The organism is Pseudomonas sp. KH_050, from assembly GCF_057838875.1.
Genome location: NZ_CM174478.1, coordinates 1,699,420 through 1,930,105 on the forward strand (window position 1 = coordinate 1,699,420; position 230,686 = coordinate 1,930,105).

At 58.9% G+C, this 230,686-nt stretch carries 198 protein-coding genes, 14 tRNA genes and 3 pseudogenes (2 of these 215 running past the window's edge); 141 read left to right on the forward strand and 74 right to left on the reverse strand.

What is annotated here, in order from left to right:
- The 5 genes from AC3IUA_RS07855 to AC3IUA_RS07875 all read left to right on the forward strand — a co-directional run.
- Nucleotides 1–2,280 carry the 3' portion of a type VI secretion system Vgr family protein gene (locus AC3IUA_RS07855; protein WP_489359880.1) on the forward strand. It extends 96 nt beyond the left edge of the window, so 2,280 of the gene's 2,376 nt are visible here — the last part of the coding sequence; the start codon falls outside the window, past its left edge; its stop codon occupies nt 2,278–2,280.
- Between the two features lie 58 nt (nt 2,281–2,338).
- Nucleotides 2,339–4,957: a hypothetical protein gene (locus AC3IUA_RS07860; RefSeq protein ID WP_489359881.1), complete on the forward strand. Its 2,619-nt coding sequence runs from the start codon at nt 2,339–2,341 to the stop codon at nt 4,955–4,957.
- 41 nt (nt 4,958–4,998) lie between these two features.
- The gene (locus AC3IUA_RS07865) at nt 4,999–5,472 is read left to right on the forward strand and encodes a hypothetical protein (RefSeq protein ID WP_489359882.1); all 474 of its coding nucleotides are present in this window, start codon (nt 4,999–5,001) and stop codon (nt 5,470–5,472) included.
- Nucleotides 5,473–5,594: 122 nt separating this feature from the next.
- Nucleotides 5,595–5,858 carry a PAAR domain-containing protein gene (locus tag AC3IUA_RS07870; RefSeq protein ID WP_489359883.1) on the forward strand — a complete coding sequence of 88 codons (264 nt, stop codon included), beginning with the start codon at nt 5,595–5,597 and terminating at the stop codon, nt 5,856–5,858.
- A complete protein-coding gene (locus tag AC3IUA_RS07875) occupies nt 5,858–7,090 on the forward strand; it encodes a hypothetical protein (RefSeq protein WP_489359884.1) in 1,233 nt (410 codons plus the stop codon). Before AC3IUA_RS07870 ends, AC3IUA_RS07875 begins: the two co-directional genes overlap by 1 nt.
- Before the next feature lie 77 nt (nt 7,091–7,167).
- Here AC3IUA_RS07875 and AC3IUA_RS07880 read toward each other — a convergent pair whose 3' ends face one another.
- Together AC3IUA_RS07880 and AC3IUA_RS07885 are read right to left on the reverse strand one after the other, a co-directional pair.
- A complete protein-coding gene (locus tag AC3IUA_RS07880) occupies nt 7,168–7,707 on the reverse strand; it encodes a PaaI family thioesterase (RefSeq protein WP_489359885.1) in 540 nt (179 codons plus the stop codon).
- A gap of 116 nt (nt 7,708–7,823) precedes the next feature.
- Nucleotides 7,824–8,732, reverse strand: a complete 909-nt coding sequence (locus tag AC3IUA_RS07885) for a LysR family transcriptional regulator (protein WP_489362270.1) — start codon at nt 8,730–8,732, stop codon at nt 7,824–7,826.
- A 107-nt stretch (nt 8,733–8,839) separates the two neighbouring features.
- Here AC3IUA_RS07885 and AC3IUA_RS07890 point away from each other — a divergent pair, with 107 nt between their 5' ends.
- The 5 genes from AC3IUA_RS07890 to AC3IUA_RS07910 all read left to right on the forward strand — a co-directional run bounded on the left by AC3IUA_RS07890 (nt 8,840) and on the right by AC3IUA_RS07910 (nt 13,395).
- Nucleotides 8,840–9,706, forward strand: coding sequence for a pirin family protein (locus AC3IUA_RS07890; RefSeq protein WP_489359886.1), 867 nt, complete (start codon nt 8,840–8,842; stop codon nt 9,704–9,706).
- An 82-nt stretch (nt 9,707–9,788) separates the two neighbouring features.
- Entirely contained in the window at nt 9,789–10,472 is a 684-nt protein-coding gene (locus AC3IUA_RS07895; RefSeq protein ID WP_489359887.1) for an isochorismatase family protein, read from the forward strand.
- 56 nt (nt 10,473–10,528) lie between these two features.
- Nucleotides 10,529–11,155, forward strand: coding sequence for an isochorismate family cysteine hydrolase YcaC (gene ycaC / locus AC3IUA_RS07900; RefSeq protein WP_489359888.1), 627 nt, complete (start codon nt 10,529–10,531; stop codon nt 11,153–11,155).
- Nucleotides 11,156–11,386: 231 nt separating this feature from the next.
- Nucleotides 11,387–12,829 (forward strand): mechanosensitive ion channel domain-containing protein, encoded by a 1,443-nt coding sequence (locus AC3IUA_RS07905; protein ID WP_489359889.1) that lies wholly within the window; start codon nt 11,387–11,389, stop codon nt 12,827–12,829.
- A gap of 125 nt (nt 12,830–12,954) precedes the next feature.
- Complete coding sequence (locus AC3IUA_RS07910) at nt 12,955–13,395, forward strand: carboxymuconolactone decarboxylase family protein (RefSeq protein WP_150805379.1); 441 nt, start codon at nt 12,955–12,957, stop codon at nt 13,393–13,395.
- 168 nt (nt 13,396–13,563) lie between these two features.
- Here the strand turns inward: AC3IUA_RS07910 and AC3IUA_RS07915 are convergent, their stop codons facing one another.
- Nucleotides 13,564–14,328 carry an AraC family transcriptional regulator gene (locus AC3IUA_RS07915; RefSeq protein ID WP_489359890.1) on the reverse strand — a complete coding sequence of 255 codons (765 nt, stop codon included), beginning with the start codon at nt 14,326–14,328 and terminating at the stop codon, nt 13,564–13,566.
- A gap of 100 nt (nt 14,329–14,428) precedes the next feature.
- Here AC3IUA_RS07915 and AC3IUA_RS07920 point away from each other — a divergent pair, with 100 nt between their 5' ends.
- A complete protein-coding gene (locus AC3IUA_RS07920; protein WP_489359891.1) occupies nt 14,429–15,589 on the forward strand; it encodes an MFS transporter in 1,161 nt (386 codons plus the stop codon).
- Here the strand turns inward: AC3IUA_RS07920 and AC3IUA_RS07925 are convergent.
- Both AC3IUA_RS07925 and AC3IUA_RS07930 read right to left on the reverse strand, forming a co-directional pair.
- On the reverse strand, nt 15,561–16,544 hold the full coding sequence (locus tag AC3IUA_RS07925; RefSeq protein ID WP_489359892.1) for a zinc-dependent alcohol dehydrogenase family protein: 984 nt from the start codon (nt 16,542–16,544) through the stop codon (nt 15,561–15,563). The genes AC3IUA_RS07920 and AC3IUA_RS07925 overlap by 29 nt on opposite strands.
- Nucleotides 16,545–16,671: 127 nt before the next feature.
- On the reverse strand, nt 16,672–17,214 hold the full coding sequence (locus AC3IUA_RS07930; protein WP_489359893.1) for an Hsp20/alpha crystallin family protein: 543 nt from the start codon (nt 17,212–17,214) through the stop codon (nt 16,672–16,674).
- A gap of 295 nt (nt 17,215–17,509) precedes the next feature.
- Here AC3IUA_RS07930 and AC3IUA_RS07935 point away from each other — a divergent pair, with 295 nt between their 5' ends.
- From AC3IUA_RS07935 to AC3IUA_RS07945, 3 genes are all read left to right on the forward strand, one after another.
- Nucleotides 17,510–18,010, forward strand: a complete 501-nt coding sequence (locus tag AC3IUA_RS07935; RefSeq protein ID WP_489359894.1) for a sigma-70 family RNA polymerase sigma factor — start codon at nt 17,510–17,512, stop codon at nt 18,008–18,010.
- A 40-nt stretch (nt 18,011–18,050) separates the two neighbouring features.
- The gene (locus tag AC3IUA_RS07940) at nt 18,051–19,034 is read left to right on the forward strand and encodes a FecR family protein (protein ID WP_489359895.1); all 984 of its coding nucleotides are present in this window, start codon (nt 18,051–18,053) and stop codon (nt 19,032–19,034) included.
- A gap of 97 nt (nt 19,035–19,131) precedes the next feature.
- On the forward strand, nt 19,132–21,588 hold the full coding sequence (locus AC3IUA_RS07945; protein WP_489362272.1) for a TonB-dependent siderophore receptor: 2,457 nt from the start codon (nt 19,132–19,134) through the stop codon (nt 21,586–21,588).
- 156 nt (nt 21,589–21,744) lie between these two features.
- Here AC3IUA_RS07945 and AC3IUA_RS07950 read toward each other — a convergent pair whose 3' ends face one another.
- Nucleotides 21,745–22,896 (reverse strand): MFS transporter, encoded by a 1,152-nt coding sequence (locus tag AC3IUA_RS07950; RefSeq protein WP_489359896.1) that lies wholly within the window; start codon nt 22,894–22,896, stop codon nt 21,745–21,747.
- 189 nt (nt 22,897–23,085) lie between these two features.
- Between AC3IUA_RS07950 and AC3IUA_RS07955 the strand changes: the two genes are divergently transcribed.
- Together AC3IUA_RS07955 and AC3IUA_RS07960 are read left to right on the forward strand one after the other, a co-directional pair.
- Nucleotides 23,086–23,514: a RidA family protein gene (locus AC3IUA_RS07955; RefSeq protein WP_489359897.1), complete on the forward strand. Its 429-nt coding sequence runs from the start codon at nt 23,086–23,088 to the stop codon at nt 23,512–23,514.
- Nucleotides 23,511–24,503: a diaminopimelate epimerase gene (locus tag AC3IUA_RS07960; RefSeq protein WP_489359898.1), complete on the forward strand. Its 993-nt coding sequence runs from the start codon at nt 23,511–23,513 to the stop codon at nt 24,501–24,503. The genes AC3IUA_RS07955 and AC3IUA_RS07960 overlap by 4 nt, the downstream gene beginning before the upstream one ends.
- Nucleotides 24,504–24,581: 78 nt before the next feature.
- Here the strand turns inward: AC3IUA_RS07960 and codA are convergent, their stop codons facing one another.
- The 6 genes from codA to AC3IUA_RS07990 form a co-directional block, all read right to left on the reverse strand.
- Nucleotides 24,582–25,832 (reverse strand): cytosine deaminase, encoded by a 1,251-nt coding sequence (gene codA, locus AC3IUA_RS07965; RefSeq protein ID WP_489359899.1) that lies wholly within the window; start codon nt 25,830–25,832, stop codon nt 24,582–24,584.
- A gap of 14 nt (nt 25,833–25,846) precedes the next feature.
- Nucleotides 25,847–27,064 (reverse strand): PucR family transcriptional regulator, encoded by a 1,218-nt coding sequence (locus tag AC3IUA_RS07970; RefSeq protein ID WP_489359900.1) that lies wholly within the window; start codon nt 27,062–27,064, stop codon nt 25,847–25,849.
- Entirely contained in the window at nt 27,061–28,332 is a 1,272-nt protein-coding gene (gene codB, locus AC3IUA_RS07975) for a cytosine permease (protein ID WP_489359901.1), read from the reverse strand. Before codB ends, AC3IUA_RS07970 begins: the two co-directional genes overlap by 4 nt.
- A gap of 303 nt (nt 28,333–28,635) precedes the next feature.
- Nucleotides 28,636–28,983 carry a GNAT family N-acetyltransferase gene (locus AC3IUA_RS07980; RefSeq protein ID WP_489362538.1) on the reverse strand — a complete coding sequence of 116 codons (348 nt, stop codon included), beginning with the start codon at nt 28,981–28,983 and terminating at the stop codon, nt 28,636–28,638.
- Nucleotides 28,943–29,299 carry a 6-carboxytetrahydropterin synthase QueD gene (queD, locus tag AC3IUA_RS07985; RefSeq protein ID WP_150645341.1) on the reverse strand — a complete coding sequence of 119 codons (357 nt, stop codon included), beginning with the start codon at nt 29,297–29,299 and terminating at the stop codon, nt 28,943–28,945. The genes AC3IUA_RS07980 and queD (AC3IUA_RS07985) overlap by 41 nt, the downstream gene beginning before the upstream one ends.
- Nucleotides 29,300–29,394: 95 nt before the next feature.
- Complete coding sequence (locus AC3IUA_RS07990) at nt 29,395–30,474, reverse strand: patatin-like phospholipase family protein (protein ID WP_489359902.1); 1,080 nt, start codon at nt 30,472–30,474, stop codon at nt 29,395–29,397.
- A gap of 132 nt (nt 30,475–30,606) precedes the next feature.
- Between AC3IUA_RS07990 and AC3IUA_RS07995 the strand changes: the two genes are divergently transcribed.
- Genes AC3IUA_RS07995 through AC3IUA_RS08010 form a run of 4 tightly spaced genes read left to right on the forward strand, consistent with a single transcriptional unit; the run spans nt 30,607 to nt 33,216 of the window.
- Nucleotides 30,607–30,915, forward strand: a complete 309-nt coding sequence (locus AC3IUA_RS07995) for a PepSY domain-containing protein (protein ID WP_489359903.1) — start codon at nt 30,607–30,609, stop codon at nt 30,913–30,915.
- Nucleotides 30,915–31,238, forward strand: a complete 324-nt coding sequence (locus tag AC3IUA_RS08000) for a PepSY domain-containing protein (RefSeq protein ID WP_489359904.1) — start codon at nt 30,915–30,917, stop codon at nt 31,236–31,238. The genes AC3IUA_RS07995 and AC3IUA_RS08000 overlap by 1 nt, the downstream gene beginning before the upstream one ends.
- On the forward strand, nt 31,238–31,906 hold the full coding sequence (locus tag AC3IUA_RS08005) for a response regulator transcription factor (RefSeq protein WP_489359905.1): 669 nt from the start codon (nt 31,238–31,240) through the stop codon (nt 31,904–31,906). The genes AC3IUA_RS08000 and AC3IUA_RS08005 overlap by 1 nt, the downstream gene beginning before the upstream one ends.
- Nucleotides 31,903–33,216, forward strand: a complete 1,314-nt coding sequence (locus AC3IUA_RS08010; protein WP_489359906.1) for a sensor histidine kinase — start codon at nt 31,903–31,905, stop codon at nt 33,214–33,216. Before AC3IUA_RS08005 ends, AC3IUA_RS08010 begins: the two co-directional genes overlap by 4 nt.
- Before the next feature lie 214 nt (nt 33,217–33,430).
- Here the strand turns inward: AC3IUA_RS08010 and AC3IUA_RS08015 are convergent, their stop codons facing one another.
- On the reverse strand, nt 33,431–35,578 hold the full coding sequence (locus AC3IUA_RS08015) for a methyl-accepting chemotaxis protein (protein ID WP_489359907.1): 2,148 nt from the start codon (nt 35,576–35,578) through the stop codon (nt 33,431–33,433).
- A 275-nt stretch (nt 35,579–35,853) separates the two neighbouring features.
- Between AC3IUA_RS08015 and AC3IUA_RS08020 the strand changes: the two genes are divergently transcribed.
- The 3 genes and pseudogenes from AC3IUA_RS08020 (at nt 35,854) to AC3IUA_RS08030 (ending at nt 39,068) form a co-directional block, all read left to right on the forward strand.
- Nucleotides 35,854–37,170 (forward strand): Na+/H+ antiporter family protein, encoded by a 1,317-nt coding sequence (locus tag AC3IUA_RS08020; RefSeq protein WP_489362273.1) that lies wholly within the window; start codon nt 35,854–35,856, stop codon nt 37,168–37,170.
- Between the two features lie 215 nt (nt 37,171–37,385).
- Nucleotides 37,386–38,210, forward strand: a pseudogene (locus tag AC3IUA_RS08025) (cache domain-containing protein); the annotation flags it as partial.
- 102 nt (nt 38,211–38,312) lie between these two features.
- The gene (locus AC3IUA_RS08030; RefSeq protein ID WP_489362275.1) at nt 38,313–39,068 is read left to right on the forward strand and encodes a methyl-accepting chemotaxis protein; all 756 of its coding nucleotides are present in this window, start codon (nt 38,313–38,315) and stop codon (nt 39,066–39,068) included.
- Nucleotides 39,069–39,262: 194 nt separating this feature from the next.
- On the opposite strand, the gene trhP is transcribed toward AC3IUA_RS08030, so the two are convergent.
- Nucleotides 39,263–40,594, reverse strand: coding sequence for a prephenate-dependent tRNA uridine(34) hydroxylase TrhP (gene trhP, locus AC3IUA_RS08035; protein ID WP_489359908.1), 1,332 nt, complete (start codon nt 40,592–40,594; stop codon nt 39,263–39,265).
- A gap of 160 nt (nt 40,595–40,754) precedes the next feature.
- Here trhP and AC3IUA_RS08040 point away from each other — a divergent pair, with 160 nt between their 5' ends.
- On the forward strand, nt 40,755–41,816 hold the full coding sequence (locus tag AC3IUA_RS08040) for an AI-2E family transporter (protein WP_489359909.1): 1,062 nt from the start codon (nt 40,755–40,757) through the stop codon (nt 41,814–41,816).
- Here the strand turns inward: AC3IUA_RS08040 and AC3IUA_RS08045 are convergent.
- Together AC3IUA_RS08045 and AC3IUA_RS08050 are read right to left on the reverse strand one after the other, a co-directional pair.
- On the reverse strand, nt 41,813–41,995 hold the full coding sequence (locus AC3IUA_RS08045) for a hypothetical protein (protein WP_489359910.1): 183 nt from the start codon (nt 41,993–41,995) through the stop codon (nt 41,813–41,815). The genes AC3IUA_RS08040 and AC3IUA_RS08045 overlap by 4 nt on opposite strands.
- Nucleotides 41,996–42,209: 214 nt before the next feature.
- Nucleotides 42,210–42,584, reverse strand: a complete 375-nt coding sequence (locus AC3IUA_RS08050) for a hypothetical protein (RefSeq protein ID WP_489359911.1) — start codon at nt 42,582–42,584, stop codon at nt 42,210–42,212.
- A 256-nt stretch (nt 42,585–42,840) separates the two neighbouring features.
- On the opposite strand from AC3IUA_RS08050, the gene AC3IUA_RS08055 reads away from it, so the two are divergent.
- Nucleotides 42,841–43,659: a shikimate 5-dehydrogenase gene (locus AC3IUA_RS08055; protein WP_489359912.1), complete on the forward strand. Its 819-nt coding sequence runs from the start codon at nt 42,841–42,843 to the stop codon at nt 43,657–43,659.
- A gap of 110 nt (nt 43,660–43,769) precedes the next feature.
- Here AC3IUA_RS08055 and AC3IUA_RS08060 read toward each other — a convergent pair whose 3' ends face one another.
- Nucleotides 43,770–44,417 carry a YceH family protein gene (locus tag AC3IUA_RS08060; protein WP_489359913.1) on the reverse strand — a complete coding sequence of 216 codons (648 nt, stop codon included), beginning with the start codon at nt 44,415–44,417 and terminating at the stop codon, nt 43,770–43,772.
- A gap of 128 nt (nt 44,418–44,545) precedes the next feature.
- Between AC3IUA_RS08060 and AC3IUA_RS08065 the strand changes: the two genes are divergently transcribed.
- Nucleotides 44,546–45,055 carry a DUF1993 domain-containing protein gene (locus AC3IUA_RS08065; RefSeq protein ID WP_489359914.1) on the forward strand — a complete coding sequence of 170 codons (510 nt, stop codon included), beginning with the start codon at nt 44,546–44,548 and terminating at the stop codon, nt 45,053–45,055.
- 143 nt (nt 45,056–45,198) lie between these two features.
- Here the strand turns inward: AC3IUA_RS08065 and sstT are convergent, their stop codons facing one another.
- Nucleotides 45,199–46,440, reverse strand: a complete 1,242-nt coding sequence (gene sstT / locus AC3IUA_RS08070; RefSeq protein ID WP_489359915.1) for a serine/threonine transporter SstT — start codon at nt 46,438–46,440, stop codon at nt 45,199–45,201.
- Between the two features lie 270 nt (nt 46,441–46,710).
- Here sstT and AC3IUA_RS08075 point away from each other — a divergent pair, with 270 nt between their 5' ends.
- Nucleotides 46,711–47,865: an MFS transporter gene (locus tag AC3IUA_RS08075; RefSeq protein ID WP_489359916.1), complete on the forward strand. Its 1,155-nt coding sequence runs from the start codon at nt 46,711–46,713 to the stop codon at nt 47,863–47,865.
- A 4-nt stretch (nt 47,866–47,869) separates the two neighbouring features.
- Here the strand turns inward: AC3IUA_RS08075 and nhaR are convergent, their stop codons facing one another.
- Nucleotides 47,870–48,775 (reverse strand): transcriptional activator NhaR, encoded by a 906-nt coding sequence (nhaR, locus tag AC3IUA_RS08080; RefSeq protein ID WP_489359917.1) that lies wholly within the window; start codon nt 48,773–48,775, stop codon nt 47,870–47,872.
- A 136-nt stretch (nt 48,776–48,911) separates the two neighbouring features.
- On the opposite strand from nhaR, the gene AC3IUA_RS08085 reads away from it, so the two are divergent.
- On the forward strand, nt 48,912–49,163 hold the full coding sequence (locus tag AC3IUA_RS08085) for a hypothetical protein (RefSeq protein ID WP_489359918.1): 252 nt from the start codon (nt 48,912–48,914) through the stop codon (nt 49,161–49,163).
- 29 nt (nt 49,164–49,192) lie between these two features.
- Nucleotides 49,193–49,942, forward strand: a complete 750-nt coding sequence (locus AC3IUA_RS08090) for a TerC family protein (RefSeq protein WP_489359919.1) — start codon at nt 49,193–49,195, stop codon at nt 49,940–49,942.
- 78 nt (nt 49,943–50,020) lie between these two features.
- Here the strand turns inward: AC3IUA_RS08090 and AC3IUA_RS08095 are convergent, their stop codons facing one another.
- Nucleotides 50,021–50,188: a hypothetical protein gene (locus AC3IUA_RS08095; RefSeq protein ID WP_489359920.1), complete on the reverse strand. Its 168-nt coding sequence runs from the start codon at nt 50,186–50,188 to the stop codon at nt 50,021–50,023.
- Nucleotides 50,189–50,410: 222 nt separating this feature from the next.
- Between AC3IUA_RS08095 and AC3IUA_RS08100 the strand changes: the two genes are divergently transcribed.
- Entirely contained in the window at nt 50,411–51,076 is a 666-nt protein-coding gene (locus tag AC3IUA_RS08100; RefSeq protein WP_489359921.1) for a PA2778 family cysteine peptidase, read from the forward strand.
- An 83-nt stretch (nt 51,077–51,159) separates the two neighbouring features.
- Here the strand turns inward: AC3IUA_RS08100 and pbpG are convergent, their stop codons facing one another.
- A complete protein-coding gene (gene pbpG, locus AC3IUA_RS08105) occupies nt 51,160–52,098 on the reverse strand; it encodes a D-alanyl-D-alanine endopeptidase (protein ID WP_489359922.1) in 939 nt (312 codons plus the stop codon).
- 260 nt (nt 52,099–52,358) lie between these two features.
- Entirely contained in the window at nt 52,359–53,213 is an 855-nt protein-coding gene (gene folD, locus AC3IUA_RS08110) for a bifunctional methylenetetrahydrofolate dehydrogenase/methenyltetrahydrofolate cyclohydrolase FolD (RefSeq protein WP_489359923.1), read from the reverse strand.
- 280 nt (nt 53,214–53,493) lie between these two features.
- Here folD and AC3IUA_RS08115 point away from each other — a divergent pair.
- The 11 genes from AC3IUA_RS08115 to AC3IUA_RS08165 all read left to right on the forward strand — a co-directional run bounded on the left by AC3IUA_RS08115 (nt 53,494) and on the right by AC3IUA_RS08165 (nt 63,898).
- A tRNA-Arg gene (locus AC3IUA_RS08115) sits at nt 53,494–53,570 on the forward strand.
- A 40-nt stretch (nt 53,571–53,610) separates the two neighbouring features.
- Nucleotides 53,611–53,686, forward strand: a tRNA-His gene (locus AC3IUA_RS08120).
- A gap of 56 nt (nt 53,687–53,742) precedes the next feature.
- A tRNA-Leu gene (locus tag AC3IUA_RS08125) sits at nt 53,743–53,827 on the forward strand.
- A 413-nt stretch (nt 53,828–54,240) separates the two neighbouring features.
- On the forward strand, nt 54,241–55,551 hold the full coding sequence (tig, locus tag AC3IUA_RS08130; RefSeq protein ID WP_489359924.1) for a trigger factor: 1,311 nt from the start codon (nt 54,241–54,243) through the stop codon (nt 55,549–55,551).
- Between the two features lie 90 nt (nt 55,552–55,641).
- A complete protein-coding gene (clpP, locus tag AC3IUA_RS08135) occupies nt 55,642–56,283 on the forward strand; it encodes an ATP-dependent Clp endopeptidase proteolytic subunit ClpP (protein WP_489359925.1) in 642 nt (213 codons plus the stop codon).
- Between the two features lie 106 nt (nt 56,284–56,389).
- Nucleotides 56,390–57,673: an ATP-dependent Clp protease ATP-binding subunit ClpX gene (gene clpX / locus AC3IUA_RS08140; protein WP_150643573.1), complete on the forward strand. Its 1,284-nt coding sequence runs from the start codon at nt 56,390–56,392 to the stop codon at nt 57,671–57,673.
- A 182-nt stretch (nt 57,674–57,855) separates the two neighbouring features.
- On the forward strand, nt 57,856–60,252 hold the full coding sequence (gene lon, locus AC3IUA_RS08145; RefSeq protein ID WP_489359926.1) for an endopeptidase La: 2,397 nt from the start codon (nt 57,856–57,858) through the stop codon (nt 60,250–60,252).
- Nucleotides 60,253–60,400: 148 nt separating this feature from the next.
- Complete coding sequence (locus AC3IUA_RS08150; protein ID WP_002552737.1) at nt 60,401–60,673, forward strand: HU family DNA-binding protein; 273 nt, start codon at nt 60,401–60,403, stop codon at nt 60,671–60,673.
- A 53-nt stretch (nt 60,674–60,726) separates the two neighbouring features.
- Nucleotides 60,727–60,803, forward strand: a tRNA-Asp gene (locus AC3IUA_RS08155).
- A gap of 101 nt (nt 60,804–60,904) precedes the next feature.
- The gene (locus AC3IUA_RS08160; protein WP_489359927.1) at nt 60,905–62,776 is read left to right on the forward strand and encodes a SurA N-terminal domain-containing protein; all 1,872 of its coding nucleotides are present in this window, start codon (nt 60,905–60,907) and stop codon (nt 62,774–62,776) included.
- Between the two features lie 255 nt (nt 62,777–63,031).
- Nucleotides 63,032–63,898 carry a DUF2242 domain-containing protein gene (locus AC3IUA_RS08165; protein ID WP_489359928.1) on the forward strand — a complete coding sequence of 289 codons (867 nt, stop codon included), beginning with the start codon at nt 63,032–63,034 and terminating at the stop codon, nt 63,896–63,898.
- Between the two features lie 400 nt (nt 63,899–64,298).
- Here the strand turns inward: AC3IUA_RS08165 and AC3IUA_RS08170 are convergent, their stop codons facing one another.
- Nucleotides 64,299–65,336: an AraC family transcriptional regulator gene (locus tag AC3IUA_RS08170; protein WP_489359929.1), complete on the reverse strand. Its 1,038-nt coding sequence runs from the start codon at nt 65,334–65,336 to the stop codon at nt 64,299–64,301.
- 3 nt (nt 65,337–65,339) lie between these two features.
- On the reverse strand, nt 65,340–66,470 hold the full coding sequence (locus tag AC3IUA_RS08175; RefSeq protein ID WP_489359930.1) for a carbon-nitrogen hydrolase family protein: 1,131 nt from the start codon (nt 66,468–66,470) through the stop codon (nt 65,340–65,342).
- 206 nt (nt 66,471–66,676) lie between these two features.
- On the opposite strand from AC3IUA_RS08175, the gene AC3IUA_RS08180 reads away from it, so the two are divergent.
- Both AC3IUA_RS08180 and AC3IUA_RS08185 read left to right on the forward strand, forming a co-directional pair.
- A complete protein-coding gene (locus tag AC3IUA_RS08180) occupies nt 66,677–68,716 on the forward strand; it encodes an oxidoreductase (protein WP_489359931.1) in 2,040 nt (679 codons plus the stop codon).
- Nucleotides 68,717–68,796: 80 nt separating this feature from the next.
- Nucleotides 68,797–69,729 carry a 1-aminocyclopropane-1-carboxylate deaminase/D-cysteine desulfhydrase gene (locus AC3IUA_RS08185; protein ID WP_489359932.1) on the forward strand — a complete coding sequence of 311 codons (933 nt, stop codon included), beginning with the start codon at nt 68,797–68,799 and terminating at the stop codon, nt 69,727–69,729.
- On the opposite strand, the gene AC3IUA_RS08190 is transcribed toward AC3IUA_RS08185, so the two are convergent.
- The 3 genes from AC3IUA_RS08190 to AC3IUA_RS08200 all read right to left on the reverse strand — a co-directional run bounded on the left by AC3IUA_RS08190 (nt 69,726) and on the right by AC3IUA_RS08200 (nt 72,508).
- Entirely contained in the window at nt 69,726–70,274 is a 549-nt protein-coding gene (locus AC3IUA_RS08190) for a cytochrome b (RefSeq protein WP_489359933.1), read from the reverse strand. The two genes, AC3IUA_RS08185 and AC3IUA_RS08190, sit on opposite strands and share 4 nt — an antisense overlap.
- Before the next feature lie 195 nt (nt 70,275–70,469).
- Nucleotides 70,470–71,297, reverse strand: coding sequence for a phosphonoacetaldehyde hydrolase (phnX, locus tag AC3IUA_RS08195; RefSeq protein WP_489359934.1), 828 nt, complete (start codon nt 71,295–71,297; stop codon nt 70,470–70,472).
- 101 nt (nt 71,298–71,398) lie between these two features.
- Nucleotides 71,399–72,508 (reverse strand): 2-aminoethylphosphonate--pyruvate transaminase, encoded by a 1,110-nt coding sequence (locus AC3IUA_RS08200; protein ID WP_489359935.1) that lies wholly within the window; start codon nt 72,506–72,508, stop codon nt 71,399–71,401.
- Between the two features lie 111 nt (nt 72,509–72,619).
- Between AC3IUA_RS08200 and AC3IUA_RS08205 the strand changes: the two genes are divergently transcribed.
- A complete protein-coding gene (locus tag AC3IUA_RS08205; RefSeq protein WP_489359936.1) occupies nt 72,620–73,480 on the forward strand; it encodes a LysR substrate-binding domain-containing protein in 861 nt (286 codons plus the stop codon).
- Nucleotides 73,481–73,639: 159 nt separating this feature from the next.
- Here the strand turns inward: AC3IUA_RS08205 and AC3IUA_RS08210 are convergent, their stop codons facing one another.
- The gene (locus AC3IUA_RS08210; RefSeq protein ID WP_489359937.1) at nt 73,640–74,512 is read right to left on the reverse strand and encodes a LysR family transcriptional regulator; all 873 of its coding nucleotides are present in this window, start codon (nt 74,510–74,512) and stop codon (nt 73,640–73,642) included.
- A gap of 286 nt (nt 74,513–74,798) precedes the next feature.
- Between AC3IUA_RS08210 and AC3IUA_RS08215 the strand changes: the two genes are divergently transcribed.
- Nucleotides 74,799–76,124: an MFS transporter gene (locus AC3IUA_RS08215; RefSeq protein ID WP_489359938.1), complete on the forward strand. Its 1,326-nt coding sequence runs from the start codon at nt 74,799–74,801 to the stop codon at nt 76,122–76,124.
- 84 nt (nt 76,125–76,208) lie between these two features.
- Nucleotides 76,209–77,600, forward strand: a complete 1,392-nt coding sequence (locus AC3IUA_RS08220; RefSeq protein ID WP_489359939.1) for an FAD-dependent oxidoreductase — start codon at nt 76,209–76,211, stop codon at nt 77,598–77,600.
- Between the two features lie 8 nt (nt 77,601–77,608).
- On the opposite strand, the gene AC3IUA_RS08225 is transcribed toward AC3IUA_RS08220, so the two are convergent.
- Nucleotides 77,609–79,699, reverse strand: coding sequence for a type VI secretion system Vgr family protein (locus tag AC3IUA_RS08225; RefSeq protein ID WP_489359940.1), 2,091 nt, complete (start codon nt 79,697–79,699; stop codon nt 77,609–77,611).
- A 216-nt stretch (nt 79,700–79,915) separates the two neighbouring features.
- Between AC3IUA_RS08225 and AC3IUA_RS08230 the strand changes: the two genes are divergently transcribed.
- Nucleotides 79,916–80,623 (forward strand): YebC/PmpR family DNA-binding transcriptional regulator, encoded by a 708-nt coding sequence (locus AC3IUA_RS08230; RefSeq protein ID WP_150806781.1) that lies wholly within the window; start codon nt 79,916–79,918, stop codon nt 80,621–80,623.
- A 133-nt stretch (nt 80,624–80,756) separates the two neighbouring features.
- On the opposite strand, the gene AC3IUA_RS08235 is transcribed toward AC3IUA_RS08230, so the two are convergent.
- From AC3IUA_RS08235 to AC3IUA_RS08245, 3 genes are all read right to left on the reverse strand, one after another.
- On the reverse strand, nt 80,757–82,100 hold the full coding sequence (locus AC3IUA_RS08235; protein WP_489359941.1) for a leucine-rich repeat-containing protein kinase family protein: 1,344 nt from the start codon (nt 82,098–82,100) through the stop codon (nt 80,757–80,759).
- A 64-nt stretch (nt 82,101–82,164) separates the two neighbouring features.
- Nucleotides 82,165–83,301, reverse strand: a complete 1,137-nt coding sequence (gene zapE / locus AC3IUA_RS08240) for a cell division protein ZapE (protein WP_489359942.1) — start codon at nt 83,299–83,301, stop codon at nt 82,165–82,167.
- Nucleotides 83,302–83,543: 242 nt separating this feature from the next.
- Nucleotides 83,544–83,619: transfer RNA gene (locus AC3IUA_RS08245), tRNA-Asn, on the reverse strand.
- A 270-nt stretch (nt 83,620–83,889) separates the two neighbouring features.
- On the opposite strand from AC3IUA_RS08245, the gene AC3IUA_RS08250 reads away from it, so the two are divergent.
- On the forward strand, nt 83,890–84,123 hold the full coding sequence (locus AC3IUA_RS08250) for a hypothetical protein (RefSeq protein ID WP_489359943.1): 234 nt from the start codon (nt 83,890–83,892) through the stop codon (nt 84,121–84,123).
- A gap of 5 nt (nt 84,124–84,128) precedes the next feature.
- On the opposite strand, the gene AC3IUA_RS08255 is transcribed toward AC3IUA_RS08250, so the two are convergent.
- A complete protein-coding gene (locus tag AC3IUA_RS08255) occupies nt 84,129–84,326 on the reverse strand; it encodes a hypothetical protein (RefSeq protein ID WP_489359944.1) in 198 nt (65 codons plus the stop codon).
- A gap of 157 nt (nt 84,327–84,483) precedes the next feature.
- Nucleotides 84,484–85,680, reverse strand: coding sequence for an amino acid aminotransferase (locus AC3IUA_RS08260; protein ID WP_489359945.1), 1,197 nt, complete (start codon nt 85,678–85,680; stop codon nt 84,484–84,486).
- Between the two features lie 334 nt (nt 85,681–86,014).
- Here AC3IUA_RS08260 and uvrB point away from each other — a divergent pair, with 334 nt between their 5' ends.
- The 11 genes from uvrB (at nt 86,015) to AC3IUA_RS08315 (ending at nt 94,289) form a co-directional block, all read left to right on the forward strand.
- A complete protein-coding gene (gene uvrB, locus AC3IUA_RS08265; protein ID WP_489359946.1) occupies nt 86,015–88,030 on the forward strand; it encodes an excinuclease ABC subunit UvrB in 2,016 nt (671 codons plus the stop codon).
- 269 nt (nt 88,031–88,299) lie between these two features.
- Nucleotides 88,300–89,781 carry a glutamate--tRNA ligase gene (gene gltX / locus AC3IUA_RS08270; RefSeq protein ID WP_489359947.1) on the forward strand — a complete coding sequence of 494 codons (1,482 nt, stop codon included), beginning with the start codon at nt 88,300–88,302 and terminating at the stop codon, nt 89,779–89,781.
- Nucleotides 89,782–89,986: 205 nt separating this feature from the next.
- Nucleotides 89,987–90,062: transfer RNA gene (locus tag AC3IUA_RS08275), tRNA-Ala, on the forward strand.
- A 79-nt stretch (nt 90,063–90,141) separates the two neighbouring features.
- Nucleotides 90,142–90,217 (forward strand) — tRNA-Glu (locus tag AC3IUA_RS08280).
- Between the two features lie 53 nt (nt 90,218–90,270).
- Nucleotides 90,271–90,346: transfer RNA gene (locus AC3IUA_RS08285), tRNA-Ala, on the forward strand.
- A 78-nt stretch (nt 90,347–90,424) separates the two neighbouring features.
- A tRNA-Glu gene (locus tag AC3IUA_RS08290) sits at nt 90,425–90,500 on the forward strand.
- A 194-nt stretch (nt 90,501–90,694) separates the two neighbouring features.
- A complete protein-coding gene (locus AC3IUA_RS08295) occupies nt 90,695–91,234 on the forward strand; it encodes a TetR/AcrR family transcriptional regulator (RefSeq protein WP_489359948.1) in 540 nt (179 codons plus the stop codon).
- A 29-nt stretch (nt 91,235–91,263) separates the two neighbouring features.
- Entirely contained in the window at nt 91,264–92,097 is an 834-nt protein-coding gene (locus tag AC3IUA_RS08300) for an alpha/beta fold hydrolase (RefSeq protein ID WP_489359949.1), read from the forward strand.
- A 50-nt stretch (nt 92,098–92,147) separates the two neighbouring features.
- Complete coding sequence (locus AC3IUA_RS08305; protein WP_489359950.1) at nt 92,148–92,585, forward strand: acyl-CoA thioesterase; 438 nt, start codon at nt 92,148–92,150, stop codon at nt 92,583–92,585.
- Between the two features lie 186 nt (nt 92,586–92,771).
- The gene (locus AC3IUA_RS08310) at nt 92,772–93,731 is read left to right on the forward strand and encodes a tRNA dihydrouridine synthase (RefSeq protein ID WP_489359951.1); all 960 of its coding nucleotides are present in this window, start codon (nt 92,772–92,774) and stop codon (nt 93,729–93,731) included.
- Between the two features lie 111 nt (nt 93,732–93,842).
- Nucleotides 93,843–94,289 carry an Hsp20 family protein gene (locus AC3IUA_RS08315; protein ID WP_489359952.1) on the forward strand — a complete coding sequence of 149 codons (447 nt, stop codon included), beginning with the start codon at nt 93,843–93,845 and terminating at the stop codon, nt 94,287–94,289.
- Nucleotides 94,290–94,429: 140 nt separating this feature from the next.
- Here the strand turns inward: AC3IUA_RS08315 and AC3IUA_RS08320 are convergent, their stop codons facing one another.
- From AC3IUA_RS08320 to AC3IUA_RS08340, 5 genes are all read right to left on the reverse strand, one after another.
- On the reverse strand, nt 94,430–95,044 hold the full coding sequence (locus AC3IUA_RS08320) for a hypothetical protein (RefSeq protein ID WP_489359953.1): 615 nt from the start codon (nt 95,042–95,044) through the stop codon (nt 94,430–94,432).
- Nucleotides 95,041–96,432, reverse strand: a complete 1,392-nt coding sequence (locus AC3IUA_RS08325) for a PAAR domain-containing protein (RefSeq protein ID WP_489359954.1) — start codon at nt 96,430–96,432, stop codon at nt 95,041–95,043. Before AC3IUA_RS08325 ends, AC3IUA_RS08320 begins: the two co-directional genes overlap by 4 nt.
- The gene (locus AC3IUA_RS08330; RefSeq protein WP_489359955.1) at nt 96,401–96,514 is read right to left on the reverse strand and encodes a PAAR domain-containing protein; all 114 of its coding nucleotides are present in this window, start codon (nt 96,512–96,514) and stop codon (nt 96,401–96,403) included. The genes AC3IUA_RS08325 and AC3IUA_RS08330 overlap by 32 nt, the downstream gene beginning before the upstream one ends.
- A 147-nt stretch (nt 96,515–96,661) precedes the next feature.
- Nucleotides 96,662–99,940, reverse strand: coding sequence for a PAS domain S-box protein (locus AC3IUA_RS08335; protein ID WP_489359956.1), 3,279 nt, complete (start codon nt 99,938–99,940; stop codon nt 96,662–96,664).
- Between the two features lie 79 nt (nt 99,941–100,019).
- Nucleotides 100,020–100,910, reverse strand: coding sequence for a LysR family transcriptional regulator (locus AC3IUA_RS08340; protein ID WP_489359957.1), 891 nt, complete (start codon nt 100,908–100,910; stop codon nt 100,020–100,022).
- Nucleotides 100,911–101,058: 148 nt separating this feature from the next.
- Here AC3IUA_RS08340 and leuC point away from each other — a divergent pair, with 148 nt between their 5' ends.
- The 19 genes from leuC to AC3IUA_RS08435 all read left to right on the forward strand — a co-directional run bounded on the left by leuC (nt 101,059) and on the right by AC3IUA_RS08435 (nt 120,512).
- Complete coding sequence (leuC, locus tag AC3IUA_RS08345; RefSeq protein WP_489359958.1) at nt 101,059–102,489, forward strand: 3-isopropylmalate dehydratase large subunit; 1,431 nt, start codon at nt 101,059–101,061, stop codon at nt 102,487–102,489.
- 2 nt (nt 102,490–102,491) lie between these two features.
- Nucleotides 102,492–103,136, forward strand: a complete 645-nt coding sequence (gene leuD / locus AC3IUA_RS08350; RefSeq protein ID WP_108217789.1) for a 3-isopropylmalate dehydratase small subunit — start codon at nt 102,492–102,494, stop codon at nt 103,134–103,136.
- 122 nt (nt 103,137–103,258) lie between these two features.
- Nucleotides 103,259–104,023, forward strand: a complete 765-nt coding sequence (locus AC3IUA_RS08355) for a class I SAM-dependent methyltransferase (RefSeq protein ID WP_489359959.1) — start codon at nt 103,259–103,261, stop codon at nt 104,021–104,023.
- A 74-nt stretch (nt 104,024–104,097) separates the two neighbouring features.
- Nucleotides 104,098–105,180, forward strand: a complete 1,083-nt coding sequence (gene leuB, locus AC3IUA_RS08360) for a 3-isopropylmalate dehydrogenase (protein WP_489359960.1) — start codon at nt 104,098–104,100, stop codon at nt 105,178–105,180.
- Between the two features lie 68 nt (nt 105,181–105,248).
- Entirely contained in the window at nt 105,249–106,361 is a 1,113-nt protein-coding gene (asd, locus tag AC3IUA_RS08365) for an aspartate-semialdehyde dehydrogenase (protein WP_489359961.1), read from the forward strand.
- A 227-nt stretch (nt 106,362–106,588) separates the two neighbouring features.
- Complete coding sequence (locus AC3IUA_RS08370) at nt 106,589–107,599, forward strand: aspartate-semialdehyde dehydrogenase (protein ID WP_489359962.1); 1,011 nt, start codon at nt 106,589–106,591, stop codon at nt 107,597–107,599.
- Between the two features lie 189 nt (nt 107,600–107,788).
- The gene (locus tag AC3IUA_RS08375; RefSeq protein ID WP_489359963.1) at nt 107,789–110,665 is read left to right on the forward strand and encodes a motility hub landmark protein FimV; all 2,877 of its coding nucleotides are present in this window, start codon (nt 107,789–107,791) and stop codon (nt 110,663–110,665) included.
- 394 nt (nt 110,666–111,059) lie between these two features.
- Nucleotides 111,060–111,914 (forward strand): tRNA pseudouridine(38-40) synthase TruA, encoded by an 855-nt coding sequence (truA, locus tag AC3IUA_RS08380; protein WP_489359964.1) that lies wholly within the window; start codon nt 111,060–111,062, stop codon nt 111,912–111,914.
- Nucleotides 111,915–111,977: 63 nt separating this feature from the next.
- The gene (locus AC3IUA_RS08385) at nt 111,978–112,601 is read left to right on the forward strand and encodes a phosphoribosylanthranilate isomerase (RefSeq protein ID WP_489359965.1); all 624 of its coding nucleotides are present in this window, start codon (nt 111,978–111,980) and stop codon (nt 112,599–112,601) included.
- 293 nt (nt 112,602–112,894) lie between these two features.
- Nucleotides 112,895–113,815 carry an acetyl-CoA carboxylase, carboxyltransferase subunit beta gene (accD, locus tag AC3IUA_RS08390; protein WP_489359966.1) on the forward strand — a complete coding sequence of 307 codons (921 nt, stop codon included), beginning with the start codon at nt 112,895–112,897 and terminating at the stop codon, nt 113,813–113,815.
- A complete protein-coding gene (gene folC, locus AC3IUA_RS08395; RefSeq protein ID WP_489359967.1) occupies nt 113,812–115,119 on the forward strand; it encodes a bifunctional tetrahydrofolate synthase/dihydrofolate synthase in 1,308 nt (435 codons plus the stop codon). The genes accD and folC overlap by 4 nt, the downstream gene beginning before the upstream one ends.
- Nucleotides 115,103–115,750, forward strand: coding sequence for an SPOR domain-containing protein (locus AC3IUA_RS08400; protein WP_489359968.1), 648 nt, complete (start codon nt 115,103–115,105; stop codon nt 115,748–115,750). Before folC ends, AC3IUA_RS08400 begins: the two co-directional genes overlap by 17 nt.
- Nucleotides 115,751–115,849: 99 nt before the next feature.
- Nucleotides 115,850–116,410 carry a CvpA family protein gene (locus tag AC3IUA_RS08405; protein WP_489359969.1) on the forward strand — a complete coding sequence of 187 codons (561 nt, stop codon included), beginning with the start codon at nt 115,850–115,852 and terminating at the stop codon, nt 116,408–116,410.
- A gap of 41 nt (nt 116,411–116,451) precedes the next feature.
- Nucleotides 116,452–117,957, forward strand: coding sequence for an amidophosphoribosyltransferase (gene purF, locus AC3IUA_RS08410; RefSeq protein WP_489359970.1), 1,506 nt, complete (start codon nt 116,452–116,454; stop codon nt 117,955–117,957).
- Between the two features lie 30 nt (nt 117,958–117,987).
- Nucleotides 117,988–119,199, forward strand: a complete 1,212-nt coding sequence (locus tag AC3IUA_RS08415; RefSeq protein ID WP_489359971.1) for an O-succinylhomoserine sulfhydrylase — start codon at nt 117,988–117,990, stop codon at nt 119,197–119,199.
- 17 nt (nt 119,200–119,216) lie between these two features.
- Entirely contained in the window at nt 119,217–119,969 is a 753-nt protein-coding gene (locus tag AC3IUA_RS08420) for an SDR family oxidoreductase (protein ID WP_489362277.1), read from the forward strand.
- Nucleotides 119,970–120,125: 156 nt separating this feature from the next.
- Nucleotides 120,126–120,201, forward strand: a tRNA-Val gene (locus tag AC3IUA_RS08425).
- Between the two features lie 56 nt (nt 120,202–120,257).
- A tRNA-Asp gene (locus AC3IUA_RS08430) sits at nt 120,258–120,334 on the forward strand.
- A 101-nt stretch (nt 120,335–120,435) separates the two neighbouring features.
- Nucleotides 120,436–120,512: transfer RNA gene (locus tag AC3IUA_RS08435), tRNA-Asp, on the forward strand.
- Between the two features lie 303 nt (nt 120,513–120,815).
- Here the strand turns inward: AC3IUA_RS08435 and AC3IUA_RS08440 are convergent.
- Nucleotides 120,816–122,099: an NAD(P)/FAD-dependent oxidoreductase gene (locus AC3IUA_RS08440; RefSeq protein ID WP_489359972.1), complete on the reverse strand. Its 1,284-nt coding sequence runs from the start codon at nt 122,097–122,099 to the stop codon at nt 120,816–120,818.
- Between the two features lie 184 nt (nt 122,100–122,283).
- Between AC3IUA_RS08440 and AC3IUA_RS08445 the strand changes: the two genes are divergently transcribed.
- The 4 genes from AC3IUA_RS08445 to AC3IUA_RS08460 all read left to right on the forward strand — a co-directional run bounded on the left by AC3IUA_RS08445 (nt 122,284) and on the right by AC3IUA_RS08460 (nt 125,118).
- Nucleotides 122,284–122,360, forward strand: a tRNA-Val gene (locus AC3IUA_RS08445).
- Between the two features lie 583 nt (nt 122,361–122,943).
- Nucleotides 122,944–123,600: a trypsin-like peptidase domain-containing protein gene (locus AC3IUA_RS08450; RefSeq protein WP_489359973.1), complete on the forward strand. Its 657-nt coding sequence runs from the start codon at nt 122,944–122,946 to the stop codon at nt 123,598–123,600.
- 215 nt (nt 123,601–123,815) lie between these two features.
- A complete protein-coding gene (locus tag AC3IUA_RS08455; RefSeq protein ID WP_489359975.1) occupies nt 123,816–124,046 on the forward strand; it encodes a hypothetical protein in 231 nt (76 codons plus the stop codon).
- 616 nt (nt 124,047–124,662) lie between these two features.
- Nucleotides 124,663–125,118 carry a DUF2214 family protein gene (locus AC3IUA_RS08460; RefSeq protein WP_489359977.1) on the forward strand — a complete coding sequence of 152 codons (456 nt, stop codon included), beginning with the start codon at nt 124,663–124,665 and terminating at the stop codon, nt 125,116–125,118.
- A 391-nt stretch (nt 125,119–125,509) separates the two neighbouring features.
- Here the strand turns inward: AC3IUA_RS08460 and csrA are convergent, their stop codons facing one another.
- On the reverse strand, nt 125,510–125,704 hold the full coding sequence (gene csrA / locus AC3IUA_RS08465) for a carbon storage regulator CsrA (protein WP_007920550.1): 195 nt from the start codon (nt 125,702–125,704) through the stop codon (nt 125,510–125,512).
- A gap of 249 nt (nt 125,705–125,953) precedes the next feature.
- On the opposite strand from csrA, the gene AC3IUA_RS08470 reads away from it, so the two are divergent.
- On the forward strand, nt 125,954–126,325 hold the full coding sequence (locus tag AC3IUA_RS08470) for an SPOR domain-containing protein (RefSeq protein WP_489359979.1): 372 nt from the start codon (nt 125,954–125,956) through the stop codon (nt 126,323–126,325).
- Nucleotides 126,326–126,419: 94 nt separating this feature from the next.
- Here the strand turns inward: AC3IUA_RS08470 and AC3IUA_RS08475 are convergent, their stop codons facing one another.
- The 3 genes from AC3IUA_RS08475 to AC3IUA_RS08485 form a co-directional block, all read right to left on the reverse strand.
- Complete coding sequence (locus AC3IUA_RS08475; RefSeq protein ID WP_489359981.1) at nt 126,420–127,109, reverse strand: endonuclease; 690 nt, start codon at nt 127,107–127,109, stop codon at nt 126,420–126,422.
- Between the two features lie 4 nt (nt 127,110–127,113).
- Nucleotides 127,114–127,395, reverse strand: coding sequence for a DUF1654 domain-containing protein (locus AC3IUA_RS08480; RefSeq protein WP_489359983.1), 282 nt, complete (start codon nt 127,393–127,395; stop codon nt 127,114–127,116).
- Between the two features lie 460 nt (nt 127,396–127,855).
- Nucleotides 127,856–128,944, reverse strand: a complete 1,089-nt coding sequence (locus AC3IUA_RS08485) for an asparaginase (RefSeq protein WP_489359985.1) — start codon at nt 128,942–128,944, stop codon at nt 127,856–127,858.
- Between the two features lie 496 nt (nt 128,945–129,440).
- On the opposite strand from AC3IUA_RS08485, the gene AC3IUA_RS08490 reads away from it, so the two are divergent.
- From AC3IUA_RS08490 to AC3IUA_RS08520, 7 genes are read left to right on the forward strand one after another with little or no spacing between them, the layout of a single operon-like run.
- Nucleotides 129,441–130,397, forward strand: a complete 957-nt coding sequence (locus AC3IUA_RS08490) for a sugar ABC transporter substrate-binding protein (protein WP_489359991.1) — start codon at nt 129,441–129,443, stop codon at nt 130,395–130,397.
- Between the two features lie 57 nt (nt 130,398–130,454).
- On the forward strand, nt 130,455–132,008 hold the full coding sequence (locus tag AC3IUA_RS08495; protein WP_489359993.1) for a sugar ABC transporter ATP-binding protein: 1,554 nt from the start codon (nt 130,455–130,457) through the stop codon (nt 132,006–132,008).
- Nucleotides 132,005–132,982, forward strand: coding sequence for an ABC transporter permease (locus AC3IUA_RS08500; RefSeq protein WP_489359995.1), 978 nt, complete (start codon nt 132,005–132,007; stop codon nt 132,980–132,982). Before AC3IUA_RS08495 ends, AC3IUA_RS08500 begins: the two co-directional genes overlap by 4 nt.
- Nucleotides 132,983–132,985: 3 nt before the next feature.
- The gene (locus AC3IUA_RS08505) at nt 132,986–134,005 is read left to right on the forward strand and encodes a LacI family DNA-binding transcriptional regulator (RefSeq protein ID WP_489359997.1); all 1,020 of its coding nucleotides are present in this window, start codon (nt 132,986–132,988) and stop codon (nt 134,003–134,005) included.
- A gap of 23 nt (nt 134,006–134,028) precedes the next feature.
- Nucleotides 134,029–134,946 carry a ribokinase gene (rbsK, locus tag AC3IUA_RS08510; RefSeq protein WP_489359999.1) on the forward strand — a complete coding sequence of 306 codons (918 nt, stop codon included), beginning with the start codon at nt 134,029–134,031 and terminating at the stop codon, nt 134,944–134,946.
- Nucleotides 134,943–135,347, forward strand: coding sequence for a D-ribose pyranase (rbsD, locus tag AC3IUA_RS08515; protein WP_489360001.1), 405 nt, complete (start codon nt 134,943–134,945; stop codon nt 135,345–135,347). Before rbsK ends, rbsD begins: the two co-directional genes overlap by 4 nt.
- Before the next feature lie 45 nt (nt 135,348–135,392).
- A complete protein-coding gene (locus AC3IUA_RS08520; RefSeq protein ID WP_489360003.1) occupies nt 135,393–136,421 on the forward strand; it encodes a nucleoside hydrolase in 1,029 nt (342 codons plus the stop codon).
- Nucleotides 136,422–136,454: 33 nt separating this feature from the next.
- On the opposite strand, the gene AC3IUA_RS08525 is transcribed toward AC3IUA_RS08520, so the two are convergent.
- Entirely contained in the window at nt 136,455–136,667 is a 213-nt protein-coding gene (locus AC3IUA_RS08525) for a hypothetical protein (protein ID WP_489360005.1), read from the reverse strand.
- A 166-nt stretch (nt 136,668–136,833) separates the two neighbouring features.
- Here AC3IUA_RS08525 and AC3IUA_RS08530 point away from each other — a divergent pair, with 166 nt between their 5' ends.
- Nucleotides 136,834–137,139 carry a hypothetical protein gene (locus AC3IUA_RS08530; RefSeq protein ID WP_489360006.1) on the forward strand — a complete coding sequence of 102 codons (306 nt, stop codon included), beginning with the start codon at nt 136,834–136,836 and terminating at the stop codon, nt 137,137–137,139.
- Nucleotides 137,140–137,308: 169 nt separating this feature from the next.
- Entirely contained in the window at nt 137,309–137,620 is a 312-nt protein-coding gene (locus tag AC3IUA_RS08535) for an I78 family peptidase inhibitor (protein WP_489360008.1), read from the forward strand.
- A 72-nt stretch (nt 137,621–137,692) separates the two neighbouring features.
- Here the strand turns inward: AC3IUA_RS08535 and AC3IUA_RS08540 are convergent, their stop codons facing one another.
- Nucleotides 137,693–137,905, reverse strand: a complete 213-nt coding sequence (locus AC3IUA_RS08540) for a cold-shock protein (RefSeq protein WP_003179963.1) — start codon at nt 137,903–137,905, stop codon at nt 137,693–137,695.
- 292 nt (nt 137,906–138,197) lie between these two features.
- Nucleotides 138,198–138,497 (reverse strand): hypothetical protein, encoded by a 300-nt coding sequence (locus AC3IUA_RS08545; protein ID WP_489360010.1) that lies wholly within the window; start codon nt 138,495–138,497, stop codon nt 138,198–138,200.
- Nucleotides 138,498–138,885: 388 nt separating this feature from the next.
- On the opposite strand from AC3IUA_RS08545, the gene thrS reads away from it, so the two are divergent.
- The 17 genes from thrS to dpdD all read left to right on the forward strand — a co-directional run bounded on the left by thrS (nt 138,886) and on the right by dpdD (nt 164,610).
- Nucleotides 138,886–140,808 carry a threonine--tRNA ligase gene (gene thrS / locus AC3IUA_RS08550; protein ID WP_489360011.1) on the forward strand — a complete coding sequence of 641 codons (1,923 nt, stop codon included), beginning with the start codon at nt 138,886–138,888 and terminating at the stop codon, nt 140,806–140,808.
- Nucleotides 140,808–141,359 (forward strand): translation initiation factor IF-3, encoded by a 552-nt coding sequence (gene infC, locus AC3IUA_RS08555; RefSeq protein WP_170947229.1) that lies wholly within the window; start codon nt 140,808–140,810, stop codon nt 141,357–141,359. Before thrS ends, infC begins: the two co-directional genes overlap by 1 nt.
- Nucleotides 141,360–141,419: 60 nt before the next feature.
- Entirely contained in the window at nt 141,420–141,614 is a 195-nt protein-coding gene (gene rpmI / locus AC3IUA_RS08560; RefSeq protein ID WP_003442181.1) for a 50S ribosomal protein L35, read from the forward strand.
- A 29-nt stretch (nt 141,615–141,643) separates the two neighbouring features.
- A complete protein-coding gene (gene rplT, locus AC3IUA_RS08565) occupies nt 141,644–142,000 on the forward strand; it encodes a 50S ribosomal protein L20 (RefSeq protein ID WP_007905879.1) in 357 nt (118 codons plus the stop codon).
- Between the two features lie 109 nt (nt 142,001–142,109).
- Nucleotides 142,110–143,126: a phenylalanine--tRNA ligase subunit alpha gene (gene pheS / locus AC3IUA_RS08570; RefSeq protein WP_007905876.1), complete on the forward strand. Its 1,017-nt coding sequence runs from the start codon at nt 142,110–142,112 to the stop codon at nt 143,124–143,126.
- 26 nt (nt 143,127–143,152) lie between these two features.
- The gene (gene pheT / locus AC3IUA_RS08575; RefSeq protein WP_489360014.1) at nt 143,153–145,531 is read left to right on the forward strand and encodes a phenylalanine--tRNA ligase subunit beta; all 2,379 of its coding nucleotides are present in this window, start codon (nt 143,153–143,155) and stop codon (nt 145,529–145,531) included.
- 3 nt (nt 145,532–145,534) lie between these two features.
- Nucleotides 145,535–145,837 (forward strand): integration host factor subunit alpha, encoded by a 303-nt coding sequence (gene ihfA / locus AC3IUA_RS08580; protein WP_002553164.1) that lies wholly within the window; start codon nt 145,535–145,537, stop codon nt 145,835–145,837.
- Entirely contained in the window at nt 145,818–146,174 is a 357-nt protein-coding gene (locus AC3IUA_RS08585; protein WP_003179985.1) for a MerR family transcriptional regulator, read from the forward strand. Before ihfA ends, AC3IUA_RS08585 begins: the two co-directional genes overlap by 20 nt.
- Nucleotides 146,175–146,262: 88 nt before the next feature.
- Nucleotides 146,263–146,339 (forward strand) — tRNA-Pro (locus tag AC3IUA_RS08590).
- Nucleotides 146,340–147,040: 701 nt separating this feature from the next.
- Nucleotides 147,041–150,199, forward strand: coding sequence for a protein DpdE (dpdE, locus tag AC3IUA_RS08595; protein WP_489360016.1), 3,159 nt, complete (start codon nt 147,041–147,043; stop codon nt 150,197–150,199).
- Nucleotides 150,192–152,687, forward strand: coding sequence for a protein DpdF (gene dpdF, locus AC3IUA_RS08600; RefSeq protein WP_489360018.1), 2,496 nt, complete (start codon nt 150,192–150,194; stop codon nt 152,685–152,687). The genes dpdE and dpdF overlap by 8 nt, the downstream gene beginning before the upstream one ends.
- Nucleotides 152,684–153,598, forward strand: coding sequence for a protein DpdG (gene dpdG / locus AC3IUA_RS08605; RefSeq protein ID WP_489360020.1), 915 nt, complete (start codon nt 152,684–152,686; stop codon nt 153,596–153,598). The genes dpdF and dpdG overlap by 4 nt, the downstream gene beginning before the upstream one ends.
- The gene (gene dpdH / locus AC3IUA_RS08610; RefSeq protein ID WP_489360022.1) at nt 153,595–156,660 is read left to right on the forward strand and encodes a protein DpdH; all 3,066 of its coding nucleotides are present in this window, start codon (nt 153,595–153,597) and stop codon (nt 156,658–156,660) included. The genes dpdG and dpdH overlap by 4 nt, the downstream gene beginning before the upstream one ends.
- Complete coding sequence (locus AC3IUA_RS08615; RefSeq protein WP_489360024.1) at nt 156,647–157,363, forward strand: hypothetical protein; 717 nt, start codon at nt 156,647–156,649, stop codon at nt 157,361–157,363. Before dpdH ends, AC3IUA_RS08615 begins: the two co-directional genes overlap by 14 nt.
- Before the next feature lie 10 nt (nt 157,364–157,373).
- Nucleotides 157,374–161,936, forward strand: coding sequence for a protein DpdJ (dpdJ, locus tag AC3IUA_RS08620; RefSeq protein WP_489360026.1), 4,563 nt, complete (start codon nt 157,374–157,376; stop codon nt 161,934–161,936).
- Nucleotides 161,936–162,463, forward strand: a complete 528-nt coding sequence (dpdK, locus tag AC3IUA_RS08625) for a phospholipase D-like domain-containing protein DpdK (RefSeq protein ID WP_489360028.1) — start codon at nt 161,936–161,938, stop codon at nt 162,461–162,463. The genes dpdJ and dpdK overlap by 1 nt, the downstream gene beginning before the upstream one ends.
- Nucleotides 162,460–164,610 (forward strand): protein DpdD, encoded by a 2,151-nt coding sequence (dpdD, locus tag AC3IUA_RS08630; protein WP_489360030.1) that lies wholly within the window; start codon nt 162,460–162,462, stop codon nt 164,608–164,610. The genes dpdK and dpdD overlap by 4 nt, the downstream gene beginning before the upstream one ends.
- Before the next feature lie 146 nt (nt 164,611–164,756).
- Here dpdD and queE read toward each other — a convergent pair whose 3' ends face one another.
- The 6 genes from queE to AC3IUA_RS08660 all read right to left on the reverse strand — a co-directional run bounded on the left by queE (nt 164,757) and on the right by AC3IUA_RS08660 (nt 170,585).
- A complete protein-coding gene (gene queE / locus AC3IUA_RS08635) occupies nt 164,757–165,392 on the reverse strand; it encodes a 7-carboxy-7-deazaguanine synthase (RefSeq protein ID WP_489360032.1) in 636 nt (211 codons plus the stop codon).
- Nucleotides 165,393–165,455: 63 nt separating this feature from the next.
- Nucleotides 165,456–166,157: a 7-cyano-7-deazaguanine synthase QueC gene (gene queC / locus AC3IUA_RS08640; RefSeq protein WP_489360033.1), complete on the reverse strand. Its 702-nt coding sequence runs from the start codon at nt 166,155–166,157 to the stop codon at nt 165,456–165,458.
- Between the two features lie 27 nt (nt 166,158–166,184).
- The gene (gene dbpB, locus AC3IUA_RS08645) at nt 166,185–167,240 is read right to left on the reverse strand and encodes a DGQHR domain-containing protein DpdB (RefSeq protein ID WP_489360035.1); all 1,056 of its coding nucleotides are present in this window, start codon (nt 167,238–167,240) and stop codon (nt 166,185–166,187) included.
- On the reverse strand, nt 167,237–168,535 hold the full coding sequence (dpdA, locus tag AC3IUA_RS08650; RefSeq protein ID WP_102623977.1) for a tRNA-guanine transglycosylase DpdA: 1,299 nt from the start codon (nt 168,533–168,535) through the stop codon (nt 167,237–167,239). The genes dbpB (AC3IUA_RS08645) and dpdA overlap by 4 nt, the downstream gene beginning before the upstream one ends.
- Nucleotides 168,532–169,653: a DGQHR domain-containing protein DpdB gene (gene dbpB, locus AC3IUA_RS08655; protein ID WP_489360037.1), complete on the reverse strand. Its 1,122-nt coding sequence runs from the start codon at nt 169,651–169,653 to the stop codon at nt 168,532–168,534. Before dbpB (AC3IUA_RS08655) ends, dpdA begins: the two co-directional genes overlap by 4 nt.
- Nucleotides 169,650–170,585, reverse strand: a complete 936-nt coding sequence (locus tag AC3IUA_RS08660) for a hypothetical protein (RefSeq protein ID WP_029290756.1) — start codon at nt 170,583–170,585, stop codon at nt 169,650–169,652. The genes dbpB (AC3IUA_RS08655) and AC3IUA_RS08660 overlap by 4 nt, the downstream gene beginning before the upstream one ends.
- A gap of 181 nt (nt 170,586–170,766) precedes the next feature.
- On the opposite strand from AC3IUA_RS08660, the gene dbpB (AC3IUA_RS08665) reads away from it, so the two are divergent.
- From dbpB (AC3IUA_RS08665) to AC3IUA_RS08680, 4 genes are all read left to right on the forward strand, one after another.
- Nucleotides 170,767–171,822 carry a DGQHR domain-containing protein DpdB gene (gene dbpB, locus AC3IUA_RS08665; RefSeq protein ID WP_489360039.1) on the forward strand — a complete coding sequence of 352 codons (1,056 nt, stop codon included), beginning with the start codon at nt 170,767–170,769 and terminating at the stop codon, nt 171,820–171,822.
- A gap of 33 nt (nt 171,823–171,855) precedes the next feature.
- Complete coding sequence (locus AC3IUA_RS08670; RefSeq protein WP_489360040.1) at nt 171,856–172,293, forward strand: hypothetical protein; 438 nt, start codon at nt 171,856–171,858, stop codon at nt 172,291–172,293.
- A gap of 44 nt (nt 172,294–172,337) precedes the next feature.
- Nucleotides 172,338–172,700 carry a 6-carboxytetrahydropterin synthase QueD gene (queD, locus tag AC3IUA_RS08675; RefSeq protein WP_081235185.1) on the forward strand — a complete coding sequence of 121 codons (363 nt, stop codon included), beginning with the start codon at nt 172,338–172,340 and terminating at the stop codon, nt 172,698–172,700.
- Between the two features lie 130 nt (nt 172,701–172,830).
- A complete protein-coding gene (locus AC3IUA_RS08680; protein ID WP_489360042.1) occupies nt 172,831–173,298 on the forward strand; it encodes a hypothetical protein in 468 nt (155 codons plus the stop codon).
- A 109-nt stretch (nt 173,299–173,407) separates the two neighbouring features.
- Here the strand turns inward: AC3IUA_RS08680 and AC3IUA_RS08685 are convergent, their stop codons facing one another.
- From AC3IUA_RS08685 to norR, 5 genes and pseudogenes are all read right to left on the reverse strand, one after another.
- Nucleotides 173,408–174,166, reverse strand: a complete 759-nt coding sequence (locus AC3IUA_RS08685) for a hypothetical protein (protein ID WP_489360044.1) — start codon at nt 174,164–174,166, stop codon at nt 173,408–173,410.
- Nucleotides 174,167–174,323: 157 nt separating this feature from the next.
- A pseudogene (locus tag AC3IUA_RS08690) lies at nt 174,324–174,560 on the reverse strand (conjugal transfer nickase/helicase domain-containing protein); the annotation flags it as partial.
- 632 nt (nt 174,561–175,192) lie between these two features.
- Entirely contained in the window at nt 175,193–175,711 is a 519-nt protein-coding gene (locus tag AC3IUA_RS08695) for a hypothetical protein (protein ID WP_489360046.1), read from the reverse strand.
- The gene (locus AC3IUA_RS08700) at nt 175,669–175,977 is read right to left on the reverse strand and encodes a type II toxin-antitoxin system TacA family antitoxin (protein ID WP_489360048.1); all 309 of its coding nucleotides are present in this window, start codon (nt 175,975–175,977) and stop codon (nt 175,669–175,671) included. The genes AC3IUA_RS08695 and AC3IUA_RS08700 overlap by 43 nt, the downstream gene beginning before the upstream one ends.
- 355 nt (nt 175,978–176,332) lie before the next feature.
- Entirely contained in the window at nt 176,333–177,856 is a 1,524-nt protein-coding gene (norR, locus tag AC3IUA_RS08705) for a nitric oxide reductase transcriptional regulator NorR (protein WP_489360050.1), read from the reverse strand.
- Between the two features lie 160 nt (nt 177,857–178,016).
- Between norR and norV the strand changes: the two genes are divergently transcribed.
- Together norV and norW are read left to right on the forward strand one after the other, a co-directional pair.
- On the forward strand, nt 178,017–179,459 hold the full coding sequence (gene norV / locus AC3IUA_RS08710) for an anaerobic nitric oxide reductase flavorubredoxin (RefSeq protein WP_489360052.1): 1,443 nt from the start codon (nt 178,017–178,019) through the stop codon (nt 179,457–179,459).
- Nucleotides 179,456–180,589: an NADH:flavorubredoxin reductase NorW gene (norW, locus tag AC3IUA_RS08715; RefSeq protein ID WP_489360053.1), complete on the forward strand. Its 1,134-nt coding sequence runs from the start codon at nt 179,456–179,458 to the stop codon at nt 180,587–180,589. The genes norV and norW overlap by 4 nt, the downstream gene beginning before the upstream one ends.
- A 138-nt stretch (nt 180,590–180,727) precedes the next feature.
- Here the strand turns inward: norW and AC3IUA_RS08720 are convergent, their stop codons facing one another.
- From AC3IUA_RS08720 to cysD, 10 genes are all read right to left on the reverse strand, one after another.
- Nucleotides 180,728–181,171: a hypothetical protein gene (locus tag AC3IUA_RS08720; RefSeq protein ID WP_489360054.1), complete on the reverse strand. Its 444-nt coding sequence runs from the start codon at nt 181,169–181,171 to the stop codon at nt 180,728–180,730.
- Nucleotides 181,172–181,529: 358 nt separating this feature from the next.
- Nucleotides 181,530–181,985, reverse strand: coding sequence for a nuclear transport factor 2 family protein (locus tag AC3IUA_RS08725; protein ID WP_489360056.1), 456 nt, complete (start codon nt 181,983–181,985; stop codon nt 181,530–181,532).
- Between the two features lie 87 nt (nt 181,986–182,072).
- Complete coding sequence (locus AC3IUA_RS08730; RefSeq protein WP_489360057.1) at nt 182,073–182,864, reverse strand: SDR family oxidoreductase; 792 nt, start codon at nt 182,862–182,864, stop codon at nt 182,073–182,075.
- 40 nt (nt 182,865–182,904) lie between these two features.
- The gene (locus AC3IUA_RS08735) at nt 182,905–183,372 is read right to left on the reverse strand and encodes an SRPBCC domain-containing protein (RefSeq protein WP_489360059.1); all 468 of its coding nucleotides are present in this window, start codon (nt 183,370–183,372) and stop codon (nt 182,905–182,907) included.
- A 20-nt stretch (nt 183,373–183,392) separates the two neighbouring features.
- Complete coding sequence (locus AC3IUA_RS08740) at nt 183,393–183,848, reverse strand: nuclear transport factor 2 family protein (RefSeq protein WP_489360060.1); 456 nt, start codon at nt 183,846–183,848, stop codon at nt 183,393–183,395.
- Between the two features lie 21 nt (nt 183,849–183,869).
- The gene (locus AC3IUA_RS08745; protein WP_489360062.1) at nt 183,870–184,586 is read right to left on the reverse strand and encodes an EthD domain-containing protein; all 717 of its coding nucleotides are present in this window, start codon (nt 184,584–184,586) and stop codon (nt 183,870–183,872) included.
- An 18-nt stretch (nt 184,587–184,604) separates the two neighbouring features.
- Nucleotides 184,605–185,792, reverse strand: coding sequence for a sulfotransferase family protein (locus AC3IUA_RS08750; protein WP_489360063.1), 1,188 nt, complete (start codon nt 185,790–185,792; stop codon nt 184,605–184,607).
- On the reverse strand, nt 185,789–186,901 hold the full coding sequence (locus AC3IUA_RS08755) for a DUF1214 domain-containing protein (protein ID WP_489360065.1): 1,113 nt from the start codon (nt 186,899–186,901) through the stop codon (nt 185,789–185,791). The genes AC3IUA_RS08750 and AC3IUA_RS08755 overlap by 4 nt, the downstream gene beginning before the upstream one ends.
- Nucleotides 186,902–187,021: 120 nt before the next feature.
- Complete coding sequence (gene cysN, locus AC3IUA_RS08760; protein WP_489360066.1) at nt 187,022–188,935, reverse strand: sulfate adenylyltransferase subunit CysN; 1,914 nt, start codon at nt 188,933–188,935, stop codon at nt 187,022–187,024.
- The gene (gene cysD, locus AC3IUA_RS08765) at nt 188,935–190,539 is read right to left on the reverse strand and encodes a sulfate adenylyltransferase subunit CysD (protein ID WP_489362279.1); all 1,605 of its coding nucleotides are present in this window, start codon (nt 190,537–190,539) and stop codon (nt 188,935–188,937) included. Before cysD ends, cysN begins: the two co-directional genes overlap by 1 nt.
- Nucleotides 190,540–190,976: 437 nt before the next feature.
- On the opposite strand from cysD, the gene cysQ reads away from it, so the two are divergent.
- A complete protein-coding gene (gene cysQ / locus AC3IUA_RS08770; protein WP_489360068.1) occupies nt 190,977–191,741 on the forward strand; it encodes a 3'(2'),5'-bisphosphate nucleotidase CysQ in 765 nt (254 codons plus the stop codon).
- Nucleotides 191,742–192,030: 289 nt separating this feature from the next.
- On the opposite strand, the gene AC3IUA_RS08775 is transcribed toward cysQ, so the two are convergent.
- The gene (locus AC3IUA_RS08775) at nt 192,031–193,368 is read right to left on the reverse strand and encodes a spinster family MFS transporter (RefSeq protein WP_489360069.1); all 1,338 of its coding nucleotides are present in this window, start codon (nt 193,366–193,368) and stop codon (nt 192,031–192,033) included.
- Nucleotides 193,365–194,348 carry a flavin reductase gene (locus tag AC3IUA_RS08780; protein ID WP_489360071.1) on the reverse strand — a complete coding sequence of 328 codons (984 nt, stop codon included), beginning with the start codon at nt 194,346–194,348 and terminating at the stop codon, nt 193,365–193,367. The genes AC3IUA_RS08775 and AC3IUA_RS08780 overlap by 4 nt, the downstream gene beginning before the upstream one ends.
- Nucleotides 194,349–194,546: 198 nt before the next feature.
- On the opposite strand from AC3IUA_RS08780, the gene AC3IUA_RS08785 reads away from it, so the two are divergent.
- From AC3IUA_RS08785 to AC3IUA_RS08810, 6 genes are all read left to right on the forward strand, one after another.
- Entirely contained in the window at nt 194,547–195,983 is a 1,437-nt protein-coding gene (locus AC3IUA_RS08785; protein ID WP_489360073.1) for a coniferyl aldehyde dehydrogenase, read from the forward strand.
- 55 nt (nt 195,984–196,038) lie between these two features.
- Nucleotides 196,039–197,691 (forward strand): methyl-accepting chemotaxis protein, encoded by a 1,653-nt coding sequence (locus tag AC3IUA_RS08790; RefSeq protein ID WP_489360074.1) that lies wholly within the window; start codon nt 196,039–196,041, stop codon nt 197,689–197,691.
- A gap of 97 nt (nt 197,692–197,788) precedes the next feature.
- Complete coding sequence (locus AC3IUA_RS08795) at nt 197,789–199,384, forward strand: amidase (RefSeq protein WP_489360076.1); 1,596 nt, start codon at nt 197,789–197,791, stop codon at nt 199,382–199,384.
- Between the two features lie 197 nt (nt 199,385–199,581).
- Complete coding sequence (locus AC3IUA_RS08800) at nt 199,582–201,291, forward strand: FAD-dependent oxidoreductase (RefSeq protein ID WP_489360078.1); 1,710 nt, start codon at nt 199,582–199,584, stop codon at nt 201,289–201,291.
- A gap of 8 nt (nt 201,292–201,299) precedes the next feature.
- Nucleotides 201,300–202,997: an FAD-binding protein gene (locus AC3IUA_RS08805; protein ID WP_489360079.1), complete on the forward strand. Its 1,698-nt coding sequence runs from the start codon at nt 201,300–201,302 to the stop codon at nt 202,995–202,997.
- Nucleotides 202,994–203,776: an SDR family oxidoreductase gene (locus tag AC3IUA_RS08810; protein WP_489360081.1), complete on the forward strand. Its 783-nt coding sequence runs from the start codon at nt 202,994–202,996 to the stop codon at nt 203,774–203,776. Before AC3IUA_RS08805 ends, AC3IUA_RS08810 begins: the two co-directional genes overlap by 4 nt.
- Nucleotides 203,777–203,873: 97 nt before the next feature.
- On the opposite strand, the gene AC3IUA_RS08815 is transcribed toward AC3IUA_RS08810, so the two are convergent.
- A complete protein-coding gene (locus AC3IUA_RS08815; RefSeq protein ID WP_489360082.1) occupies nt 203,874–204,659 on the reverse strand; it encodes an enoyl-CoA hydratase in 786 nt (261 codons plus the stop codon).
- A gap of 142 nt (nt 204,660–204,801) precedes the next feature.
- Here AC3IUA_RS08815 and AC3IUA_RS08820 point away from each other — a divergent pair, with 142 nt between their 5' ends.
- The 11 genes and pseudogenes from AC3IUA_RS08820 to AC3IUA_RS08870 form a co-directional block, all read left to right on the forward strand.
- Nucleotides 204,802–205,587, forward strand: coding sequence for an SDR family oxidoreductase (locus AC3IUA_RS08820; RefSeq protein ID WP_489360084.1), 786 nt, complete (start codon nt 204,802–204,804; stop codon nt 205,585–205,587).
- A 56-nt stretch (nt 205,588–205,643) separates the two neighbouring features.
- The gene (locus AC3IUA_RS08825) at nt 205,644–206,612 is read left to right on the forward strand and encodes a bifunctional MaoC family dehydratase N-terminal/OB-fold nucleic acid binding domain-containing protein (RefSeq protein WP_489360086.1); all 969 of its coding nucleotides are present in this window, start codon (nt 205,644–205,646) and stop codon (nt 206,610–206,612) included.
- Nucleotides 206,613–206,624: 12 nt separating this feature from the next.
- Entirely contained in the window at nt 206,625–207,758 is a 1,134-nt protein-coding gene (locus AC3IUA_RS08830; RefSeq protein WP_489360088.1) for an acyl-CoA dehydrogenase family protein, read from the forward strand.
- Nucleotides 207,730–208,149, forward strand: a complete 420-nt coding sequence (locus AC3IUA_RS08835) for a MaoC family dehydratase (protein ID WP_489360090.1) — start codon at nt 207,730–207,732, stop codon at nt 208,147–208,149. The genes AC3IUA_RS08830 and AC3IUA_RS08835 overlap by 29 nt, the downstream gene beginning before the upstream one ends.
- Nucleotides 208,150–208,166: 17 nt before the next feature.
- On the forward strand, nt 208,167–209,345 hold the full coding sequence (locus tag AC3IUA_RS08840; RefSeq protein WP_489360092.1) for a lipid-transfer protein: 1,179 nt from the start codon (nt 208,167–208,169) through the stop codon (nt 209,343–209,345).
- 10 nt (nt 209,346–209,355) lie between these two features.
- Complete coding sequence (locus AC3IUA_RS08845; RefSeq protein ID WP_489360094.1) at nt 209,356–210,525, forward strand: acyl-CoA dehydrogenase family protein; 1,170 nt, start codon at nt 209,356–209,358, stop codon at nt 210,523–210,525.
- A gap of 65 nt (nt 210,526–210,590) precedes the next feature.
- Nucleotides 210,591–211,811: an acyl-CoA dehydrogenase family protein gene (locus AC3IUA_RS08850; RefSeq protein WP_489360095.1), complete on the forward strand. Its 1,221-nt coding sequence runs from the start codon at nt 210,591–210,593 to the stop codon at nt 211,809–211,811.
- Nucleotides 211,808–212,950, forward strand: coding sequence for an acyl-CoA dehydrogenase family protein (locus AC3IUA_RS08855; RefSeq protein ID WP_489360096.1), 1,143 nt, complete (start codon nt 211,808–211,810; stop codon nt 212,948–212,950). Before AC3IUA_RS08850 ends, AC3IUA_RS08855 begins: the two co-directional genes overlap by 4 nt.
- A gap of 110 nt (nt 212,951–213,060) precedes the next feature.
- Nucleotides 213,061–214,740 carry a class I adenylate-forming enzyme family protein gene (locus tag AC3IUA_RS08860; RefSeq protein ID WP_489360098.1) on the forward strand — a complete coding sequence of 560 codons (1,680 nt, stop codon included), beginning with the start codon at nt 213,061–213,063 and terminating at the stop codon, nt 214,738–214,740.
- Between the two features lie 92 nt (nt 214,741–214,832).
- Nucleotides 214,833–216,215, forward strand: a complete 1,383-nt coding sequence (locus tag AC3IUA_RS08865; RefSeq protein WP_489360099.1) for a DUF1329 domain-containing protein — start codon at nt 214,833–214,835, stop codon at nt 216,213–216,215.
- A 149-nt stretch (nt 216,216–216,364) separates the two neighbouring features.
- Nucleotides 216,365–216,488, forward strand: a pseudogene (locus tag AC3IUA_RS08870) (ISL3 family transposase); the annotation flags it as partial.
- A 178-nt stretch (nt 216,489–216,666) separates the two neighbouring features.
- On the opposite strand, the gene AC3IUA_RS08875 reads toward AC3IUA_RS08870, so the two are convergent.
- Nucleotides 216,667–218,022, reverse strand: a complete 1,356-nt coding sequence (locus AC3IUA_RS08875) for a spinster family MFS transporter (protein WP_489360100.1) — start codon at nt 218,020–218,022, stop codon at nt 216,667–216,669.
- 271 nt (nt 218,023–218,293) lie between these two features.
- Here AC3IUA_RS08875 and AC3IUA_RS08880 point away from each other — a divergent pair, with 271 nt between their 5' ends.
- From AC3IUA_RS08880 to AC3IUA_RS08890, 3 genes are all read left to right on the forward strand, one after another.
- Nucleotides 218,294–220,150 (forward strand): long-chain-acyl-CoA synthetase, encoded by a 1,857-nt coding sequence (locus AC3IUA_RS08880; protein WP_489360102.1) that lies wholly within the window; start codon nt 218,294–218,296, stop codon nt 220,148–220,150.
- Nucleotides 220,151–220,358: 208 nt separating this feature from the next.
- Nucleotides 220,359–221,195, forward strand: coding sequence for an SDR family NAD(P)-dependent oxidoreductase (locus AC3IUA_RS08885; RefSeq protein ID WP_489360104.1), 837 nt, complete (start codon nt 220,359–220,361; stop codon nt 221,193–221,195).
- A gap of 102 nt (nt 221,196–221,297) precedes the next feature.
- The gene (locus AC3IUA_RS08890) at nt 221,298–222,203 is read left to right on the forward strand and encodes an NAD-dependent epimerase/dehydratase family protein (protein WP_489360105.1); all 906 of its coding nucleotides are present in this window, start codon (nt 221,298–221,300) and stop codon (nt 222,201–222,203) included.
- A 105-nt stretch (nt 222,204–222,308) separates the two neighbouring features.
- Here AC3IUA_RS08890 and AC3IUA_RS08895 read toward each other — a convergent pair whose 3' ends face one another.
- Entirely contained in the window at nt 222,309–222,743 is a 435-nt protein-coding gene (locus tag AC3IUA_RS08895) for a nuclear transport factor 2 family protein (protein ID WP_489360107.1), read from the reverse strand.
- Nucleotides 222,744–222,811: 68 nt separating this feature from the next.
- Complete coding sequence (locus AC3IUA_RS08900; RefSeq protein ID WP_489360108.1) at nt 222,812–224,140, reverse strand: spinster family MFS transporter; 1,329 nt, start codon at nt 224,138–224,140, stop codon at nt 222,812–222,814.
- 255 nt (nt 224,141–224,395) lie between these two features.
- Between AC3IUA_RS08900 and AC3IUA_RS08905 the strand changes: the two genes are divergently transcribed.
- The 5 genes from AC3IUA_RS08905 to AC3IUA_RS08925 form a co-directional block, all read left to right on the forward strand.
- Complete coding sequence (locus AC3IUA_RS08905; RefSeq protein ID WP_489360110.1) at nt 224,396–225,481, forward strand: alkene reductase; 1,086 nt, start codon at nt 224,396–224,398, stop codon at nt 225,479–225,481.
- Nucleotides 225,478–227,331 carry a long-chain-acyl-CoA synthetase gene (locus AC3IUA_RS08910; protein WP_489360112.1) on the forward strand — a complete coding sequence of 618 codons (1,854 nt, stop codon included), beginning with the start codon at nt 225,478–225,480 and terminating at the stop codon, nt 227,329–227,331. Before AC3IUA_RS08905 ends, AC3IUA_RS08910 begins: the two co-directional genes overlap by 4 nt.
- Nucleotides 227,324–228,409: an MBL fold metallo-hydrolase gene (locus tag AC3IUA_RS08915; protein WP_489360113.1), complete on the forward strand. Its 1,086-nt coding sequence runs from the start codon at nt 227,324–227,326 to the stop codon at nt 228,407–228,409. The genes AC3IUA_RS08910 and AC3IUA_RS08915 overlap by 8 nt, the downstream gene beginning before the upstream one ends.
- A 67-nt stretch (nt 228,410–228,476) precedes the next feature.
- On the forward strand, nt 228,477–230,147 hold the full coding sequence (locus AC3IUA_RS08920) for a DUF1302 domain-containing protein (protein ID WP_489360115.1): 1,671 nt from the start codon (nt 228,477–228,479) through the stop codon (nt 230,145–230,147).
- 93 nt (nt 230,148–230,240) lie between these two features.
- Nucleotides 230,241–230,686, forward strand: the 5' end (the start) of a protein-coding gene (locus AC3IUA_RS08925; protein ID WP_489360116.1) for a thiolase family protein. It continues 766 nt past the right edge of the window; only the first 446 of its 1,212 coding nucleotides appear in the window; its start codon is at nt 230,241–230,243; its stop codon lies beyond the right edge, outside the window.

A 230,686-nucleotide genomic window follows, 5' to 3' on the forward strand; every position in this document is an offset into this window, starting at 1 on the left:
GAAGAGCGCCTGAGCCAGCCGTTCAGCTACCGCGTGGAGTTCACCTGCACTCAGCACGACCTGGCCGCCGACCAGCTGCTCAACCAGGACGCCAGTTTCAGCCTGCAGGCCGCGCCGCAAAAACTGCCGTTCCTCGGCCTCAGCGCGCCCCCGGTCAAGCCGCTGCGCACACTGCACGGGGTGGTCAGCGGCTTCAAGCGCCTGTCCGGCTCCAATGACGAAGCCCGCTACGAAGTCACCTTGCAGCCGCGCCTGGCGCTGCTCGGCCGCGGCCAACAGTTCCGCCTCTACCAGCACCAGTCGGTGCCGGAGATCGTCGACCACATCCTGCGCAGCCGCCATGACTTCCGCGGGCAGGATTTCTTCTTCGACCTGCACCGCGAATACCCCAAGCGCGAACAGGTCATGCAGTACGGCGAAAGCGACCTGGCCTTCATCGACCGGCTGCTGGCCGAGGTCGGCATCTGGTACCGCTTCACCAGCGACGAGCGCCTGCGCATCGACGTCGTCGAGTTCCACGACGACCAGCGCGCCTACCAGTTCGACGTCCAGCTGCCGTACCGCCCGCCATCGGGGCTGAACAGCAGCGGACAGGACGGCGTATGGCAGCTGCAGACCCAGCACCAGGTGGTGGAACAGCACGTCAACATCCGCGCCTACCATTACACCGACGCCACCGCCTGGCTCGACGGCGACATCGACCAGAGCCGGCGCGCGAAAACCACCTACGGCGAGGCCTATCACTACGCCGAACCCTACCGCGTGCTCGGCGATCCCCTGGCCCTCGACGAAGACCTGCAAAGCGAAAGCGGCTACTTCTACGCGCGCCTGCACCATGAGCGCTACCTCAATGCCCAGACCCGACTCAGCGGGACCAGCAGCAACGCCACCCTGGCCCCCGGCCAGGTGCTGAAGATCTCCGGCGGCGCGCCACAGGCCTTCGCCCCAGGGGCGGTGATCACCCGGCTGAGCACCCGTGCCGCCCGCGATGCCAGCTTCGAAGCCCGTTTCGAGGCGCTGCCCTACGCGGAAAACGTCTGCTTCCGCCCGCCACTGCCGGCCAAACCGCAAATCGCCGGCACCGTGCCGGCCCGCGTCACCAGCTCGCGGAAAAACGATCCCTACGGGCATATCGACCTGCACGGCCGCTACAAAGTGAACTTCCTGTTCGACCGCGACCAGTGGCCGATCGGCCGCGAAAGCGCCTGGCTGCGCCTGGCCCGGCCCTACGCCGGCGACACCCACGGCCTGCACCTGCCGCTGATCGCCGGCACCGAAGTGGCAGTGGCCTTCGAACAAGGTGATCCGGACCGCCCCTACATCGCCCACGCCCTGCACGACAACCGCCACCCGGATCATGTCACCCTGCAAAACTACAAGCGCAACGTGCTGCGCACCCCGGCCAACAACAAACTGCGGATGGAGGATAACCGCGGGCAGGAACACATCAAGCTCAGTACCGAGTATGGCGGCAAGAGCCAGTTGAACCTGGGGCATGTGGTGGATGCCGAGAAAAAGAAACGTGGCGAAGGCTTTGAACTGCGAACCGATGGCTGGGGGGCGATTCGTGCAGGGAAAGGTCTGTTCATCAGTGCCGATGAACAAACCAAAGCCCATGGCCAGGTGCTCGACATGAGCGCTGCGATGGGCCGGTTGCAACAGGCTGGCGAGCAACTGCAAAACCTCTCGATCGATGCCCAGGCCAGCCAGGCCGAACCGGCGGATGTGCAGGCGCAACTGAACCTGCTCAAACAAGACCTGGAGCAACTCAAATCATCGGTACTGCTGCTCAGCGCGCCGCAAGGCATCGCCCTGAGCAGCGGCAAGCACCTGCAGTTGGCAGCGCAACACAACCTGATGCTCAACGCCGGTGCCGAGGCCGACCTCAGCGTGGTCAAGCGCCTGTTCATCGGCGTGGGGCAGGGGCTGAGCCTGTTCGTGCGCAAGCTGGGCATCAAGCTGATCGCCAATCAGGGGCCGGTGAGGGTCCAGGCGCAGAACGACAAACTGGAACTGCTGGCCCGCCATGGCCTGGAGATCACCAGTAGCGAAGACGAAATCCGCATCACCGCCAAGAAAAAAATCACCCTCAACGCCGGCGGCAGCTACATCACTCTGGATCCGCATAGCATCGAATCGGGCACGGCAGGCGACTACATCATCAAGTCGGCGCATTTCGAGGCCTTGGGCCCGGCCAAACACGTAGCGGAGCTACCCGCGCTGCCGCAGTTGACCGAGTACGCAAGCAAGCACCTGCGCCTGACGACCTTCTCCGGCTAACCCCATGATAGCCGCTGCGCTGCTGCGCCGTCGCTGCAGAACAAGGAATGGATACTCCATGCTCGGCTATATTTTTGAAATCATCGATGGCGTGAAGTACGAGCTTAAGCGCAAACGCGAGGGGCCACGATCGTCCTATTCGCCGCCGCCAGCACCACCAATGGCCCCCCAGCACACGCCCTCTACGACGGCGGAGCTCCCAAGCCCGCTGCAACCGATAAAAAGCTGGAGTCACCCCTTCGGCGACCGCTCCGATCCACTGCTGCAGTTGACCCAACTCGCCAAGGCCGGAGCCGGTTACTACCCCTTGGGCCGTAGTGGCATGTGGCACGGTGGCGTGCACTTCGATGCCGGCACCGAGGGCATCCTGGATCAGTCCCTGGTGCGTTGCCTGGCCGATGGTGAGGTGGTGGCCTATCGCATCCCCGAGCACACCCCTACCAACACTTTCTTTCCAGAGCCAGAGGTGACCGTCGAGGCGCCGTTTGCCAGCGGCTTCGTACTGGTTCGCCATCGCCTGGAAGCGCCGAAAATCGAAGGCAGCAGCGAGACTCCGCCGAGCCTGACCTTCTACAGCCTGTACCTGCACCTGCAGGATTGGGCGGTTTACCAGGGTGACTCAACACTGGCCCGCCCGGCCTTCTGGCCCGAGGCGGCGACCCGTCGGGTGAAGGCGACGGTGAACGACGTCCGCCCCGGCGATTCAGAGCTACGCGGCTTGAACGTGCGCAACCTGGCGTGGCAGGGCAAGGTGCTCGACCTCCTGCCACGGGGGGCGGAGGTCACCGTCAGCGGCGACGGTGATTACCGCAAGCTGGAGAACACCCTCGGACCGGCCAAGCTGACCAACGCCGAGGGTTCGCTACGCGGCTATGTTTCCATCACCCAGCTGAAACAGATTGCCGGGGACGAATATCACGTGGCGACACGCTGGGGCTCGCTCAATGTCTACGCCGAACCGAGCTTTCACAGCGAGGTGCTCACGGAACTGCCGGATGGCACGGAATTAACGGTCAGCGGTGAAGGCGAGTACCGCAAGCTGGAACGCATCAACCAGTACGTGCATTTCCAATCGCTGCAAGGCGCACTGGAACCGCTGGCGCAGGATCGGGTGGTGGTGCTCGACCGGCCTGTAGCGATCAAGGCCGGGGAGTTGATCGGCCACCTCGGCCTGTATCAGGACTGCCATGCGCAGCGATCGGAAAAGAAACTGCACCTGGAAGTGTTCAGCCCCGACACCCTGAGAACCTTCATCGCGGCCAGTCGCGCCTGGGCCGATCGTCTCCCGGCCCAAGACAGGACCTGGCTGAAACTCGCCAAGGGCACGGCCGTGGTGGCGCATCAGGACACCTACAGCATCACGCGGTGGCCCATCCTGAGTGCGGCCAACCCCCTGAGCGACGCCGACCTGCTGGTCCCCAAGAGCCTGCTCGACGGCCTCGCGGCCGAGAGAAAAATCGCGGTACCGGCAACGCCTGATCGCAGGGCCTACAACTGGTACCGCCTCGATGGCCTGCTCCACGACGCCGACAACACCCTGCTCGATGGCTGGGTGCGCGAAGAAGTGGGCGTCACCCCCTGGGTCAGTCCCTGGTCATGGGAAGGCTACGACGTGATCTTCGACTACGACTCCCCTCGGGAAGTCCTGGCCTCGTTCCTGCGTGCCGTTGACCACTTCAGCGAACAGCAACTCGAGCGCTACGGCCCCATGGCCGATGAAGGGGACAAGGGGCCGATCAAGAGCCGGCTGTACGACATCATCGACCGCAACCGCGACGGCAAGATGACCGCTGAAGAACTGCAAGCGGCCCTCCGCCTGCCGGCCCATGCCCAGTCGATCTCGCAGTTGATCATCCATTATGAAAGCGAGTGGTATTACAAACCGCAGAAGTGGGACGTGCTGGACGAACTGCTCGGCCATAGCGGTTCGACGCCCATCCTGAACTGGGTGGCGGAGAAGAGAAGAATCAAACAGCTGAGTTGGTGGGATGAAGTGGCGGAGAAAGTCGGATTGCCGGCGCATGGGAAGGTGTATCACTTTCATCCGATTGGGTTGGTGGGGAATCTGTCTGTCTTTCGACCGCTGAACGATCTGATCGTACAACGAGGTCAAATTACTTTCGACGCAGAGGGTAATGATATTCCAAACAGTGCTTATTTCAGCCGGCGTTTGCATTGGCCGGGAGGAGCCTCTGGCGTGACATTAGGGCGCGGTTATGATATGCGTCACAGGACGCAGAACGCAGTGTATGCGGATCTAATTACGGCAGGTGTAGATGTTGTTTCTGCCGAGAACTTCTCTCGTGGAGCTGGACTGTCTAGTCAAGTTGCTCGCGATTTCACGAACACAAACAGAGATGTGTTTGGAGCAATTTCACAGCAAGCACAGCGTATCCTGTTCGAAGAAGTGGTGTATCCACGATACGAAGCTGCGGCCCAACAGCAGTACAGTTCAGTCGCAACGCCAGATGCGACAGCATGGGAACAGTTAGATGGCCGTGTGAGAGACATAGCGGTTGACCTGACATATCAGCAAGGAAGTATTTGGAAAAGGCAGATGCCATATCTCTCCGCAAATAATCGAAACTCACTAGCGCGATACATTCAAGAAACTCCAGAGCTGGCGCAATATGAGCAAGGCCGAAATAGAGCCCGGTACCTGAGAGTTGGAGATTAAAATTGAATACTATAGCATGCCTTGTTGTATTGACGTTGCTAATGTCCTCGTTTGCTGTAGGACAGGGGGGTAAGGTAAAAAATAGTTTAAGTTTGGAGGAGGTTGAGGCTGAAAACAAATCATCTTTTGCTTGGCCTGGTTACTACTTGAAAAAAAGCGAGCTATGTACGTCTCCAAGTAATGGAGAACGCTGTTCCGAGCAGTTTCGTGACTGCCTCAAGATAGAGTCAGGACGTCAAGGCTATCTAGTAGAACTACAAAGTACACAAGCGGATCAGCATATTTGCTCTTTCTCGTTCCAGATGGAAGCTGTAGACGGGATGCTTGTTTATAAAACACAGTTTGGACCTGTGTTTTTACAACGAAAAGGTGAGTCGCTGGAAATTTCTTCGAAAGGAATTGATCCTACAGCCCTTGGGTTAGGAGTGTGTGGGGCATACGCTGATATTGATGGTCTGAAGTTTCCACTGGTCAGCAAGTCGAATGTTGTATTGGAGTGTCGAGTGCATGATTAAATATTAAGTGTTCGTTCTTCTTGATATGTGTTGCGTGACGCTTTTTTTCGCCATGGCCAAGTATTGAGCGTAGGAGATATGGGCGAATAGCGGGTCGATTCATTTTGAAATAGGGATAAGACATGCTGGGCATCATCCGTATTGGCGACAAAACCACTGGCGGTGGAACAGTTCTCTCCGTTTCCGTTGCAATGATTTTCGGCGGCATTGGCGTGGCTCGCCGAGGTGACCCGATGAGCTGTCCGATTTCCGGTCATGGCCTGACAGAGATCTCCGAAGGACACCCAACGTTTCGTGACAGTGGTGTACCCATCGCCTTTCACATGCACCGATGTGCCTGCGGTCGTGCCTCGATTTCGTCCTTGCCAGAAGTGGTTACGAGCTGATGCCGGTCAGATTGGATAGGCTACCGGTGCCGGCCCCAAGCCCGGCACTTCCACGCTTTTGGGTCTGGTTGCTGCTGTGTCTGTTATGCCTGGCGCTGGGCCTTGGGGGGACGCTGTGGCTGGGTGATGAAGCGCTTGCTCAGCAGCCGGTTCGATTCTGGGCCACCGCCTTGGGGCTGCCGTTTCTGGTCTGGTGTTTGCTGGGTTGTCTTCGGGCGATGGCCTATCTTTGGGGGGTGGCCATGGCTGAGGGATGGGATCAAGCGCGCGAAGAGGACCTGATCCGAAAAAAGCGCCAGGGACGACGATCGCAACAGGTACTGGCTGTCAGTCTGCACACCGCGATGCGTGAGCCGGATGCCCGGAATGGGCAGGCGCAGGTGTCGGCCCTGCTCAGTGGTGAATCGGCCTTGAGGACTCAACCTTCCTGGCAGGAAAGCTCAATACGCCACAGCCGTTTGTCGCGAGCGGATGCCGATTCGCCCGAGAAGTTGTTGCTGCGGGTGCTATCGAAGGTACTGGCGGAGTTGGCGACTGCATTGGTGGCACTCCCGGCGGACAGGCCATTGGCTCTGTTGCTGCAGGCCAATAGTGCAGTACCCAAAGATGTTATGCACGACCTCTGGCAACAGGCCTGGAGCGCATCGGGCATCAGACAGAGGACCACGCTGTTGGAGGGCAACGGGCTGGCAGTGGTGGATCATTGGCTGGATCAGCGTATTCACGATCAGGCGTTGTTGCTGGTGGTGGCCCTGCAGGTAGCGCCATCACCGCCCGAGGAAACCGCGGAATCAGTGGTTGGGCTGTTGTTTGGCAATCGGCTGACGCAAAACACGCTTGAACCCCTGGCCTACCTGTACCGCCCCGAACAGGAGCGTGAGACAACGGCCGAGGATTTGCGTTATGCCGTACGCCAGGCCCTGGATTGGGCGTCGCTGGACGCCGAAGCCGTCCGGCATGCCTGGCTGTCGGGTGTCTGCTCGGTACGAGAGGCGGCAATCACTACGGTTTTGAGCGAGATACCGATGCCGGTGAAAACGGGTCAGGGGCTGCAAAACATTGGGGCGTCACTGGGGCTGCCGGGTGTTTCGGCGCCGTGGCTGGCGATCGCCGCTGCGGCGGAGGAAATTCGCCGCAGTGGACAGCCGCACTTCGTCTTCAGCGGGGATGGCGCCCCCGATGAAAAATTGTGGTGCACGGAACTAACGCCTGCGTCATCCGCTTCGGCATAGGGAAATCCGGATGAAAAATCGACGGTTTTGTAGGGTAGGGGAGCTGCCACAGGCTGCGATCTTTTTTGATCCTGCCTTTACCCCCGAGCCTCAAGAATCATGCATGTCGTCGACCCGGTCGCATACAACCGGCCATCCACGTCATAAATCCGCCCCTCGGCCAAGGCCGTCGAACGCCCCAGATGGACGATCTTGCCCTCGGCGCGCACCGGTCCGCTACTGCCGGTGAGGGCGCGGACATAGCTGATGCGCAGGTCCAGGGTGGTATAGCCCTGACCCTTTTTCAGTTGCGTGTGGATTGCGCAGCCCATGCAGGAATCCAGCAAGGTCGCCGCATAACCACCATGCACGCTACCCAGCGGGTTGTAGTGTCGAGAGTCGGGCGTGCCTTGGAAGATGAACATCCCCGCGGACCATTCAATGGGGATGAAGTCCAGCAACGTGCCAATGGGCGGCGAGGGCAGTTCGCCGTTCCCGATACCTTCGAAAAACTCCGCTGGCGACAACGCACTGACTTCGGCCATGGACAGACTGCCGGGCCCGGCTAGACGGCTGCGCATCGCTTGTTCCTGAACGATCCATTGGGCCAGGGTTGCTTCGCGGGTGGGGCTTTGCATGGAGAATTCCTCGGCGGTTCAGTGAATAGCATGAGAGAAATATTATGATTGAAATATAATCTTGGCCAGTGATGAATACGCCACAAATCGGACAATTCGGCCTCTTTGCCAGCGACTCAGGCAATGTCGCTATGGCTGAATTCCTCCCCCAGGAAGTCGATCAAGGTCCGCACCGAAGGCAACAAACCACGTCGGGAGGGGAAGATCGCATGAATAATCCCGGGTTTTGGCGTCCAGCCGGGCAGCAACTGCACCAGTCTGCCGGCGGCCAGGTCCTCGCGTACCACCACGCCGGGCAGGTGGGCGATGCCGATACCGGCCAGCACCGCGTGACGCAGGGCGATCAGGTCATCGGTGACCATTCGCGGGTGATGGCGGATCACCGCGCTGGCACCCTCCGGGCCGAACAGTTCCCAGTGGTATTCGCGCTGCGCCGCCCCCCAGTGCAGGCTTGGCAGGCCGCTGAGGTCGGCGGGAGAGGCGGGTGACGACAGGCGCGTCAGGAAGTCCGGGCTGCCCACCAGGCATTGGGTGCTGTTGCCCAGCACTTTCATCACCAGGTCGCTGCTTTCCAGTGGTGGGAAACGCACGCGCAGGGCGATATCGAAGCCTTCGTGAATCAGGTCGACCCGGCGGTTGGTACTCTCGATAAACAGCTCCACCCGTGGGTATTTGAGCATGTAGCGGGTCAGCATCGGCCCGACCCAGGAATTGAGCAGCGCCGTCGGGCAACTGATGCGCACCAGGCCCTGGGGCTCGGAGCGGTTGCGCTCGATGACTTCCGCCGCGCTTTCGGCTTCGACCCGCATGGCCAGGCAACGCTGGTAGTACTCCTGACCTATCTCGGTCAGTGAACAATGCCGGCTGGTGCGATGAATCAGCCGCACGCCGAGGCGCTCTTCGAGCTGCGAAATACGCCGGCTGAGTTTCGACTTGGGCATGTCCAGCGCACGCCCTGCGGCGGCGAAACCACCGTGTTCCACCACTTGAGTGAAGTAGTAGAGGGTGTTCAGGTCTTCCACTATCGTTCTCCAAATAGAACGCTAAGAGTGTTTTTTGCAGTCTACCGCAGCAAAGGTATCGGATTTAAGGTGTGTCCATGGTTTCACTCAGCCACTTTCGGAGGCCCACCATGAAGAACATCATCGGTATCTACACCAGCCCAAGAGCCCATTGGGTGGGCGACGGTTTCCCGGTTCGCACGCTGTTTTCCTACGACAGCCTGGGCAAACACATCAGCCCGTTCCTGCTGCTCGATCACGCCGGCCCTGCCGAGTTCACCCCAACGACGCAACGACGTGGCGTTGGTCAGCACCCGCACCGTGGTTTTGAAACCGTGACTATCGTTTACAAAGGCGAACTGGAACACCGCGACTCCACCGGCAGCGGTGGCAAGATCGGCCCCGGTGACGTGCAGTGGATGACCGCTGCTTCCGGGATCCTGCATGAGGAGTTCCACTCTGAAGCGTTCGCCCGCAGCGGTGGCACCCTGGAAATGGTCCAGCTCTGGGTCAACCTGCCGGCCCGGGACAAGATGGCCGATGCCGGTTACCAGACCATCCTCGATGGCGATATTCCGAACCTGCCGCTCAAAGACCAGGCCGGCAGCCTGAGGCTGATCGCCGGTGAATTCGACGGCCATACCGGACCGGCGCGAACGTTCACCCCGATCGATGTATGGGACATTCGCTTGAACGCCGGCAAGGCGCTGACCCTGGACCTGCACGAAGGTCGCAACACGGCGCTGGTGGTGCTGCGCGGCACGGTTCAAGTCAACGGTCTGGAAACGGTGCGCGAAGGGCAGTTGGCGTTGTTCGAACGCAACGGCGATCAGCTCAGCCTGGAAGCTAATAACGATGCAGTGGTGCTGCTGCTCAGCGGCGAGCCGATCGATGAACCCATCGTCGGCCATGGCCCATTCGTGATGAACACCGAGCAGGAAATCCATCAGGCGTTCGCCGACTTCCAGTCCGGCCGGTTCGGTCAGATGCAGCACTGAAACCCGACCCCGTTCTACACCGGATGCGTAGGCCGATTACAGGCCAGGGATGGCTGTTGCCCAACATAAAGAGGAAACGCTCATGAGCACTACCAATGCGGCCAACTTCAATGGCCTGAAACCGACCATCGACCCCAACGACAGCGCCCTGCTGTTGATCGACCACCAAAGCGGTCTGTTCCAGATCGTCAAGGATATCGATGTGCCGCAACTGCGCGCCAACGCCATTGCCCTGGCTAAAGCCGCGACCTTGCTGAAGATGCCGGTGATCACCACCGCCTCGGTGCCTCAAGGACCGAACGGGCCGTTGATTCCGGAAATTCATCAGGAGGCGCCGCACGCTCGATACGTGGCCCGCAAAGGTGAAATCAACGCCTGGGACAACCCTGAGTTTCACGCCGCGGTAAAAGCCACCGGCAAGAAAACCCTGGTCATTGCGGGCACCCTGACCAGTGTCTGCCTGGCCTTCCCGTCGATTGCCGCGGTGCATGAAGGCTACAAGGTCTTCGCCGTGGTCGACGCCTCCGGCAACCATTCGAAACTTGCCACTGATCTGACAATCGCTCGATTGGCCCAGGCCGGAGTGGTGCCGATCGACATCATGGCTACGCTATCTGAGCTGCAAGGGTCGTGGAATCGTCCTGACGCCGAGCAGTGGGCCGCTGTCTACGCCCAGGCCATGCCCCATTATCAATTGCTGATCGAGAGCTACCTCAAGGCTCAGCAAGTGGCGAACGAACACGAAGTGCTGGACTCCCAGCGCTAACCGAGTACCCCACGCCGAATTTCACTCGGCATCGATAAGAAGCGAGGACTACTACAATGGCTACCTCTTACAAACGTCTGGATAAAGATAACGCCGCGGTGCTGCTGGTCGATCATCAGGCCGGCCTGCTGTCTCTGGTGCGTGACATCGAGCCGGACCGGTTCAAGAACAACGTGCTGGCCCTGGCCGATCTGGCCAAGTACTTCAAGCTGCCGACGATCCTCACCACCAGTTTCGAAACCGGCCCCAATGGTCCGCTGGTGCCGGAGTTGAAAGCACTGTTCCCGGATGCGCCGTACATTGCCCGCCCGGGGCAGATCAATGCATGGGACAACGAAGACTTCGTCAAGGCGATCAAGGCCACCGGCAAGAAACAACTGATCATCGCCGGCGTAGTGACCGAGGTCTGCGTGGCATTCCCGGCGCTGTCGGCGCTGGCTGAAGGCTTTGAAGTGTTCGTGGTCACCGATGCGTCCGGCACTTTCAACGAGCTTACCCGACAATCGGCCTGGGATCGCATGTCGGCATCCGGCGCGCAGTTGATGACATGGTTCGGCCTGGCCTGCGAGCTGCACCGCGACTGGCGCAACGATGTGGAAGGGTTGGCTACCTTGTTCTCCAACCACATCCCCGACTACCGCAACCTGATGACCAGTTACAACACACTCAGCAACAGCAAATAAACCTGCCTTGGGTAGGCGCTGGTGCAGTCTGTGATCTTTTCGCTATTACCTGAAATCGGTGGGAGATCAAAAGATCGCAGCCTGCGGCAGCTCCTGCAAGGTGCGTGTGCACCCGGGCGATTCGACAGCAGGCAGGGGCTTCTTCAGAAGCCCCTGCCTGGCTTTTAAAGCTATAACTCCACATGGGTAATTTGTGCGATCTGCGGACCATTCGCTTGCTGGAGTTGTTTGATGCTGTCTCTTCTCACCGATCACCCGCTGCTTTGCGCTCTAGCCTTGATCCTGATCGACCTCCTGTTGTGGCGGCTGATCTCGGCCAGTGGCAGCAACTGGAGACTGGTGGTGCGGCTGGTGATTTTCTCGCTGTTCAGCGTGCTGCTGTTCAACGAAGGCATGAACCCGATGCAACCGCCGCCCTGGCCGGAGAATGTGCCGTTGCACCTGGCCGCCACTGGCTTGCAGATTGCTTGGTGGCTGTTCTGCGCGCGGACCCTGACGGTGTTGGGCGGCGCCTTGATGATGCAGCGGGTCGGGCACACCGGGCGGCTGTTGCAGGATTTGCTCGGTGCGGTGATTTTCCTGATCGCGATCATCGCCGCACTGGCCTACGTGCTGGATTTGCCGGTCAAGGGCGTGCTGGCGACTTCCGGGGCGGTGGCGATCATTGTCGGTCTGGCGTTGCAAAGTACCCTTAGCGATGTGTTTTCCGGCATCGTCCTGAACACCACCAAGCCCTATCAACTGGATGACTGGATCTCCATCGACGGCACCGAAGGTCGGGTGACCGATATCGACTGGCGGGCGACTCGCCTGCAAACCGCCCAAGGCAGCATGGCGGTGATCCCCAACTCCCTGGCGGCCAAGGCCAAGATCATTAACTTCAGCCGGCCCAGCGACATGCACGGACTGTCCGTCAGCCTGCAGATCAGCCCGCATGCCCGCCCGCAAACGGTGATCGAAGCGCTTGAACGTGCGATGCAGGGCTGCCGGCAGTTGCTTGGCAAACCCGCACCGAACGTGACGCTGAAAAGCTCCGGCAGCGGCGGGGCGGAATACGAAATCAGTGGATTTGTCTCGTCCATGGGCCAGAAGCGCGAAGTGCGCAACCAGCTGTTCGATCTGGCGTATCGGCACTTGAAGGCTTCGGGCGTGAGTCTGCTGTCGGCGGTAGAGAGCGCAACACCGGCCAACTTTTCCCGGCCGCGGGCGTTGCTGGAAAGCTCGAATATCTTCTCGACCCTGCGTCAGGAAGAGAAAGACACCTTCAGCCAGAACATGACCCTGCAAACCTTTCGTGCCGGTGAGATGATCCTGCCCAGCGGCGAAGTCAGCGATCATCTGTTCATTATCGAGTCCGGAGTGGTATCGGTGGCGCTCAGTCGTGGCGGCAGTCAATTCGAAGCCGGGCGCATGGGCCCCGGAGAAGTGATCGGCGAGGCCGGGATCCTCGAAGACGGGGCGGTGCCCGCGGACTTCTCGGCCAAGACCTTTTGCACCTTGTATCGCATCGAAAAGGAATACCTCAAACCTTGCCTGGATGCCCGCCGCGACATCGGCGATGCGATGAAAACCCTGCTGGATTACCGCCTGCATACCGCGCAAACCCTGACCCGGGAAGTGCCCAAAGCGGTGGAGAAGAAGGGCTTTTTGCAGTGGTTGCGGAGCAGAACTTAAGGGGTTGTCCGGTGCGATGGATATTTCCCGCCGATTGGCATCCTTAACTTCCCAATAATTGGCTATTTGTGCAAACCACAAGCGAGGCTAACGTAGCTGCACCCCCTCTTGTTATGGAGCACATCATGCAACCTCGTATCGATTTCTACGCCGCCTCGCCGGATGCCCTCAAAGCCATGATCGCGCTGGAAACCGCGGTGACGAAACTGCCGCTGGAAAAAACGCTGATCGAACTGGTCAAGCTGCGCGCTTCGCAAATCAACGGCTGCGCCTTCTGCGTCGACATGCACACCGCTGACGCCCGCAAGGGCGGTGAAACCGAACGCCGTCTTTATGCGGTGTCGGTCTGGCGTGAAACACCATTCTTCACTCCACGTGAACGTGCGGCCCTGGCCTGGACCGAATCCCTGACGCTGCTCAGCGAAACTCACGCACCGGATGAAGATTACGCGCAGTTGAGCGCCGAGTTCGATGCCAAGGAAATGGTCGACCTGACGGTGGCAATCACCACCATCAACGCCTGGAATCGCCTGGCGGTGGGCTTTCGCAAAATGCCGCAAGCCTGAAATCCCACATCGACAGGGCGAACAACCCAAGCCCGGTCATCATGATCCAGCGCAGGTCGATGCGGTTGGCCAGAAACGCATACAGCGGAATCGCCAGGATCTGGACCACCCCGGTGTTGCTCGCAAGTAAATTTCCCTGCCAGTCGTCGGGTGCACGTCAGCGAGACGCTACTTGAACCAGGCCTTGGGCGTGGTACCGGTCATGCCCTTGAAGAAGGCAATGAACACGCTGTCGCTGGCAAAACCCAGTTCGAAGGCGCTGTAGGCGATGCTGCGGCCGGTAGCGAGCAGCTCAATGGCGCGCATCAAGCGCCATTGTTGTCGCCATTGCTGGTAGTTCATACCGGTTTCCCGTTGAAAGATCCGTCCGATGGTTCTGCTGCTGGCGCCGACCCGTGTCACCAGCACCTGCAACTCCGGTGGCAGCTGTTCGGGTGCGGCGAGCAGTGCTGCCAGGCGTTTGTCCCATGGCAACGGCAGCAGCATCGGCTGCTGCGTGGCCTCACGAATTTCACTCAGGCACAGCGCCAATAGATGAGCGTATTTCCCTTGATTCCAGTCGGTATCGAAGTCGGCCATGGCCATCGGTTCCAGCACCGCCCGTAGCAGTGGGCTGACTTCCAGTACGCTGACCTGTTGCGGCAGTTCGCTGGACAGTTCAGGGCTCAGGTAAATCGATCGGTAGTCCACGCTTTGATGCATCACCGCACGATGAACGACCCCTGCTGGAATCCACGCCACCCTTGAAGGTGGTAACAGGCAGAGTTGGTTCGCCAGAGTGATGCGCGTACAGCCTTGTCGGGTGAACAATAATTGCCCGCGAGCATGCCGATGCAGGCCGGAGTCATGATCGCCAAGGATCGCGGCAATACCGATCACCGGGGCAGGGTAGTTATCCGGGTCAAACTGCGCGTGGGCGTCGAGCCATGCCATGGATTGTCCGATTTCAGATATTAATTGGCTTGATCTGGATAATACGTCAGTCATCGCTCTTTAAAATCGCCAGCAATCTTTTCCTCTGAGTAGTGCCGTGATGAATTCCAACAAACTGCTGGTGTTGGCAGTTGCTTTGCTGATGTTTCCGCAAATAGCCCAAACCCTTTATAGCCCCGCACTTTCTGATATCGCTCGGGCGTTCGCCGTCAGCCCGCCAATGGCTGCGCAAACCCTGTCGGTATATTTTCTCGCGTTCGCCCTGGGTGTCGTGGTGTGGGGGCGGGTCTGCGATGGTATCGGTCGGCGCCCGTCGATGTTGGCCGGGCTGCTCCTGTATGCCGTGGCGTCTGTTATCGGGTTGAGTGTCAACACCTTCAGCGGGCTGTTGGCTGCCCAGGCGTTAGCCGCCTTTGGCGCGGCGGTCGCATCGGTAGTGACACAGACCCTGTTGCGTGACCGCTTCAAGGGCGCAGAACTGGCGCAGGTCTTTTCCGTGATGGGCATTGCCTTGGCCGCCAGCCCGGCGATCGGACTGTTTGCAGGAGCGAGTCTGGTCGATGCCTTGGGTTATCGAGGCGTGCTGGCTTGCTTGCTGATGCTTGCACTGACGCTGCTGGGCTGGTGCGGTGTGGCGCTGCCGGAAACCCGCGCACCAACGCAGGCCAATTCTTCACTCTTTGGCACTCTGAGGTTGATGCTCCGGGACCCGACGCTCTGGCGCTCAGCCCTGTTGATCGCGCTGTTCAACGTTGCCCTGTTCAGCTATTACAGTCTTGGACCGTTTGTCTTCCAACGCCTGGGTCTTGGAGCGGAGCTGTTCGGTTACAGCGGGGTGATTCTCGCATTGGGCTCCGGCCTTGGCGCCTGGTTGAACAAGCGTCTGCTCAAGCGTGGATTCAGCAGCGAGCAGTTGGTGACGCTGGCGGCAGCCGTGGCGCTGATCGGTGGCATTGCGGTGCTGGCGTTACAAGACAGCGCCTGGTTCGTCATGCCGATGCTGCTGGTGGTGCTGGCGTTCGGTATGGCGATCCCGAATATCCTCGGCTCGGCGCTGGCGAACTATAGCGATCGACTCGGCACCGCCGGGGCATTGTTGGGTTTGATGTACTACCTGATGATCGGCGCCGGCCTGATGCTGGCCGGTTGGAGCCAGGCGCTGGGTTGGACGTTGGTGGCCTGTGGAGTCCTGGCGTTGGTGCTGGCATTTTTCGGCAGGAGTCGCCGACCGATCATGGCGTCAGCACGATCGCCCCTTTGACCTGTCCTTGTCGCAGGCAGGACAGGGCGGCGTTGGCGTCGATCAGGGAAAAGCGGGTGACGTCGGAATGAACCGGGGTATGACTGATTTCGGCGAAGAACGCCTTGCCGTCCTCGCGGGTCAGATTGGCCACCGAACGCAGTATCCGTTCGCCCCATAGCAGTTGATAAGGGAAAGCGGGGATATCGCTCATATGGATGCCGGCGCAAATCACACAGCCGCCCTTGATCGTGGCTGCCAGCGCCAGTGGGATCAAGGCCCCGACAGGGGCGAAGATCAGTGCGGCGTCCAGCGGCTGCGGTGGCAGCTCTTCTGAAGACCCGGCCCAGACCGCGCCGAGTTTTCTCGCGTAATCCTGGCCTTTTGTATCGCCAGGGCGGGTAAAGGCATAGACCTGCTGGCCGCGGGCCAACGCGAGCTGTATGAGCAAATGGGCGGCGGCGCCAAAACCATAAAGGCCTAACTGTTGCGCTGCTCCCGCCAGCCGCAAGGCGCGATAACCGATCAGCCCGGCACACAGCAAAGGGGCGGCTTCGACGGGCGCCAGGGTGGCTGGAATCGTCAGGCAAAAACGCGCATCGGCGAGGACGTAGTCGGCATAGCCTCCATCGATCTGGCAGCCGGTAAAGAGTGCCTGATTACACAGGTTCTCCCGTCCGGCCAGGCAAAACGCGCAGTGTCCGCAGGCCCAGCCCAGCCAGGGAACACCGACTCGTCTGCCGATCCAGTAAGGTGCCACCTGCGACCCGACGGCCATCACCTGACCGACAATTTCATGACCGGGAACTCTGGGCAATACCGCTTGCGGCAGTTCGCCATCGAGCAGGTGCAAGTCAGTCCGGCAGACACCACACGCCAGCATCTTGATCAGCAACTGATGAGCGCCGGGTACGGGCACGGGACGTTCCTGCAATTGCAGGGGTTGGCCAGGGGCTTGTAACACCATGGCACGCATGGGCCTTCTCCAGAGCACGTGACAAGGATAACTTTAGATCAGCGGCAGCTGACGAGACAGGAGGGTTGTTGCGGTCAATCAAAAACCCCTTGCCGGTCTCCCGGCAAGGGGCACGGCCACACATGGTTCAGTCGGCCTTGATTTGCACGATCTTTTCCGCCTTCATGGCCTCGGGTTTTTTCGGCAGCGACACCGTCAGCACGCCTTTGCTGAAATGCGCTTCAATCCTGTCGGCATCGACTCCCTTGGGCAGGTTGAAGACCCTTTCGAATGAGCCATAACGGCGTTCGGAGAGGTGATAGCCTTTGCGGTTCTCTTCCCGGTCTTCTTTCTTCTCGCCTCTGATCGTCATGGAATCGCCAGATAGCTTGATTTCGATGTTGTTTTCATCCATTCCGGGAAGTTCGGCGCTGATTTCATAGCTTTTCTCTTTCTCGGCGATATCCACCGCGGGTATACCGTGACCGATCAATTCCCTGCGCCAGAATGGTTCGAGATCGAAAGCGCTGCGGCTGAAAGGAGAAAGCGCCGAGCCTCGACCGAAATCTTCGAACAGATGGTCGACCTGCTGCCGCAGTTTCTCGAATGGCCGCCATGGGTCCAGAGCGGTGGGTTGCCGACTGGTTTTCTCTTCAGAGCTGATAGGCATTTTTTTCACTGAGCTGGACATTTTTTTTCTCCTCTTGGGTCACTTCAACGTGGACTGCAAATGTCCGGGTTGCCTGTCCACATCGAGAGGGGATAATCCGGGATAACGCTCTGCAGCGGTCTTCCCGGCACAGGCGGGACTGGCCTGTGAACGTCTTCTGTACTTATTAAGCATAGGCCCGACTGAGGTCAGGATCATTCCAGGGCGGGGGGAGTGTGAGGAAAACGCGACGAGCGGAGCGACTTGCGGCTTGAATGAATTGCCGGGCTTAATAGGAAGCATTACTATTCACGCCCCGCCTCCATAGCGCACCGCGATGACCCCCAAGCTGCCCCGCAGACCAGGCTTTTTCGAGCACTACGAAGAGTTGATCGGCACCTGGACGCGTCGGCTGAGAAATCGTCAGCAGGCCGAGGATCTGGCCCATGACACTTTCGTGCGGGTGCTCGAGTCCGATTCGGCGATGGTCGAGCAGCCACGGGCGTACCTGCATCAAACCGCGCGTAATATCGCGGTGGATGCTTATCGGCGTGAAGATCGCCGCGGTGCCATGGAACTGGAAGCGATTCATCAGAGTTCGCCGCCCAGCGGCGATCCGGAGCATTTCATGCACGCGATCCAGCTGGCTGACTCCATCGAACGGGCGCTCACCGAGCTCCCCGTCAACTGCCGCAAGGTGTTTATCTGGCAGAAGATCGAAGGCCTGACCCAGGCGGAAATCGCCGAACGCCTTGGGCTGTCTAAAAACATGGTGGAAAAGTATATGATCCGCACCCTGCGGCATCTACGCGACCGCCTCGATGGACTGAGCCAATGATCTGCCGTGACTTTTCTCCCACCGCCAAACAGGACATTCCATGATGGAGACTGGTGATTGTGCGTGCGGTTCGATGACGGTTCGCGATGAAGCGGCACTGTGGTTTGTGCGCCTGCAGGATCAGCCGGTGAGCGCCGAAGATCATCTGCGCTTCGGGGCCTGGCTGGAGGAGCACCCTCAGCATCGGGATGAATTTCTGTTGCTGAAAAAGCTCTGGACGGCAACAGACCTGCTGCCCAGGGCGCGTTTGCAGGCATTGTGTGAAACGCCACCGGTGCGAGCCAAACGCCGCCCGATCATGCGTTATGCGGTGGCGGCCAGTGTGCTTGCAGTGGCTCTCGGCCTGGGCTTGTTCAACGGTTTGAACCAGCCGGCGGCCTACACCGCCGAGTTCTCCACGGCCCTCGGCGAGCGTCGCCAGGTGGCGTTGCCGGACGGTTCGATGATCGATTTGAACAGCCGCAGCCGGGTTCAAGTGCGCTATGAAAAGGACCGACGCGGCATCGAACTCAGCGAGGGCGAAGCGATGTTCAGTGTCGAGCACGACAGCCGTCGGCCCTTTGTCGTCGCCGCCGGGTCCGGCAAGGTCACGGTGACCGGGACGCGCTTTGACGTGCGCCGCGATGAGGCTGAAACCCGCGTGGTGGTTGAATCAGGGACGGTCAAGGTGCAAGGCAGCGACGCCAGCGACGGGGCGTTCGTCAGTCTGACCGCCGGCCTTGGCACCCGCGTCGATGCACAGGGCCAGGTGGCCGCGGCTTATGCGGTCAACCCTCAGGAACTCACGGCCTGGCGCAGCGGCAAGCTGGTGTTCAACAACGCCAGCCTGGCTGAAGTGGCCCATGAAGTATCGCGTTACCGGGACAAACCCCTGCGCGTCACCAGTCCCGCCGTGGGTAATTTACGCCTGACCAGCGTGTTCAAATCCGCCGACACCGACGCGCTGCTCAAGGCCTTGCCGAGCATTCTGCCGGTGGCGGTGCGAACCCTTGACGATGGCAGTCAGGAAATAATCGCACGATAGATTCAGGTTTTTTTCGAGTTCTTCGTCTTCTTGTCCAACTGCAACTGGTTTGCATTAACAGGCGCACACATTTGTGATCAACAGGACAAAGCTCGACGTGAAGAACCTCGACGTTAAAAACAACAATCCCGCCACGCGCTCTTTTCGTTGGCTGCCACTGGCCCTGGCCCTGGCGGTCAGTGCAGGCATGCCGTTGGCTTATGCCGAGCAGGCGCCCGGCAACATTCACATCCCGGCTCAACCCCTGGGTGAGGCCCTGAGCCAACTGGGTCAGCAAACGTCGCTGCAAGTGTTCTTCAACCCGGAACTGGTGACCGGCAAGCAGGCGCCGGCCGTGGATGGCAACCTGTCGCCGGAGCAAGCACTGCGTCAATTGCTTGAAGGCAGTGGCCTGGATTATCAGATCGATGCCGGCTCGGTGACCTTGAGCCCGTCTCCCTCATCCGCTTCCACTGCGCCAAACGGCCCGCTGGAGTTGGGCGTGACTGATATCAAGGTGGTCGGTGACTGGCTCGGCGACGCTGATGCCGCCGTGGTGCAAAACCACCCGGGCGCGCGGACAGTGATCCGCCGCGAAGCGATGGTCGAGCAGGGCGCGATGAACGTCGGCGATGTGCTGCGCCGGGTTCCAGGCGTGCAAGTACAGGAAGCTAACGGCACCGGCGGCAGTGACATTTCGCTGAACGTCGGCGTGCGCGGGCTGACTTCGCGCCTGTCGCCACGCTCCACGGTGTTGATCGACGGCGTGCCGGCGGCCGTTGCTCCTTACGGCCAACCGCAGCTGTCCATGGCGCCGATTTCTTCCGGCAACCTTGACAGCATTGACGTGGTCCGGGGTGCCGGTTCCGTGCGTTATGGGCCGCAGAACGTCGGCGGAGTGATCAACTTCGTGACCCGGGCGATCCCCGAGAAGTTCTCCGGTGAAGTCGGCAGCACCCTGGAAACCTCTCAACGCGGCGGCTGGAAGCATATCGACACGGCGTTCCTCGGCGGCACCGCGGATAACGGCATGGGCGTGGCCTTGCTCTACTCGGGGGTGAATGGCGACGGCTATCGCAAAAGCAATAACGACAACGACATCGATGACGTGATCCTCAAGACTCACTGGGCGCCGACCGATCAGGACGATTTCTCGCTGAATTTCCACTACTACGACGCCAGTGCCGACATGCCCGGCGGCCTGACCCAACAGCAATTCGATGCCGATCCATTCCAGTCCGACCGCGACTGGGACAACTTCAGCGGCCGACGCAAGGACGTGTCCTTCAAATACCTGCGCCAGGTCGACGACCGCACCCAGTTCGAAGTGCTGACTTATTACTCCGATAGCTTCCGGGGCAGCAACATCGCCGCCCGCGACCAGAAAACCATCAGTGCCTATCCGCGCACCTATTACACCTACGGTATCGAGCCGCGGGTGTCCCATGTGTTCGACGTCGGGCCGACCACTCAGGAAGCCAGCGTCGGTTATCGCTACTTGAAAGAAGGCATGCACGAAGAGGCCAGCCGCCTGGCGTTGGTGAACAATCAGCCGGTAGCCACCCCGACCTCGGACGGGCATGTCTATCAGGACCGTACCGGTGGCACTGAAGCCAATGCGTTTTACATCGATGACAAGATCGATGTCGGTAACTGGACCATTACCCCGGGCATCCGTTTCGAAAGCATTAAAACCGAGTGGCACGATCGACCGGTGCTGGGCCTCAATGGCCGGCCGGTCCAGGAGAAACGCCGCGAGATCGAAAGCAACGAACCGCTGCCGGCCTTGAGCGTGATGTACCACATGTCCGACGCCTGGAAGCTGTTCGCCAACTACGAGACCTCGTTTGGCAGCCTGCAGTACTTCCAGCTCGGTCAAGGCGGGGTGGGCGATCAGCCCGCCAACGGCCTGAACCCGGAAAAAGCCAAGACTTACGAGATCGGTACCCGCTACAACAATGAGGTGTGGGGCGGTGAGGTCACGCTGTTCTACATCGACTTCGACGAAGAGCTGCAATACGTCAGCAACGATGTCGGCTGGACCAACCTCGGCGCCACCAAGCACCAGGGCCTGGAAGCGTCGATGCACTATGACCTGGCGGCTCTCGATCCACGGCTGGATGGCTTGACTGCCAACGCCGGGTTCACCTACACCCGCGCCACCAACGAAGGTGACATCCCCGGCTTCAAAGGCCGTGACCTGCCGTTCTATTCCCGGCAAGTGGCGACCCTGGGGCTGCGTTACGACATCAATCGCTGGACCTGGAATCTTGATGCGTTCGCCCAGTCCAAGCAACATGCACCGGGCACCGGGATCAACGCCGACGGCAGCTTCAGCGGCGACTACATCACCGAAGGTACCGCCGATGGTCAGTTCGGTGACATGCCGGGTTACGTGACCTGGAACGTTCGCGGCGGTTACGATTTCGGCTCGCAGTTGTCGAACCTGAAACTCGGCGCCGGGGTGAAAAACCTCTTCGATCACCAGTACTACACCCGCTCGAGCGACAACAACTCGGGGATCTACGTCGGGCAGCCGCGGACATTCTTTGTGCAGGCCAGTGTGGGGTTCTGATAAAGGGTGGTTGTCAAGATCAAAAGATCGCAGCCTGGCGGCAGCTCCTACGCGCCGACCGGGTACCCCTGCAATATTGTGGGTGTACGCGACCCGTAGGAGCTGCCGCAGGCTGCGATCTTTTCGGCGCACCGCTACTCATCAGGCATGCAGCGATCAAACCTTCAACACTTTCCCACTGGCCGCAACGGCCAGCAACAGCAGCGCAATCAAGCCAAAGGCAATGCTCAAACTGCTGCCATGGGCGATAAAGCCGATTACCGCGGGGCCGGCGAGGATGCCGGCGTAGCCCAAGGTGGTAATGGCTGGCACAGCGATGCTTTCGGGCATGACTTTCTGTTTGCCGACAGCGGTGTACAGCACCGGGACAATGTTCGAGCAGCCCGCACCGACCAACGCATAACCCACCAACGCCGCTTCCCAGGCCGGGGCCAGGGTGGCGAGCAGCAGGCCAACGGCGGCGGTCAGCCCGCCAATAATGATCACCCGTTTGGCGCCGAGCCGCTGCACGATGGCGTCTCCGGTCAGGCGGCCGGCAGTCATGGTCAGGGCGAATGCGGCATAACCCAGGCCCGCGTAGGCGGTGTCGAGATTGCGCTCGGAGGTCAGAAACACCGCACTCCAGTCGAGCACTGCGCCTTCGGCGAGAAATACGATAAAACACAGGCTGCCAATAAACAGCACCACCCCATGGGGCACGGCAAAGGCTGGCCCCGTGCTTTCACTGCCATAAGGCAACAGATGCGGCGCAGCCTTGAACAAGGCCAGCAGCAGAAGCACGATCACCACCAGCATTGCGCCCAACGGCGACATTCCCAGCCCCAGTAGCGCACTGACCCCGGCCGCGCCGACGATCCCGCCGAGGCTGAACAGCCCGTGGAAGCCTGACATCATGGTCTTGCCACTGGCCCGCTCGACGATCACCGCTTGCAGGTTCACGGTCGAGTCCACCGAGCCGAGCCCGGCGCCGAACATGAACAACGCGGCGATTAACAGCGGCACCGAGGAAACCGTCGCCAACAGCGGCAGCGCCAGGCAGATCAGCAGGGTCCCGGCGGTCATCACCCGGCGGCAACCGAAGCGCGAGGCGAGGATCCCGGCCAATGGCATGGCAATGATCGAGCCGACACCCAGGCACAGCAGCAATAAACCGAGGGTGCCTTCATCGAGGCCGGCCCGGGCCTTGGCGTAAGGCACCAATGGCGCCCAGGCGGCGATGCCGAAACCGGCGATGAAGAAGGCGATGCGCGTGGACATTTGCTCCAGGCGTCCGGGGAGTACGGACGCTGGGGTAATGATGGCGGTCATGAAAAATCCTTGGCAATCCGGCCAATAACGATATGCAGCGCAACATCCTTGCACATCAGGCTGCGTCGGGCGAGGCCAGGGTTTCCCCCGCTGACGCAATGCAGTGCTTTACTGAAGCGTTGCCAGTGGATTTACCGACTGTAAAAAATCTGAAACCGATCTGCTCCACTCATTAATAAGGAGATCTCGATGCAAACCGATAAAAAGTACTCGCCGACGCTACAGCTGTCGAACCCGCCGGGCCTTTACGACCCGACCGCCAATGGTTATAGCCATGTGGCCCAGGTGGCGGCTGGTGCGCGGTTGGTATTTATCGCCGGGCAGGGCGGCGAGAACGCGGACAGTCTGTTATCGAGTGATTTCGCTGAACAGGTCCGGCAGGCGCTGGATAATCTGCAGATCGCTCTGGCAGCGGCCGGCGCCGAGGTGAGCGATGTGGCCAAGCTGACGGTATTGATCGTCGACCACAGCCTGGAGCGTCTGGAAATTTTCGGCGAAGAGCTGCATCGGGTCTGGGGTTCAGCCCCCAAGCCGGCCTGCACTCTGATCCCGGTACCGAGGCTGGCGCTGGACAACATGCTGTTCGAGATCGAGGCGATCGCGGCAGTTGCGGTATGACGCAGTTCTACGATGCCCGCGGCAATATCTACGCCGTTGTCTCACTCGATGGGTTGCGCCAACGCGCAATCGTGTTTCCAGAGCAGGCATGCCAAGCCGCACAAACACTGGATAATTGGGCGTTGCAGGCGGTGGAAGCTTTTTGTGGCTGGGCCCCCGACACCAGACCGGCAGGCGCCAAGGCCCATCGCTCGGATGGTCTGCTCATCGGTCCATTTCAGTCCGGGCCGCCCTACGACCTGCTGATCGTCAACACTGACGGCAGCCTGGCAGAACGCAGTGGTAACGGCTTGACCATTTTTGCCCAGGCATTGACTGATAAGGGGTTAATGCCGGCGCAGGGGCCTTGTGTGCTCAAGGTTCATCACAACAAGGGGGATGCTGTATCGCCAGTGGAAACCTCGGTTGATCCGGCGGAGGTTGAAGGCATTCGCGGGTTTTGGCTGGACTTGGGCAAACCGGCATTCGGCCCGCAGGCCGTGGCGGCCCAAGGTGTCGAGGCTGCTGAGTTGAATGGCCACGGCCTGAACCAGCTGTCGCAGCTTTCCAGCATCAACCCGGCATGGAATCGAAGCCAGTTCGTGCGTATCGGCAATCCCCATTGCGTGACCCTGGTTGCAGACGCAGGCTCATTACCGAGCAATGAACAGATGCGCGAGCCCGATTTGTCCTCAGGTCTGACCCGCATCGCTTTCGCAGGGCCGACCGGCGCTGGCGAGCCTTGTCCGGCTGGGGTCAACTTGCAATGGGCGATGCTCGAGTCCGAGGGGCGGATAGTCGCCCGGGTGTTCGAGCGTGGCGAAGGTCCGACCGCGTCCTCCGGCACCAGTGCCAGTGCGGTGGCCTGTGCTGCCTGGCGTGTGGGCTGGGTGCCGGCGGGGGAGGTTGCGGTGAGCATGCCGGGTGGCACGGCGCCGGTCCTTCTGGAAGAACAGGACGGCGAATTGAGTAAGGTCAAGTTGTTTGGGATGGCGCGGGCCATCCTTTAGAGCCAGGGTGACCGATCTATTGCTATCGCGAGCCTGCTCGCGATAGCGCCCGCTCGGCCTGCGAGTCTCCAACGCCAATCAGCAGTCCGAATCCCCGAACAACTCCACCTGTGGCATCTGCCGTTTCATCAATACTTCCCCGCCACGAATCGAATACAGCGGCAATCCCTGGCTGCGGATCATTTCGTAGTCGCTGTCGGCCGACAGAATCAGCAAATTGGCCGGGCGACCGGGTTCCAGGCCGTAACGCTCGCCCAGCGCCAGGGCCTTGGCGCTGTTGTCGGTGACCAGGTCGAGGGCGCTTTGCAGATTGCGATAACCGAGCATGTGGCAGATGTGCAGACCGGCTTCCAGTACCCGCAAAATGTTGCCGTTACCCAACGGATACCAAGGGTCGACGATCGAGTCCTGGCCGAAACAGACGTTCATTCCGGCTTCAAGCAACTCGTTGACCCGCGTCACTCCACGGCGTTTCGGGAAGTTGTCAAAGCGCCCCTGCAGGTGAATGCTTTCGGTCGGGCAGGAGACGAAGCTGATCCCCGAGTGACCGAGCAGGCGGAACAGCTTGGCGCAGTAGGCGTTGTCGTAGGAGCCCATGGCGGTGGTGTGGCTGGCCGTGACCCGGGCGCCCATGTCGCGGCTGCGGGCTTCTTCAGCGAGCACTTCGAGGAAACGCGAATGCGGGTCGTCGGTTTCATCGCAATGCACGTCCACCAGGCAGCCGGTGCGTTCGGCCAGGTCCATCAGGAACTTGACTGAGCTGACGCCCTGATCGCGGGTGTATTCAAAATGCGGGATGCCGCCAATCACATCGGCGCCCAGCAGAATCGCTTCCTCCATCAGATCCCGGCCATTGCGGTAGGACTCGATGCCTTCCTGGGGGAACGCGACGATTTGCAAGTCGATCAGATGACGGCTTTCTTCGCGCACTTCGAGCATCGCCTTGAGCGCTGTCAGGCTCGGGTCGGTGACATCGACATGGGTGCGCACATGCTGGATGCCATGGGCGGCGAGGGTGCGGATGGTCTTCCTGGCACGGGTCTTGGTGTCTTCCTGGGTAATGGTCACCTTGCGTTCACCCCAGCATTCGATGCCTTCGAACAGCGTGCCGCTCATGTTCCAGCGCGGCTCGCCGGCGGTGAGGGTGGCGTCGAGGTGGATGTGCGGTTCGACGAAGGGTGGCACCACCAGATTGCCACCGGCATCCAGGTCTTCGGGGCCGAGGGTCGGTGCTTCGGTTTGCCGGGCAATGTTGGCGATCAACCCGTTTTCCAGGTGCAGTTCATGCAGACCTTCACGGTTGCGCAGACGGGCGTTGATGATATGCATCGCGATAGGTCCTCTCAGGCAGACAGCCGCCAGATCATCAGCGCGACGCCGATATCCAGCCGGTCATAAGGGTTGTCCAGCGCCAGGCCTGACAGGGCCTCGATTCGCTGGACTCGGTGAGTCAAGGTGTTGCGATGGACCGCCAACCGCTGAGCGGCAGCCACCAGATTACCGTTTTCGTGAAACCAGGCCTCCAGGGTCGGCATCAGGCTGGGGCCGTGGTGATGGTCGTGGCGCAACAGCTGACCCAGGCGATCACTGAGAAACTGATCGAGCAGCGCTCGATCGCGCACGCTGCTGAGCAGTTTCAGGACTCCCAATTCATCATAGACACACAACCCGGCCCGCTCGGTAAAACGGCGTGCGGCGGCGAGGGCCTGGTGGGCTTCGTCCAGAGCCTGGGCCAGGTGGGCCGGTGGATGCTCGGCCGCACTCAAACCAACGAATAACTTCAGCGGTGCAAGACGCGGGTTGAGAGGTCTCAGCCAGTTCGCCAGGCGCTGGCGATTATCGTGTGCGCTGGCGGCGTCGGGTGCCGGCAGCAGCAACGTCCATTGGCCAGCACGACCGAGTACCGGCAGTGCCGGCGGGTGTTCGCGGGCGAACTGGCGCAGGCGCCGGGCGATGCTGTCGTGCTGGCGATCCAGCTGCGCCTCGATTTCCTCGGCACTGCCCTGGGCGAACAACGACTCGCCGCCTTCAAGTTGCAACTGCGCGACTTGCCAGTGGCCCCGCAGCGGCATGCCCAATTGTTCGGCGCGGTGCAGCAGCAGATCGAGGGACTGGTACTGGCCGGCCAACAGTCGCTCCAGCACATCGTGGCGTGAACGACCGAGCTGTTCGGCCTGGATCAGTGCCGAGCCGATGGCCTGCGTTACCAGGACCATCTTTAACCAGTAGGGCTGTTCGATCAGCGGCATGCCGGCGGACTCGGCAGCCGCCAGCAGGCGTTGAGGAATGGCCTGGATGTAAGCCGGGCCGGTGAGAATCACCAGCCCGGCCACCTGGCGTTCGCAGGCTTCGTCCAGCAGTCGCAAGAGGTTTTCTTCGTCCCGTGGATGATTGATGCCGGTGACGAACACCAGCTCACCGCCCAATACCCATTCGGCGATGCCGCTGTTTTCCGCCACGTAGGGCCAGCGCACCGGGTTCTGCAAACCGACGGCACCGGCCCGCAGGCGCATGGAATCGAGCCCTGGCAGGGCCAGTACTTCCTCGATCGTCAGACTCATACCTGCACGTCGGCGGCTAACGAGGCTCGGGTGCCAAGCAGACCGGTGAGTATCACGTAGGTCAGCGCAGCGGCGACGATCCCTACCAGCGGCGCGACCCACGGCGAGTTGAACGCCGCCACCGTACCCACCCCATAGGCGCTCAGTCCCGACCAGTTGAAGGCCGGCAGTCTGGCGTCGGCCAGGCGCGGATAGCGGCCACGATAGCGATAGAAGAAGTCCGCCATGATCACCCCACCAATGGGCGGGATCACCGTGCCCAGCAGAATCAGGTAGGGCACCAGCAGGTCGTACATGCCGAGCAGGGCCAGCAGCGTGCCGATCAGCGCGCCGACCAGGGTCACGGTTTTGCGCCGACGGGTGCGCAGCAGGTTGCAACCGGCCACTGCGAAGTTGTAGATGGTGTTGTCCTGGGTGCTCCAGATGTTCAGCAGCAGCATGGCCATGGCGGCCATGGCGAACCCTTGCAACAGCAGCACTTCGACCACGTCCGGCTGCTGGTAGACGATCGCGCCATAGGCACCGATCAGCACCATCAGGCCATTGCCGATGAAAAAGCCGATCAGGCTCGCCAGCACCGCCACCCGCGCCGAACGGGAAAAGCGCGTCCAGTTGGTGGCCTGAGTCGCGCCGCTGACGAAGGTACCGAAGACCAGGGTGATGGCGGTCGACAGATCCAGGCTGGCGCTGGGCACCACTGCCAGCAGGCCATCCAGCCCGCCGACCTTCACCGTGGCGACCCACATCGATAACATCAGCAGCAAGGCCATGGCCGGCACGGCGATATAGGAGAGGATTTCCAGGCCGCGGTAGCCGACATACGCCGTGGCGCAGAACACCATGCCGAACAGCACCATCAACCCCAGCACCGTGCCCTGGCTCAGTTCGAAGTACTTGCCCAAGACCACCGCGGCCGTCGCGGTACCCCAGGCATACCAGCCGATCTGGGTGAAGCCGAGGATCAGATCGCTCAATTTGCTGCCGATCTCGCCGAAGCAGAAACGCCCCATCAGTACCGAGTTCAGCCCGCTCTTGAAGGCGATGTAACCGAGCCCCGCGGCGTAGATACCCAGTAGCAGATTGCCGAGGACGATAACCCCGAGCATCTCGGTGAAGCTGAAAGCCACACCCAGCTTGCCGCCGGCAAACATGGTTGCGGTAAAGAAAGTAAACCCCAGCAGCACCATCGCCGTAGACGCCAGGCCCTTGCGGGCATGCATGGGGACTTCACTGAGAGGATAATCGTTGCCCGGATCGTTCTGCGTCATGTGCCTTCCCCTGGTGTGTGAGTGACGCAGGCACATTGCAGTCACCGTGCCAACGTACAGGCAGTGATCGGCGCACAGCTGGCATAGTGCAATCTGCACACTATTTATAGCTGTGAATGGAGATTTGGCGTGAGGAGGTGGTCAATTTGCCCAATAAGGCACGAAAGCGGTGCGGGGTTGATACATATTGAATCACCGGTGGGGAGATAAGAAGGTATGAGCCGGACGCAAAACCTGTGGACTCACCCCAACGACTTACTCATATAAACCCGCCGCAAGCCATTCTCTTCAACCCGGTGGGTTTCAAAAAATCCTCTTCCGGCGTACATCGCAATGTTTTTCGCTCATCGCTTCATGGGTGTACAGGCGGATCGAGGCATAGTCCGCTTCAACCGCGTGAAACTCGGCAAACTCCAGCAATTGCCGGCCATAACCCCGGCCTTGGGCCTGGGGGCTGATGCCAGGTTGTCCAGTAGCAGGTACTCCTTGGTGTTGATCAACACCACTAAGCCGACCATCCCCACGTCGCTCTCGATGACATGAGACCTGAAAGCCGAAGGAACAGGCATAAAAAAACCACCGGGTTCGGTGGTTTTCTTCAATCGCCGGCTTATTCGCCGTGATAAATGCAGCCGCTGGTGCAGGTTTCATGGATGCGGATCGCGCTGAGTTCCGGCAGCAGGGGCTTCAACTCGTTCCAGATCCATTTGGCCAGGACTTCGCTGGTCGGATTTTCCAGGCCAGGGATGTCGTTCAAATAATTGTGATCGAGGCGCTCGTAGAGCGGCTTGAAGATCGCCTTGATTTCCGAGAAGTCGCGAATCCAGCCGGTGCGCGGATCGAGGTCGCCGCTCAGGTGAATCGCCACTTTGAACGAGTGGCCGTGCAGGCGTCCGCACTTGTGGCCTTCCGGAACGTAGGGCAGGCGGTGGGCGGACTCGAAGGTAAACTCTTTGAAGATTTCCACAGTGGTTTGAGCTCTGGCAGGTGGCTATCGCCCGCGGCGATGAAGGCAGCTAACGAGTTTAACAGCTTGGCTTTGCCGATGCGGTAAATCCCTGACTAAAGGGTCAGCAGGTGCTCCCCCAGCCGACCGTTCGCCGCCAGCTCAAGGAACTCGTCACCGAGGCGCCGACTTTCTTCCATGGCCGTGCGCCAGTATTTTTGCCGGCTCTGGTCATCGCCCATGAAGCGCTTGAAGTCATTGCGATCCGGCAATTTACCGTAGGGCAGGCGGGCCAGGTAATCCCTGGAGGGCGCCAGCAGTAAAACGTCCTGTAACCGCTTCGGATTGCCGCGCCGCCATGGCAAACCTTTGTCGAACCAGCCGGGAATCACCCGGTCGGTGAAGTGCGGATAGAGCACGATATCTTCGCCGCTGTAAGGCAGGTCGAGGTGGTAATCCAGCAAGCCGCCGTCGCGATAGGTGCCGGCACCCGCGCCGGGCAAGTCGCGCACCCCTTGCATGATCATCGGGATCGAACCGGACGCGAGCAAGGCCTGGCGCAGGTTGGCGGCGTCCAGTGGCACAAAACGTGAAGGGAAGTCGTCGAGGGCATTGAGTGGCGGCGCCAGGCGCGGGTCATGCAGGATCACCCGTTCGAAATGCCGGGACAGCCGTGAACGCCCGCGCAGGTTATCGGCGATCACCGAGGACAACCCCAGCCCCAGCCGGCCACGGTGATCGTCGGCCAACAAACCGTGGCTTTTCACCACCATGATGTTCAGTCGGTAGTGAGCGTTATCGAGGATCAACGCGTCGCGACCCTCGAGCAGATCGTGGAGCATGCGCTGCGAGCTTTGACTGATATCCGCCATGTTCACGCCCTTGGCGAAGCTTTGCTCGTTATAGAGTTGGCCCAGACGCTTGATCTCTTCGGCGGCATCCGGCAGGCAGGCACAGGCGAAACGCCAGGAGCCGACCGATGCACCAATCAACGAGCGCTCCCGTGGCGCCGCCGGCAGCCACTCACCAAACAACGCCAGATCCAGCCCCTGAATACCCAGGGCCTTCGGTCCGCCGGCCGCGCCGGGAAGCGTGCCGACATCGGCCGCGCTCAGACCGTTTTCACGTATCCGGGCGAAGGCGCGTTTGCCGGCTTTGAGGGTCAGGGCGGGGAACTTGATGTGGATAGCGGTCATACCGGCCTCAATAGTCGCGGGCGGGGATTGTAGAAGATCTCAGGATTGGCATGGTGGCAATTCAGTTTCAGTTAAGTTGATGCAGTTATCGTGGGTCCCGTAGGCAACATAGGCAAAAAACGGAGACTCATCATGAAAACCTTGACCGCCCTGTTCACCGCGACCGTTATCGGCATGACTGCCAGCCTGGCGCACGCCCGTGACCTGGGACCGGACGAAGCCCTGAGACTGCGCGACGCTGGTACCATTCAATCTTTCGAGAAGCTCAATGCCACGGCATTGGCCAAGCACCCGGGCGGCACCGTGCACGAAACCGAGCTGGAAGAAGAGTACGGCAAGTACCTCTACCAGGTGGAACTGCGCGATGCCCAGGGTGTTGAATGGGACATCGAATTGGACGCTGTCAGTGGGCAGGTTCTCAAGGATCATCAGGATACGTAATGAAGGTAAATCTGCGCACCTGCAGTCGAACGGCTCTGGCGCTTCTGGCATTTTGCTCGTTCGTTGTGGCCCGTGACCTGGATCAGGACGAAGCCCTGCACCTGCGCCAGCAAGGCGTTATCGCGCCGCTCGAGCAACTGCTGGGAGCGGCCATGCAACGCTACCCCGGAGGCAAATTACTGGAGGCCGAACTCGAGGAGCACAAGGACCAGCCGGTGCGCTATATCTATGAAATAGAACTCTTGACCGCTGACGGCGTGGTGCGTGAAATCGAGCTCGACGCCAACACCGGTGAGCTCCTCAAAGACAAGGAAGATGATTGATGCGCCTGCTTTTGGTGGAAGACCACGTCCCGCTGGCCGACGAGTTGCTGGCCGGGCTCAATCGCCAGGGTTACGCCGTCGATTGGCTGGCCGACGGCCGCGACGCGGTGTATCAGGGCAGCAGCGAACCCTACGACCTGATCATTCTCGACCTTGGCCTGCCAGGGTTGCCGGGGCTTGAGGTGCTGAGCCAATGGCGCGCTGCGGGCCTGGCCACGCCGGTGTTGATTCTCACCGCCCGTGGGTCCTGGGCCGAGCGGATCGAAGGCCTGAAAGCCGGTGCCGATGACTACCTGACCAAGCCATTCCATCCCGAGGAGTTGCATTTGCGGGTCCAGGCGCTGTTGCGGCGCTCCCATGGCCTGGCCAATCAGCCGACCCTCAAGGCTGCCGGCTTGCACCTGGATGAAGGGCGCCAGTGCGTGACCCGCGACGGCGCCGATATTCAGCTGACAGCGGCCGAGTTTCGCTTGTTGCGTTACTTCATGCTGCACCCTGAACAAATCCTTTCCAAAAGCCATCTCGCTGAACACTTGTACGATGGCGAAACCGAGCGCGACTCGAATGTTCTGGAAGTTCACGTCAACCATTTGCGGCGCAAGCTTGGTCGCAGCGTGATTGAAACCCGTCGCGGCCAGGGTTACCTGTTCGGCGGGACGGCGCAGTGAGGTCGATTCAGCGCCGACTGAGTCTGGGTCTGATCAGTGTCCTGGTCATCGTCGGCCTGGTGCTGGCGCAGACCAGTCTCTGGCTGTTCGAAAGGGGCCTGCAAGGTTATCTGGAAGACGGGCTGCGCAACGACAGCGAGAACCTGCTGGTGGCCCTGGTGCGTGGCCCGCAGGGTTTGCAACTGGACGAGCGACGCTTGTCGCCAGCCTATCAGCGGCCATTTTCCGGGCATTACTTTCACATCGACTTTGCCGACGCGCATTGGCGCTCACGGTCCTTGTGGGACCAGGAACTGCCAAAGCTGGATCACCCCGGTCTGCACAGTCATCTGCAACTGGGGCCGGAAGGGCAGCAGTTGCTGATCCTGCGCTCCGATTATCGGCGGCTGGGGCAATCGATCTCCATCAGCGTGGCGCAGGATTACACGCCGGTACGGGAAAGCTTTCGGCGCCTGCAGCAGATCGGCCTGGGCCTTGGTCTGGCGGGCTTGCTGCTGATTCTGCTATTGCAGCGAATCACCGTGCGCCGGGCCTTGCGGCCGCTGGAAACGGCCCGGGAACAAATCGTTCAGCTGCAGCAGGGCCAGCGTTCACAACTGGACGCCCAGGTTCCGGTGGAACTGGAGCCGCTGGTGGAGCAGATCAATCATTTGCTCGCGCACACTGAAGACAGTCTCAAGCGTTCACGCAATGCCTTGGGCAATCTGGGGCATGCGCTGAAAACCCCGCTGGCGGTATTGCTGAGCCTGGCCTCAAGCGAGAAGCTGGATGCGCATCCTGAGCTGCGCAAGATCTTGCTGGCGCAACTCGAACAGGTGCAGCAACGCCTCCATCGCGAGCTGAATCGGGCCCGTCTGGCCGGCGATGCCTTGCCGGGCGCGCAGTTCGATTGCGACCTGGAACTGCCCGGCTTGCTCGCTACCTTGAACATGATCCATGGTGAACACCTTGCACTCAGCCACGTCGCGCCTCCCGGCCTGCAGTTGCCATGGGATCGGGAAGACTTGCTCGAATTGCTTGGCAACCTGCTGGACAACGCCTGCAAATGGGCGGATGCCGAAGTGAAGCTGAGCATTGCCGAAACGGCCGAGGGCTTTCGTCTGATGGTGGAGGACGACGGGCCGGGGATCCCCGAGGAGAACCGCGATCGAGTGTTCAGCCGCGGTACGCGGCTGGATGAACAGACCGACGGCCATGGCCTGGGACTGGGCATCGTGCGCGACATCGTCGAGGTATGGGGCGGCGAAATGCGCCTGGAGAGTAGCGAGTCGGGCGGGTTGAAGGTGGTGATTGAGTTGCCCGGGAGCTGAGTCTGTTGTGGGAACGTGGCTTGCCCCCCGTAGCAGCTGCCGAAGGCTGCGTTCGGCTGCGCAGCAGTCGCAAATCCTGCTTCCACGGTTTGTCTGGAATACCACGGTGCCAGATTTTACGGCTGCTGCGCAGCCGGACGCAGGCTTCGCCAGCTGCTACGGGCATCGTGGCTCGGCCGCGCAAGCGGTGTGCCTGGCACACCGCCAACCCCCGTCAAACCCTGAACTGATCCATCAAGCTCTGCTGCTGGTTGGCCAGGCTGTTCAGCGCCTGGCTGACCCGCGCCGATTCGTTGGCTTGCCCCGACAGCGATTCTGTCACGTCACGAATGGTCGCCACGTTGTTGTTGATCTCTTCGGCCACGGCGCTTTGCTCTTCCGCGGCGCTGGCGATCTGCAGGTTCATGTCAGTGATCACGGTCACCGCATCGCCGATCTGGCGCAGGGCGGTCACGGCCTGGCTGACTTGCTCGACACTGCCTTGAGCCTGGCGATGGCTGTTGCTCATGGAGCCGACAACATCCTGAGTACCGCTTTGCAGCTGTTCGATCACCTGGCGGGTTTCCTCCACCGACTCCTGGGTGCGTCGGGCCAGGTTACGCACTTCATCGGCGACCACGGCGAAACCACGTCCGGCTTCGCCGGCGCGAGCCGCCTCGATGGCAGCGTTGAGGGCCAGCAGGTTGGTCTGATCGGCAATCGCGCGAATCACTTCCAGTACCGAACCGATTTTCTCGCTGTTGGCGGCCAGGCCTTCGACCTGGGTCATCGCCGTGCTCATGTCCGCGGCAAGGTTGTCGATGCTGGTGGTGGTGCGGTCTATCACGGTCAAACCCTGACGGGTCGCCTGATCGGCGTCACGAGCAGCCTGCGCCGCCTGAGCTGCGCTGCGGGCGACGTCCTGTGCGGTGGCGCTCATTTCATGGGACGCGGTAGCCACCTGGTCGACCTGGCGGTACTGCTGTTCCATGCCGGCGCTGGTCTGGGTGGCGATAGCGGCCGATTGGTCGGCGGTGCTGCGGGCATCCTGCACCGAGCGTTTCACCTCGGCGATAATCGGTTGCAGCTTGTCGAGGAAGCGGTTGAACCAGCCAGCCAGTTGCCCGAGTTCGTCTTGCTTGTCGTAAGCCAGGCGCCGGGTCAGATCACCTTCACCGCTGGCGATGTCCTCAAGCATGTGCGCGACACCGAGGATCGGCCTGGTCACGCTGCGAGCCATCAGCCAGACCAGCAGCAGGCCAATGACCGCCGCCAACAGACCGAGACTCAACTCGATAAGGGTGCCGCTGGTGCTGCGTTCGTCGAGCTCTTTCTTCAGGGTTTCAGCCGGGCCGACCAGGGCCTTCTCCGGTACCTCCAGCAACACCCCCCACGGCTTGCCACCGGGGATTGGCGTGAAGGGCGCGAGCACTTTCAGTTGTTCATTACTGCGCAGGCTCTGGGTCTGGCTGTTGCCGGACAGCATGCGGATCAGTTCGGCACCGCTGGCCTTGTCGATCCTGTCCAGGCGCTGGCTCAGTTTGCTGGCGTCCGGGCTATAGCCGGCCAGCAGACCGACCGGGCTGATGATGCTGACGTTGGTCTGGCCGTCATAGAGATTCTTGCTCGCTTGCTGGCTGACCGTTTGCAGGCTATTGAGGTTGATGTCGACCGACAGCGAGGCGATGACTTTGCCATCGACCATCAATGGGAAGACGATGCTGGTCATCAGCACGTTCTGACCGTCGATCACATAGAAGTACGGCTCGATCACGCAAGGCTTGAGCGTGGCGCGCGGGCAGGTGAACCAGGCATTGGCCGGTTCGCCGCTGGGGCCAGTACTGGTATCGGCCATGTCGCTTTCCGGCAGGGCCATCGAGGTCAGTTTGCCCGGTGTCGGTTGCGACCAGTACAGGGCAAAACGGCCCTGGTCATTGCTACCCACTTCTTTCTGGCCAGCAAACAACTCATCCTTGCTGTCCAGCGCATTGGCTTCGAACACCAGCGACAGGCCGAGCAGATCCGGGTTGGCTTGCAGGGCCGACTTGACCTGGCGGGTCAGGTCTTCGCGCAGGTCGAAGGCATCGAGGAAACGTTTCTCGGCCTGTTCACGCAGGAACAGTACCTGGCGGGAGAAGCCGTGACCGTATTGATAGGCATCCATGAATTGCTGGCGAATGTCCAGCGCCTGGACCTCACCCAGGGCCTCGATCCGGGCCTGGGCCGCTTCGTTGAGCATCTCCATGCTCGAATTTTTTACCAGTTCGGCGTTGTGCTCCATGCGATAGAGCGAAAGTCCCACCAGCAAGGTGACAATGCCGAGCAGGCAGAGACCGGCCAGAAGGGTGATTTTCCATTGAATGGAAAGTTGTCTGAGCGACATGGAGATGTCCTTGAGGATAAAACGAGAGAGACTTCGCTCTATAGCGGCCACACTTTTTGTTTCTTGATCCACACCCTCCAAATAAGAAGTTACCCGCAAACCCCGTAGGGCCTGCGCTCACTTTGACAAGCCGCCCCTGCTGCGGCACAGTGCGCGCCCTCTAATAAAACTCCCCCCTTTGAATTAAATCCGGCAGCTGTGATTCGCAGCTCTTTGGCCGGACTCATGCCGTTTGCGGTGGTTTTTTCCCTTGGTAGTGCTTTGAGGTAACGATGATTAATGCAGTAATTGCCGCGGTTGGCGTCATGCTGGTACTCAGCCTGTCCCGTGTGCATGTGGTGATCGCGCTGATCGTTGGTGCTCTGGTGGGCGGCTTGACCGGTGGCCTGGGCATGGAGGCCACCTTGAAAGCCTTCAACAGTGGCCTCGGTGGCGGCGCAACCGTGGCCTTGTCCTACGCCTTGCTCGGCGCTTTTGCGGTGGCGATTGCCAAGTCCGGCCTGGCGCATGCGCTGGCAGATAAAGCCTTGCTGCTGGTCGACCGTCAGGACGCTGCGGGTGGCGGGCAGGTGAAGTGGATACTGATTGGCTTGCTGTGGGTGGTGGCCATCGCCTCGCAGAACATCCTGCCGATTCATATTGCCTTCATTCCGTTGCTGGTACCGCCACTGCTCTATGTGTTGACCAAGTTGCAACTGGACCGTCGGCTGATTGCCTGCGTCATCACCTTCGGCTTGATCACGCCCTATATGTTCTTGCCGGTGGGTTTCGGCAATATCTTCCTCAATGAAATTCTGCTGGCCAATGTCCGTAGCAGTGGTGTGGATGTCAGCCAGGTCAATGTCACCCACGCAATGGGCATTCCGGCGTTGGGCATGGTATTCGGTTTGCTGGTGGCGTTCTTCAGCTATAGCAAGAAGCGTATGTATGACCTGGACAAGATCGAGAAGGTCGAGCAGGTGGCGGTGCAGTACAACCCGCTGACCCTGCTGGTGGCCGGGCTGGCCATTGCCGCCGCGTTCATCATTCAGTTGCTGCTGGACTCGATGATCATCGGTGCGCTCGCCGGCTTCCTGATCTTCTCGGTGTCGGGCGTGGTGCGTTGGCGCGAGACCGATGAGCTGTTCACCGAAGGCATGAAGATGATGGCCATGATCGGCTTCATCATGATTGCCGCCTCGGGTTTTGCCGAAGTGATGAAAGCCACCGGCGAAGTACGCACCCTGGTCGAAGCCTCGGCGACCTGGATCGGTCACAGCAAAGGCATCGGCGCCTTGCTGATGCTGTTGGTCGGCTTGCTGGTGACCATGGGCATCGGCTCGTCATTCTCCACTGTGCCGATTCTCGCGGCGATTTTCGTTCCATTGTGTGTGCAACTGGGTTTCAGCCCGTTGGCGATCGTCTGCATTGTCGGCACGGCCGGAGCCTTGGGAGATGCCGGTTCGCCAGCTTCCGACTCGACCCTGGGACCGACCTCCGGTCTGAACATCGACGGCCAGCATCACCATATCTGGGACACCGTGGTTCCCACTTTCCTGCACTACAACCTGCCGCTGCTGGTGTTTGGCTGGGTGGCGGCGATGATTCTGTAACCCCATATCCCTGCATCCCGGAATCCCCGTAGGAGCTGCCGCAGGCTGCGATCTTTTGCCCGTCCGGCCAACGCCTTGTCCGCCTCAAAGATCGCATGCACCTATAACATCGAGGGTGCCCGCAATTCTCCCGTAGGAGCAGCCGGTCGACGCTCCTACAGTTTTGCGTTGGCGTGCCGTTAAAGCTTTAACCACGCCAATCAAGAGTAAACGCCATGCGCCTGAGCCTGAAGGCCAAAGTTTTATCCCTCGCGGTACTCCCGGTTCTGCTGTTTGCGCTGGTGATCAGTCTGACCACGGTGTTCATTCTGCAGAATCAGGCCCGCAGCGAAGTCGAAGAGACCCGTCAGCGCCTGCTGAACGATGCCAAGGCGACCCTGCAAAGTTACGTGGCGGTGGCGATGAGCACGATCAAACCGATGTACGATGCGGCGGTACCGGGCGATGTCGCCGCTCGGGCGCAAGTGGTCAAGCTGCTGTCGAGCATCAGCTATGGCAAGGATGGCTACTTCTTCGGTTACGACTCGCAAACTGTGCGCCTGTTCAAGGGCAACAGCCCGGAAGGCGTGGGCCAGAGCTTCAAGGACAACCGCGATCCGAATGGCGTGTACGTCAACCGTGAGCTGGTGCAAGTCGCCAAGGACGGTACCCACTATCTGCAATACAGCTCGTCGCTGCCGGGTAACAACACAGTCCTGGTGCCCAAGCTCGGTTACACCGAATACCTGCCCAAATGGGACATGGTCATTGGCTCGGCGGTCAACCTGGATGGTATCGAAGCGCAGGTCGCGTCGATCGAGGCCAAGGTTCATGAGCGCATGCAAGGAGTGGTGCTGAGTATCGTCGGCATCGCCGTGGTGGTGCTGCTGGTGATTGGCGCGGTCGGCATGCTGCTGGCAAACACTATCCTGCGTCCGCTGCACCTGATGAAAGCCAGCCTTGACGATATCGCTGCCGGCGAGGGCGATCTGACCCGGCGTCTGGCAATCACCAGCCAGGATGAGCTGGGCGAACTGGCTGGCTCGTTCAACCGCTTCGTCGACAAGATTCATGGAATGGTGCGGCAAATCACCGAAATGACCTCGCAGTTGACCGGGCTTGTTACGCAAGTCACCGATCAGGCTCATCGTTCGGAGCAGGCCATGGAGCGTCAGCGCCAAGAAACCGATCAGGTGGCGACGGCGATCAACGAGATGTCCTCGGCGGCTCAGGAAGTTGCGAGAAGCGCCCAGGGCGCTGCAGTCGCAGCACAGCAGACTGACGAAGAAGGCCAGGCGGCCAAGCGCGTAGTGGATGGCAGCATCAAGCAGATCCATGCGCTGGTCAGCGATATCCGTAACAGCGGTACGTCCCTGGATAGCCTGCAAAAGGATGTGTTGTCGATTGTCAGTGTGCTGAGTGTTATTCGTTCGATTGCCGACCAGACCAACCTGCTGGCACTCAACGCCGCCATCGAAGCGGCCCGTGCCGGTGAGGCCGGGCGCGGTTTTGCGGTGGTGGCCGATGAGGTGCGGGCGCTGGCCAGCCGCACCCAGCAAAGCACCCAGGAAATCCAGGGGATGATTGACCGCCTGCAGAAGGGCACTCAATCGGCGGTAGAAGCCATGCGTCGTTCCAGCGATGCCGGTGACGGTACCTCGGCTCAGGCCAACGAGGCCGGTGCTTCGCTGGATACCATGGCCCAATTGATCGGCACCATCAACTCGATGAACGCACAGATCGCCAGCGCCGCCGAAGAGCAAACGGCAGTGGCCGAAGAAATCAATCGCAGTGTGCATCAGATCGCCGTGGCAGTGGATAACGTCGCCGACGAAACCCAACTCGGCGCCCAGACCTCTCGCAGTCTGGCCGAGCTTGGTCTGCGGCTGGGCAAGTTGGTGGGGCAGTTCAGGATCTGATTCGGGGGATTTGTTGTCTGACAAACCATTGTGGCGAGGGGCTTGCCCCGTAGGAGCTGCCGCAGGCTGCGATCTTTTGATCTTGACGATTGTGGCGTCCGCCGAAAAGATCGCAGGCTTCGCCAGCTCCTACGCTGACCGAGTACACCCGCAATGGGGGCAAGCCCCCTCGCCACAGGTTCTGCGTCCGGAGCCTAAACCGTACCAACCCGCACATCCCGCATCAACAACCCAAACCGCAAATCCAGTTGATCCGGTATCGGCAAGTACACGGTGTGCCCATCCCCCGGCGCCACCTCGATAGCTTCGTCTTTGGCGTTGTGCAGTTGATGCAGGTCGAAGTGGAAATTGCCGTTGGGGGTCATCAACTCCAGATGATCTCCGAGCTGGAAACGGTTCTTTACCCGGACTTCGGCCAGTCGATCACGCCGTTCACCGGTCAATTCGCCAACGAATTGCTGGCGCTCTGACACTGAACTGCCTTGCTGGTAGTTTTGATATTCGTCATGCACATGCCGGCGCAGAAAGCCTTCGGTGTACCCGCGTTGGGCGAGGGATTCGAGATCGGTCATCAGGCTGCGGTCGAATTCTCGACCGGCCACGGCGTCATCGATCGCCTGGCGATAGACCTGAGTGGTCCTCGCACAATAGAAGTGGGACTTGGTCCGACCCTCTATTTTCAATGAGTGCACGCCCATTTTGGTCAGGCGTTCGACGTGCTGCACCGCGCGCAGGTCCTTGGAGTTCATGATGTAGGTACCGTGCTCGTCTTCGAACGCCGGCATCAGTTCCTCAGGGCGACTGGCTTCTTGCAGCAAAAATACCTGGTCGGTCGGTGCGCCCTGGCCCAGGGTCGGCTCGGGCTGGAACGGCTGAACGATATCGCCGAGCGGGTTCTCCATGGCCGGTTGCGCCTGGTATTTCCAGCGGCAGGCATTGGTGCAACTGCCTTGGTTGGCGTCGCGCTTGTTCATGTAGCCGGACAGCAGACACCGACCGGAATAAGCCATGCATAGCGCGCCATGGACGAACACTTCCAGCTCCATGGCGGGAACCTGCTGGCGAATCTCGGCGATTTCTTCGAGGGACAGTTCGCGGGAAAGGATGATCCGGCTCAGGCCTTGGTGCTGCCAGAACTCGACGCTGGCCCAGTTCACCGTATTGGCCTGCACCGACAGATGAATCGGCATCTGCGGGAATTGCCTGCGCACCAGCATGATCAACCCGGGATCGGACATGATCAGCGCGTCTGGCGCCATCTCGATCACTGGCTCCAGGTCTTTGAGAAAGGTCCGCAGCTTGGCGTTGTGCGGGGCGATATTCACCACCACATAGAAGCGCTTGCCCTGGGCCTGGGCTTCAGCAATACCGAGGGCCAGGTTGGCGTGATCGAATTCGTTGTTGCGCACTCGCAGGCTGTAGCGTGGCTGCCCGGCATAGACCGCATCGGCACCATAGGCAAAGGCATAACGCATGTTTTTAAGGGTGCCGGCAGGGGCGAGGAGTTCAGGAGTGGCAAGGGGCATGGTGGTTTCGATCACAAAAGGCCAGGAGGATAAGGCGGTTGTGTCTGGATTTAATTGATCTGGATCTATGCTCCATGAATAAAGATGGCACTCAGGCGCGCCTTGACTGACTAAACATCAGGACGCTCTCAGTCCTGCGCCTTATTCACATGGACCGGACATGAACGAAACCACTCTGGAAAACAAATCGCTAATGGTGCTGCTGGTCCTGGTGACCATCGCCTTTATCTGGATTCTGTTGCCGTTTTACGGCGCGGTGTTCTGGGCGGTGATTCTCGGCATCCTCTTTGCGCCGTTACAGCGACGGATGCAATTGAAGTTCGGCTGGCAACGCAACCTGACCTCGTTGGTTACCCTGAGCATCTGCCTGGTGATTGCGATTCTGCCGGTGATCGTCATCAGTGCCTTGCTGGTTCAGGAAGGGGCGACTCTGTACAAGAACATCGAAAGCGGCGAGCTGGACATTGCTGATTACCTGTTGCGGTTCAAACACAGCCTGCCACCGTACTTCCAGTATTTGCTTGACCGTTTTGGCATGGGTGATCTCGATGATCTGCGAGAGAAAATCGTCAAAAGCGCCATGCAGGGCAGTCAATTCTTCGCCACCCAGGCCTTCAGCTTCGGTCAGGGCACCTTCGAGTTTCTACTGGGTTTTTTCATCATGCTGTACCTGTTGTTCTTCTTTTTGCGCGACGGCGCGGAGCTGGCGCGCAAGATCCGCGCGGCGATACCGCTGGATGACCAACAGAAGCGCCGCTTGCAGCTTAAATTCAACCGGGTGGTGCGTGCCACGGTGAAGGGCAATGTGTTGGTGGCGATCACTCAGGGGGCATTGGGCGGGGTGATTTTCTGGTTTCTGGACATTCCCAGCGCATTGCTCTGGGCGGTAGTGATGGCATTTCTGTCGCTGTTACCCGCGGTGGGAGCGGGGATCGTCTGGGCGCCGGTCGCTGCATTCTTTCTGTTCAGCGGGGCGATCTGGCAGGGGGTGGTGCTGGCGTTGTACGGAATATTGGTCATCGGCCTGGTCGACAATGTGCTGCGCCCGATGCTGGTGGGCAAGGACACGAAAATGCCGGACTACCTGATTCTGATTTCCACCTTGGGCGGCCTGGCGATCTTCGGTCTGAACGGATTTGTCATCGGCCCCTTGATCGCCGCGCTGTTCATCTCAAGCTGGGCGCTGTTCGTCGAAACCAAGCCTCGGGTGCAATTGCCTTAAACGCACACGCTGTGAACATCCATGCTTTGCGACAATGCCTGAGCGGCGAGGAGTGAAGTGAACGGGCCGCTGATCGCCACGCCGTCCTGCATCAGATACCAACAAGCGAGCAATCCCAGCTCTCTGAGCGGTGTGGGAACTGCGCTACCAACTACGGACATGATTTGAACCTTGGACATAAGTACCTCCATCAGATGGGACTACTTTATGGACCAAAGGGTTCAACGAGAAATCATCGCGCTCGATAGTGGACATCGACGCGGGTGAAATCGAAGGCAGCCGCAGGCACTGTCTCGGCAGCGACCCTGGCGAGATCTATTCAGACATTGTTCAGGTTTTGCAACGCATCAGGCCCCACTCAAGTCGGGGCCTGAGAGTATTGCAACGTGATGACTACCAGCGTGGCCGACCGTAATAACCGCGTGGTGGGCCATAGTAGTAGCCAGGTGGCGGACCGTAGTAGACCGGTGCCCGCCGGTAATAGATCGGTTGCTCGATGTAAACCGGTTGCGGCTGGTAATAGACTGGCGGCTGTTGAACGTAGACCGGCTGCGGCTGGACATACACCGGCTGCTGCACATAGACCGGCCGATCGCGGCTGATGATTGCCGAGCCGACTATGGCTGCGCCGACCACCGCGCCGAATACCGCTGGTCCCCTCCAATCACCACCATGACCATGACCATGACCGTAACCACCGGCGGATGCCTGACCTGTGACAGCGAGTGCGCCGATGAGCAAGGCCACTGTGGGAAGATGACGAATCATGGCTATACCTCGTTTTTCAACCCCCGGCGCTTGCGGTCTGCAATAGACCCAAGGTTTGTCGCGGGGATACTTCTCAGACAGCAATTTTTGAAAAATCTACCGAGCCATTGAGTAAATATTGTGTAAGGTCTGTAGCGGTTTCTTGACCTTGATATGCAGCGAAACCAGCACCTGAACCTCACTGAATAATGATCGAACAGAACCGGTGGGCTGGCTAATCCCGTCCATCTGAAAGTGCTGTTTGAAGGAGAAAAACATGCAGATGAACCCGAATAAAGACACCCAACTGTGCATGTCGCTGTCAGGGCGCCCGGGGAATTTCGGCCTGCGTTTTCATAACCATCTGTATGAGCAACTGGGGCTGAATTTTTACTACAAGGCGTTCAGCAGCAATGACCTGCCGGGTGCGGTGGGTGGCATCCGTGCATTGGGCATACGCGGCTGCGGGGTCTCCATGCCGTTCAAGGAAGCCTGCATTGCGTTGGTCGATGAGCTGGATGATTCGGCCAAGGCCATCCAGTCGATCAATACCATCGTCAACACCCATGGCCATCTCAAGGCTTACAACACTGATTACATTGCCATCGCGCAACTGCTCAAGACTCATGAAGTGCCGCAGAACTTGACCTTTGCCCTGCGCGGCAGTGGTGGGATGGCCAAGGCGGTGGCCAGCGCGCTACGTGATGGCGGCTATCGAAATGGTTTGATTGTGGCTCGAAATGAAACAGCTGGCCGCGCGCTGGCGAGTTCCCTGGGTTACCAATGGCTGCCAGAGCTTGGCGCCGAGCGGCCACAGATGCTGATCAACGTCACACCGATCGGTATGTCTGGCGCAGCGCAAGCCGATCAACTGGCTTTTGCCGCGGATGCCGTCGACTCTGCGCAAATAATCTTCGATGTGGTGGCGATTCCCTCGGAAACACCGTTGATCGTGCGCGGCCGTGCCCAGGGCAAACGGGTGATCACCGGTCTGGAAGTGATCGCCATTCAGGCGCTTGAGCAGTTCGTGTTGTACACCGGCGTGCGTCCGACGCAAGAGCAGTTTCAGAAAGCGGTGGCTTTCGCGCGGGGTTGAGTAGCGCCTGCAACATCGCCAAGATCGCAGCCTGCGGCAGCTCCGCATTTTATAGGAACACGCGGTCGGTGTAGGAGCTGCCGCAGGCTGCGATCTTTTAAGGGCAACCCTTATTCCAGCCGTGCCAAACGCTCTTCCAGCGCGGCGATCCGCGCTTCCAGTTCTTCGATGCGCTCCACCGACACGCCGCTGCCGCTGCTGCGTTCCCCTTGAGTCTGCCGTGCGGCCAGAATCACCTCGATATCGGCCGGGTCGCCCAGCGCATGCATGTAGCGGTCTTCGCGTTGCCCGGCCTGACGTGGCAACAGCAATGCCAGGCCGCGGGCAATCAGCCGGTCGAGCTGGTGCACGACCTGTTCGGTGTCTTCGAAATCATGCATGCGGCCGCTGCGGGTCAGCAGCTCATTGACAGTCTGCGGGCCGCGCAGAAACAGCAGGCCCGTGAGGATTACCTGGGCGGGCACCAGTTCCAGCGCCTTATCTACCCGATGCTCCCAGCGATCGGCGCGGCTGCCCATGACCAGGCGAGTGAAACCCCGGCCTTCGAGGGCCCGAAGGCTCTGGCCAACCAGGCCCTGGGTGAGGTTCATCACCGGTTCGCGGCTGGTTTTCTGATTGCAGGCGATGACCAGTGCATTGAGGGTCAGCGGATAGGTTTCCGGGCTGGTGGCCTTTTTCTCGATCAAGGAGCCGAGAATGCGGATTTCCGTACTGCTGAGCCGCGGTTCATCGCTGGAGGTGTCGTGCTCGGTGCTCATCGCGCTTTCCCTATGCTGTCGAAGGCAACTAGCCTAATCCTTGCAGAATAAAAGACAAGCCGCCAGGCGACTCAAGCATGGCTATAATCGCGCCACGTTCAACTCCCGCCACAACCTGCGAGACTGTCATGACTATTTCTCTGTATGCCGCATCCGTCCCGGTTTTCAAGCAAATGCTCAACGCCCTGAGCGGCGTCCTGAACAAGGCCGAAGCCCACGCCACGGCTAAGAACATTGCCCCAGAGGTTTTCCTGCAAGCGCGCCTGTCCCCGGATATGTTCCCGCTGGTGCGTCAGGTGCAGATCGCCGTGGATTTCGCCAAAGGCGTTTCCGCGCGTCTGGCCGAGGTTGAGCTGCCAAAGTACGACGACACTGAAACGACCTTCGCCGAGCTGCAAGCGCTGATCAGCAAAGTCCTGGCCTTCATCGAAGACATCAAGCCTGAGCAGATCGATGGCAAGGAAGGGATCGAGATCATCACCCGCCAGGGCACGCCGAAAGAGAAACGCTTCACTGGCCAGGCTTACCTGCTGACTTACGGCTTGCCGCAGTTCTTCTTCCACGTCACCACCGCCTACGCGATCCTGCGTCACAACGGTGTGGAGGTCGGCAAGCGCGATTACATGGGCGCGTTCTAAACCCCGCAGCCACAAAAAAGCCCGGCAAGGTTCGCACTGAACCTTCCGGGCTTTTTCTTGGGCTGGATTGCATTGGAAGTTACACCGCCTTCACGGGCTTGCCCGCGAAAACGACCAGTACCGGTCAGCGGGCTTCCCCTGAATCAAGCCTTTTGCGCGATACGCTCGGCCTGTTCTTCCTGGGCCAGGCAGGCCGCGGCGGTGAACAGTACGTCGGTGGAGGAGTTCAGCGCGGTTTCCGCCGAGTCCTGCAGCACGCCAATGATGAAACCGACGGCTACCACTTGCATGGCGATTTCGCTGGGAATGCCGAACAGGCTGCATGCCAGCGGAATCAACAGCAGCGAACCACCGGCCACGCCCGATGCCCCGCAGGCGCAAATTGCCGCGACCACACTCAGCAACACGGCCGTCGGAATGTCCACGGCAATCCCGAGGGTGTGCACGGCCGCTAGCGTCAACACAGTAATGGTGATCGCCGCACCCGCCATGTTGATGGTGGCACCCAGTGGAATCGATACCGAGTAGGTGTCTTCATGCAGCCCCAGTCGCTTGCTCAACTCCAGGTTGACCGGAATGTTCGCCGCCGAACTGCGGGTGAAAAACGCGGTGATGCCGCTCTCGCGCAGGCACGTGAAAACCAGCGGGTAAGGATTGCGGCGCAGCTTCCAGAACACGATGGCCGGATTGACCACCAGGGCGACGAACAGCATGCAGCCGATCAGCACGGCCAACAGCTGCATATAGCCGAGCAGGGCACCGAAACCGGAGGTGGCGAGGGTCGAAGCCACCAGACCGAAGATCCCCAGCGGTGCGAAGCGGATCACCATGCGCACGATCAGCGTCACGCCATTGGACAGATCGCCCAGCACGGTGCGGGTGGTTTCCCCGGTATGGCGAATGGCAATGCCCATGCCGATTGCCCAAGCCAGGATACCGATGAAATTGGCGTTCATCAGGGCGCTGATCGGGTTGTCGACCACGCTGAGCAGCAGGCTTTGCAGCACTTCACTGATCCCGCCTGGCGCGCTCACCGCCACATCCTGGGTGGCCAGCACCAGGCTGGAAGGAAACAGCGTGCTGGCGACCACGGCAACGGCCGCCGCCGCAAAGGTGCCCAGCAGGTACAAAAACAGAATCGGCCGGATATGGGTTTCCTGACCCAGCTTGTGGTTAGCGATGGAAGCCATCACCAGCACAAACACCAGAATCGGTGCGACGGCTTTGAGGGCCGAGACAAAGACTTTGCCAATAAAGGTTGTCGATCGCGCCACTTCGGGCAAAAGCAACGCCAGCAGAATACCGGCGATCAGGCCGATAACGATCTGGGTCACCAGGCTGGTGCGTTTGAGTCTTTGCAGTGGAGAAGGGGCGGCAGCAGTCATAGCGGTATCTCGGATTTTTTATAGAGTGTTGTGGTTCAACGGGGGGGCAGCGGTAAAACCCGTGGCAGTGAACGGGTGGTGTCTCTGAAAGGGGCCGGACTTTATCACACCGCAGGTCTGCGGGCCTGTGACGATCTGCCGCCAGAGAATGTAGGCAGGTTCGCTCAACTGCTGACGGGGACACTCTGCTAAGATTCGCGATCCTCTTTTTTTATATCCAGTCAGCGGGCCTTTGGGCTATCGCTGGTGTCGTTGTTTGCGGAGTTATGCATGCTGTTGCCCATTTTGCTGTTGTCGGCCGCCGGTTTTACCGTGCTGACGACAGAGTTCATCATCGTCGGCCTTTTGCCATCCATCGCCCGCGATCTGGATGTCAGTGTGTCCCAGGCCGGTTTGCTGGTGACCTTGTTCGCCTTTACCGTGGCCGCCTTCGGGCCATTTCTGACCGCCTGGTGTGCTCGATTCGAGCGTAAACGGCTGTTTATCGCGGTCTTGGTGATGTTCGGGCTGGCCAATACCTTGGCGGCGCTGGCGCCCAACATCGGTGTCATGGCTGTGGCCCGGTTGATTCCAGCCCTTGGGTTGCCAGTGTTCTGGGCCTTGGCCAGTGAGACGGCCGTAGGGATAGTCGGGCCGGATTACGCCGGACGGGCGATTGCGAAAATCGGTTTCGGGATTGTATGCGCCACCGTATTCGGGATTCCCGTGGGAACGCTGATCTCCGATGCCTTCGGCTGGCGCAGTGCGTTTGGCATTCTGGCGCTGATCGCTTTCGCCAAGGCGCTGCTGTTGTTCATCTATTTGCCGCAAACCGACTTACACAAACGTCAGGTGAGTTTCCGTTCGCAGTTGAAGATCCTGCGCAGCCCGTTGATGCAGGGGCATGTCTTGTTGTCGATCCTGGTGTTCAGCGGCATGTTCACCGCTTATACCTATCTGGCTGACATCCTCGAGCGGCTGGCCGGTTTCGACGGCACCCTGGTGGGCTGGTGCCTGATGGGCTTCGGTGCGGTGGGGCTGATCGGCAACTCACTGGGGGGACGCATGGTCGATCGCCATCCGCTCATCGCCTCAATGGTGTTCTGTGCCTTCATGATCGGCAGCATGGTGGCGCTGGTGCCCGCCATTCACTCGACGCTGGGGCTGGCGGCGGCGATGGGCATATGGGGTGTGACCCAGGCGGCGCTGTTCCTGGTCAGTCATGTGCGCTTGATAAAGGTCGCACCGCAGGCGCCGGCCTTCGCCGCTTCGCTGAACATCGCCGGAGCCAACCTGGGCATCGGCTTGGGCGCGATGGTCGGTGGGCGGGTGATCGATACCTTGGGGCTGGGCAGTCTCGGCTTTGCTGCAGCGGGTTTTATCGTGCTGTCGATCCTGCTGGCGTGGTTGCTGATGAACGCCAAACCCCGGGCGGTCTGCGCCTGAATGTTCAGCCAGTGATCGCGGTAAACAGTTCGCGTCGGGCACCTTCGGTAATGGCGACGATGCCGGGGTGTTTGACCTTGCGCTCCACCGAAATGGCGTAGAAGGATTCGCTGACCGCATCGGTCTGGCCGATCAACTCCACGCCGTACTGACGCTTCACTTCGTCGGCAATCACGCTCGGGGCGATGAATATCCCGCTGCCGGATTGACCGAAGGCCTGCATCAGTGCGCTGTCATCGAACTCGCCGACGATCCGCGGCTGGATCTGCTGTTCGGCAAACCAGCGCAGCAATCGACTGCGCACCACGGTTTCCTGCCCGGGAATCAACAGTGGAGCGCCGTGTAGACCCTGTGGGAAGTCGTTCCCGTAACGTGCTGCCAGTGCCGCGGTGGCAAAAAAACTGACACCGCATTCGCCGAGTTTCTGGCTGTAGCCCTTGATGTCCAGGTGCGACGGCATCGGGCTGTCGGAGATCACCAGGTCCAGGCGCTGGATCGCCAGGTCGGCCAGCAGCCGTTCGAGCTTGTCTTCACGGCAGGTGATGCGCAGCGGTTCACTTAACTCCATGGTCGGTGCGATCAGTCGATAGACGATTGACTTGGGCACCACGTCGGCCACCCCGACCCGGAACAGGATCTGCTGCTCGTTGGGTTGGGCCCTGAGCATGGCCTCCAGTTCGCCACCGAGCTGGAACATCTGTTCGGCGTACGGCAGGGTCTGGCGTCCGGCTTCAGTCAGCTCAAGCTGGCGCCCGACCCGGCGAAACAACTCGATCCCGTAGGTCTGTTCGAGCAGGCTGATTTGCCCGCTGATGGTCTGGGGCGTCAGGTTCAGCTGCTCGCAGGCTCGAACGATGCTGCCAGTCTTGGCCACCACCCAGAAGTAATGCAGTTGCCGATAATTGAGCATAAAGGGCATTCAGTTCGTAAAAACCGAAGTATAGCTGCTAAAAATACGAATTTTCCTGAAGTGTTTCGCTCCTTAGAATGCAGCGCTATCGACGGGCCATCAATTTGGGGCCGAGCGTTATATCGAGGAAGACATGATGAAACTCACATCCATAGGCGCCGCTTCGCTGCTGGCGCTTTGCGCGTTGGCACTCAGTGGCTGCGACCAGGTCGAGAAAAGCACTCAGCAAGTGATGGACAAAGCGGCCGAGACGGCCAAACAGGCCATCGACGATACCCGGATAGCCGCGGAACAAGCATTACGCGACACGACTCAAGACATTCTTGGCAACAAGGAAAAGCCCGCTGACGAGCGCCAACAGCGCGAAGACTCGTCGCAGGAAATCTAACCCGTCATACACCGAGCCAGGACTGACCCATGGAATACCTAGTACAACTCGCCGCCAGCCCCACCGCCTGGGTTGCCTTGGCCACCTTGATCGTCATGGAAATCGTGCTTGGCATCGATAACCTGATTTTTATCTCGATCCTGACCAACAAGCTCCCTGAACAGCACCGGGCCAAGGCGCGGCGTATCGGCATCAGCATGGCGCTGGTTCTGCGTCTGGGTCTGCTCAGTACTATCGCGTTCATCGTGCAGTTGACCGAACCGGTCATCGATGTGCTCGGCCAGGTATTCTCCTGGAAAGACATGATCCTGATTGCCGGCGGTCTGTTCCTGCTGTGGAAAGCCACGACTGAGATCCACCACAGCATGGACCCGGAGCCGCAGGATACGACCTCCGCGACCTCAGGTGTGTCCATCGGGTTTGCGGCAGCGATCGGTCAGATCCTGATGCTCGATATGGTGTTCTCGATCGACAGCATCATTACCGCTGTTGGCATGACCGAGCACTTGCCGATCATGATCATCGCGGTGGTGGTCTCGGTGCTGGTGATGTTGTTCGCGGCTGAACCGCTGGCGAAATTCATCAACGACAACCCGACGGTGGTGATGCTGGCCCTGGGCTTCCTGATCATGATCGGCATGACCCTGATAGCCGAAGGCTTTGGCGCCCATGTTCCGAAAGGCTACGTCTACGCGGCCATGGCCTTCTCGGCGGCGATTGAAAGCTTGAACATGCTCTCGCGTCGCGCTCGGCAGAAGCGCCTGGCTGTTGAAGCTTAATCAGCGGCCACACTAAACGGTCGTCTGTGCTCGAAAGGGCGCAGACGACCGTTTTTTTATGGGGAATTCAAATGCCAGTCAGTGCACGCCAGCCGCCCGCCGGCCGGGTTTTGTGTTTTTGCCCGGTGCTGCGGGTGGGTGCGGGTGGTGATGTCTGCGAGTAATGCGCAGTACGCCCCACAGCATCGCGGCGGCAACGGCCAGCCAGCCACAGATCAGCATGAAGATTGTCGTTGCCAGGCTCATAAGTGCCTCCTTTGTGTCCAGCTGCGGACACACACTCCTGCAAAGAACAGTCTAGCCGCAGATGTATTTCAAGCAATCGACCAACAGTCGAGCCCCATCAACCAGTTCGCTCTATCGGTCGTTGCCAACTGCCGGTCAAGGCTATACCGGCGCTCAAGACCGCCCTATGATCGAGGCCCAAGCCGGGAGAGTGTTTGCCTGGCGTCTGAAAAGAGAGTGATGATGTTGCGGGTATTTCCTCGATTTCGATTGGCGCTGTTGGCCAGTGCCTGTGTTCTGAGTCTGGTCGGTTGCGCCGGCAGCGTGCAGCCCGAGATCCAGCGCTTGCCGGAGCGTGTCGAGCTCAGCGGCGTGCCGTTCTTTCGTAGCGAGCTTTATCAGAGCGGGCCCGCAACCCTGGCCAGCATGCTGTCCCAGCAGGGCATCGTGATTACTCCGGGGCTGTTGGACAAGCCACTGCATTTGCCGGGTGCTGAAGACCGGTTGCAGCAGAACATGCAGACCCTGGCCCGTGAGTACGGCATGGTGGTTTATCCGCTCGATAACAATCTTCCTGCCTTGTTGACCCAGGTTGCGGCCGGTTATCCGGTGCTGGTGCGCTTCAGCGAATTCTGGTCCGGGCCGAGGTATGCGGTACTCGCTGGCTACAACCGGCATAAGCAGACCGTCCTGCTGCGGGCGGGGATGAACCGTCGCCTGCTGATGGACTTCAACTCGTTTGAGTCTGCCTGGGAAAACGCTGGCAGTTGGGCTGTGCTGATCCAGGGGCCAACCCAGATACCAGCCGAAGTCGACCGGCAGCGCTGGCTGAAAGCGGCCGATGAGCTGGCTCAGGCCGGTCAGGAGCAGGCCGCGGCGAGAGCGACCAAGGCTTTGAGTGCGCCCTGATTCAATGCATGAAAAACGGCGCTATCGAGCGCCGTTAATGATCAAGGCCCCGACATGCCAGTCCGGGCCTTTTTTCATTGCGTCTAATCAGCCGTCTGGACCACGTCACTCTGACGGCTCTTGAGGTTCTTCGCGGCCTTGTATTGCAACGCAGCCCCAGGTACCGAACCGCTTTTCCCGGTTTCCAGCCACTTGCGGATACGGCTGGCATCGGCGAAATGGGTGTATTTGCCAAAGGCATCAAGGATTACCAGGGCGACCGGGCGATTGGCCATGGTGGTTACCAGGACCAGGCAGTGCCCCGCCTCGTTGGTAAAACCGGTCTTGGTCAGCTGGATGTCCCAGTTGTCCTTTCTGACCAAATGATCGGTGTTGCGAAAGCCCAGGCTGTAGGTGGGCTTGCGGAAGGTCACGGTCTTTTCCTTGGTGGTGCTCAGCTCGCTCAACATCGGGTACTTGCGGGCCGCCAGTACCAGCTTGCTCAAATCACGGGCAGTGGAAACGTTGCGAGTCGACAGGCCGGTAGGCTCTACGTAATGGGTGCTGGTCATGCCCAGCGTCCTGGCCTTGGCGTTCATCGCGGCGATAAACGCCACATAACCGCCCGGGTAGTGGTGGGCCAGGCTGGCGGCTGCACGGTTCTCCGAGGACATCAGGGTGATCAGCAGCATGTCCTTGCGGCTCAGTTCGCTGTTGAGTTTGACGCGGGAGAACACGCCCTTCATTTCCGGGGTGTCTCTGATCGACACGGAAATGTATTCGTCCATCGACTGTTTGGCTTCGAGAATGATCAGGCCGGTCATCAGTTTGGTAACCGAAGCGATAGGAACGACGACGTCCGGATTGCTCGAATAGATGATTTTGTTGGTCTGCAAGTCGATCAGCATCGCGCTGCCGGAGGCTATGTGCAGTTGGGAGGTGTCTCGGGGGGCTTCGATGGTTTCACGAGCGTAGAGGCTTGGCGTGGTGAAAGTGCCTGTAAATGCAAAAAACAGACTCAGGATAGAGATACGGATTTTCACGCGGGCGGACTCGTTAAAGGGTGGATATGCCGTCGTGCAACGGGCTTTACTCGAAGAAACGTTACATTTTATGAGTATGTGCCAGGAAAGCGCTACACGCCTGCGATACAGGGGCTTTGGATAAATTAAATTTAATGCTGTATCAGTTATTTATCAGTTTGATCGGCCTTGAGGATCCGGACGGTATTTTGCCGCGCCAAAACAAAGAACCCCGCCAAATGGGCGGGGTTCCTTTATCAAGTCTTCAAGCAAACCTGAGATCAGCCGTGCAGCGTTTCCGCTGCGTACAGGGTGTTTTCCAGCAGGCAGGCACGCGTCATCGGGCCGACCCCGCCCGGGACCGGAGTAATCCAGCCGGCGCGGGGCAGGGCGGTTTCATACACCACATCGCCGACCAGCTTGCCGTCTTCCTGGCGGTTGATGCCAACGTCGATGACGATTGCACCTTCCTTGATCCACTCACCTTTGACCAGGCCCGGCTTGCCGGCGGCTACCACCACCAGGTCGGCGCGGCCAACGTGGCCAGCCAGATCCTTGGTGAAGCGGTGAGTGACGGTGACGGTGCAGCCAGCCAGGAGCAACTCCATCGCCATCGGACGCCCGACGATGTTGGAAGCACCCACCACGACGGCATCCATTCCATAAAGGTCGGCACCGGTGCTTTCCAGCAGGGTGATGATGCCTTTTGGCGTGCAGGGACGAAGCAGTGGAATGCGCTGTGCCAGGCGGCCGACGTTATAAGGGTGGAAACCATCCACGTCCTTGTCCGGGCGGATCCGCTCCAGCAGTCTGGAAGCCTCCAGCTGTTCAGGAAGCGGCAGCTGGAGCAGGATGCCGTCGATGTTCGGGTCATCGTTGAGGCGATCGATCAGATCGGTCAATGCTTCCTGGGTAGTGTCGGAGGGCAAGTCATAGGCTTGCGAAAGGAAGCCGACTTCTTCGCAGTCCTTACGCTTGTGCGAGACATAAACTTGAGAGGCGGGGTCGCTGCCGACCAGGATCACCGCGAGGCCAGGAGTGCGCAAGCCTTGCTGGCGACGCTCGGCGACACGTTTGGCGATCTGCTGGCGCAGGCGAGCGGCGATCGCTTTGCCGTCGATTAGTTGTGCAGTCATGACGCGTGATTAACCATCGAGAGGGGGAAGAAAAGAGAACGCATTCTCGCATGTCGTGACGTGAGGGCAAAGGCGCTTGGTCTGCAAATTCCCCTAACTCCTTTAATTAAATGAATTTTTTTCAAAAAAGAGTTGACGACCTGTCGGACCACCTATAACATTCGTCGCACTTGTCGGGCACAGCCTAGCACTGGTTAAGAAGGTTGAGCAGAGTTGATGTCTAACTCGGTGAGACTGAAAGCACTTAGTTTGTAATCGTCCAAGAATACAGATTAACAAGGCGCCCGTAGCTCAGCTGGATAGAGCATCCGCCTTCTAAGCGGATGGTCGCAGGTTCGAGTCCTGCCGGGTGCGCCATTAGGCAGCTTTGGCACAAGTAACGCAACATGGCAATATGGTGGGCGTAGCTCAGTTGGTAGAGCACGGGATTGTGACTCCCGTTGTCGAGGGTTCGATCCCCTTCGTCCACCCCATATTTAGAAAGGCGCCAGATTAATAATCTGGCGCCTTTGCTTTAAAAGCTTGATACGCGGACGTGGTGGAATTGGTAGACACACTGGATTTAGGTTCCAGCGCCGCAAGGTGTAAGAGTTCGAGTCTCTTCGTCCGCACCAATTAAGTAGCTATTTAATAGCAGATAACGGCGCAGCACCTGCAAAGGGCTGCGCCGTTTTCGTTTCAGCAGTCGGCGCGGCAGCAGGTTCCGGGCTGACAAGGTGATGGTTCGTCGTCATTATGTTGCTGAATGATGCCTGGTTTGTTTGCCGGTTCCCGTGGGGTTTCGGCTGTCGGGGTGGCGATTGCTCCTTCCTTCTATATATAGAAGGCTTGGTCCAAGGCCCTGGCTTGATTCGCTGTATTTGCTCTCAGGGCGGGGCGCAACCGTTTGTCCCCCGCCTATAAATTGCCTGCTGCTTTTTTACCCGTTTTCAGTAGGGTGACTTCTTGAGTTTGACCCACTAGAATGCATGCCCTTGATTCTGGGGTCGGAAACGGCCGGCTAACGTCTGTGCAACGAGGAATATCCATGCAAGTTTCTGTTGAAAATACTTCTGCTCTTGAGCGCCGCATGAGCATCACCGTGCCAGCTGAGCGCATCGAGACCCAAGTCAACAAGCGTCTGCAGCAGACTGCCCAAAAGGCCAAGATTGCAGGCTTCCGTCCTGGCAAGGTGCCAATGAGCGTGATCCGTCAGCGTTACGAAGCTGATGCGCGTCAAGAAGCTGTAGGCGATGTGATCCAGGCTTCCTTCTACGAAGCTGTCGTCGAGCAGAAGCTGAACCCGGCTGGCGCTCCTTCGGTCGAGCCAAAGGTCCTGGAAAAAGGCAAGGACCTGGAATACGTCGCTACGTTCGAAGTGTTCCCTGAGTTCACCGTTGCCGGCTTCGATTCCATCGCCGTCGAGCGCCTGAGCGCGGACGTGTCGGATGCCGACCTCGACAAGATGCTGGAAGTCCTGCGCAAGCAGAACATCCGTTATGAGCAAGCTGATCGCGCTGCCCAGAACGAAGACCAGCTGAACATCGATTTCGAAGGCAAGGTCGACGGCGAAGTGTTCGCCGGCGGTTCTGCCAAGGGTACTCAGCTGGTTCTGGGTTCCGGCCGCATGATCCCTGGCTTCGAAGACGGCCTGGTTGGCGCTAAAGCGGGTGAAGAGCGCGTTCTGAACCTGACCTTCCCTGAGAACTATCAGAACCTGGACCTGGCTAACAAGGCAGCAGAGTTCACCGTTACCGTGAACACTGTCTCCGAGCCGAAATTGCCGGAATTGACCGAGGAATTCTTCGCTCAGTTCGGTATCAAGGAAACGGGTATTGAAGGTTTCCGCGCCGAAGTTCGTAAGAACATGGAGCGCGAGCTGCGTCAGGCGATCAAATCCAAGGTCAAGAATCAGGTAATGGACGGTCTGCTGGCCTCCAACCCGATCGAGATCCCGAAATCCCTGCTGGAAAACGAAGTCAACCGTCTGCGCGTGCAGGCTGTTCAGCAGTTCGGTGGCAACATCAAGCCTGATCAACTGCCGGCCGAGCTGTTCGAAGAGCAGGCCCGCCGTCGTGTAGTGCTGGGTCTGATCGTGGCTGAAGTGGTCAAGCAGTTCGACCTCAAGCCTGACGAAGCCCGCGTTCGCGAAATGATCCAGGAAATGGCTTCGGCGTATCAAGAGCCTGAGCACGTTGTGTCCTGGTACTACAAGAACGACCAGCAGTTGAACGAAGTCCGTTCGGTTGTGCTGGAAGAGCAAGTTGTGGATACTGTTCTGCAGAAAGCTAGCGTGACCGACAAATCGGTCTCTTACGAAGAAGCGGTCAAGCCGGTGGAAGCTCCACAAGCCGACTGATTTTTCTTTGTTTGAAATACACACATAAGCCAGCCTTTGCGCTGGCTTATGCGTATTCAAGACATAACTATTTGGGAGTGACTGCCGGACATGTCCCGCAATTCTTATTATCAGCAGAGCTCTGACATCCAGGCCGCAGGCGGCCTGGTCCCGATGGTTATCGAGCAGTCCGCCCGTGGCGAACGTGCCTATGACATCTACTCGCGTCTCCTCAAGGAGCGAGTGATCTTCCTGATTGGCCCGGTAGAAGACTACATGGCCAACCTGGTCGCGGCGCAACTGCTGTTCCTTGAAGCGGAAAATCCGGACAAGGACATCCATCTTTACATCAACTCACCAGGCGGTTCGGTGACTGCGGGGATGTCGATCTACGACACCATGCAATTCATCAAGCCCGACGTGTCGACCATCTGCATCGGCCAGGCCTGCAGCATGGGCGCTTTCCTGCTCGCCGGTGGCGCTGCGGGCAAGCGTCACTGCCTGCCTAACTCGCGCATGATGATTCACCAGCCGTTGGGCGGTTTCCAGGGGCAGGCGTCGGATATCGACATTCATGCCAAGGAAATCCTCGCCATTCGTCTTCGCCTGAACTCGTTGCTGGCCCATCACACCGGGCAAAGCCTTGAAGTCATCGAGCGCGATACCGAGCGTGATAACTTCATGAGCGCAGAGCGTGCGGCCGAATATGGCCTGATCGATTCTGTGATCACCAAGCGTCAAATGCCCGCCTAAGCAGCTCAAATGTAGGTGGTTGGTTTAACTGACCACCTGTGGGCTTGAAAAAGCCCGCAATTGCCTTCATCTTGTGTTGCAAGCCTATCGGATTTGGATCGATCGAATGACTGACACCCGCAACGGCGAGGACAACGGCAAATTGCTCTATTGCTCCTTCTGTGGCAAAAGCCAGCATGAAGTGCGTAAATTGATTGCCGGCCCCTCGGTCTTTATCTGCGACGAGTGCGTCGACCTGTGCAATGACATCATCCGTGAGGAGGTGCAGGAAGCACAGGCAGAAAGCAGCGCGCATAAATTGCCTTCGCCTAAAGAAATCAGCGGCATCCTTGATCAGTATGTGATTGGTCAGGAGCGTGCGAAAAAGGTTTTGGCCGTAGCGGTGTACAACCACTACAAACGCCTCAACCAGCGCGACAAAAAGAATGACGACGTCGAACTCGGCAAAAGCAACATTTTGCTGATCGGCCCGACAGGCTCGGGTAAAACCCTGCTTGCCGAAACACTGGCTCGCCTGCTGAATGTACCCTTCACCATCGCTGACGCCACCACCCTCACCGAGGCAGGTTATGTCGGTGAAGATGTGGAGAACATCATTCAGAAACTGCTGCAGAAATGCGATTACGACGTAGAAAAAGCTCAAATGGGCATTGTCTACATCGATGAGATCGACAAGATCTCGCGCAAATCCGACAACCCTTCGATTACCCGGGATGTCTCCGGCGAAGGCGTGCAGCAGGCATTGCTCAAGTTGATCGAAGGCACTGTGGCTTCCGTACCGCCTCAAGGGGGTCGCAAGCATCCACAGCAGGAATTCCTTCAGGTCGACACGCGAAACATCCTGTTCATCTGCGGTGGTGCGTTCTCCGGGCTGGAAAAGGTCATTCAAAGCCGTTCCACCCGTGGCGGCATTGGCTTCAACGCCGAAGTGCGCAGCAAGGAAGAGGGCAAGAAGGTCGGTGAATCCCTGCGTGAAGTCGAACCTGACGATCTGGTCAAGTTTGGTCTGATCCCGGAATTCGTCGGTCGTCTGCCGGTTCTGGCCACCCTGGACGAGCTCGACGAAGCTGCTTTGATGCAGATTCTCACCGAGCCGAAAAACGCCCTGACCAAGCAGTACGCCAAGCTGTTCGAGATGGAAGGCGTCGATCTGGAGTTCCGTGCCGACGCACTCAAGTCGGTGGCCAAGCGTGCGCTTGAGCGCAAGACCGGTGCTCGTGGATTGCGTTCGATCCTCGAAGGCGTGTTGCTCGACACTATGTACGAGATCCCCTCGCAGTCCGAGGTGAGTAAAGTAGTGATCGATGAAAGCGTTATAGAAGGCAAGTCCAAGCCACTGTATATCTACGAAAACAGTGAGCCGACGGCCAAGGCAGTGCCAGACGCTTAAGCGTCGTACTGCTGGATTCAAGAAGGGGCCTTCGGGCCCCTTTGCTTTTGCAGGAACTTTCAAAGGTTCTGGCCGCGTTCGGACGATCTTTTAAGCTTGTTTTTTTCGAAGGCAGCCCCCATCTTGGTTTCAAGCTTAATTCCATCTGTTTCCGGCCTTATGGCCGCCGTAGAGGCGAAATCATGAAGACAACCATCGAATTGCCTCTCCTGCCATTGCGTGATGTTGTGGTTTATCCGCACATGGTTATCCCGCTGTTCGTGGGGCGCGAGAAATCCATCGAAGCCCTCGAGGCCGCGATGACGGGCGACAAGCAGATTCTCCTGCTGGCTCAGAGAAACCCTGCCGACGACGATCCGGGAGAAGAAGCACTCTATCGCGTGGGTACCATCGCGACGGTTCTACAGTTGCTCAAGCTGCCTGACGGCACGGTCAAAGTGTTGGTCGAAGGTGAGCAGCGCGGGGCGGTCGAACGTTTCATCGAAGTGGATGGCCACTGCCGTGCCGAAGTCTCGCTGATCGACGAAGTCGATGCGCCTGAGCGCGAGTCGGAAGTCTTTGTCCGCAGCCTGCTGGCTCAGTTCGAGCAATATGTGCAGCTGGGCAAGAAAGTCCCTGCTGAAGTGCTATCGTCGCTAAACAGCATCGACGAGCCAAGTCGCCTGGTCGACACCATGGCGGCGCACATGGCGCTGAAGATCGAGCAGAAGCAGGAAATCCTCGAAATCATCGATTTGTCGGCCCGGGTCGAGCACGTTCTGGCGCTGCTGGATGCCGAGATCGACCTGCTGCAAGTCGAAAAACGCATCCGTGGTCGCGTCAAAAAGCAAATGGAGCGCAGCCAGCGCGAGTACTACCTGAATGAGCAGATGAAGGCCATTCAGAAAGAGCTGGGTGATAGCGACGAAGGCCATAACGAAGTCGAAGAGCTGAAAAAGCGCATCGATGCCGCCGGCTTGCCGAAAGACGCTTTGGCCAAGGCTCAAGCCGAGCTGAACAAACTCAAACAAATGTCGCCAATGTCTGCGGAAGCGACAGTGGTGCGTACCTATATCGACTGGCTGGTTCAGGTGCCGTGGAAGGCTCAGAGCAAGGTGCGTCTGGACCTGGCACGAGCTGAAGATATCCTCGACGCCGACCATTACGGTCTGGATGAAGTCAAGGAACGCATCCTCGAATACCTCGCCGTGCAAAAGCGCGTGAAGAAAATTCGTGGTCCGGTGTTGTGCCTGGTCGGTCCTCCCGGGGTCGGTAAAACGTCCCTGGCGGAGTCGATTGCCCATGCAACCAACCGCAAATTCGTGCGCATGGCCCTCGGTGGCGTGCGTGATGAAGCAGAAATTCGTGGTCATCGGCGGACTTACATCGGTTCGATGCCGGGAAGATTGATTCAAAAGATGACAAAAGTTGGCGTGCGCAACCCGCTGTTCCTGCTCGATGAAATCGACAAGATGGGTAGCGACATGCGTGGCGATCCGGCGTCGGCGTTGCTGGAAGTGCTCGATCCGGAGCAGAACCACAACTTCAACGACCATTACCTGGAAGTCGACTACGACCTTTCCGATGTCATGTTCCTCTGCACCGCCAACTCGATGAACATCCCGGCGGCGCTGCTCGACCGCATGGAAGTGATCCGTCTGCCGGGTTACACCGAAGACGAGAAGATCAACATCGCGGTCAAATACCTTTCGCCAAAGCAGATTCAGGCTAACGGCTTGAAGAAAGGCGAAGTGGAGTTTGACGCCGAAGCCATCCGCGACATCATTCGCTACTACACTCGCGAAGCCGGTGTGCGTGGCCTTGAACGGCAGATTGCCAAGGTTTGCCGCAAAGCGGTCAAAGAGCATTCGCTGGAAAAACGCTTCTCGGTAAAAGTGACAGCCGAGATGTTGGAGCACTTCCTTGGAGTGCGCAAATTCCGCTACGGCCTGGCTGAGCAGCAGGATCAGATCGGACAGGTGACAGGCCTGGCCTGGACTCAGGTCGGTGGTGAGCTGCTGACCATTGAAGCCGCCGTGGTACCGGGCAAGGGTCAGTTGATCAAGACCGGTTCCCTGGGTGACGTAATGGTCGAATCGATCACTGCGGCGCTGACCGTTGTGCGCAGCCGTGCGAAGAGCCTGGGGATCCCTCTGGACTTCCACGAGAAGCGTGATACCCATATCCACATGCCGGAGGGGGCTACTCCCAAAGATGGTCCGAGCGCCGGTGTAGGTATGTGTACGGCCCTGGTATCGGCACTGACCGGGATTCCGGTGCGTGCGGATGTCGCCATGACCGGTGAGATCACCTTGCGTGGCCAGGTTCTGGCAATTGGCGGCCTGAAGGAAAAACTGCTGGCGGCCCACCGTGGCGGGATCAAAACCGTGATCATTCCTGAAGAGAATGTCCGCGACTTGAAGGAAATTCCCGACAATATCAAGCAAGATCTTCAGATTAAACCAGTTAAATGGATTGACGAGGTCCTGCAAATTGCGCTGCAATACGCGCCGGAGCCCTTGCCGGATGTGGCTCCGGAGATAGTTGCAAAGGATGAAAAGCGCGAGTCTGATTCTAAGGAAAGAATTAGCACGCATTAGTACGAATTTGCCTGAGGGGCTTCCTTGACAGCTTTTTAGAGCCCTTGTTATAAAGCGGCTCTTAAGTGTCTGTAGGCCATTCAGCACTCGCTTTTGCTTTCACCAAAAAACTTAGAATCATACTCAAATAGATATAAGGGGACTTAGAGTGAACAAGTCGGAACTGATTGATGCTATCGCTGCATCCGCTGATATCCCGAAAGCTGCTGCTGGCCGTGCGCTGGACGCTGTAATCGAATCCGTCACTGGCGCTCTCAAGGCTGGCGACTCTGTTGTACTGGTTGGTTTCGGCACCTTCTCCGTAACCGATCGTCCAGCTCGCATTGGTCGTAACCCACAGACCGGTAAGACGCTGGAAATCGCAGCAGCCAAAAAACCAGGTTTCAAAGCCGGTAAAGCACTGAAAGAAGCTGTTAACTAAGCGTCTTTCAAGTTTTTACCCATCCGGGTCGGGGTCATTCCTGACTTGGCAGCGGAGCGGTAGTTCAGTCGGTTAGAATACCGGCCTGTCACGCCGGGGGTCGCGGGTTCGAGTCCCGTCCGCTCCGCCAGTTACGAGAAGGCGCATCCTCGGATGCGCCTTTCTTCTATCCGGATTCTACCCACGCTCCACGGTTGCTTAATTTGAAGTACAACCGTTTCTGGGGGACGCATGCTGCAGAATATCAGGGACAATTCACAAGGCTGGATTGCCAAGACCATTATCGGGATCATCGTCGTACTGATGGCTTTCACCGGTATCGAGGCCATTTTCCAGGCCACTACCAACAGCCAGGACGCCGCCAAGGTCAATGGTGAAGAGATCAGTCAGAACGAGCTGAGCCAGGCGGTCGACATGCAACGCCGTCAGCTGATGCAACAGCTGGGCAAGGACTTCGATGCTTCCTTGCTCGATGAAAAGATGTTGCGTGAATCCGCATTGAAAGGGCTGATCGACCGCAAGCTGTTGCTGCAAGGCGCAGACCAGTCGAAATTCGCTTTCTCCGACGCGGCTCTGGACCAGGTGATCCTGCAAACGCCTGAGTTTCAGGTCGATGGCAAGTTCAGCGCCGAACGTTTCGATCAGGTGATCCGTCAACTGGGCTACGGCCGTATGCAATTCCGCCAGATGCTGGCGCAGGAAATGCTGATCGGTCAATTGCGTGCAGGTCTGGCAGGTAGCGGTTTCGTCACCGATGCACAGGTTCTGGCGTTTGCCCGTCTGGAAAAACAGACCCGCGATTTCGCTTCCTTGAACATCAAGGCCGATCCATCGGCAGTCAAAGTGACTGATGATGAGATCAAGGCGTACTACGACGAACATGCCAAGGAGTTCATGACTCCCGACCAGGTGGTAATCGATTACCTCGAGTTGAAGAAAGCTTCTTTCTTTGACCAGGTCAGCATCAAGGACGAAGACCTGCAGGCCCAGTATCAGAAGGAAACCGCCAATATCTCCGAGCAACGTCGGGGCGCGCACATTCTGATCGAAGTCAATGACAAGGTGAACGAGGCGCAAGCCAAGGCCAAAATCGACGAAGTCCAGGCGCGTCTGGCCAAGGGTGAAAGCTTCGAGGCCCTGGCCAAAGAGTTCTCCCAGGATCCAGGTTCGGCGGCGAACGGTGGTGACCTGGGCTACGCCGGCCCGGGTGTCTACGACCCAACCTTCGAAAAGGCCTTGTACGCCTTGAACAAGGATGAGGTTTCGCCACCGGTTCGTACCGATTTCGGTTGGCATCTGATCAAGTTGTTGGGTGTCGAGGCACCTGAAGTGCCGAGCTTCGCCAGCTTGAAAGACAAGCTGACTCGCGAGCTCAAGGCCCAACAGGTTGAGCAGCGCTTTGTCGAAGCGACCAAGCAACTGGAAGACTCTTCTTTCGAAGCGTCCGATCTGGCCCAGCCGGCTCAAGAGCTGAAGCTGACCGTTCACACCTCTGCGCCGTTTGGTCGTGAAGGTGGTGAGGGTGTCGCAGCCAACCGTGCGGTAGTGACGGCGGCGTTCAGCCCCGAAGTCCTGGATGAAGGTGCCAACAGCACCGCCATCGAACTGGACCCGGAAACCGTTGTGGTCCTGCGTGCCAAAGAGCATCGCAAGCCTGAGCAACTGCCTCTGGAAAGCGTCGCTGCGAGCATCCGCGTGCAATTGGCCAAGGAGCATGCAAGTGCTGCAGCCAAGACCAAAGCCCAAGAGCTGATCACCAGCCTGCGCGACGGCAAGACGCCGTTGGACAAAGCGCTGGATGGCCAGAACTGGAAAGTGCTTGAAGCCGTCACGCGTGGCCAGGAAGGGATCGACCCGGCCGTGCTGCAGGCGCTGTTCCGCATGCCGAAGCCTGAAGCCAAGGATAAGCCGACCTTCACCAACGTGACCCTGGCCGATGGTAGCCTGGTGATCGTGCGCCTGAACGGCGTCAACGAAGCGGCAGCGCCTACCGAAGAAGAGAAGGTTCAATACCGTCGCTTCCTGGCTTCGCGCGTAGGCCAGCAAGACTTTGCAGCCTATCGCAAGCAGCTGGAAAGCCAGGCGGACATCGAGAAGTTCTGATGCCTGACTGAGTCAGTACGCAGTAAACAAAGACCCCGGCCGCAAGGCTGGGGTTTTTTGTTTGTAGGGGCTATGAAATGCTCCAGTCGGCTCACAGCAGCCAGGCTGCGACTCTTCATTAATCATTTATCCGAGCGACTTTTCCCCGTAAACAGGGGTCATTAGACTTGTAAGACTTTTAAGACACTAAACGGTACGCCCTCGAGGGGCGATCTGTTGCACAATACCCCCGAACCGTTTTGCTCAGGATGTTCAATGTTTAAATCACTCCACATGCGTGTCGCGATACTGGCGCTTGTGATGGTCGGCGCAGCAGGTTGCTCGGAAAAAAAAGCCGCCATTTATGAGCATGAAGATTTTGCTGACTCCGGCACCTTCTCGCGCACCTACCCGGTCAGCGATAAGGTCACCTGCGAGGCTGCGCGTCGGGCCCTGCTGAGCCAGGGTTACATCATCACCAGCAACGATCCGAAGTTGATCAGCGGTCACAAGAGCTTTCAGCAGACCGGTGATTCGCATATGGAGATCAGCTTCAACGTGGTCTGTGCCGAAGACGGCAGTGCCGGTCATAATGCGACGATGTTCGCCAATGCCTTGCAGGACCGTTATGCGCTGAAGAAGACCAACAATTCCGCCAGCCTCGGGGTCGGTGTATTGGGTTCGGTGTCGATGCCGATCGGCTCCTCCGACGATTCGATGGTCAAGGTCGCCAGCGAAACCGTGTCTTCAGCCAGGTTTTATGAGCGTTTCTTTGCGCTGGTCGAGTTGTTCTTGCCGCCAGAAGCCAAGAAAATCGCGCATATCACCGAAAAACCGAAGACCGATCTGGGCGTACCCGAGCCCCAGGCTACGCCTGCCTCCGCCGCGCCGGCCCCAGTGCCTGCGCCTGCCGCTCCAGAGCCTGACGCCGCACCCGCCGCGGAACCTGCCAATTTGGTTCCCGCCGACAGTGCACCGGCCGCCTCGGAGCCGGTGGCGCCTCCAGCGGACACCGCGCCGATTGCCCCCGAAGCATCCGGGGAGCCGGCTTCGTCGAATGAATTCACTCCACCACCGGCCAATCCGGATTCGCTGCCACCGCCGACAGAGCCAATTTCCGCGCTGCCGGGTTCTGCTCAGTAAGCCCCGCTCAGGCCGCTACGGGATTCGGCTTTGCCGATTCGATGACGTAGCGGCGGACCATTCGCGACACCCACCCGACAGGCAGCCAGCCTGTCATCGGTTTACGCATTCAGCGCGGCCAGCACACTCCTGCAAATCGTTACAAGCACGGCGGTAAATTCGTCGGGATCTGCTACGTTTAATTTTCAAGTGCCTTGACGTCATGACGAAGTATTTTTTTCGTCACAAAGGCACTTTATGCTGAGGGCGAAGGTCATTTAATCAATCGGTTTTCACCGCATCCCAAAAGGATTTCGCAATGGACGAATACCAAGAAGAGCTGCTGGAGTATCAAGCATTCGAACTGGATCCACCGGAGCCGGCAGAAGACGCTACCGAGCTGTAATGGCGCAAGAGTACTTCAGGCGGATTGCCGATGGCTGCGGCGAAACTCGCCGGGGGTCTGGCCGTTCCAGCGTTTGAAGGCCCGTTGAAAGGCTTCGGCTGAGGCAAAGCCCAGCAAGTAGGCGATCTCCCCGAACGCCAGTTCGGTGTCGCGGATATAGGTCATCGCCAGATCACGGCGAGTGTCGTTGAGAATCGCGCGAAACTGCGTGCCTTCTTCGGTGAGCTTGCGACGCAAGGTCCAGGTGGGCAGTTTCAGGCGTGCCGCCACTTCTTCCAGGTCAGGTTCGCGACCGCCATTGAGCAACGGCCCGAGCAACTGAATGATGCGCTCGCGCAGGCTGCGGGTTCGGGTCAACTGCTCCAGTTCCCTTTCGCAGAGTTTGAGCAGCAGGCGCCAGGTGCTCGGGCAATGTTCGGGATTGCGCAGAGCCAGGCTGGTCTGGCTCAGACGCAGCTGATTGTGCTCGGCGCCAAAATGGATCGGGCAATCACCCAGCACCCCATAACGTTCGCGGTAATCCGGTTCGGCGAACTCAATGTCAATCTGCTCGGCATGCAGCGCCTGGCCCAGGCTGGATAACTGCTGGAGCCAGCCAGCAATGATCGAGTCCACCACAAAACGGTTGTAAGCGTTGTAGGGGCTGATGGAATAGAACCTCAGCCAGGCGCCCTGGGTATCTTCATGAAAACTCGATTGGCCGCGATAGTTCGAGCCGTATAAGGCTTCGAAGCGGATCAGGCAGCGCGCCGCTTCCCGCACCGTAGGTGCCTGGGCGGCGGTGACCCCGGCCAGGCCGGCCTGGCTGAGGCGGCTGAGCTGGCCCATGCGCAAACCCAAGCCGGGGTCGCCGGTCAGTTGAATGGCCGCATGACCGAGGCGCATGTAGCGCGGAATCGACAGCCGGGCGCCGGCTTCGGCCAGACGCGCCGGGTCGAGACCGTATTGGTCGAGCAGCTCCTGCGGGTCCAGGCCATGGCTGCGCACGGCATCGGCGAGGCTATGGACAAAGCCCACCGACAGATCCCCGAGGCGCATCGGCAGCGGTTTCATCGGCTACAACCAGATGTTCAACAGGCGGGCGCCACGGGCATTAACGTCGGCGATGGTTTGGCCGTTGCTGCTGATAAAGCTCTGACCGTCGCTGCCTTGGTCCCAGAACTGACCGCGCAGGAACACACTCATACCGGCCAGGGCCTGGCTGCCGGGAAGCTGGCTGATCAACGTCAGGCGATGCCAGGCCGCACCTTCACTGAGTTCGCCAGGCTTGAGACTGATTTCGCCAGGCGTCGACTGGCTTTTGTAGCCGCGCCAGGGTTTGTCCCAGGCACCGCGGCCAATGACCGAGGCCGGAACCGCGATCAACTGCGCGCCCTGGTCGTTGAGTTTGCGGTAGTTGTCGGGGTACCAACTATCGCTGCCGATCAACACCCCCAGGCGTCCGGCCGGGGTCTCGATGACGTTGATCGTCCGGTCGCTACCGGGCTGGATCGAGCCCTGCTCATCGAAGGTCGGATACAGCTGGCGTTGCGGCTGGCCGATCGGCACGCCATCGCTGCCGAACACCAGGGTGCTGTTGTACAGCAGACCAGGCCCGACGTTCAGTTGTCCGTCACTGACGCTGGGTTCTGGCAGCACGATCGAGCCTGCCACCAGCGTCACACCGAACTCCCTGGCCAACCCGCCGAAGAGGGTCTGATAATCCCTGGCCATGGTTTTGGCTTTCATGCGCAGGTGCGCATCGTCCAGGCGATTGTTGCCTTTGGCGCTGAGCAGTGCCTTGGCAAATGCCAGTGGGTTGCTGACCGCTAGCCAGTTCATGGCTTCATCCAGGCTGGTGGCTTGATACACCTCGTTTTTCTCGCCGCTGAGCATCAGCCAGGTGCCGATATGTTCTGGTAGCACGACGATAGTCTTGGCATTCAGCAAGTCTTGATCCCGGGCATGCTGCAGATACGCGGCGAGCTTGCGATGCAAACGCTGGGGGCTTTGATAGTCGTTGGGGAACAGCTCGGGCTGGATGCCCAGCAGGTTGCCGCGGTCGGCACGAACGCCTTGATCCACGGCGAGATTGATCCGCAGGTCCGAAAGGTAATGACTGACGGGGCGTTCGGCGGTCCACATCGCATAGGCGGTGATGACGGCGATCAAGGCCATGGAAAAGGTAATGCAGAGAAGTTTGCGCATGGGGAAACAATAAACGGCTGTGTGCAGGGTTCGCGACTAGGGTAGGGCCCATGCACGGGATTGCCAAGGGGCGCTGTGCATTTGGATCAATAAGTTGTCAGTTACGGTCATTGAGTGGCAGGGGGCGTGCTCTTAGTCTGTCGACATGACTGATGGGAGCCGCAGAACTCCCGCACTTTCCGTGATTGCTTGTTGTGGAGTTACCGATGGCCGCCGCTCAATACCCGCACCTGTTGGCCCCGCTGGACTTGGGTTTTACCACCTTGCGCAACCGCACCCTGATGGGCTCGATGCACACTGGCCTGGAAGAAAAGCCCGGTGGTTTCGAGCGCATGGCGGCTTATTTTGCCGAGCGTGCCCGGGGCGGCGTCGGCTTGATGGTCACCGGCGGTATTGGTCCGAACGACGAGGGTGGGGTGTACTCGGGCGCGGCCAAGCTGACCACCGAGGAAGAGGCATTGAAACACCGGATCGTGACCCGTGCGGTACACGACGCGGGTGGCAAGATCTGCATGCAGATCCTCCACGCCGGGCGTTATGCCTACAGCCCCCGGCAAGTAGCGCCAAGTGCCATCCAGGCACCGATCAACCCGTTCAAGCCCAAAGAGCTGGATGAGGAAGGGATCGAAAAGCAGATCGGCGACTTCGTCACCTGTTCGACCCTGGCGCAACACGCCGAGTACGATGGCGTCGAAATCATGGGTTCCGAAGGTTATTTCATTAACCAGTTCCTCGCGGCGCACACCAACCATCGCACCGACCGCTGGGGGGCTAGCTACGAGAACCGGATGCGCCTGCCAGTGGAAATTGTCCGCCGCGTGCGTGAGGCGGTAGGGCCGAACTTCATCATCATTTATCGCTTGTCGATGCTCGATCTGGTGGAAGGCGGCAGTACCTGGGAGGAAATCGTCCAGCTGGCCAAGGCCATCGAGCAGGCCGGCGCGACCCTGATCAACACCGGAATCGGTTGGCACGAAGCGCGGATCCCGACCATCGCCACCAAAGTCCCACGCGCTGCATTCAGTAAGGTCACCGCCAAACTGCGGGGTTCGGTGAGCATTCCGCTGATCACTACCAACCGCATCAACACCCCGGAAGTCGCCGAGCAGATCCTGGCGGAGGGCGACGCCGACATGGTGTCGATGGCGCGGCCGTTCCTCGCCGACCCGGACTTCGTCAATAAGGCCGCGGCCGGACGTGGCGACGAAATCAACACCTGCATCGGGTGCAACCAGGCCTGCCTGGATCACACCTTCGGCGGCAAGTTGACCAGCTGCCTGGTGAATCCGCGGGCCTGTCATGAAACGGAACTGAATTACCTGCCGGTGCAGCAGATCAAGAAAATCGCCGTGATCGGTGCCGGGCCTGCGGGGTTGTCGGCCGCTACCGTCGCAGCCGAGCGTGGGCATCAGGTGACCTTGTTCGATTCCGCCAGCGAGATCGGTGGCCAGTTCAACGTCGCCAAGCGCGTACCGGGCAAGGAAGAGTTTTTCGAAACCCTGCGTTACTTCCAGCGTAAATTGCAGACCAGCCATGTCGAGCTGTGCCTGAACACTCGGGTCGACGTCGCGCAATTGCTGGCGGGTGGTTATGACGAGATCATTCTCGCGACCGGCATCGCCCCACGGCTGCCGGCGATCCCCGGGGTGGAGCACGCCAAGGTACTGAGCTACCTTGACGTAATCCTCGAGCGCAAGCCTGTCGGTAAATCCGTGGCGGTGATCGGCGCGGGTGGTATCGGTTTCGACGTCTCGGAATTTCTGGTCCATCAAGGCGTATCCACCAGCCAGGATCGCGAGGCGTTCTGGAAGGAGTGGGGCATCGATACTCACCTTGAAGCGCGCGGCGGTGTTGCGGGGATCAAGGCTGAACCCCATGCACCAGCGCGTGAGGTTTTTCTGCTGCAACGCAAGAAGTCCAAGGTCGGCGACGGGCTGGGGAAAACCACCGGCTGGATCCATCGCACCGGTCTGAAAAACAAGCAGGTGCAGATGCTCAACAGCGTCGAATACCTGAAGATCGACGATGACGGTTTGCATATCCGCATGGGTGAAGCCGGCGAGCCCCAGGTGTTGGCAGTAGACAACATTGTGATCTGCGCCGGGCAAGACCCTCTGCGCGAATTGCATGAAGGCCTGGTGGCTGCCGGGCAGAATGTGCATCTGATTGGTGGCGCGGACGTGGCCGCTGAACTGGATGCCAAGCGGGCGATCAACCAGGGTTCGCGGTTGGCTGCAGAGCTGTAACCAACCCCTACGACGACGGCCGCGCTCGCTGATAGACTGACGTCTTTTCCATGCAGCGTGTTGCCAATGATTTTCCTTCCATGAGCCTGGGTCCCTTCGACTGGCTACCCGGCGCCCCCCTTCAACACGTTCATCTGGACTGGCTCACCCAAGCCAGTATCCAGGTGGCTGTCCTGCGCCTGGACCTCATCGACCCGCTGATCTCTGGCAACAAGTGGTTCAAGCTGATCGAACATCTGGCAGCTGCCGATCTTGCCGGGGCCCGGGGCATCATTAGCCTGGGCGGCGCGCACTCCAACCATTTGCACGCGCTGGCAGCGGCGGGAAAGCGTTTCGGTTTTCCTACTGTCGGCCTGCTGCGCGGTCATCCACAAGAAACCCCGACCGTATTGGATTTGCAGGCGTTCGGCATGCAGTTGCATTGGCTGGGGTATGGCGGCTATCGAGTGCGGCATGAGCCCGGCTTTTGGTTGCCATGGCAGGCGCAATACCCGCATTTGCAGCCCGTGCCCGAAGGTGGTGGTGGTCTACCGGGTGCGCTTGGCTGCGCTGGATTGCTGGCGATGGCACGCGATCAATTGGAGGCCCTGGGCTGGAACGACTATGACGGCTGGTGGCTGGCCGCCGGGACCGGTACCACGCTGGCCGGTCTGGTGCTGGCCGAAGTGGGGGCACATCCGGTCTATGGTGCGCTGGCGGTACCGGATGATCACGGAGTCGCTCGACAGGTCGAGGCGATTATCCAGGAGGCAGGTTGGGGTGACCCCGTGTATGAGCTGGTCGATGGGAGTCGTGGCGGATTCGCCAAGGTCGATCCGGTACTGCTTGAGTTCATCGAGTTAACCGAAGCAGCCAGCGGTGTCCCGCTTGAGCCGCTGTACACCGGCAAGGCGCTGTTGGCGTTGAAACGGCAGATTGAAGCAGGGCGCTTCGCCCCCGGCACTCGATTGATCTTTGTGCACACCGGCGGTTTGCAGGGCCGCCGGGGTTTTGCGTTGACCGACAAGCATTAGCCGCGTTTGGGCAGCATCCGCGCCAGTGTGTTATCGCGCATGAAGTAATGGTGGTACAGGCCGGCCAGCGCATGCAGGCCGATCAACCAATAACCGATGGTGCCTCCCAATACGTGCCAGCCTTCGAGCCGCTTGGCGAAGTCCTTGTCCTGGTCAATCAGCAGCGGCAGGTCCACGCCATAGAACATCACCTGATGGCCCTCGGCGCTGGTAATCAACCAACCAAGGATCGGCATGGTGATCATGAATACATACAGCGCCCAGTGCATCAGGGTCGCCAGCAAGGTTTGCCAGGTGGGCGGGGATGGCAGAATCTTCGGCGCAACGCCCAGGGACCGGGCGAACAGGCGCAGCCAGACCAGCACGAAAACGGTCAGGCCAAGCATGAAGTGTGCCTCCTTGATCAGGGTCCGGCCGCCACTGCCCTTGGGAAAGATCCCGCGCAATTCGATACAGGCATACACCACTGCCAACAACACCAGCATCAGCCAATGCAATGCAATCGACACCGTGCTATAGCGCGAGTCGGAGTTTTTCCAGGGCATGGGTTTTTCCTCTTTGATCAGGTCTGGAGTCTCCATTCTTGTGCGACGGAGTTCTCTCACTCTAATCCCGTTCGTCCGGGATTGCCTGATGCAGATCAAGGTTTTTTCGGGCCTGGAATGCTCTGGACCGGTCTTCCTGGACAAAAAAGCGGCAGCCCCGATCAAGGGCTGCCGCTTTTTATAGTGGGGTGTGCATCAATTGTTTTGTGGCATCTCACCGTTGGCCAGGCGCTTGTTGATATCTGCGATGACTTCCGGCAAATCGGTGATCGTGTCGATCATGTAATGCGGGCGTGAGCCTGCGAACATGGCGTGGATGCGGTTGCGTTCGCTGGCCAGCTCTTCACTGCCCAGGGCGCGATAACCTTCATAGGTCAGACCCAGGGCGTTGCCCGAGCAAATCAACGCCACGGTCCACATGCCGGCGCGGCGACCTTCAAGAATTCCTGGAATGGTGTCGTCGATCTTGACGCAGGCGCCGACGTCGTCGATGCCCAGGGCGATCACGTTGGCCAAGGCCTGGGCTGGCCATGGGCGACCGTTCGGGACTTCATCGGTGGCGACCACATGATCGGCGACATAGCCGTTGGTGGCGGCCAGTTCGACAACCTTGTCCATGACTTGCTTCGGATAACCGGAGCAGGAGCCGATCTTGATTCCTTGCTCACGCAGTTTGGCGATGGTGTCCAGAGCGCCGGGGATCAGCGCGGAGTGCTCGGCGATTTTCTCGATCTGCAAGGGCATGAAACGTTTGTAGATGGCGGTGACATCATCGTCGGTCGGTGCACGGCCGAACACCTTGCGATAACGCTCGGCGACTTGCGGTTGGTCGCAGAGGGTGCGGATGTGGTCCCACTTGCCCATGCCCATCGGGCCGCGGGCCTCTTCGATGGATACCTGGACGTCGAACTCGGCGAAGGCTTCGACGAAGATCTGGGTCGGCGCGAATGAACCGAAATCGACAACGGTGCCGGCCCAGTCGAGGATGGCGGCTTGAAGTTTGGTTGGGTTGCTGTAGTTCATGTTCCTAATCCTGTGTGTGATGAATTACATAGCCGTAGCAGCTGGCTCGCGCAGCTCGCCAGCTGCTACACGAGCCGACGCAGCCTCGTGCTACGGGCCGATCAGATTTCCAGCACTTCCATTTCCCGCAGCACTTCAGCCACCGCCGCCACCGCCGCTTGCATCTCGGCTTCATTGACGTGGCCGATGCAGCCGACACGGAAGGTTTCGACCTGGGTCAGCTTGCCGGGATACAGAATGAAACCCTTGGCCTTGACCCGTTCGTAGAACTCCTTGAACTGGTAACGCGGATCTTTCGGCGCATGGAAGGTGATGATGATCGGTGCCTGGATCGCCGACGGCAGGAAGCTGCGCAGGCCCAGTCTGGCCATTCCATCGATCAGGACTTTGCAGTTGGCGGCATAACGCTGATGCCGCGCAGGCAAACCGCCTTCTTCGCGGTATTGCAGCAGGGCTTCGTGCAGTGCCGCGACCACGTGGGTCGGCGGGGTGAAACGCCATTGGCCGGTCTTGGCCATATAGGTGTGCTGATCAAACAGGTCCATCGCCAGCGAGTGGGAATTGCCGGCCGATTCGGCCAGTGCTTCTTTACGAGCGAAGACGAAGCCCATCCCCGGTACGCCTTCCAGGCATTTGCCGGAGGCGGCGATCAGCGCATCGAACGGCACTTGCCGGGCATCGATCGGCAGCGCGCCGAAGGAGCTCATGGCGTCGATGATCAGGCGTTTACCGTGCTGGGCAATCACATGGGCGATTTCCGGCAGCGGATTGAGGATCCCGGTACTGGTTTCGCAGTGGATCAGTGCAACGTGGGAAATGCTGGTATCGGCCCGCAGCAGGCGATCGACGTCAGCGGCGGTGGTCGGTTCGTCTTCAGCGGTTTCAAAGGTGCTGAACGAGCGACCGAGCACTTCACAGATTTTCGCCAGGCGTTTGCCGTAGGCGCCGTTGATCAGCACCAGGACTTTACCGTCGCGGGGCACCAGGGTGCCGATGGCTGCCTCCACCGAGAAGGTGCCGCTGCCCTGCAAAGGCACGCAGTGGTGGCTGTCGGCACCGTTGATGATCGCCAGCAGCTGCTCGCAGAGGCTGGCGGTCAGTTGATTGAAGCGGTCATCCCATGAACCCCAGTCGACCATCATCGCCTGACGGGTGCGGGCCGACGTGGTCAATGGGCCGGGGGTGAGCAGGATGGGTTCGGCAGTACTCATTCGCGTGTCCTCGCAAGCAGTGGGGTGAAGCTACGGGACATAAATTGCAGTTTGGCTTGTCATCAATCAAATTGTTTGTTGTTATGCCAGCCATCAGTGAGGCCGATAGATATGAACCTGTTTCAGCTTAGAGCGTTTGATGCCGTGGCCCGTGAAGGCAGCTTTACCCGGGCTGCCGCGCGGTTATTCATCAGCCAACCGGCGGTCACCGGGCATATCAAGGCGCTGGAGGAGCACTACCAGATCACCTTGCTGCGGCGCACCGCGCGACGGGTGGAGCTGACGGAGGAGGGCACCAAACTGGCGGCAATCACCCGAGCGATGTTCGGTCTGGCCGAAGAGGCCCAGGCGATGCTCGAGGCCAATCGGCAGTTGCTCACCGGGCGTCTGGAGGTGGCGGCGGATGGTCCGCACATGGTCATGCCAATGCTCGCCAGCTTGCGGGCGAGGTACCCGGGGATCACCGTGAATCTGCGCTTGGGCAATGCGCAGGAAACCCTCGCGGCGTTGCTCTCCGAACATGCGGATGTCGCGGTGCTGACGGAAGTGGAGCCGCGCAAAGGCCTGCATTTGCAACGGATGAGCGAGTCGAGGATTTGCGCGCTGGTACCGGCCAGTCATCCCTGGCTGGCGACGCCAGAGGGTATCGGTATCGAGCAGCTGGACCAGGTGATCATGGTGCTGCGTGAACCCGGTTCGATTACCCGCCGAACCTTTGACGAGGCTTGCAGCCTCGCCAAGGTCAGCCCACGGGTGCTGCTGGAACTGGACAGCCGCGAGGCGGTGACTGAAGCGGTGGCGGCCGAGTTGGGCGTGGGCGTAGTGTCGTCGGTGGAAGTCAGCCACGATCCCCGGGTGGCCGCGATGCCGATCATTGGCGAAGGGCTGGTCAACCGACACATGATCGGCTGCATGGAACGGCGCCGGGATTTGCGCCTGATTCAGGCGTTTTTCGGGTTGGCGCCGAGGTAGTGGTGATCATCTGTGGCGAGGGCGCTTGCTCCCGCTGGGCCGCGCAGCGGCCCCAAAACCGACCGCCACGACTCTTCAGATAGAGCACATCAGCTATTTTTACGACTGCTGCGCCCGAGCGCGGACCGGCCGGCGGGTGCAAGCTCCCTCGCCACAGGCTTACACCAGACTCTCGCGAACCATCTCCAGAAAAGTCGCCACCACCCGCCGTGAACTCTGCTCGCGCAAACACACCAGCGTCTCGGTCAACCGCCGTTTGCAATCGGTGATCGGCAGCGCACAGACCCGCGAGTCGGCGCCGAACTCGGCAGCCGAGACCACGCCTACACCAATCCCCACCACCACCGCTTCGCGCGCCGCTTCGCGCCCTTCGACCTGAATCGCCGGGCGGATGCGAAATCCGCCCTGGTGCATTTCTTCCTCCAGCGTCTGCCGGGTCACCGAGCCGACTTCACGCAACACCAAGGGCGTGTCATCCAGGTCCGCCAGGCAGATCGACGTGCGGTTGGCCCATGGATGATTGCGTGAAACGAAGGCCACCATCGGGTCATTGCGCAGCGGCAGCGAAAGCAATCGCTCGTCGTTGACGTCACGGCCGAGCAGGGCCAGGTCGGCCTGGTAGTTGAACAGCCGAAACAGCGATTCATCGGTGTTGCCGGTCTCGATTTTCACGCTGATACCGGGGTAGCGCTCACAGAAACGGGCGATCTGCGGCAGTACGTGGACCGGGGCATCCACGGCGAGGATCAGGCTGCCGGTCTGCAGGGCTTGAGAGTACTGCAGCAACTCCTGCGCCTCGGCTTCGACGACGAACAGGCGCTGGGTGATGCTCAGCAAACGTTCGCCCAGATCGGTCAGGCGCACCGAGCGTTTATTGCGATGGAACAGCAAGACCTCAAAGCGTTCCTCAAGCTTGCGCACCTGGTCGGAAATCGCTGGCTGAGTCAGGAACAAGCGTTCGGCGGCGCGGGTGAAGCTGCCATGGACGGCGACCGCGTGGAAGGCTTTGAGCTGGGCGTGAGATACCGACATGGGTTTTCTCCTACAAGCTGAGCTTATATTTGAAATACGATAAATCGATTTCACTTATTAGTCAGTAATTGTTTTTATCCGTCCCAACCCTTGGGGACTGGCTGTTCGACGGTTCCCGGTGGCCATGAGCCTGTGTGTGCATGGACAATCCCGACTACAGGGAACGGCAGGACTCATCTGACCGGTATCGCTCCTTACGAAGAGTGATATCGCGGTGCTCAACAATAAAAACACAGGCGTTTTTTTCTAATTCTGCCGGCACACTCCCCCTGAGGTCAGAATCACAATGAATAAGCACATCGGCACCATCAAGCGTTGGCGCGTGCAGATTTTCGCCATCACCTGGCTGGCCTACGCGGCTTTCTATTTCACCCGCAAAGCTTTTTCCGTGGCCAAACTGGGGATCGGCGAAGACCCCGGCTTTCATCTCGACAAGATGATGATGGCCAACCTCGACGGCGTCTATCTGGCGGCTTACGCGATCGGCCAGTTCACCTGGGGGATGTTCGCCGACCGTTTCGGCCCGCGGGTCGTGGTGTTGGGCGGCTTGTTGATTTCTGCGGTGGCGGCGCTGGTCATGGGCAGTTTCGCCACGCTACCGATCTTCTTCACCTGCATGTTGATCCAGGGGTTGGCGCAGTCCACCGGCTGGTCGGGATTGTGCAAAAACGTCGGCAGCTTCTTTCCCGCCGAGCAGCGCGGGCGGGTTCTCGGCTTATGGAGTTCCAGCTACGCCTTTGGCGGTCTGGTTGCATCGCCGTTTGCTGGCTGGTGGGCCTACACGCTGATCGGCACCTGGCACGCTGCCTTCATCTCCAGTGCGGCGGTGGTCGCGGTGGTCGCGGTATTGTTCTTTTTCTTTCAGCGCAACAAGCCTGAAGACGTCGGCTTGCCGGCCGTGGAGCCCGAGCCGGAACTGACGGCAGAGGAGACCGTGGCCCAGAGCAAGCTCAGCGTCTGGGCGCCGTTGCGCGAGATTTTGCGTAACCGCACGGTGCTGACGCTCGGCCTGGCTTACTTCATGTTGAAACCGGCGCGTTACGCGATTCTGCTGTGGGGACCGGTGATTGTCTTCGAGCAAATGCCCTCGGTGGGCAAGGTCGGCGCGGCGATCATCCCGACTGCCTTTGAACTGGCGGGTTTGCTTGGACCGATCATGATTGGCCTGGCGTCGGACAAACTATTCGGTGCGCGGCGGATGCCGGCCTGCGTGTTGAGCTTATTGGCACTGACCGTATCACTGGTATTTTTCATGGGCGCCCTGCACACCGGCAGTGTATTGCTGGTGGTGGCCCTGCTGTTTTTCATGGGGCTGACCCTGTACGGACCGGACTCGATGATCAGCGGCGCGGCAGCAATCGACTTCGGTACCGCCAAGGCCGGTGCGACGGCAGCCGGCTTCGTCAACGGCTGCGGTTCGGTCGGGGCGATTCTCGGCGGGCTGCTACCGGGTTACTTCGACACGGTCACGGTGTTTATCGTCTTCGCCGGTTGCGCGATGTTCTCGGCACTGGTCCTGATTCCCCACTGGAACAGCCGCCCGGCGGGCCTCAAGCCATACTGCGCCTTCGTCCCCAATCAGCCGATGGCGATCAAACCGCTGCGCAACTGAGCCCCTTTTCCGAACCAGTCCTGCCTGGCGTCGTGTCATGACGGCAGGACGGGCCGTGGCTAATTGATCTGGAGATTTACCCCCATGAGACCTTTCTGGCTGGAACAAGCCTTGAAGTCTGACCTGTCAGCGCCTTGCGAGCCATTGCCGGGTGATACCAGCACTGACGTCTGTATCGTTGGTGGTGGTTACACCGGGCTGTGGACCGCGATCATGCTCAAAGAGCAGAACCCCGAGCTGGATGTGTTGCTGATCGAGGCCGATATCTGCGGCGCCGGGGCCAGTGGCCGCAATGGTGGCTGTGCGTTGTCCTGGTCGGCGAAGTACTTCACCCTGGAACGGCTGTTTGGCGTCGAGGAAGCGGTGCGGCTGGTCAAGGAGTCGGAGCAGAGTATCTATGCCATCGGCGCCTTCTGCGAGAAATACGCGGTGGATGCCGATTACCGCCTCGATGGCACGCTCTACACCGCCACCAACCGGGCGCAGTGCGGCTCCACCGACGGGGTGATCGCCGCCCTCGAGCGCAATGGCATCAACTCCTTCGAAAAGCGTCCGGTGGCCGATGTGCAGCGCATGGCCGGTTCCAGCCAGCATCTGGAAGGCTGGTATTCCCCGGCCGCAGCCAGTGTGCAGCCGGGCAAGCTGGTGCGCGGTTTACGCCGGGTTGCCTTGCAGTTGGGCGTGCGGATCCATGAAAACACCGCGATGACCGGCTTGGAGGAGGGCAACCCGGCAGTGATCCAGACGCCGTCCGGGAACATCCGCGCCGACCGTGTGGTACTGGCGATGAATGCCTGGATGGCCCGCGCGTTCCCGCAGTTCGAGCGCAGCGTGGCGATCGTCTCCAGCGACATGATCATCACCGAGCCACGGCCGGACCTGCTTGAGGAAATCGGCCTGACCAGCGGCGTGACGGTGCTCGATTCGCGAATTTTCGTGCACTACTACCACAACACCCCGGATGGTCGAATCATGCTCGGCAAGGGCGGCAACACCTTCGCCTATGGCGGGCGGATGCTGCCGGTGTTCGATCAGCCCTCACCTTATGAAGGCCTGCTGCGCAACAGCCTGGCGCAGTTCTTCCCGGCGTTTGCCGAAGTCGCGGTGGAGGCGACCTGGAACGGGCCCTCGGACCGTTCGGTCACCGGGCTGCCATTCTTTGGGCAGATGAGCGCCAGCGGCAACGTGTTCTATGGTTTTGGCTATTCCGGCAGTGGTGTCGGGCCTTGTCACATGGGCGGGCAGATCCTCGCTTCGATGGTCCAGGGCCTGGACAATCTCTGGACCCGCTCACCCCTGATCAACGGACCTTTGGGTTATTTCCCAGCGGAGCCGATCCGTTATCTGGGCTCGTTGATGGTCCGCAACGCGATCCGGCGCAAGGAACACGCCGAAGATCACGGGCGCCGTCCGCGGCACCTGGATGTGCGTCTGGCCCGGTTCGCCGCAGCGGCGGGCAAGGCTGACAAAGGCTGATTGCGGCTTCAGCGCCAACGGTCCTTGCCATTCACCAGCCAGTCGAAAAACAGACTCGATTCGCTGGCGGCAGCTTGCGCCATGGGCGCCGTGCCAATGCTCATGAACGCCTGTCGCTGCTCGGTGGTCCAGTGTTGCTGAAGGTACTCGGCCAGCGCCACGCATTGTCCCGGGTATAGCAGGCACAATTGCTTCGGGGTTCGAACAAATTCCTGGGCCAACTGGCGCTTTTGTTCCGGACTCAGGTCGAGACGGCCCAGGTGCTGGCTTTTGCCTTCCATGAGGATGTCGTCGCGGCTCAGACTGGCCAGGTCCTGCAGTCCTGGACGAGGCATGCGGACGATGTACCACCGGGTCTCGAGCAGGCGCTGGTCCGAGGCCGACGGACGCTCGAACAAGTAGATATCAGCGTTCCACAGTTCGGGCTCGGCGGGTATCTGCTCAGGCATCTGTGCTGAGTCCTGACCGGGGACCGTTGAGCCGAACAGGGTTCCAGACAAGGTGATACTGGCCGGGCTGAGGTGCAGCCGGTTACCGTTGGCGGTCAATGTCAGCGCCTGGCTGTGCTGCACCTGCAGCGTTTGCCCTGGGTCGACATGCACGCGGCGAGTCTGGTCGGCCAGCCGTTGCCCGTTGAGGTAAATACCGGGCAAGGCTGTCGCCGGGTCCGCTGCAGGCGCTGACAATGCAATATTGCCAGTGCAGGGCCAGACAATGGGTTGGTCCGGGTCGCTGTCGATGAAGCTGACCAGCACTTCGCTACCGGCCAAGGGCAGTCTGCTCTGATCAGTCTGGCTACTGAACGGGTGATAAGCGAGCGGCACACAGAGGCTGCTGTGCTGGTCATGGCTGTCCTCTCGCTCCCATGCCAGACGCACCTTGATCCGTCCATGGTCATCCCGTGCTGCGGGCTGCCCATGGGGGCCGACCACCCGGGCACGCTGATAGCCTGGCATGCAGGGTTTAGGGTGCTTGAGCGCCGGTCGAAAGGCCATGCACCAGGGAATAGCCTTGAACTGATTGCGATAACCCTCGGGCAGCGGCGCAGTCGCGGGATTCACCAAGCGTTCATCGCTCATCCCCTCGATCACCTGCCACCCATACGGCTGCGAGGTTGCGGGCTTGAATGCCGGCTGTTGCCACTGGTGGTGCACTTCGCTGAGCAGCCATTGATCGTTGAATTGCGACAGCGGATGGCTCAGGACCTGGAGGATCTGGCCGCTGTGCAGCCGGGGCTGATCGCTGTGACCGATGATGTGGCGCTGCTGGCTTCGCAGGCGCTCCAGTGCGCGCCGACCTCGCTGGCTCGGGTGCATTTGATCGGGTGCGAGTCGATTGGCGGGGCTGTACATCTGGCCATGGGCTTGATGGATTGCGCTCTGGTCGGCGCCAGGCGTGTCGAGCGGCAGGATCGGAGGGTGAAAGCGCGTCGGTTGCGTCACCTCGGCAACATGCCATTCGGACAGGTGACTGATGGTCGGTTGGCCGGGTTGCTGTTCTGCGAGAGAACGATAAGGGGTGGCTACCGGCAGTTGCACAAAACCTTCGCTATCATCGGCGAACACCAGGACATGTCGGTCGATCTGGTGCTCGAAGTGGTAGTGGATACCTTCTTCCTCGCACAAACGTTGCAGGAAATACAGATCGCTTTCGTCGAACTGGATGCAAAAAGGCCGCAGCGGGTATTGGCCATCGGGAAGTTCAAAGCGATAGCTGCCGACTGGCAGCCGATGTTCTTCGAGTAGCTGCCGCAGAATCAGCGGCACGCTCAGGTCGTGGAACACCCGCCGGCAGGTGCGTTGCTCGAGCACTTGAAGATAGGGCGCCAGGGTAAGGCTGTAACCGGTCTGGAGTGACCCGAGTCGATGTCTGCCGGCACGCTGGATGATGCCGTGGATGCCGCTGTCGTCTCCCAGGCGCAAAAACGCCGACTGTTGCAGTAAGGACTCAAAGTTGGTTCCGGGGTCGCTGTCGACCAGTTCCATATCGAAACGAAAAGGCTCATTGAGTGCTTCGCGACCGGTGAAACGGGTCACCTGCAGGCTCCAGGAGCCTTCGCAGCTCGTCAGGGTAACGGGGGGGTGCAGGTCCTTGTGCATTTCATACGCTCTTGCCTTCGATCAGGAGGCAGAGGTTACGAAACGACAGAGGCGAATGGGTGGCCGAACCGGCTTTTAGGAAAGCCCCTACGACATGATGCGCAGAAGTCGATCAGTCACTCTACTTTTTGGTCGATTGGTAACTTTATGCCGTATAAACTTGCACAAAGCGTCGGCCAATAGATGTTTCGGCGCCACAGATCAAGAGAGTGAGTAATGGGCGCACAGTGGAAGGTTAAACACAAAGAAGCGGCATCCAATGCCAAGGGCAAGATCTTCGGCAAACTGGTGAAAGAGATCACCATTGCCGCGCGCAACGGCGCGGATACGGCAACTAACGCGCACCTGCGTCTGGTGGTGGAGCAGGCGAAAAAAGCCTCGATGCCCCGCGAGACCCTGGAGCGCGCGATCAAGAAAGGCTCGGGCCAGCTGGGCGAAACCGTCCAGTACCATCGCGTCACGTATGAAGGTTTCGCGCCGCATCAGGTCCCGCTCATCGTCGAGTGTGTCACCGATAATATCAACCGCACCGTCGCGGAAATTCGCGTGGCCTTCCGTAAGGGCCAGTTGGGTGCTTCGGGTTCGGTTGCCTGGGATTTCAACCATGTCGGCATGATCGAAGCGTCCCCTGACAGCCCCGATGCAGATCCGGAGATGGCGGCTATCGAGGCCGGCGCTCAGGACTTCGAAGCAGGCGAAGAAGAGGGTACGACGCTGTTCATTACCGAGCCAGCCGACCTCGACGCGGTACAAAAAGCATTGCCGGAGCAGGGTTTTACCGTGCTGTCGGCCAAGCTGGGCTACCAGCCTAAAAACCCGGTCAGCGGCTTGAGCGACGCGCAAATGGAAGAAGTCGAAGCCTTCCTCGAAGGCCTCGACAACCACGATGACGTGCAGGACATGTTTGTCGGGCTGGCGGGTTAAGGGTTCTTTTTGCGAGAGCTGCGTTGGCTGCAAAAGATCGCAGCCTGCGGCAGCTCCTACAGGGGGCGGTAGACCTGCGTTATCGTGGGTGGACACCGATCCCCGTAGGAGCTGCCGGTAGGCTGCGATCTTTTCAAGACGCCGCCGATCCCCGCAACGAATCGACCGCAACCTGCAACTCTTCGCCGATATCGGCAAACCCCGGTCGCGCCAGCACCGCTGGCTGACAGCAGCGCCTCTGCAAGGCCTCCAGCTGTTCACGGCTCTCGGCGCTCAATCCCGACTCGATCCGCTCCAGCAATTCCCCCAGAAGAATCCCGAACGCCCGGACTTCCATGCGTTGCAGGGCGCGACTCTGGAAACTGTCTGATGTGCGGTGAAACGACGCTGCGCCGAAATCCCCCAACAGGCAGTCACCTTCAGCGTTCCACAGGATATTGTGAGCGTAGAGATCGCCGTGGGTGATGCCCTGCTGGTGCAAGTGCGCGGCGACCGAGGCAATGCCGCCGGCGATTCGCAACGCCACCGCAACGCTGAACCGGGTGCTGTCGTCATAGACGTCCCGGGTGCAGGAAGCAAGGTTCGGCAGCCCGGCCAGATTGCGGTAGCCGGGATCGATCAGTTGCATCACCAGCCCGGCCCGGGCCTGCGGGTGCTCGACGACCCTGCCTTCGACCTTGATCAGATTGGCATGCTGGCCCGCGGTAATGCAGGCATTCATTTCATGCCAGGGTGAACCGTCACTGGTCATGCTGCCCTTGTAGAGCTTCACTGCAACCGTTCGCGCAGGTTGCGACGGTTGTTCCCACAGCGCTTGATGAATGACCCCGGATGCGCCTTCGCCCAGTGACTGTTGCAGCTGCAACTGCGACCAGGGAATGTTCGGGATCGCGTCCAGCGCTGCCGGGTCAACCGTGGATTCCAGTGGATTGCCGGCATACGCCAGCCACGTCAGCCGTGGCAGCGACAACAGCCACTGCGGCAGCTCGGTCAGGCGGTTGGCGGCGATCCTGATCAACTCAAGCTGATGGCACTGGCTCAGGCTCGCCGGCAGTTGCCGCAGGTGGTTGCCCGCGAGCATGAGCTTCTGCAAATGCGCTCTTTCGCCCAGCTCGGCAGGCAGCTCATCGATGCAGTTGTCGGTCAGGATCAGCCAGCGCAGCAACGGCGGCAACGCGCTGGCGGGGACGTGCTCGATGCGGTTGGCCTTGAAGCCGATCATGCTCAGTTGCGCGCATTGGCCGAGACAGCCCGGCAGTTCGGTGAATTGATTGTCCGAGCAGAACAGTACCCGTAACTGCGTCAGTCGATGCAGGTCATCCGGCAGTCGACTCAAGGCATTACCACTGAGGTTCAGCACCTCGAGGGAGTCCGCCAGTTCGAAGATTTCCGTTGGAAACTCCGTCAGCCCGCAGGCCAGATCCAGGCGTTTGGCACCGGCAAGGTGGCCGGCCCGCAGTTGCGCAAGGGTATCCATAAACAGATTAAACGCCTGGAAAGAGGAGGGCGCGCCATGATAGCGGCAATGGGATCCCGAAGGTTTATGACGTAGGGCCGATTTCGATCAACTGGCCCAGGCGACTGCGGGTTCGCGCAAAGTCGATGGCTTCAAAGCCCAGGAGCTCGCGCAGAGGTCTCTCGCCCAGCAACAGCAGGCGTTTGTCCTGGTCATACAGCACGTCGATCAGATTGATAAAACGCTGCTGGGTGGCCGTCGAGCAGTGCGCAAGATCGGGCAACCCATCGATGATCCAGGTGTCGAAGCGCCGGCACAGTTCCAGGTAATCCATGACAGCGGTGGGTTGTTCGCAGAGGTCGCTGAAGCCGAAGCCGATGCTCCGTTCTTCGCAGCGTCGAGCCTGGAGCTGACGAGTACCTACCGGCAGCGCGAAGGTTGCGGCGTTTCGTTCAGGCAGTTGCAGAGCCTCGCGTTGCGCCGGGTTGGCGGGCCAGATGTAGTGGCCATGGGTGAAAACCTGCTGCGAATGAGTCCGCGCCTGACTGCGGTAGTCATGCGGGCCACCGACCTCCATGACGTGCATGCGGGCATTGATCAGATCGATCACCGGCTTGAAGCGCGCGTGATACAGCGGATTGGGCAGCAAGCCGGCCGGTGGATAGTTGGACGTGACCAGCACCAGGATGCCGCGCTGGAACAGCGCCTTGAACAGCCGGGTGATCAACATCGCGTCGCCGATGTCGTGGACGTGGAACTCGTCGAAGCACAGTACCCGATAGTGTCGCAGTAGCTCATCCAGGGTGGTCGCCAGCGCATCCGGCTGCTGGCGATGGCGGAACATGCCCTGATGCAATTGCGCGAAGAAATCATGAAAGTGCAGGCGCTGCTTGTCAGCCATCGGCAGCGCCTGGAAAAAACCGTCCAGCAGCCAGCTCTTGCCACGGCCGACAGCACCGTGGAGGTACAAGCTGCGCGGCGGATGAACGTTGGCGCAGGCTTGCAGCAGGCCGTTGGCTTGTTGTGCCATGCAGTCGATCACCCGCTGCTGGCTGTGACTGAGGGTATAACCTTGATCATGGGCTTTTTTGCGAAAGAACTCATGAATCACCCGCCCGCCCGCAGTCGTCTGCGCCGGTCTGGCGAAGGCCTTGCCGAGTAGTTTCCCCAGCCTTGGCCAGCGTGATGTGAGTCGCGAGCGGTTTGTTGGCAAAACCGGCAATTGAAGTCCCCCATGGTCCCGAAGCCCGCCCACCCTGGAGCCGGCGGGTAATTTAACCAAAGGAGCGCTGGCTCGGCCAGTGATCTTCAACGGGCAGCCTGTTGAAATCGGGCGCACGGCGACTGGCCTCTGAATCGGTTGATCAGAGGCTGATGCAGATTTGAGTATTTTGAGTGCAGAGCTGATTCGCGTTGAGAGCAGGGCGCTCTCTTGAGTGTTGCCGGCGAATCAGTGCAGGAAGATGGCTCCACGACCTGGACTCGAACCAGGGACCCAGTGATTAACAGTCACTTGCTCTACCAACTGAGCTATCGCGGAATGCAGTCTATGTTACTGATTGAAAAGGAGAAGTCAAGCCTCGAATAGCCTCGGCAGGATTTTATCGGACGACTGCAACGCAGCAATCCGGGCAATGCGCGGATTATCGATGACTGCCGGTTACCAGAACCTCGGTACAGGTCTACCATGGTCCCCCGGAAGTGGTTTCACGCGCTGCCGGCCCTCAGCCCGCAAAGGTAGTGTCATGACCACGCTCGTGTATTCAGCCGTACAAACCTTCGCCACCCCACGACAATCCCGGGTGGCCCGATGAGCATTGAACAGATCAGCCTGCCCAAAGGCGTAGGCCCGCAGGCGTCCAAACTGTGGGATGCGATCACCCAGGCTGGCTCGGCCGATGAGCTGAACCGGGCAGGCGGCAAGGCCGAAGGCTTTGTGCTGGGGCTGGAAAGCGCCAAAGCGATCAAAAGCCAGGTGGCCGAATCGTTGTATGTGGCATTCGACAACGCCGCCAGCCAGCGTTCGACCGAACTGGCTGGCTAACGGCTTCAGCCAATCGTCAGTGTGCCGAGCATGAACTTGGCGGCCAGCGAGGTGGCGGCAAGCTGCACCAGCCACAGCGCCATACCGCCGAGGAACACCCCCAGGGCTATCTGCCAGACCAGCCCGCTGCTGCGTTTGTTTTGAGTGCGGGGGGTGTAGATGTCCAGCTCGTCGCGGTCAGCGCGCAGATTATCGTTTTTCATGGAATCTCTCGAAAGGGAAGGGCGCCTGGCGCTCTGAATTCACCGCTGCGTACCAATCCCACCGGCAGCGGTCTTTGCACAGAGCAGGATTGTCTCACCGACAAAAACAAAAAGGGGAAGCCGACCGGCTTCCCCTTTGTTTTTTCTTGCTTGTGGCTTAGATCACCTGAACGATGGCCTTGGTCACTACTTCGATGTTGTTCTGGTTCAATGCGGCAACGCAGATGCGCCCGGTGTCCAGGGCGTAGATGCCGAACTCGGTGCGCAGGCGGGTGACTTGTTCAACGGTCAGGCCGGAGTAGGAGAACATCCCGCACTGGCGACCGACGAAGCTGAAGTCGCGTTTGGCACCATGCTGGGCCAGCAGATCGACCATCTGCATGCGCATGCCGCGAATGCGCAGGCGCATTTCGGCCAATTCCTCTTCCCACTGGGCGCGCAGATGCTGGCTGTTCAGCACGGCGGCAACGATGCTTGCACCATGAGTCGGCGGGTTGGAGTAGTTGGTGCGGATCACGCGTTTGACTTGCGACAGCACGCGCGCGCTTTCTTCTTTCGATTCGCTGACGATCGACAGAGCGCCAACGCGCTCGCCGTACAGGGAGAAAGATTTGGAGAACGAGCTGGAGACGAAGAAAGTCAGACCCGATTCGGCGAACAGCCGTACAGCGGCAGCGTCTTCGTCGATGCCATCGCCAAAGCCCTGATAGGCCATGTCGAGGAATGGCACGAGGTTTTTCGCCTTGACCACGTCCAGCACGTTCTGCCAGTCGGTCGGATTCAGGTCGACGCCGGTCGGGTTGTGGCAGCAGGCGTGCAGCACCACGATCGAGCCCGCAGGCAGGGCGTTCAGGTCTTCAAGCAGGCCGGCACGGTTTACATCGTTGGTGGCGGCATCGTAGTAGCGGTAGTTCTGTACCGGGAAACCGGCGGTTTCGAACAGCGCGCGGTGGTTTTCCCAGCTTGGGTCGCTGATGGCGACGACGGCGTTGGGCAGCAGTTGCTTGAGGAAGTCGGCACCGATTTTCAGGGCGCCGGTACCGCCGACAGCCTGGGTGGTGATAACCCGGCCGGAAGCGATCAGTGCTGAGTCAGCGCCGAACAACAGCTTTTGCACAGCCTGGTCGTAGGCGGCGATGCCGTCGATCGGGAGGTAGCCGCGGGAAGCGTGTTGAGCCACGCGAATTGTCTCGGCTTCGGCAACGGCACGCAGGAGTGGAATTTTCCCCTCCTCGTTGCAGTAGACACCGACCCCCAGATTGACCTTGTTGGTACGGGTATCGGCGTTGAATGCTTCGTTGAGGCCCAGGATTGGATCGCGTGGTGCCATTTCGACAGCGGAGAACAGGCTCATTTTTGCGGCGGCTCTGAATGGAGTGTGGAGGGACGTGTAGCGCTCCAGCCGAATGCACTAGAGCGGTGCACAAACGGGGAGCTAGTATAGAGAGCATCACAGATCGCGGCGACAGCCAATTGGGCTTTTCAGGCAGCTTTTTCGGTTTATTTTTCGACTGGTAATCATATTGTAGCGTCCAATGGCTGTGGGGCATGCGGGACGTTCGGCTTGAAACCCGTGGCATTTGCCTCCACATCCAGCACAATCAAGTTTTTTCCGACGACATTGGTCGTTTTCGCTCGTTCTCGTTCCTGTTCGGTGTGGCCGTGCAGGAGTGAACCAGAGGTACGTTATGTCCGACTTCCAGCTAGTCACCCGCTTCGAGCCCGCTGGCGATCAGCCGGAAGCCATCCGCCTGATGGTCGAGGGCATCGAGGCCGGGCTGGCGCACCAGACGTTGCTCGGTGTGACCGGTTCGGGCAAGACCTTCAGCATCGCTAACGTGATTGCCCGGATCAACCGTCCGACCCTGGTGCTGGCACCGAACAAGACCCTGGCGGCACAGTTGTACGGGGAGTTCAAAGGGTTCTTCCCGAATAACGCGGTGGAGTACTTCGTTTCCTACTACGACTACTACCAGCCTGAAGCCTACGTACCGTCTTCCGACACCTTTATCGAGAAAGACGCCTCGATCAACGACCATATCGAACAGATGCGGCTGTCCGCGACCAAGGCGCTGCTGGAGCGCAAGGACGCGATCATCGTCACCACGGTCTCGTGCATTTACGGTTTGGGCAGTCCGGAAACCTATTTGAAGATGGTGCTGCACGTGGATCGTGGCGACAAGCTCGACCAGCGTGCCTTGCTGCGCCGGCTCGCCGACCTGCAATACACCCGTAACGACATGGACTTCGCCCGCGCGACCTTCCGGGTACGCGGCGATGTGATTGATATCCACCCGGCGGAATCCGATTTTGAAGCGATCCGCATCGAACTCTTCGATGATGAAGTCGAGAAGATTTCCGCCTTCGATCCGTTGACCGGCGAGGTGACCCGCCAGCTGCCGCGCTTCACTTTCTATCCAAAAAGCCACTACGTGACGCCACGGGACACCCTGCTGGGTGCCATCGAAGGGATTAAGGTCGAGCTTCAGGAGCGCCTGGAATATCTGCGTTCCAACAATAAACTGGTGGAAGCGCAGCGCCTTGAGCAGCGAACCCGTTTTGATCTGGAGATGATTCTCGAGCTGGGTTACTGCAACGGTATCGAAAACTACTCGCGCTACCTGTCGGGCCGTGAGTCCGGCGAGCCGCCGCCCACCCTGTTTGACTACCTGCCAGCCGATGCCTTGCTGGTGATCGACGAGTCCCACGTCAGCGTGCCGCAGGTCGGCGCCATGTACAAAGGCGACCGTTCGCGCAAGGAAACCCTGGTGGAATATGGCTTCCGCCTGCCGTCGGCGCTGGACAACCGGCCGATGCGTTTCGACGAGTGGGAAAGCATCAGCCCGCAGACCATTTTCGTTTCGGCAACGCCCGGGAACTATGAGGCCGAGCACGCCGGTCGGGTGATAGAGCAAGTGGTCCGCCCGACCGGCCTGGTCGACCCGCAGATCGAGATCCGCCCGGCGCTGACTCAGGTCGATGATCTGCTCTCGGAAATCGGCAAGCGGGTGGCGCTGGGAGAGCGCGTGCTGGTCACCACCCTGACCAAGCGCATGTCCGAAGACTTGACTGACTACCTGGCCGACCACGGTGTGCGGGTGCGCTACTTGCACTCGGACATCGACACGGTGGAGCGGGTCGAAATCATCCGCGACCTGCGACTGGGCACTTTCGATGTACTGGTGGGGATCAACCTGCTGCGCGAAGGCCTGGACATGCCGGAAGTGTCGCTGGTAGCGATTCTCGACGCGGACAAGGAAGGCTTCCTGCGCTCCGAGCGCTCACTGATCCAGACCATTGGCCGGGCGGCACGTAACCTCAATGGTCGGGCGATTCTCTATGCGGACCGCATCACCGGTTCCATGGAGCGGGCGATTGGCGAGACGGAACGCCGTCGCGACAAGCAGATCGCCTTCAACCTGGCCAACGGCATTATCCCCAAAGGCGTGTTCAAGGACGTCGCGGACATCATGGAAGGCGCCACTGTGCCGGGTTCGCGCAGTAAAAAGCGCAAAGGCATGGCCAAGGCCGCCGAGGAAAACGCCCGCTACGAAAACGAGCTGCGCTCGCCAGGCGAGATCTCCAGGCGCATCAAGCAACTGGAAGAGAAAATGTACCAGCTGGCGCGCGACCTGGAATTCGAAGCCGCCGCGCAGATGCGCGACGAAATCGGCAAGCTGCGTGAGCGGTTGATGGTGGTGTGATGGGGCCGATGGAATCCTTGCAGGAGCTGCCGCAGGCTGCGATCTTTTCAGCGGACAACACGGCGTCCAGGCGGATGCCAAGATCAACAGATCGCAGCCTGCGGCAGCTCCTACGGGGTGTACGGCGAATCAGTGCATCTCCCTCGGCCTTGAGCCCCACTGGCAATACCTTGGCTTAAATGCCCTGCTCACTGGAGCCGGGCGGGTGTCGCCTGTTACCATTCGCCCCCTGTTTCATCTCCGCTTTTATATTCTTTCCGAGACATACCATGACCACCGTCCGCACTCGCATCGCGCCATCGCCTACCGGCGATCCCCATGTCGGCACCGCTTACATCGCTTTGTTCAACTATTGCTTTGCCAAGCAGCATGGCGGTGAGTTCATCCTGCGGATCGAAGACACCGACCAATTGCGTTCGACCCGCGAGTCCGAGCAGCAAATTTTCGATGCCTTGCGCTGGTTGGGCATCACCTGGAGCGAAGGTCCGGACGTTGGCGGCCCCCACGGTCCTTATCGGCAGAGCGAGCGCGGCGACATTTATCAGCAGTACTGTCAGCAGCTGGTTGACCTGGGCCATGCCTTCCCGTGCTTCTGCAGCGCGGAAGAACTTGACCAGATGCGCGCCGAACAAATGGCCCGTGGCGAAACCCCGCGCTACGACGGCCGTGCGCTGTTGCTCTCCAAGGAAGAAGTGGCGCGCCGTCTGGCCGCTGGCGAGCCCCACGTGATCCGCATGAAAGTGCCGACCGAAGGCGTTTGCGTGGTGCCGGACATGCTTCGTGGCGACGTCGAGATCCCGTGGGATCGCATGGACATGCAAGTGCTGATGAAGACCGACGGCTTGCCGACCTACTTCCTCGCCAACGTGGTCGACGACCACCTGATGGGCATCACCCACGTGCTGCGCGGCGAAGAATGGCTGCCGTCGGCGCCGAAACTGATCCTGCTCTACGAATACTTCGGCTGGGAACAACCGCAGCTGTGCTACATGCCGCTGCTGCGTAACCCGGACAAGAGCAAACTGTCCAAGCGCAAGAACCCGACCTCGGTGACCTTCTACGAGCGCATGGGCTTCATGCCGGAGGCCATGCTCAACTACCTGGGTCGTATGGGCTGGTCGATGCCGGACGAGCGCGAGAAGTTCTCGCTGCAGGAAATGGTCGATAACTTCGATCTGTCGCGGGTTTCCCTGGGCGGACCGATTTTCGATGTTGAGAAGCTGTCCTGGCTCAACGGCCAGTGGCTGCGCGACCTGCCGCTGGAAGAGTTCGCCAGCCGAGTGCAGGAGTGGGCGCTGAACCCTGAATACCTGATGAAAATTGCCCCGCATGTGCAGGGCCGGGTTGAAACCTTCAGCCAGATCGCCCCGCTGGCCGGCTTCTTCTTTGCCGGTGGCGTGAACCCGGACGTCAAGCTGTTCGAGTCCAAGAAGCTCTCGGGCGACCAGGTGCGTCAGTTGATGCAGTTGATCCTGTGGAAGCTGGAAAGCCTGCGCCAGTGGGAGAAGGACAGCATCACCGCGACCATTCAGTCAGTAGTCGAGTCGCTGCAGCTTAAGCTGCGTGACGCCATGCCGCTGATGTTCGCGTCGATCACCGGCCAAGCCAGTTCGGTATCGGTGCTCGACGCCATGGAAATCCTCGGTCCGGACTTGACCCGCTTCCGCCTGCGCCAAGCCATTGATCTGCTGGGCGGCGTGTCGAAAAAGGAAAACAAGGAGTGGGAAAAACTCCTGGGCGCTATCGCCTGATTCACCGCGTTCCCCGTGTAGGAGCTGCCGAAGGCTGCGATCTTTTGATCCTCATCTTCGGCGGCCCCGAAAGGGCAAACTCCCCATTTTCCGGGGAGAGGGCGGTAAGTGATTGTAATGCCGACGAAAAATATTGAAATTTGTTGAAAATAAGTTTGACAGTCTTGCGATACACCCTTAAGATTCGCCCCGTCCTCACCGACGAGGGGCTATAGCTCAGCTGGGAGAGCGCTTGCATGGCATGCAAGAGGTCAACGGTTCGATCCCGTTTAGCTCCACCAAATTGTACAGTTCAAGGTCTGGCCACACCGGCCTTGAATCGATCAGACTCAGCCTGATCACGTTGTATAGAAGGTTTGTGTCCCCTTCGTCTAGTGGCCTAGGACACCGCCCTTTCACGGCGGTAACAGGGGTTCGAGTCCCCTAGGGGACGCCAGTTTTACAGAAACAGTGTTGCGAGATGCTGTTCCGCCGCGAGGCGAAAAATCCGGGGCTATAGCTCAGCTGGGAGAGCGCTTGCATGGCATGCAAGAGGTCGACGGTTCGATCCCGTCTAGCTCCACCAATTTTACAGTTCAAGGTCTGGCCACACCGGCCTTGAATCGATCAGTCTCAGCCTGATCAGTTGTATAGAAGGTTTTGCGTCCCCTTCGTCTAGTGGCCTAGGACACCGCCCTTTCACGGCGGTAACAGGGGTTCGAGTCCCCTAGGGGACGCCACGATTACCCGCTCTGCGGGATTTATAGGGGTCATTCAATTATTGAATGGCCCTTTTGTTTGTCTGGCATTCGCCGATTCTCTCTTCCCCAACTCTCTGTTCAAAAAAAAGGTTCTTCTGACCAGCGGTCATATTTATGACTTGCGAAAATTTATTATGAGAATAATATTTCAATCGTAATATTCGGAGGCAACGATGAACGACAAAAAAGCTCAAACCCGCGAACGCATCCTCAAGGCCGCCAGCGCAGCGCTGATTCAGCGCGGTCCGGCCGAACCGAGCGTGGGAGAGGTGATGGGCGCCGCCGGGCTGACGGTGGGTGGGTTCTATGCGCACTTCGAAAGCAAGGATGCGCTGATGCTGGAAGCGTTCAAGCAACTGCTCGCTCAGCGCCGTGGCTTGATCGAGGAAATGGACGCCGAGTTGACGGGTGAAGAGCGTCGCGCTCTGGTCGCGGCCTTCTACCTGTCACGCAAGCACCGCGATTCAACTGACCATGCCTGCCCGATCCCGGCGTCTATCGGGGAATTGGGTCGCCTGCCGGACGACTTCCGTCAGGCGTTGAATGAACACCTGGAGTTGATGGTCGCGCAACTGGCGACCAGCCCGGAAGAGGCCGACAAAGTCCTGGCCGATATCGCCCTGATGGTGGGCGGCCTGGCACTGGCGCGGGCCCTGGGCGCCGGAGAGTTATCCGATCGATTGCTGCGTGCCGCCAAGTCGGCGGTGCTATGACCTGAAGCGTGATCCTGAGGAAATGAGCGATGAGCACTTTAAGCTGGGTTCGTGGCGTTAATGGCACCTTGGGTTGGTTTGCCCCGCGATTAGTCGCGAGCCGGATGCGCCAGGCATTCATGACGCCGCGCGAGCTGCCGCCGCGGGATTGGGAATTGCCGCTGCTGGCGAGCTCCGAGCGGATCACCCTGCGTTTCGGCCTTTCGGCCTTGCGTTGGGGGCAGGGGCCGGCGGTGCTGCTGATGCACGGCTGGGAAGGTCGGCCGACGCAGTTCGCCAGTCTGATCACTGCGCTGGTAGACGCCGGCTATATGGTGATTGCGTTGGACGGTCCGGCCCATGGCCGTTCACCCGGGCATGAAGCGAACGTGGTGTTGTTCGCCCGGGCCATGCTCGAGGCCGCCGCGGAATTGCCGCCCTTGCAAGCGGTCATCGGTCATTCCATGGGCGGTGCCAGTGCCATGCTGGCAGTCCAGTTGGGCCTGCGCACCGAAACCCTGGTCAGCATCGCCGCTCCAGCGCGGATATTGGGGGTGCTGCGCGGTTTTGCCCGCTATGTACGGCTACCGCCAAAAGCCCGTTCGGCGTTTATCCGGCAAATCGAGCAGGATGTCGGCATGCGCGCGGCCTGTCTCGATGTGGCGCACTATCAACTGGATATGCCCGGGCTGATCGTGCATGCCGAGGATGATAACTTTGTCCCGGTCAAGGAATCACAGCTGATCCACGAGGCCTGGTTCGACAGCCGCTTGTTGCGTCTGCCGGAGGGTGGCCATCAGCGTGTACTGTCCGATCCGCGGCTGATCGAGGGCGTGCTGGCCTTGCTCTCCGGCCGCAGCGTGCAAGCGCGCCAATCCGCCTGAGCATCCGTTACACTGCCCCGGTCGACATTAGCTGATCGGGGGAGTGGGGCATGGGCTGGGATCTGGCAACGCCATTTATCATTGATCTGCAGGTGGGTGCCGAAGACATCGACGGGCTTGGGCATGCCAATAACGCGGTGTATGTCACCTGGCTCGAGCGCTGCGCATGGCGCCATTCGCAGCGCCTGGGGCTGGACCTGAGCGAATATCGGCGGCTGGACCGGGCGATGGCCGTGGTCCGCCACGAGATCGATTACCTGGCCGCCGCCTATGAAGGCGATGAGTTGCAGTTGGCGACCTGGATCATCGATTGGGATCAGCGCTTGAAAATGAGCCGACGTTTTCAGCTGGTCCGCCCAAGTGACAACACCACCTTGCTCCGGGCCCAGACCACTTTTGTCTGCATCGAGCTGTCCAGCGGCAGGCCCAAGCGCATGCCGGAGGAGTTTATCGAGGGTTATGGGCCGGCATTGCAGGGCTCGCTCTGACACCGACTTGTGGCAAGGAAGACCTTCAGCGCGGGCTATATCGCCAAGATCGCAGCCTGCGGCAGCTCCTACAGGGGTACGCGGTCGGCGTAGGAGCTACCGCAGGCTGCGATCTTTTGGGGGCCCCGTACCACTTTCACCTGTAAACCCAGTAAACTGCCGCACGTTTTTCGTTGAGTGTTACCCATGCAAATTGCTTTGGCGCCCATGGAGGGCCTGGTCGACAACATCCTGCGGGACGTGTTGACCCAGGTTGGTGGTATCGATTGGTGCGTGACCGAATTCATCCGCGTCAATGATCGTCTGCTGACTCCGGCTTATTTCCACAAGCTGGCTCCTGAATTGCTCCACGGCGCGAAGACCGCTGCCGGGGTGCCGTTGCGCGTGCAATTGCTCGGTTCCGATCCTGTGTGCCTGGCGGAAAACGCCGCGCTGGCCTGCGAGCTGGGTTCCGAGGTGATCGACTTGAACTTTGGCTGTCCGGCCAAGACCGTCAACAAATCACGCGGTGGCGCGGTGCTGCTCAAAGAGCCGGAACTGCTCAACGCGATAGTCGCCGAAGTGCGGCGCGCGGTACCCGCTCATATCCCGGTGACGGCCAAGATGCGCCTGGGTTTCGACAGCCCCGACGGTGCGCTGGTCTGTGCCACGGCGCTGGCCGAAGGCGGCGCGGCGCACATTGTGGTGCACGCGCGGACCAAGACCGATGGCTACAAGCCGCCAGCCCATTGGGAGTGGATTCCACGGGTCCAGGAAGTGGTCAAGGTGCCGGTGTTTGCCAATGGCGATATCTGGAGCGTCGAAGACTGGCGCCGTTGCCGCGAAATCAGCGGCGTCGAGGACATCATGCTCGGTCGCGGCCTGGTTTCGCGTCCGGATCTGGCCCGGCAAATCGCTGCGGCGCGGGCCGGCGAAGAGGTGGTGGAAATGTCCTGGGCCGATCTGCAGCCGCTGCTCCAGGACTTCTGGGCGCAAGCCGTCGCGCAACTGACACCGCGTTCGGCACCAGGCAGATTGAAGCAGTGGCTGGCAATGTTGACCCGCAATTACCCTGAGGCGGTGGAGCTGTTTACGGCGATGCGCCGGGAAACCGATCTGGATCAGGTCGGGCGTTTGCTGGGCGTTCAGCGCACCGAAGCGGCCTGAATTTTTTTCAAAAAACCTCTTGAAATCTGTAAGGCGGTCCTTATCTTTTTTATACGCGATGCCGAATTCGGGTCGCGGAGATAACCACTTGCTGAATATCAGGAGATAGTCATGAGCACTGCATTTTCCATGGCTCCACTGTTCCGTTCTTCGGTGGGCTTCGATCGTTTCAACGATCTGTTCGAGTCGGCGCTGCGTAATGAGCCAAGCAGCACCTATCCACCTTACAACGTGGAAAAACACGGTGATGACCAATACCGCATCGTGATTGCGGCCGCCGGTTTCCAGGAAGAAGACCTCGAGCTGCAAGTCGAAAAAGGCGTATTGACCATCAGCGGCGGAAAACGTGACGCCGACGAAGACGTCACTTATCTGTATCAAGGCATCGCTCAGCGTGCCTTCAAACTGTCCTTCCGTCTGGCGGACCACATTCAGATCAAGACCGCCGACCTGAGCAACGGTTTGTTGAGCATCGACCTGTTGCGTGTGATACCGGAAGAAGCGAAAGCCAAACGCATCCCGATCAATGGGACAGACAAACCGGCTCTGGAGCATTGATTGTTGCAATGTTAACCACTGCATTGAAAAGGGCGCCATCGGCGCCCTTTTTTTGTGTGTGCGCCAGACATGGCGCGTTGCGCGCAAGCGCAACCAGTTTGGCTGTGGTGGCCACGCGCGTCTGTCATTAATACGCATGTTCAAGGCCCACCCCGAGACTTGCCAAGTCCGATCGTGATGAGGTAACGCTCCTCTGTGGGGCGCTTATCGTCCCTGAAGCGATTAACCACCAGCATCACCTGGTACTGGTCACCCGCTCGCCAGTAAGCAGTACCGCCTTTATTCACGTCGCGCAATCGGGCACGCCATTGCAGCGTGTCGGCGAACGATGGAAAGTCCTTGACCCGGATGGGCGTCCAGCCCCCTTGGCGCCATTGCTCCTGCAGGTCCAGCACGATCTTGAGTGTATCGTCGAGCAACAGCGGTTCGATTTGTGGGGACATACGGACATTGCTGACCAGCTCATCATCGAAACTAATTGTGAAGAAGCGGGCCAATGGGGTTACGAACCCGTATTGGGGGTCTATGAAACGAAGGCGGGCATCCGATTTCGGCAATCTGCCCCAATAATGCCCGGGAATGGCTGGATCAATGGCTGCACTGGAGCGCTGACGCATGGCTTCCCAAGGCTCGCCAATCACTAGTGCGATTTCCGGTTCACTCGATTGCACTTGAATTGCCGCTATCGTAAGGAGGGCAGCGACTGCCAGGGCAAATACCGCGCGTCGCCAGCCGAGATGCGCAAGCCAACTCATCGCACGCCCCGGCCTGCAGCGATATCCTGAATCGCCCGTTCGATCCGCTGGCGGTCCGCACTTTGCAAAATCTCATCAAACCGCGCCGCCGCATTGAGCACGAAGGGCATGCGCTGTTGGAGATCGGCCAGGTTGGCCATGGGGTTGTTGCCGAAGCCAATGGTGCGTCCATCATCGACGCGGTGGCACTGGCTGGCCAGTGTCAGTTCGATGGCTTGAGCGGCGCCGGGCGGGAAGCCGGTGACGTAGGAGACATGGTTGCCGCGTAGCAGAGTTACCAGTTTCGTGTCGCTGTACATCGCCGGTTGCAGGATATTCCGCTGTTCGTGCCAAGCCAGATGCGCAACACTTTTGGCGATGTTGCCAGCCTCCATGGCCTCGAAGGCTTGCAGGATTTCCTCAGGGTCAGTACCGAACGTTAGCTTCTCCTGCTCGACCGGCCACAGCACTGGGTGCTGGTCATGCCCATAGATGTTTTTACGTGAAGGCAGACAGGTTTCAAGTGCCTCCAACCCACGTTCCTGGTAAAAAACATGCAGCGGAAACACGTCCAGAAACAGCGTGGTATTGCCCATGGCCAGCATCTCGTACACGAACTGGTACAGCCGCTGCGCATACGACAGCGATCCGTCATCGCGCCCGAAGTCGATGCTCGGCAGCGGGTTGTTGCGGCGGGCCTGCTCGTAGTCACGCTGCGTCTGCTCAAACTCCCGCAGTTTCGCCTGCCTGTCTCGCTCACTGCGGCTGAACAAGCCAAATAACCCTTTCCTGGCACTATGCTTCAGGCCCTGTCCCGCCTCATATTCGGCCTGAATCTTCTCGATCGAATCGGCGGCGTGCAGCAGGCCACAGCCGACCTGCTTGGAGGCGAAGGCCGCGAGGCCGGCCCACTGGAAGCGCTGATCGTGCAGCCATAACTGGGCGTAGGCGGCATTGATCGCGCGATTGCGCGCCTTGGGGTCGGCGATCAGGATGCCGCCCGGCGCCACGATGGCTTCGGCTCGTTGCTGGTATCCGCGCCAGAGGTTCTCGCATACCCGTCCCGGCAGTTCAGCGAAGGTCGGCGTGGGACGGCTCGCTGCCGGCGCGAAACCGGAGGGGCGCGGCACGGCTGGCGCGGGACTGGTTGCCGCCGCGGCGGCGGGTTGAGCAGCGGCTCGGGGCCGCGGCGCGACGTCGCCACCGTCGATCACTTGACACTTGAGGGTCTGGTTGGCAATCAGCCGCGGCGGCGGATCGCACTGGCAACGGCAGAGGTCGCCGTCGAGGGCGGCGTGGCGTCCATCCAGCCGTTCGACCAGGCGCGGGCCGTCGCAGACAATCACCCCGATGCTGTTGCATGCCGGGCAAACGACCTCATCGCCTTCGCGGGGCCATGGCCAGGCCATGGATCGTGCTGCACTCCCAGCCGGTGCGCACGGTGCCGTCGACGGTGGTTTTAGCCCCGACGGTGATGTTGTAACGCCTCATGCGGTGCATGTCCTTGTTTTATCTGCAGGGACGAGCACGGTAGGCAAGGAGGCGGTGGCGCTAAATCAGATATTTCCTGTTTTGGTGTAGGTTTTTTCTGGGTCCAGGTATCTGGCGATCAGGAGGCGCGAGTGATTCCGCTTCCTCCTATTTGAGCAGCTTCTTGAACTCGTCCAGCGGCATCGGCCGGCTGTGCAGGTAGCCTTGATACAAATGGCAGCCCAGACCTTGCAGGAACTCAAGCTGCTCGGTGGTTTCCACGCCTTCGGCAATCACCGTCAGTTCGAGGCTGAGGGCCATGGCAACGATAGCGCGGATGATCTCGGCGTCATTCGGGTCGCTGGTGGCGTCGTGGACGAACGACTTGTCGATTTTCAGCGCATCCACCGGCAGGCGCTTGAGGTAGGTCAGCGAGGAGTAACCGGTGCCGAAATCGTCCATGGCAAAGCTCACGCCGAGCTTCTGCAAGCGGCGCATTTTGGTGACGGTGTCATCCAGGTTCTGGATCACGATGCCTTCGGTGATCTCCAGTTTCAGCAGCGAGCAGGGCAGTTGCTGGTTGTCGAGGCTGCGTTCGATGCGTTCGACGAAGTCGTTCTGGCGAAACTGTCGCGGGCTGATATTCACGCAAAGGCTGAAGTCGAGCGGATCGATCCGGCCTTCGTCGATCAGTTGGCGGAAGGCCAGGCAGGCCTCATCGAGAATCCAGGTGCCGACCTCGAGAATCAGCCCACTGTCTTCCAGCACCTTGATGAACTCCGCGGGGGCTTGCGCGCCCAGTTCGGGGTGATTCCAGCGAACCAGCGCTTCGGCGCCGACGATGCGGTTGTCGCGGGCATCGATCTGCGGCTGGAAGTGCACGCTGAACTCGCCTCGCGAGAGGGCCAGGCGCAGATCGGTTTCCATGCGCAGGCGCTCGCTGGCGGCCTTTTGCATGGTGCTGTGGAACATTTGCGTGGTATTGCGCCCCGAATCCTTGGCTCGGTAGAGCGCAATGTCGGCGCGCTTGAGCAGGTCGGCCGGGGTCGAGCCGTGATCGGGAATCAAGGCGATGCCGATGCTCGGTGTGACCTGCAGGCGTTGACCGTCGAGAAACATCGGTTCGGACAGCAGTTCGCGCAAGGTGTCGGCCAGTTCCCGGACTTGTTCGCTGACTTCGCTGCGAGTGCCTTCGAGCCCGCTGAGCAGGACCACGAATTCGTCGCCGCCCAGGCGTGCGACGGTGTCTTCCATACGCACGCTGGCCTCGAGGCGGGCGGTGATGATTTTCAGCACCGTATCGCCCACCGGGTGGCCAAGGGAGTCGTTGATGTGCTTGAAGTGATCGAGATCGAGGAACAGCAGCGCGCCGCGCAGGTTATGCCGTTTGAGCAGGGCGATCTGCTGGCTCAGGCGATCCATCAGCAATGCGCGGTTGGGCAGATTGGTCAGGGGGTCGTGGTAGGCCAGGTGGCGGATCTGCGCCTCGGCATTCTTCAGCAGGCTGACGTCTCGCGCCGTCAGCAGCAGGCAGTGGGTTTCGTTCAGCGTGATGGGCTCGACTGAAACCTCGACCGTGAGGATTTCCCCGCGTTTGTTGCGGCCAAGCATTTCCTGGTGATGGACCCGGCCTTTTATCTGCAATTCGGCGAGCAAGGCCGAGCGCTGTTTCTCTTCGGCCCAGATGCCGACCTGATACACCGTGCGCCCGATCACTTCTTCCGCGCGGTAGCCGGTCAGCCGGCAGAAACCGTCGTTGACCTCCAGGTAACGCCCGGTGTCGCGCTCGGTGATGGTGATGGCGTCGGGGCTTGAGTGGAACGCCTTGGCGAACTTCTCTTCGCTGGCCTTGAGCGCGGCCTCCGAGCGCTGCTGTTGAGTGATGTCGCGCAGGGTGGTAACGATGCACGGCTCATTGCCGACGCTGATCTGGCGACTTGAGATCACGCACGTCAAGGCTTGCCCGTCTTTGTGATGGACGATCACCGCGACATTGTTCAGCGCCTGCTCGCGGATGACTTGCTCGATGCGCTGCTGGCGTTTCCCTGAATCCTCCCAGAGCCCGATCTCGTCGGCGTTGCGGTCCATGACATCGGTGGCGGTCCAGCCAAAGGTCTGGGTAAAACTGGAATTGATCTCGATGAACTGGCCGGTGTCCTGGCGCGTCACACAGATCGGGTCCGGGCTGACCTGGAACAGGCTGGCGAACTTCTCTTCGGACGTAACCAGGCGTTGCTCGCGCTCAACCTGGTCGGTGATGTCCAGCAAGGTGCCGGCCATGCGAAACGGGTTGCCGTCTTCGTCGCGGTAGAGTCGGGCGCGGCTTTCCAGAAAGCGCGAGCTGCCGTCTTCCAGTTGCACGCGATAGGTCAACTGATAGCTGCCGGCCGGTCCCTCGCGCAGGCTGCGGTAGGCGTCGCGCATACTGTCACGCTCTTCGCCGGGAACCCCGTCGAAAAAGGCATCGAACGGTTCGTGGAAAGGCTTCGGGTCCAGGCCATGAAGCTGCGCCGCCCGTGCCGAGCCATAGAGCATGCCGCTGGGAATGTGCCAGTCCCAGGTGCCGAGCTGGGCGGAATCCAGTGCCAGGTCGAGGCGCTCCTGGCTGTCTTTGAGCGCCTGTTCGGCGTTTTTTCGTTCGCTGGTATCGAGGAAGGTGCTGAGCAGATAAGGCTGGCCTTCCAGTTCGACCTTTTGCGCGCTGAGAATACCGTCATGGATTTGCCCGCTGCTGGACCGAAACTGCACCTCCATGTTGACCAGTTCGCCTTTGGCCTTGGTGGCCTTGACCAGTTGTGCGCGTTGCTCCGGATCGACCCAGAGACCCAGCTCCAGGGTCGTGCGGCCGATCGCATCCTGTACCGGCCAGCCGAACAGGCTTTCAAAATACTGGTTGGCCTCGCTGATCAGGCCGTCTTCCTGACGGGTCAGCAGGACCATGTTCGGACACAGATGAAACAGCGTGGCAAAGCGCTTTTCCGAGCTGCTCAGGGCTTGTTCGCGCTGGCGTTGATGGGTGATCTCGCGGATCACCCCGATCATTCGTGGTTTGCCGTTCTTGTCCGGCAACAGGCTGCCGTTGATCTCCAGCCAGTGCAGGCTGCCATCCGGCCAGCGGATCCGGTGATGCATTGCCTGTTCCAGTGGCGCGCCGGCGAGCACGGCATTGAAGGCACGCATGGTTTTGGCCCGATCCTCGACGGGCAGCAAGTCCAGATACTCCAGGTCGGCCGGCAGCGGTTGCCGGGGGTCGAAGCCAAACAAGGCCTGAGTACCGCGTGACCAACTGATCTGCCCGCGTTCTATGTCCCAATACCAGGCGCCCAAATGCGCACCGTTCAGCGCAGCGAGCAGCTGTGGGGCGCTTTCCCAGCTTTGCTCCGACGTTTTTGGGTCGATTGCCTTGATACGTGGCATACGCGGTATACGGTCAGCGGGTTTGTGCATTGGCAGCAGGCCTTGAGCTGAAAGAGCATTTGGGCACGAGGGTAAACCATAGCGGGTTAGCACAACTTATGCCGGGCTCTTATGTCTGGCTCCGTGGCAAATCGATTTGTGCATCCAGCAAGGTCATGAACGCCCGTGCAGCATTCGACAGCGTCCGTTCGGTGTGCAGGATGTAGCCTAGCTGGCGAGTGAGCTGTATGCCCGGCAAAGGGATGCGCGCCACCTGTTCATCGAGCATGGTGCGCGGTAAAACGCTCCAGGCCAGGCCGATCGAGACCATCATCTTGATGGTTTCCAGATAATTGGTGCTCATGGCGATATTCGGTGTCAGCCCCTGGCCTTCGAACAGACGCTGGACGATATGGTGAGTAAAGGTGTTGCCGCCGGGGAACACCGCTGGATGCAGGGCGATGTCGGCCAGGCTGACCACGCCATTGCTGACCAGCGGGTGCTCGGGGGCGGCGACGAAGTCCAGCGGATCATCCCAGACCGGCGTCGCCTGCACCAGGGCGTGCGGCTCCGGTGCGAGGGTGATGACCGCCAGCTCGGCGCGGCCATGGAGGATTTCTTCATAGGCCACTTCTGAATCGAGAAACTGAATATCCAGCGCCACATCGGGATAACGCCGGGTAAAGGCCCGCAATAGAGGTGGCAAGCGGTGCAGCCCGATGTGATGGCTGGTGGCCAGGGTCAGGCGGCCGGTGACCTCGCCGGTCAGATTGGTCAGCGCCCGGCGCGTGTCGTCCAGCACATTGAGAATCTGATAGGCCCGCGGCAGCAGCGCGCGCCCGGCTTCGGTCAGGCCGACTTCACGGCCAAGCCGGTCGAACAGACGCACCTTGAGTTGCTGCTCCAGTCCGGCAATGCGTTTGCTGATTGCTGGCTGCGTCAGGTGCAGGCGCTCGCCTGCTCCAGAGAAACTGCCGGTCTCGGCGATTGCTATAAAAGCATTAAGGTTGGCCAGGTCCATGGTCGCATTCCAGATGGTTATCCAAAGCATGAAAAATATGAATTTGAGTTATTTAATGTAACGCCATAGGATCGACCTCACAAGCCAAGGGGTCATTGAGTTGCATCAAGACCCAGGGCATAGAAACAAGCTGATGAGGAACCGTCTGATGGCCGGCAAAACGCTCTACGACAAGCTCTGGGATTCGCATTTGGTCAAACAGCGCGACGATGGCTCGGCGCTGATCTATATCGATCGTCACATCATTCATGAAGTGACTTCGCCGCAAGCCTTCGAAGGCCTGCGTCTGGCCGGGCGCAAGCCTTGGCGCATCGATGCCAACATCGCGACCCCGGACCACAACGTACCGACCACCCCGGAGCGTAAAGGCGGCATCGAAGCCATTGCCGACCAGGTCTCGCGTTTGCAGGTCCAGACCCTCGACGATAACTGTGATGAATACGGCATTGTCGAATTCAAGATGAACGACATCCGTCAGGGCATCGTCCACGTGATCGGCCCGGAGCAGGGCGCAACCTTGCCGGGCATGACCGTGGTGTGCGGCGACTCCCACACCTCGACCCACGGTGCATTCGGCGCTCTGGCTCACGGGATCGGCACTTCCGAGGTCGAGCATGTGCTCGCCACTCAGTGCCTGGTCGCGAAAAAAATGAAAAACATGCTGGTTTCGGTTGAAGGGCAATTGCCGTTCGGCGTGACCGCCAAGGACATCGTCCTCGCAATCATCGGCAAGATCGGCACCGCCGGCGGCAACGGCCATGCCATTGAGTTCGCCGGTAGCGCGATTCGTGATTTGTCGGTCGAAGGCCGCATGACTATTTGCAACATGGCCATTGAAGCCGGTGCACGAGTGGGTCTGGTCGCCGCCGACGAAAAGACAGTCGCTTACGTCAAGGGTCGACCGTTTGCTCCAAAGGGCGCGGAATGGGACCTGGCCGTCGAAGCCTGGAAAGATCTGGTGACCGACGCGGATGCGAAGTTCGACACCATCGTCGAACTCGACGCCACCCAGATCAAGCCGCAAGTCAGCTGGGGCACTTCGCCCGAGATGGTTCTCGCAGTCGATCAGAACGTTCCGGATCCAGCGAAGGAGATGGACCTGGTCAAGCGCGGCTCGATCGAGCGTGCCTTGAAGTACATGGGGTTGACCGCCAATCAGGCGATCACCGACATTCAGCTGGACCGGGTCTTCATCGGCTCCTGCACCAACTCGCGGATCGAAGACCTGCGTGCTGCGGCAGTGATCGCCAAGGGCCGTAAAGTGGCTTCGACCATCAAGCAGGCGATCGTCGTGCCTGGCTCGGGCCTGGTAAAGGCTCAAGCCGAATCGGAAGGGCTGGACAAGATCTTCCTCGAAGCCGGTTTCGAGTGGCGTGAACCGGGTTGCTCGATGTGCCTGGCGATGAACCCGGACCGTTTGGAGTCTGGCGAGCATTGCGCGTCGACCTCCAACCGCAACTTCGAAGGCCGTCAGGGTGCCGGTGGCCGTACTCACCTGGTCAGCCCGGCCATGGCCGCCGCCGCCGCCGTCAACGGTCGTTTCGTCGACGTCCGTGAATTGATCCAGGGAGCGCAGTAAACATGAGAGCATTTACCCAGCACACTGGTCTTGTCGCGCCTCTGGATCGCGCCAACGTCGACACCGACCAAATCATTCCCAAGCAATTCTTGAAGTCGATCAAGCGCACCGGCTTCGGCCCGAACCTGTTCGACGAGTGGCGTTACCTGGATGTCGGCCAGCCGTACCAGGACAACTCGAAACGCCCGTTGAACAAGGATTTCGTGCTCAACGCCGAACGTTATCAAGGTGCCAGCGTGTTGCTCGCCCGGGAAAACTTCGGTTGCGGCTCGAGCCGCGAACATGCGCCGTGGGCCCTGGAAGAGTACGGTTTCCGCAGCATCATCGCGCCGAGCTATGCCGATATCTTCTTCAACAACAGCTTCAAGAACGGCTTGCTGCCGATCATCCTGAGCGATGCCGAAGTCGATGAACTGTTCCAACAGGTCGAAGCGACTCCTGGCTATCAGTTGCAGGTCGACCTGCAAGCCCAGACGGTCACCCGTCCGGACGGCAAGGTCTTGAGCTTCGAAATCGACGCGTTCCGCAAGCATTGCCTGCTCAACGGCCTGGACGATATCGGCCTGACCCTGCAGGACCATGAAGCAATTGCCACCTTCGAAGCCAAGCACCGGGCGAGCCAGCCGTGGTTGTTTCGCGACGCGTGATGTTTTGGTGTGATCGCTGAAAAGATCGCAGGGCTCCTACATTTGGATTGCGTACACCTGTAGGAGCTGCCGCAGGCTGCGATCTTTTGATCTTCAAACCGGTAACACATAAGGAAATCGGCATGACCAGCAACGCCCACACCCAAGTAGTGCAGAAGCAATTCGGTGAACAGGCCTCGGCCTATCTGAGCAGCGCCGTCCACGCTCAAGGCACTGAATTTGCGCTGCTACAGGCCGAACTGGCCGGGCAAACCGATGCCCGGGTGCTTGATCTGGGCTGTGGCGCCGGCCATGTGAGTTTCCATGTGGCATCGCTGGTCAAGGAAGTGGTCGCCTACGACCTGTCTCAGCAAATGCTGGATGTGGTCGCCGCTGCGGCGGTTGACCGGGGGCTGAGCAACGTTTCCACCCAGCTGGGCGCCGCTGAACGGTTGCCGTTCGCCGATGGCGAGTTCGATTTCGTCTTCAGTCGATATTCGGCGCACCATTGGAGCGATCTCGGCCTGGCCCTGCGGGAAGTGCGGCGGGTACTCAAGCCGGGCGGGGTGGCGGCGTTCATTGATGTCTTGTCGCCGGGCAGTCCATTGTTCGACACTTACCTGCAAAGCGTCGAGGTACTGCGCGATACCAGCCACGTGCGCGATTATTCCGCCGGTGAGTGGTTGCGCCAGGTCAGCGAGGCGGGGTTGCATACCCGCAGCACCACGCGCCAGCGGCTGCGCCTGGAGTACAACTCCTGGGTCGAGCGGATGCGCACGCCGCAAGTGATGCGCGCCGCGATCCTTGAATTGCAGCAGTCCATGGGCAATGAAGTGCGCGAATATTTCGAGATTGAGGCCGATGGTTCGTTCAGTACGGATGTGCTGGTGCTGATGGCTGAACGATAGGCGCCGAGCGATAGACTTTTTCCCCGGCAAACCCGCGAGCCTGCGGGTCTGCCGACTGATGACATGAGGAAAGCATGAGCAAGCAGATTCTGATTCTCCCTGGTGATGGTATTGGCCCGGAAATCATGGCCGAAGCGGTCAAGGTGCTGGAGCTGGCCAACGACAAGTACAGCCTGGGCTTCGAACTTAGCCATGACGTGATCGGCGGCGCGGCCATCGACAAACACGGCGTGCCTTTGGCCGACGAAACCCTGGAGCGTGCGCGCGCAGCCGACGCTGTCTTGCTCGGCGCCGTGGGCGGTCCGAAATGGGACAGCATCGAGCGCGACATCCGTCCTGAGCGCGGGTTGCTGAAGATTCGTGCGCAACTGGGCCTGTTCGGCAACCTGCGCCCGGCAATCCTTTACCCGCAACTGGCCGAGGCCTCGAGCCTGAAGGCGGAAATCGTTGCAGGCCTGGATATCCTGATCGTCCGCGAACTGACCGGCGGCATCTATTTCGGCGCCCCGCGTGGTGTCCGCGAGCTGGAGAATGGCGAGCGTCAGGCCTATGACACGCTGCCCTACAGCGAAAGCGAGATCCGTCGCATCGCCCGTGTCGGTTTCGACATGGCGCGAGTCCGTGGTAAAAAGCTCTGCTCGGTGGACAAGGCCAACGTACTGGCCTCCAGCCAGTTGTGGCGTGAAGTGGTCGAGCAAGTGGCCAAGGACTACCCGGACGTCGAGCTGAGCCATATGTATGTCGACAACGCGGCGATGCAACTGGTGCGTGCACCGAAGCAATTCGACGTGATCGTCACCGACAACCTGTTCGGCGATATCCTGTCCGACGAAGCGTCGATGCTCACCGGTTCCATCGGCATGCTGCCGTCGGCATCCCTGGATGCCAACAACAAGGGCATGTACGAGCCGTGCCATGGCTCGGCGCCGGACATCGCAGGGCAGGGCATTGCCAACCCGTTGGCGACCATTCTGTCGGTGTCGATGATGCTGCGTTACAGCTTCAATCTGCAGGATGCGGCCGATGCCATCGAGAAAGCCGTAAGCCTGGTGCTCGATCAAGGTTTGCGCACCGGTGATATCTGGTCGGTCGGTTGCGCCAAGGTAGGTACGCAGGAAATGGGCGACGCAGTAGTCGCCGCGCTGCGGAATCTGTAATCTCTCGGGCCCGCCACAGCTTTCAGCCTCGAAAGCGGCGGCCCACTTTTCAAGAAGGTGTAGTTGCGATGAAACGTGTAGGTCTGATCGGTTGGCGCGGTATGGTCGGTTCCGTGCTCATGCAGCGGATGCTGGAAGAGCAGGATTTCGATCTTATCGAGCCGGTGTTTTTCACCACTTCCAATGTGGGTGGCCAAGGCCCGTCCGTGGGTAAGGATATTGCTCCGCTCAAGGACGCTTACAGCATTGAAGAGCTGAAAACCCTCGACGTGATTCTGACCTGCCAGGGTGGCGACTACACCAGCGAAGTCTTCCCGAAACTGCGCGAAGCCGGCTGGCAGGGTTACTGGATCGACGCCGCTTCCAGCCTGCGCATGCAGGATGACGCGGTGATCGTGCTCGATCCGGTGAACCGCAAGGTCATCGACCAGCAACTCGACGCCGGGACCAAGAACTACATCGGCGGCAACTGCACCGTCAGCCTGATGCTGATGGGCCTGGGTGGCCTGTTCGAAGCCGGTCTGGTGGAGTGGATGAGTGCCATGACCTATCAGGCGGCCTCCGGTGGCGGCGCGCAGCACATGCGTGAACTGATCAAGCAAATGGGTGTGACCCACGCCGCTGTCGCCGATCAACTGGCCGATCCGGCCAGCGCCATCCTCGACATCGATCGCCGTGTCGCCGAAGCCATGCGCAGCGATGCGTACCCGACCGAAAACTTCGGCGTACCGCTGGCCGGCAGCCTGATCCCGTGGATCGACAAGGAACTGCCGAACGGTCAGAGCCGCGAAGAGTGGAAGGCCCAGGCCGAGACCAACAAGATCCTCGGTCGCTTCAAGAGCCCGATTCCGGTCGATGGCATCTGCGTGCGGATCGGCGCGATGCGCTGCCACAGCCAGGCACTGACCATCAAGCTGAACAAGGACGTGCCGATCGCCGATATCGAAGGGCTGATCAGCCAGCACAACCCATGGGTCAAGCTGGTGCCGAACCAGCGTGAAATCAGCATGCAGGAGCTGAGCCCGACCAAGGTCACCGGTACCCTGAATATTCCGGTGGGCCGTCTGCGCAAGCTGAACATGGGTTCGCAGTTCCTCGGTGCCTTCACCGTCGGCGACCAACTGCTGTGGGGCGCGGCCGAGCCGCTGCGACGCATGTTGCGGATTCTGCTCGAGCGTTGATCGATTGATGCAATGAAAGAACCCGTGTCTTGAAAGAGGTGCGGGTTTTTTCTTTTGGGATGTTCGTCGCCTGCAAAAAGATCGCAGCCTGCGGCAGCTCCTACGGGATAGGGTTTGCACGCGGCCTATGTAGGAGGTGTCGCAGGCTGCGATCTTTTGCTCTAAATTGCCGAACTGCAAACCACCCGGTAAAGTGCCGCTCCCCCCGTTTCGCCTGAGGTAGCAACATGAGCCAGTCCTTTGATATCGCCGTGATCGGCGCCACCGGTACTGTCGGCGAAACACTCGTCCAGATTCTCGAAGAGCGCGATTTTCCTGTCGCCAACCTGTACTTGCTGGCCAGCAGCGAGTCGGCCGGGCATTCGGTGCCGTTTCGCGGCAAGAACGTGCGAGTACGGGAAGTCGATGAATTCGACTTCAGCAAGGTTCAACTGGTGTTTTTTGCTGCAGGCCCCGCGGTTACCCTGAGTTTTGCCCCGCGTGCCACGGCGGCCGGTTGCGCGGTGATCGACTTGTCCGGCGCCCTGCCTGCCGCGCAAGCACCGCAAGTCGTTCCGGAAGCCAATGGCCAAATGCTGGCCGGGCTGAAAAAGCCAGTCCAGCTGAGCAGCCCAAGCGCATCGGCCACGGTGCTGGCAGTGGTGCTTGCCCCGTTGCGCGGTTTGCTCGACATTCAGCGAGTCACCCTGACGGCCAGCCTGGCGGTCTCCTCTCAAGGTCGCGAAGCCGTTAAGGAGCTGGCCCGGCAAACCACCGAACTGCTCAATGTCCGCCCCCTGGAGCCGCGATTCTTTGATCGGCAGATGGCTTTCAACCTGCTGGCGCAGGTCGGCACGCCGGATGCCCAGGGCCACACCTTGCTGGAAAAACGCTTGGTCAAGGAGCTGCGTGAGGTCCTGGCAGAGCCTTCGTTGAAGATTTCTGTGACTTGCATTCAAGCCCCGGTGTTTTTCGGCGATAGCTTTAGCGTGACCTTGCAGTCAACGGCGCCTGTCGATCTGGCGAAAGTCAACGCTGCGCTGGACGCTGCGCCTGGTATTGAACTGGTCGAAGCCGGTGATTACCCGACGGCAGTCGGCGATGCGGTGGGGCAGGATGTGGTCTATGTCGGCCGGGTTCGGACCAGCGTCGACGACCCGGCGGAACTTAATCTGTGGCTGACGTCAGATAACGTACGCAAGGGCGCAGCGCTAAACGCTGTGCAGTTGGCTGAGTTGTTGATAAAAGACCAGCTGTAAAAGATACTTGGCAACAATTTACTGAATGATTCTAGCTGGGCGCTATGCTTCGCCTGGAGCCGCCGTTTGCGGCTCCCATGAATGAAATAATCGCGTGCAGGTTGCCTTCAATGCTCTGCGCAACGCCTACGGGCAGCAGCAATTAGACCTTCTCGCTGGCCGAGGAATGTTTAAACAAAGGATGAGGCTATGGTTCAAGTTCGCAAACTGGTGCTGGCAATTGCGGCCGCCTCGGCGCTGTCCTCTGGTGTGGCGCAGGCGCTTGGGCTTGGGGAATTGACCCTGAAGTCGACTCCGAATCAGCCGCTGATGGCAGAAATCGAACTGCTCGATGTCAAGGATCTCACCGCTGCCGAAGTGGTGCCGAGCCTGGCCTCGCCGGAAGAATTCGCCAAGGCCGGTGTCGATCGTCAGGCGTTTCTCAACGACCTGACCTTCACCACCGAGCTCAATGCCAGTGGCAAAAGCGTGTTGCGCGTGACGTCGAGCAAGCCGCTGTCCGAACCAATGGTCAAATTCCTGGTGCAGGTGATGTGGCCCAATGGCCGCTTGCTGCGCGATTACAGTGTGCTGCTCGACCCTTCGAAGTTCTCGCCACAAACCGTCGAGGCCGCTGCTCAGCCAGCGCCGGCTCAAGTCGCCGCCGGCAAGTCGGCGCAATACACCACGGCTGCCCGCGACACCCTGTGGGATATCGCCGCGAAGGCCCGCAACGGTGCCTCGATCCAGCAGACCATGCTGGCGATTCAGGCAATGAACCCCGATGCGTTTATCGACGGCAATATCAACCGCCTGAAAACCGGCCAGGTGCTGCGCTTGCCGGATTCGGCACAGAGCACGAGTCTGCCGCAACCCCAGGCCATTGCCGAAGTGGCTGCACAAAATACGGCCTGGCGTCAGGGCCGTCGGTTGGTTGCAAAACCACGGCAACTCGACGCCACCAAGCGAGGAGGTGGCGATGTCACTTCCTCGCGGCCGGCCAGAGATAATTTGAGTCTGGTTTCCGCCGAGTCCGGTAAAACGCGCGGCAAAGGCGCCGCAGGCGACGCTCAGACGCTGAACAACAAGCTCGCCGTCACCCAGGAAAGCCTCGATACGACCCGGCGCGACAACGCCGAGCTGAAAAGCCGCATGACCGATCTGCAAAGTCAGATGGACAAGCTCCAGCGCTTGATCGAGCTGAAGAATAATCAGTTGGCCAAGTTGCAGGCCGAAGGTTCGGGCGCTGCTCAGCCTGCAGCGCCGATCTCGGCGGAGTTGGCCGCTGATCCTCAGGCTGTCCAGGCGGATGCGACACCGCCGGCAGAAGCCACAGCCGATGCTGCCACGCTAGCCGCTGTACCTGCCGAGGCACCGATTCAGGGCGCGACGCCGCCTGCAGAAGAAGCCAAATTCAATGAGCTGCTGACCAATCCATTTCTGATGGGGCTGGTCGGTGGTGGTGCCGTGTTGGTGCTGCTGTTGTTGCTGTTGCTGGCCCGGCGTCGCAAGGCACAGCAGGAAGCGGAAAAGCATCTGCGCATGGCCCGGGCCTTGGCCGAAGAGCCGGAGTTTTCTGCTGATCTGGAGCTGGATCTGCCATCCAACAGCTTCGAAGGCATCGAAATTCCACCGCCAAGCGTCAAGCTCACTCCAGCTCCAGTTCGAGCGCCCATTGCTCCAGTTGTGGTTGTGCCGCCGATTGCCGCACCTTTGGTGGCGCCGGCAGCCGAGCGCTCGGACGACGTTCTGGCACAGGCGCAATCGCATATCCAGTGCGGTGCGCTGAATCAGGCCGCCGACCTGCTGCAAGGCGCCATCAAGCAGGAACCTCAACGCAGTGACTTGCGTTTGAAACTGATGGAAGTCTATGGCGAGCAGGGCGACCGTGATGCCTTTGTCGCTCAAGAGCGTCAGTTGGTGGCCAACGGCAAGAATTACGCAGAAGTCGAACAGCTGAAAAGCCGCTTCCCGGCAATGATTGCAGTGGCGGCCGTCACCGGTATCGCTGCTGCGGCGGCGGCTGCCGAGCTGGACGCACAATACGTCAAGGATCTGTTGCTGGATGAGCCCGAGGCGCCAGCACCAGTCGCTGTTGCAGCGGCGGATGAACTGGATAGCGACTTTGACCTGGGCCTGGATGAGCCCGAAGCGCCGGCACCGGCCGCTGTTACAGCGGCGGATGAACTGGATAGCGACTTTGATCTGAGCCTGGATGAGCCCGAGGCGCCGGCACCGGCCGCTGTTGCAGCGGCGGATGAACTCGATAGCGACTTTGATCTTAGCCTGGATGAGCACCAGGCGCCGGCGCCAGCCGCTGTTGCAGCTACGGATGAGTTTGATAGCGACTTTGATCTGAGCCTGGATGACCTGGAGGCAGCTTCGCCGGCAGTGGTTACATCAGAGTCTGTGTCGGAGCCAGAGCCAGAGTCTGTGTCGGAGCCAGAGCCAGAGTCAGGGTCAGAGTCAGAGCTCGATGCCTTTCCAGCGGACGATGACTTGAGCTTCGAAGCGGTTTTGCACCAGCAGACCGAAGCGAAAGAGAGTCTGGAGGACTTGTCGGAGTTCGACCTTGACCTGGGTGGCGATATGCCGGCCGAGATCCTGGCCGACGACGAGTTCCTGCTGAGTCTTGAGGATGACCTGAAAGCACCGGTGGTAGCTGAGGCGCCAAAGGCGAGCGAGACGCCGATCGATGACTTGGATCTGCTGGATGATTTCGATTTGTCGCTGGCCGACGAAATCGATGCGCCCGCCGAGCCGGATGCGTTCGCTGCCGAGCTGGGTGACGTCAATGCCGAGCTGGATCGCCTCTCGCAAAGCCTTGAACAACCACCTATCGCAGAGCCGTTTGCCGAGCCAAGCTTCACCGCCGAGGACGCAGCGGCCGCCACCGCTGACGACGAACTGGAGTTCGATTTCCTTTCGGGCACCGACGAAGTGGCTACCAAGCTGGACCTGGCCCAGGCCTACATCGACATGGGCGACAGCGATGGGGCGCGGGACATTCTCAGTGAAGTCCTCAGCGAGGGCGATGACGGTCAGAAGAGCGAAGCCAAGGAACTGTTGGCACGTTTGGCCGGGTAAATCGCCAGTGCTTTGACGACAACGGCAGCCATTGAGGCTGCCGTTTTTGTTTCAGGGTGGAGGGACATTGTTGCCAGGGATGCCGTCTTCATGGGTAAGCTCCGATGCCCCCGTAGCAGCTGCCGAAGGCTGCGTCCGGCTGCGAAGCAGTCGTAAATCCTGCTTGCACGGTTTGTCTGGAATACCGCAGCGCCTGATTTTACGACTGCTGCGCAGCCGGACGCAGCCTTCGGCAGCTGCTACGGCATTAGGGCAAACCCAGGGCGTGCGCCCCCCAAAAGATCGCAGCCTGCGGCAGCTCCTACGGGTTTTGTGTACGCCTGATAATGTATGGCGTCCGGGGCCTGCGGCCGTATAATGGTTGTCTTTGCGCACATCAGCAGGCTGTAAGTCCTTGGCAAATATAGATAACGCGGCCGCCGAAAGGGCGGCCGCAGGCTTTTCCAGAATCGCTCTGGGTGTTGAATACAAGGGTTCGCGTTATTGCGGCTGGCAGCGTCAGGCTTCCGGCGTATTGACGGTGCAGGAAACGCTTGAAAATGCCTTGTCCAAAGTTGCCGATTCGCCGGTATCGTTGATGTGCGCCGGGCGCACCGACGCCGGTGTGCATGCCTGCGGGCAAGTGGTGCACTTCGATACCCAGGCCGAACGCTCGATGAAGGCCTGGGTCATGGGCGCCAACATCAATCTGCCCCATGACATCAGTGTGAGCTGGGCCAAGGTCATGCCCGCGGATTTCCATGCGCGCTTCAAAGCGATTGCCAGGCGCTACCGTTACGTGATCTACAACGACCAGATTCGTCCGGCGCATTTGAATCAGGAAATTACCTGGAACCATCGCCCGCTGGACGTGCAGCGCATGGCCGCCGCCGCCGAGTATCTGGTCGGGACTCACGATTTCAGTGCGTTTCGCGCCGGTCAGTGCCAGGCCAAGTCGCCAGTCAAGAAACTCCACCATCTGCGGGTCACCCAGCACGGCAAGATGATCGTGCTGGATATCCGCGCAGGCTCCTTTCTGCATCATATGGTGCGCAACATCGCCGGGGTGCTGATGACCATCGGTGCCGGTGAGCGCCCGGTGGAGTGGGCCAGGGAAGTGCTCGAAAGCCGCGTTCGGCGAACCGGTGGGGTCACGGCGCATCCGTACGGGCTGTATCTGGTGCAGGTCGAGTACCACGACGAATTCGAATTGCCCGAGCGCTTCATCGGTCCACATTTCCTTACCGGTTTCTCGGAACTTGACGGCTGACGCCCGGAAAAGCATTTGTTACCATCCGGGACTTTCCCGGATAAGTCCTGAGGTTCAAACGACATGTCAGCCGTTCGCAGCAAGATTTGCGGGATTACCCGCATAGAAGATGCGTTGGCAGCGGTCGAAGCCGGGGCGGATGCCATTGGCTTGGTGTTCTACGCCAAAAGCCCGCGGGCAGTGAATGTGCAGCAGGCGCGGGCGATCATTGCCGCGTTGCCGCCCTTCGTGACCACTGTCGGCCTGTTCGTCAATGCCAGCCGTTGCGAGCTCGGTGAGATCCTCGATGCGGTGCCGCTGGATCTGCTGCAGTTTCACGGCGACGAAACGCCAGCCGATTGCGAAGGCTACCACCGGCCCTACATCAAGGCATTGCGGGTCAAGGCTGGGGATGACATTGCAGCCGGTTGCAAGGCTTACACGGGCGCCAGCGGGATCTTGCTCGATACCTATGTCGAAGGCGTTCCCGGCGGTACGGGCGAAGCCTTCGACTGGTCGCTGGTGCCGCAGGGTTTGAGCAAGCCGATCATCCTTGCAGGCGGATTGACGGCGAGCAACGTGGCTGAGGCCATCGCCCGGGTCCGCCCCTATGCGGTGGACGTCAGCGGCGGGGTGGAGCAGAGCAAGGGGATCAAGGATCACGCGAAGATTCGCGCATTCATGCAGGCAGTACGCAGTAGTACGTAGCCGATGTGACGGCTGGCAGTCTGCCGCCGTCCATAACACCACTGTACAAAACAGGCTGGCACAGTCGTACGAAAACAGGCTGGCACCGTCGTCGGACGGGCCGAAATCGAAGTGGCAACCGCTCTGAAGCGAGTTGTCGAGAGGGCCGGGGAACGATTCGCTACAGGCAGGTCAAGCCTCGCGCTGACCGCGGTAGTGAACGGATCATCGCCACACACATGAATTTAGCTCAAGGGCATACTCGGGGCTTCGAACGTACAGCGTTCGGGCCGCCGGTACTGGAGAAAGAAAGCATGAGCAACTGGTTGGTAGACAAACTGATCCCTTCGATCATGCGTTCCGAGGTGAAGAAAAGCTCGGTGCCTGAAGGTCTTTGGCACAAATGCCCGTCCTGCGAGGCCGTGCTTTATCGCCCGGAGCTGGAAAAGACCCTGGACGTTTGCCCCAAGTGCAACCACCACATGCGCATCGGCGCCCGTGCCCGCATCGACATCTTTCTCGACGCCGAAGGCCGTGCCGAACTGGGTGCCGACCTGGAGCCGGTCGATCGCTTGAAATTCCGCGACGGCAAGAAGTACAAGGATCGCCTGACCGCGGCCCAGAAGCAGACCGGTGAGAAGGACGCGCTGATCTCCATGAGCGGTACCCTGCTGGGGATGCCGGTAGTGGTCGCGGCCTTCGAGTTCTCCTTCATGGGCGGCTCGATGGGTGCCATCGTTGGCGAACGTTTTGTTCGCGCCGCCAACTACGCGCTGGAAAACCGCTGCCCGATGATCTGCTTTGCCGCTTCCGGCGGTGCGCGGATGCAGGAAGCGCTGATTTCCCTGATGCAAATGGCCAAGACCTCGGCGGTTCTGGCGCGTCTGCGTGAAGAAGGCATTCCGTTCATCTCCGTATTGACCGACCCGGTCTACGGTGGTGTTTCCGCCAGTCTGGCCATGCTCGGTGACGTGATCGTCGCGGAACCCAAAGCCCTGATCGGCTTCGCCGGCCCGCGCGTCATCGAGCAGACCGTGCGTGAAAAACTGCCGGAAGGCTTCCAGCGCAGCGAATTCCTCCTGGAGCACGGCGCCATCGACATGATCATCGCCCGTCAGGAGCTGCGTCCGCGCCTGGGTAACCTGCTGGCGCAATTGACGGGCTTGTCGACCCCGGTGTTCGTGGCCGCGGCCATCGAGCCGATCGTGGTTCCACCGGTGCCTGCAAACATATGACCGAACGTACCCTTGGCGACTGGCTCGCCTACCTTGAGCAGTTGCATCCGTCGGCGATCGACATGGGCCTTGAGCGCTCGCAAGAGGTCGCGTCGCGGATGGGCCTGGGCAAACCCGCGCCTCGGGTGATCACGGTTACGGGTACCAACGGCAAAGGTTCTACCTGTGCGTTCGTGGCGTCCTTGTTGCGAGCCCAGGGGCTCAAGGTCGGCGTCTACAGCTCGCCGCACCTGCTGCGCTACAACGAGCGGGTACAGATCAATGGCATCGAAGCCACGGATGCCGAGCTCTGCCAGGCCTTCGTCGCGGTCGAGGCCGGGCGTGGCGAAATCTCCCTGACGTATTTCGAGATGGGCACTCTGGCGGCGTTCTGGCTGTTCCAGCGTGCCGGTCTGGATGCGGTGGTGCTGGAAGTCGGCCTGGGTGGGCGCCTTGATGCGGTCAACCTGGTCGATGCCGACCTCGCGCTGGTCACCAGTATTGGTGTCGATCACACGGACTATCTCGGCGATAGCCGCGAGTCGGTGGCCTTCGAAAAGGCCGGCATCTTTCGCCAGGGCGCGCCAGCGCTGTGCGGCGATCTCAATCCTCCTCAACCGCTGCTGGACAAGGCACGCGAGCTGGGTTGCCGGTTTTTCCTGCGTGGGCGTGATTTCGACCTGGCAATAACCGATCAAAACTGGCAATGGCGTGGCCTGGATGCCCAGGGCCAGACCGTTGAGCTGCATGATTTGCCACTGCTCGATCTGCCGATGGAGAACGCGGCGCTGGCGTTGCAGACTTACCTGCTGCTCGGTTTGCCCTGGCAGGCGCAGCAGATTGTCGATGCGTTGAAACAGACTCGGGTAGTCGGGCGCCTTGATCGACGTCAGATCGACTGGCACGGCAAGCGCCTGAACCTGCTGCTGGATGTGGGCCACAACCCGCACGCCGCCGAGTATCTGGCCCATCGTCTGGCGCGTCGTCCATTGGTTGGCAGACGTCTGGCGGTGTTTGGTTTGCTGGCGGACAAGGATCTTGATGGAGTTCTCGCCGAATTGAGTGCTAGTGTCCAGCAGTGGGCAGTCGCTGCGCTGGATACTGCGCGCAGTCGTCCGGTCGCGGATCTTCAGGCAGCCTTGCAGAACCTTGGTGCGTCGGTGACGTCCTATGAGAGTGTCACTGCCGCGCTGGAAGGGCAGTGTGCGCAAGCGGCGGCCGAGGACGAAATTCTGCTGTTCGGATCATTTTATTGTGTTGCCGAGGCTCTCCAATGGCTGGCCCGGCGCTCCACGGAGGAGGCTGCAAATGGCTTTGCTGGATAACGCTTACAAGCAGCGTATGGTCGGGGCCCTGGTGCTGGTGGCATTGGCAGTGATCTTTTTGCCGATGATGTTCTCCCGTGAGGATGAGCAGCGCCAGATAACCGTCGAGGCCCCGGCCGCACCTCAAGCGCCGGCCATGCCGCAGGTTCAGGTCGAGCCGGTGGTCGTGCCCGAGCCGCAAAGCTTGCCGCAGGAACCGGTGCCGAGCGATGAGGAAATTGCTCAGGAGCAACCGTCGATGCCGATTGCGCCGGCTGTACCGGTCGCTCCTGCGCCGCCGGTCGCCGCCACCAAGCCTGTCGCGCCACCTCCGGCTCCCAAGCCGTCCGTCGCGCAGCCTGTCGCACCGGCCAAGCCGGATGTGAGCCAAAGCCGCGTCGATGCCAATGGCCTGTCGGTCAGTTGGTCGGTGCAGGTGGCCAGCCTGTCCAGCCGGGAAAGCGCCGAGAGCTTGCAGAAGAGCCTGCGCAGCCAGGGCTATAACGCCTACATCCGTTCCGCCAACGGCAAGAATCGGGTATTCGTCGGGCCGCTGATCGAGCGTGCCGAAGCCGATCGCCTGCGGGACTTGCTCGGTCGTCAAAAGAACCTCAAGGGTTTTGTGGTGCGATTCCAGCCAGAACGCGGTTAAGGCTATCGCACTGATTTGAAATGCACTGACAATCGCCGCTTACCGACAGGCATGCGCTTCTGCTAAAATGCGCCGCCTTATCTGTCCGTAGGCTGAACTGTGCCATTTACCTGGGTTGACTGGGCGATCGTTGCAATCATCGCCATCTCCGCTTTGATCAGTTTGAGCCGTGGCTTCGTCAAAGAAGCACTGTCGCTGCTCACCTGGATCATCGCAGGAGTCGTAGCCTGGCTGTTTGGTGGCTCATTGTCACAGTACCTCGCCGGATACATCGAAACACCTTCGGCTCGCGTGATCGCGGGCTGCGCCATCATGTTTGTCGCCACCCTGCTGGTAGGCGCAATGATCAACTATCTTATCGGCGAACTGGTTCGCGTCACCGGCCTGTCCGGGACCGACCGTTTCCTCGGCACGGCCTTCGGCGCGGCGCGTGGCGCGTTGCTGGTGGTCGTGGCGGTCGGGCTATTGAGTCTGGGCCCGGTACAGCAGGACGCGTGGTGGCAGGAGTCACAGCTCGTGCCAAAATTTCTATTGGTTGCAGACTGGTCCAAAAACCTGATCCTTGGGTGGAGCAGTCAGTGGCTTGCCAGCGGTATCAGCGTACCCGCTGAAATACCGTTCAAGGAACACCTCTTGCCGATGGCCAAAACGCCTCAGTGAGTTGTGTTCAGTTCAGATCCATTAAGTAGGGGTTGCGTCGCATGTGTGGCATCGTCGGTATCGTCGGTAAGTCGAACGTCAATCAGGCGCTGTATGACGCGCTAACCGTCCTCCAGCACCGCGGCCAGGACGCTGCCGGTATCGTGACCAGCCATGACGGCCGGTTATTCCTGCGCAAGGACAACGGCCTGGTCCGTGATGTATTCCATCAACGGCATATGCAGCGCCTGGTCGGACACATGGGCATTGGCCATGTGCGTTACCCGACCGCGGGCAGTTCGACTTCGGCCGAAGCTCAACCGTTTTACGTCAACTCGCCCTATGGCATCACCCTGGCGCACAACGGCAACCTGACCAACGTTGAACAGCTGGCCAAGGAGATTTACGAATCTGACCTGCGCCACGTCAACACCAACTCCGACTCGGAAGTCCTGCTCAACGTGTTCGCTCACGAGCTGGCCCAGCGCGGCAAGTTGCAGCCAACCGAAGAAGACGTGTTCGCCGCGGTGACCGATGTGCACAACCGTTGCGTCGGCGGTTACGCGGTCGTTGCGATGATCACCGGTTATGGCATCGTCGGTTTCCGTGACCCGAACGGCATCCGTCCGATCGTCTTCGGTCAGCGTCATACCGACGAAGGCGTCGAGTACATGATCGCCTCCGAAAGCGTTTCCCTGGACGTGCTCGGCTTCACCCTGATCCGCGACCTGGCGCCGGGCGAAGCGGTCTACATCACCGAAGACGGCAAGCTGCACACCCGTCAGTGCGCGACCAACCCGAAACTCAGCCCCTGCATCTTCGAGCACGTCTATCTGGCGCGCCCGGATTCGATCATCGACGGGGTTTCGGTGTACAAGGCTCGCCTGCGCATGGGTGAGAAACTCGCCGACAAGATCCTGCGCGAGCGTCCGGATCACGACATCGACGTGGTCATCCCGATCCCGGACACCAGCCGCACTTCGGCACTGGAACTGGCTAACCACCTGGGCGTCAAGTTCCGCGAAGGGTTCGTGAAGAACCGCTACATCGGCCGGACCTTCATCATGCCGGGCCAGGCTGCACGGAAAAAGTCCGTACGCCAGAAGCTCAATGCAATCGAGCTCGAATTCCGCGGCAAGAACGTGATGCTGGTGGACGACTCCATCGTTCGCGGCACCACCTGCAAGCAGATCATTCAGATGGCCCGTGAAGCGGGTGCGAAGAATGTCTACTTCTGCTCGGCAGCCCCGGCGGTTCGCTACCCGAACGTCTATGGTATCGACATGCCAAGCGCTCACGAGCTGATCGCGCACAATCGCACCACCCAGGACGTCGCGGATCTGATCGGCGCTGACTGGCTGGTCTACCAGGACCTGCCGGACCTGATCGAAGCGGTCGGCGGCGGCAAGATCAAGATCGAGAACTTCGACTGCGCGGTGTTCGACGGCAAGTACGTGACCGGTGACATCGACGAGGCTTACCTGAACAAGATCGAGCAGGCGCGCAACGACGCCTCCAAGGTCAAGACTCAGGCCGTCAGCGCGATCATCGACCTGTACAACAACTGATTTGCAATAAAAAACTAAGGAGTAGGCAGCATGAGTCAGGATTGGGATGCCGGTCGGCTGGACAGCGACCTCGACGGCGTAGCTTTCGATACCCTGGCCGTGCGCGCCGGTCAGCATCGTACGCCGGAAGGCGAGCACGGTGATCCGATGTTCTTCACCTCCAGTTACGTGTTCCGCACGGCCGCCGATGCGGCTGCGCGGTTCGCCGGTGAGGTGCCGGGCAACGTCTATTCGCGTTACACCAACCCGACAGTGCGGGCGTTCGAAGAACGCATCGCCGCGCTGGAAGGTGCCGAGCAAGCGGTCGCCACTGCCACTGGCATGGCGGCGATCCTCGCGGTGGTGATGAGCCTGTGCAGCGCCGGCGACCACGTGCTGGTGTCGCGCAGTGTGTTCGGCTCGACCATCAGCCTGTTCGACAAGTATTTCAAGCGTTTTGGTATCGAAGTCGATTACGTGCCCCTGGCGGAGTTGTCCGGCTGGGATGCGGCGATCAAGGCCAATACCAAATTGCTCTTCGTTGAGTCACCCTCCAACCCGCTGGCCGAGCTGGTGGACATCACGGCATTGTCCGAGATCGCCCATGCCAAGGGCGCTATGCTGGTGGTCGACAACTGCTTCTGCACCCCGGCGCTGCAACAGCCATTGAAGCTGGGTGCGGACGTGGTGGTGCATTCGGCCACCAAGTTCATCGATGGCCAGGGCCGTTGCATGGGCGGTGTGGTCGCCGGTCGCAGCGAGCAGATGAAAGAAGTGGTGGGTTTCTTGCGTACCGCCGGCCCGAGCCTGAGTCCGTTCAATGCCTGGATCTTCCTCAAGGGCCTGGAAACCTTGAGCCTGCGTATGCGGGCTCATTGCGCCAATGCGCAGATCCTGGCCGAGTGGCTGGAGCAGCAGGACGGTATCGAGAAAGTGCATTACGCCGGTCTCAAGAGCCATCCGCAGCATGAACTGGCCCTGCGTCAGCAGCGCGGTTTCGGTGCGGTGGTGAGTTTCGAGGTCAAGGGCGGCAAAGACGGCGCCTGGCGCTTTATCGATGCCACCCGATTGATCTCGATCACGGCCAATCTCGGTGACAGCAAAACCACCATCACCCACCCGGGCACCACCTCCCACGGCCGTCTGGCGCCGCAAGAGCGTGAGGCGGCGGGGATTCGTGACAGCCTGATCCGGATTGCAGTCGGTCTGGAAGATGTCGGCGACTTGCAGGCGGATCTGGCGCGCGGGCTGGCGGCCTTGTGATCGAGTTGGGCACGCACATGGGGAACACCCATGGTCGTGTCGCGCTGGTCACCGGTGCGGCGCGTGGCATTGGTCTGGGGATTGCGGCCTGGCTGGTCAGCGAAGGCTGGCAGGTGGTGCTGACGGACCTGGATCGAGTGCGTGGTTCAAAGGTTGCCAGGGTTCTCGGTGACAGCGCCTGGTTCATCAGCATGGACGTGGCGGACGAGCAACAGGTCGCCCTGGGCGTTGCCGAGGTGCTTGGGCAGTTCGGGCGCCTGGATGCGCTGGTGTGCAATGCGGCGGTCGCCGATCCACACAACATTACCCTGGAAAGTCTTGATCTGGCTTACTGGAATCGCGTTCTGGCGGTAAATCTCGGTGGGCCGATGCTGCTGGCCAAGCACTGCGCGCCCTACCTGCGTGCTCACGCGGGGGCCATCGTCAATCTGGCCTCGACCCGGGCCGGGCAGTCGGAGCCTGATTCCGAGGCCTATGCGGCGAGCAAGGGTGGATTGCTGGCGCTGACCCATGCCCTGGCGATCAGTCTTGGTCCGGAAATCCGGGTCAATGCGGTCAGCCCCGGCTGGATCGATGCCCGAGACCCGTCTGTGCGTCGTGCCGAGCCGCTGACGGACGCAGATCATGCTCAGCACCCGACGGGCAGGGTAGGGACTGTGGAAGACGTAGCGGCGATGGTAGCCTGGCTGCTGTCGAAGAATGCAGGGTTTGTCACCGGTCAGGAGTTTGTGGTCGATGGCGGCATGACCAAGAAGATGGTCTACCTGTAGGCGCGCAGCTTGCTCGCGATGCGGTTCGTACGATGGAGGGCGAATGAAAGGCTGTCCCGGAAAGATGACTGATTTTGTCTTTTTCATAAAAACTTCAAGCAGGCTATTGACTTAGCTTCGATACCTGCGTAAATTTCGCGGCCTCAACGAAGCAAAGGGTGATTAGCTCAGCTGGGAGAGCATCTGCCTTACAAGCAGAGGGTCGGCGGTTCGATCCCGTCATCACCCACCACTTCTTGAGAGTTTTGCGAAAGCAAGACGGAAGCCGTCAAAAGCCTCCACCGACGCGCAGCGGTAGTTCAGTCGGTTAGAATACCGGCCTGTCACGCCGGGGGTCGCGGGTTCGAGTCCCGTCCGCTGCGCCATATTTTCCAGATCGGGTTTGCCCGGTTTGAGATTGAAAAGCCTCGAAGCTTTCCAGTCAGACGATTTCAAAAGTTCAAATGGACGCAAGTCCAAGCGATACGCAGCGGTAGTTCAGTCGGTTAGAATACCGGCCTGTCACGCCGGGGGTCGCGGGTTCGAGTCCCGTCCGCTGCGCCATATCTGCCTCAAGGCCCACTGAACGCCTTGAAGCTACGAAGAAAGCCACTGGCTTCTTCTGATTGATAGCAAAGACCCTGGTCGAAAGACCGGGGTTTTTTGTATCTGGAATTTGGCCGCAGCCTGCGGCATTGCAGGTGCGCGCGGTCGGCGTAGGAGCTGGCGTAGCCTGCGATCTTTTCTGCGGGTGCCGTCATCGTAAAGATTAAAAGATCGCAGCCTCGTTTCACTCGGCAGCTCCTACGCAGCTCCTACGCAGCTCCTGCGCAGCTCATACGCAGCTCATACGCAGCTCTTACGGAGTCAGAAGCCGTATTTGTCTCGCAAGCCGTAATACCAGGCACCTAATGCGGCGAATGGCGTGCGCAGCAATTGTCCGCCAGGGAACGGGTAGTGCGGCAGGTCGGCGAAGGCGTCAAAACGCTCTGCCTGGCCGCGCAGGGCTTCGGCCAGGACTTTGCCTGCCAGGTGCGTATACGTCACGCCATGGCCGCTACAGCCTTGCGAGTAGTAGATGTTGTCGCCCAGGCGTCCGACTTGGGGAAGGCGCGACAGGGTCAGCAGGAAATTGCCGGTCCAGGCGTAATCGATCTTCACATCCTTGAGCTGCGGGAAGGCCTTGAGCATCTTCGGTCGAATGATCGCTTCGATGTTCGCCGGATCCCTCGCGCCATACACCACGCCACCGCCGAAAATCAGCCGCTTGTCGCCCGAGAGGCGGTAATAGTCGAGCAGGTAATTGCAGTCTTCGACGCAGTAGTCCTGCGGCAGCAGGTTTTTAGCCAGTGCATCACCCAGAGGTTCGGTAGTGATGACCTGGGTGCCGCATGGCATCGACTTGGCTGCCAGCTCCGGAACCAGATTGCCCAGGTAGGCGTTGCCGGCGACGATGATGAACCTGGCCCGGACTTTACCCTGGGGCGTATGCACCACCGGATTGGCCCCGCGCTCGATGCGGATGGCCGGCGACTGCTCATAAATAGTCCCGCCCAGCGACTCCACTGCAGCGGCTTCGCCAAGAGCAAGATTGAGCGGGTGCATGTGCCCGCCACTCATATCGAGCATGCCTCCTATGTACTGATCACAGGCCACCACCTCGCGTATGCGGCGTTGATCGAGCAGTTCCAGCTGAGTGTGGCCGTAACGCTCCCAGAGGCGCTTCTGCGACTCCAGGTGGCCCATCTGCTTGTCGGTGATCGCGGCGAATACGCCGCCGTCCTTCAAATCGCACTGAATCTGATACTTGGCCACACGCTCACGAATGATCCTGCCGCCCTCGAACGCCATCCGCCCGATCAGTTGCGCCTGCTTGGGCCCGACGCTGCGCTCGATCACATCGATATCGCGGCTGTAGCTGTTGACGATCTGGCCGCCATTGCGACCCGAGGCACCGAAGCCGACCTTGGCCGCTTCCAGGACAGTCACCCGAAAACCGCTCTCCAGCAGAAACAGCGCACTGGAGAGGCCGGTATAGCCGGCACCGATCACACAGACGTCAGTCTCTACGTCATCCTGCAGCAATGGGCGCGGCGTTACCGCGTTAGCCGATGCAGCGTAATAGGAATCCGGGTAAGGGGTGTTCACCATTCCTGCAGCCTCTGTTTAATATATTTTACGAGTGACTCGATCCTACCTGAGTTGAAAATCGGCTGCCAGCCAGCGAAAAATCTTCTTTGTCGCACTGAAATTAAAAAATTCGCATATTCATAGGCTTAGCCGCAAAAAAGGTGTTGACACCCCTCCGGAATTCCGTAGAATGCCGCCTCACAGCAGGCACGTAGCTCAGTTGGTTAGAGCACCACCTTGACATGGTGGGGGTCGTTGGTTCGAGTCCAATCGCGCCTACCAAACAAAATCCGCTCTGCTGGGCGGTCTAGAAGGGCTCACCGAAAGGTGGGCCCTTTTTTGTTGTCTGTGATTTGCAAAACTTTTGCAAAGCCCCACTCAAAACGCCAATTCGGCGCCCACCTCCAGGTACCCGATTACATTTTCGTACACTCCACGACAATTGGTGCCGGCGGGAAGATGAAAAAGGTTTGGTTATGGAATACTTGCATAATAGTTATGGAACGCATCGGTTTGCAGCGTTCCAATCCCAAACTCCAGAAACCTATATACCCTGAATAGTCAGGTTTCTAACTTGCCAATATGATGGGCCAGAATTACCCACCATTAATCAAGAAGACCATAGTGGTTCTCTTTTCTTGACCTTGTCTCTGGCATTTTCCAGACGCCAAATATTTGCACTCGTGGGATGGATCGAAAAGCGATTGGCCTTAGCACGATTCATTCGTACGTGCGATTACAACCTCAGCCATAAATAACACAGCGTCCAACTAGAGCAAGTGGCGAGGAGAGCTACAACCCGACAAAAGACAAAAAACTGACAACAAAAAACAGTCATATTCTCCCTATAAGTCGGTGATACATCATGATCAAGATCATGGCCTACTTTTTAATAGGAGTTGTAACTGCAGGATGCAACGGCATAGTAAAACCCGACTTTTCGGGGGCTACTGACAATTCGTACTTTATCGTCTACTCAGGCTTTCCTTTGCCGTATCTCTATATGGCCTCGGCCGTGCAATGGAACGATGACTACGCCGTCACCACCCGCCACACCCCGCTTATCCCCAACGTGAAATATAGTTGCAGCACAGGCTGCGACCTCGTCTTCATCCAGCACAAGTCCAACGGCCGCTACCCATCATGGCGTGCGCCGCGTGTGGGCGAGAACATAACGGCCGTGGGGGTGAGCCCTTACCTGGTGACCACCACCGGGAAAGGCAAGGTGTATCAAACGCCTTTCGTCAAAACCGATGAAGACAGCGGCGATCTTTATGCTATCCATGATGCTCCGTTGACCAAGGGGATGTCAGGTGGGCCAGTTATCGCCAGTGACGGCAGTATTGTCGGCATCAATATCGGTTTCTACTCCACTACACTGCACGATGTGAGCTTTCACCCCGGCGTAAAAGGCGCAGAGAGGATTAGTATCTTTATCCCTTACTCGATCATTCAGCGTGAGTGGGGGCTATTGCAGGCACAGCTTAACGATCCGCACGGCACGAAATACGCCGCGAAGTAGCTTTCAAAAATCCGCTCTGCCGGGCGGACTGGAAGGGTCAATTGGAACGGTTGGCCCAGCTGGGCTTCAGGTCTTTCAGCGGCTCGATAGATGCTGGATCAGGAGCGGTTGTTCTGCATTCGCCGCTCGTCAACTCAATCGCACCTCACTCTCAATCCCGACTTCAAACCTGTACGGCCCAGAATTGCTGGACCTCTATCTATAGTGAGGTGCGTATGGCTACCGATTCGAGTTTTCAGGACAAGAAGATGCAAGGCTCTGTTCCTCCCAAGCCAGAGTCGGGGACAGACAAGCCAACGATAGATCCTGAACGTCCCGGCAAATACGATCCGCTGCGCCGCCCGGACGAAGCATCGAAGGGGCGCCCGGAAGATTGGAAAGACCCCGCTGACATGGATCTGCCGGCGGCCGATGAACAGACACCGCTATCTGATGACAGGCGGTAAGTACGAAAGCCCGGCCAGCGAGTCGGGCTTTTTCTTACCCAGGAAAACGCATCCACGGTTGCCAGGGGGAACCCCCTGAGACTGATCAGTCGGTAAACCTCTGGTCTGACGCGTTCTAAATAGTCACTTGGCAGGAATGGCGTGACCTGCGGGTCGAGGCTGATCAGGTTTATTTGCGAGCCGTTGCAGGTGACGATTTCACTCTGAGGGCCAGAATAGAAAGATCTGCCCGTTAGCAAGAGGTGCAGAGCGCACGGTTGATTTTGCACCGACAAAAAAAAAAGAGCCTCAGGGCTCTTTGATGGGGAAAAAGAAGAGCCGAAGAGGCTCAAGTTGCGCGTGAAGCGAATGGCGGGCTTGGTAGGCGTTCAGAACACTCGCCACCCACGCAGTTGCCAGGGTACTTAAGCAACTGCGTAAAACTATCGTAGGAAGGTGAGGTTTTTTGTTCAAGTGCCGTTAATCGCACGGAGCGAGCAGGCAAAGGACTGTGATGATGCGTGTGTCGAGTCCTGAAACAGTTTAGCAGCTCCTGGCGGCTGCTTCGCAAAACCACAGGTTATGGACTACTACTGACAAGCCTATTTCTTACGTCACTGAACGGAGACTCAAGTAGATGCTCATGCACTGGTTTCTTGCGGCAATCCATCTCTTGGCTTTCGCACTGGCGTTGGCGGCGGTCGTGGCGCGGGGTACGGCGCTGCGCCGGATCACCGAAGACGTCGGGCAGCTGCGCAGGGTTTTTCTGGCCGACAGTCTATGGGGAATCTCGGCCGTGGTGCTGCTACTCACGGGCGGCCTTCGCGCATTCGCCGGTTATGAGAAGGGTACGGACTACTACCTGCACCAACCGCTGTTTCATCTGAAGATGACTTTGTTTGTCTTCATCCTGTTGCTGGAGATTGCGCCGATGATCAGCCTGATCAAATGGCGGATCGCCTTGAGCCGAGGCGCGGCGATCGATACCGGGCGGGCAACACTGTTTGCCCGGATCAGTCATATCGAGGCATTGCTGGTGGTACTCATGGTGGTAGCGGCGAGCGGCATGGCCCGTGGCGTGGTGTTCGCTTAGCGGGGGGGTGTGAGGCTTCGCAGGTGTGCAAGTACCGGATCATCCGCGAGCAAAAAGACGGAGTGTTTTTCTCTCGGAGTGTATGACCATATTTTGACTCCTTGCCGTCATCAGATTCGGAAACTTCCGACGTTCAGCGCGCTCAGGCGTTGCTAGTATCGACTCAAGGGTTTTTTGCTGTGTCGCAGGGAAGGGGCATGTCGATATCGTCCATGGCAGTTCTGGTTTGCAAGTTCTGGACTGAATGGTTTGTTGCTGGCGGTGACGAGTGGAACCTGCGCCGCGGCCAAACGGGAGGAAAGAGCTGAAATCAAGGCATGACGAGTCGAACGAGCGTAAAGGTTTTTCGCCAGCCATTGCTGTGGAATCAAGGGCTGGCTACTGACGAGGCTCAGGGCGTCTCGCGTTTGTCCGGGGCAGTCAGGCCCGCCTGGATACGCTGATAGATTTCTTCGCGATGAACTGCGACGTCTTTCGGGGCGTTGATGCCAATCCTGACTTGTTGGCCGCTTACGCCCAGAATGGTGATCGTAATATCGTCACCGATGTTTATGCTTTCACCGACTTTGCGGGTGAGTATCAGCATGATCTTCTCCTTGATTTTTTGGTAGGGGTACCTGATTCAGACAATGCAGATGTCGGTGGTACGTATAGATTACTGCGAAGTGACACTGTGTGGATGCCTCTTTCTGACGCGTAGCCGCGCTATTAATTCCCAAGGTGCAACTATACAGAGCCGATAAACATCATTCTCGTATTTTAGAGCGTGTTTGCGGGGGCGTAGGACTGAAAGTGGGTGGTAAAATCCCCGACTTGAATTCTTGAGGGGAAGGCTGTGCGTAAACTGGCGATTGGAATGGCGTTGTTGGTGCTGGCAGGGTGTGGTGAAGGCACCAACATGGAGCACAAGGTTGCCTCGTCGGCGGCGCCTGCTGCGCAAACTCCTGCGACCGCGACAGCGCCTCAGTGGAATGTCGAGGTCAAGGGCGACACCTTGCTGGCGGTGAGCGATCTGACCGGCTGGTTGCTCGAACACGGTTTCGTTTCCAGTGTGATCAAGGACGGCGCTGCACAGCGGGTCTTGATCGGCCCGTTCAGCTCCAGGGCGGAAGCTGAAGCCAGGCAGGTAGAACTGACTGCAAGCCTGGTCCGGGCAAAAAAACGCAATATCGTGTCAGAGGTGGTTGAGCATCCAGTGGCTCAGTGACCCGTTGCCCCTGTAGGAGCCGCCCCCCGGTCACGGAAAGAAAAAAGGCCTCGAGACAGTATTGTTCGAGGCCTTTTTGCGTTTCTGCAATGGCTCAACCGCAGGCTTTCAAATCCACCGGGCCGACGAACTCGTTGCCACGTCCCATCACGCAGGCCACGCTTTGATTGCGTTGACGTTCCCAGTTCTGCACCGGATAGGTTTTACTCCAGGCTTCGTAGAGTTGGCGGTCCTGTTTCGACAACCGCAAGCTGTACTGTTTGCTCATGTAGAAGTAGGTGCGGGCGATCATGCCGCGAATGGATGGGCGGGGCATGACCTTCCTGGCCTTGAAATCGACCTGGGTCAGGCATGAACCGTACTGCCCGGGTTGCGCGGGAAGCCAGCCAAAACTGAAATTGCTGCGATCCCCATTCACTTCGCCGATGCTCGGCACCAGGTTGTGCAAGTCTGCCTCGGCACGCTGGTAGGTCGGATCGGTGCGGGTGCAGTTCTTGCGGCCGCCTTCTTGCCAGCATTGGCGTTGGTGGCCGATATGCCAGGCCGGGACAATATGCTCCCACTCGATGCGTGCCGCGCGGTTGGCATTCTTGCGCGGTACATATCCACAGGCCGCGAGGTCGACTCGGTTGCCGGTGTATTTGCAGCCGCAGTAGAACTCGGTGGATTGCGGAGCATACAGCTTCCAGGCGACTTTCTTGGCTTCGTTGAAGGTGCGTGGGGCGGCGGCCTGGGCGCTCAAGGCGCCGAGCAGACAGACCAGGACAAGTAGACGGACAATCATTGAGTCAATCTTCCTTTGGCACGATCCAGAAAATCTGCACCCCACCATCGTCCCGGTAGGCGAGGGTGACGTTGTCGTTCTCGGCGATTTCCTCCAGCAGTTGCTCCCACTCGTCCACCGGTTCGTCCGGGAGCCGAAAGATCAATGCGGCTTTGGCCTTCTGTGCGTTGGGAGAATTGATGATCTTCTGAACGCGCAAACCGAGTCGTTCATAGGAACTTGGAGGGGTAGTCGCTGCTGCTGGGGTAGTGGCCACGGAAGATTCCTTATTAAGCTGTACGTGCATACAGTATTTAACTGTAGGCAATTTCGCAACTGCTTAAAATTCAAGAGGTTCTTCTGACAGCGATTTATCCAGTTTGGTGTGTGGTCCAGGGATTTTTTTACGGCCGGGCGAGACGCATTGACGGGGGACGGGGCGGGGGCGAGAAGGCTGTTGCAGAGCCACTGGCGAGTGGTCGTTACCGTGGTCCGGTCAGCATTGGTATCTACACATCTCGTTGGCCGAACACTCTACCTGTGGCGAGGGAGCTTGCTCCCGCCGGCCGGCCCGCGTTCGGGCGCAGCAGTCGTAAAATCAGTCGACTCGGTACTAACGGTTAGATTGAGTCGCCTGATTTGGGACCGCTTCGCGGACGAGCGCGCCCCCGGTCCAGCGGGAGCAAGCTCCCTCGCCACAGTATTCGGCAGCTTTAAAAATGTGTAGATACCTATGCCCAGTCAGGGAAGACCGGGCGAAGGGTGAATCAATACTCCCAGAACATGCGTTGCAGTTCTTTGCTGTCCTGGGTCTTGGTCAGCGCGACCATCGCCAGGATCCGGGCTTTTTGCGGGTTCAGGTCATTGGCAACCACCCAATCGTATTTGTCGTCAGGCTGTTCTGCGTTGCGCAGGACAAAACCACCGGCATTGACGTGGGACGAACGGATGATCTGCACGCCATCCTTGCGCAGTGCCTGCAAGGATGGAACCACGCGGGAGGACACGGAACCGTTGCCAGTGCCAGCGTGGATGATGGCTTTGGCGCCGGATTGAGCCAGGGATTTGTACGCGGTGTCGCTGACATTGCCGTAGGAGTAAGCGATTCCGACGTCAGGCAGGCTCTTGATGGTTTTGATGTCGAATTCCGAAGCCATGGTGTGGCGCTTGGCAGGCAGGCGGAACCAGTAGGATTTGCCTTCGACCACCATGCCCAGCGGGCCCCAGGCGCTCTTGAAGGCTTCGGTCTTGATGTTGATCATTTTGCTGACATCGCGACCCGACTGAATTTCGTCGTTCATGGTCACCAGGACGCCTTTGCCGCGAGCATCCTTGCTGCTGGCGACCGCGACGGCGTTGTACAGGTTGAGCATGCCATCAGCAGACATCGCGGTACCTGGGCGCATCGAGCCGACGACGATGATCGGTTTGTCGGTTTTTTCCACAAGGTTGAGGAAATAAGCAGTTTCTTCGAGGGTGTCGGTGCCGTGAGTGATGACGATGCCATCGACGTCTTTGCTATCGGCCAGTTCGGCGACGCGGCGACCCAGTTGCAGCAGGTTATCGTTGGTGATGCTTTCCGAAGCGATCTGCATGACCTGTTCGCCACGCACATTGGCCAACTGGCTCAGCTCGGGCACACCGGCGATCAACTGCTCGATACCGACTTTGGCCGCTTGATAGGTGGCGCTGTTGGCAGCGCTGGCTCCGGCGCCGGCGATAGTTCCGCCCGTGGCGAGGATCACCACGTTAGCCAGTTTCTGTTGGGTTTCGAGTTCTTTTGCTTGCAGGGCCGCAGGGAGCAGCAGCAGGAGGGCCAAAGCGCCCGGAACAAAGGTCTTGACGGCAGGTTTCATTATTTTCTCTCTTGTTGTAATGACGGTGCTGATGCAGGTTCATCCAGAAACACCCCGGGCCGATCCTGAATGCCGTGGGGTTCTGGAGAAGAGCAGGATCTGTACCAGTCGTAACCGGCCGGGAGAATTAATGTAATTATTTGATTTATAAGATTATTTTAAAAACGTCAGATTCTCTTTGATCGATCTGCGTCCGGTTTTCCGACGATATGGATAGCGGGCGTTCGGTTGACCGAAAACGCCTGCATAAACAACCTGCCTATCCTGCCTGGGGAGAGAGGAGGCAGTTTCAAGGAAAACTTTTTGTATCAGAACGCACGGCTCACACGCCCTTAAAGGCGTGTTCTCGTCGTTGACAAATGTCATCAGGATTCCCATAGTTCGATCTACGCAAACGTTTGCGCTTGTTACCCGAGGACTTGATCCTCCAGACCCGAAAATCTTTGTTTCACCCGCTAGCGTTGCTCACAAATAATCATAAGAACGGAGTGAACCCATGAAGCTGCCATTCGCTGGACGTCTTCTCGCTGTCGCTATGCTCGCAGCCGCATCCGCCGCGCTGCCGCTTTCCTCGGCCTTCGCCGAAACGGCTGAAAAACCCAAAGTCGCCCTGGTCATGAAATCCCTGGCCAACGAATTCTTCCTGACCATGGAAGATGGCGCCAAGGCCTACCAGAAAGAGCACTCCGCAGACTTCGAGTTGATTTCCAACGGGATCAAGGATGAAACGGACACCGCCAACCAGATTCGCATTGTCGAGCAGATGATCGTTTCGAAGGTCAACGCGCTGATCATCGCGCCGGCCGACTCCAAAGCCATGGTGCCGGTGATCAAGAAGGCGGTCGACGCCGGCATCACGGTGATCAACATCGATAACCAACTGGACCCGACGGTCGTCAAAAGCAAAAACATCAGCGTCCCGTTCGTAGGACCGGATAACCGCAAGGGTGCCCGTCTGGTCGGTGAGTATCTGGCCAAGGAGCTGAAGGCCGGAGACGAAGTCGGCATCATCGAGGGTGTTTCCACCACGACCAATGCCCAGGCGCGGACCGCGGGCTTCAAGGATGCGATGGAAGCGGCGCAGATCAAAGTCGTGTCCCTGCAATCCGGTGACTGGGAAATCAACAAAGGTAACCAGGTCGCCTCCTCGATGCTGAGCGAATACCCGAACCTCAAGGCCCTGCTGGCCGGCAATGACAGCATGGCAGTGGGCGCTGTTTCCGCGGTGCGCGCAGCAGGCAAGGCGGGCAAGGTGAAGGTGGTCGGTTACGACAACATCAACGCCATCAAACCCATGCTCAAAGACGGTCGTGTGCTGGCGACCGCAGATCAGTTTGCTGCGAAACAGGCGGTATTTGGTATCGAAACCGCGCTGAAGATCTTGAAGGGTGAGAAGGTCGAGGGCGGCACCCATGGCGTGATCGAAACTCCGGTCGAACTGGTCACCCAATAGTTCCCCAGGCGGCACAATGGCGCTCGTCCATCCGGGCGGGCGCATGGAGAGTTTCTTATGTCAGTTTTCGCCCCGAACGCGGTCCTCTCGGTCAGCGGTATCGGCAAGACTTATGCTCAACCGGTGCTGACCGACATCGACCTGACATTGATGCGCGGTGAAGTGCTGGCGCTGACCGGTGAAAACGGCGCAGGCAAAAGTACCCTGTCGAAAATCATTGGCGGGCTGGTCGCGCCGACCACCGGCCAGATGCAGTTCCAGGGGCAGGATTACCGTCCCGCCAGCCGCGCGCAGGCCGAAGACCTGGGGATCCGCATGGTCATGCAGGAACTCAACCTGCTGCCGACCTTGTCCGTCGCCGAAAATCTATTTCTCGACAATCTGCCCAGCCGTGGCGGCTGGATCAGTCGCAAGCAATTGCGCAAGGCGGCCATTGAAGCGATGGCTCAGGTCGGGCTGGATGCGATTGATCCGGATACGCTGGTCGGCGAGCTGGGCATAGGTCATCAGCAGATGGTCGAGATCGCCCGCAACCTGATTGGCGATTGCCATGTGTTGATCCTCGATGAGCCGACCGCGATGCTCACCGCTCGCGAAGTCGAAATGCTCTTCGAGCAAATCACTCGCCTGCAAGCGCGTGGGGTGGCGATCATTTACATCTCCCATCGCCTGGAAGAACTGACCCGTGTCGCCCAGCGCATTGCAGTGTTGCGGGACGGTTGTCTGGTCTGCGTCGAGCCGATGGCCCATTACAACAGTGAACAACTGGTCAACCTGATGGTGGGTCGCACGCTTGGCGAACACATCGACCTGGGGCCACGGCAGATCGGCGCTGTGGCCTTGACGGTCACCGGGCTCAGCCGTTCCGACAAGGTCCTCGACGTTTCCTTCGAGGTGCGCAGCGGCGAGATCTTTGGTATTTCCGGGCTGATAGGGGCAGGGCGCACCGAGCTGTTGCGCCTGATCTTCGGTGCCGACGCGGCAGACAGCGGCAGCGTCGCGCTGGGTTCGCCGGCACAGGTAGTGAGCATTCGCTCGCCAGCCGATGCGGTCGGGCACGGGATTGCCTTGATCACTGAAGATCGCAAGGGCGAAGGCCTGCTGCTGACTCAATCGATCAGCGCCAATATCGCCCTGGGCAACATGCCGGTGATTTCCAGCACCGGCATCGTCAACGCTGCCGACGAGTCGGCCCTGGCCCAGCGGCAAATCGACGCCCTGCGCATTCGCAGTTCGGGCCCGGCGCAGCGGGTGTCCGAGCTGTCGGGTGGCAATCAACAGAAAGTGGTGATCGGCCGCTGGCTGGAGCGCGATTGTTCGGTGCTGCTGTTCGACGAGCCGACCCGCGGGATCGACGTCGGCGCCAAATTCGACATCTATGGCTTGCTGGGCGAATTGACCCGGCAGGGCAAGGCATTGGTGGTGGTTTCCAGCGATCTGCGCGAGTTGATGCTGATCTGCGACCGGATTGCTGTACTTTCCGCCGGGCGTTTGATCGAAACCTTCGAGCGCGACAGCTGGACTCAGGACGAACTGCTTGCTGCCGCGTTTGCCGGCTACCAAAAACATGATGCGTTGCTCAACGAAGCAGCGCCCAGGGATACCCCATGACAACTGTACCTTCTGCCAGCAAACGCACTGGCAACTATTACGGCCTGGGCACCTATCTGGGCCTGGCCGGTGCCTTGCTGGCGATGATTGCGCTGTTCTCGACCTTGAGCAGTCATTTTCTCTCCTATGACACCTTCAGCACCCTGGCCAACCAGATTCCGGATTTGATGGTATTGGCTGTCGGCATGACCTTCGTGTTGATCATTGGCGGTATCGACCTGTCGGTCGGGTCGGTGTTGGCGCTGGCCGCTTCGGCCGTCAGCGTGGCGATCCTTGGCTGGGGCTGGAGCGTGATGCCGGCCGCCCTGCTTGGCATGGCCGTCGCGGCACTGGCTGGTACCATCACCGGTTCGATTACCGTGGCCTGGCGGATTCCGTCGTTCATCGTGTCCCTGGGCGTGCTGGAAATGGCTCGCGGCGTGGCTTACCAGATGACCGGCTCGCGCACCGCCTATATCGGCGATGCGTTTGCCTGGTTGTCCAACCCGATAGCCTTCGGTATTTCGCCGTCGTTCATCATTGCCCTGCTGATCATCTTCATCGCGCAGGCAGTGCTGACGCGCACGGTGTTCGGGCGCTACCTGATCGGCATTGGTACCAATGAAGAAGCGGTGCGTCTGGCAGGTATCAATCCAAAGCCCTACAAGATCCTGGTGTTCAGTCTGATGGGACTGTTGGCCGGGGTGGCGGCGCTGTTTCAGATATCCCGCCTGGAAGCGGCGGACCCGAATGCCGGTTCCGGCCTGGAGCTGCAAGTCATCGCCGCGGTGGTCATCGGTGGCACCAGCCTCATGGGTGGGCGCGGTTCGGTCATCAGTACCTTTTTTGGCGTGCTGATCATCTCCGTGCTGGCGGCCGGTCTCGCGCAAATCGGCGCGACCGAACCCACCAAACGCATCATCACTGGCGCGGTCATCGTGGTCGCAGTGGTGCTCGATACTTATCGCAGTCAGCGCGCACGTCGGCGGGCATGAATCATGGCAACCATCAAAGATGTGGCAGCGCTGGCCGGAATTTCCTACACCACGGTTTCCCACGTGGTGAACAAGACCCGGCCAGTCAGTGAAGAAGTCAGGATCAAAGTCGAGGCGGCGATCAAGAGCCTGGACTACGTGCCCAGTGCCGTGGCCCGTTCGTTGAAAGCGAAAACCACGGCAACCATTGGTTTGCTGGTACCCAACAGCCTCAACCCGTACTTCGCCGAACTGGCCCGGGGCATCGAAGATTACTGCGAGCGTAACGGCTACTGCGTGATTCTGTGCAACTCCGACGACAACCCGGACAAGCAGCGCAGCTATCTGCGGGTGCTGCTGGAAAAACGCATCGATGGTTTGATCGTCGCCTCGGCCGGTGGTGACGCCAGCCTGGCTGCCGGTCTGGCCGCCGTACGCACGCCAATGGTAATAGTCGACCGCGGGCTGGAGGGGATCGATGCGGACATGGTGCGCATCGATCATGAATACGGCGCCTATCTGGCGACTCGCCACTTGCTCGACCTGGGCCACCGGGACATCGCCTGTATCGGTGGGCCGGCCCATACCAGCGTGGCGCAGATGCGTCTGGCCGGTTATTGCCGGGCGCTGAAAGAGGCAGGGGTGCAAGTGCCGCGGGAGCGGATGCTCGAGAGCGACTTCACCAGCACCGGCGGTTACAGCGCTGCCGTGACGTTGCTGGAAAAGAATCCGCCCAGCGCGATTTTCGCCGGTAACGACATGATCGGTATCGGCGTGTTACGTGCCGCGGCCGAGCGCAATATTCGTGTGCCGAGCGAGCTTTCGGTCATCGGCTTCGACGATATCCAGATGAGCCGTTATGTCTATCCGGCACTGACCACCGTGGGCCAGTCGATCCTCGAGCTGGGCGAGATGGCCGCGCAAGTCCTGTTGCGGCGGATCGCGACACCCCAACTGGCGACCGATCAGCGCATCGTGACCCCCAGCATTGTCTTGCGAGAGTCGACTGCGCCGCTGGCCGGCGTCTTCGACCAATACCGCTGAACCGAATTGATGAGTACTGATGTATGCCAGCAAAAGTAGTGGTAGTAGGCAGCCTGAACATGGACCTGGTGACCCGGGCCGAGCGGCTGCCGCGAGCCGGTGAAACACTGATCGGCGAGTCGTTTGCCACCGTGTCGGGCGGCAAGGGCGCCAACCAGGCCGTCGCTTCGGCCCGCCTTGGCGCGCAAGTGTCGATGATCGGCTGTGTTGGCGGCGATGGTTATGGCGAACACTTGCGAGCCGCGCTGCTGGCCGAGCAGATCGACTGCCAGGCCGTGACCACCGTCGAGGGTTCCAGTGGCGTCGCGTTGATCGTGGTCGACGACAGCAGCCAGAATTCGATTGTCATCGTCGCGGGCGCCAATGCTCGACTCATGCCCGAAGCGGTCAGCGCGTTCGACGCGGTGTTGCAGACGGCCGATGTGATCATCTGCCAGCTTGAAGTGCCGATGCAGACCGTCGGCTACACCCTCAAGCGCGGTCGGGAGCTGGGCAAGACCATGATTCTCAATCCAGCCCCCGCAAGCAGCCCGTTGCCGGCGGATTGGTATTCATCCATTGATTACCTGATTCCCAATGAAAGCGAGGCGTCGGCCCTGAGCGGCTTGCCGGTGGATTCGCTGGAAACCGCCGAAGCCGCCGCGAGTCGATTGATTGCGGCGGGGGCGGGCAAAGTCATTGTTACCCTCGGAGCCCAGGGTTCGCTGTTCGCCAACGGGAAGGGCTTCGAGCATTTCCCCGCGCCGAAGGTCAAGGCCGTCGACACGACAGCCGCGGGTGACACCTTCGTCGGTGGTTTTGCCGCGGCACTGGCGGCCGGCAAAAGCGAAGCCGAGGCCATACGCTTCGGCCAGATCGCAGCCGCGCTGTCGGTCACCCGGGCGGGCGCACAGCCGTCCATTCCAACCTTGTCCGACGTACAGGCCTTTAGCCCCTCATGAAAAAGACACCCTTGCTCAACATCGCCTTGTCGCGATTGATCGCCTCCCTCGGTCATGGCGATATTGTGGTGATCGGCGATGCCGGTTTACCCGTGCCACCCGGTGTCGAGTTGATCGACCTGGCACTGACCCAGGGCATTCCGGACTTCATCAGCACCTTGCAGGTCGTGCTCAGCGAAATGCAGGTGGAAAGCCATGTGCTGGCCGAAGAAATCCTCCTCAAGCAACCGCCCGCGCTGCAGGTGATTGACGAACTGACGGCCAACGCGGCATTGGGCCAGCGCCGGTTGCTCGATCACGAAGCATTCAAAACCCTCAGCCAACAAGCCCGCGCGGTGGTGCGTACCGGCGAATGTCAGCCGTACTGCAACATTGTGCTGGTCGCGGGCGTGACGTTTTAGACCGCTGCATTTCAGCCTGAATTCCTCACGCACAAGGAGTGCGCCATGCAACGCTATGCTCTGATATTTCAACACCTGATCCGGAGTCTGCTGCTTTTGTCATTGATCACCGCTACAAACGCCCAAGCGGCGGAAAAAATCGATCTGATCATCGACACCGATCCGGGGGCCGATGACGTCGTGGCCTTATTGTTTGCCCTGGCGTCCCCTGAGGAGCTGAGCATTCGCGCGCTGACGACCGTCGCCGGTAACGTGCGGCTCGACAAGACCTCGCGCAATGCGCGGCTGGCCCGTGAGTGGGCGGGGCGTGAAGACGTACCGGTGTATGCAGGGGCGCCGAAGCCCTTGTTGCGTACGCCGATCTACGCCGAGAATATCCATGGCAAGGAAGGCATCTCGGGTGTCACGGTGCACGAGCCCAAGGCCGGCCTGGCCGAAGGCAGCGCGATCAATTACCTGATCGACACCTTGCGCGCCGCCAAACCCCAGAGCATCACCATCGCCATGCTGGGTCCGCAGACCAACCTGGCGCTGGCGCTGATTCAGGCGCCGGACATTACCCAGGGCATCAAGGAAGTGGTGGTCATGGGTGGCGCGCATTTCAACGGCGGCAATATCACCCCGGTCGCCGAGTTCAATCTGTTCGCCGATCCGCAGGCTGCTGCAGTGGTCCTCAACAGCGGCGTCAAGCTGACCTACCTGCCGCTGGACGTGACCCACAAGGTGCTCACCAGCGAAGCGCGCCTGCAACAGATCGCCGCGTTGGGCAACCATGCCAGCAAGGTGGTGGGGGATATTCTCAACGAGTACGTCAAAGTCGATATGGAACATTACGGCATGTCGGGTGGCCCGGTGCATGACGCCACTGTCATCGCTTATCTGCTCAAGCCGCAGTTGTTCAGCGGCCGGCAGGTGAACATGGTGGTCGACAGCCGTGAAGGGCCAACCTTGGGCCAGACCATCGTCGACTGGCACGACGGTCTGAAGCAGGAAAAGAACGTGTTCTGGGTCGAGAGCGGCGATGCCCAGGGCTTCTTCGACTTGCTGACGGCGCGTCTGGCCCGCCTCAAGTAAGTTTCAGCCCCGTCGGTGCCAGCCAGCGGGGCGCTACTCCCTTTCCGGGTGTGGCGCGCCTATATGATTGCCTGGGTATTTCTCGAATATCTGCGCGATGAACACCTGGGCTGCCTGCGCCCCCAGTTCCTTGACCAACAGGTCGATACTGATGATCGCCAGCTCTTCCGGGCTGCCAGGGCTATAGGAACAGTGGCCCAGAGACCATTTGGCTTTGATGTCGGCGTCGATGCTTACGGTTGTCATGATGAACTCGCGAAGTCTGAATAGGCCGCCCAAGGCCTGGTCGTCGATCCGAGAGGTTTGGGCTGTGTCGAGTTAAACATCTTGCGAGGCTTTCCGCACTCCGACTTAGGCATGAGGGGAGGGCTATGCGACACTTGGGCTTTGAGAACTCATCAAGGACCGCGCTGTGCAGATCGATTTGAACACTCCTGACGGCTTGACCCTGGAGGCCGTGCGTCAGCTGCTGGCTTCGGCCTGCGACGATGAGCACACCCAGCTGCGGGTCACCAAGGGTGGTATCGCCTACATTTCTTCAGGTGTCGTCGGTGGGACCGATACCGAAGGTCTGTTGTTTCGTCTGGAAACCTGGGCGAAGGGCTCCGGTTATGTCGGTGCGGTCGCTGCCAGTGACGCGGTCTGGGTGATGCAGATTTACAACGCATTGAAGCAGAACTGGCCGAACCCTCCGTTCGACTACATCGACGTCTACTGAGTGCGTTATTCATATTCAGTCACGATTGAGTCGTGAAAACCCCGTGCCGGCTGAGGCAGACTGGAGCGCTGGATAGCTTGCGGGCAGGATGCCAGGGGTATTGTTGAAACCAACAGCCAAATCAGCTGTCGCACGATCTCTGCTTATTTTTTGAAAAGAAGGAGGCTTCATGCCTTGGAAGCTCGCGTCATTCGGTACCTTGTTGGCAGCAGTCATCCTGACCGGCTGCAGTACCGCCGAATCGGCAAAAGACCCTGTGGCGACCGAAACCGGACACAGCCGCTGTGAATCCGAAGCAGCGCAGTTCGCCATCGGCAAGAAAGCTTCGCCCGAGTTGCTGGAGCAGGCCCGTACGCGCTCGGGCGCGCAGAACGCGCGAATCCTCAAGCCGAACGACATGGTGACGCTGGAGTACCGCTCCGATCGCCTGAATCTCAATACCGATGCCAACCTGGTGATCACTCGCGTCAACTGCGGCTGATCGTTCCAGGCTTTTGTTGCGCCCATAAAAAACCCCGTCACATGGACGGGGTTTTTTTAGTGCGCCTGGAAATTACTCTGGGCGAACTTGAGCAGCTTGCATACCCTTTTGGCCTTTCTCAGCCACGAAGGAAACAGTCTGGCCTTCTTTCAGGCTTTTGAAACCGTCGCTTTCGATAGCTTTGAAGTGTACGAACAGGTCGTCACCGCCACCTTGAGGAGTGATGAAGCCGAAGCCTTTTTCATCGTTGAACCATTTTACGGTGCCGGTTTGGCGATTAGACATGGTGTATCTCCAAGAAACATATATTTTCAGTAGTGCTGTGCTGCTCAGGCCAACTGGGCACACCGGGGTATCATAGTCGAAATGTTCGACTTGGGAGCCCCCCGGACGTGCCGTTTGCCGATCAGTTGCGTTTTCTTTATCGCCTTGAGTGGCTGGAAGCCCCGATTTCAGGGGATTTCAGCCGAAAATAAAGAGGATAAAAAAAGCTGTAAAAGCTGGTTATTTTGTAGGGCAAAACTGTTTTTGAGGTCATTTCACCGGTAAAAAACCGTAGGAAAAGCTCATCGGGCGCTTATTTTTTCGGCACTTTGCAGGTCGAAATAGCCGCCAGTGCCTTGTTCGAAAGATCGACGCTGGCCTTGTTGTCCATCAGTGCCTGGAGGTCCTTTTCGGGATACGAGGCGATCTTGTCGGCACCGCAGGCGCAATGGGATTTGGCGGTGGCGGCGCTGATTCCCGGCTGGGAGCCCGCGGCCTGGGTGCACTGAGCCATGTATTTTTCACGCTCGCCCTTGGGCCATGCGGCATTGGCGGTCAGTGGCAGTAACAGGATGATGGGCGCAGCAATGGCGATAAAACGATTCAGACGCATGCTGGAATGCTCCTTGTGGTGATGGGTCGGAGTGCGGTTCTCTGTGTATCTGAGGCCTGAAGTGCAGCTCAAGTTCAGCACTCTTGCACAATATCCGGCGAATTACGCCAACGCGAGGGTACTGCGGCGCGACGACCGTTCATCTGTGCTAGCATGCCCGGCTTGAGTGTTTTCAGGCTCCGGATGGCATGTCGCCCCGGTAGCGGTCAGCACCCAGATAATCCTGATTTGAACTCCAGTCACTCTGGTTCGGTTTTCCGGTTGGCCGCAAGGCTCCTGCCGCTGTAAGGCAGGCGTTCGTTATTGAATGGCCTGGACTGAATCTTGTACTGGCTCATCCCAACCCACGTGACCTTTGGTAGGGGTCACCACTAGGAGAGGAGGCGCCATGCCAACTATTACTCTTCCCGACGGCAGTCAACGTTCATTCGATCATCCGGTTTCCGTAGCCGAGGTCTCTGCATCCATTGGTGCCGGTCTGGCCAAGGCCACCGTGGCCGGCAAGGTCAATGGCAAGCTGGTCGACGCCAGTGACATGATCGACAGCGACGCCACCCTGCAAATCATCACGCCAAAGGATGAAGAGGGGCTGGAGATCATTCGCCACTCTTGCGCCCACCTGATTGGCCACGCGGTCAAGCAGCTGTACCCGACAGCGAAGATGGTCATCGGTCCGGTCATCGATGAAGGCTTCTATTACGACATCGCCTACGAGCGTCCTTTCACTCCGGACGACCTGACGGCCATCGAACAGCGCATGCACCAGCTGATCGAGAAAGATTACGACGTGATCAAGAAAGTCACTCCGCGTGCCGAAGTGATCGACGTGTTCAGCGCTCGCGGTGAAGACTACAAGCTGCGCCTGGTCGAAGACATGCCGAACGAGCAGGCCATGGGCCTGTACTATCACGAAGAATACGTCGACATGTGCCGTGGTCCGCACGTGCCGAACACCCGCTTCCTGAAGTCCTTCAAGCTGACCAAACTGTCCGGCGCCTACTGGCGTGGCGATGCCAAGAACGAGCAATTGCAGCGCGTCTACGGCACTGCCTGGGCCGACAAGAAGCAGCTGGCGGCTTACATCCAGCGGATCGAAGAAGCTGAAAAGCGCGATCACCGCAAGATCGGCAAGCGCCTGGGCCTGTTCCACACCCAGGAAGAGTCGCCGGGCATGGTGTTCTGGCACCCGAACGGCTGGACTCTGTACCAGGTGCTCGAGCAGTACATGCGCAAGGTTCAGCGCGACAACGGTTACCTGGAGATCAAGACGCCTCAGGTCGTTGACCGCAGCCTGTGGGAGAAATCCGGGCACTGGGCCAACTACGCCGACAACATGTTCACCACTCAGTCGGAAAACCGCGACTACGCCATCAAGCCAATGAACTGCCCGTGCCACGTGCAGGTGTTCAACCAGGGCCTGAAAAGCTACCGCGAGTTGCCGATGCGCCTGGCCGAATTCGGTGCCTGCCACCGTAACGAGCCATCGGGCGCGCTGCACGGCATCATGCGCGTGCGTGCGTTCACTCAGGACGACGCCCACATCTTCTGCACCGAAGAGCAGATGCAGGCCGAATCCGCTGCGTTCATCAAGCTGACCATGGACGTTTATGCCGACTTCGGCTTTAAAGACGTCGAGATGAAACTGTCCACTCGTCCGGAAAAACGCGTCGGTTCCGACGAGCTGTGGGATCGCGCCGAAGCTGCACTGGCCGCAGCCCTTGATAGTGCGGGCCTGCCGTACGATCTGCAGCCGGGCGAGGGTGCTTTCTACGGTCCGAAGATCGAGTTCTCGCTGAAAGATTGCCTTGGTCGCGTCTGGCAGTGTGGTACCCTGCAGCTCGATTTTAACCTGCCAATCCGTCTGGGAGCCGAATACGTCTCCGAAGACAACAGTCGCAAGCACCCGGTTATGTTGCACCGGGCGATCCTCGGCTCCTTCGAACGTTTCGTCGGGATCCTGATCGAGCATTACGAGGGCGCGTTCCCTGCGTGGCTGGCTCCGACTCAGGCAGTGATCATGAATATCACTGATAAACAGGCAGATTTTGCCGCTGAGGTTGAAAAAACTCTCAATCAAAGCGGATTTCGTGCCAAGTCTGACTTGAGAAATGAAAAGATCGGCTTTAAAATCCGCGAGCATACTTTGCTCAAGGTTCCTTATCTCTTGGTTATCGGAGATCGGGAAGTCGAGATGCAGACTGTCGCTGTGCGTACTCGTGAAGGTGCTGACCTGGGCTCGATGCCCGTCGCCCAGTTCGCTGAGTTCCTCGCGCAAGCGGTTTCCCGGCGTGGTCGCCCAGATTCGGAGTAATTATTATTAAGCGTGAAATGAGACAAGATAAACGAGCTGCACCGAAAGCCCCGATCAACGAGAATATCTCGGCACGCGAGGTTCGGTTAATTGGGGCTGAAGGTGAACAGCTTGGGATTGTGTCAATTGAAGACGCGCTTCTTAAGGCTGAAGAGGCCAAACTGGATCTGGTGGAGATTTCCGCCGATGCAGTACCCCCTGTTTGCAAACTGATGGACTACGGCAAATCGATCTTCGAGAAGAAGAAACAGGTTGCCGCGGCCAAGAAAAACCAGAAGCAGATTCAGGTTAAAGAAATCAAGTTTCGTCCAGGGACGGAGGAAGGGGATTACCAGGTAAAACTGCGCAACCTGGTACGTTTCCTGAGTGACGGGGACAGGGCCAAGGTATCGTTGAGATTCCGCGGTCGTGAGATGGCCCACCAGGAGCTGGGGATGGAACTCCTCAAGCGGGTTGAAGCTGACCTGCTCGAGTACGGTTCGGTCGAACAGCATCCTAAGATGGAAGGACGCCAACTGATTATGGTCATCGCCCCGAAAAAGAAGAAATAACCACCAGGGCACGGCAGGCCTTACGGTTATGTTTATCAACTGAATGCGGAGTATCCGAACATGCCAAAGATGAAGACTAAAAGTGGTGCTGCTAAGCGGTTTCTGAAAACTGCTAACGGTATCAAGCACAAACACGCTTTCAAGAGCCACATCCTGACCAAAATGTCGACCAAGCGTAAGCGTCAGCTGCGCGGTAGCAGCTTGCTGCACCCGTCCGACGTTGCAAAAGTCAAGCGTATGCTGCGCCTTTGCTAATTTTTGGTTAAGAATAGAGGAAGTAACTCATGGCTCGTGTAAAGCGTGGCGTCATTGCCCGTAAACGTCACAAAAAAATTCTGAAACTTGCTAAAGGCTACTACGGCGCTCGCTCGCGCGTATTCCGTGTTGCCAAGCAAGCGGTAATCAAGGCAGGCCAATACGCCTACCGTGACCGTCGTCAGAAAAAACGTCAGTTCCGCGCTCTGTGGATCGCTCGTATCAACGCTGGTGCACGTATCAACGGTCTGTCCTACAGCCGTTTCATCGCCGGCCTGAAAAAAGCGTCCATCGAGATCGACCGTAAGGTTCTGGCTGATCTGGCAGTGAACGAAAAAGCGGCGTTTGCTGCGATTGTCGAGAAAGCTAAAGCCACCTTGGCTTAAGTACCCCCGACAGTCACCCGGGCTCACCTCCGTGGGCCCAGGTGTTAAACGTCATAAATAGGGGAAGAGCCTTTAAGCTCTTCCCCTATTTTGTATCTGGAGTCTGTACATGGAAAACCTGGATGCGCTGGTCTCTCAAGCACTAGAGGCTGTGCAAAGCGCAGAAGATATCAATGCCCTGGAGCAAATCCGGGTTCACTACCTTGGCAAAAAGGGCGAATTGACTCAGGTGATGAAGACCCTGGGGAATTTGCCGGCAGAGGAGCGTCCGCAGGTCGGTGCCCTGATCAACGTTGCCAAGGAGCGTGTTACAGAGGTTCTCAATGCGCGCAAGGCGTTGTTTGAAGAGGCTGATCTAGCCGCCAAACTGTCCGCCGAGTCCATTGACGTGACCCTGCCTGGCCGTGGCCAGACCTCCGGTGGTTTGCATCCGGTTACCCGGACTCTGGAACGTATCGAACAGTTCTTCACCCACATCGGCTACGGCATTGCCGAAGGCCCTGAGGTCGAAGACGATTACCACAACTTCGAAGCGCTCAACATCCCAGGCCATCACCCGGCCCGGTCGATGCATGACACCTTCTATTTCAATGCCAACATGTTGCTGCGCACCCATACCTCGCCGGTACAGGTCCGCACCATGGAATCGAAACAACCGCCGATCCGCATCGTCTGCCCAGGCCGTGTGTACCGTAGCGACTCCGATATCACCCACTCGCCGATGTTCCACCAGGTCGAAGGCCTGCTGGTCGACCGCGATATCAACTTCGCCGACCTGAAAGGGACCATCGAAGAGTTCCTGCGTGTGTTCTTCGAAAAAGAACTGGCCGTGCGTTTCCGTCCTTCGTATTTCCCGTTCACCGAGCCATCCGCCGAAGTCGACATGGAATGCGTGATGTGCAGCGGTAAAGGCTGCCGCGTCTGCAAACAGACTGGCTGGCTGGAAGTCATGGGCTGCGGCATGGTTCACCCGAACGTGCTGCGCATGTCCGGGATCGACCCGGAAGAGTTCTCGGGCTTTGCCTTCGGCATGGGCGTTGAGCGTCTGGCCATGCTGCGTTACGGCGTGAACGACTTGCGTCTGTTCTTCGACAACGACTTGCGATTCCTCGCGCAATTTCGCTAGTCGTAACGAATTCTTAGGAGAGCAGGATGAAATTCAGTGAACAATGGCTGCGTGGTTGGGTAAACCCGCAGGTAAGTGGCGATGAGCTGGTTGCTCGTCTGTCGATGGCCGGTCTTGAGGTCGATAGCGTTACGCAGGCCGCCGGTGAATTCAGTGGCGTGGTCGTGGGCGAGGTGCTGAGCACCGAGCAGCACCCGGACGCCGACAAGCTGCGTGTTTGCCAGGTCAGCAATGGCTCGGAGACCTTCCAGGTGGTATGCGGCGCGCCAAACGTGCGCCCGGGCCTGAAGATCCCGTTCGCCATGATCGGTGCCGATCTGCCAGGCGACTTTAAAATCAAGAAAGCCAAGCTGCGCGGCGTCGAGTCCAACGGCATGCTGTGCTCGCAAGTCGAGTTGCAGGTCGGTGAAGGCAACGACGGTTTGATGGAATTGCCGGCCGATGCGCCGGTCGGCCTGGACATTCGTGAGTACCTGAAACTGGACGACGCCAGCATCGAGGTCGACCTGACCCCGAACCGTGGCGACTGTCTGTCCCTGACCGGCCTGGCCCGTGAAGTCGGCGCGCTCTACGCTGCTGAAGTCACACCGCTGGTGGTTGCCAGCGTCCCCGCCGTGCACGATGAAATCCGTACGGTTGAAGTCCTGGCGCCGGCTGCTTGCCCGCGTTACCTGGGTCGCGTTATCCGTAACGTCGATCTGACCCAGCCAACGCCGCTGTGGATGGTCGAGCGCCTGCGTCGTTCCGACGTACGCAGCATCGACGCCGCGGTCGACATCACCAACTACGTGATGCTGGAACTGGGTCAGCCGCTGCACGCTTTCGATCTCGCCGAAATCAATGGCGGCATTCGGGTGCGCATGGCCGAAGAAGGCGAGAAACTGGTGCTGCTCGACGGCCAGGAAGTCAGCCTGCGTAGCGATACGCTGGTGATTGCCGACCACTCCCGCGCCCTGGCCATTGCCGGTGTGATGGGTGGCGAGCACAGCGGCGTGTCCGCGACCACTCGCGACGTCTTCCTCGAAAGCGCGTTCTTCGACCAGATAGCCGTCGCTGGCAAGGCCCGTTCCTACGGCCTGCACACCGACGCCTCGCACCGCTACGAGCGTGGCGTGGACTGGCAACTGGCCCGTGAAGCCATGGAGCGCGCCACTGGCCTGCTGCTGGAAATCGCTGGTGGCGAAGCCGGTCCGATCATCGAAACCGTCAGCGAGCAGCACCTGCCGTCGATCGCGCCGATCACTCTGCGTGCCCAGCGCATCACCCAGATGCTGGGCATGGAAATGGATCCGGCCGAAGTCGAGCGTCTGCTCAGCGCTTTGGGCCTGAAGATTTCCGCCGATGGGGCAGGGCAGTGGCGCGTAGAAGTGCCAAGCTTCCGCTTCGATATCAGCCTCGAAGTCGACCTGATCGAAGAGCTGGCCCGTCTGTACGGCTACAACCGTCTGCCGGTTCGCTACCCGCAAGCCCGCCTGGCGCCGCAAGCCAAGGCTGAAGCCCGTAGCGATCTGCCTGAGCTGCGCCGTCTGCTGGTGGCCCGTGGTTACCAGGAAGCGATCACCTACAGCTTCATCGATCCGAAACAGTTCGAGCTGTTCAGCCCTGGCGTCGAGCCGCTGCTGCTGGCCAACCCGATCTCCAGCGACATGGCCGCCATGCGCTCGTCCTTGTGGCCAGGCCTGGTCAAGGCGCTGCAGCACAACCTGAACCGTCAACAGGATCGTGTGCGCCTGTTCGAAAGCGGCCTGCGCTTTGTCGGTCAACTGCAAGGCCTGAAACAAGAGCCGATGCTGGCCGGTGTGGTCTGCGGTAGCCGTCTGCCGGAAGGCTGGGCCCAAGGTCGCGATACCGTGGACTTCTTCGACGTTAAAGCTGACGTTGAAGCGGTGCTGGGCTTTGCCGGCGCACGGGACTCGTTCACCTTCGCGCCGGGCAAACACCCTGCGCTGCACCCGGGTCAAACCGCGCGCATCGAACGTGAGGGGCGCGAAGTCGGTTACGTCGGCGCTATACACCCTGAATTGTCGAAAACCCTCGGTCTCGACCGTCCGGTCTTCGTTTTCGAGCTGGTGCTGGCCGAAGTGGCGTTGGGCAAAATGCCTAAATTCCAGGAGTTGTCGCGTTTTCCTGAAGTGCGTCGTGATCTTGCACTGCTGGCCGACAAAGACGTTGCAGCCAGTGCCGTACTGGACGTAATCCGTGAGAATGCAGGCGAGTGGCTGACAGACCTCAGGCTATTTGACGTGTATCAGGGTAAAGGCATTGATCCGCATAGAAAAAGCCTTGCAGTCGGCTTGACCTGGCAGCATCCATCGCGCACTCTTAATGACGATGAGGTGAATACCACGACGCAAAACATCCTCACCTCGCTCGAACAAAGGTTGAACGCCACGTTAAGGAAGTGACGTATGGGGGCTCTGACGAAAGCTGAAATGGCGGAACGTCTGTATGAAGAGCTGGGCCTGAACAAGCGGGAGGCCAAGGAATTGGTCGAACTGTTTTTTGAGGAAATCAGGCACGCTCTTGAAGACAACGAACAGGTAAAGTTGTCCGGTTTCGGCAACTTCGACCTTCGGGACAAACGCCAGCGGCCTGGCCGCAACCCGAAAACGGGGGAAGAAATCCCGATCACGGCTCGCCGTGTGGTCACCTTTCGTCCAGGGCAGAAGTTGAAGGCCCGAGTTGAGGCTTATGCTGGAACCAAGTCATAACGACGAGCTACCCGTCATCCCGGGCAAACGCTACTTCACCATTGGTGAAGTCAGCGAGCTGTGTGCGGTAAAACCACACGTGCTGCGCTATTGGGAGCAGGAGTTTCCTCAACTCAACCCGGTCAAACGCCGCGGAAACCGCCGGTATTATCAGCGCCAGGATGTGCTGATGATCCGCCAGATCCGCGCGTTGCTGTACGACCAGGGGTTCACCATCGGCGGAGCGCGCCTGCGCCTCTCCGGTGACGAAGCCAAAGACGACACCACCCAATACAAGCAAATGATCCGCCAGATGATCGCCGAACTCGAAGATGTGCTGGTGGTACTCAAGAAATAAATTTCTGCGTTTAAATACTTCCAGTTTTCAAACGCTTGCGATATATTCTTGAGCGTTCCTCGAGAGAGGAACGAGTTTCACGCCTAGTCGGGGCGTAGCGCAGTCCGGTAGCGCACTAGCATGGGGTGCTAGGGGTCGAGTGTTCGAATCACTCCGTCCCGACCATATTTTTCAATGACTTAGCCCAATCTGAAAAGTTTGGGCTTTTTCATGTCTGAAAAATACCCCCACATTTACCCCCACAGATTTTTCCTAACTGTGGTGGCAGTCGATCCAAGCACTTTGGCGCGCAATGAGCGTACCAAGGGAGCGTCGACCTTTAACTGGCCAACTAGGTTGGTCCAGATTAATCACTATGCCTTCAGCGATACTGGCTTCTCCACTGGCGCGATGGTCTCAGGCAATTATCCGGAGATCCCAGATTTATCTGGGTGCTAGGGAAAACGAATTAATTCGCCGGTCAGCCACAGCACCCTGCATAGTGCTGGACTGTCGGAGTCGAACCTGCCTCGGCCGAGTGTTCGGCGGGTTATAGTTGGTCTTTCCAGCGTTCGCAGCAGTGGCGAGGGTATTAATCGATAAAAAAAATCAGCATCAAGGCACTTTGCCTTTACCCGCAGTGAGAGTCTGGATAATGTGACAGCGTTCGCGTCATGCAGGCGGTAGCGATCCAGGGGAGGGTTCTTATCGGGCGTTGCTTGGCAGTAAATGGGTCAAGCGTAATGATTGTTATTTCGGATCGGAAGGTTTTGGCGAGACTGTGGCTATTGGGTCCAGTTGAGAATGGCATTTTTATGTGACAAAACTGCCTGGTTCTGGAATTTGTACGCGTCTGTGATCAGTTCGGTATGGAGTTGTAGGAGGGGATGGTGCTGTTTAAGGGAATGCTAGTCGAATTACCCCGTGGGCTGGGTGTAGGGAAATTGGAGTCTGTCAGCGATGGTCGCTGTTCGATTTCCGCCTTCCATTCGGTATTGCGCACAGAACCTTTTGATCTTGCATTGAGCGTACTTCGTCGCGCTTTTTTGAGTCCGCAAACACGCGTCTATGTGAAGCAAGACGACAAATTCGAAGTTGGGCGTATCACCAGCTATCTGAAGCAAGACAACGGCTTGATCGATTATGAAGTTCGCTTTCCTAACGGCCGGCAAGAAGATTTTAGCGAGTTGGATCTTTATGTGCGTCTTTGGAATGCGCCGGAGGATCCAGCCGAGATTCTCGCGGCGGGGGGAGGCGAAAGCCAATTTCTGCATGATCATCGGCAGTCGGCTTTGCTACCCCTGCTTAAGTTACGTAGCGCTGCACAAGGCCTGACTTCTCTACTCTCTGCTGGAATCGACTTCGTCCCACACCAGATTGCCGCAGTCCGCCGCGTCCTTACGGATCCTATTCAGCGCTATTTACTTGCGGATGAGGTCGGCCTGGGGAAAACGATAGAGGCTGGCCTCATCATTCGGCAACACCTCATCGACAATCCTAATGTGGGGGTACTGATCGCAACCCCAACGCACTTGTGTGAACAATGGCGATCTGAACTAGTTAACAAGCTCAAGCTAGACCAATTCGATGCAGCATTTGAGTGTTGCTCTCATGCTGATTTGGCGCGTGTTTCACGCATGCCTGACATATTAGTTGTTGACGAGGCACATCATCTAGTCGGTATTGAGTCAGGGCCACTTGCAAAAGCTGCAAGCCGTCTTGTCGAAATTGCACATAACACCCCGATTTTACTGTTGCTTTCTGCAACTCCCGCTCTTAGTGATGAGGGGAAATTCCTCGCACTTCTCAATTTGCTTGATCCGCTTACTCATCCTTTGAGCGATCTAGATGGGTTTAGAGAAAAGCTTCAGCAGCGCCGCGAATTTGGAAGATTACTGCTTAGTTTGGATCCTAAAAGTCCCGGCCTCGTTATCCGTAAGCGCAGCGCCGAGATACAAAAGCTCTTTCCAAACGACCGCATAGTCGCGGAACTTGCTCCTCGACTAATAGAGGCGAGTCAGCATGGAACAATTGATCTTGAGCCCGTCTGCAACGCGCTGAAGGAGCATATTGCTGACAGTTATCGCATCCACCAACGCCTGATCCGCTCTCGTCGAGCCGATGCCAAGGGCTGGGAGTTCATGCCGCGAGGTCCGGCAGTTAATGGCGTGCCGATTCTTAGCCATGTTCGAATAGAAGTCGACCCCGACGACAATCTAGCCGCTATTGCCGCCGGTCTTGAAGACTGGCGTTTTTCGGCGATTGAGGCCGCACATGGCAATGCAGTTTTACACCGGCAGTATGCGACTCGATATGCACGACTGCTCGAGTCTTTTAGCGTGAGCAATGCAGCGTTTTTCACCGAGACCAACCCGGCCGACGCACTTTTCAATGATGAAGAGGAAATACTCGAGTCATTGCGTGCACTGATCACTGACAATGATGAAAGTCGCCGGATCGCCCTTATGGTGGAAAGTACGAAGCGTTTGCTTAAAACACTTTTAGCGGACACTAGAAATCCTAAGGTTGTCGTCTTTGCGCCATCGGCCGATGTAGCTACCTCATTTCATGCGGCGTTTCACGGCGGGTGTGAAGGAGTTGTCACCTTCTTGTTTGTCGAAGACGGGGAGAGTGATGAGACCCAGGCTGCAAGTGCGTTCGTGAATCTTGACGCCACCGCTGTCCTAGTGATGGATCGTTGCGGTGAGGAAGGGCTCAATCTCAACTGCGCCGATGCGATAGTTCATTTGGATTTTCCGCTTTCGGCGGCAAGACTTGAACAGCGGATTGGGAGGCTAGATCGTTTTGGCAGGAGGCAGTCAGTCATTCGTCACCGCATCCTATTACCTTACGACGATGACGCGAGCCCTTGGTTGGCGTGGTTCTCTTTCCTTGCAAATGGATTCTTGATCTTCAATCGTTCAATTAGCGACGTTCAGTTCCTCCTCGACGATATTGAAAGTCAGGGGCTTATCACTCTGTTTGAAAAGGGGCCTGACGCGCTTGTGGCCTTGAGCGAGGAGATCCGACAACGAATTGCTGAGGAGCGACGTTCGCAGGATGAGCAGTATGCGTTAGACCGAATTGCGTTGGCCGAGGAGCCTGTCGAAGAATTTATCCAGACGTTGGAAGATGCGGAGGAAGACGAACAAGCTCTTGAGCACGGCGTTAATCAATGGCTTATCGGCGGACTTCAACTTAAAAAGCGACCATATGCTTGGCCGGAAGAAGATCCGTTCAAACTCGTTGCCGACCACAACACACTCATCCCGCGTTTGCCATGGTTGAGCGCGTTTGGCATCGAGGATTTGAAGCCTCTCACATGGCGCCGCCGGGTAGCGACAAAACGCCCCGAAACAACGCTGTTAAGGCCCGGAACTCCCCTTATTGATGTGACTGAACGCTTTATGCGTTGGGATGACCGAGGAACTGCATTTGTAACATGGCGCAAGGCTCATGAATGGATCGGAGATCCGTGGGTCGGTTTTCGCCTCTGTTTTGTCGTCGAACCGAATATCGAAATGACGGATATGCTGGCACCAACGTCAAGAGAGCTTGCATTGGCGCGCCGAGCACAGCGTTATTTTGCACCATACTCGGAGATTATCCATGTTGATGTGAATGGAGATATCGTCGAAGATCCGAAATTACTCTCGATTTTGCATAGGCCCTATAGGCCCTATAGAAAAGGGGCAGATGCTACTGACATAAACCTTGGAAGTCGGCCGCATCTACTAGAGCAAATCATCGACGCCGCATCTTTTCAGCGTTGTTGTCGTCTAGTTCGCGACTCCGCACGCGCCATGCTCCGTACTCGGCCGGAGTTCACTGACCGGTCCTTTGCAGCAGGTAAGGCTGTGCAGGCAGATCTGGATCGCCACCGCAATCGCGAGTTTCGCGATGAACTCGGCGAAAACTCTTTTACTAAGGCAGATGCCGCGATTATCGAAGAGATTTTGCCCAGCGTAATCAACCCAACAATTCGCCTTGATGCTATGGGGTGTTTTGTCATCGCGGGTTTTAACCCAAGTGTTGAGCATGAGTAAGTTGGAAGGCGGTACCGCGTTCAGCGCGCTGGCAACTCTTCTTCTGGGCGACCACTCTGGTGAGTGGCAAGCCCTTTCTACATCAATCGAGAGGCTGCGCTTAGCGCTTACCGAAGAGCCTCAGCGTGCTAGTAGCCTCGACCTTGCTGTGCTGCTACGACAAGCTCTTTGTTTCGAGCATGCTCGACGTGGCCATGAAGCTTCTCCAGTTTTGCTAATCCGACATCCTCGGTTTTCGGACTTTATGGGATGGACTCTGGTAGGCCTGAACGCAACAATCTCGTCGAATGGATATAAAGTGTCAGCGCTTGCCTGGCAACCGGAATGGCTCAATAAAGATGATATGCAAGGTGTTGATGCACGTGCATCGTCTGAAACAATCTGCCGTGACTTCACCACTAATAGTATCGAAGGAGATCCGTTTCTGAAGTCGGTAGGTCGCACTTTCTATCGCAGCGTTGGGCAAAGGAGCGCGGTTCGTGCTGCCCTTTCCACACCATCCGGAGGCACGTTAGTCATCGCTCTGCCAACAGGGGAAGGTAAAAGTATGATCTTCCAGTTAGCGCAAAGCATTGGCTTTACTGAGGGAGAGCGAAGAGACGGGTGTGGGGTCACTCTAGTGATTGTTCCAACTGTTGCTTTGGGTATCAATCATGAACTTGAGGCAGTTAATGTTTGCGGTCTGCCAAAGCCGCTCGCGTTTCAAGGTGGCAATGACGTTCAAAATGCTCGTATAGCCGAAAGGATTGCGGATGGAACGCAAGGCTTGTGTTTTGTTTCGCCGGAGGCGGCTTGTGGGGTGCTTCGAGACGCGCTTCGCCGCGCGGCCGAGGCAGGTTATCTTCATGCTCTCGTGATTGACGAGGCCCATTTGGTCGATCAATGGGGGACTGGTTTTCGAACGGAGTTTCAGGAGCTAAGCGGTCTTCGTCGTGAGCTTATTGCAACTGCCCGTCCTGAGCAACGCATGCGGACGTTGCTGCTTTCGGCAACGCTGACTGATAACTCGCTAGAAACGCTTCGGTCCCTGTTTGGAGTCGATGGGGCTTTTGAGAGCATCGCTGCGGTCCAGTTGCGGCCAGAACCCGATTATTGGGTTGCGCCAGTTGCTGTCGATGAAGTTCGCATAGAGCGTGTCATGGAGGCACTTAATCATGCGCCGCGGCCAGCCGTCCTCTACGTGACCAAAGTGCGCGACGCTGAGGCTTGGTTCAGTCGGTTGTGGGCTGCTGGGTTCAGGCGGATTGCTAAAATGCATGGCAACACTGGAAGAGATGAGCGCGAACTGGTTGTTAACCAGTGGCGCAATGGCCTACTCGATGTAGTGGTTGGAACCTCAGCTTTTGGCCTCGGAATAGATTATCCCCATGCCCGTAGCGTTTTGCATGCCTGCATCCCTGAGACCCTGGATCGCTTCTATCAAGAGGTTGGGAGGGGGGGGCGTGATGGGCGCGCGTCACTCTCTCTAATTGTTCCATCCCGGCGGGATCTCGCTATTGCCAAGGCGATCAACAAAATATCAGTCATTAGCATTCGCCGCGGCATTGAGCGATGGAAGACGATGTTCAATCGTAAAGTCAAATTGCCTAATGGAAATTTTGCTGTGCGGATTGACGATCGGCCAGGTACGGGAGAAGTGGATATCGATATGTTCGGTGTAACCAACACCGATTGGAACCTTCGAACGCTTGCATTGATGGCCCGTGGAGGATTAGTCAAGCTACTGGGAACGCCATACCCGAGGCTTGAACGTGTCGGAGATTGGGTTGAGCTTGACATACTTGAGGAGGGGCATCTCGATAAGAATATTTGGACGGTTCGAGTGGAGCCTGTCCGTCTAGAAGGATGGATGGCAAACAATCGTAATCTAGCACTGATGCGACGCTTCCTAGAAAATGTGCATTGCCCCGCTGAGATTTTCGAAGACCTGTATGGATTTGCGCGCATAGGCCGCGTATGTAGTCGCTGCAATATTTGTCGAGACGATCCCGAGCGTCGTTGTTCTTCGATAAATATCGGAGAGCCACGTTCGCCTTGGATTAAGCCTATTCATGCCTCTTTAACCCGGCTTTTAGGCTCGGACGGAAGGTTGCTTGTGACCTACGATCCTGACCATCTTTCAAAAAGCGAGTCTCGCCGCCTTGGCGAAAGTTATCGTCGGCTACAACAAATCGGTGCCGCCAAGCTATTGATACTCGGCCAACAGCCCTTTGATATGGATCGTGTTCTTAGTTTTGCGAACACGGTACCATTCTTTGTAAGTAACGTTAAATCGTTGGCTCTATCACGGCTCCCTAAGGGGGCCGAGATAGTTATGGTTGGGTCCGAAGAAAAGCTCGAGCCTCTTAATTTACACCCGCGAGCAGGCTCTCCAAGGATTTTTGTTACGTCTAAATATCTTGCTGCACCAGATGGACGCCGGCTTGTTGATGTTTTTGGTGGCAGAGTACTAACGCTTGATGAGTTCCACGCGAGGGTTGCTGAATGAGTATTATCACTACTGCGCAGGCAGTACCAAGTCGCTTGTTCTCTATATATGCTGCCTTGTACGAGAGTTTAGCAGGCGAATTAAAGGATCGATTAGAAGCCTGTGCGACTCCACCGACTCTACGAACTAGGGGCGGGGATGAAGATGGTGAACTTGTGACGACATTATTCAAAAACACCTTAACTGAGGCCCGTCGACTGGGTCTGGTAGAAGAAGTGGAAGATCGGCTAAGGATCCCTAATGGTGTGCGTTCCTCTGTGCAAGGGGTGGTGGATAGAGAGACTAAATTCCGTGATCACTTGCTGAAGGTCCTATTTAACACAGTGCTTGCCGAAGACGCACAGCAAAGTGGTTTCATGTTGGCGTTATCATGGTTTCTTACAAACAGCCCATTGATTCCTCTCGGATTTTCAACTCCGCCACAGAACCAGTTGGAAAAAACACTTGGCACCCAATATAGTCGGACGGAGTTAACCAGCCTTAACCGTTACCAAAATTTTCTATATTGGGCTCGTTTCCTTGGATTCGCCACGATTGTAGGTCGTGACAGCGAGGATGGTAAAGATACACGCTGGGTCTTTCCTGATCCCCTGGTTGCCATCGATTCTGCACTGCTTGCAGTGTTCTCCGATGATAGTGAACTTTCTGTCGAAGTTTTTATGGCGCGCCTTTGCACTATCTATCCAGTCTTCGAAGGTGGTACTGCGCGGCAAGAAATAGACTCTATATTGGGAGTGTCTCCTTATGTAGATGATCGCAAACTTTCTCAGTCGACAAGTGTTGCATTACAGCGCCTTCAGGATCGTCAACGTTTAAACCTGGTAAGTCGATCTGACGCGCCAATGGTGATCTTCGATCTTGGTACTAGCGAACGCCGTGTAAGCCATGTGGTCATAGGGGGGCAGGCATGATGAGAAACTATGTCTGCTGGAGTCCCAGTGAAGTCCGCCAGGTTATTAATCCTTATGCAGAGCATATTCCAGATGGTTTATTCCGAGCGGTGCATAGTGACTGGGATCTGAAAGTCAGCCCACCCATTGGCAAAGCTTTTCAGGATATTAATCCCGCTTCGTATTCGAATTTCACTCTGCTCGGGTTTCTCGAGGACTTCCTCCGTGACGATCGACCGCATGCTCTAGCCGCGATTCTCGGCACGACGGGGTCAGGTAAATCCCATCTCGTCCACTGGATGCGGCTTAATCTAAAACGAGATGATCGGCGCATGGTGCTTGTTGTCCGCAAGTCGGGTACTAGTCTGCGTGCAATTGTCGAAATGATCATCGATAAATTGCCTGTCGATGAACAGCAAGGGTTTCGCGATACTCTCAATCGCGCAGGAGAAGGAACTGCAACACGAGACGGACAGAAGCAACAGTTGCTAAACGATCTTGCGCATGCTATCCGAGAAGAAGTTCTTCCAGACGGAGCAGATGAACTGGAAGGAGAACTTGTTAAACAATTGCCGCATCTGTTTCAAGATCCATATATGCGTGAGACGCACTTTCTCCGCGATGGGACAATCATCTCTGATATTGTGGATCATATTTTCGCCCCATCGAACGCTGGTAATAGACCTGATAAACGCCGTCTGTTCATGGAACAAGATCTTCCGCTTGGCGGTGCTGATTTTATTAATGCCTCAACCAATGCTCAGAACGCAATCAAAGTCGTTGAATTGGAGCCGGGCGTTTCGCAGCAGTTGGCGGTGGCAATTATCAATCGAAATATGGACAAGGCCACAGCGCGCACACTGAGCTTTTCGGCTGATCGGGTTGAAGAGTTAATGGGACGCCTAAGGATCCATCTAAAACAGCAGGGTAAGGAATTGATCCTGCTTGTGGAGGAGTTCGCTCGATTGCAAGGGATTGACCGAGCACTTCTTCAAGCTATCACCCATCATGGTGACGATAAGTTCTGCAAAATGAGGTCGGCCATCGCGGTGACAACTGGCTTTTTCGGAAGCGTTGCAGAAACGGCTTATATGCGTACAACGCATATTGTTGACATGGACAGGTCAGCCGGTCGAGTTCAGGGTATGGAAGTTACACCCAGTACGCTTTCTAATTTTACGGCACGCTACCTTAATGCCGTTCGGCTTGGTCTAGCGGGCATAAAGAGTTGGAGCGAAAACGCTGAACCAGGAGAACAACCTCCCTCGAAGTGCACGAGTTGCCCACAAGTATCACATTGTCACGCCGTTTTTGGCGAAATTGACGGCTATGGGTTCTATCCTTTTACGGTTACGGCACTCTGGAATGCCACATCCCGTGTCGATGAGTTGATGCCTGTCAGCCTTAACCCCCGTATTCTCCAGAATAACCTCTTGGCTGAAGTTCTAGACGTCTACGAACCTGCGATCCGAACAGGCGATTTTCCGCCGCCTCGACTATTGGAAAAGCTTGGTGGGCCTAAAGCGTTCAACCTTAGTACACGTAATCGGCTACAGAGTTTAAAGCCTGATGCAGCAGAGCGACTCATCGCTTTTCTGGAAATATATGATGGAACAGGATTGTTGAAGAATTTGCCTGCTCCGTTACGAGAGGCCTTCGGCGTACCTGATATACCTGGGATTGATGAGTCGTCGCTATTAATAGACGTACCAGTTACGCCAACATTACCTATCACGCCTATCACGCCTATAAGCACCGCCAGCCCTAACGAGATTGCGATAGAGAAATGGATTAATGGAGACGGCCTTGATCAGGTTGTCGCAGATAAGCTTCGTCGGTTGATCTATCCGGCCGTTTCCGAAGCAATTGACTGGGACATGCTCGGCTTAGAGCGTTCATCCTTTATGGGGAAGACTGGTAGAGCGTTCCAAAGAAATAGCATCAGTTTCGATCGCCAGACCACGACGATTCAGGGGCACTTACAGGTAAAACTTCGGATTCCAGGTGATCACGTCACGCCAGTTACCACTGGTGCTGCTCTGCAAGGTTTACTCCTTGCAAGCACAAACCAATTCCGTTGGGATTTCGAGGGTGGAGATCGCATGCTGTCAGCCTTCCTCGACTGCGTGGAGGTTTGGTCGAGAAGTGTAGAGGCGCAACTTAGAGTATTGAGTGCCCCAACCCCGACCTGGAATCCTTATATTGCAGCGCTTCAACTTCTCTGCATAACAGCTGCAATCGGAGGAAAGATAAAAGCCGATGCAACGATCACCGATATGGTGGATGCTTCATTTGTATCTCTGCCGCCCGAAGCCTCTGTTTCATCTCCGCAGATACGGACGCTTTATGACCGGTTGACAAGACAGCGTGACAAACTCATTAGTGTTGTTCGTGCTCATATTTCGAGCATGAAGGGCGGCCGTGTCGGGGCCATGCTTGAACCCCATAAGTTTGTTAACGATTTGCGTAATCTTCGTCAAGCAAAATGGCGCCTGACAATGACAGCACCGACTCCTGATTATGGAGTGACGGACTTCTCGTTTTTAGGCAAAATATATGCCGAAGTACAACGTGACCTTGAGACAGCCGCGGTTGTTGAGTTTGACACTCGAATTGCGTGGCTGAACGAAATGGAGGAAGCGTTTGGTCATGATGCGAAGCGATCGACGATTATCTCCACGCTAGCCGGATTGTGTGAGCAAGCTAAGGCTGAAGGTGTTTCGGCAGGTGGTAACCTCAATCGACTCCTAGTTACAATTGAAAGCTTTAGTTCTGTGCAGTTCGATGCCGCATTGAATGCCGCTCGCACACTTGCAAAGCAAGAGGATGCGCTTGCTGCACTACCTTATCTGGGGGGGGGCAAGTTGGGAGCAATCGAGGCAGGAAGCAGTTTGAAGTTGGCTTCCATTGCATTCCTTAACAATGTGGAGCAGAACCTTACCACGTACAATGCCGAGTCTGGTAACGACCACAGTGCGCTGGAGATCAACCTTACAAAGATCGACGAAGCTCTTCAAAGCATCCAAACAACCCTCGTAGCCCTCTCTACCTGTGAAAAGGAGTCTCTCCATGACGCTTCTTGAGAGAGCTAACGATCTTTCGTTGAGAATCGCGAAGTACAGTCGTCTTAAAAATTCCGCACTTGAAGCGAAGCCGTATGAGACGCGTGCAACTCAATTCACTAACATAGTAGAGAGGCTTGTCCTCACTCGTGACAGACTTGAGCGACTGGCGGAAGCTGGTATTGATGTCGTCTTTATACCCAAAGATGGTGAAGCTCTCGTAAGCAAGGCAGTGCTATTGCGTGAGGCGTTGCAAACAAATCCCAAGGTCTTAAACGATCCGCCATTTAACCTCCGGTATGATTTTTCCGATCGCTTGCTAGGCATCGCCAATGCGGCCGATGCTGAAATGCTTTTTGCTTGGAGGACTTTCATTCACGACAACAGTGATGCTACGTCAGATGAGATCCTGAATGCGTTGTATGCAGTTCCCCAGTACCGCTCCGTAGTTTCAAAAATTCGCGCTTGCCAGACCCAAATTGAAGCGCTGGCTTCCAGCGTCCCTAACGAACCGAAAATTGTGACAAATCAACTTCGAACTATTGTCCAAGCGTATCGTTTGGCTTGGGCGGAAATGACCACTGAAGGCATTCCGGATCCGGTAATCAACTTCCTACGCGATTGTGCCGCAGATGGAGCGATGTTGGCCGGGCTCACTGAGGAGGTTTGGGGATGGCTAGAAAACCGTAATCTACTAAATTCTTTCCGCATAAAGATCAAATAGGGGTGGCTCAGTGCTAATTTCAGAAAAGGCGCTCCACCTTCTGGATTCCATAGAAATCATTGAGATGCGATCCCTTGAGTGGGGGTTTACCGATGGCTCGCTGAGTGAGGATGAGGCGTTAGACCTTGCTGACATTTCCGCTGACGGCGGAAACGGGGACGAACTGCTAGAGGCATTGATTGAAGGCCGCCTTATTTACGAGTTCAGAACCAGCAGCGCCGAAATCCGATACCGCTCTCGTTTTGCTGAGATGGTGCGACTGCTTGGGGCATCAAGGCAACTGTTTCCCGGCAAGCCTTGGCAAGGTGCTCCCCACCTTGTAGCCGATTTCCGAGTTGATCGCCGTCGTCGAAGATTTCCTAAGCGGGATCTGGATCCGGCATACGTGTTGGGTGCCAACTCGATGACTCTCGGCAAAACAGACTTGCGCAAAGATCTATGGCGGGCTCTGACTAACCGTCCAGATATGAAACTTGCCGCTTTCCAACAGCGTGCAGCTATACGTCTAATTGATGGTATAGAAGATAGTGGGACGATAGTCACGGCCGGGACAGGCAGCGGGAAAACTATTGCTTTTTATCTACCAGCACTTATACGCGTTGGCGAAGCTATTGCTAAAGATAACTGGGTCAAGGCGATTTCGATTTATCCAAGGATCGAGTTGCTAAAAGACCAGTTTGGAGAGGTCTATCGTCTTGCGAGAACTATGGACACAGCGCTTGCCGCTCATGGGCGGCGGCCTCTTTTAATAGGCGCGCTTTTCAGAGCAACGCCACGAAATGCCAAACGCGAAGATCTCATCGACCATGGCTGGAACCGTAAAGGCGGAGATTTTGTTTGCCCCTGGCTTCGCTGTCCTGCCTGTGACAGCGAACTCATTTGGCGCGAAATAGACCTCCGTGCGCAGCGTGAGGTTCTTCACTGTTCACAACACAATTGTGCGTGCTACGTGCCGGATAGCCATATTGTCTTGACCCGTTCGCGACTTCAAAAAGAACCCCCTGACGTGCTCTTCACGACCACGGAAATCCTTAATCAGAGACTCTCCGATCAATGGACTCGAAGGCTCTTTGGGGTCGATATGCCAATGGGGAAGAAGCCACTCTTCGCACTCCTTGATGAAGTACATACATACGAAGGTGCAACGGGCGCGCAGGCCGCGCTTACTTTGCGCCGGTGGCGTCACCTTTTAAGTGGGCCGATTTGTTGGGCGGGGCTTTCGGCAACATTAGGAGAGGCCGCCAGTTTCTTTGCGGATCTCACTGGGGCGAACCCGGACAAGGTTGTAGAGATTACCCCGGCGGGTGACGAAATTGAGGAGCAGGGTGCCGAATATCAGATAATTCTGCGCGGCGATCCTGCGTCACGTTCGTCTCTGCTTTCGACTACGATCCAAACCTCAATGCTCCTGCCACGTTTGCTTGATCCGCCTGGGTTGCCCGTATCGAAGGGGGCTTTTGGGTGCCGTGCGTTTCTCTTTACCGACGACCTAGACGTAACAAATCGTCTATATGACGACCTCCGCGACGCCGAGGCGTACACCATATATGGCAAACCTGATCAGCAGCGCGATCCGCTGGCGGACCTACGTAGTGCAGGGCCGGATGCGCAAATCCGTGACATCGAGGGGCAGCGTTGGCGCGTCTGTGAGGAAATTGGTCATCCGCTGAATCGACGTCTTATCGTGGGGCGGACAACATCTCAGGATGCCGGGGTCAATCAGGCCTCGAACATCATAGTGGCTACCGCTGCACTTGAGGTCGGATTCAATGACCCGCAGGTTGGTGCAGTAATACAGCACAAAGCCCCAAGGGGGATGGCCTCTTTCCTCCAGCGCAAGGGGCGAGCAGGACGCAACCGTGAGATGCGTCCTGTTACGGTGACAGTTCTTTCAGATTATGGCCGCGACCGAATAGCCTATCAGTCCTATGAGCATCTCTTTGATCCCAGCCTTACAGCTCAACATCTGCCGGTTCAAAATCCCTATATTCTGCGCATTCAAGCGGTCTATGCGCTGATTGATTGGCTAGCGAAGCGCACCACTACAAACGAAAAGGTATGGTTCTGGGATTTGCTGAGTCGACCAGTGCTTGGCGCATCCAGTTCTGCTGGAAAAGTCCTCAGCGCAGTGAAAACCCAACTCAGCAAAATAATTCAGGGAGATCCGTCGAGTCTGGCAGATCTCCGCGCGTACCTCATTGCTTCCCTAGGTATTGATGAGGAAACTGTGGACTCGTTGCTTTGGGAAGCGCCCCGGTCGCTACTGCTTGAAGTTGTTCCCACTCTAGTGCGCCGAGTATTTCGCCAATGGCAACTCGCGTTTCCGACCAATTACGGCGATCGCGATATACAAGTTGATTTTCACCCGCTGCCAGATTTCATCCCGCGAAGTTTGTTCAGTGATCTCAGCCTACCAGAAGTTCAAATCATTGTTCCGCCCGCTGATGTCAATCATGCTGAACGCATTGAGACGATGCCAATCGTTCAAGCGCTCAACCAACTCGTTCCAGGTCGCGTGAGTCGCCGCTTTGCTTTCGAACGCGGTGCCTTAGCGCATTGGGTTCCCGTTGATATCGCCCACCCTGAGCAGGAGCGACGAATCAGTGATTATGCTGAAGAACACGAGTTTGTTGGGACATTCCGGGGGAGTTACAACGATGATGGCAGCGCGGAGTCCTTTCTGGTTTTCCGGCCTTGGGTTGTTCGACTTGAAAAAGTAGCACGCAAGGACGCCTTGCCAAGTAGCAATGGACGACTTACTTGGCATACAGATATTGAACCCAATGGTGAGGCACTCACCGTTGGCATTCCGTCTCGTACCCAGTGGCGTACCTATATCAAGACGGCTTGCTTTTATCTGCATCGTTATCGAGCCAGCGTCAGCGTTCGGCGGTTTGCACCGACGGCACACGCCAATGTTCGGACTTTGAAGGACGATTTTCCTGTCACAATTCATTTCCGAAGTGATGAAGGTCTTCCCGCCGCACTAGGGTTCGAGTTGGAGGTTGATGGTTTCTACCTTGATTTCGATTTGCCGACCGCTAGCGAACTGGCGAGGGTTGAACTTCCGCAACATCTTGCTGCAAGCAGTACGCTGGCTTTTTTACGCGACACATTTTTGACTGACGCCGATTTGCCAACTGATCTCAACAGCTTTCAACGCGATTGGCTTTTTCAAGTCCTTCAATCCGCTCTTTTTGCTGACGCGGCGGATACCGATCGTACGATTGAGGAGTCCGCATCTGATCTGCTGAGTGAAGATCGTATGGAGGTCGCACTTTGTGAGGTAATGGACGATCTCTTTGGAGGAGTGCCACTCAATCCTGACGGCGATTACACCGTCGATGATGTAGATGACATCTACGAGGTGACTAGTTGCGAAGGGGACGAGGAGCTTGGATCTTCATCACCCCCAACGGCTACTAGGCTGCGGCAGACGCTTGCGCTTCATCTTTCCCGAGCGATCGTCCGGGATCGATTGCGCGTATTGGCCGCAGAGTTTACGAATCCTGATCCAGAGCGCCACAGTCGCTGGCTTCGACGTACTATCGTTGAGACCTTGGGCGAGGCTCTTCTTCAAGCCTGCGCAGTGGCGGCGCCGAAACATGCTGTCGTTGATACGCTTCTCGTAGACATACGGGATGACTGCACCAGCAATGTTGCGCGGATATGGATAAGCGAAGCGACACTCGGCGGAGCAGGGGTCCTACAGGCGTTCGCCGAACGCTTCACAGCTGAACCACGCGTTTTTTTCAGCGCGTTGGAGGCGGCGCTCACCCCAACCGATATCGAATTAGTGGATGGTGGTCTACGCCAAATTCTTGATCTTTCCCAATCCGATCCGGACATCGGTGAGCAACTCGCTCAATTACGGAGTACCCATTCCCATGGAGAACGGTCGGCGCTTTGGCAATCATTTTCACATGCTCTTTCGAGTCGTGGGGCTGTTGATCTGAGTCACGCGCTGGCTGTATCGTTCAACTCCCGTTTGCTTAGATCCGGTGCTGGGCCTGCTCTGGACCGCTTGTTAGTAGATCTTCAAAAATTCTGGGATGATGTAGAGAATCGTTTTCGAGTGACTATTGGATTGCGTGAGTTTGCTTATGTTTGTAGCAAAAAGCGGAGTATCTCCCTCCGTGTACGTAGCTTCCTCGTTCAAACTTTGCCATTAGCCGTAGCTAATAAGGTGACAATCCTCGACGCCGTGATGAGTTTGTTGTGGCCGCGAGAAGTTGAACTACGTCAGAAGTTGCTCCGCTCTTATAATCCCTACCGGCAAGCGCGAACCACTGATCCGACGTTGATTCGTTATCTGCTACTTACGCGCACTGTGGTTACGGTGGAACTATCGGATGATGCGTGGCGAGGAAAACTTAACGCGGCATTAGAAACTGATGGTTCGTGTCGTTTGTCTGTAGTAGCTACATCGGCAAGCATCATGCGCGAGACATTAGTTAAACTTGTTGCTACCCCCATAGATATTGGTTATCTACAGTTTTATCCAGTTGTCGAAAGATTCGAACGCGCTGAAGGTAAAATCATGGTGACCGTTTCACTAAGGGAGCAACTCTGATGGTTTTTCCGTCTCGAGACCTTCATGGTCCTGGCCAAGCACGTGCTGTCCGCGACCTATTCCAAAGTCTATTTTCGGCTGAGCTAATACATCCAAGTCAGACGCTATGGTTCTTTTTTGCATGGATCTCAGACGTAGAGATCCTTGATAATTCGGCTCGTCAATTCTCCGCCCTGGAGCCAGATTGGCCGGCAGCACAGATCAGATTGTCGCAGGTACTGAGGGCGTTACTGAGTCGTGGAGTACAGGTACGGCTAATAATCCGTGAAGATGGTCATAATGATTACTTTATAGCGCGCCTAAAGGAGTTAAAGTTGCGTTACAGAGATAGTTTGCAATGGGTTATTGAAAAAAGTTTCCATGCGAAAGGTTTGCTTGGATCCGACTATTTTCTAAGTGGATCGATGAATCTAACTCTAAACGGTATTTCCGTAAACGGTGAGCATCTTGTCTTGCGAACGGATCCAGCCGCTGTCGCTGAACAATCCATTCAACTGGAATCGCAGTGGGGGGGGCGGTTGGTATGATCGGCTTCCACATCGAAGATTCTGCAAGGTTACATGATGCAATAGTCTCGGCTTCTGGATATGGGAATCTAGTTGATGAGGTTCAAAGTCTGTGTCATCTGGTGGCTCAGTCATTAACGGATCCAGATTTTCCTGGAGCTCTTGTTCCAACTTTAACTGTGGATGGCAGTCTGCAAGTCTATGCCGTAACTCGGACAATCACAGAATGGCGAAGGTTAAATCCAATCCTCATTGCTTTCAGTGGTCCGACGATCACTTCCTACACTGGTGTGCCAGGAGCGCTTCCGATTGGAGGGGTGATTGAGGATGTTATACGTTCAATCGCCCCCTCAAACATCGGCATTCTTCGCTTGCCCGCAGATAGTAAAAAACAAGTAGCCGCTCTGCGTGCACTGCAACGAGCCCGCGAGACTCTTGCGCGCGCACCTAGTGCGCAACGCAAGGCTCCGCTACCGACTAGTTGGTTGCTCGCTAGCTTCCAAGACCATTTGAACGTGGGTCGACGTGCTGCTGCTTGGGACACTCTCAATCGCCTTAGAGATGAACTACGGGTCGATGCGCTTAACCTCAAGTTCCTCGAGGTGCAATTGCTCGCAGCGTTTGAGGATTGGAGCGCGATTCTCAATATGGCGGGGTTTGCGAGTCTCTGTATTGCAAGACGTCCACCTGCTGTTACGACTTTGCTTTTGGAGGCGCTTTATCGTGTCTATATTCAAGAGCGCTTTCTCAGCGGTGACGTCGAAGAAACGCGTAGGTGTTATGCGGAACTATGCCGAATACACGCTAAAGCGATGCTAGTGGTGCCGTACCCCGCCATGTTGACACCCGGAGGATGGCGAATTTATGCGTTGGAGGCATTGTTATCTTCCGAAAATCATGAGTTGGTCAACGTTGTAATCGAGCAGTCCTTAGTGCTCGGTTGGATCTCCGAATACCTACCTGGCTCTTGTACAACAAAAGTCACCGAGGTGTCGCGTGCTTTACAGACGCAACTCAACCACGCCCGCAAAGCACTCACAGAGGTCGACTGCGTCAACAGTCTCGATGCTGTTGCAACTGCAATCGCGAGCATTAATCGATTGAGTAGCGCCGAGTTGGCTCAATTGAGTTCTGCTGAACCGTTTCGAACATTGTTACGCACTGTTTCGGATGTCGGCGGGCTAGGTGGACTGCCTAGTAGTTGGCTGGAGTGGCTAAGAAAGGTTTCGGACCCCGATTTCACTAATGCGCTCGAAATTGCACGTCAGGGGAAAGACGAGTGGGTTCTTGATGAAAGTATCGCCGACCCGGTTGCAGTACAGCGTTTTGTTTCGGCTCTGGAGGCAGTACAGCACGATCAGATAGCAGCTGAGCGAACCGCGAACGCTCTTCCATTCATCGTCGCCTGGCTTCAGCGTGACGCAGTTTTCCCTCGTAGCGAGATGGGGCCCGTCTACTCCATCCTTCTGACATTATTCGCGATGGGGGCGAGTCGTGGGCGTGGTATCTACGAGTCTAGTCATATTCTCATTCATGGGTTACTAGCAATCGGCGTCACAGAGAGCGTTTATCGAGGGTTAATCGCTGATACCGAGGAATTAGCGGGTTCGGGGTTCGGCGTCGAAATGGTCTATTGGTTACTCGAAGTTATCGAGGACTTTATACGATTCGGTGCCCCAGATGCTAATGCACGGGAAATTTTCCTTCACTGCGTGTTGTCGAAGATTGCTCCAATTTACTCGCGTCTAAGCAGCCTCCAATGCGCGGCGATCGTACGTCTGGCCGAACAACTTGGATGGCGCCTCGATGATATTGGGGTAAGTAAAGGTAGCGTTGCGCCAGATGACTTTTCATCAAAAATGGATGGTCTGCGTATTGCCATCTACACGCTGAACGAGTCATCTAGCCGTCAAGCCAAAGCGGCGTTAGAAGTTGTCTCTCCCAATGTAATAGTTGACTGCAATGCTGATCATGGTGGTACGGATAAATTACGTTCTCTTGCAAAAAATGCAGATCTTTTTGTGATGACCTCGCTCTCCGCGAAACATGCCGCTACAGACTGCATTCGTGAACATCGAGTTAATCGTCCGCTTCTTTATGCTCAAGGGGCGGGGGTCTCAAGCATACTTCGTGTGATCGAGGATTACTTAAAATTGGGTAGCGCTTGAGCGCGTTGCATATGCTTTTGAGCAATCCCTTTCTCGAAGGATAGGTAGGCTGTAAATATATTTTGCGGGCAATTATTTGGCGAGCCCCCGATAGGTGTCCAGGACGTCTTTTGGGGTTTAGCGATGAAGTATCATTGATGGTTTCGTTACGGGATCATTAATATTTTATGTTGTTGTAGTCCTAATTTCCATTTGGGATGAGATTTACAGTACTCTATCGTCCATTCTATGTTTTTTTGAATGTTTGGACCATCCATGGGTTGTAAATAGTGGTGCTCAAAAAGGAGTTTCTCAAATTTTTCTGGAGGTGCTTCAGCCTGTGGGTATACAAGCTTAAGTTCATTGCCGTGAGTGATTTTTAGTTGAGCGCCTGATTTTGGACTGACACAAATCCAGTCGATTCCAAAAGGCGGTTCGATCGTACCATTGGTCTCTACGGCAATGGTAAAGTTTAGGTTATGCAGGGCGAGTACCAACGCGTTGTCAACTTGAAGTAAAGGTTCTCCGCCGGTCAATACCACATACTTATGATTCTGGTGGGATATTGGCCAAAACGAATCAATGGCATGGGCAAGAGCTTCCGCATTTTTGAATTTATCCCCACCTTGACCATCTGTTCCGACGAAGTCCGTGTCACAGAATGTACAGATCGCGTTAGCCCTATCCTGCGCCCGTCCTGACCATAGGTTACATCCAGAAAATCGGCAGAATACCGCGGGTCGACCCGCTTGGTTACCTTCCCCCTGAAGGGTGTAAAACATTTCTTTAATGCTGTAAGTCATTTTGTTTACTCACCTGATTCAAATGGGTGGCGAGTGCTTTGATCCGCCACCGCTGAACCATCGTCAATCTCGTTCTTGAATGTACTGCTCATACCCAGTTTTGCGTAGTTCGCAAGCTGGGCACGTTCCACACCCGTAACCCCATTCATGTTTCTGCTGTCGAGTCCCGAGGTAGCAGGTGTGGGACTCTTCTTGAATCAGGCTGACAAAATCTCGATTACCTAAATCTTCGGCCAAACGCCAGGTCTGAGCTTTATTGAGCCACATTAAGGGCGTTTCTATGACCACTGGGGCGTCCATCCCGAGGCTCAAGGCCACCTGGGTGGCTTTAAGGGTGTTGTCCCGGCAGTCTGGGTAGCCTGAGTAGTCGGTTTCGCACATTCCCCCAACCAACACAGTGAGGCCCCGTCGGTAGGCAATCGTGGCTGCAAACGTCAAAAACAGCAGATTCCTACCGGGTACAAACGTATTGGGAAGTCCATTCTTTTCAAACTCTATGGTTTTCTCAGCGGTCATCGCCGTATCGCTGATCTGGCCGAGTAATTTGAGGTCAAGCACGTGATCCTCACCGAGTCGCTTGGCCCAGTTTGGAAATCTGTTACGTACCTCCTGCAAGATATTCAGCCGACATTCGAGTTCGATTCGATGCCTCTGGCCATAATCAAAGCCAATGGTCTCGACGTGCTCGTAACGTTCCAGCGCCCAGGCAAGGCAGGTGGTTGAATCTTGTCCGCCTGAAAAAAGAACTAAGGCTTTGGTGTGCATACTGCTCTCCTCGGAACTGGGTCTGATTTAGCGCCGTTTCAGTTCTTGCTTGAGTTTTTCGGTCAGATATTTAGTGAGCAATCCGATATCAGTGGGCGTGTTCTGGATACCATTCCAGGGGCGGCGGTCGGTTTCAGAAATGTGCCAATCACCACTTGTCCATGCTGTATGAGGTTTCAAAAGTTTTAGACCTTTGATAAAGCCTTCCTTGCTGGTTGTGCCTTGATCGGAGTAGAGCAACTCCATAACGAAGCTCAAAGACACCAGGCCCGCCCCGTGTTTCAAACGTGAATTCCTGGGCGCTAGTCCTTCCCATTCCGATTTGAAAACTACACGCACTGCATGGAAGAAGTTATTGATAAGTTCGATGCTGCGCCCCTCAAAGTCATCAAACTTCATGAAGCTACGAATCGCGCCATCATTCGCAGAGTTCATTACGAACTTCTGCATCGCCATGTCGCTTAGTACTCCGCTAGGATTCGTATGTTGTTTGATCTCGCCAAATAGAGAGGAGTTAGGCAGAAAATTCAACAAATCAATAATGCGAGCAGCAAATTTACGACTTGTGAACCGTTCTGGCAGGCCATCAACAGTCGGTAAAAGTTCATAGATCAGCGATTTTGGCAGCGGTCGCGTATTGTTGACGAGCACAAACTGTTGTCGCAGTTCGTTGTAGTCTTTACAAATCAATGCAGATACAAATACCTGGAATCCAGGTTTTTCCATCGTCGCAAGGGCGCTGAGTCGTTGTTGTCCATCGACCACAAAGCCTGGCTTGGATTCGGTAGCATCAATAATGATTTCTACAATCCCTTCGCCGAGGTCTTTAATCGTTACCCCATCCAGAAAGGCCAAGATAATTGCGTTAGGAAGCAATGCATCGTCGCGCTGAAGATAGTCACGAATATCTCTGATGTGCGACGCGACTTGATGGCGCTGAAAGCCTTTGAGGTGGCCTTCTTCATCGCGGCCGACTCTCTCAATTTCAGAAAAGTCTAAAATTTCATTTGGAGTGGCCGCAAACGAAAATACATCATGCCCGGAGGCCTGTTGGGCGCGCACACCCTTAAATCGATAGATCATTGTTTCGAAAGTTCCAGAGTTTTCTGAAGGTGGCGGTGGTACACGCCTAAGTTGTGAAATCCGCGTCTTTTGTTTCGATTGCTGGCTCGAAAGATAATAGTTTCAATGCCCGCTGACTGACAAATCGAACATTGGCATTTTTGCCACGGTTTATCTCTCAGCGTGGGTGAGATTAGTCGGACATGCTTGGCGATTTCTTTTTCCATTTCTATTGATGATGATATCGATCCGGAAAGAGTCAGTCGGAGATAGTCTACTAGCACGGCTAAAGTTGAATCAAAGTCGAGCAGGTTTTTATCGTAGTCGCGGATCGCTAGCAACGCCGCTTTTTCTTTGATTTGTAACTCTTCTGCGCTCAGAGTGCCTTTTTTTATTCCTTGCATCAGGCGTGGATTTTCAATCGCCTGAGGAATGCGGATAGCTGTGTAGTAGTCCAGTTTGCTTGTATTGTTGCCCATGTAGTAATTACACTTTGCATCTTTAAATGCGCGTATAAGGGGGGAGGTTGAGTCAAAGCTGGTAATGCCATATCCGGTGAATTCATGGATGTTCTCGGCTTTAGCAAACCCCAGCAGATGAATATTTGTCTCGGGCTTAAGGACCGCTCGAAGCTCTTTCAGAACCTCATGGATTTGATCGACTTTCAAAGGTACTAGACCTCCGATCGCCAAGTAGCGATAACCCATGTCTTCGAGTTGTTTTGCAGCGTTCGCCATGCTTTGAGGAGACCAACCCTGTACCGCTCCAAGAGGTTCGAAAGGCCATTCCGCCTCCTTCACTAAACGCAGAAACTCTTGCGCATTTTTGAGCGTGATTTCGTACCGAAACAGCACATCTTCCGACTGGCTCAATGCTGGAGGATTGCTGGAGTCGCAGTTGAATATGATGTGGTCCGGCGAGCAACCGTGGGTGAATCCCGCGTCTGAGTAGAACTCTACTACTTCGCTTGGGCTATACGCAGGGGTAGGGTGCTCTACATAGGCGAAAGCCCCGCAGTCACCTAGGACCATCGTATCTTTGAACTGGATGCCATCGAGTCGTAGAAATTTGCGCGCGCCTTCTCTGAGGAAGCGCTGCTGCTCGGAAGTCGAGTACCGAACCTTTGAATTAGCGACGCCATTTGCAGGTCGCACTGCGCTCATCGAGACCAAGAGCCCATCATAAGGGACGGGGGTCATCATTTCGTGCGCATACTGGTCATCCCAGTATCTCTTCCGGCCCGGCGCATTTCGATCGTTGATGAAATCGTAGTCCGGGTCTACGTAGTCTTGGGTGTCGGCGTATAAAAATTTCATTGGTGAGCGCTGGTCATATAGAGGCGGATCAAGGTTTCTTGCAGCGCCTTGATATCTTGAGGGGTGCTTTGGATTTCATTCCACTGGACATTAATCATCGGCCACTGACCTGTTGTCCATGCGCAGTAAGGGGCTACTCTGGCCAGTTCTTGTAGCACGGCTTCGTAGGTTTCGCGCTGACCACCGATTTTGGCGTAGATCCGATCCATAAGCACGCCCATGGCGATGATCCCCGCTGAGTGCATGAGTCGACTGCTCTTGGATTCAAGTGCCCACGCCTCTGGAAACGTATCACGCACTGCCCGCCAGAAGGTCGTCAGTAGGTTGTACATGGACTCAACGTTCGCCGCACCGTCGGTGCTGGAGGTATAGGGAGCCAACGCCCCCAACGGATTACTGATGCTATTGCGGATCATCGTTATTACAGCGGTGTCAGTGATCACTGCTTTGCTATTTTGCTCGGACGACCGCTTTATGAGTTTGTGGAAAGGGGAGTTGGGATCGCGGCTAAGAAGCCCGCACAACTCAGCTGGTGCCTTGCGAGCACTCAGTTCGCGGGGCAAAAGGATGCTGCCTGTCTCCGGCAGTAGTTCGTTGATCAGTCGAGTGGGCAAGGGTTTGGCCTTGTTGACCAAAATAAATTGCTCGCGCTGGGTGGTCAGGCTGTCGGATACAAAACCGATCACTGGCACAGGAAGATCCGAATTGGCCGCTTTCGCCAACGCCAATGAGCGTTGTTGCCCGTCTACGATCCAGGCAGATCTCATTCCTTCCTCCTTGATAGGGATCGTCAGCGTACCCGCTTGCGAAAGCCCCGCGTCGCCTGTCGGCTTGCTCCCGCGCGCTGCAACAAAACGCAGGTCAGGAGACAGCGCTAAGATAATTGCATTGGGAAAAAGTACATTTCCCTGATTGAGGTACTCGGTGATCCCTTTGACATGACTCTTAATCTCGGGGCGCTGAAAGCCCTTGAGGGGACTGCTGTCTTCACGCGACAGGCGGCTGATGTCAGCAATTCGGACCAGGTCAGATCCCCTGATGAATAATGCATACACATCAAGGTTGTCGCCTTGCGTGGTGCGTAGTGCACGCACCACAATCGCATCTTCGCTCGTCATGCTTTGCTCTCTATGCTGTCTTGACCTTTGATGTCCTGCCAGATCCTCCGAAAGCGCGATTGCTCGCACGACACCAGGGCGTCGTCCCTTAAGTAGCGTAACAATCGGGTGGAACTGCCTTGGTAGTCAGCCCACACACACTCAAGCATGTAGGCAATTTCACTGTCCGATGCGCGCCGCCGGATGGTCGTTTTTGCTAGGGATAAAAGATCCATCGCCGCGCTGACGCTCTTTCGAGCGATCTCAGCAGGAGCACTCGACAGTTCAAGAATCTCAATGAAATGACGCAGGGCTCTCTGGGGGAAATCGTTGCGAGTGCCGGGTAGTGTTGAGGTTTCAAGGCGTTCGTCGTAGGGCATCGCGATGCGTCGTAAATGGCTGGGAAGCATCTCGATGCCTGGGCGCGAAGTGAATATTCTGAGCTTGTCGATCTGCGTGTCCCTGATTTTTCCAAGGTCTTCGCCTATCAACTGGACATAGTTTGAAGAGAGGGCAATGAGCACCAAGTCGATGTCGGGTTGGCTGACGAGGTCCGCTAGGGCGCTTCCCTTTGATTGGGTGACATTCACGGCTTCCCACCAATCTGATGCGCGCACACCCAATTTTTCGAGACGTGGGATGATAGAATTCGGATCCTGAGCCACCGTCAGGTTGTACGGTGGACATCTCTGATCGCCTTCAATCAACCCTAAGCCGGTCGACGCAAACATTAGCTTCGCGTCCAACTTCGTTGCTACGCGCCTCGCGTCAGAAACGCTTCTGCCCACGTAAAGTGAAGATGCCATCAGAGTGGTGGGACGTTCGTCTATTTGCCCCTTCCACGCCTTTGCCATGGCTGCAATCGATGAATAACACTCGTCGTTCAGCACCACCGGCGGCAGGCCGTCGAGACGTTTTCGATTGGTGCAGTTGGTGATGATGACGGTTCTCATGGGAAAACTGTAGGCCTGTTTTGACGGGTGTTGCATTTATCTGAGGCTGACAATTTACCATTTAATAACTGTATGGGCCAATGCGCTTAGGCTAGTTTTTATGCGGAAGGGTTGGTATAAGAGCCTCAATACTGCTGCTACCCCTCTTTCTGGGGGGGCGTTCGATGAAGGAAGAGACTCATTGCTTAAGTTCAGCGCAATCAAGGCGTTACAGAGCCCAACCCACCAAGTGGTATCGTTTGCGGCTACCGTTGAGCAGATTTTGGCGATCGCTAGCATCGACCGAGTCAAGCGTGATGATCGTGGCGCCCTTCATGGCTTTCAGCGGCCACAGGTGTCCAAGCACATACGAGAGATCCGCGACTACCTCTCCCGTCCCGATGCGGTAATGCCCAATGCTGTGGTGTTAGCGTTTACCAGTGGAGTCCGGGTGGTGGAAGGAAATGGAGCCTATGCAGAAATTGAGGTGGATATTTCATCCGGCCCTCCTGGGTTCGTTGTGGATGGTCAGCAGCGTCTATCTGCGTTAGCTGGGCTCGAGGGGAGTTCGTTCCAGCTACTGGTGTCTGCTCTTGTGTGTGAAAATCAGGAAGAGCTTCGCCGGCAATTCATTCTCGTCAACAACACCAGTCCATTACCGAAGTCGCTGGTATATGAACTGCTCCCGTCTGTCAGCGGCCTTCCATTCAGAATGACTTCCCGCGCCCGCGCAGCCCGCATCGTGGAAATGCTGAATTATGACGATCGATCATCTTTGCAAGGACAGATTAAGCAGCATACCAACCCCTCAGGGGTCATCGGTGATACGTCGCTCCAGAAACTGGTAATGAATTCCCTATCTGACGGTTACTGTCGGGAGGTGATTGAGTTGTCGGGAGGTGAGGATCGGTGTTTCTTGGCCATCAGTGAGTTTTTCCAGGCGGTCCAGGAGGTGTTTGGAAATGCTTGGCATGGTCATACACCTAAAAGCTCTCGTCTCGTCCATAGCGCGGGGATTATTTCCATGGGGTTCGTCATGGAGCAGTTGTGTGCTACCGGAGCGCCATTGGCCCCAGTATTCAAGTTAGGCCTTAGAAAGCTGAAAGGATATACAGCTTGGACGCTCGGTTCGGGAGAGTGGTCGTTTAAAACAGGAAACCGGCCATGGAATGGAGTTCAGAATTTACATGGGGATATTCATCTTTTGACCGATCATCTGACCAGGGTGGTTCGAAGTTCGGAACTCGTACCTAGCTAACTGGTGCTCGTTACTAATTATTTAGGAGGTATTATGACTACTTTGATTTCCTCGGATCTGTCTCCAGCCCTGGCCAGTGATGCCAGTGTCAAAGAGTTCTCAGAAGTCATTCTTCACCTATCCATGGCTTTTCAGGAAGCATTGAGGAGGCTTGCAGGGCAGGACGAAGCTTTCCCTTCGGAAGGGTATGGCATGCTGACTGAAGCGTACGGTTTGCGGACGCGTGCGAACATCCTATACCTGACGCCATCTACCCATGTCGTGCAGGCATTAAAATTTTCCCAGGCTGCTATGTTGGGGAAACTCGAAGAAATATTGAATTGTCTGAGTGATGTAACCGATTTGCACACTGTTAACTCCATTTTGGTTTCCGTGATCACCATTGCATCAGCGCTGGGTGAGGGGCGAGCCAAAGTTGTAGAGTTTTTGTTTGAAACGTTATGCGTCGATCTTGAGTCTTGGAAGGTTTAGTCTAGCTGTTTTGTTTTTTGTCGCGTGAGATACGGGAGGAATCAGTGGAGATTTTTAAAGAATTCGTTTTTGAGGCCGCTCATCGACTGCCCAATGTTCCAGAAGGGCACAAATGTGGGCGTCTGCATGGTCATTCCTTTCGTATTGCAATTTATATTGATGGCCCTGTTGATAGAACGTCGGGTTGGGTCAGGGATTTTTCCGAGATAAAGGAAATTTTCGCGCCTCTGTATGAACGCTTAGATCACAATTATCTTAATGAAATTCCCGGACTGGAAAATCCGACGAGCGAGGTTTTAGCCGTTTGGGTTTGGCAGGAGCTAAAGCCATTGCTTCCAGAGCTATCCGCAGTACGTATTCACGAGACATGTACAAGTGGATGTATTTATAGAGGGCCGGAGGTATAACCACTCTCGTGTGAAGAAAAGTAGAACTATGCGCAGTGTGTAGTTCACTGGATAGGTCTAGGCTTTCATTGTCGTGTTTGGTGGTAATTTTCTTTTCTAGCTCGGCACTCGGCCCTGTAGGGAGGTGGATATGGTCAAGCCTAACAACGGTCGAGGTAAAAGTGCTAGACGTGCTCAGACTCTTTCACCATATTCTCTTAAATGGTACCAGGCGAAGATTACTTCTTGGGACTTTTCATGGTCATTTCGAATGGCTACCCGACGCGAAGTATCGTCTGGGGAGGACGCTATCCAAGAATTCGCTGTCCTCACTTTCAAAGGTACTGTGGTTTATCCAGAGGAATTTAAGTATCCGGAGATAGAGATTCAATTGGTGGAAGGGGTTGCCTTCATCGCCAAAGAATCTGTTACTCCAAGTATTGGCTCGATGAGCGCAAATGGTCGATTGCTCTCGGTCTACGTCTCAGTTCCTGTGGAACGGATAAAGACATTGGTGTCCGTTGCACCACACGTGCTGGTCGTTGATTTTCATGCGTCGCCTTTACATTATCGTCGAGCGTTAGTCGTGTCGATGCAATTAGATACTGAGGTGGAGTAATGTTTGGGCGCTGATCAAGGCGTATGTATCGAGTGAGCAAGGCAGGTCATGGTGTCAGGCGATCCCGTGCCAAAGGTGCTAATCCGGCAACGTTGCATTGCACCGAAACTCAGTTCTCCCCATCCAACAACTTAGCCGCCCTGAACCTCTCTTCGAGCACCAACACCACACCGGGGTAATACCTGGGACCGGAAATGAAGCCTTCATGACCGAGGTGTGGAAAGGTGTAGGCATAACTGGTTTCTTTGCCTCCGGGGCGTACAAATCCCCGCTGCCCCTCTAGCCAGGTATTTAGCAGCGCCATGACTTGTTCCGGGTCCACATTCCCTAATTCGCCGGTGACGGCGTTTAGTGGCAACGAAGGCACGATGAAGGTGGCGGCGAAACGGTGGTCTGTGTCGTTAGCCAGAAGCCCGCTGTCCTCCCAGGCAGCCTGCAAGCCCTTGTGCACATTGCGTGTCGGGTTAGAGCGTGGCCCGACCCGTTGCCAAGCTTGCTTGGCCTCGAAACCGAAGCAAACCTTGCGATTGGTGACATAGAGATCACATCGTCCCGGGCGCAGGTCGCCCGATTCCACGCCATCTGCTTTAACTTTGTGGCGCTTGCCCGTGGAGAACTCCTCCAAGGCCACCCAGTTTTCCATGGACCAGGCGGCGCCGGCCAGCGAGCTAAGAGTGGCACGCTCGTTGTACCACCAGCAGTTATCGACATACTTATGGATCGCCGCGTAACGCTCCACCATCGCCGTCCATTGCTCCAGTAGGGTCTTAAGTGAACCCTTGGGGGCCTTTACCTTGGTAAGCGATGTCATGTGGGTTCCCTTGTGATCTTCTTGATCGTAGAGCCGGTGGCCATTGATGATTTTCATGTATTTGTATTAGTGGCTAAAAGACATAACGCTGTCAATGTAGCTGCCACTGCCCTTCGCCAACAATGAGCTTAGTAAGACGATGTATGTGACGGCCCTGTCCGTGCCCAGGTACGTCGCGGTGCCCCACCTAACTATGCGTCTGGATTATTTGGCGCTATGCCATTGGAAGTTTTTCGATTTTAAGAAAGGGATTATCGGATGGTATCGATTCGAACAGCAGTTTTGATTCTTCAAGTAAATAGCCTTTGAGTATCGCTCTCTTCCGAGGACCTTCGATTTGGCACGTCCAGATGTTCAAGCAATTTTCACGCTTCCTGTGGACTTTCAGTTTCTCGAACTGCTTCTGCACCCAGTGCCATTCTTCAATCTTTTGATTGGCACCCTGTGAGACACTGAGATATACAGCGGTGGGGACTTCTACGGCGTGTTCGTGTTCGAGACGTTTGACGAGCGAAGCCGAACGGACCTGCAGGCTTCGTTGCAAGTTTCAGTGGGTTCGTTCCTGGCAGGGGGTAATCAGCGCGTCCTTTCGGAGCGAGCCTGCGGCGCGCGCGGCCACCACCGCCTCCAGGAGGGGATTGCGCGGTTGGTGTCGCCCAGTTGGGTCATCGTCACACCCAGGTTCAGCTTCGCAGACTCCAAATCCTCCGCCGCTGCTTGAGATTTCTCGGCCGTTTCAATGAGTCCGATGGCGCGCTCATAGTCGGCTATTGCCTTGTGGAGCTGACCGATGCGGTCCAGCACGTTCGCGCTTTGAGCGAGGGTGTTAGCTCGAAGCTTGGGCTCGATCAGGTCTTCGTCGACCCCGTTTGGCGGAACCTTGGCCTCAAACGCGAACGCGAGTTTGAATGTGGGAACGATATAAGGCTCAAACAGCTCAACTCGCTTACGACATGCTTCTGGCCGACATTACCAGGCGTCTAGGGCTTAATAGCGAAATAGTCAGGAAAAGCCGCTCGGCTGGGGGAGCGACGGTTTCACCGGCCGTAGTGGAATGCGGCCAGAGTGCTATCTCAGCTCCAATCAAGAGAAAGGAAGCATCATCGTAATTGGGGACAGTTGCGGACAACGAATGAAGCCCACCTTTTCGTAATACCCCACCAGACGATCGGTGAGCGGATGAACCACGAGAGCCGTTGACGCGACGTCGCTGGACGCGGCAATTGCACGAATAATGGCGTCCTTGAGTAGATCGAGAGACAGTCCCGTGCCCTGGGCTGACTTACATACCCCCATGCGACCCAAGATGGTTACCGGATGCTGGTCCGGAGAGTTGCGTTGCGCCCGCTTGGGCATCACGTCTGCGCGAATTACCACGCCGTTCGACAATGTGTAATAGCCGGCGACGGTTCCGGTGCCCTTAATGCAGGTGACAAACACAGTGGCGTGCTTGGCGTTCTGGGCTTTAAGGGCCCTTTTTTTCAGGTAGTCGTTGATGGATTCCTCACCACAATCAAAAGCGCTCAGATCGTGGCTTACAGTCAGTTTTTCCGGGGCGCTTAGCTCCACCGAGGCGGTCTTTCGAGCAGTTGGCGTAGACATTCGTTATTCCTTACGGGATTCGACTGTAAGGCTTGTTCGAACGCGTCAAACTCATTGTCTGCAAGGCTGAAAAGGCGCTGATCCAGGATGACTTCCTCTGCTTTTTTACATGCAGCGTCCAGGATAAAGCTGGTCCGATCGCTTCCAGAAATGGCTACGGCCACGTCGATCAAGTCTCGCTTTCTAAAGTCGACCCGCATATTGATGGGAACGGCTTTGGTTTTTTCTGTCGCTGCGGTCTTCACAGACAAAAGAGTGGTGGTCATGATTTTGGTCCTGTTATTGCTCACTTTCAGAAAGGGGGGTTACCTCCTTGAACTCATTTCTCGATGGTTACGCAGGTTTGGATGTTCATCTGGTAGCTCCCTCAATAATGCGGCAGTGCCGCTCAAGCCATTAAATGACTGGGGTGCATTGGCTCACCCCATAGAAGAATCATAGGATTTCTGTGTAGCATTTGTCTACACGTAACGCATTCAGCTACACAAAATCTGCTAGACGGTATTGGAGAGCAATAGTGAGGGTTTTTATCGGCGTAGGTGAAAATTGTTTTTTTTATAAGTAACACCCAAAGGGCAACAATATTAGTAGGACGGCAACGGGCCCCGGTCGCCGTGAGTGTTATTTCAATCCCAGCCGCTTCGCCAGTCGGTGCAGGTTGGCCACGTCCATATCCAGTATTCGCGCACAGGCAGACCAGTTCTCTGCGCAATTTTTCAGCGTGTTCTCAATCAGTTGACGCTGGAAGTTATCCGTCGCATCCCGTAGACCTTGGTCAATGCAGGGGGAAGCGGCATCCAGAGCAACAGGCCGTGTATCCATCTGCTCTGGTACTTGATTGAAATGCTGTGCATCAAGCAGCAGCTCTTCACTTTGCTGGGTTGCACGAGCAAGGATTGTCGCTCGATAAATAGCATGCTCCAGTTCGCGAACGTTTCCTGGCCACGTGTACTGCTTGAGCAATGACAGACAGTTGGCAGCCAGAGCCACCCATTGCAATCCCATGCGTACCCGGCTCTGCTCGCAGAAAAAACCTGCTAGCAATGTGATGTCCTGCCCACGCTCACGCAGTGCTGGTACATGCACCGGGAATACGCTTAAACGGTGGAACAGGTCTGCACGGAACCGATTGTCCAACACCTCCTGCTTCAGATCACGATTGGTCGCGGCAAGCACCCGTACGTTGACCCGCAAGACGTTATCGTCACCGACCCGTTGCAGGTCGCCGTATTGCAATACCCGCAACAGTTTTGCTTGCAGGCTCAGCGACAGTTCACCGATTTCGTCGAGGAACAGTGTGCCGTTATCGGCCATTTCGAACTTGCCGGTGCGATGATGGATAGCGCCGGTAAAGGCACCTTTGACATGGCCGAACAACTCACTCTCAGCCACTGATTCCGGCAGCGCAGCGCAGTTTAGATAGACCATGGAATGACTGGCGCGTGATGAACCTTCATGTATGGCCTTGGCGACCAGTTCCTTGCCGACCCCGGTTTCTCCAGTGATCAAGACGTTCAGGTCGGTACCTGCCACTATTTCGATCTCTCTTTTCAACTGTTGCATGACCTCGCTGAGCCCGACCATTTCGGTGCCGGGCTTGCCCGCCGGGACATTACTGATGGAGAGAGGAGTAATCGCCTGACTTTCCAGTTGCTCCACCAGCAGTGCGTTGTTCAGGGCAGCGGAGGCGAGGGCTCCCACCAGTCGCAGCTCTTCATCGCTGAAGTGATCAAACTGTGCCGGGTCCATGCCATCAATTGTCAGCGCACCAATCAGTGTCTGGTCCGCGAACAACGGCAATCCGATGCAGGCGTGCACTTTGAGTTCCTGCCGGTTCGGTATCAGTCCGTCATATGGATCAGGCAAATGACTCTCTGCCGGAAAGCGCACCACGTCACCGGCGCGGGCGATGGCCTCCAGTCGCGGATGTGCATCAAGGCTGAAGCGTCGCCCCAGAACATCCGGTGCCAGGCCATCAATTGCCAGCGGACGGAACTGTTGCTGTTCATAACGCAACAAGGCAGAGGCGTCGCAACCCAACAGCTGGCGCAAGGTATTGATCAGACGTTGAAAGCGGTCCTGATGGGAAATGCCGCTTTGCAACTGGATAGCGATGCGTGCCAAGGATTCAACGGAGAGACTCATATTAGTCACTTTGACAATGAATTAGTCATACAGACAGTAATTCGATATGGTCATATTGACAATGGTTGTTTTTTTAATTCTTTAAAATCAATAGCTTATGATTTGGCACGGGGCTTGCTATATCCGGTATAGAACATCATTTCGATACCGAGGTAGGGACATGTCAATTCACGTCAAGAGCAACATTCATTGGGTCGGTCAGCGCGATTGGGAGGTGCGTGACTTTCATGGCACAGAATACAAAACCCTCAAAGGTACCAGTTACAACAGCTACCTGATCCGTGAAGAAAAGACTGTGCTGATTGATACGGTTGATCACAAATTCAGCCGTGAGTTCATACAGAACCTGGCTGCGGAAATCGACCTGAACACGCTGGACTATATCGTCATCAATCATGCGGAAGAGGACCATGCAGGGGCGCTGACAGAGTTGATGTCGCTGATCCCGAATACGCCGATCTATTGCACCGCCAATGGCGTGGACTCGATCAATGGTCATCACCATCATCCAGAGTGGGATTTCCACGTAGTACATACCGGCGACACCCTGGATATCGGCAATGGCAAACAGCTGGTTTTCGTGGAAACTCCGATGCTCCATTGGCCGGACAGCATGATGACGTATATGACCGGCGATGCCGTACTGTTCAGTAATGACGCCTTTGGCCAACATTACTGCGACGAACACCTGTTTAATGATGAAGTGGATCAAAACGAACTGTTCGAACAGTGCCAACGCTACTATGCCAATATCCTCACTCCATTCAGTCGCCTGGTCATTCCGAAGATTACCGAGATCCTCGGTTTCAATCTGCCGGTAGATATGATTGCCACCGCTCATGGTGTGGTGTGGCGTGATAATCCGACGCAGATTGTGCACCGCTATCTAGAATGGGCGGCGGACTATCAGGAGGACCGCATCACACTGTTCTACGACACCATGTCCAACAACACCCGCATGATGGCCAATGCCATCGCACAAGGCATTCACGAAGTTGATCCGGGTGTGGCGGTGAAGATTTATAACGTCGCGCGCCACGACAAGAATGAGATTCTGACCAACGTGTTCCGCTCAAAAGGTGTTCTGGTGGGCTCGTCCACCATGAACAACGTAATGATGCCGAAAGTCGCCGCCATGCTGGAGGAAATAACCGGTCTGCGTTTTCGCAACAAAAAGGCTTCGGCGTTTGGTAGTTTCGGCTGGAATGGTGGGGCGGTAGACCGTATCCAGACGCGCTTGATGGACGCTGGTTTTGAAACCACGTTGGCGCTCAAAGCCAAGTGGCGGCCAGATAGTGACTCGCTGGAGGTTTGCCGAGCTCATGGTCGCGAAATCGCTCGCCAATGGGCGCTGCATCCATTGACGGACGTACAACCCGCACGACCTGCAGCAGCTGCAACTTCCCGGACAGTGACAATCGCGGACAGCGGCCCGCGTATGCAGTGCAGTGTCTGCCAATGGATTTACGACCCTGCGATAGGGGAGCCCATGCAGGAGGTGCAGGCCGGTACGGCCTGGTGTGATGTGCCTGATAGCTTCCTGTGCCCCGAATGTTCACTGGGAAAATCGGTATTCGATGAGCTGGTTTCGGAGGCGAAATGAACAAGGATATCGTCATTGTGGGCTCCGGCTTCGCGGCTCGCCAGGTGGTCAAGAACTTGCGCAAGCTCGATGGAGCGGTGCCCATTCGATTGATCGCTGCAGACAGTTGCGATGAGTACAACAAGCCCGACCTGAGTCACGTCATCAGTCTCAATCAGACAGCGGACGATATGACTCGCCAGTCTGCGGCAGAGTTTGCCGAGATGTATCGGTTGACCCTGAATTCGTGCTGCCAGCTAACTGCAATTGATCGCGAAAACAAGCGCATTAGCGCCGGCAATGAGGTATTCAGTTACGACAAACTGATTCTTGCCACGGGTGCGAAAGCCATAGTTCCACCGATTCCCGGGCGGGAGTGGATGGTGACTCTGAACAGTCAGCAGGAATACCGTGATGCACAACATGCACTGAAAGCTGCACAGCGCGTACTGATCCTGGGGGCCGGCTTGATTGGCAGTGAACTGGCCATGGATGTCAATCGTGCCGGAAAGCAGGTGGTACTGATGGATAAGTCCTGCAGCCTGCTGGCATCGTTGCTTCCTGTTGAGGTGAGTAGCCGCCTGCAGCACCGGTTATGCCAGATGGGTGTGGAAATGGTGTTTAACCAGGCTTTGGTATCCATTGAAAAGAGCAACGATAGCCTGTTGGCGACTTTGTCCAATGGCCGGCACATCGCCACCGATGTGATCATTGCCTCAATTGGGTTGAAACCTGATATGACGTTAGCGGCGCAGGCTGGCTTACGGGTGGATCATGGCATTGAAGTTGATGAACGCATGTGCACCTCTGACCCACACATATTTGCCGTTGGCGATTGCGCGCAAATCCAGGGCAAGCTACAGCCGTTTCTGCAACCCATTCAGTTAAGCGCCATGACCCTGGCGCGTAATGTGCTGGGTGGCAATGAGGAAGTAAAGTTCCCGGCGATGCTGGTGAAGGTCAAGACTCCGGAAATGCCGCTGCACCTGGCCGGAGAAACCAGCCGTAAGGACTTGCAATGGCAGATCAGCCTTGAGTCACAGGGGCTGCTAGCCAGAGGTCTGGACATGGCAGGGCAGCTACGGGCGTTCGTCGTCAGTGAAGACCAAATGAAGCAGGCCTTTACATTGCTGCGTCAACTCGCGTTGTAAATCAAACAGGCAGAGCTCAACCGGATCGCCCAATCGGGCTGGGTGTTGTTCTGCCTGGATTCAGTTTCGACGCGGCGTCACCGTGGCCTGGCGGAAGTTGCGCAGGCCACGGTATCGAGCAGCTTGCTTGATGCGCCCCTAGCCAGCGCTGATGTTGCCACAGAAAAGAGGTCGGCTGCCGTCTGCCGGGCTGGTGCGAACGAGCAAGGCATAGTCACCCTTGGTCAGTTCGCTCAGCGCCACCGGTGCCTGGGCCCAATGCTGGGTTCGCGGGGCCAGCGATGGATAGTCGACGCTGTTGGCCTGACGGGTCTTGTACGCCGGTTGTGCGCCTAGCTGCTGGCACGAGCCAGCGTAGATAGCGGTGTCCAGGCGGCTAGATACGGCCATGTCGTGGGGGACACCACCGACGGTGAGCCAGATGCTGGTTTGGTTGCCCACCGGGCTGAGGGTGGCTCGAGCGATATGCTCTGCGTTGTGCGGGGTAGCATCCAGGGGGACATCGACAATCTCGGATTTGCTCGCGCAACCTGAAATTGCCCCTGCGGCCACTACCAACGCCAGCCAAGATGTTCTGTTCATCACAGATCTCCTGATTTGAGGTGCGTTGATTTCATCCCCCCTGTGAAGTCTAGTGGCCTGCTCCGGGCGCGGGATCCAGCTGATGGATGGTCGTCGGCAGAACTTGTTCTCGACGGGTGGACGGGCCGACAAAGTGGAGGCTGATTTCAAATAAGCATGTCAGTCTGCGTACTGGTTTAACTCTCGCAACCGCTGATCAGATATAGACTGCGGTGCAGCAAACGCGATTAACCGCACTCAAGTTGGTGGGTGCGGCCATCGGGAGACTGCATGCAATGCGGGCCGCACCAATACGCGGCTCAGATCCGGTACGCGGACGCCTTGCAGCTGCTTTTTGCTTTGTGCAGCAAACGGCCAGTCAGTTGATCGGCTGAGAAGTGATCCTCCACTGGGCATCCAGCGGGCCGATCATCTCCAGCAGCCGCTTGTAACCGGTCTGGAGGATGCGCCACTCGCCCTGCACCTTGACGTAGCGATCCTCGTAGATCGCGCTGCCGTTCAGCAGGGTCTGCGCATCAAGGTTGATGAACAGGTCGTTGAGGTACCAGAGGCCAGTGGCTTCATCACCGTTGACCACAATTTCCGGGGTGTGGCCGTTGTGCATGCCGAAACGGCGGTTGGTGAAGCTGGTGCGGTAGAACTCGATGGCCTCCTCCAGTCCGTTGAGTTCTAGCTGGTAGGTCGGGCTGTCAAAGCTGATCTTCACTTCGGGCGCGAGGATGCTGCGCAGTAGTTCGAGGTTGCAGGTATCGATACCACGAAAATAGCGGGCCTTGAGCTGTTTGATCTGCTCGATGGCAACGAGATCCAGCATGATAGAAATCTCCAGGGGAAGGGCGATGGCCGGACTGGCATCGTGTGAGCGATGGAAAGAGGCGACATCTCTGTCGCCTTGAAGTGTTTAGCAGGGCAGAAAGTGGCCGCCGTTGACGTCCAGTTGCGCGCCGGTAATGGCCTTGGCGTAATCGCTGGCCAGATACAGGGCGGCCATGGCGCAGTCGCCGTCTTCAGGGATTTTGCGTAGCGGAATCTGTTGGGCGATCTGGTCGACCAGCGACTCCATCGTGACGCCCAGGCGCTTGGCTTCGCTCTCGAAGTAGCCGATCACCGGCGCGCCCCACATCCAGCCCATGAAGGTGGAGTTGACGCGGATGCCGAACGGGCCGAGATCCTGGGCCAGGTACTGCACGGCGGTTTTCAACGCGCCTTTGGAGACGGCATAGCCGGATTCCAGCTGGTTGGGGGTGCGGGTGGCCATGGTGTTGATCATGACGATGCTGCCCGACTTCTGTTTCTTCATCTGCGGCAGCACGGCCTGGGTCATGTGCATGGTGCCGAACAGGTTGACGTCCATCGCCTTGCGCCAGTCGTCCATTGACGACTCGGAGGAACTGCCCCAGGCGCCATGGGCGTAGGCGGAGTTGATCAATACGTCGATCCGGCCGAAGTGCTCGATCGTCAGGTCGGCGAGCGTCTGGCACTGTTCGGCTTGGGCAATGTCGGTGGGGACTTTCAGGACCGGGGTGCTGTAGCCGGCGTCGCGGATGGCCTTTTCAGCCTGGTCCAGCTTGGCGGTGGTGCGGGTGGCCAACACCACGGCCTTCGCCTGGTACTCCGCGGCACGCACGGCCAGCTTGATGCCCAGGCCAGGACCGATACCGGAAATGATCACAACTTTATCTTTTAGCAACATGGCAATTACCTTCTTGTTTTTAGGGTGGGGAATGGGCCGCTCAGACGCCGCTGGCGTGCAGTTCTTCGGCGCGGCGTTTCAGATCCAGGGCCATCTGGTCGAAGCCGATTTTTACCCAGGCACCGTGTTCACGCATGATCGTGTCCTGGTTCAGGCCCAGGAAAATATCAGTGGTGAAATAGCTGCAGCGGTTGGCATCGATGGCCTTGATGTACTGATCGCGGCGGGCGGCGTCCATGTTTTCCGGGACGGGGCGCTGCTCCCAGGACAACAGTTGCTCGGGGTCGCAGGCCACGAGGTATTCGAAGACCGGAACGGTCTCGCCGGTATCGGGGGTCAGTACCTGCATATGCACCTCGTCGCCGATCTGCAGGCCGCACTGAATGCTCGGACAGAAGCTGTTCCACTGGTGGTAATTGTCCAGATCAATGAGCACTTCCCAGACAACCCGGGCGGGGGCATTAATTTCCACCGTGTGGGAGGTCACTATGTTTTCGGCTCTGGCCATGACTGTCTCCTGTTGTGCATTCAGTTGATGGGCCTGGAGGTGATCTGCAGTTGTTCACTCAATGGCTGGACGGTCTCGAGCAGGGTTTCGTAGCCCGTCTCGGCGATCATCCAGTGCCCGCCGCGCTTGATATAGCGATCCTGATAGATCGCGCTGCCATGCATGTGGGTGTTTTCCTCGAGGTTGATGAACACGTAGCTCAGGTACCAGAGGGCCGTGGCCTGGTCGCCATCGACTTCAATTTCCGGGGTGTGACCGTTGTGGGTGGCCAGGCGGGTCTTGGTGAACGAGGTGCGGTAGAAGTCCAGCGCATCGCCCAGGCCGTTGACGTGGAACTCGTAGGCAGGGCTCTTGAACGCCAGGGCGACGTCTTCGGTGAGCATGCCCTGGAGCATCTCGATGTTGCAGGTGTCGATGGCGCGGAAATAGCGCGCCTTGAGCTGTTTGATCAGCTCGATTGCTTCCAGGTCCAACATATGAAGCCTCCTTGGGGCCACTCAGGCACTGAGCTGGTATTCGCTGGTTTGGATGCAGTCGATCTGCTCGAAGTCGATAAACTTGCTGGTCGATTCGTACATGGCCTGCTGGCGCTGCGCGCATTTGTCCGGGTCACCCAGGGCGGCGAAGAAACCTTGCGGATTGCCGATGGCCTCGGGTGGGAAGTTTTCTTCGACGATGGCGTGCAGCACCGGCGCACCGAAGGAAAGCGCCCGTACCACAGTGTTCTGCCGGTAGCCGAAGATCGATTGCAGTGGATAGGCATTAGGCCCGTGCCCGTTGCGCCAGGCGTCGTGCCATTGCTCGTAGCTCAACCGGTGGGGCTTGTGCAGCAGTGCCACCTGATTCATGCCGGGTGTGCGCTGGCCGACCGGCACCCGGTATTGCGCTGCGCGGGCCTGGCGCTCCTCGGGGTAGGGTTCGGATTCCACCACCAGATAAGCCTCCAGGCGGCTGGTCAACGGCGCCACGAGCGCCTTGATGGCGGGCCATTGCGAGGCACTGTCCAGCCACAACGAGAGCAGCCCGTCCAAGGGCACGGCGCTATTGGTGATGCGCTGTGCGGACGCGGCGGCCACCGCCTCATCGACCACCATGACGCGGATGTTTTTTGCACCGGCGCCAGCCAGTTCGTCCCGTAGGCCGAGCAAGTCCGCACGCCATTGCTCGGCGCCGGGTTGTGTCGGCTTCCACAAGGTCAACATGATTTTTTCCATGATTGCTCCAACCTGCGTTCAGTGATTGATGCTCAGATGACGGGCGCGATATTCGCTGTAGTCCTGGATCATCTGCGCCTCGTTCAGACCGAAGCGCTCCAGGCTGTAGTCGTGGCTGGCGCGTTTTTCCCGGCTGTTTTGCGACAGCCAGACCTGCGCGTCGGCGCGGGCCTTGTCGGTAAACGGCAGATTGGCAAAGGCGTAAACCCTTTCCAGCACTTGCAGCGGCTGGGTCACGGTGTCGGCGAAGTGGATATCGAGAAAGCGCCCGGCCGCGTGCTGTTGGCGAACCTGCATGGTGTGACGGATGCCACGCGCCATTCGGTTGTTCCACTGCTCGCCAGCGGCTTTCGGGTCCGGGTTGTCGCTGTACATCTGCCACAGGGTGTGGGCCATGCTGGCCATCGACGGGATGGTCTGGGCCGGTTCGCGGTGGGTCAAAATCACCTGCGCCTTCGGGAAGACATCCAGCAGCAGATCCAGGGTGTGAAGGTGTTGGGGCGCTTTGAGCAGCCAGCGCTGGCCCGCCGGTTCATCCCGTTGTTTTTTCTGCCACTGCAGGAACTGCAGCATTTTTTTCAACTGGGTGTAGACCGGCCGCTGGTCTTGCTGATCCAGCCAGCGGGTGTAGCTGGGCACATTGACGTAGGCGTCCATGGCACACATGAACGAGTGCTCCATGAGCATGAACTCTTCGTCGCAGAGCATGGCGTCCAGCGGGTGGATCGCGAGGATCTGCGGAATGACTTCGGCCATCAGATCGACCTCGGCCTTGGCCTGGGCGATACGCTTGGCCGGCACGGCCAGGGTTTCGTCCGGCAGCGGTGCCGGAAAGCGGGTTTCCCACCAGGCAGCGCAGTAGAAGCGCGGGTCAACCGCCAGCGTGCGCTGAAGCATGGTGGTGCCGGTGCGCGGCAGCCCCACGATGACCAACGGATCGTCGATCGGTATCTCGGTTATTTCCGGATAACGGCTCAGGTAGTCCTCCATGACCAGGCGGTTGACCAGTTGCCCCACCAGCCTTTCCTCCAGCAAATAAAGGCCGGACGGAGACAGCTCGGCTTCGGCGGCCAAGGCAGTCAGTAGCGCCTGTAACGACTCGCGATAGTTGTCATCGCCAAAATGGCTCAAGCCGTTGGTGCGCGCGACGGCGCGGGCCAACAGTTTTTCGACGGTCAGATCTTCAATTCGGGTGTTTGCGTTCATACGGCCTCCGCGACGGTAGACACGTTTACAACGCGAGTGGTGGGGTGGCATTGCTCCTGGGCGCCGACCCAGCGCAGGCAGAGAGTGCCTTGGCGTACGCCGGCGGTTTGCAGCCAGTTGCTCACCCCAGGGTCCAGCTCGCTGAGTACCAGGGTCACGCCACCGTTGTCGTCGTATCGGGCCTGGTGCTTGTTGAAGCAGATTTGGTGGTAGCGGTAGTCCAGCGATTCCATCCAGTAGTTGTTGATCTGCAAGTTCCAGAAGTCGCAGTCCGGCACTTTATCGATGTGGATGACCAACGCCTCGTCCTCGGCCAGCGCCCAGTGCGAGTGGTAGTAGAAAATGTTCGGGTCGCCGCCCACTGACTGGCAGAGGGCCTGGTTGGCCGGCGGCAGCTGATTGCTATGCGGCAGATAGCTTTGGCTCCAGTCGGCGAACAGCCTGGCGGTGTTCTCCACGAAGCTCGATACCCGCGCCAGGCCCTGCTGGAAAGTCGCCGGATCAAGAGCCTGCGGCTTGCTGTCGGTGCCGATGCGCTCAATGCTCAGCTTGGCCGGCACTTCGCTGCGACGGTCAAGAAACGTCTGGCGTACGATCAAGGCGTTGGTGGCGCCTTCCATTTTCAGCCAGTTGCCCGGTTGCGGCTCGCGGCTGAGGATGATTTCGAAGTTGCCCCGGGCATCGACCTGTAACTGGCTGGCATCGATGAAACCGGTCTGGATCAGGGTGCCGTCGGTTTCATAACCACCTTTCTGGGTACCAAAGCTCAGGTAGGGGACACTGCCGCGCTGGCCTTTGATGCGGTACTCCAGCGTGCCGTCCAGGCGCGAGTACTCGTAGAGATTGTCCGGGTTGTCGGCACCGATCTTCGCGGTCTCGTGGGAGGTCTTGAAGAAGCTGGGAAAGGCCGGGTCGGCAAATTCGATGTGCATCTCCAGGCCGATGCGCAGCAGGCGCGTGAGGTAGCGGAAGCCTTCGGCGCGGGTGGCTGCATCGGCGGGTGCTTCCGGGCGCAGAATCTGCTCGCCGCAGCGCTTGAGGTGATCACAAAACGTGGCCCAGGTCTGGCCACTCAACAGCTGTTGTTCGTCAATAGAGCTGATTGTCATTGTTAGACTCTCTTGATTAGGCGAACCCGGATCGTGAGCGCCCCCGCAGAGGCGCTCGAACCAGATTCATCGGCCCATAACAGGGGCACGGTTAAATGCCCGGCGAACCGGGCGCCGGGGCTAGAGTTCCTTACCGATGAAGCCGCGCTCGGTCAGCACCTCGATGATCCGATCCACTGCTCCCTCCGGCGTCAGCTTGCTGGTCTGGATATGGATGTCCGGCTTGCTCGGCACCTCATAAGGCGAGTCGATGCCGGTGAAGTTTTTCAACTCGCCGCGGCGGACTTTCTTGTACAGGCCCTTGGGGTCGCGCTCTTCGGCCACGGCCAGCGGCGTGTCGACGAAGATCTCGATGAACTCGCCTTCCTGCAGCAGCCCACGCGCCATCTCGCGCTCGGAACGGAACGGCGAGATGAAGGCTGTCAACACGATCATCCCGGCATCCACGAACAACTTGGACACCTCGGCCACCCGGCGGATGTTCTCTACCCGGTCGGCATCAGTGAAGCCCAGGTCGCGGTTCAAGCCGTGACGCACGTTGTCGCCGTCGAGCAAGTAGGTATGGCGGCCGCGGGCGTACAGTCGGGTTTCCAGCAGGTTGGCGATGGCCGATTTGCCGGCGCCCGACAAACCGGTGAACCACAGCAGCACCGGCTGCTGGCCCATCTGTTCGGCGCGTGCCTTCTTGTTCACATCCACGTGCTGCATATGGATGTTCTGCGAACGGCGCAGGGAGAACTCGATCAGGCCTGCGCCGACGGTGGCGTTGGTCAGACGGTCGATGAGGATGAAGCTGCCGGTTTCCCGGTTGTTCTTGTAGGGATCGAAAGCGATCGGCTGGCTGGTGAACAGGTTGCACACGCCGATCTCGTTCAACGCCAGTTCCTTGGCCGCCAAGTGCTCCATGGTGTTGACGTTGATCTTGTACTTGGGCACCGCCAACGTGACCGACAGTGTCTTGCCGCCAATCTTCATCAAGTAAGGACGACCGGCGAGCATGGCCTGTTCGTGCATCCAGATCAGGCTGACCTGGAACTGGTCGGCCACGCTGGCCGGGTCTTCTGCGGTGGACAGTACATCGCCACGGCTGCAATCGACTTCGTCGGTCAGGGTCAGGGTGATGGACTGCCCAGCCACGGCTTGTTGCAGGTCACCATCGAGGGTAACGATGCGGGAGATTCGACTCTCTTGCCCGGCCGGCAACACACGTACGCGGTCACCGGGATGAATCACGCCGCTGGCGATGGTGCCAGTGAAGCCACGGAAATCCAGGTTGGGGCGGTTGACCCACTGCACGGGCATGCGGAACGACAGTTTCTGCTGGTGCGCCTCGTCGATCTCGACAGTTTCCAGGTAGCCCATCAGCGTGGTACCGCGGTACCAAGGCATGTGCTCGCTCTGCTCAGTAATGTTTTCACCTCGCAGCGCGGACATCGGGATGGCGGTGAAATCCTGCAGATTGATCTGCTTGGCGAAGGCGCGATAGTCATCGACGATGGCGTTGAAGACTTTCTCCGAGTAGTCCATCAGGTCCATCTTGTTGACGGCCAATACCACCTTGCGAATGCCGAGCAGCGAGGCCAGATAGCTGTGACGCCTGGATTGGGTCAGCACGCCGCGTCGGGCGTCGATCATCACCACGGCCACGTCCGCCGTGGAGGCGCCGGTCACCATGTTACGGGTGTACTGCTCATGACCGGGGGTGTCGGCAACGATGAATTTGCGCAGGTCAGTGGAGAAAAAACGGTAGGCCACATCGATGGTGATGCCTTGTTCGCGCTCGGCGGCCAAGCCATCCACCAACAGGGCGAAGTCCAGATCGCCACCCTGGGTGCCGTCTTTTTTCGAGTCGGCCTCCAGCGCTTCCATCTGGTCTTCGAAGAGCATTTTCGAATCGTAGAGCAGGCGTCCGATCAGGGTGCTCTTGCCATCGTCCACGCTGCCGCAGGTAATGAAGCGCAGCAGACTCTTGTGCTCGTGGGCCTTGAGGTATTGCCCGATATCCTCGGCAATCAGGTCAGATACGTGTGCCATTAGAAATACCCCTCTTGTTTTTTCTTCTCCATCGATGCGGACGAGTCGTGGTCGATCATTCGCCCCTGACGCTCGGACGTGCGGGTCAGCAGCATTTCCTGAATGATCTTGGGCAGGGTGTCGGCATCGGACTCGACGGCACCGGTGAGCGGGTAGCAACCCAAGGTGCGGAAGCGCACGTTGCGAATCATCGGCACTTCACCCGGGTTGAGTGGCATGCGTGCGTCATCGACCATGATCAGCATCCCGTCACGCTCGACCACCGGGCGCGGCGCGGCGAAGTACAGCGGTACGATCGGGATGTTTTCCAGGTAGATGTATTGCCAGATGTCCAGCTCGGTCCAGTTGGACAGAGGGAATACGCGGATCGACTCGCCCTTGTGTTTACGCGTGTTGTACAGGTGCCAGAGCTCCGGACGCTGGTTCTTCGGGTCCCAGCGGTGCTGGTCGGAGCGGAAGGAAAAAATCCGTTCCTTGGCCCGCGATTTTTCCTCGTCGCGACGTGCGCCGCCGAAGGCCGCGTCGAAGCCGTAATGATCCAGCGCCTGCTTCAGCCCCTCGGTCTTCATGATGTCGGTGTGGATCTGCGATCCGTGCTTGAACGGGCTGATGCCCATTTCAATGCCTTCGGGGTTGGTGTGGGTCAGCAGGTCCACGTTCAGCTTGGCCACCATCTGATCGCGGAAGCGATACATCTCCTGGAACTTCCAGGTGGTGTCGACATGCAGCAAAGGGAAGGGCGGCTTGGCCGGGTAGAAGGCCTTCATCGCCAGGTGCAGCATGACCGCGCTGTCCTTGCCGATGGAGTAGAGCATGACCGGGTTGTCGGATTCGGCGACAACCTCGCGCATTGCCTGGATGCTTTCGGCTTCCAGTCGTTGCAGGTGGGTAAGCGTCATAGATTTTCCTCTCGCTTTTTGTTGTTGTCGTTTATCAACGTACAACTGCTGCGATTCGGACTTATGCGCGACTTGATGTTTTAACATCAGGCGCAACATCTGCAGCATGGGGTCGCGGGGCAGGGTGGTGGCGACCGCGGCTGGTGCGTTGCCTGGCACATCGTCATGGATGACGCGCGCGGCTTGCTGACTGATCTGGGTCGCCAGTTCGCGGGCACCGCTGAGCATTGCGCTGGCTTCGGGCAGATGAAACAGATGCAGCCGCTCAGCGCGTTCGCCCGCCCAGGTGATGAAGGTCGCGGCGCGTTGCCAGTGCATGCCCGAGAGCAAGGCAAACACTTTGCGTTCGGCCGAGCGATACAGGCGGTCGAAGAACGCTTCCAGGTGGGGGGCGCGCAACCCGTCTTCATAAGGCAGCCAGAGCACCTTGCCGCGATTGCTGACCGCGCGCAGTACCCCGTAACTGAGCTTGCCCTGATCGTTACGGGCACCGTAGTCATCGATCCAGTGGATCTCGCCGTTCTGCGTACGGGCCTGCTCGAGAATGTCCCGGTAGGTGCTGCGGTACCAGCGCTGCACCGCCAGCGAAGCATTCGCGACACGCTTGGCCGGGCGCTCGGCATTGAGCTGCCAGCGTTGCAAATAATGCGCGGCGGTGCGTTCTGGCAAGTCGATATCGTGCAGGCGCTTGACCAGTGCCTGCATCGCTTCCAGTTGCCAGAGCAGGAACGGTAACTGGTGCCGTTCCGGCGGCGTGCTGACCAACAATTGGTAGATGTTCTGTTCCTGCTCGGCAGAGAGACTGCGGCCTTCACCTTGCTTGCGCCCGCGTTCGCGTACGGGCACGGCATTCCAGCCACCGGCTTGCCACGCCTTGTAGGCAGAGATGATCGTCGGCGATGAGAGTCCTGTGTCCTGGCTGATGGCTTTGAGCGTGCTGCCGGCGATGCGCAACTGCACGGCGCGCAGGCGAAGTCTGTTGATCTGTGGAACGGATAACTGATTGCCGTGGGACACAGGAACTCCTGTTAAACATCCATTTGCTGAGTGGCGGTGGTGTGGATGTCTGTACTGTTCCCGGATCCGGAAAACGGCGCATAGGCCGAATGGACCATACGAAGAACAAAAACAGGAGAATTCCCATGAACGAGTCAATGACTGTTCTGCTTGAAGACGTCATCAGTATTGTTCGCGCAGCGGGCGAACTGGTGTTGGAGGTGTACCGCTCGGATTTCGAGGTGCGCGGGAAAGTCGATGCCTCACCGGTGACCGAGGCTGACGAGCGTGCCGAGACTTTGATTTTGCAGGCCTTGGCGACACGCACGCCGCAGATTCCGGTGATTTCCGAAGAGGCCGCCGCTGCCGGCCAGGTGCCCGAGGTGGGCCAGCGTTTCTGGCTGGTGGACCCGCTGGACGGGACCAAGGAGTTCATCAATCGCAATGGCGAGTTCACCGTCAATATCGCCCTGATCGATAACGGTGAGCCGGTGCTTGGGGTGGTTCTCGCGCCCGCGCTGGAGCGACTGTTCGCCGGTGCCCGTGGTTGCGGCGCCTTTATCGAACAGGCTGGAAAGCGCCAGGCAATTCACTGTCGAACGGTGTCGGAACATGGACTGGATGTGGTCGCCAGCCGCTCCCATGGCGATGCCGAGGCGTTGGATAAATTCCTCGACGGGCGCAAGGTGCGCTCACTGAAAAGCGCTGGCTCATCGCTGAAAATTTGTCTGGTGGCTGCGGGCGAAGCGGACCTTTATCCGCGCCTGGGGCGCACCATGGAGTGGGATATCGCCGCGGGTCATGCGGTACTGGCCGCCGCCGGTGGGCAGATCTTCACTCTGGCCGGTGATGCGCTGGGTTATGGCAAGCCCGGCCTGGACAACCCGCATTTCTACGCTCGCGGGCTATAGATCCTACCCGGTATCAGCTTGCGTACGGGCCGCTTCCAGAGAGGGAGGCAGGCCCTCTGTGGTTTAAAGATTGGCGATGTGGTGGGTGATTCGAGCTTCGGCAGCCATCAGCGCCGCCAGCGACCCACTTGACCACTGGTTAGTCGAATGTGGAGGGACGCAGGCAACCGACAGCCATTTAGCCATGGCGCTGTTGCTGTGTACCGCACGCCAGGTTCTCGCCGCCGATGCGACTGTTCAGGCGATGCTGGACTTGGCATAGCCTGAAGCTGTAGGGCACCTCATGAGGTTACGAGACGGTCGCTGCGTGACGATAGGCCGTTCTGGACGCATGATTCGCCGTGCGTACCAGCAACAGCACCGCGCCAAGCACCGGCAGGTTCACCAGCAATAGCGCATAACGCAGCGACTCCTGGCCAAACAGCGGTAGCAGCATGTCGCTGAACAACCCGGTGATCAGCGGGCCGACGCCGACCCCGAGCAGCGTACTGACGATGGTTTGCAGGGCCATGGCACTGCCACGCCGAGCCGGCGGCACCAGTTGGGTGACGAGGTTGAAGGACGGCGCGACCCACCACACGGCAAAGAAGGCATAGAGCGCGCACCAGAGCATTGCGCTGGGGATGGGTACATCACCGACGCGGATCAGCACGGCGTCGGACCAGAGCAGATAGGGAATCAGCGCGGAGAGGGCCGTCAGATGGCCCAGCACGGGGATGGAAATCTGCCAGTGCGGGTGGCGGCGGCTCAGGCGGTCACTTAACCAACCACTGAACAGGCCACCGATCCCGGCGCAGGTGCCGCAGATGACTCCGGCCAGCAACCCGGCGTGTTGCAGTGACAAGCCGTGGGAGCGCACCAGGAAACTGGTGTTCCACATGCCGACGGCGTAGGCGCTGAGCGTGGTCAGGCCGCCGGCGAGGATCAGGCAACGGTAGGCCGGCGACGCCCAGAGCTGGCGTGCTTCGGCACCCATGCCCAACAGTGGAGATGGCGAGTGAGCGTGGGGCAATAGGTCCCAACGGCCCCGTTGCGGGTCGCGCACGACAAAGGCCAGGAGGGCACTGAACACCAGCGCGGGAACGCCAAGGGCAATAAACCCGCTGCGCCAGCCATAGTGCTCCACTACCCAGGCCCCGATGCTCAAACCGATGATCGAGGAAAAGGTCGGGGCAGAGGTAAAGCAACTGATAGCGAATGAGCGCCGTTGCGGGGGATAGAGGTCAGCGATCACTGACAGCGAAGCCGAGGTGGTCGGCGACTCACTGACCGCCACCAGCATCCGCGCAAAGGCCAGCGCCAGGAAGCTTCCGGCCAGCCCGCAGGCCATGGTCGCCACGGCCCAGAGCAGGCACGACATGGCCAGCAGGCGTGTACGCGGCATGCGGTCCACCAGCCGTCCCGCCGGCAACCCCATGAGCGCATACACCGCCGCGAATGCCAGGCCGGAGATCAACCCCATGGCGGTGTCGCTGACGCCGAACTCGGCTTTGATCGGCTCGATCATCACCGCGAGTATTTGTCGCCCGACGAAGTTGTCGGCGAAGACCATGGCCAGCAGCAACAGCAAACCGTGGCTACCCCAACCGACCCTGGCTGGCGGCAGCGTGCCCGGGACCACGGTCATCGCGGTGCCCAGAGATCAGGCAAGCCGGGGTCACTCACGACAATCAGGCGTTTGAGCAAGACCTTCAATGCTTGTGCGTCAGCGGTGCCGAGCTTGGCCGAGAGGTCCTCTTCCACGGCCTTGGCCAGCGCCAGTTGATGCAGTGAAATCTCCCGGCCCTGGGCCGTGAGGACAAACCGCAGCGACTCGGCCGAGCCCTCGATCGCCACCAGGCGCTGGTGTTCGAGAAAACGCATGCTCGCCAATGTGACTTCGCGGCCGGTGTAAGCCACGAAGGTATTGATTTCCTCAAGGCTCAGGTTGTCTCGGATGCACAATATCGACAGGATAAAAAACGCCCATTCGTCCAGTTGCTGATTACTCAGCATCTGCCGCAGCGTATTGAGCACCTGATAATGGCCGCGCCCCAACAGGTAACCGAGCAAGTCCTCGGTATAACTGCACTCAGGGGGCGGCGGCGTGGTGGCCAGACGCAGTTCATTGCGCGGCTTGCGGGTCGCAAGGGCATACTGGCCGCTCTGGAACGCCAGCGGCGCACGGTCGCTGTGATCGAAGGCGAGGACTTCACCGACAAAAATCACGTGGTCGCCGCCTTCATACTGGAACGCGGTGCGGCATTGGAAACGCGCCGTGCAGTCTTGCAGCAGCGGCGCCTCGCTGACGCCATTGTCCAGCTTGATTTCAGAAAACTTGTTCTCGCCCTGGGTGGCGAAACGTCCTGACAGGGTTTCCTGTTCGGTGGACAACACGTGGACGTTCCAGTGTTTGCCGCTGGTGAAGACCGGCAAGCTGCGGGCCTGCTTGGACAGGCTCCAGAGCACCAGCGGCGGATTGAGCGACACCGAGTTGAAACTGTTGGCCGTGATCCCCACGGGTGAGCCGTCTTCGGTCTGGGTGGTGATGATGGTGACCCCGGTGGTAAAGGTGCCGAGCGCGGCACGAAAAGCCTGGGGATCGAAACTGACGTTTTGCATTGCCATGACTGGCCTCATGGGGTGGGATTTTCGTAGGGCCAGTATTGGTCGCAACACGCTGTTTAACATCGTCTCAATGGACTAACAGATTTGCTCGATCCTCGTCCGATCGGACGAGGCGTCGCGAGGGGGGCACGGCTAGGGTGGCGGCAAGCGCATCGGGCGCTTCCCGGCCATGGGGCCAGTACCAGCAAGGGGACACGAATGAGTTCAGTCACATCATCCGTCCAAGGGCTTACCAGCCTGTTATCCCGGCAAAAAAGCGCATTCGCCAGCGCCGGTGCGGTGAGCGCCGACACCCGCCGACGTCGACTCCAGCAAGTCATCGATCTATTGGTCCGCCACCATGGCGCGTTGACCGAGGCGATCGACCTGGATTTCGGCGGTCGGCCTGCCGGTTTCTCTTTGATGAATGACGTGCTGGGCGCCCTGGCCTCACTCAAATATGCGCGAGACCATCTGCATGACTGGATGCAGGATGATCCGCGTGCGCCTTTCGCGCCTTACGACCAGCTCGGCGCCAAGGCGTGGGTGATGTACCAACCCAAGGGCACGGTGGGCATTCTCGGCACCTGGAACGCGCCTTTGTTTACCCTGTTCAGCCCCTTGGCCTCGGTTCTGGCCGCGGGCAACCGGGCCATCCTCAAGCCGTCGGACGTGGTGCCACGGACGGCCGAACTGGTGGCGCAGCTGTTCGCTGAACACCTCGACCCGCTGGAGATCGCTGTCGTCACCGGCGACGTGGAATTGGCCGAAGCCTTCAGCGCTCAGCCGTTTGACCACCTGGTATACACCGGCAGTACTGCGACGGGGCGGCTGGTCATGCGCAACGCCGCACAGAACCTGGTGCCGGTGACGCTGGAGTTGGGAGGCAAGTCGCCGGTCATCGTCACCAGTAGCGCCGACCTCAAAAAAACCGCTTTCAGTATCGCCGTGGGGAAAGCCTGCAATGGCGGGCAGATCTGCATCAATCCGGATCTGGTGTATGTGCCCAAGGCGCTGCTTGAACCCTTCCTTGAGGCACTGCGCGCAACCTACAGCGAACTCAATCCTTCGGTGGCCGGCAACCCGGATGTGGTGGCGGTGGTCAACCAGCGGCACCTGGACCGGGTCGAAGGTTACGTGCTTGATGCCCAGGCCCGTGGCGCACGCGTCGAGTGCCTGCCCGAACCCCTGGCGCTGAATGCCCAGGACCGGCGCCGGCCCCTGCGCGTGGTGGTCGAACCGGCGCCGGACAGTGTGATCATGCGCGAAGAAATCTTCGGCCCCGCCATGGTCGTACTCACCTATGAAGACCTCGACCAGGTCATTGACGATATCAATGGTCGTCCACGCCCGCTGGCGCTGTATTACTTCGGCAAAGACCCCCAAGAGCAGCGCTACGTGCTGGAGCACACCGTGTCCGGCGGGGTGACCGTCAACGATGTGATGATGCATGCGGCGATGCACGATGCGCCGTTTGGCGGCGTCGGCGCCTCGGGCATGGGCCATTACCACGGCCATGATGGATTTCTCGAGTTCAGTCACCAGCGCACGGTGTTCAAGGCCCCGGAGCATGACCCGCGCCGCGAATGGGGGCTCTTGCCGCCGTATGGCGAGCACTTCCTGGCGGCCATGCTGGCCAGCGTGACTGCCGACTGACCGAGAGCGGGGCGCATCCCGCGCCCCGTCAGTTGCACGAGATAAGCCATTGTTTATGTTCAAGACAATCACTATCGCTCAGCGCTTGTGGCTATGGGCGCTGCTGGCCACATTGTTGTTTGTACTGGCGGTCGGTTTTGGCGCGTATGGCTTGCAGCAGGCGCGCGACAGCCTGCGGGCTATCAACGAGGACAATCTGGCGACGCTGCTGATGTTTGGCGAGGTCCAGCATCGGCTCGATGAGAGTCGGCGCCAGGTCTTGCTCGCCATCCAACAGGACCCCGAAGGTCCGTTGGTGGCGGCGTTCGACCGCCCCGTCGAAGCAACCCTGAGCGTAATCGAGACAAACAATCGGGTGCTTGACGAGCTCTGGGCGCAGTACCGTCAGCGTTCCCTGACCAGCGAAGAACAACAGGCGGGCGACGCATTCGCCGAGCATTACCAGGCATGGAAGGACGAGTTGGACATCCTCCTCGAAACGTTTCGTGCCGGGGATTTTCGGCTGCCAGGTATTCTTTCATTCCTGCGCATGGCCGAGCCGCAAGGCGATGCTGCCGTGCTTGAGCTGGGCAAGTTGCAAGCGTTCCAGCAGGCCGCGGCCGAGCAAGCGTATGAGGCGGCGCAACAGCGCTATCGCTCGACGGTGCTGGCATACCTGGCGCTGGCCGTGGTGGGCGTACTCGCGGGCAGCCTTACTGCGTTTTCCACCTTGATCCGGCTCAAGCGCGCCTTTGCCCAGGCTGGCGCCAGCGTGCGCGCCATCGCCAGTGGTGACTTGTCGCAACCCATTGTGGTCAAGGGCCATGACGAGTTCGCGCAGATGCTCGGCGACATCGCGGCGATGCGCGATAGCCTGCACGGGCTGATCTCACAAATGCGCACGCTGGTACGGCGAGTCAGTTTCGAGGCCGCGCACATGGCTGAATCGGCGGAACTGGCCTCGTTGGCCACCCAACAGCAGGCGGATGCGGTGCGCGGCATTTCCAGTGCAGTCGAACACCTGTCGGGATCGATCGGCGAAGTGGAAAACCATGTCAGGATGTCGCGCAGCATCACTCAACACTCGGCGGGGCGCTCGGGCAAGAGTGAGGGGTTTATCCGCGACATGGCCCAGGAGATGAACCGCATCAGCGATGTGATCAGCGATACCGCCGTGCATATACGCGAGCTGGAAGGCTTCTCCGACGAGATCAGCCACGTGCTCAATGTCATTCGCAGCATTGCCGAGCAAACCAATCTGCTGGCCCTGAACGCGGCCATCGAGGCGGCGCGGGCAGGCGAACAGGGTCGCGGGTTTGCCGTGGTCGCGGACGAAGTCCGTATGTTGGCTCAGCGTACCGCCAGTTCGATTGGTGAGATCGACCTTACCGTGCAACGCATTCAGGAAGGCACCCAGGCCGTGGTCGACGGCATGGGACGGGTGGTCAGCCGCGTGCGCGACGGGGTCAGTCTGGCGCATGAGGCCGGTGACTCCGTGGCGCAGATTCGCAGTGGCACCGATGACGTGATCCGTAGCGTGGATACCATTGCCACGGTGATCACCGAGCAGGTGCGTGTGACACGGGAAATGGTCGCGCGGGTCGAGAGTGTCTCGGCGGGCACCGGCGCGCTGTCGGCCAACGCCGGTCGCAGTGCCGTCGCCGCGTCTGACCTGGAGCAACTGGCGCGGGCGCTGGATCAGTTGTCGGCCCGCTTCAATGTGGTTTGAATGCCCGGCCGGGATCAAGGCTGGCGGGGCAATCGCTGAGACATAAAGCCGTTCAAATTACCCTCATAACAATAATCGACAGGGCGCGACAATCACTATGAAAACCAACGAACAGCAACCGATTACTGCCTCGACAACCACCTTGTCCAACGCGCCGGAGACCGGCTGGCCCCGGCGCAGCGTGCTCAAGGCCGGCGTCCTGGCTGCGGGCGTCGGGCTCCTGGGGCGCTTTGCCGATGCCCGTGCAGCGGGGCTGTCGGCCAGTGATTACCAGGGGCTGGACGCCTGGGCCATGAGTCAGGCAATCCGCAACGGCGAGCTGCAATCCGAAGACCTGCTGGCGGCGGCGCTGGCTCGCTGCCAAGCGGTCAATCCCCGGGTCAAGGCGGTGAACATGCTGCACGAGGCCTACGCCCGCGCGCTTCTGTCCCGGCGCCGCTCCGCCGGCACCGAAACCCAGGGCACGCTGGCCGGCGTGCCGGTGTTGATCAAAGACCTCAATACCTACCTGCAAGGCACCTCGACCAGCAATGGTTGCCGGCTTTTCAAGGACGCCCCACCAGCGGCCCGGACCAGCACCCTGATCACCCGCTACGAGCAGGCCGGGGCAGTGCCTTTTGGCAAGACGACCTGTCCCGAGTTCGGCTTGACCACCACTACCGAATCGTTGCTCTGGGGGCAGACGCGTAACCCGTGGAACCTGGCCATGAGCGCCGGTGGTTCCTCAGGCGGCGCGGCGGCGGCCGTGGCGGCCGGGATCGTGCCCGTGGCCCATGCCACCGACGGTGGCGGCTCGATCCGCATTCCCGCCTCGTATTGCGGTCTGGTGGGTCTCAAGCCCAGCCGTTATCGCACTCCGAGCGGGCCGGCGCATTTCGAAGGCTGGTTTGGTGCCAGCGTCGGCAATGTGGTCTCGCGCACGGTGCGCGATACCGCGCTGTTTCTCGATGCCGGCCAGGGCCATGAGGCGGGCAGTGCCTACTGGATCCCGCCGCTGCTACGGTCGTATGTCGAAGAATTGCAGCGCGAGCCGGGCAAGTTGCGCGTCGCCGTGGTTCGCCAGTCATTGACCGGCGCGGCGCTGGAACCGGCGATTGCAGCCACGCTGGAGCAGACCATCAAGCAATTGTCGGGATTGGGGCATGAAGTCGAAGAGCTGACGCTGAACATCGATCCACGCCAACTGTTTGGTGCCCATGGCGCGGTGATCGGCACCGCATTGCGTACTGCAATTCACGACCGCGAGCAGGTGTTGGGGCGGGCCGCCACGGCGCAGGATCTGGAGAAAATCACCTTGGTCAACCTGGAGCGCGCCCAGGCCACCACGGGTGAAGACCTGTATCGCGCCCGTCAGTCATTCGAAAGTATTGGCGCAACCATGGAGCAGCCGTTCGAACGCTTCGACGTGATCCTGTCGCCGGTCACCGCCAACCTGACGCCGCAGCTGGGCCTGCTGACGCTGGACCAGCCGTGGGACAGCTATGCCCATCATGCAATGGGCAGCGCCGGCTTCACCGTGTTGGCCAACGTCAGCGGGCAACCGGCCATTTCTCTGCCGCTGGGCCAAAGCGACAACGGTTTGCCGGTGGGCATGATGTTCACTGCCCGTCTGGGCGGCGAAGACGGGCTGCTGCGCCTGGCCAGCCAACTGGAGCAGGATCGTCCCTGGGCCGCCAGGCGCGCCGTCCTCTGAGCAAACGCAGACTAATTGTGGCGAGGGAGCAAGCGCCCTCGCCACAAAAACCTCCCTCGCCACAGGCAGTGGCGCGTTCCTAGTCCGCTTTGACGATGAGCCCGGCCAGTGCAGCCCCGATCATGGGCTGCACTCCGCCAGCATTCGCGCAGCGTCGTCGGCGGTTATTTCTGACCTCAGCTAATGGCATAACAACAATGACGGCTCAAGTTCAGTCTCAGACCCACTACGATGTGATTGTCGTTGGTTCGGGCGCAGGTGCAATGACGTCGGCGGTGTTCCTCGCCGACCAGGGTTTCAGCGTGCTGGTCGTGGAAAAGAGCGACAAGTACGGCGGCACCTCGGCGATCTCCGGCGGCGGTATCTGGATCCCTAACAACCACTATTTCGCCCAGCTGAACGGCAACGACAATTACGACACGGCCTTGCGTTATCTGAAGGCAGCGGCAGGCGAACATGTCGATGAAACCCGACTGCGCTCCTATCTGGACAATGCACCGAAGATGATCGAGGAACTGGCCCGGACCAGCCGCGTGCGCTACGCGGTGGCTGCCAAATACCCCGATTATTACCCGCACCTGCCGGGTGCTTTGCCGGGCGGCAGAACCCTGGATCCGGAGTTCTTCGACACCAGCCTGTTGGGTGACGAACTGGACAACCTGCGCAAACCGTCGCCCTCGACCCTGCTCATGGGGTGCATTGCCTGGACCGCCCGCGATGCGCACAAGGTCATGGCGCGCAGTTTTGGCTGGCGCTTGCTGATCATGGGCCTGATGCTGCGTTACAAACTCGATTTCAAATGGCGCCGCAAAAGCAAGATCGACCGCCGAGCGTCCCTGGGCAGCTCACTGGTGGCGTCGCTACGACGCTCGCTGATGGACCGCAACGTGCCGCTGTGGCTCAACACCGATTTTTCCGGATTGCTCACCGAAGGCGGGCGAGTCAACGGCGTGACCGTGCGGCGTGGCGGTGCCGAGGTGCAATTGCACGCGCGTCACGGGGTAATTCTGGCGTCCGGTGGTTTTGAACAGAACCAGGCGCTGCGTGAAAAATACCTGCCGCAACCGACCCGCATGGGCTGGAGCGCAACGCCGCCGGGGAACAACACCGGCGCGGCGCTGGAGGCCGGGCTGGCGCAGGGTGCAGCCACCGCCTTAATGGATTGGGCCTGGTGGGCACCGACCATTGCCGTACCGGGCGAGGAAAAGCCCCGGGGGATTTTTGCCGAGCGTGCGTTCCCTGGCGCTATCGTGGTCAACAGCCTGGGTCAGCGTTTCGTCAACGAGGCCGCGCCGTACCTGGAGTTCGTCGATGCCATGTACCGCGACAACGGCCTCACCGGCGGTAAGTCGGTACCGGCCTGGGTGATTTTCGACGGGCATTTCCGCTTCAACTATGCGATGGGGCCGTTGATGCCGGCCCAGATCATGCCTGATAGCCGCTTGCGCAAGGAATGGTTGAACACCCTGTATTGGAAGGACGACTCTTTGGCCGGGCTGGCCAAGCAGATCGGCGTCGATGCCATCGGTCTTGAAGCCACCGTGGTCAAGGTCAACGACTATGCGCGCACGGGTAAGGATTCGGACTTCGGGCGCGGCGGCAATGTGTTCGACCGTTACTACGGCGACAGCAACATCAAGCCCAACCCGTGCCTGGCGCCATTGCGCAAGGGCCCGTATTACGCCATGCGCCTGGATGCCGGAGACATCGGTACCAAGGGTGGTCTGTTGACCAACGAACATGCGCAGGTGGTCCGCGAGGACGGCGCTCCCATCGCCGGCCTGTATGCGATCGGCAACTGTTCGGCATCGGTGATGGGCACCAGCTATCCGGGCGCAGGCGGCACGTTGGGGCCGGCGATGACCTTCGCCTATGTCGCCGCCAACCACCTGGCCCGCCAGCGATAGGAGGTTGTATGGCGACATTCGATGACAGCTTCTGCACGCCAATCCAGACACCCTTGCAAGTCGCTGACAGCAGCGCGTTGGTGTGGGACGAACATTGCGACGTGTTGATAATCGGCTGGGGCGCGGCCGGGGCCTGCGCGGCGCTGGAGGCCCGTGCCCAGGGTACCGATGTGTTGATTGCCGACCGTTTTACCGGTGGCGGTGCCAGTGCCAAGAGTGGCGGGGTGGTCTACGCCGGTGGCGGCACCCGCCATCAGCAGGCGGCGGGTTTCAGCGACACCCCCGAAGCCATGTTTGACTACCTCAAGCATGAAACCCAAAACGTGGTCAGCGACGACACCCTGCGGCGCTTCTGTGCCGACAGCGTCGGCAACCTCGACTGGCTGGAAAGTCACGGTGCGCCGTACGGTCACCGGATGCCACCGGGCGGCAAGACCTCGTACCCGCCTGATGGTTACTTCCTCTATTACTCCGGTAACGAACTGGTACCGCAGCATGGCGGCCCGCAGCCACCGGCGCCGCGGGGCCATCGCACCGTGGGCAAAGGCCAGTGCGGCGCGGTGTTGTATGGCCACCTCAAGGCTGCGTGCCTGCGGGCCGGGGCTCGGCCCTTGCTGCAAGCGGCGGCCAAACGCCTGGTGGTTGATTCGCAGGGACGGGTGGTGGGGGCCGAGATGTGGTGCATGCCGCCCGGCAGCCCGCAAGCAACGTTGCATGCACGCCTGGCCGATCGCGCCGAGCGTTTGCAGAATTTTGCCGCGGGTTACTGCAAGAAGTTGCGTGAGCGGATCGGCCAGCTCGAACGGGACTTCGCCCGACCACGGCTGGTTCACGCCCGGAACGGCGTCATCCTCAGTACCGGCGGGTTCATTTTCAATCGCGAACTGATCAAACGGCATGCGCCGAAATTCCAGCGTAACTTCAAAGTCGGTGCCACAGGCTGTGACGGCAGCGGCCTGCGCCTGGGAACCAGCGTCGGAGGTCAGGGCGCCGGGCTGGAGCGGGTGTCGGCCTGGCGTTTCATCAACCCGCCGTACAGTTGGCACAAGGGCATCGTGGTCAATCGCGAAGGCCGGCGTTTCTGCAACGAAGAGGTCTACGGCGCGACCCTGGGTCAACCCTTGATGGAAGAGCAGGGCGGTAAAGCCTGGCTGGTGCTGGATGCACCTTTGCGCAAGAAAGCTATCCGTGAGGCCTTGTTTGGCGGCTATTGGTGGTTTCAAAGCTTCCCGGCCCTGGCCCTGATGCTGTTCAAAGTGCGCAAGGGCCAGCACCTGAGCCAGTTGGCCACGGCCACCGGGATGAATGCGACGGCGCTGCGCGAAACCGTACTGGCGGCCAACGCTGCAGCCCGTGGCGAGGCCCCCGAGCCTTTCGGCAAGTCTGCGAATGGGCGTCAGGTGCTCGATCAGGGGCCGTTTTATGCCTGCGACATTTCCGTCACCAACCCGGTCTTTCCACTGGGTGCCTTGACCCTCGGCGGGTTGCGCGTGGACGAACTCAACGGCGCGGTGCTCGATGGGCAGGGGCAGGCGATACCTGGCCTGTACGCCGCGGGACGCACTGCGCTGGGCATTCCTTCGCACCTCTACATCAGCGGTTTATCCCTGGCTGACTGTGTGTTCTCCGGACGACGCGCTGGCGCGGCCGCCGCCCGGCTTCTGGCGAAACAGCTTCATCCGACCCCTGCACAAGAGACGACATGATGACGAACAACCACAACAACAAAAACGGCCGTGTTCAAGGCAAGGTTGCGCTGGTAACCGGCGGGGCCAAGGGTATCGGGCGGGCCAGTGCCCGCCTGCTGGCGGCGGAAGGCGCCCAGGTGCTGATCAGCGACGTGGATGTCGCGGCGGGCGAGGCACTGGCCGCTGAAATCGGGCCGGCGGCGACCTTTATCCGGCATGACGCCAGCAGTGAGAGCGATTGGCGACACGTCATGGCCCACCTGCGCGAGCAGCATGGCCGGCTGGATATACTGCTGAACAACGCCGGCATCCTGCTCCACGGCAACATCGAGGACGCGACCCTGGAGGACTGGCACAAGGTCATGCGGGTGAATGCCGACAGCGTGTTTATCGGCTGTCGCGAAGGCATCGCGCTGATGAAGCAAACCGGTGGTTCGATCATCAACCTGTCGTCGATAGCGGCCCTCGCCGGGCGGGACGATTACATGGCCTACAGCGCCTCCAAGGGCGCGGTGGCGGCGTTGTCGCGTTCGGTGGCGGTGTTTTGCCGACGTCGCAAATACCGGATTCGCTGCAACACCCTGCATCCGGACGGCGTCCTCACGGACATGACCAGTGGCAGTTTCCCCAAGGATCTCGATCCGGCGCGGGTGACCATCGACAGCGACCCGATGAACCGCATGTGCCTGCCCGAAGATGTCGCGGCAAGCGTGCTGTTTCTGGCCAGCGACGAATCGCGGGCGATCAACGGCGTCGAGTTGCGCATCGACAGCGGGCAGATGGTCATGAGCATCTGAGTGAATATGCGCTGACGCAAGACACAAGGCCGCTGCCTGTTGTCACAGGTCAGCGGCCTCGTCGCTTCTGTCGGCGGTGTTTTTTGGCAGGCAGCAGTCAATGGCCTTCGAAGTGCGCCGGGCGTTTCTCGATAAAGGCTTGCATGCCTTCCTTCTGATCGAGTGAGGCGAACAACAACGCATTGGCCTTGCGCTCCAGTGCCAGGCCGGCTTCCAGTGGCGCGTCCATGCCCGCCAGAATCACTTCCTTGATCTGTTCGGCAGCCAGGGCCGGCATTGCTGCGATCACACGCGCCAGTTCCAGGGCGTGGGCCTGCACCTGGTCATCGTCAACCAGATCGCTGACCAACCCGGCGACCCAGGCTTCCTCGGCGCTGATTGGCTGGCCGGTGAGCGCCATGCGCATTGCCTTGACCTTTCCCACCGCGCGCACCAGCCGCTGGGTGCCGCCAATGCCGGGCATGATGCCGATGCGGATCTCCGGTTGGCAGAAGCGCGCGCTGCGCCCAGCCACAATCAGGTCAGCGTGCATCGCCAGTTCGCAACCACCGCCATAGGCGTAACCGCAGACCGCTGCGATCACTGGCTTGGGGCAGTGCTGGATCGGTCCCCAAACCCGCTCGGTGTGACGCTTGTAGATATCGATGGCACCGACCCCGGCCATGCTGTTGATGTCGCCACCGGCAGCAAACACCTTGTCACCGCCCGTCAGCACGATGCAACGCACCTCGGGATCGACCGCCAGAGCACTGAAATGACGCGACAGCAGCGCCTGCAATTCCAGGCTCAAGGCATTGGTCGCCTGCGGCCGGTTGAGCCGCAACAATGCCACGCCCGGCAGAGGGTGTTCGAGCAGAACCGGTGCAACGGATGAATCGGACATGGGCATCTTCAAGGACCAGGCAACGTGTGAATGACCGTCAGTGTCCTGTTCGCAAGGTTTGGTTTTCATCGTCCGTTCAGACGTAGTTTGGCCCTGAGTTCGTCCCTAGAGTGACCCTTGTCAGTAGAAAAAGGAGCACATGATGGAGCTGCATTCGGGTCTTGATTACAGCGGCAAGGTGGTGCTGGTCACCGGTGGCACCAAAGGCATCGGCGCTGGTATCGCGCAGGGGTTCCTGGCCGCGAACGCACGGGTGATCGTCTGTGCTCGACGCGAGCCTGAACAGGTGCCGACGCAGGGTGGCAAGAACGCGACCTTCATTGCCGCCGATGTGCGTGACCACGATTCCCTGCAACGACTGTTTGCCAGCATCGAGCGCGACTTCGGGCGCCTCGATGTGGTGATCAACAACGCCGGCGGCAGCCCTGCCGCCGACGCGGCCACAGCCTCGCCCAGGTTTCATGAAAGCATCATCGGCCTGAATCTGATCGCGCCGCTCAACGTCGCCCAGCACGCCAACCGGCTGATGCAGGCACAAGCCCAGGGCGGTTGCATTGTCTTTATCGGCAGCATCAGTGCGTTGCGTTCCTCGCCAGGCACCGCTGCCTACGGCGCGGCCAAGGCCGGGGTGCTGGCGCTGGTGCAATCGCTGGGGGTGGAGTGGGGGCCCAAGGTGCGGGTGGTTGCGATCAGCCCGGGTCTGGTGCGGACCGAGCAGGCCCATCTGCACTACGGCTCCGAGGCTGGTATCGCCGCCGTCGCTGCTGGCATTCCGGCCGCACGCATGGCGGTGGCCGAAGACATCGCTAACGCCTGTCTCTACATCGCATCACCGCTGGCCAGTTACGCCAGCGGTTGCAACCTGTTGCTGCATGGCGGTGGTGAACGCCCGGCATTTCTCGGTGCCGCGCAGGTTCTGCCCACCTGATCGACCTATTGCGGCGACCGGGTTCGGTGGCCGCCTTCAATGTGAAGGAGACGACTTTGGCTGATCCACAATTGCTATCCAATGTGCGCGCCCTGGTGGGGCGCCAGTACGGCCGCGTGTATGCCTGGGACGAGGTCAACGCACCGATGATTCGCCAGTGGTGCGAGGTCATGGGCGTGGACAACCCGCTGTACACCGACCCGGCCTTTGCCTTGGGCACCGAACATGAGGGCCTGATCGCCCCGCCTGCCATGCTGCAGGTGTGGACCATGGAGGGCCTGCACGCTAACAATTATCCGCCTGGCTCCACCGACGAGAACCCTTACGAGGTGCTCAAGGAAATGGAAGCCCATGGCTATGCCTCCACCGTGGCGGTGAACTCCGAACTGAGCTTTACCCGCCCGGTGCGGCTGGGGGAAAAGCTCTACTACACCACGCGCCTGGATTCGGTCGGCGATGAGAAAACCACCGCCCTGGGCACCGGCTTCTTCGTCACCCTGATCATGAGCCACTTCGTCGAAAAGGCTGGAGGCGACGAGCCAGTGGGCGAGTTGTTGTTCCGCGTGTTCAAGTTCCGCCCGGCCAATGCCCAGGCACCCGCCAAAGTGGATGCTACACCAGCCAAACCCAAGCGCCCGCTGCCGGGCATCAGCGATGACACCCGGTTTTTCTGGGAAGGCTGCGAGAAGGGCCAGTTGCTGATCCAGCGCTGCACCGCGTGCAAGACCCTGCGTCATCCACCGGCACCGGTGTGTATCGAGTGCCACAGCTTCGACTGGGACACCGTGGAAGCCAGCGGCCGCGCCAAGCTGTATTCGTTCGTGGTCATGCACTACCCCGAAGTACCGCCGTTCGATTACCCCAACCCCATCGGGCTGATCGAGCTGGAGGAGGGCGTGCGCCTGATCGCCGGACTGGTCGGTATCGAACGCGAACAAATACAGATCGGCCAGCGCTTGCAGGTCGAATTCCAGACCTTCGATGACCAGCAGACCCTGCCTATGTTCCGGCCGGTAGACGCGTAGGAGCCAGTCACCATGGATTTCGAATTAAGTGAAGACCAGCGCGCCATTGCGCAGATGGCCGACAGCCTGTTTGTCGACCATTGCCATGACGACTACATGCGCCAGTGGGACACCAGCGGCGAGCCAATGATGGCGCCGCTGTGGAAACTGTGCATCGAGACCGGGCTACAAGCGCTGGCCATTCCCGAAGAACACGGCGGCAGCGGCCTGGGTATGACCGAGCTGATGCTGGTGTTGCAGGCCCAAGGCAAGGCCCTTGCCCAGGTGCCGTTGTGGCGCCATCAACTGGCGGCCGCGACCCTGGCTCGTTTCGATGCCAGCGCCAGTGCAGAGTGGATCGCCGCGGCAGCGTCCGGCGAGGTGTTGTTGAGCCTGTCCGTCGATGGCTTGAGCAGTGCGTTGGGCATCGAGTTGCAAGCACGTCCCTGCGCCGCAGGCTGGTCGATCAACGGCCGGGTCGCGGCCCTTTCCATGGGCGATCAAGCCCGGGCCGCGCTGGTGCTGGCGGAGGCCGAGGGGCAACCGCGTTTGCTTCTGCTCGACCTGTCAGCGCCCGAGATACAACGGGTGTCGGCGGTGTTGACCCACGGCGAAGCGGTGGCCGACCTGCACATCAAAGGCTTGACCGTGAACGCCAAGGCGCTGTTGCCGGCCGAGGCTGTCGCCTGGCTGGAACTGCGTAGCGTGGCAGCGTTGGCTGCCTTGCAACTGGGGGTCAGCGAAGAGCAGATCCGCCGCACCGTGACCTATGTCAGCGAGCGTCGGCAGTTCGAACGCGCCATCGGTAGCTTCCAGGCGGTGCAGATGAGCATGGCCGACAACCACATTGCCGTCGAAGCCTTGCGCACGGCGCTGTGGCAACTGGCCTACCGCATCGATGCAGGCTTGCCGGCGCCTTCCGAAGCCCTGGCCACCGCCTGGCTGGCCTGTGAAGCGGGGCACCGTATCGGCCACATCGCACAGCACGTGCATGGCGGGATTGGCGTCGACCTGACGTACCCGATCCACCGTTTTCTCTATTGGAGCCGTGGCCTCTGCCTTGCCCTCGGTGGTTCGGCGGCAAACCTGGAACGCCTGGGCGACTGGCTCAACAATAACGACAAGCTGGGATGGAAATATGACCTCGAAGAACACCAAGCGCTTTGAAGACGTGCGCCCCGGCGAAGCACTGCCGGAACTGGCGGTGCCGGTCACAGTGACCCTGATCAACGGCGGCGCGATTGCCACTCGTGACTATTTCCCCGGCCACCACGACGCGGACGCAGCTCGTGCCTTGGGTTCGCCCCATGTGTTCATGAACATCCTCACCACCAACGGTTTGGTGCAGCGGTTCATCGAGCAGTGGGCCGGGCCGCTGGCGCAATTCACCGCATTGAAAATCAAACTCGGTGCGCCGAATTATCCCGGCGACTGCATGACCTTCAGCGGCAGCGTCACCAGCCTCGACGCCGACACCCGCGCGGTGGAAATCACCTTGAGCGGCAAAAATTCCATGGGCAACCACGTGACCGGCACGGTCGCGCTGGTCCTGCCCTGACAGCCGGAGAGACACAGATGACTGATTCATCGATTTCCGGGCGCGCCGCGATCGTTGGCCTCGGCGCGACCGAATTTTCCAAGAACTCCGGCCGCACCGAATTGCGCCTGGCCCTGGAAGCCACCTTGAGCGCACTCAAGGACGCCGGCATCGACCCGAGCGAGGTCGAGGGTTTCAGTTCCTATTCCGTGGACAAGGTCCCGGAATACGAAATTGCCCGTTTGCTCGGTTGCAAGGACGTGAAGTTTTTCTCGCAAGTGCCCCACGGTGGCGGTGCAGCCTGCGGCCCCGTGATGCACGCGGCCATGGCGGTGGCGACCGGGATGGCGAAAGTGGTGGTGGTGTATCGCGCCATGAACGAACGCTCCTGGTATCGCTTTGGTACTGGCAGCTACGGGTTCGCCTCGACGCCGACCTTCGATAATGTCAACTACGGCTGGTACATGCCTCACGGCTTCCATACGCCGGCAGCCTGGGTCGGCATGTTTGCCCAGCGCTACATGCACACCTATGGCGCCACCTCCGAGGACTTTGGTCGGGTCGCAGTGGCGGCGCGGGATTTTGCCGCGACGAACCCCCAGGCGTTTTTCCATGGCAAGCCAATTACCCTGGAAGAACACCAGGCTTCACGCTGGATCTGCGAACCGTTGCACTTGCTCGACTGCTGCCAGGAATCCGATGGCGCAGTGGCGATGGTTATCACCTCGGCTGAGCGCGCCCGTGACCTGCGGCAGAAACCGGTGACCATCAAGGCGGGCTCACAAGGCATCAGCCACGGCCAGCAGAGCATGACTTCGTTCTACCGCGAAGACATTACCGGGCTGCCGGAAATGGGCGTGGTCGCCCGCGAACTGTATCGCCAGTCGGGCCTGGGCCCGGACGCGTTCCAGACCGCTGTGATCTACGACCACTTCACTCCGTTCGTGTTGCCGCAGCTGGAAGAGTTCGGCTTCGTCAAACGCGGCGAAGCCAAGGAGTTCATCCGCGCCGGGCACCACGCCCGTGGCGGCAAACTGCCGATCAACACCCATGGCGGGCAACTGGGCGAAGCCTATATCCACGGCATGAACGGCATCGCCGAAGCGGTGCGCCAGGTGCGTGGCACAGCGGTCAACCAAGTGGCGGATGTGCAGAACGTGCTGGTCACGGCCGGCACCGGCGTACCCACCAGCGGCCTGATTCTCGGCGCAGCCTAAGGAGCAGCATATGTTCGTCGACCTCACTCCCGAACAACATGCCCTGCGCCACAAGGTGCGGGACTATTTCCAGGCCCTGATGACCCCGGACATGCGTGACCAGTTGCGCGGCAAGGAAGGGGGCGAGCTGTTTCGCCAGACCATCCGCCAGATGGGCCGCGATGGCTGGCTGGCTGTCGGCTGGCCCAAGGCCCATGGCGGCCAGGGCTACGCCGCCACCGAACAGTTGATCTTCTTCGAAGAAGCCAACATCGCCGGGGCGCCGCTGCCGTTCGTGACCATCAGCACCGTCGGCCCGGCCTTGATGGCTCACGGCAGCGAGCTGCAGAAAGAACGTTTCCTGCCAGGCATCGCCGCGGGCGAAATCATGTTCGCCATCGGTTACTCCGAACCTGAAGCCGGCAGCGATCTGGCGGTGCTGAAAACCAGTGCTCGCCAGGACGACCAGGGCTTCGTGGTCAATGGCAACAAGCTGTGGACTTCGGGTGCCGAATCCGCCGACTTCGTCTGGCTGGCGGCCCGTACCGATCCGACCCAGGCGCGGCATAAAGGCATTTCGCTGCTGATCGTCGACACCTTGACACCGGGCTTCTCCCACACACTGATTCCGACCACCAGCATCCCGACCACGGCCACCTACTACGACAACGTGCGGGTGCCCAAAGAGATGCTGGTGGGTGAGTTGCACGGTGGCTGGAAGCTGATTACCTCGCAATTGAACCACGAGCGCCTCGGCCTGGGCACGTGGTCGGACAAGGTGGTGGCGTTGTTCCGTCGGGTTTACCTGTGGGCGCGGGCTTGCGACGAACAGGGCCGTCGGGCGATGGACAAGGCCTGGGTGCGCAGCTCGCTGGCCGAATGTTATGCGCGCCTGGAGGCCATGCGCCTGATCAACATGCGCATCGCCGCCGACCTGGAGCACGACCGCATGAGCGTGGCGCTGAGTTCGACCACCAAGGTGTTCGGCTCGGAGTCGGCCATCGAAATCCTGCGCAAGCTGGCGGCGATCGTCGGGGCCAATGGTTCGATGCGCAGCGGTTCGGCGGCAACCCTGCTGCAGGGCGAACTTGAGTTCGAGTTGCGCTGTGTGACCACGTTGACCTTCGGCGGTGGCACCAATGAAATCCAGCGCGAACTGATCGCCCAGTTTGGCCTCGGCATGCCACGCACCCAACGCTGACGCTCGTCCATCAAAAACAAAAAACGTACTCGCCCCGGAACCGGGGCGGGTCGAAGGGGACTTTCATGAGCACTATCGAGCAATTCCGGCACGACACCCGTGCCTGGCTGGAGGCCAACTGTCCGCTGTCGATGCGCACGGGAATGGCTGAAGGCGATGTGGTGTGGGGCAGCCAGAATCCGCAATTTCCCTGCGAAGACGCGCGCCTGTGGTTCGAACGCATGCGCGACAAGCGCTGGTTCTGCCCAGAATGGCCGGTGGAATACGGTGGCGCGGGCCTGACCGACGAAGAACTGGCGGTGCTGGAAAGCGAAATGCGCCGGATCAAATGCCGGCCGCCGCAAATCAACCTCGGCATCTGGATGCTCGGCCCAGTGTTGCTGGCCTTCGGCAGCGATGAGCAGAAACGCGATCTGCTGCCGCCGATCGCCCGGGGTGAAGTGCGTTGGTGCCAGGGCTTCTCCGAGCCGAACGCAGGTTCCGACCTGGCCAGCCTGAAAATGGCCGCCCGCGATGCCGGTGACCACTTCGTGGTGGACGGTAGCAAGATCTGGACCTCCTACGGCGATAAATCTGACTGGATGTATGCGCTGGTGCGCACCGACTTCAGCGCTCCGAAACATGAAGGCATCAGCCTGATCGTGCTGGACATGCGCAGCCCTGGGGTCAAGCCACAGCCGATCGATTTGATCAGCGGCAAATCGGCGTTCTGCCAGGTGTTCTTCGATGGTGTGAAGGTGCCCAAGAGCCAGTTGATCGGGCCGTTGAATGGTGGCTGGAACCTGGCCAAGTACCTGTTGCAGCACGAGCGCAAGGCCATGTCGAAGTTCGGCGAGTTCAGCCTGCCGTCGCACTTCGACCTGCTGGCCTTGATGCGTGAGTACGTGCCGGCGCCACAGACCCAAAGCGAACACGCGTTGCAGGCTCGGGCCACGGCCTGTGCGATGAACGAGCAGGCCTACAACCTGACTGTGCAGCGCATGGGCGAAGAGGCACGGGCCGGTGATGACATCGGTGGCCTGATGTCGATCATGAAACTGGTGCACACCGAACAGGAGCGCGACAAGTTCGAAGTACTGCTCGATGCCATGGCCGGGCATGCGTTCGGCTGGGAAAGCCCGGCGTTCAGCGAGCAGCAACTGGCGATCACTCGCGCCTGGCTCAACAGCTACGCGTTGACCATCTCGGGCGGCGCCTCGGAGATACAGCTCAATGTCATCGCCAAGCGTGTGCTTGGTTTGCCTGAAGTGAAGAAGCCTTCCGTGAAAACAGGAGCACAGTCATGAGCCTGCGTTATAGCGATGAACAGCGTTTGCTGGCCGACAGCGCGCGGGACTTTCTCGCCGCCCGCAGCCCGGTCAGCGCCCAGCGTCGACTGCGCGATGACGCGGTGGAGCTGGGCTTCGATGCGCAGTTGTGGCGGGACGCGGTCGAGCTAGGCTGGAGCGCAATTCCGTTTCCGGAAGATTTCGGCGGCCTGGATTTCGGCTGCAAGGGCCTGGGACCGATCTTTGAGTCCATGGGCCGCAACCTGTCGGCCTCGCCGCTGTTATCCAGCGTGGTGCTTGGTGGTTCGCTGCTGCACCTGGCGGGCAACTCGGCGCAACAGACGCACTGGTTGCAAGCAGTGATCGGAGGCGAACAGCGCCTGGCCCTGGCCGTGGACGAACGCTCGCGCCACGACCCGAGCCGCATTGCCCTTGAGGCGAAGGCCGAGGGGCAGGGCTACCGCTTGCACGGCGACAAGTGCTGGGTCGTCAACGGGCTGGGCGCCGATGCCTATGTGGTGGCGGCGCGCACGTCCGGGCAGCCGGGCGACACGCAAGGCATCAGCCTGTTCCTGGTGCCCGCCGATACGCAGGGTTTGACCGTCAACGCCTTGTCGCTGATCGATTCGCGCAATAGCGCACGCCTGCAACTGGACCACGTGCGACTGGGGGCAGAGGCGCTTCTGGGCAGCCTGGGCGAAGGCTGGACCGCGCTGGAAACCGCACTGGACCGGGGCCGCACCTGCCTGGCTGCGGAGCTGTTGGGGATGGCCGAGCAACTGTTCGAGACCACCCTGGAGTACCTCAAGACTCGCGTGCAGTTCGACACGCCGATCGGCACCTTCCAGGTCCTGCAACATCGCGCCGCACAGATGTACATCGACCTGGCGCTGAGCCGCAGCGCCCTGATGGCCGCGCTGGCGACCCTGGATGACGCCAGCCTCGATGCCAAGGCACGCGCTCGACTGGTCAGCCTGGCGAAATGGAAGGCCGGCGACACGGCGATCAAGGTGGCCAACGAAGCGGTGCAGATGCACGGCGGGATTGGCGTCACCGACGAGCTGGATGTCGGCCTGTACCTCAAGCGTGCTCGCGTTGCACAGAGCTGTCTGGGCGACCGGGATTTCCATTGCGAACGGTATTCGGCCCACGCGTAAACCCCCCTGTGGGAGCGGGCTTGCTCGCGAAGGCGGAGTGTCAGGCCATGAAGATATTGAATGTGCTGGCCGCTCCCACAGGTCTTTCGCCCGTTCTGGAGAAAACAAAAATGAGCATTGAACGCTGGCAAACCGCGTGGCACCAACTGATCGCCCCCGGTTCGCCCTTTGAAGTGGTGAAGCCGGATGACGGCGCGCCACGCTATTTCCGTCACGCCGCGCACGACCTGCTGCAGGTGATCGACGCCGGTCGTGTCCACGGCGACCGTGAGTTTCTGGTCTGGCAGTCGCAACGCCTGACCTTCAATCAATATTACGACCAGGTTGACCGCCTTGCCGGGCAGATGGTCGCCCGTTTTGGCCTGCAACCCGGCGAGCGGGTGGCGATTGCCATGCGTAACCAGCCGACGTGGCTGGTGGCCTTCGCCGCGATCCTGCGCTGTGGCGCGGTGTGTGTGCCGCTCAACAGTTGGGGCCTGCGCGATGAGTTGCAATACGCGTTGCAGGACAGCGGCTCGCGCCTGCTGCTGTGCGACGAAGCGCGCCTCGATACCCTGCGCGTAGACCTGGCCCGTGAGCAGCGGACGACAATTGTCGTCGGGGCCCAGGGTGCTTTGCCCGAATACTGCCTGAGTTACGAAGACCTGATCAGCGCGCCGGCAGTGTCGGTGCCTGCGCTGGAAATCGACCCCGATGCACCGGCGCTGATCCTCTACACCTCGGGCACCACCAGCCGCGCCAAGGGTGCCGTGTCCAGTCACTGGGCGATCTGCCAGGCGCTGTCCGCGCTGGATTTCCAGGGCGCGTTTTGCGCCATGAGTTCGCCCGAGCGCATCGGCGTGGTGATCAACAGCGGCTTTGCGCCCACCACGCTGGCGGCGGTTCCGCTGTTCCATGTCAGTGGCTTGCATGCGCAGTTCTTGTCGGCATTACGGGGCGGTCGACGCTTGATGCTGATGTACAAGTGGGATGTCGAACGGGCCATCGACCTGATTCGCGATGAGCGTTGCACCCAGTTCAACGGCGCGCCGGTGATGATGCAGCAGTTGCTCGCCTCGCCGCGCTTCGGCACTGAGCACACCGCCAGTTTGTTCGGTTTGGGCCTGGGCGGCGGCGCATCGTCCGCCAACGTGCTCGACGACATGCTCAAGATCAAGCCCGACGTCATCGGCGGTGCCGGCTACGGCCTGACCGAAAGCAATGGCATTGGCGCGGCGATTGGTGGCGATCAGTTTGTCTACAAGCCGGCGACGGCGGGGTGGGCGTTGCCGATCGTCGATATTCGCATCGGTGACAGCCCTGGCCAGCCGCAGTCGGCGGGCACTCGTGGGGTGATCTGGCTGCGTACGCCGACGTTGATGAGCGCCTACTGGAACCTGCCCGAGGCCACTGCACAAAGCCTGCGCGACGGTTGGCTCGACACCGGTGATATCGGCTACCTCGACGATGAGGGTTTCCTCACCATTACCGGTCGGGTCAAGGAGTTGATCAATCGCGGTGGCGAGAAGATTTCCGCCGCTGAAATCGAGACCTGCATCCTCGATATGCCCGGCGTCCTGGAAGCAGCGGCGTTCGCCATTGCCGACCCTTTGCTGGGTGAGACGCTGGGACTGGCCGTGCATGGCCAGGCATCGACGCTGCCCCAGGAGGCGCAAATCTGCGCCTTCATCGCCGAGCGTCTGGCTGCCTACAAAGTACCGGCGCGGGTCTACCGGGTACTCGAACCCTTGCCACGCAATGCCACCGGCAAAGTGCTCAAGGCACAACTGCAAGAAAAGTTGGGCGCATAACGTTTCCTTAGTCTTTCCGGACGATGTCGGGGCCGGCAGAACACGAACAATGGGTACACACCACAAAGCCTTATCAGCGAAGGAGGCATCACATGAAAATAACAAAAACAGGTCTCATGCTCGCGGTCGCAGTCACAGCCAATAGCGGGCTGATGGGTTCTGCGCACGCCGCGGTGTCACCTCAGGAAGCCGCCAAACTGGGCAAGGAGCTGACCTGTGTCGGCGCCGAGCAAGCGGGTAATGCCGAGGGCACCATTCCGCCGTACACCGGCAAGTACCTGGGTGAAGTGCCAGGCTGGAATCATGTGAAGTTCTCCGGTGACCAACCGGTTGATCCCTATGCGGCGGAGAAGCCGATCCTGGTGATCACTGCGCAGAACATGAGCCAGTACGAGTCGCACCTGACCGAAGGGCAGAAGGCCCTGCTGAAGAAATACCCGACCACCTACAAAATGAACATCTACCCCGGCCACCGGGATTTCCGCTATCCCGATTACGTCTGCCGCCGTGCGATGGACAACGCGCTGAACGCCAAGCTGGTCAACGACGGTGCAGGTTTCACCGGGATAGGCCAGGTGCCGTTCCCGATCCCGAAAAACGGCATGGAAGTGTTGTGGAATCACCAACTGCCGGCACGTGCCTACACCGAGGAAAAAACCTCCGACCTGGCCTCGGTCCTGCCTAACGGCAGCATTGGCTGGGGGCGTGCCTACGCTCGTAACCTGGCACTGGGCAACTCACCGACCGCCGACTCCAGGACCGAAGACAAGATTGCGGCCATGAGCAACAACATGACCCTCAAACCGGCACGCGACAACGGCACCCTCAGCATTTCCCATGAACCCTACAACTTCGGCACCGATGCGCGCCAGGCCTGGACCTACAGCCCGTCGACCCGGCGCGTACGGCAACTGCCGGGCTACGGTTTCGATCAGCCGATGCTCGGTACCAACGGCACCATGACCATCGACGAAGACCGCTTGTACAACGGTTCACCGGAGCGTTTCACCTGGAAACTGATCGGCAAGCGCGAGATCTACAGCCCGGCCAACGCGTTCAAGCCTAACGCAGGGACCGTCAAGTACGCCGACGTACTGACGCCCAACCATCCCAACCCTGATTTCATGCGTTATGAGTTGCGTCGTGTGTGGGTGCTGGAGGCCGACTTGAAGGAAGGCTATCGCCATGTCTATGGCAAACGCGTGCTGTTCCTCGACGAAGACACGTGGAACGCGGTCATGGCCGACAACTACGACGCCCGTGGGCAACTGTGGAAGCACGCCATGATCAACTACTACTACCACCCCGACATGAGCGGCTGGCAGGCCGGTTCACAGTTCTTCATGGACCTGAACTCCGGCCAGTACACCGGCTACGGCATGACCAACGAAGCGAAGAAAGGGCCGATCCTCAACGAAGGCAAATTCACCCCGGACCAGTACACCGCGGATGCGGCACGTGCGATAGGGCGCTAACACCTTCAGCAACACTGGCTACAAGCAAAGGCCTCGCCGGATTACGGCGAGGCCTTTTTTGTTGTTCACACAATCCTGGAGCAACCAGGAATGTGGGTTTGATGGAGGTTGATCATTCGAGTCAACACGTACCCAAAACCGGTGTTTCCATGCGCGTGATCAATACTCTGCACCCTGTGCGGGAGGGGTTCCGCTGTTGTCAGGATCAAGCCTGATGGCGATGCATTACAGATCGATCTGACTCCCCACACGGCACCTCTTCCCCAGCGGGGTTCGCTGGCCGAGGGACCAGGGGCAGTCTGGAGGGAGTCAGCAACTGAATGGAAGTCATCGGGCGCAGAGGGCGATAAACAGCCGGCGCGCCGGCGTCAGCTAGTCCTGAAGCGCAGGCGGTACGTCAAGGGGATGGGCAGCGACAGAGCCTGCCCAGGTGTCAACGAATCAAGAGAGATCAGGCAATGACTGCGTCAGCGGTCTCGGCGACTGGCTCGCTTGGTCGGGCCCGGTGCGTGCGATAACGGGGCAGGGCCATGGCGAGGAACAGCGCGGCAAGCACTACCATCGAGACCGACGCCGCCAACGCATAACGCAGCGCTTCACCCCCCAGGCTTGGCGTGAGGTAGTCGCTGAGCACGCCGATCAGCAGCGGGCCGATGCCGACGCCGAGCATGGTCATTGCCATGACGAAAATAGAAGTGGCCTGGCCCAGGTATTTAGGTTCAAACAAGTGGCTGATCGCTCCCAGGCACGGCGTTGCCCACCAGGTGCCGAAGAAACTGAACACGCTGTAGAAAAGGAACGCCGTGGGTACTTGGATGCCGCCGATATGGAAAGCAATGCCCGGTGGCCAGAGGAAGAAAGCCAGGCTGGAGGGTATGCAGATCAGGGTGGCCAACAAGGGTACGCCAACCTGCCAGGCGGGATTGCGCCGGGCCATGCGGTCGGTGAACACACCGCAAACCAGGGTGCCGACGGTGGCGCCGATGCCACCGGCTACGCCGACGAGTACCCCAGCTTCCTGCAGGCTCAAGCCGTGGGAGCGGATCAGGAAGCTGGGGCTCCAGGTGCCCATGGCGTAACCGGCGATGGCCCAGGCACCGCCGGTGAGCACCAGCCAAACGAAGGACGGCGTCTGTAACAGGTGGGCAAGTGTCTTGGCCCAGCCTTCCTGCGTGACCGGCCCTTGCGCCAACTGTGCGGACGCGGCGGCGGGTTTTTGTCCCGCGACCTTTGGCGCCTGGACGGTGAGCCAGAGCAGCAGGCCGAGAAAAATGCCAGGAGCGCCGAACAGCAAAAAGGCGAAACGCCAGCCGTAGTGTTGCGCCAGCCAACCACCCAAACCAAGCCCGAAGATTGCGCCAAGGGCGGAACCGATCATCAGTACCGACAGGGCCGTGGAGCGGCGCTCTGGCGGGTACAGTTCGGCGACCATGGCCACCGACGGCGCGGTGCCGCCCGCTTCACCGACGGCCACACCGACACGCGCCAGTAGCAGCGTGAGGAAACTGCTGGCCATGCCACAGGCCATGGTCATCACGCTCCACGCGATGCAACACGCGGCGATCACCGGTTTGCGGCCGATACGGTCGGAGAGGCGTCCCAGAGGGAATCCGAAGAGGCCGTAGAAGACCGCGAAGGTCACGCCGGAAAGCAAGCCGATACCCGTGTCGGAAATACTGAACTCAGCCTTCACCGGTTCGATCAGGATCGCCATCAACTGCCGGTCGATGTGGTTGAAGACGTAAATACAGGTCAGCACGAACAATGCGTAGTGCGCGCGCCAGGTGATGCGGATGGGTGGGTTCACAACGGGTACTCCGGTTCTTGTTTTAGTACGCGGGATCGTCCTCCTGGTAGAGAAGGTGGGGCGACGTCCGTTCAGACTACAGGCACTGGAGCGCCCAGCCTGGAACGGCAAGTTAACGGTGGCGTGCATGGTTGTTCTGCCGATTGGCCGTCCCGAATCCTTTTAGTCTTATCGGACGATGTTGTTCTGGCGGGCAGCGTTAATTATTCGCTGCGCACTCGACCAGGCGTCCAGCGCTGGCAGCAATGGCAGGTTTTCTACGGAGTCAGGAATGAACGGTTTCAATGAGCTGAGTCAACCCGCGTATCTCGACAACGGGACTGTGTCCCGCGAGCAGACCCAAGCCATGCTCGATCGCCGGGCAGTGGCCAGTGGACAGATCAAGCCGGCGGACCGCAACACCATCGCCGACCGCGTGGAAGAGCAGGCCAGGCGTTTCGCCGAGCGCCCGTTCATCATTTATGCCGGGCAGCGCCTGAGCTACGCAGAAGTGGATGCGCGCGCCAACCAGCTGGCGCACGTCTTCCACGCTCGCGGTTTGCGCCCGGGCGATGTCTGCGCCATCGCCATGGAGAACCGCCCGGAGTTTTTCTGCACTTGGTTTGGCTTGGCCAAACTGGGTGTAGTGGTGGCCTTTATCAATACCCAGGTGAGCGGTCGAGCGTTGCTGCACGCACTGGAGTCCACCGCAGCCAAGGCCATGGTGGTGGGGGAGGAGTGCCTCAGCAATCTGTTGACCACCGATGGCCTGCCGGACTTGCCCTGGTTGCTCATGCCGGACACCGAGAACCCCGCGAGCGAAGCATTGCGCGCCAGGGTCGATAGCGTATTCGCCGAGCAGGTGGCGGCTGCACCGCGCAGCGCGTTCCCTCGGGAGCTGCGCGCCGAGCTGCCGGCCGAGACGCCGTGTCTGCTGATTTTTACCTCGGGCACCACTGGTTTGCCCAAGGCGGCGGTCTATAGCCACATGCGCTGGATGTCTATCGGCGATGTGATGGAAGTCACCCTCGACGCCACGACCGAGGACGTTTTTTACTGCTGCTTGCCGCTCTACCACGGCGCGGCCGCCACGTCGGTGACCGCCACTGCGCTGCGCGTCGGGGCGAGTATTGTGATCCGCCGCAAGTTCAGTGTCCGCGAATTCTGGAACGACATCCGCCGCCACCGCATCAGCATTTTCCAGTACATCGGTGAAATCTGCCGCTACCTGCTCAATCAGCCCGTGGTCGATGGCGAGCGTGAACACAGTTTGCGTTGCTTGCTGGGCGCGGGCCTGACCCCGGAGACCTGGCAGCGCTGGGTGGAGCGTTTCGGTCCGATCCGGATTTTCGAGGGCTGGAGCGCTACCGAGGCCAACACCAGCATCATCAATCTGGATAACCGCCCAGGCGCCTGCGGCCGTGTGCCGTTCTGGGACAAGACCAACATGCGCCTGGTCCGTTACGACGTTGAAAGCGAGAGTCATCCGCGCGACGAGCAGGGTTTCTACCGTCTTTGCGAGGTCGGCGAAATCGGTGAGGGTATGGGCTTTATCATCGATCATCCGGATATCGGTGGCGGCCGCTTCGAGGGTTACACCTCGGCGCAGGCCACCGAAAGCAAGATTCGCCGCAATGTCTTCAGCCAGGGCGATGCGTACTGGAGTTCGGGAGACCTGCTGCGCTACGACGAGGACGGTTACTTCTACTTCGTCGATCGCATCGGCGATACCTTCCGCTGGAAGAGCGAGAACGTTTCCACCCAGGAAGTCGCCGATGCCCTGGGTGATCTCCCGGGACTGGAGCTGATCAATGTTTATGGCGTTCAAGTTCCTGAGCACGAAGGTCGCGCCGGAATGGCCGCGGTGCTGATGCAGGCGGGCGAGGATTTCGACCCCGAGGCATTCTACGCGCTGACTGAGGCGCGCCTGCCGCGCTATGCCGCACCGATCTTCGTGAGAGTGTCGGCCGCGGCCGACCTGACCAGTACCTTCAAACTGCGCAAGGTCGATTTGCAACGTCAGGGCTATGCACCGACGGCGTTTGCCGATCCGCTGTACATCCGTGATGAAAGCAGCCGCAGCTATCAGCCGTACTCGGCCGAGTTGCTGGCCCGTGTCGGTCTGAAGGCCTTCGCCCCTCTTGCCTGATGACCCGGCGGTTTGTACCCGTCCAACAGCCGCCGGCCAACCGAACCGATAACCCGCCAGCCTTTTCGAGGGTAGTCCCATCGGACGATGCCCGGCTTGCGGGCAGTTGCAAATAATCCCGGGCCAACTGCGCACCAAATCTGTACCTGGGTTATCTGCGAATCAACCGCAGGTCCATCAACAGCACAAGAATAAAAAGGATGGCAGCATGATCGATTTCAAAGGCAAGACGGTTCTCGTCACCGGTGGTGGCGTGGGTATAGGACGGGCGATAGTCGAGGCTTTCGGCCGCGCGGGTGCACGCCTGGTGGTGGCTGAAGTCGATGCCGAACGGGCCGCGCAGGTGCGCGATTGGCTGGAAGCCGCCGAGGTCGAGGCGCTGGTCGTGGAAGGCGATATCACTCGCAAGGAGCAGGTGGCGGCCTTGGCCGAACAGGTCGAGGCGCGCTTCGGCGGCCTCGACGTGCTGGTGAACAACGTCGGCGATTCGCTGATGATCTTCAAACCCTTCGACAGCTACACCGACGATGACATTGATCGCCTGTACGCTGTCAACCTGCAACATATCTTCCGGGTGACGCGCGCCATGTTGCCGTTGCTTCGCCGTCAGGGTGCCGGTGGCAGCATCATCAGTGTGTCGTCGATCGAAGGCTTCCGGGGCATCCCCAACTGCAGCGTCTACGCCGCCTTCAAATCTGCCATTGGCGGTTTCACCAAAAGCCTGGCGCTGGAACTGGGGCCGGTGGGCATTCGTGTCAACCAGATCGCCCCCGAATCCACCGAGACGCCGCAACTGCCGATTTCAGCGATGATTGGCGCCGAGCACCGAGAGCAAATCCCCCACTGGATTCCCCTCGGCCGCTTCGGCAAGGTCGAGGACATGGCCGGTGCAGCGCTGTTCCTCGCCAGCCCGTTGGCCGCCTGGATGACCGGCACCACCCTGCACGTGGATGGCGGGGCGCTGGCCGCCGCCGGCTGGTACCGCGATCCGCGAGGCACCTGGACCAACATGCCGGTGATGAGCGGCAACGGTTTCAACTTCTGAACACACCGCTTTGCGCGGGGTTGCTGCTCTCTGTGCCCGGGATTGTCTGGGCACGCCCACCGAATCTGCCCGAACCCGGGCTCAAGCAAGAGTGAATATCCGATGAAGATACTCGTGATTGGCGGGACCGGCCTGATCGGCGGTCATGCCGCTCTGTACCTCAAGACTAACGGCCACGACGTGACCATCGCCGGACGCAAACCAGCTGCCGCCGGCAGCGCCTTGGCCGAACTGAAGCAGCTGCAGGGCGATTACGTCGCCGGTACGTTTAGCCACGACGATCTGGCGTGCTTCGACACCCTGGTGTTTGCCGCCGGCAACGACATCCGTCACGTACCGCAGGATGGCGACATTGACGCACACTGGCAGCGAGCCAACGTCGAGGCCATTCCGCGCCTCTTCGAGCTGGCACGCAGCGCGGGCATCAAACAAGCAGTGCTGGTGGGCAGTTTCTACCCGCAGGTTGCGCCGGAACTGATCGACACCGCGCCTTACGTACGCTCGCGGCACCTGGCGGACGAGACCGTGCGCGCCCTGGCCACCGCCGATTTCAAGGTGTGCAGCATTAACGCACCCTTCGTGGTCGGCGCGGTGCCAGGGCTGAAGGTAGAAATGTTCGAAGCCTACACGCGCTATGCCGAAGGCCAGTTTGCGCCGATGCCATTCTTCGGCCCGGCCGGTGGCAGCAATTTCATTTCCACCCGCTCGTTGTCCCAGGCGATCCTCGGTGGGCTGCTGCGTGGCGAGTCGGGCAAGGCTTATTTGGTGGGGGATGAAAACCTCAGCTATGCGCAATACTTTCAGAGCTTCCTGCGCGCTGCCGGGAACGATGCAGAGGTGCCGGCGCTGGATCAGGAGCACCCGATGCTGCCGGATTCAGCGATTTACACCGGTCGCGGGAGCACCGTGAGTTACGAGCCCAACGCCACGGAAACGGCCTTGCTCGGTTATGTGCGTGGTGACATTCAGCGAGCGATTGGCGAGGTGGTCAGTCAGTACCGCGCATGAGTGACGCGGGTCGTTTTTCCGTGGCTCGCGCCTCGGGGGAAGCGGACGCTTGAAGCCAAGCTATGTGAAGCCCAGCAGGTTCAAGCCTGTTGGGCTTCATTGCGTCTACATCACCAAATGCCTGCTCAAGTCGCCCATCATTTCCAACTGCGAATAATCACGAAAGCTGAACCGCCAAACCCCGTCGACGCGCTCGAACTCATCGTGGTAACGCCCGGCAGCGACAGATTGCAGGGGCAAGTCGTCAGTCGCCTGCAGCACGGTGTAATAGGAACGAACCGTCGCGGTTCCCGAGGCTTCATCGATGTCGATGATGGGGTTGCTGATGATGTGTTTGGTACGGGGAGTGCCGCAGGAATAGAGCTTGACTCGCTGTTGCCAGATGCCCAGCAGGGCGGTGTGATCAAGGAAGTCACCCTGGCTTCGTACCTTGATGCGGGCATGACGAAACAGCTCGGCGGCCTCGACCAGTTGCCCGCGGTCCAGGCATTCGGCGTAACGATAGAGCAGGTTGCTGATCTGTACGGCGCTGGTACTCATGGTGACCCTCATTAAAAAGCCGCTGGAACCTGGCAGGTTTCCAGCGGCGCGGTGGTGTGGGGAAGGGTTCAGGCGCTGACGGTCTGGACCGGAACGAGGGGCGGGGCCGGGTTGTTCATTTGTTGGCGATAACGGGGCAGTGCCAAGGCCAGGAACACGCTGGCGAGCGCCAGCAGTGACACTGACGAAGCGAGGGCATAGCGCAGGGATTCATCGCCCAGGGTCGGTATGAAGAAGTCGCTGAGCATGCCCACCACCAGCGGTCCGATGCCGACGCCCAGCAGGGTCATGGACATAAGGAAAATCGCCGTGGCCTGGGCCCGTCGCGAGGACGGGAACAGATGGGTAATGGCGCCCAGGCATGGCGTTGCCCACCACACGCCAAAGAAGGCAAAAGCGCTGTAGAACAGGAACGCTTGCGGAACGGCAATGCTGCCGATATGGAACGCCGTGCCTTGGGGCCAGAGGAAATACGCCAGGGCGAAAGGAATGCTGATCAGCGTACCCAGCAACGGCACGCCGATTTGCCAGCCTGCGTCGCGCCGCGCCATGCGGTCGGTGAGCATGCCGCACACCAGGGTGCCGACGGTCGCACCGGTGCCACCCACCACGCCCACCAGGAACCCGGCCTCTTGCAGGTTGAGACCGTGGGAGCGGATCAGGAAACTCGGGCTCCAGGTGCCGATGGCATAGCCGGCAATCGCCGCCGCGCCGCCGGTCAGTACCAGCCACAGGAACGAGGGTGTGCGCAGCAGCTCGACCAGGGTCTTGAACCAGCCATCCTCTTGCGCCGGGACGCTACCCAGTGGCGCTTCGCGCTGGGGCGCCCGTACGGTCAGTAGCAGAAGCAGGCCAAGGAATATTCCGGGAGCACCGATCAGCAAGAAGGCATAGCGCCAACCGTGGTGCTGGGCAATCCAGCCGCCCAGGCCCAGACCGACAATCGCTCCCAGGCTGGAACCGAGCATCAGCACCGCGAGGGCCGTGGAGCGACGGTTGGCCGGGTACAAATCCGAGACCATTGCCACCGACGGCGCCGTGCCGCCAGCCTCGCCAACGGCTACGCCGATCCGCGCCAGCACCAGGCTCAGGAAACTGCCGGCCATACCGCAGAGCATGGTCATAAAGCTCCAGGCAATGCAGCTGAAGGCGATCACCGGCTTGCGCCCGATACGGTCCGACAGGCGGCCCATCGGGAAGCCGAACACGGTGTAGAAGACTGCGAAGGTCACGCCCGAGAGCAGGCCGATCTGGGTGTCGGAAATGCCGAATTCAAGCTTCACCGGCTCGATCAGAATCGCCATCAACTGGCGGTCGATATAGTTGAACACATAGATGCTGGCGAGCACGAAAAGCGCGTAATGCGTTCGCCATGTCACGGGGGGGGATTGGTTCACTGCGGGTGCTCCCGGTTTTGTTCTGGTTAGCCCGATGTTCGGTTCGCCTGGGGTTTTTATCATCGTCCGTACAGACCATTTTTTACGTCCCCGGACGAACTGCTGCACACGATACCGAACCTAGTCTTGTCGGACGATGTTTCGCTCGCGTTCAACGTCAATCATTCAGCCCATATTCGCTGGTATGTCAGCGCTTGCCCTCGCTGCGGCAAGCCCTGCGACAGCCTGGAAACAATAAGAAGCTGAGGAATTGAAATGAGCGTCTTGTTCGAGCCGGTCGCCCTGGGCGAGCTGCAACTGGCCAATCGCATTGTCATGGCCCCCATGACTCGCAGCCGCGCCCTTGCCGATGCGGTGCCCGGCAGCGCCATGGTCGAGTACTACCGCCAGCGTGCCAGTGCCGGGTTGATCGTGGCCGAGGGCAGCGCGCCCTCCGCCAGTGGCCTGGGCTATTGCCGCACCCCGGCCATCTACAGCAGCGAACAGATCGCCGGTTGGCAGCGGGTCACCGAGGCGGTGCATGCCGAGGGCGGGCGCATCGTTCTGCAGCTGATGCACGTCGGCCGCGCGGCCAGCCAGCACAACAAGCCGGCGGGGGCAGCCACGGTAGCACCTTCGGCGCTGCGTGCGCGAACCCAGGTGTTCAGCGATGCCGTGGGCCTGGTGGACACCGACGAGCCACAGGCGCTGACCTTGCAAGGCATTCGCGAGGTCATCGAAGACTATCGCCAGGCCGCGTTGAATGCGCGCCAGGCCGGCTTCGATGGTGTCGAGCTGCACTGCACCAGCGGTTATCTGCCGATGCAATTCATGGCCTCGGGCAGCAATCAGCGCAGCGATGCCTACGGCGGTGATGTGGCGGGGCGGGTGCGTTTTGCCAAGGAAGTGATCGAGGCCATGGCCAATGCGATTGGCGCTGGCCGCGTCGGCTTTCGCCTGTGCCCCGGCAACCCCTACAACGACATTGACGACCGCGACCCGGCTGCCACGGCTGCGGCCTTGTGTGACGCCGTGGCGCCGTTGTCCCTGGCCTACCTGCACATCATGCGCTCGCCGCTGGATGACCTCGATGCCTTCGCCCTGGCGCGTCGGCACAGTCCCCATGCCTTGATTCTCAACGATGGTTTCGACGGCCCTTCGGCCAGTGCCGCTCTCGCGTCGGGCGAGGGGGCTGCTGTGTCGTTTGGTCGTCACTTTATTGCCAACCCCGATCTGGTGGAGCGCTTGAAGCGTGGCCTGCCACTGAGCCGCTTCGACCGCAAGACCCTCTACACGCCGGGCTCGGCCGGCTACTCGGATTACCCCGCCTATCAAGTAATCGCCCAAGAGGTGGCGCAATGAATCTGAACGACTTGACCGGCATCCTGCCGACCCGCCCGGTGCCACGGGAGCAGACTCAGATGCTCCTCGATCAACGCTCGGCCGCTGCCGGGCTGATCAAGCCGGGCGACCTCTATACCCTGGCCGACCGCCTGGAGCACCAGGCACGTGAGCAGGGCGAACGGCCGTTCCTGATCTACGGCGAGCAGGTCCTGAGTTACTTCGAGGTCGACGCGCGGGCCAATCAGATGGCCCATACCTTTTATGCCAATGGTCTGCGCGCTGGCGATGTCTGCGCCCTGGCCATGGAAAATCGCCCGGCGTTCTTCTGCACCTGGTTCGGTCTGGTCAAGCTCGGGGTGGTGGTGGCCTTCATCAACACCCAGGTCAGCGGCCGACCGTTGCTGCATGCGTTGCAAACCACCGATGCCAAGGCGTTGGTCATCGGCGAAGAATGCCTGGCCAATGTACAGGCCACCGAAGACTTTCCGCAGCTGCCGTGCTGGCTGATACGTGACCCGGAAAATCCCTGGACCGGCGCGCTGCCCAAAGGCATCGACGGGCATTTCGATGCGCGCCTGGAGAAAGCCCCGCGCACACCGTTCCCACGTGATATCCGCTCGCATATTGATGCGCAGACCCCAACCCTGCTGATCTTTACCTCGGGCACCACCGGTTTGCCCAAAGCGGCGCGCTACAGCCACATGCGCTGGATGTCCTCCGGCGATGTGATGGAAGCCACCCTGCAAGCCACTTGCGAAGATGTGTTCTATTGCTGCCTGCCGCTGTACCACGGCGCGGCCGCCACGTCAGTGACCTCTACCGCGCTGCGCGCCGGGGCGGCCATCGTGGTGCGCCGCAAGTTCAGCGTGCGCGAGTTCTGGAACGACGTGGCGCGTCACCAGATCAGCATCTTCCAGTACATCGGCGAGATCTGCCGCTACCTGCTCAACCAACCGGTACAGGCGCGCGACCGTGAGCACAGCTTGCGCTGCATGCTCGGTGCCGGACTGTCGCCGGACACCTGGCAGCGCTGGCTGGAACGCTTCGGTCCGATCCAGGTGTTCGAGGGTTGGGGGGCCACCGAGGCCAATGCCGCGGTGATCAACGTCGACAACTATTTCGGCTCCTGCGGCCGCGTGCCGGACTGGAACAAAACCAACCTGCGGCTGGTGCGTTACGACATCGAGAACGACTGCCATCCTCGTGACGAAAACGGGTTCTATCAAGTTTGCAAAGTGGGCGAGATCGGCGAGGCGATGGGCTTCATTGTCGATCACCCGGAGATTGGCGGCGGGCGCTTCGAGGGCTACACCAGTGCCTCGGCCACCGAGAGCAAGATTCGTCGCAACGTGCTGCGCGAGGGCGACGCCTGGTGGAGTTCTGGCGATTTGCTGCGCGAGGACGCCGACGGTTACTGCTACTTCGTCGACCGCATCGGCGACACCTATCGCTGGAAGAGCGAGAACGTTTCGACCCAGGAAGTGGCGGACGCCTTGAGCGAGCTGCCGGGCCTGGAGCTGATCAATGTCTATGGCGTTCAGGTACCAGGGCATGAAGGTCGCGCCGGCATGGCTGCGGTGCTGATGCAGCCGGACCAGGCTTTCGACCCTGATGCTCTGTACGCCCTGACCGACGCACGCCTGCCGCGCTATGCGGCCCCGGTGTTTGTACGCGTCACCCGGTCGGCAGACCTGACGGCCAGCTTCAAGTTGCGCAAGGTCGATCTGCAGCGCCAGGGCTACTGCCCGACACGTTGCAGCGATCCTCTGTTTATTCGCGACGAGCAAGCCCGCACCTATGTCCCTTATTCGGTAGAGGCCCTGACGCGGGCAGGCCTGACGCCTTTTGCGGTGGCCAGCCATGACTGATCTCGACGAGAACGGTCACGAACTGCGCGGCGGTCTGCGGTATCCGTGGCCACAGGCGCCCGATTCCGGACAGGTGCGCGAGGTGGCGCCGGGGGTGTGGTGGCTGCGTATGCCGCTGCCGTTTCGCCTGGACCACATCAACCTCTATTTGCTGCGCCACACCGATGGCTGGGTGGTGGTGGACACCGGCATGAACACCGAGCAGACCCGCGAAGTCTGGGACCGGGTGCTGAGTGAAGTGTGTGCTGGCCTGCCACTGCTGGCGGTGGTCTGCACCCACTTTCACTCCGACCATGCCGGAGTGGCCGCGTGGCTTTCGGAGCGTTTTCACTGCCCGGTGTACATGACCGCCAGCGAGTTCCAGTCGCTGCACGTCAGGTTCCCCGCCGGTCAACCACCGGGCTGGGACTTCCTCGACTTCTACCGCAAGGCCGGCGTGGCTGACGAGCAAAGCACCGAAATGTTCTCGGTGATGAGCAACGCGCATTTCCTGCCGGCGCCGCTGAACCATTACCGCCGTTTGCGCGAGGGCAGTTTCCTGAATATCGGTGGCCGCACCTGGCAGGTGGTCATCGGGCGCGGCCACTCGCCGGAACATGCGTGTCTGTATGCCGCCGATGATGGCTTGCTGATCTCCGGCGATCAGGTGTTGCCGCGCATCACCTCCACCGTCGGCGTGCATGCCACGGAGCCGTTGGCCAACCCGCTGCGCGACTGGCTCGATTCCATCGAGCATTTGCGCAGCTTGCCCGACAGCGTGCTGGTGCTGCCGGCGCACGAGCGGCCGTTCTTCAATTTGCATCAGCGCCTGGATCAACTGGAGGCGCATCACCGGGCGCATCTGGCGCTGCTGCTGGCCAACTGTGACGAGCCGCGTACTGCCCTCGAACTGATGGCCGTTTTGTTTCCCAAGCTGTCGGGACGTTTCGACGAACTGATGGCGCTGGGCGAAACGTTGGCCCATGCCAACTACCTGGTGGCCGAAGGGTCGCTTGCGCGGGAAGAGGACCGGGGGCGCTATCGCTACCGGCGTGCTGTAAGGGGAGCGTGCGCGGTTACACCGCTCAGCGTGTTTTGAGCGGACGGCACGGCAGCAGTGTTGAACATTCCAGGCAGCCAACCGGTTGCCATTGAGGAGAGTCAGTGTGATCAACAAAAACAAAAATAACTCTACGGTCATGGTTTCGAGCGCATTTCAGGTCAGCAGCCTGGCGGCGGCGATTGCGCTGGTGTCCACGCCGGTATGGGCCGGAGATACGATCGAGTTCGACAACGGTTTGACCATGGACTGGTCGGTGACCACCAGCTACGGCATTGGTGTGCGCACCGGCAGTCAGAGCGATCGCTTGCTGACGGTCAACGCCGACGATGCCAACCGTAACTTCGATAGTGGCAGCCTGACCACCAACCGTGTGGGCGCGCTGGGCGAAGTGATCCTGCGCAAGGACAACTACGGCGCCGTGGTTCGCGGCAGTACCTTCTACGACGACGTCTACCACAGCGGGAACGATAACGATTCGCCCGCCACCGTGAACAAAACCGGCAGCAATGACGAGTTCACCAGTGACACCCGTTACTACAGTGGCGGTCGTAGCAAACTGCTGGATGCCTATGTGTTCAGCGGCTGGCGCTTCGACAACGACACCATGCTCGACGTCAAGGCCGGGCGGCACATCGAATCCTGGGGCGAGAGTTTGTTCTACCCGGGTGTGAACGGCGTACAAAACCCTTCCGACGCGGTAAAAGCGTCCCAGCCAGGTGTTGAAGTCAAGGAAATACTGTTGCCGGTGGGTCAGTTCTCCGGTTCATACCGCATCAATCCGAGCTTGAGCTTCGGTGCGTACGTGCAATACGAATGGAAGGGCACCGAACTACCGCCGGTGGGCAGCTACCTGTCTGGCAGCGATGTGGTGGGGCCTGGCCGTGAGTTCCTTTACGCCAACGGTCAAAGGGTCGCCTATCGCGGGACCGACGAGCCGCGTGATAGTGGCCAGTGGGGCGTGCAAGTGCGCTATCGCCCGGTACCGGCGATCGAGATGTCGCTGTTCCACGTCAACTACCACGACAAGAATCCGGCCAGCGCGTTGGTGGGGTACGACCCGTTAGCGCTGGGTGGCGGTCTGTTTGCCATGACTGGCCCTAATGGCTATCGGATCAAGTACTTCGAAGACATCAAGCTGACCGGTATCAGCGCCACGACCAAGCTCGGTGACGTTCAGGTAGGCGGCGAATGGTCGTACCGCGACGGTGCTCCAGTGATGGTCAATACCGGCCTCGGCGCAACGCCAGCCAAGGGCAAGGGCCAGCAAATGCAGTTGTCGGCGATGCGTATCCTGGGCAACCGTCCCTGGGCCAGCCAGACCACACTGACCGCCGAAGTCATCCGCGTGGAGGTTGACAGCGTCGAATCCACTTCGGCCGCGCCCAACCTGCAAGGCCTTAACCTAGTGCCCGCCGTGGCCGCTTTAGTGGCACCTTCTGATGACTATACCTACAACACCAGAGGTGGACGGCGCACCAAGTCTGCCAGTGCCTACACCGTGGGCGCATCGTTCAGTTATCCGGGAGTTTTCCAAGGCTGGGATCTGGAAGTGCCCTTCAGTTTCTCCAACGTCTTCAGCGGCGCGACGCCCATGGCCGGCAGCATCTCCGGCATGCAAGGTGACCGACGCCTGAGTATGGGCACCACTTTCAAGTACCTCGGCAATCTGGAAGTCGGCTTGAGGTACATCAGCTACCTGGGTGACGCGGACGCGATCAATCGTCCGTTCGCCGACCGCGACTACGCCACGTTCTCGATGAAATACACCTTCTGATCGACCACTCAAGGACCGGGTCGCTTTCACGTGCCCGGACCTTCAACACAACCTGGAAATCGCCGCAGCGTAACGCTTCGGCATGGAGGCACTATGGGGCTCAAAGGGCATGCGGCCATTGTTGGCACCGCACAATACAAACCGGAAAAGTACGCGACCGCGCCCAAGATGTTTCACCTTGAGCAAGTCGCCGACCTGGCGGCCCAGGCCCTGCGTGATGCCGGGCTCAAGGCCTCGGACCTCGATGGACTGGTGATCAACGGCCCGCATTTTCATGAAGCTTCGGTGTTCGTACCGGCGATGGCCGCCGAGTATCTGGGCTTGCGCCTGAACTTCGCCGAAGTGGTGGACCTGGGCGGCTGCACGTCGGTGGGCATGGTCTGGCGCGCCGCCGCGGCCATCGAACTGGGGCTGTGCCAGGCAGTGCTGTGCGTTATCCCTGCACGCATGGCGCCGTTCGGCCCCGATGAGGACCCCGGCTGGATGGCCCGGTCCATGCGTTTCGGTGGACACAGCACGGCGTTTGGCGCGCCCGAAGC

Coding starts and splice junctions, on each gene's coding strand:
- purF (WP_489359970.1), top strand. CDS start 116,452: ATGTGTGGCATCGTCGGTATCGTCGGTAAGTCGAACGTCAATCAGGCG.
- AC3IUA_RS08305 (WP_489359950.1), top strand. CDS start 92,148: ATGGGCTGGGATCTGGCAACGCCATTTATCATTGATCTGCAGGTGGGT.
- AC3IUA_RS08785 (WP_489360073.1), top strand. CDS start 194,547: ATGAGTTCAGTCACATCATCCGTCCAAGGGCTTACCAGCCTGTTATCC.
- rplT (WP_007905879.1), top strand. CDS start 141,644: ATGGCTCGTGTAAAGCGTGGCGTCATTGCCCGTAAACGTCACAAAAAA.
- AC3IUA_RS08040 (WP_489359909.1), top strand. CDS start 40,755: ATGAACGAAACCACTCTGGAAAACAAATCGCTAATGGTGCTGCTGGTC.
- trhP (WP_489359908.1), bottom strand. CDS start 40,594: ATGCCCCTTGCCACTCCTGAACTCCTCGCCCCTGCCGGCACCCTTAAA.
- AC3IUA_RS08740 (WP_489360060.1), bottom strand. CDS start 183,848: ATGTTGGACCTGGAAGCAATCGAGCTGATCAAACAGCTCAAGGCGCGC.
- AC3IUA_RS08095 (WP_489359920.1), bottom strand. CDS start 50,188: ATGAGCCTGGCAACGACAATCTTCATGCTGATCTGTGGCTGGCTGGCC.
- AC3IUA_RS07970 (WP_489359900.1), bottom strand. CDS start 27,064: ATGAGTCTGACGATCGAGGAAGTACTGGCCCTGCCAGGGCTCGATTCC.
- AC3IUA_RS07890 (WP_489359886.1), top strand. CDS start 8,840: ATGAAGAACATCATCGGTATCTACACCAGCCCAAGAGCCCATTGGGTG.
- queE (WP_489360032.1), bottom strand. CDS start 165,392: ATGACTTACAGCATTAAAGAAATGTTTTACACCCTTCAGGGGGAAGGT.
- AC3IUA_RS07950 (WP_489359896.1), bottom strand. CDS start 22,896: ATGACCGCCATCATTACCCCAGCGTCCGTACTCCCCGGACGCCTGGAG.
- accD (WP_489359966.1), top strand. CDS start 112,895: ATGAGCAACTGGTTGGTAGACAAACTGATCCCTTCGATCATGCGTTCC.
- folD (WP_489359923.1), bottom strand. CDS start 53,213: ATGACTGCACAACTAATCGACGGCAAAGCGATCGCCGCTCGCCTGCGC.
- asd (WP_489359961.1), top strand. CDS start 105,249: ATGAAACGTGTAGGTCTGATCGGTTGGCGCGGTATGGTCGGTTCCGTG.
- AC3IUA_RS08815 (WP_489360082.1), bottom strand. CDS start 204,659: ATGTCCGATTCATCCGTTGCACCGGTTCTGCTCGAACACCCTCTGCCG.
- AC3IUA_RS07980 (WP_489362538.1), bottom strand. CDS start 28,983: ATGAAACCTGCACCAGCGGCTGCATTTATCACGGCGAATAAGCCGGCG.
- AC3IUA_RS08475 (WP_489359981.1), bottom strand. CDS start 127,109: ATGATTGTCCGTCTACTTGTCCTGGTCTGTCTGCTCGGCGCCTTGAGC.
- AC3IUA_RS08420 (WP_489362277.1), top strand. CDS start 119,217: ATGGGGAACACCCATGGTCGTGTCGCGCTGGTCACCGGTGCGGCGCGT.
- AC3IUA_RS08375 (WP_489359963.1), top strand. CDS start 107,789: ATGGTTCAAGTTCGCAAACTGGTGCTGGCAATTGCGGCCGCCTCGGCG.
- dpdA (WP_102623977.1), bottom strand. CDS start 168,535: ATGAAATTTTTATACGCCGACACCCAAGACTACGTAGACCCGGACTAC.
- AC3IUA_RS08415 (WP_489359971.1), top strand. CDS start 117,988: ATGAGTCAGGATTGGGATGCCGGTCGGCTGGACAGCGACCTCGACGGC.
- AC3IUA_RS08180 (WP_489359931.1), top strand. CDS start 66,677: ATGGCCGCCGCTCAATACCCGCACCTGTTGGCCCCGCTGGACTTGGGT.
- AC3IUA_RS08030 (WP_489362275.1), top strand. CDS start 38,313: ATGGAGCGTCAGCGCCAAGAAACCGATCAGGTGGCGACGGCGATCAAC.
- AC3IUA_RS08700 (WP_489360048.1), bottom strand. CDS start 175,977: ATGACCACCACTCTTTTGTCTGTGAAGACCGCAGCGACAGAAAAAACC.
- phnX (WP_489359934.1), bottom strand. CDS start 71,297: ATGAACTACAGCAACCCAACCAAACTTCAAGCCGCCATCCTCGACTGG.
- AC3IUA_RS08320 (WP_489359953.1), bottom strand. CDS start 95,044: ATGAGTTGGCTTGCGCATCTCGGCTGGCGACGCGCGGTATTTGCCCTG.
- AC3IUA_RS08220 (WP_489359939.1), top strand. CDS start 76,209: ATGAGACCTTTCTGGCTGGAACAAGCCTTGAAGTCTGACCTGTCAGCG.
- AC3IUA_RS08255 (WP_489359944.1), bottom strand. CDS start 84,326: ATGAAAAACGATAATCTGCGCGCTGACCGCGACGAGCTGGACATCTAC.
- pheT (WP_489360014.1), top strand. CDS start 143,153: ATGAAATTCAGTGAACAATGGCTGCGTGGTTGGGTAAACCCGCAGGTA.
- AC3IUA_RS08835 (WP_489360090.1), top strand. CDS start 207,730: ATGACCTCGAAGAACACCAAGCGCTTTGAAGACGTGCGCCCCGGCGAA.
- AC3IUA_RS07860 (WP_489359881.1), top strand. CDS start 2,339: ATGCTCGGCTATATTTTTGAAATCATCGATGGCGTGAAGTACGAGCTT.
- dpdK (WP_489360028.1), top strand. CDS start 161,936: ATGGTTTTTCCGTCTCGAGACCTTCATGGTCCTGGCCAAGCACGTGCT.
- AC3IUA_RS08100 (WP_489359921.1), top strand. CDS start 50,411: ATGTTGCGGGTATTTCCTCGATTTCGATTGGCGCTGTTGGCCAGTGCC.
- AC3IUA_RS07895 (WP_489359887.1), top strand. CDS start 9,789: ATGAGCACTACCAATGCGGCCAACTTCAATGGCCTGAAACCGACCATC.
- AC3IUA_RS08335 (WP_489359956.1), bottom strand. CDS start 99,940: ATGCACAAACCCGCTGACCGTATACCGCGTATGCCACGTATCAAGGCA.
- AC3IUA_RS08075 (WP_489359916.1), top strand. CDS start 46,711: ATGCTGTTGCCCATTTTGCTGTTGTCGGCCGCCGGTTTTACCGTGCTG.
- AC3IUA_RS07940 (WP_489359895.1), top strand. CDS start 18,051: ATGATGGAGACTGGTGATTGTGCGTGCGGTTCGATGACGGTTCGCGAT.
- AC3IUA_RS08230 (WP_150806781.1), top strand. CDS start 79,916: ATGGGCGCACAGTGGAAGGTTAAACACAAAGAAGCGGCATCCAATGCC.
- AC3IUA_RS08190 (WP_489359933.1), bottom strand. CDS start 70,274: ATGCCCTGGAAAAACTCCGACTCGCGCTATAGCACGGTGTCGATTGCA.
- AC3IUA_RS08855 (WP_489360096.1), top strand. CDS start 211,808: ATGAGCCTGCGTTATAGCGATGAACAGCGTTTGCTGGCCGACAGCGCG.
- AC3IUA_RS08880 (WP_489360102.1), top strand. CDS start 218,294: ATGAACGGTTTCAATGAGCTGAGTCAACCCGCGTATCTCGACAACGGG.
- leuC (WP_489359958.1), top strand. CDS start 101,059: ATGGCCGGCAAAACGCTCTACGACAAGCTCTGGGATTCGCATTTGGTC.
- AC3IUA_RS07990 (WP_489359902.1), bottom strand. CDS start 30,474: ATGACCGCTATCCACATCAAGTTCCCCGCCCTGACCCTCAAAGCCGGC.
- AC3IUA_RS07925 (WP_489359892.1), bottom strand. CDS start 16,544: ATGCGTGCCATGGTGTTACAAGCCCCTGGCCAACCCCTGCAATTGCAG.
- AC3IUA_RS07995 (WP_489359903.1), top strand. CDS start 30,607: ATGAAAACCTTGACCGCCCTGTTCACCGCGACCGTTATCGGCATGACT.
- codB (WP_489359901.1), bottom strand. CDS start 28,332: ATGACGCAGAACGATCCGGGCAACGATTATCCTCTCAGTGAAGTCCCC.
- AC3IUA_RS08455 (WP_489359975.1), top strand. CDS start 123,816: ATGGCTACCGATTCGAGTTTTCAGGACAAGAAGATGCAAGGCTCTGTT.
- AC3IUA_RS07905 (WP_489359889.1), top strand. CDS start 11,387: ATGCTGTCTCTTCTCACCGATCACCCGCTGCTTTGCGCTCTAGCCTTG.
- AC3IUA_RS08325 (WP_489359954.1), bottom strand. CDS start 96,432: ATGGCCTGGCCATGGCCCCGCGAAGGCGATGAGGTCGTTTGCCCGGCA.
- ihfA (WP_002553164.1), top strand. CDS start 145,535: ATGGGGGCTCTGACGAAAGCTGAAATGGCGGAACGTCTGTATGAAGAG.
- AC3IUA_RS08185 (WP_489359932.1), top strand. CDS start 68,797: ATGAGCCTGGGTCCCTTCGACTGGCTACCCGGCGCCCCCCTTCAACAC.
- AC3IUA_RS08160 (WP_489359927.1), top strand. CDS start 60,905: ATGCTGCAGAATATCAGGGACAATTCACAAGGCTGGATTGCCAAGACC.
- thrS (WP_489360011.1), top strand. CDS start 138,886: ATGCCAACTATTACTCTTCCCGACGGCAGTCAACGTTCATTCGATCAT.
- AC3IUA_RS08820 (WP_489360084.1), top strand. CDS start 204,802: ATGGAGCTGCATTCGGGTCTTGATTACAGCGGCAAGGTGGTGCTGGTC.
- AC3IUA_RS07935 (WP_489359894.1), top strand. CDS start 17,510: ATGACCCCCAAGCTGCCCCGCAGACCAGGCTTTTTCGAGCACTACGAA.
- nhaR (WP_489359917.1), bottom strand. CDS start 48,775: ATGCTCAATTATCGGCAACTGCATTACTTCTGGGTGGTGGCCAAGACT.
- AC3IUA_RS07875 (WP_489359884.1), top strand. CDS start 5,858: ATGCCGGTCAGATTGGATAGGCTACCGGTGCCGGCCCCAAGCCCGGCA.
- AC3IUA_RS08050 (WP_489359911.1), bottom strand. CDS start 42,584: ATGATTCGTCATCTTCCCACAGTGGCCTTGCTCATCGGCGCACTCGCT.
- AC3IUA_RS08175 (WP_489359930.1), bottom strand. CDS start 66,470: ATGCGCAAACTTCTCTGCATTACCTTTTCCATGGCCTTGATCGCCGTC.
- dpdG (WP_489360020.1), top strand. CDS start 152,684: ATGAGTATTATCACTACTGCGCAGGCAGTACCAAGTCGCTTGTTCTCT.
- AC3IUA_RS08865 (WP_489360099.1), top strand. CDS start 214,833: ATGAAAATAACAAAAACAGGTCTCATGCTCGCGGTCGCAGTCACAGCC.
- AC3IUA_RS08885 (WP_489360104.1), top strand. CDS start 220,359: ATGATCGATTTCAAAGGCAAGACGGTTCTCGTCACCGGTGGTGGCGTG.
- AC3IUA_RS08000 (WP_489359904.1), top strand. CDS start 30,915: ATGAAGGTAAATCTGCGCACCTGCAGTCGAACGGCTCTGGCGCTTCTG.
- AC3IUA_RS08805 (WP_489360079.1), top strand. CDS start 201,300: ATGGCGACATTCGATGACAGCTTCTGCACGCCAATCCAGACACCCTTG.
- dpdE (WP_489360016.1), top strand. CDS start 147,041: ATGGTGCTGTTTAAGGGAATGCTAGTCGAATTACCCCGTGGGCTGGGT.
- AC3IUA_RS08585 (WP_003179985.1), top strand. CDS start 145,818: ATGCTGGAACCAAGTCATAACGACGAGCTACCCGTCATCCCGGGCAAA.
- AC3IUA_RS08480 (WP_489359983.1), bottom strand. CDS start 127,395: ATGCACGTACAGCTTAATAAGGAATCTTCCGTGGCCACTACCCCAGCA.
- AC3IUA_RS07960 (WP_489359898.1), top strand. CDS start 23,511: ATGACGCAGTTCTACGATGCCCGCGGCAATATCTACGCCGTTGTCTCA.
- dpdF (WP_489360018.1), top strand. CDS start 150,192: ATGAGTAAGTTGGAAGGCGGTACCGCGTTCAGCGCGCTGGCAACTCTT.
- AC3IUA_RS08370 (WP_489359962.1), top strand. CDS start 106,589: ATGAGCCAGTCCTTTGATATCGCCGTGATCGGCGCCACCGGTACTGTC.
- AC3IUA_RS07870 (WP_489359883.1), top strand. CDS start 5,595: ATGCTGGGCATCATCCGTATTGGCGACAAAACCACTGGCGGTGGAACA.
- AC3IUA_RS08295 (WP_489359948.1), top strand. CDS start 90,695: ATGAACGACAAAAAAGCTCAAACCCGCGAACGCATCCTCAAGGCCGCC.
- AC3IUA_RS08695 (WP_489360046.1), bottom strand. CDS start 175,711: ATGTCTACGCCAACTGCTCGAAAGACCGCCTCGGTGGAGCTAAGCGCC.
- AC3IUA_RS08685 (WP_489360044.1), bottom strand. CDS start 174,166: ATGAAAATCATCAATGGCCACCGGCTCTACGATCAAGAAGATCACAAG.
- AC3IUA_RS08680 (WP_489360042.1), top strand. CDS start 172,831: ATGGTCAAGCCTAACAACGGTCGAGGTAAAAGTGCTAGACGTGCTCAG.
- AC3IUA_RS08845 (WP_489360094.1), top strand. CDS start 209,356: ATGTTCGTCGACCTCACTCCCGAACAACATGCCCTGCGCCACAAGGTG.
- AC3IUA_RS08300 (WP_489359949.1), top strand. CDS start 91,264: ATGAGCACTTTAAGCTGGGTTCGTGGCGTTAATGGCACCTTGGGTTGG.
- AC3IUA_RS08790 (WP_489360074.1), top strand. CDS start 196,039: ATGTTCAAGACAATCACTATCGCTCAGCGCTTGTGGCTATGGGCGCTG.
- AC3IUA_RS08235 (WP_489359941.1), bottom strand. CDS start 82,100: ATGGATACCCTTGCGCAACTGCGGGCCGGCCACCTTGCCGGTGCCAAA.
- AC3IUA_RS08840 (WP_489360092.1), top strand. CDS start 208,167: ATGACTGATTCATCGATTTCCGGGCGCGCCGCGATCGTTGGCCTCGGC.
- dpdH (WP_489360022.1), top strand. CDS start 153,595: ATGATGAGAAACTATGTCTGCTGGAGTCCCAGTGAAGTCCGCCAGGTT.
- AC3IUA_RS08535 (WP_489360008.1), top strand. CDS start 137,309: ATGCCTTGGAAGCTCGCGTCATTCGGTACCTTGTTGGCAGCAGTCATC.
- AC3IUA_RS08795 (WP_489360076.1), top strand. CDS start 197,789: ATGAAAACCAACGAACAGCAACCGATTACTGCCTCGACAACCACCTTG.
- AC3IUA_RS08315 (WP_489359952.1), top strand. CDS start 93,843: ATGAGCACTGCATTTTCCATGGCTCCACTGTTCCGTTCTTCGGTGGGC.
- AC3IUA_RS08525 (WP_489360005.1), bottom strand. CDS start 136,667: ATGACAACCGTAAGCATCGACGCCGACATCAAAGCCAAATGGTCTCTG.
- cysN (WP_489360066.1), bottom strand. CDS start 188,935: ATGGCACACGTATCTGACCTGATTGCCGAGGATATCGGGCAATACCTC.
- AC3IUA_RS08205 (WP_489359936.1), top strand. CDS start 72,620: ATGAACCTGTTTCAGCTTAGAGCGTTTGATGCCGTGGCCCGTGAAGGC.
- cysQ (WP_489360068.1), top strand. CDS start 190,977: ATGAACGAGTCAATGACTGTTCTGCTTGAAGACGTCATCAGTATTGTT.
- norR (WP_489360050.1), bottom strand. CDS start 177,856: ATGAGTCTCTCCGTTGAATCCTTGGCACGCATCGCTATCCAGTTGCAA.
- AC3IUA_RS08735 (WP_489360059.1), bottom strand. CDS start 183,372: ATGGCCAGAGCCGAAAACATAGTGACCTCCCACACGGTGGAAATTAAT.
- leuD (WP_108217789.1), top strand. CDS start 102,492: ATGAGAGCATTTACCCAGCACACTGGTCTTGTCGCGCCTCTGGATCGC.
- AC3IUA_RS08670 (WP_489360040.1), top strand. CDS start 171,856: ATGACTACTTTGATTTCCTCGGATCTGTCTCCAGCCCTGGCCAGTGAT.
- rpmI (WP_003442181.1), top strand. CDS start 141,420: ATGCCAAAGATGAAGACTAAAAGTGGTGCTGCTAAGCGGTTTCTGAAA.
- AC3IUA_RS08505 (WP_489359997.1), top strand. CDS start 132,986: ATGGCAACCATCAAAGATGTGGCAGCGCTGGCCGGAATTTCCTACACC.
- AC3IUA_RS08225 (WP_489359940.1), bottom strand. CDS start 79,699: ATGCACAAGGACCTGCACCCCCCCGTTACCCTGACGAGCTGCGAAGGC.
- AC3IUA_RS08745 (WP_489360062.1), bottom strand. CDS start 184,586: ATGGAAAAAATCATGTTGACCTTGTGGAAGCCGACACAACCCGGCGCC.
- AC3IUA_RS08890 (WP_489360105.1), top strand. CDS start 221,298: ATGAAGATACTCGTGATTGGCGGGACCGGCCTGATCGGCGGTCATGCC.
- AC3IUA_RS08450 (WP_489359973.1), top strand. CDS start 122,944: ATGATCAAGATCATGGCCTACTTTTTAATAGGAGTTGTAACTGCAGGA.
- clpP (WP_489359925.1), top strand. CDS start 55,642: ATGTCCCGCAATTCTTATTATCAGCAGAGCTCTGACATCCAGGCCGCA.
- AC3IUA_RS08545 (WP_489360010.1), bottom strand. CDS start 138,497: ATGCGTCTGAATCGTTTTATCGCCATTGCTGCGCCCATCATCCTGTTA.
- rbsK (WP_489359999.1), top strand. CDS start 134,029: ATGCCAGCAAAAGTAGTGGTAGTAGGCAGCCTGAACATGGACCTGGTG.
- tig (WP_489359924.1), top strand. CDS start 54,241: ATGCAAGTTTCTGTTGAAAATACTTCTGCTCTTGAGCGCCGCATGAGC.
- AC3IUA_RS08810 (WP_489360081.1), top strand. CDS start 202,994: ATGATGACGAACAACCACAACAACAAAAACGGCCGTGTTCAAGGCAAG.
- AC3IUA_RS08850 (WP_489360095.1), top strand. CDS start 210,591: ATGAGCACTATCGAGCAATTCCGGCACGACACCCGTGCCTGGCTGGAG.
- dbpB (WP_489360035.1), bottom strand. CDS start 167,240: ATGATCTATCGATTTAAGGGTGTGCGCGCCCAACAGGCCTCCGGGCAT.
- AC3IUA_RS08615 (WP_489360024.1), top strand. CDS start 156,647: ATGACGCTTCTTGAGAGAGCTAACGATCTTTCGTTGAGAATCGCGAAG.
- AC3IUA_RS08310 (WP_489359951.1), top strand. CDS start 92,772: ATGCAAATTGCTTTGGCGCCCATGGAGGGCCTGGTCGACAACATCCTG.
- AC3IUA_RS08385 (WP_489359965.1), top strand. CDS start 111,978: ATGTCAGCCGTTCGCAGCAAGATTTGCGGGATTACCCGCATAGAAGAT.
- AC3IUA_RS08045 (WP_489359910.1), bottom strand. CDS start 41,995: ATGTCCAAGGTTCAAATCATGTCCGTAGTTGGTAGCGCAGTTCCCACA.
- AC3IUA_RS08915 (WP_489360113.1), top strand. CDS start 227,324: ATGACTGATCTCGACGAGAACGGTCACGAACTGCGCGGCGGTCTGCGG.
- pheS (WP_007905876.1), top strand. CDS start 142,110: ATGGAAAACCTGGATGCGCTGGTCTCTCAAGCACTAGAGGCTGTGCAA.
- AC3IUA_RS07930 (WP_489359893.1), bottom strand. CDS start 17,214: ATGTCCAGCTCAGTGAAAAAAATGCCTATCAGCTCTGAAGAGAAAACC.
- AC3IUA_RS08720 (WP_489360054.1), bottom strand. CDS start 181,171: ATGAACAGAACATCTTGGCTGGCGTTGGTAGTGGCCGCAGGGGCAATT.
- AC3IUA_RS07910 (WP_150805379.1), top strand. CDS start 12,955: ATGCAACCTCGTATCGATTTCTACGCCGCCTCGCCGGATGCCCTCAAA.
- AC3IUA_RS08055 (WP_489359912.1), top strand. CDS start 42,841: ATGCAGATGAACCCGAATAAAGACACCCAACTGTGCATGTCGCTGTCA.
- AC3IUA_RS08250 (WP_489359943.1), top strand. CDS start 83,890: ATGAGCATTGAACAGATCAGCCTGCCCAAAGGCGTAGGCCCGCAGGCG.
- AC3IUA_RS08895 (WP_489360107.1), bottom strand. CDS start 222,743: ATGAGTACCAGCGCCGTACAGATCAGCAACCTGCTCTATCGTTACGCC.
- AC3IUA_RS07915 (WP_489359890.1), bottom strand. CDS start 14,328: ATGGCATGGCTCGACGCCCACGCGCAGTTTGACCCGGATAACTACCCT.
- AC3IUA_RS08170 (WP_489359929.1), bottom strand. CDS start 65,336: ATGAAACCGCTGCCGATGCGCCTCGGGGATCTGTCGGTGGGCTTTGTC.
- sstT (WP_489359915.1), bottom strand. CDS start 46,440: ATGACTGCTGCCGCCCCTTCTCCACTGCAAAGACTCAAACGCACCAGC.
- AC3IUA_RS08910 (WP_489360112.1), top strand. CDS start 225,478: ATGAATCTGAACGACTTGACCGGCATCCTGCCGACCCGCCCGGTGCCA.
- csrA (WP_007920550.1), bottom strand. CDS start 125,704: ATGCTGATACTCACCCGCAAAGTCGGTGAAAGCATAAACATCGGTGAC.
- lon (WP_489359926.1), top strand. CDS start 57,856: ATGAAGACAACCATCGAATTGCCTCTCCTGCCATTGCGTGATGTTGTG.
- dpdD (WP_489360030.1), top strand. CDS start 162,460: ATGATCGGCTTCCACATCGAAGATTCTGCAAGGTTACATGATGCAATA.
- folC (WP_489359967.1), top strand. CDS start 113,812: ATGACCGAACGTACCCTTGGCGACTGGCTCGCCTACCTTGAGCAGTTG.
- AC3IUA_RS08660 (WP_029290756.1), bottom strand. CDS start 170,585: ATGAGAACCGTCATCATCACCAACTGCACCAATCGAAAACGTCTCGAC.
- AC3IUA_RS08440 (WP_489359972.1), bottom strand. CDS start 122,099: ATGGTGAACACCCCTTACCCGGATTCCTATTACGCTGCATCGGCTAAC.
- AC3IUA_RS08730 (WP_489360057.1), bottom strand. CDS start 182,864: ATGTTGCTAAAAGATAAAGTTGTGATCATTTCCGGTATCGGTCCTGGC.
- AC3IUA_RS08060 (WP_489359913.1), bottom strand. CDS start 44,417: ATGAGCACCGAGCACGACACCTCCAGCGATGAACCGCGGCTCAGCAGT.
- AC3IUA_RS07880 (WP_489359885.1), bottom strand. CDS start 7,707: ATGCAAAGCCCCACCCGCGAAGCAACCCTGGCCCAATGGATCGTTCAG.
- AC3IUA_RS08200 (WP_489359935.1), bottom strand. CDS start 72,508: ATGAGTACTGCCGAACCCATCCTGCTCACCCCCGGCCCATTGACCACG.
- AC3IUA_RS07920 (WP_489359891.1), top strand. CDS start 14,429: ATGAATTCCAACAAACTGCTGGTGTTGGCAGTTGCTTTGCTGATGTTT.
- AC3IUA_RS08330 (WP_489359955.1), bottom strand. CDS start 96,514: ATGAGGCGTTACAACATCACCGTCGGGGCTAAAACCACCGTCGACGGC.
- AC3IUA_RS08015 (WP_489359907.1), bottom strand. CDS start 35,578: ATGTCGCTCAGACAACTTTCCATTCAATGGAAAATCACCCTTCTGGCC.
- AC3IUA_RS08165 (WP_489359928.1), top strand. CDS start 63,032: ATGTTTAAATCACTCCACATGCGTGTCGCGATACTGGCGCTTGTGATG.
- AC3IUA_RS08460 (WP_489359977.1), top strand. CDS start 124,663: ATGCTCATGCACTGGTTTCTTGCGGCAATCCATCTCTTGGCTTTCGCA.
- AC3IUA_RS08400 (WP_489359968.1), top strand. CDS start 115,103: ATGGCTTTGCTGGATAACGCTTACAAGCAGCGTATGGTCGGGGCCCTG.
- AC3IUA_RS08755 (WP_489360065.1), bottom strand. CDS start 186,901: ATGACAATCAGCTCTATTGACGAACAACAGCTGTTGAGTGGCCAGACC.
- clpX (WP_150643573.1), top strand. CDS start 56,390: ATGACTGACACCCGCAACGGCGAGGACAACGGCAAATTGCTCTATTGC.
- leuB (WP_489359960.1), top strand. CDS start 104,098: ATGAGCAAGCAGATTCTGATTCTCCCTGGTGATGGTATTGGCCCGGAA.
- AC3IUA_RS08750 (WP_489360063.1), bottom strand. CDS start 185,792: ATGAACGCAAACACCCGAATTGAAGATCTGACCGTCGAAAAACTGTTG.
- dbpB (WP_489360037.1), bottom strand. CDS start 169,653: ATGACGAGCGAAGATGCGATTGTGGTGCGTGCACTACGCACCACGCAA.
- AC3IUA_RS08495 (WP_489359993.1), top strand. CDS start 130,455: ATGTCAGTTTTCGCCCCGAACGCGGTCCTCTCGGTCAGCGGTATCGGC.
- AC3IUA_RS08090 (WP_489359919.1), top strand. CDS start 49,193: ATGGAATACCTAGTACAACTCGCCGCCAGCCCCACCGCCTGGGTTGCC.
- AC3IUA_RS08210 (WP_489359937.1), bottom strand. CDS start 74,512: ATGTCGGTATCTCACGCCCAGCTCAAAGCCTTCCACGCGGTCGCCGTC.
- AC3IUA_RS08800 (WP_489360078.1), top strand. CDS start 199,582: ATGACGGCTCAAGTTCAGTCTCAGACCCACTACGATGTGATTGTCGTT.
- AC3IUA_RS08725 (WP_489360056.1), bottom strand. CDS start 181,985: ATGCTGGATCTCGTTGCCATCGAGCAGATCAAACAGCTCAAGGCCCGC.
- AC3IUA_RS08860 (WP_489360098.1), top strand. CDS start 213,061: ATGAGCATTGAACGCTGGCAAACCGCGTGGCACCAACTGATCGCCCCC.
- AC3IUA_RS08830 (WP_489360088.1), top strand. CDS start 206,625: ATGGATTTCGAATTAAGTGAAGACCAGCGCGCCATTGCGCAGATGGCC.
- uvrB (WP_489359946.1), top strand. CDS start 86,015: ATGTCCGACTTCCAGCTAGTCACCCGCTTCGAGCCCGCTGGCGATCAG.
- AC3IUA_RS08085 (WP_489359918.1), top strand. CDS start 48,912: ATGAAACTCACATCCATAGGCGCCGCTTCGCTGCTGGCGCTTTGCGCG.
- queC (WP_489360033.1), bottom strand. CDS start 166,157: ATGCACACCAAAGCCTTAGTTCTTTTTTCAGGCGGACAAGATTCAACC.
- ycaC (WP_489359888.1), top strand. CDS start 10,529: ATGGCTACCTCTTACAAACGTCTGGATAAAGATAACGCCGCGGTGCTG.
- AC3IUA_RS08490 (WP_489359991.1), top strand. CDS start 129,441: ATGAAGCTGCCATTCGCTGGACGTCTTCTCGCTGTCGCTATGCTCGCA.
- AC3IUA_RS08340 (WP_489359957.1), bottom strand. CDS start 100,910: ATGGACCTGGCCAACCTTAATGCTTTTATAGCAATCGCCGAGACCGGC.
- AC3IUA_RS08520 (WP_489360003.1), top strand. CDS start 135,393: ATGCAACGCTATGCTCTGATATTTCAACACCTGATCCGGAGTCTGCTG.
- AC3IUA_RS08260 (WP_489359945.1), bottom strand. CDS start 85,680: ATGAGCCTGTTCTCCGCTGTCGAAATGGCACCACGCGATCCAATCCTG.
- AC3IUA_RS08540 (WP_003179963.1), bottom strand. CDS start 137,905: ATGTCTAATCGCCAAACCGGCACCGTAAAATGGTTCAACGATGAAAAA.
- AC3IUA_RS08485 (WP_489359985.1), bottom strand. CDS start 128,944: ATGAAACCTGCCGTCAAGACCTTTGTTCCGGGCGCTTTGGCCCTCCTG.
- norW (WP_489360053.1), top strand. CDS start 179,456: ATGAACAAGGATATCGTCATTGTGGGCTCCGGCTTCGCGGCTCGCCAG.
- gltX (WP_489359947.1), top strand. CDS start 88,300: ATGACCACCGTCCGCACTCGCATCGCGCCATCGCCTACCGGCGATCCC.
- AC3IUA_RS08500 (WP_489359995.1), top strand. CDS start 132,005: ATGACAACTGTACCTTCTGCCAGCAAACGCACTGGCAACTATTACGGC.
- AC3IUA_RS08905 (WP_489360110.1), top strand. CDS start 224,396: ATGAGCGTCTTGTTCGAGCCGGTCGCCCTGGGCGAGCTGCAACTGGCC.
- codA (WP_489359899.1), bottom strand. CDS start 25,832: ATGCATATCATCAACGCCCGTCTGCGCAACCGTGAAGGTCTGCATGAA.
- AC3IUA_RS08215 (WP_489359938.1), top strand. CDS start 74,799: ATGAATAAGCACATCGGCACCATCAAGCGTTGGCGCGTGCAGATTTTC.
- norV (WP_489360052.1), top strand. CDS start 178,017: ATGTCAATTCACGTCAAGAGCAACATTCATTGGGTCGGTCAGCGCGAT.
- cysD (WP_489362279.1), bottom strand. CDS start 190,539: ATGCAGGCACTGGTCAAGCGCCTGCACGATATCGACTTGCCAGAACGC.
- AC3IUA_RS08005 (WP_489359905.1), top strand. CDS start 31,238: ATGCGCCTGCTTTTGGTGGAAGACCACGTCCCGCTGGCCGACGAGTTG.
- AC3IUA_RS08780 (WP_489360071.1), bottom strand. CDS start 194,348: ATGGCAATGCAAAACGTCAGTTTCGATCCCCAGGCTTTTCGTGCCGCG.
- AC3IUA_RS08355 (WP_489359959.1), top strand. CDS start 103,259: ATGACCAGCAACGCCCACACCCAAGTAGTGCAGAAGCAATTCGGTGAA.
- AC3IUA_RS08775 (WP_489360069.1), bottom strand. CDS start 193,368: ATGACCGTGGTCCCGGGCACGCTGCCGCCAGCCAGGGTCGGTTGGGGT.
- rbsD (WP_489360001.1), top strand. CDS start 134,943: ATGAAAAAGACACCCTTGCTCAACATCGCCTTGTCGCGATTGATCGCC.
- AC3IUA_RS08065 (WP_489359914.1), top strand. CDS start 44,546: ATGACTATTTCTCTGTATGCCGCATCCGTCCCGGTTTTCAAGCAAATG.
- AC3IUA_RS07865 (WP_489359882.1), top strand. CDS start 4,999: ATGTCCTCGTTTGCTGTAGGACAGGGGGGTAAGGTAAAAAATAGTTTA.
- AC3IUA_RS07955 (WP_489359897.1), top strand. CDS start 23,086: ATGCAAACCGATAAAAAGTACTCGCCGACGCTACAGCTGTCGAACCCG.